Origin of the sequence: Wolbachia endosymbiont (group B) of Ennomos erosarius (assembly GCF_964026905.1) — a bacterium.
Taxonomy (GTDB): Bacteria; Pseudomonadota; Alphaproteobacteria; order Rickettsiales; family Anaplasmataceae; genus Wolbachia.
In genome coordinates this window covers 865,071-1,095,756 of sequence record NZ_OZ034708.1, presented here as the reverse complement: position 1 = coordinate 1,095,756, position 230,686 = coordinate 865,071, and the positions used below count along the sequence as shown (strand labels likewise).

The window sequence follows — 230,686 nt, the reverse complement described above, 5'->3', positions numbered from 1 at the left end:
CCACTTGTGTATAGTGTAAGCCAAATAATTGGCATGGTATTTAATGCTAAATTGTTGTTCTATTAGCTCAGAAATTTTATTCTTTAGAGACATAAAGTACCCTCCTCTTACATTCGTTATACCTTTTTGTTAAGATACAGCAATTACACCATTTACTACATGCTTTACTTTAATTAATTATTAAAATGAGAGCATAATTTTCAGAGCTATATCTTTTTACCTTAACAATTCTTTTTTGATTTCCTCTTCAATCATCTTAATTATACTCGTGTCAGCATCACCTGTCAAAAAATCCCTAACATTCCCGAGATCATATCGATTTCCTATCATTTTTTCAATAGCATCATCTATTATGTTTATGTCAAATCCCTTTATAATAGGCGTTATCTTCACATACCCTGCAGAGCCTTTACCATAAATTCCTTTGCTTTTATCAATGCAACCACCTGCACCAGGTTTACTGCTTCTAAAACCCATTCTACACTCTACTGTTTCATACTTGATTTCACCATTTTCTATATACGCTATCCTATTATCTTCAGTAACCCGCAATCCTGTTATTGTTTTTTTTGCTTTTGATTTTACACTATCATCAATTATTGTTTCCATATAATTCCTATACCGACCTTTATACTCATACTCTTTATAGATACCTCCACCTCCCATAGTGATTAAATCCTTGCACTCTTGTTTGCCTACACGACACTTTCTTATAAAAATAGGACCCCCATCCTTATCTGTGTATCTCTTTTCTCTGTTACCTCCTCCCTCTGAAGCTTCAATGTCAAAGATAGGATAATCAAGATCAATTTCCAATTCAGCTTTAATATAATCTCCTGGCATTCCTGCTCTAGTTTCAGTGGAACAGGCATTCTTCTTGGTGGCATCATCTACATAAGATCCGCAGTAAGTGGGTGTATCTTTTATGTGACCTGCTTCACCACATCCCCACACTTCTATTTCAACATGGCTAGATGACATTTGTGAGCCATCCACATCATGATTTCCACTTCCAAAATCATGGGACTTTTCGCTCTTTTTTTCCAGTTCTTTCTCGATTATCTCTTTTAATTTCTCTTGTAATTTTTTCTCTTTTAATTTCTTTTTGAGACCTTCTAAATCGAACCTACACAATTTATCAGCGTAAAAGACCTCTGTTCTGTTTGCTTTAATTGGTGCTTCTTGTTGCGTGACAACGCCATTTGCATCTTGTGAAATCTTTGTATAAAAAGATTGGGTGTTTTCTTTGTCTACATATCGTGTTGAACGGCTGCATGTTCCATTAAAGCAGATGCAACCATCATCACCTTGCTCACATCCTTCTTTATGCTCTGTATCTATCAACTTATATACTACTTTGACTTTACCGCTGTCAAAGTATTCATCTATCTTTTCACCTTTACTTTCATCTACACAATAACTGCATTCTCCCTTCTTCTGCTTATTTTCGTCGGGGAAGAAAACATACCCTTGCTTATTAAATATTATTTTATCCAACTGATCTTGAGGTCTTCTTAAGAGGTCTACTATTTCCTCGCTTGGGAGATAATAAAATTGATTTGATTCCTTGGAGTAAACAGCATTGTATTTAGTATATCTTGTTCCCTTTAATTTTAGTGGTATTATTTTATTTTCTCTTTTAAGAACAAACTCCTCTGGTTCTGGCTGCCATCCAGAAAGACAAAGCATTTTACTGTTAGAATTTCCTTTATACTTTACTTCTATTTCCGGCTGCCCAGAGTTATTAAATTCACATTGAATAGATTTGTCTTTCAACTTTTTCTCAAAATCATTCAAACTATAAAAACTTCCGCCTTTAGAACATTTAACTTGCACATCAGGAACATAGCCATATTCTTTCAGAACTTTAAATTGTTGCGGATTACTTTCTAATATACCTTCTATAATATTATCAATATTACTATCAGTTGTTTTTGCTACTATTGCTGGTTTTACTACTTCCAAAGATAGAGGGCCAATGTTTACAGCGGTATTAACATTAAAAGTACATAAACCATCACTGTAGGTTCCACGTGCTTCATAAGTACAAGCGCTCTTGCTCATCTTCATTCTTATCTTTAACGTGTCACTCTGCTTTCCAGACGTGTTACTTTGTACTATTTCTACTACTTCAGGCTCTGGAGCAGGTGGTGCCGGGAAACAGCGGGCGAATTGCGGATTTTTTTCATCTATACTTTTAGTTCCATGGTATTCAGCGCAGAGCTTATCTTTTTCTCTATAGGTCTTGAAGTCATACGTGGTGCCATATTTGTCTTTAATAGGGTGCTCCTTAGCTTTATCTTTTCCATACTCTTTAGGGAAATCTAATTTTTCTCCAATCTCTCCGTCTCTTCCTTTCAGATCACCAATTATTACCTTAACCTTAGGATCAAAGTAATCATTGTCTTTATCTGTTATAGGAACAATTCTAACTTGTGGAAGCGACATTGCAAGTTGTTCACAAAATCGAGGAGGACCAGGTGCAAGTGGAACAGGAGCACATTTTATTTCTGTTTGATAGCAAGTATCACAAACGTTTTCCATATCGCCTGGGCGGAAAATATTATATCCTGAAAATGCTTTAGCACCCCATGTAGAAGCACCACTCATACAAGCACCTTTTTGCATGCAAGCACATATCTTAGGAGAATTAGCAAATTTCTCTTTTTCTTCATCAGTTAGACCATCTGCCCATTTCCATTTAAGACCTTCTCCCATTTTTGCACAAATGGATGTCTTATTTCCTTCCCAATCAATGAAAGTCATTGCAGAAACACCAGCACCGGAAGCTTGAGTTGTGCCATTGCCATATATTATTTTACATGAAGTTCCACTATATAATTCATAGCAATACTCCGGATAATTCTCTCCACCCTTACTGCATACCTTAATTTTCGGATTGAAATAACCATCAATGCCTTGATCTTTTATAGCTATAACTTGGATCTCTTTACGCCATCCTGTCCATCCAAATGTTGAAGAAACTTCAGTATTACTTTTCGCATTCCATGGGCAATCAGCAGACCCTTGATATGAAAGACCAAGTATCAAAAAGAACATCAATAAGAAATTAAGCTTTACACTTCTCATAAAACACCGGTAACCACTCATTAACTTCTTCTCCTTTTTCCTTTATTGCCTCATACATATACTTTATAGTCTCTTTGTTAGCTGAAAGTACATGTATTTCTTGCATATTCTTTAAATCTAAATTTAAAGTTACTAACCCTTTATACTGCTTTATCAAAAATAAACCTTCCTGCGTTGGTGTTTGCAGAATTATATTCAGCTCCTCTTTAGATAAAGAAAATGCTTTCATGTATAATCTATTTGCATTGACGTTCGGCATCAAGATTCTTGTATCAACATGTTTATCTAAATATTGAGTAAATTTGCTAGCAAATGCGAGATTTAAATTTTCAGTACTTAGGATTACCACAACATTTAGTTCCATCATTCTTTGCATCCAGTTATCAAACTCTTTCTCTGTAGGAAAAATATTACTTATCTCCCATGCTTCATCCAAAACAAGTATTGCAGGCGAGCCATTACATTTTGCCTCAAAAGAATATAAAAAATAGTAAAGTATCACGGACATACATTCTTTTCGTTTTGTGAGGTTTGCAGTGTTGAGAGATATAATTTTTGTTTCCCAGTCAATATCTGATTCATCACCATCTTGAAATAAGTAAGCAAACTCACCACCGTCACACCATCTATTTATCTTACCCCCAAGGAGCAAGAGCACCTCAGAAATTTGTGAAATAGAACGTGATTCCTTGGGTATAGCAAATATAGAATCCACGATTTTTCTTATCTTTTCTTCTACGTCCACCAAGCTCGTATCGGCTACCATTTTTTTGATCAGCTCAACCAACATATTGCGATTGGAAGCACTATCTTCAATGTTTAGTGGATTAAATTTTAGGCTTTTGTCCTTATACTTCGGATCGATTATATAATATTTACCACTCACTGCTTTAGTAAAAATTATTGATTTTCCAGTGTTATCCAATATGACAATTCTTGGGTTAAACTTTCTTGATTCTGATAATAGGAAATTAATGAGTGAAGTTCTGCCTGAATTTGGAGCTCCAAGTATCGTAGTGTGACCATTGTTTTTTTTCCCATGAAAATTAAAGAAGTAAGGATTTCCTTCTTTTGAGAAAAAAACTGTTACCACTTCTTTCCACCTTCCTCCTTTTAATGTACCTGACGTAAAATCATGCAGCATAGCAAAACTGCAAGCATATTTTGCTAATATATTTTTCGGTTGTGTAATGAAAGTAAAATTGCCCGGAAGTTGTGCCCAAAAATGACTTTCCATATGTAAATCAGTTCTAAACATCATGAAGCCAATCAATGACATTATGGAAGATAAATCACTAATATTTTCGGCTAACTTATTCCTATCGTCTGCAAATATTGTAAAAATAATTTTCTGTTGGCAGAAGTCTATACTAGAGGTCTTTTCAAGCTCTATTATTTCTTCAATTCCTGAATTTTTAAGTAAGGTATTATCCTCGCTAATTTGCAGCATGTTAATTTGTTTGTTAAATTCTTTTATTGCTTTACTATTACTAGTAAATATCATTATTTCTGTAATGATAAATTCAGATTCAAGCTGCAAGCACCTATCTATATTGCCTAAGGGGATTTCTCGGTATTCCTTTATGCTGAAAATAGAGCCAAATTTCTGTTGATTCTCAAAGATTGTTTGAAACGTATTGAAACCAAAAGCTATTTTAAAATTTCTAATATATTGCGACAGGTCCCCTTCATGTATTGGATAATCTTTGTGTGTTAATGTAACAATATAGTGGAGAAATTCTATCATTTCAGAATATATTTTACCTTCACTAAACCTTAGACCCAGTTTTTTAGCTCCAAAAGGTCCTAAATCATTTTGAATTAAGTCAGTTATCTTTTGCAACTCTTGGTGGCTTTCTTGTAAAGACAGCTTATGCTTATTCTTTATTCTATTAAAAAAAAATGAATTATTAGTACGCTTGCCAAAATCGCTAAACAATATTACAATATATAATTCATTTATATACCGTAATTTACTATCAGTAAGTTTATCAAACCGCGCTGAATGTAGCTTATCAGAGAAGTCTTCAGTTTTATTCCATTTTAAGCTCAACTTATTGCGCTTTCTAACGGTATGAATCCAAACGGTAAAATATAGGCTATTAATATTTTTTGATATGCTTTTTCTAATTTCAGTTCTAAGGTCGCTGTAGTTATCAACAGAAGAATAATCTTCTAACTTGATTATTTTTAACAATTCTCCCTGTTTTGTTAGTATGGTTTCTTCATCGTAATGACAAGCATACGGAATGAAATCTAAATCAATGCTTTCTAGTAATGCTAAGTTGTTCTTTTTTTCAAACTTAGAGTTAATCGCTGGTACTTTTAGCTGCATATGCGTATTCAATAAAGATAATTAAAAAAGATAAAAATACTATCTTAATTTTTATCTTTTTTTTCGCTATCGGATTGTAATTTTATATCTTTTGCAAAGTTAAATTTTTCTTTTAAGTAGTCTGTTGCCTTTTCTGTACTACCGAACATCAGGACCAGTACACCAAACATTATCATAAAAAAGATTAGACCTCTGAACACTACTGCAAGTATCACCGCAGCTATACACAACCCTATGATTGTTGAAGGACTCATATTTTCTACAGTATCTTTAATTGAAAATGAAGAAATAAAATTTTTTACCGTTTCTTGTACATCCTTTAACTCATCACTCACCGAACTTGCTTCGCTAGAATATGATACAAAAATGAAACTTAATAAGGCTATAAAAACCAAAACTTTATTCAATTGAATGCGCATCAACTAAACACCTTTTAAACATTCCTCAAATATAACAACTTTTATATCAATAGGCAAGAACTGAATTCACTTATCCACTACAAACGCGAATTCTGGATTAAAGGAGAATAGAAAAGGCAAGAAAACAGGGTAAACTCAGCAGTTATAAAAAAACAGATGAGGTTAACCATGGAAGATATAACAAACTGTTTTGTTTGGTCGATGATTTTTGCAGAGATATAGAGAAAAATTTTGCAGGTAAACTACTGCCAAATGGTAAAAAACCCACAAGAACAACGGAAATTGAGCACTCCGAAATCATGACAATAATCCTGCTATATCAACAATCTCCGTGTAAAAATTTCAAAACTTTCTATCTACATTACCTAACGTTGCTCTACAAATCAGAGTTTCCAAAGTTGCCTTCATATACCAGGTTTGTTGCTCTAAAGCCTAGGGTTTTGTGGCATTTAGCAATGTTGTTGCATTGGCTTTGTGGACAGTCAGAAAACACTGGAATTTCATATATAGACACAACTCCCATTGCAGTTTGTCATGCAAAAAGAATATCCAAAAACAAAGTTTTTGCTGGAATTGCAAAATTAAGCAAGAGTACTTACGGCTGGTTTTTTGGTTTCAAATTACATATGGTAATCAATGAAAATGGTGAAATTCATTCACTTACGCTAACAAAAGGCAATGTTGATGATAGGATACCTGTGCCAAATCTGACGGAAAAATTAACCGGCCTTTTGTTTGGTGACAAAGGTTATATTGCAAAAGAGCTTTTTCAGAAGCTGTTTGACCGAGGTTTGAAACTTGTTACCAAGGTGAAAAAAGGTATGAAAAATGCATTGATTTCGCTAAATGAGAAGATTTTACTGAGAAAAAGGTCTATCATTGAGACTGTTTTTGGTTACCTAAAAAATAGACTAGAAATTGAACACACTCGCCATAGATCCCCTGTTAATTTTTTGGTTCATATCTTTTCTACTCTCATTTCCTATTCCATCAAATCCAAAAAGCCTTCTATTTCCTATACTTTCTTCCTTCCTTAATCCAGAATTCGCGTTACCCCTACCTGGAAAAGCATTTGCTACTGACTTCTTTTCGTTATATTTTTTATCCACTTACCTAATACGTTAGAGCTTATACCTAGATCTTTTGCTACTTTCGAAATTGTTTCTCCTCTTTCTTTAAAAAGTTTTACAGCTTCTTCTTTCAACTCTGCTGTATATTCTCTTCCATTTGACATATTGTACCTCTCTATAAAAACATTTTTTTATTATAAAAACGTACCAACTTTCTCTCCACTTTTTCTGGGTAAGGTCACTTTAGCTATAGCAGTTAACTTTTACAGCGTTTCAAGGTATAGTTTTTATAATAAAGTGTTCGAATATACATGAAAACCATTTTAGCTGTTGAAACAAGCTGCGACGAAACTGCAGTAGCGATTGTAAATAGTGACAAGCAAGTCCTTGCTCACGAAATTCTCTCCCAAGCAGAACACAAAAAACGCGGTGGCGTAATCCCTGAGATAGCGTCACGTGCTCATATGGAGCATTTAAGTGGTCTAATAAAAAGCGCTGTAGAAAAATCTAACCTCAATTTTCGCGATTTGGACGCGATTGCAGCAACATCAGGACCAGGACTCATAGGTGGACTAATAGTTGGTACAATGATGGCTAAAGCAATTGCGCATGTAGCACAAAAACCGTTCATTGCAGTGAATCACTTAGAAGCACATGCATTGGTTATTAGGTTACTGCATGAGGTAAAATTTCCATTTTTAGTCCTACTAATATCAGGTGGTCACTGTCAATTTTTAATTGCACAGGATGTAGGTAAATATATTAAACTCGGGAAGACACTCGATGACTCGTTAGGAGAAGCATTTGATAAAGTTGCTAAGATGCTGGGTTTAAGCTATCCCGGAGGACCATTAATTGAAAAGTTAGCTAAAAAAGGCAATGGTGCAAGATTTAAACTGCCAAGGGCAATGATAAAACGTTCTGGATGTAATTTTTCGTTTTCTGGAATCAAGACAGCAGTAAAAAACTTAGTGCAGAAACTCGAAATAAGCGAGCAAAATGTGTGTGATGTATGTGCTTCATTTCAAGAGTGTATTAGTGACATACTGCTGGACAGGGTTAGTAATGCGATTATTATGGCCGAATCTTTAAATATCAAAATCAATGACTTTGTGATTACCGGCGGAGTTGCAGCAAATAATTTCTTGAGAGAAAAATTGAAAAAACACACAAACTTAAATATATTTTTTCCCCCTAATAACCTATGTACAGATAATGCAGTGATGGTTGGATGGGCAGGAATTGAAATGTTAAGGAAAAACTATATCGATTCTCTCAATTTTGCACCAAGGCCAAAGTGGGAGTTGGAGAGTTATTAAAAACTCTCAATTTTGAATTAGGTAATGAAGGAAATATTAACTATACTTCTTTGTTTATATTTCCTATTCACATATATTAATATTTTACTCACTTAAAGTAAGCTAACTGCCGTTATTAATATTTTTGTAATAAAAATTGTATATGGTGCATGTAATCAAATTAAGAGGAAGATTGTGGAAATTACGCCATCAATAAAAAAAGAATTGAAGCAAAGTACTCTATATGTTTGCCTAGAAAAATGCAAAAGTGCATTTTGGTTTATCTTTTGGTTTAGTGCGGGAATCAATTTATTAATGTTATTCCTACCACTTTATACCTCTCAAGTGCTTGATCGGGTGATATCGAGCGAAAGTGTATCAACACTAACTATGCTGACAATTATCACTTTATCTGCATTTGCATGTTCTGCAATGCTTGAAACTTGTCGATATTTAGCCATGGCAAAAATAGGTGATTGGATCGATAAAACTGCAACACCAGATCTGATAGTAAGGTCAATCAGGCTAACGTCAGTGCAGAGCTCAACTTCAAGTGGTGAAGCAATACGAGATCTCGGAGTGATAAAAAATTTCATTACAGGAAATGGTATATTCTCACTGTTTGATACTCCATGGTCGTTAATTTACCTTGTTGTGATTTTCATGATACATACCTCCACGGGGTTTATAGCTATTACTGGAATTATTATATTAGTCTCTATGGCAATATGGAATGAACTTGCCACTAAACGAATATTACAAGAAACCAACGAAGAAACTATACGGAATATCAATGCTATAGATGTTGCAACAAGAAATGCAGAAGTGGTTGAAGCTATGGGCATGTCAGAATTCATAGTCTCTGATTGGTGTAAACGAAATGATCAGAATCGAGCAATGCAAATTAAAGCACAAAATCGCTCTAATGTAATTACTGGAATCACTAAGTTTTTGCGCTCAACTCTGCAAATATCAGTAATTGGAACAGGTGCATTACTTGCAATCACAGCTCATAAGACTGCTGGTAGCATCATCGCTGCTTCAATTTTAATGGGTAGAGTATTAGCACCATTTGACGCTGCGGTTCATACTTGGAAGTTTTTAAATCAGGCTAGAATGTCATATGGAAGGCTACAAAGACTTATATTAACATCGCCAAAAAGAGAGCAAACGATGGCTCTACCAGAACCTGAAGGAAAATTGGAATTTGATAGAGTATTTTTTACTCCTTATGGAAGCAATAAGCCGACAGTAAAAGGAATATCATTCATTATAGATCCTGGAGATGTAGTTGGTGTTATTGGTGCAAGTGCTTCTGGTAAATCCACTATCGCAAAATTAACTGTTGGTGTATGGAAGCCAATATCTGGTGTAGTCAGACTAGATGGCGCTGATGTATATACTTGGAATCGAGAAAATTTTGGTAATTATGTTGGTTACTTACCTCAGGATATTGAGTTATTTAACACTAGTGTTAAAGCTAATATTGCTCGCATGAGACCAGACCCAAATCCTGAAGAAATAATCAAAGCAGCAAAAATTGCAGGGATACATGAACTAATACTAAGCTTACCAAATGGATATGATACAACAATAGGAGGTCCTGGAGGAGTAACGCTCTCTGGCGGCCAAAAACAGCTTCTTGGACTTGCCAGAGCTTTTTATGGTCACACAAAACTTTTAGTACTTGATGAACCAAACGCTAACTTAGATAGCAATGGAGAGGCATGCTTAATTAATGCAATTGGCATTGCAAGAAAACAAAATACTACTACTGTTATCATCACTCACAAGCTACCGTTATTGTCCGTAGTTGATAAGGTGATCCTCATGTCAGATGGTGTCATTTACGCTATGGGACCAAAAGATGAGATTTTGAGCAAATTAGTTGCTCCATCATCAAATACCACAGAAGATGAGCGCTCTTCAGCAAATGGTTAGCTTACTTACACTAAATTCTGTATCTGAAATAACAACTGTTCCAGAGAAATATATATTTCTTTACCATTAGAAATAATATTACAAGAATAGTAAATAGATTAATAACTCCTATTAATTAAAGTTAATCGGCAGATATAGCTAAAGTGGCTTAGGTTTACCTACAAACGCGAATTCTGGATTAAGGAAGGAAGAAAGTATAGGAAATAGAAGGCTTTTTGGATTTGATGGAATAGGAAATGAGAGTAGAAAAGATATGAACCAAAAAATTAACAGGGGATCTATGGCGAGTGTGTTCAATTTCTAGTCTATTTTTTAGGTAACCAAAAACAGTCTCAATGATAGACCTTTTTCTCAGTAAAATCTTCTCATTTAGCGAAATCAATGCATTTTTCATACCTTTTTTCACCTTGGTAACAAGTTTCAAACCTCGGTCAAACAGCTTCTGAAAAAGCTCTTTTGCAATATAACCTTTGTCACCAAACAAAAGGCCGGTTAATTTTTCCGTCAGATTTGGCACAGGTATCCTATCATCAACATTGCCTTTTGTTAGCGTAAGTGAATGAATTTCACCATTTTCATTGATTACCATATGTAATTTGAAACCAAAAAACCAGCCGTAAGTACTCTTGCTTAATTTTGCAATTCCAGCAAAAACTTTGTTTTGGATATTCTTTTTGCATGACAAACTGCAATGGGAGTTGTGTCTATATATGAAATTCCAGTGTTTTCTGACTGTCCACAAAGCCAATGCAACAACATTGCTAAATGCCACAAAACCCTAGGCTTTAGAGCAACAAACCTGGTATATGAAGGCAACTTTGGAAACTCTGATTTGTAGAGCAACGTTAGGTAATGTAGATAGAAAGTTTTGAAATTTTTACACGGAGATTGTTGATATAGCAGGATTATTGTCATGATTTCGGAGTGCTCAATTTCCGTTGTTCTTGTGGGTTTTTTACCATTTGGCAGTAGTTTACCTGCAAAATTTTTCTCTATATCTCTGCAAAAATCATCGACCAAACAAAACAGTTTTGTTATATCTTCCATGGTTAACCTCATCTGTTTTTTTATAACTGCTGAGTTTACCCTGTTTTCTTGCCTTTTCTATTCTCCTTTAATCCAGAATTCGCGTTTATAGCTAAAATGATCGGCCTTTCTATTGATTACATTAAGGACATTCAAGAAGAAAAGTTTTAGCCATAATGTTTTTTTTATTAAGTCCTCTATTCTAGTAATTTTTATATTGCAATCCATTCTGATGTTTGTATAATGCCCTTTATTTACATAAGACTATAAACATTTAATAGGAGGGTGCAATGCCAAGAAAAACAGATCGTCATGCTGCAGTACTTAATAAGTTAAAGAGTGTTATTCAACATGCAGATTCTAAGGTTGCTGCTGAAAGGCGTTTAGCTATTGAAAGATGGGTGAAAACTTATATTAAGCAAGTAGAATATCTTAAAGATGATAAACTACAGTTCTTATACAACATATTTCGCGATGAAAGTTGTTGGTCAGGTACAAGATTGAACAATACAATCTTAGGACAGAGGTTTACTGAAGAAAAAATATGTGGAATAGAGAACCCACTTTCCAAATATGATATGGCATGTCGATACTGTGTGATAGATAAAATTCCTTTGCTCTTTCAGAGGCAGTTTGAGTCTTACAAAAGTAGCTTCTCTTCCGAAGAGGTGGATGATGATGGTAAGCCTGCAACTAGCAATAACAAATATGTGAAGAGTAAACTGTTGAGTTATATGAAAAGTCAAGATCCTGTATTTAGTTTCTGGATCGATAAAGAGTCCAGAGGATTAAAAGAACATGGCAACGCAGCAGATGGTTTTAAGAAAGCCATAAAATTTAAGTGGAGTGAGGGAGTAGAGTATTTTTATAACCTTCTAAGTAAAAAAGAAAGAGAGAAGGAAATTACTGATGCAGTTACTATATTATCCTCTGTTCAATGTAACCATAACGGTGCTGTTATTTTGGATTTTTGTCTTAGCAAAATAAACGATCGAGAAAAGTGTAACCTGTTAAAAAATTCTGAGCTGTCAAAAAAAGACAAAGGAGTATATTCGCTTCTTAGCGCGTTGATAGATCAAGGTTTTTTTGATACAGTTCAAGCTATAGTTCCAATGTTCAAAGATAAAGTTCTAGCAGATAAGATACTCTCAACTCAGGATTATACACTTCTTCTTTCTTCGCTTTCAGACACAATACTTGAAAATCCTGAATTAGGTATCCAAGCTAAGGCGGTTATGATGGATCTTTGGAGATGTGAACACTTTAATGAGCACAAAAAGGCTGCGGTCGATTTTTCTAATAGTGCAAATCTAATAACGGACGTGCTGGCAAATTTGGTTATAGACTGGAAGAATGACAATGATAAGAACAGAGCAATTGCAAAAAAAGGTGAGATATTGGAGATGCTGCAATTTGCTAAAAATGTTTGTTCATCTGGAGATTTTAGGGATTTTAAAGAGGATGTGATTGATGACCTAAAAACAGTTGGTAGGGATGGTATGAAAAAAAATGTAGACTATAGTAAATTGGCAAAAAAGTTATTTGCTGAATTAGACAAGGTATCCTTGCCTAGTGGAAGGGGTGATTTTGGTGGGGCTGGTGACCCACAGTCTACACTAAGAAGCGCTGAAGTTAGTAGTTTTTCTGGTCGTAATAAGTAGGAGCATTTTATGCATGGATTGGTTAGAAGTTTGATAAATGGAGATTGCGGTGAGTTCACAGAAAAGTTTGAATACTTTCTGGATTCATGTCCATCTTTTTTGCATTCGGTTGGTAAGGATCGTTTCTTTCCTGCATTCTTTTTTGGCATGTTTGCCACTGCGTTTGATTCCGGTGCTGCAGGCAATAACAAAAGGATTTTCTTCCGTTTTGATAATGACCCAAATGGCCCTGGAAGGGGAAATCTAAAGGTTGCTGTTCTAAATAATAAAAGAGATAGACAAGGGCGCAGAACTGTAAGATGCTTTACTGTTTCTGATAGAGAAAACAGTTATGGCTCAAGATTTAGTGAAACAGAGAGACAGCAGGTAGAAGGTATGCTACGTGGAGAGTTGTTAAACTGGCAGGAGTATAAAACATTCATGTGGGCAGATAATCTAGGGGAGGATGAAGAAGAGGAAGCGATAAGGTGCAGGCAGTTTCCTGCAGAAGAAGAGTTTAGGGGAGATCATGCATCCTATTTAACTAGTAGACATAGTTTTCGGGAGCTTATCAGAACACCTGGGCTGCGAGATAATTATTTACCGTATCTAATAAGTCAGCTAGAAAGTGATAATAGCAGAGCTGTGAAGAAAGCTAGCGCAAGAATTTTTCGATATATCATTAGTGTATATGATAGATATGAGCAGGCATTGGACTTCTACGGCAGAGAGTCTGACTATCATGGTCTTGTGTCTGGCATTTTGATGCATTTTAGATATCGCAATGCAGCCAATATTTACCTTGAGCTGTTTGTAGGGGGTGGGTATGCAGATATTACTTCTCTTGTGCGCGGTACACAAAGGTTGATGGATTCTGTTCCTTGTATAACTGAGCTTAAGGCAGGAAGAAGAGTAGATAGACATGCTGACCGTGCATTGGAACAGGCTGGAAACTATGTTGGTAGGTGTCCCGTTTCATCCATATCTATTCCAACATCATCACCGAGAGCTGTTTGTGTTGGATTAAATTTTGATCTTGATGGCCTAGAACGTTTACAGCTTGGTGTGAGAGCTTTTTTAGCAAGAGGGTCTTCTTTAGTAGAAAGACTGTTTGAACCTGTAGAAGATGAGGAAATTGGAGAAAATGTTAGGGATTATCTACTCCATCCAGCCTTCGGTATACCTGCTGTACCAGGTATTAGGAATAGGGGTGGTATTAATGCTAGAGATAGAAGAATATTTCTCTACACAAGTGGATTCGCTTTCGCAAGTATTGCATTTGCAAAAGGAACTGTGCCAATAGAAGAAGATCGTGCAATAGTAGGTAAGCACTTGTTTCACTATGGTGATAATGCAAGAATGTTAGATATGCAAGGGTATGATACACAAGTAAATGTTGGAGATCGTGCTTTGATCATGGTTTTGCATGTATTACGTGGGAGAGACCAGAGGGAGGAGGTGATTGTATTTCATGTTCGCCACATATTGGCTAATCAACGGTTTCCGAACAATGGATTAGATCTATCACGTTGGCCAAATGCTATAGTGCATGAAGTAGTATGTAATTTGACCATAAATAGAAGAATAAGAGAAGCTAACGATAATCTTGGCTTGACTGTTACTGTAGAAACATTTGACTCACCTGATGACTACCTACGGGATAGAGGTAATCAGCCTTTTCAAGGTGAGCTTTTACGGATAGGTGGCGTTGATAATGTGCATCGTGCTGCAAATGTAATGATGAATACTGGCTGGGCAAATGAAGATCCAGGCAGCCATGAACGGTTGTACCAAGCAATTTCTAATGTGCTACATCCATTAAGATGGGTAGTAAACAGAGATAATGCTAGGGAAGCTGGGTTTCATGCTATATTGCATGGGTTGTTTTACACTTGTGATAATCCTGCCAGAGTAATTAGTGAATTTCAGGTTGGAGGAGGAGGAAAGTTAGACCTAGTATTGTCACGAGCTTTAGGAAGGAGAGGAGGTACTCACCCAGTTGGAAAAGAGCTAAAGTTTGCTGCCACTGGGGCAGAGGTACGAGTTAAAGAGCAAGAAGCAGATAATCAGTTGGCTGGTTATGAGAATAGTAGAGGATTTGATCGCATTACTGATGGAAATAAAATGATTCTTTCGTACGCTGTACTTAATGATCAAGCACAAGCTCCAAATACTTTTATTACATCGGTTACCCACCATCCTCATACTCTGCATGTAAAACGTGACTTAGGCAATGATGACGTAAATGATTTTCCTTATCGATATTAAAGAATTATTGAGGGTTTAATTGTCTGTTGTAAATAGCAGGTTTATGGCAGTTCATTTTGCTAGGCAAGGTTTATGGTTAGGACTGGCTGAAAATGTTATATTGGCTACTTCACCTTGCAATCTGATCTGCAATACTAAAGTTAGAAAAATTATGCTTGCATTAGTTTCTTATGTGTTATACATAATATCTTTGGTTATAGATTGACCGTTTTTCTAGTTATGGTATAATAAGATAAATAGTTTTTGAGGTGTGAATCATGGAATATGAGCAGTGGTTAGGCATATTAACTTCAATAAATGCTGACAATAATTTAAATGAAAGCAATGTAATTGAAAAAATAAAAGAGAAGTTAGAAAAAGAAGATCCAGGCACATATAAAGAGTGGCAGGATAATCAATTTGGCGTAAATTATACATTATTAGATAGTCAACTTACGTTGTTGCATATAGCTACTGCAAATGGCCTTGCAAAGGTAACAGAGCTTCTAATAAAAAAAGGTGCTGAAGTTGATAAAGCAAATCAATACGGATGTACTCCATTACATTATGCTGCTGCAGAAGGCCATACAGAGGTAGTAAATGCCCTTATAGTAAAAGGGGCGGATGTTAATGCAGTGAATCAAAACGGGTCTACTCCATTACACTTTGCTGCTGTAAAAGACCATATAGAGATAGTAAATGCTCTCATAGAAAAAGGGGCAAATGTTAATGCAGTGGGAGAAAATAAGTGGACTCCATTATACCTTGCTGTTGAAAATGGCCATATAAAAACAGTAAAGGCCCTCGTGGAAAACGGGGCAGATGTTAATGCAATGAGAGAAGATAAGTGTACTCTGTTACGCTTTGCTGCTCAAATAGGTCATACAGAGATGGTAAAGGCCCTAATAGGAAAAGGGGCGGATGTTAATGCAGTGAATCAAAACGGGTCTGCTCCATTACACTTTGCTGCTGCAGAAGGCCATACAGAGATGGTAAATGCCCTCATAGGAAACGGGGCTGATGTTAATGCAGTGGGAGAAGATAACTGTACTCCATTACACCTTGCTGTTGAAAATGGCCATATAAAGACAATAAATGCCCTCATAGGAAACGGGGCAGATATTAATGCAGTGAATCAAAACGGTTGGACTCCATTACACTTTGCTGCTCAAATGGGTCATACAGAGATAGTAAATACTCTCATAGAAAACGGGGCAGATGTTAATGTAGTGGGAGAAGATAACTGTACTCCATTACACCTTGCTATTGAGAATGGCCATACAGAAATAGAAAAGGTCCTCATAGAAAACGGGGCAATTGTTGATGAACATACTCTGTTACGCTTCGCTGCTAAAAATGGCTATACAGAAATGGTAAATACCCTTATAGGAAAAGGGGTAAATGTTAATGCAGTGGATATTATGGGATATACTTCATTACACTTTGCTGCTAAAAATGGCCACATAGAGATAGTAAATGCCCTCATAGAAAACGGGGCAAATGTTGAAGCAGTGGTTATAGATGGACATAGATATACTCCATTACACTTTGCTGCTCAAATGGGTCATACAGAGATAGTAAATACTCTCATAAAAAATGGAGCAAATGTTAATGTGTTGAGTGAATCTGATAAGGTGACTCCATTATACCTTGCTGTTCAAAGTGGTCATGCAGAAGCAGTCAAGGCTTTAATGAAAAAAGGAGCAGATCCTTTATTGGAGAATAAAAGTTATAGAACTCTCAAGCGTTTAACTGAATTAATCAAAAATAATAGTTTAGGGCATCTTCCGAAAAAAGCAGAGGAAACAACAACAGGGGAGCAAGTGGATGATGAATATGAATTGCTTAAATATTCGTTGCTGTTTCGTAATGGTTGCCCTTTAATTGATACTGTTGGAAGAGATACATTTGATAATTTAATATGCACATGGTTTGCTGGTGTATCTGGCTTAACACCAAAGCAAAAGGAGTTGAATAAAAAATTGTTAAGTATTCTTAAAGACCTTCCATATCTCAGTGATGAAGATATTTTACTTAATTTTTTACTAGAGAATAATAGTGACGATCTAAAAGACATTCTTAACCTTACAAGAGGAGAATCTGGGTTGACAATATTGCATGTAATATCAAGTATGGATGGTAAGTTAGTAGAAAAATGTGTGGATTTACTCTTGGAGGCTGGAGCTGATCCTAATATAAAGGACGATAGAGGGAAAACACCATTACATTATGCTTCGTATAATAATATAGGGTCTCTCATAAAAGCAGGGACTGATCCTAATGTGAAGGATAATGAAGAGAGAACACCCTTGCATTACGCTGCTAGTATTGGTGATGAGAAAAGTATAAATGCTCTTCTAGAGCACGGAGCTGACTCCAGTAAAAAGGATAAACAGGAAAAAACTCCGCTACAAGTTGCAACTGATAATCATAACTACCATGTTGAAAGGTACTTTTTAACTGACAATCAAAAGAGATTGTGCCAAGAATTTGGTCGTATTGCTGACGCAAGTGACTTTTTCACAGACTTTACTGAACTAAAAGGGTTTTTGAGTAAATACAAGAATACTCAAGATCTTAAAAGGATTTTGAACCTTCGTGATCGTGAAGGAAAATCAGAAATTCTTCTAAATCTCAGAATCATTTTTTACTCAAGACATTTTCGTGATTGTGAAACTCCTTATGAAGAAGCAAAAAGACTGCTGTTAGAAGCGGGAGCGATTGACTATAAAAGATTAGATGGAAAAGAACATTCGCCTAAATCTGAAACTCTATGGGATAATTTAATATTAGACCAGCAGCAGAAGTTGAAAATGTTTTTAGACGTAGTAGGTAAAGCTCAAGACATGAATCAACTAGAACAAATTGTAAATAGAGCTATAGAGTCTGGAGTGAGGTTTAATTTTCTTATTTGTCCAGGTGAAATGATGTACCAAGATACATATAATTTTACAGATTATGTAATAAAAAGGATTAGTGAATTAAAAAAGAATCCTAAAGTTGCTAGTGATATAATATGTAAATTAGTATCAAAAGGAGCAGAGTTGCATAACTTGAGTAGTATAGATGTAATCGATACACTGGAGTCAGAATTTAAAGATCACAAAACTAATATGAAAAAAGCTCGTGAAGAATATGTCAATAATACTTTAGAATTCATGGAGATTGTTAAAAGTGCAGCTACTGGTAGAATAAAAAATGCAAAAATGGATAATTCTACTTTTTACTTAGAATACTCAGAGGACAGCACAATAAATGTTGCAAAAATTACAGATGGAGCAAGGGATTTAGGGTTAGTTCAAGGGGAAATAGAATACGGAAGAGATATAATAAGGATCGGTAAAAGTGAGGTAGAAATTATAACGAAAAATGGTATAAGGAATTACACAGACCTTGCGGATAATAGTGATATAGCATTGACTTTCCATACCAGTGAGGGAGAATTAGAGGTTAGATTATATCCTGATACGCGAAATAAAGACCTTATAAGGGTAGAAGTAAATAATCAGGGTTTGCTGAAGCAATTAAAAGATTGTAAAGAAGAAATAGGGAAGAATTGCTTACTTGGCGGGTTATCAGTTAATGAAGCAATAGAACAAGGGTTTTTTGACAGATCTGGAAAACTTCGTCAACCTTCTGAAACAATGAGCTCATCAGTACAGCAGAGTCATGGCTATGAACTCAAGGCTGCCCAGCCTATAAAGCAACAGTTATTGCAAGATTTATGTAATGTTGAATCTAATGTTATGAAAAAAGAGAAAGACTTTGACACAAAAACTCATCTGATAGACATCTTCAAAATTTTACATAAGTTACTTAGAGACAAAGAAGATGTTTCTAAAACAGACTTGGCTAATGTAGCAGAAAAAGAGAGTAAAAGATTAGGATTAGAAGGTAGATACAATTGGAATGGGATTTTTGGTTTAGAGAAGGCAGTCTCTCAAAATATAGAACAAGAGGGAAGTAGCTTACCGCTTAGTAACGATTTATATAGGCAAGATAAGCTTGCGTCTTCTGTTAGTAATAAGGTAGAAAAATGCACTACTAAAGGAGACGGTAATTGTTTTTTCCACGCTGTATTTGGTGGTAGTAGTTCTGGCGTATATAAAACTGATAGGGCTCAAGAAATGCGGCAAGAGTGGCATAAATTTCTAAGTCAGTTTGAGTCACTAGACGATCCAAAAATGCCTAAGGCACTAAGAGAAAGATTATCGTCAGTGTTTCACAATGTATTTCCAATGCAAGAATCAGATTTCTGTACCAGTAATTTATATAAAGAGTACTTGAGTAAGGTAAATGAACAAAGTTACTTTATTTATCTTGAGGAAGTTTCTATTTTAGCGTCTTTAGCTAGTACTGAGATTGAACTTTATTATACTCAGGGTTCTTCTTGCAAAATTAAACCAAATCCAGGTATGATAAACGCTGATTATAAAACAAACCAAGAGCTGTGGGGTAGCAAAGTGCAAGAAGCTATATACCTTGAAGGGAACCACTATTCTAGGGCCGAAGTTACAGTACAGCCACAAAAAGATTTTCCACCCTATTCAGAATCACCAAGATGTGGTATAACCGAACCTAGAGTAGAATCTTATCAACAAGGGTTGTTTGTAAAATGATAGCAGGTTTAAAAGTGTGTATTGTAAGCCATAAACTCAAGTTAATAGGAAATGGCAGAAGCATGAAGGAAGGTAATATTTGGTTAATAATTTAAGGTATTTTCTAAAGAAATCAGCTTACCTTCTTGACGCTTATTGTTTTTCAAGCATGCCACTAGCTTCAAGATTATGTAGGCCAGTCGCTTGACATATTACATTGGTAGGAATACCCACTTCAAGTAGGTTCTTTGCCACTTCTATTTCCCCTATTTTTTTACCCTTTTCTTTATCAATCTGTATTCTTTTAGATACTGACATAATTAATGAATAAAATTTATCACGTATTTCTTGATCATCAATTTTTTCATACTCTCTCACTAAATCTAGTACCCCATTTTCTCCCTCTCTATCCTCATTACTTCTTTCAATTTCAACATTGCCTTTTTCTATTAGTTCACTAATTTTCGGCAGTAGAGTTTTAGCGTGCGTTGATAATTTGTTTGCTGTGTTACATAGTTTTCCTATTGTCATGATATGGGTTCCTTGCTCATAACGCGAATTCTGGATTAAGGAAGGAAGAAAGTATAGGAAATAGAAGGCTTTTTGGATTTGATGGAATAGGAAATGAGAGTAGAAAAGATATGAACCAAAAAATTAACAGGGGATCTATGGCGAGTGTGTTCAATTTCTAGTCTATTTTTTAGGTAACCAAAAACAGTCTCAATGATAGACCTTTTTCTCAGTAAAATCTTCTCATTTAGCGAAATCAATGCATTTTTCATACCTTTTTTCACCTTGGTAACAAGTTTCAAACCTCGGTCAAACAGCTTCTGAAAAAGCTCTTTTGCAATATAACCTTTGTCACCAAACAAAAGGCCGGTTAATTTTTCCGTCAGATTTGGCACAGGTATCCTATCATCAACATTGCCTTTTGTTAGCGTAAGTGAATGAATTTCACCATTTTCATTGATTACCATATGTAATTTGAAACCAAAAAACCAGCCGTAAGTACTCTTGCTTAATTTTGCAATTCCAGCAAAAACTTTGTTTTGGATATTCTTTTTGCATGACAAACTGCAATGGGAGTTGTGTCTATATATGAAATTCCAGTGTTTTCTGACTGTCCACAAAGCCAATGCAACAACATTGCTAAATGCCACAAAACCCTAGGCTTTAGAGCAACAAACCTGGTATATGAAGGCAACTTTGGAAACTCTGATTTGTAGAGCAACGTTAGGTAATGTAGATAGAAAGTTTTGAAATTTTTACACGGAGATTGTTGATATAGCAGGATTATTGTCATGATTTCGGAGTGCTCAATTTCCGTTGTTCTTGTGGGTTTTTTACCATTTGGCAGTAGTTTACCTGCAAAATTTTTCTCTATATCTCTGCAAAAATCATCGACCAAACAAAACAGTTTGTTATATCTTCCATGGTTAACCTCATCTGTTTTTTTATAACTGCTGAGTTTACCCTGTTTTCTTGCCTTTTCTATTCTCCTTTAATCCAGAATTCGCGTTACAAAGGCAAGATTTTCATGCGACATATATACTTATCATATAGACAGTATGTTTGCCATTATAAGGCATATTAACTTGATACTTAAGAGCATTGAAGGTTTTAGTAGTGAGGTCATTTTAGAAAGTAATTGTGCTATGGATCAGCACGATGAAATTTTACATTCAACAATTAATTTTGATATTTTAATAAAAGGAGGTGATAATGAGCAAATTACAGCTAAAAATTAAAGATCATGACAACAATTTTATTGTGTTAAATAATATAAGAAACCTAAGGTTTACTTTGCGTAATAACAGAGAAGAGGTGAAAGATATTTCTTCTTTTGGCTGGAGGAAAGTGCTCGATTGTGCTGGAAGCAGACACATTACGATAAAAATTAATGGAATTTTAGACTCTGTATTAGCTGATGAATTATTACGTAATTCTGCTATGCTAAACTCTAATAATGATTATGAAATTAGTTTTAATGCTAAGGAAAAGATAAGGCTTAGGTGTTCAGTTGAATTGTATGAGAGGTATTATGATCCTGTTACTTTTGACAGCTTTACTGTAGTTTTAACTAGTGCTGAAGTTGTAAACGCTTTTCATTAATGTTAATTTAATTTTTTCATATACAATAATAACTGGTGAGAATTTTAACTAAATTAAAAAAAATCATGAACGACGAAAACCTTTTCGAGGAAGACGGTGATAATATTGAAGAAAATAACGATGATAAAAGAGAGAGAAGTTTAGAAAATGAAAATCAGTTAAATCAAGAAGAACAACACAAAGAGGAAGATAAACAATATATAATACAATATATTCAAGACTATTTAAAAGTTTTTGAGGATATTCTAAATCAGATCGACGAAGGAATCGATAATTCGGATAGTTACGAAAGGACTATGCAAATAAAGCGAAGCATAGACAGGCTCATAGAGACTTTATATAGTCAGGCTGCGTCTGAAGATATTGATGCAGAATTTGAAACTACCAAACACACTCGCGATAAATCAGAATCTATGAAAAGAGTTAGAGAGAAGAGAAGAAAGCAAGTGATAGAAGAAGTATTAAGTGGCATGTTTGCCCAGCAACAAAAGGAGCTAATGGATGCTAAACACTTAAGTCATGGACATGAAACAGCAAAAGATGGGGATGTCCACGAAGCAAAGGAAAAAGTGAAGTCTTCAATCAGGGGAGTGTTGTTTTCGGTGATTGCTCATAGGATGGATCCAAGAAGGAGGGCAGGGGAAACTGCTGACGATAACGAAAAACAAGCTCATATACATGGCAGGGAAGCAGTTGGTGGAGCTTTAGGTGCATTGTTAAAAACGTTTTTAACAGCAGTTACTGCCGTTGTGCGCGAAGTTGCTAAACCACTTCAGAAACAGGAAACATCTTTTGCAAAACAAGTTGAAGAAAGCAGAAACGCAGATTCACAAAAAGGTCGATCTGTATAGACTATCCATAAGATGGTCTAATGAAGTAAAGGGTAGGGCTATAATTACTATAATAGTTTCTTTTAAAAAAAAGTTTTAAATTTCATACCTAACAATAAACAACTTTAGGTTTAAATTTATGAAATCAGTTGTTATATACATCAGCAAATACGAATTTAACTGGTGTTATGGACTTAAATAAATTTACCGAAAAAGCAAAAAGTCTAATTCAAAGTGCTCAGATGAAAGCGTTGGGAGCTGGGCATCAGATTTTTATGCCTGAGCATTTACTAAAAGTAATGCTTGAGGATGAATTAGGTTTAGTTCAGGATTTGATAAACGCTTGTGGTGGAAATGTGCAAAGTATTTCCGATGCTGTGGATAGCGCAATAAAAAAGCTGCCAGTAGTTGAAGGTCCAGGAAGTGGTGGCCTTCAACTTTCAAGAGAAATAGCAAAAGTTTTTGAAGATTCAATTGGTATTGCTCGGAGGAATAAAGATTCGTTTGTTGCCGTTGAGCGTTTACTGCAGGGCCTCACTGCACAAAAAGATGATACTGTAGGCAAAATTCTGGCGGAGAATGGTGTTACTCCACAAAAACTGAACTCAGTTATTGCAGAAATGAGAAAAGGCAGCAGTGCGGACTCGCCAAACAGTGAGGAAAAATTAAACGCGGCAAAGAAATATACAAAAGATGTTACAGAGCTTGCTATGCAAGGAAAGCTTGATCCTGTAATTGGTCGTGATGAAGAGATCAGAAGAACTATGCAGGTGTCACTGAGGCGGACAAAAAATAATCCAGTGCTGATCGGTGAACCTGGCGTTGGAAAAACTGCAATAGTTGAGGGGCTTGCAAATAGAATCGTTGCAAATGACGTGCCACTTGGTTTGCGTGATGCAAAAGTTTTAGCCCTCGATCTTGGCGCATTAATTGCTGGAACAAAATTTAGAGGAGAATTTGAAGAAAGGTTAAAAGCAGTTATTAATGAGCTTTCGAAAGCGGAGGGAAAAGTTATCTTGTTTATAGATGAGCTTCATACTTTAGTTGGAGCAGGAGCAACAAGTGGTGCAATGGATGCTTCAAATTTGCTAAAGCCTGCTCTTGCGCGTGGAGAAATTCGCTGTATAGGAGCCACAACTTTAGATGAATATCGTCAGCATATAGAAAAAGATCCTGCACTTGCAAGGCGTTTCCAGCCTGTGTTTATCTCTCAACCAACTGAAACTGATACCATTTCAATACTCAGGGGTTTGAAGGAAAGATATGAGGTGCATCATGGTATAAGAATTACAGATGGAGCAATAATTGCTGCTGCAACGTTGTCCAATAGATATATAACAGATAGGTTTTTACCTGATAAAGCAATTGATTTGATTGATGAAGCAGCAAGCAGGGTGAGAATTGAAATGGATAGCAAGCCTGAAGTTATTGATGAACTTGAGAGAAAGGTTATACAGCTAAAGATTGAAGCAGAGGCTTTAAAAAAAGAAAGTGATGAAAATTCTAAACAGCGTTTAAAAAAGATAAATGAGGAGATTGAAAACCTAAACAGTAAATTTGCTGACTTGAACAGCAAATGGCAGATGGAAAAGAATAAAATAGCTAGAATACAAGAAACAGCTGAAAAATTAGATAACGCTAGAAAAGAGCTGGAATTAACTCAGCGTAGTGGAAATTTAGGAAGGGCAGGGGAATTGATGTATGGTGTGATTCCTCAGCTTGAGAATGAATTAAAAAATCAGGAAAAGGTTACTGATAGCTTCTTAAAGAAAGAAGTGACTGGAGATGACATTGCAAACATTGTTTCAAAGTGGACAGGAATTCCAGTTGATAACATGATGCACAGCGAAAAGGAAAAACTTCTTAACATGGAGAATGAAATAGGAAAAAGAGTAATAGGGCAGAAAGATGCAATAGAAGCGATAAGTAATGCAGTTAGGCGCTCCCGCTCTGGGGTGCAAGATACCAACAGGCCTTTTGGTTCATTTTTATTTTTAGGTCCAACTGGAGTTGGAAAAACGGAACTTGCGAAAGCCCTTGCTGAATTTCTGTTTGACGATCAATCAGCGCTTCTGCGTTTTGATATGTCAGAATATATGGAAAAACATTCTGTTTCAAAGCTAATTGGCGCGCCTCCAGGGTATGTTGGCTATGAACAAGGTGGCAGATTAACTGAAGCGGTAAGAAGAATGCCATATCAGGTTATTCTGTTTGATGAAATAGAGAAGGCAAATCCAGATATATTTAATCTATTGTTGCAAATCTTGGATGAGGGGAGACTTACTGATAGTCATGGCAAATTAATTGATTTTCGCAACACCATACTGATTTTAACTTCTAACCTTGGCGCTGAGATAATGCTAAAGGAGATTGCTGAGTCTGTAAAAGATGAGGTAATGCAAATAATTAAATCAACATTTCGTCCAGAATTTTTAAACAGACTGGATGAAATTATTATATTTCACAGTTTAACCAGAGATGACATCTATAAAATTATAGATGTTCAATTTTCTTATTTACAAAAAACACTTGCTAAGCGTAAACTAAGTATAAGTTTGTCACAGGAAGCTAAAGAACTAATAGCACAAACTGGCTATGACCCTGAATATGGAGCAAGGCCCCTAAAAAGGGTTATACAAGAGTGTATTCAAAATAATTTAGCTAAATTAGTTTTATCAGGGGAAGTAGTAGAAAATGATGAACTAATAGTGTACGCTCTTGATAATGAAATCTTAGTTAAAAAGGTTTAAGTTCACTGTGTGTTTTTGTTAAAAAAATGTGTATAGATCATAATGTTGACACTGAGTCTTTATTTAAGTTAGCTGATCAAGAAAATCAGCAAGATAAAGAAAAAATTAAAAAATTTATTAAGTATTTTTACAGTTTTGTTTATAAAAGCGACCTAAAAGCCAACGATAAGTTTTTGCTATATATTGTAAACGATGCTTACAATTTTGTTTCTCAAAAAGAGAAAGATGAAAGTAAGTTAGTAGTAAGCAATATAGATGATATACCAGGAATAGAAGGCGATTTTACCACGATTAAGATAACAAACGATGATATGCCATTTTTGGTTGACTCCGTTATTGCAACTATTAAGTCGCACGATTTAACCATATGCTATTACAGCAACAGCATAATTAACATTAAAAGAAAAGATGGCCTAATAGACGAGATTTACCCTTTGGAAGAAAGCAATGGAATCAAAGAGTCAGTTATATATGTAATTATCAAAGGTATAAGTGACAGTTTTGTTGATACATTAAAAGAATCTCTACAAAAAACGCTGAAAGCAGTTAATTGTGTTGTGAAAGATTGGCACTTAATGCTTAAGAAACTTGATGAAGCAAAAAGTCTTCTTTTTGCCATCGAGCAGCCAGCGCCTGATGCTGGAGTGACACCAGGAAAGGATTTCTTAGATTGGCTAAAAAATAATAATTTTGTATTTCTAGGTTATCAAGAATATATTGCTGGTAAAGATGAAAAACTCGTCTGTGATAGCAAAAAGGACCTTGGCCTGATGAGAGTAGGTCAAAGTACGTTGATTCCTTCTGCAAACCTTGATTCCCTATACATATTGAGATCAGATCTAATCTCAATAGTCCATCGGCGTACATACATGAATTGTATAGGAGTAAAAGAATTTGATGACCAGGGTAATGTGGTAAAGGAACGGCGTTTTTTTGGATTATTTACTTCTATAGCGGAGGTCCAAGATATTCGAACTATTCCAATAATAAGAGATAAAGTTAAAGTTATAGAAAAAAATGCAGGGTTTGTAACCGGGGGCCACAATAACAAAGCTCTAATTTATATTTTACAAGCATTCTCATGTGATGAATTGTTCCAGTCTAATGAGGAAGAATTATTTCAAATTTGTACTTCTATTATGTCCCTTGCAATAAGACCAAGAGTCAAGTTATGCTTAAGAAGTAAGGGAGTGTTTACTAGTTGTATAGTGCTGATACCGATGCGTTATGCTAGCTCCAGGCTAATGCTCAAGATAAGCAATATATTGAAGGATGAGATAAATGCAGAAAGTTCAGATATTTATAACCACCACATTATAAACGAATATGACTTAATGAAATTGCACGTGTTGCTAAAGGCTAAAAACGCTAGTGTTCCTGATGATGAAGTTTTGCGTATCGAAAACAAATTAAGGAACATTACGGAAAAATGGGAAGATCGTTTTATAGACAATTTATATAATACTTTTAGCACTGTTGAGGATATATTCATCCGTTATTGCAAGGCATTTCCAATAAGCTATCAAGAGAGTTTCGAACCTCATGACGCATATTACGATATGAAAAAATTGGAGATAGTGAGGAAAAAAGGAGTTAGCGAGGTCGATTTAAGACTTACTCGTGACAATCTTAATTATCAATTAAAGGTTTACACTTCGAGCAATGGAGGTCTTGAATTATCGAAGATATTAAGAATTACTAAGAATTTGGGAGCGAAGATCCTATCTCATAATGGTTATTACATAAAAATCAACGGCGGAATATGGATACACCATTTTGTGTTGTCAAGAGTCGATGAATTAATAGACAACATTACTCTAAAAGAGCAATTTGAAATAACACTTGCGAAAGTGTTTAGAAAGGAAATTAAAAATGATTATTTCAATAGTTTGGTCATTATTGCTGGGCTGGAGTGGAAAGAAGTGCTTCTGGTTAGAGCGTTAAGTGCTTACCTAAAGCAGACGTCATTTAACTACAATCCAGAATATATTCAAAAGGTAGTCTCAGAGTATCCAAAAATAGTAAAGTATTTGATACAACTATTTCATGCAAGATTTGATCCTAACATAGACATTGATAGAGCAGAAACCACAGACATTTTCATAGAAAAAATTGAGGAACTTCTAAAAGAGATCAGCAATGTTTCACATGATTACGTTTTGCGCTCGATATTTAACTTGATAATGGCTATTTTAAGGACCAGTTATTATCAAGACGATAAACCATATTTATCTACAAAATTTGACTCAAGTAAAATAAATGGTTTACCTGATCCTTGCCCGTATCGTGAATTATATATTTATTCAAACCTTTTTGAGGGAATACATCTAAGAGGAGGGAAATTAGCCCGTGGTGGCTTAAGGTGGTCGGATAGGACGGAAGATTTTCGCACTGAAGTTTTGGGGCTCATGAAAGCTCAGATGACAAAAAATGCGGTTATTGTACCTGTTGGCGCAAAGGGTGGGTTTGTAATTAAGCAAGTTTATAAAGACAAAGATATTTTAAGAGAGAAAGGTGTTGAATGCTATAAGAGTTTTATCAGGGGAATGCTTGACATTACTGATAATGTAGTTAATGGCAAAATAATTCCACCAGAGAATGTGATTAGGTATGATGAGGATGATCCATACTTGGTAGTTGCAGCAGATAAAGGCACTGCTTCTTTTTCTGACTATGCCAACCAAATAGCCTCTGAATACAATTTTTGGCTTGGTGATGCATTTGCATCTGGTGGATCAGTAGGTTATGACCACAAAAAGATGGGTATTACAGCCAGAGGTGCATGGATTGCAGCACAGAGGCATTTTTGGAAAATGAATAAGGATATTTACCAGGATGCAACTGTTATTGGAATTGGGGATATGGCTGGCGACTTATTTGGAAATGGTATGCTGCTTTCAAAAAATATACATTTAATCGGCGCATTTAACCATATGCATATCTTTGTTGACCCAAACCCTGATGCAGAAAAGAGTTTCACAGAGCGTAAACGCCTCTTTGAGTTACCATTTTCAACTTGGATGGATTATAACAAAGATTTGATTTCTAAGGGTGGAGGAGTATTTGAGCGTAGCAGCAAGCAAGTAAACATTTCTCAAGAAATAAAAAAATGCTTTGATATAACAGAAGATATGCTACCTCCAAGTGATTTGATTAGATATCTGTTGAAAGCAAAAGTGGACTTCATATGGAATGGAGGAATCGGCACGTTTGTTAAGGCAAAGAGTGAAAATCATAGCATGGTCGGTGACAAAGCAAACGATGAGTTAAGAATAAATGGTAAAGATATTAGAGCTTCTATGTTTATAGAAGGCGGAAATTTGGGATGCACACAGCTTGGAAGAATAGAATATGCTGAAAGAGGTGGATATATCAATGCAGATTTTGTTGATAATTCAGCCGGAGTGATATGTTCGGACCTTGAAGTCAACATCAAGATTGCATTTGTTTCAGCTATGAAAGTAGGGGGTATTTCTTTAGAAAAAAGGAATGAAATACTGGCAAGTATGGTGGATGAAGTTGCATCCAAAGTGCTTGAGAACCACAACAAAATTGAAACAAAAGCATTACTTCTTGAGTGTTTGCAAGCTAAAGAGAGATTGGAGCAGCACCACAGGTTACTGCTCAGTTTAGAAAAATCTGGGCTGTTAAACCGAAGCGTAGAATTTCTTCCAACTGAAGAAGAGATAGCAAGGATGTTAACTGGTGCAGAAGGTTTCAGTTCTCCTCAGCTCTCTGTTCTAATGTCTTATGCTAGAACGGCAATAAAAAATGAAATTATACATTCCGATCTGCCTGAAAAAGATCTTATATCTAATGACTACTTGCTAGGTTATTTTCCTAAAAAGATGGTAACAAAATTTAAGGATTTCATATTAAAACACCAACTTCGTAGAGAAATTATCTCTACTTGCATTGCAAATGATGTAGTGAATAGAATGGGCTGTATATTCATCAATAATTTGGCTGAGAACACTGGAATTAAGATACAAGAAGCGGTTAACGTATATATTGTTGTTAACCACCTATATGATTTAAATAGTATGTGGCAGAAAATTGATGAATTGGATGGAAAAATTGATGTTAACTCATACTTACAAATAGTGAGGAACGTGCAGAAATTTATTGGTAGGGTATCATTTTGGTTAGTGAAAAATCTTGGCAAGCTTAGCTTTGTAGAATTGGATGATGTTACAAAATTTAAAGATGAAATTGAAACTTTAGGCCAGAACTTAACTGATGTTTTAGATGAACACCTATTAAAGGTCTATAGCCATGGATCAACTTCTTTAGTAGAACTTAATATAAATAAAGATCTAGCAAAAAAAGTTGCTGATCTATGCGTTCTTGCTTATGCACTGGACATTATATCTGTTGCTGAACAGACATCTTTGTCCATTCTTGATGCTGGTAAAATATACTTTGAGTTAAAGTCGCTGTTAAGATTCGATCTGATTAGAACAATTGCCATCAAGATGAAAAGCCGCTCTTCTTATTGGGATCGCAGCTTAGTTAATGATTTATTGGATGATTTAAGCAATTACCATCACAAGCTAGCTGTTAAAGTCATAAAAGCTACTGATAACCCCGAAGATAAGGTTCAAACCTGGGCTTGTAATGATAAGGACTACATAGAACGTTATAATAGTTTTTTAGATGAGATGGTTGCTTCTAAACTTGATTTAAGCAAATTAATATTTATAATCAGAAGGATTAAAGTACTTGCTTCATAGGAAAATGTTCAATATAGGTCTTTCAGAAATTTTAGTTGTAGCTTTAGTGAGCATAATTGTTCTTGATAAAAATAAGGTACCTGTATTTATTGATTTTATTAAGACTATATATAGGTATTTTATAATTGCAAAGTCAAAAGCCAAAAGGTTATTGAAGGATGCCGGAATTGAAGACTTATATAAAGAGTGTAATACTGAGAAAGTAAATTACATAGTTGGTAAAAATGGTAAGCTTTATCCTACTTACGATATAGATAATACATCCAAAGATAATGACAGCGAAGATTCTGATAGTAGATGATGTACTATCTAATGTCAAGCTTTTAGAAGCTCGACTAAAAGCAGAGTACTATACGGTTATCGTAGCCTATGATGGTGAGGAAGCTATGGATTTAGTAGCAAAGCAGCAGCCTGATATTATATTGCTCGATATCATGATGCCAAAAATGAATGGCTTTGAAGTCTGTAAGAAGCTAAAGAGTGATCCCTTAACGACTCATATTCCAATAATTATGGTAACTGCGCTGCATGACGCTCATGATAGAGTACAGGGCATTAATGCTGGTGCAGATGATTTTCTGACTAAACCAATAGACGAAACTGCTTTATCTGCAAGGATCAAGTCTCTCACGCGCTTAAAAATGATTATAGATGAATTGCGTTTAAGAGGAGAAACCAACGTTGAGATTGGCGGAGTAGCAGGAAACAGTATTATGGATTATTCTAATCAGATTTTTGATGCTAACATACTTGTTGTAGATGAAGATGTCTTTCAAGCAGAGCAGATATATAATGTACTAAAGCACCGCTTTAGGTCAATTAAAATACTGAGTGATCCAGTAGAGGCATTAAAGGTTGGTATTAAGGATAATTACGACCTGATCATTTCTGATATGCAGTTTTCAAAAACTGACGGCTTGCGTTTGTGTTCTGGGTTTCGTAGTAAGGTGGAAACACGTTATACACCAATTCTAATTCTTTCTGAGGATTATGATAAAAACAATTTAGTAAAAGCACTTGATGTAGGTGCTAATGATTATTTAACAGTACCTTTGGATGAGGGTGAGTTAATAGCAAGGGTTAATTCGCAAGTGAAACGCAAAAGATATCAAGATGCCTTGAGAATGAATTTATTTAATAATGCGGAAATGTCTATAAAGGACCCATTAACTAACTGTTATAATAGAAGATATTTTGATGCACACTTAAGAAACATTGTTAAGGACTCTGTAGAAAAAGATAGAAGGTTGTCTCTTATGATACTTGATATAGACTATTTTAAGATGGTGAATGACAATTTTGGACATAGTGCTGGAGATGAACTTTTAAAGCAAATACAGAGAAGAATTTCTGAAAATATTAGAGTGACAGATTTGTTAGCTAGATTTGGTGGTGAGGAATTTGTTGTTGTAATGCCAGATACCGATACATCAGATGCGTATACTATTGCGGAAAGAATACGCAAAATTATTGCTAAAAAACCTTTTATACTTGCGGATAAAAATACAACCCACAATGTAACTGTGAGCATTGGAATTGCAGAAATGCAAGAATCTGACCTTGACAATATTAAAGAATTTATAGTACGTGCCGACAAATATTTATATAAGGCAAAAAACAGTGGTAGAAATAGAGTGATTACTGGCTGAATTCTAAAATTCTTTCAAAAAAATGATAACTAAGATTAAAGCGAAAGCATGAGATTTCTTAGCTCTGGAAATTCCATATTTAGTTGCAAAAATAGATACTTATTTAAGAAATATCCTGTGACTTTCAGTCCTAACTGAAATTCTTGGAATGAGTAGCTGTTTTGTAGGTTATTATTGTATACATCATGCAACATTTGTGGAAAAGGTAGGAGTTTATCTGCATAATAATCTCCTGCTTTTTTTGACACTGCTCTGCCAGTTTTTGGAGAAATAAATTGTAGATTTTCCTTAACACCTGTTACAGCGCATTTGGATAAGTCTAACTTGAATCCCAATTGCGTAAGAAGCAGAAGCTCTAAGTTGAGGTAATGGCCTTGCCAAAGTTCATTATTGTGCTTAATTATATCGATGAAATATCGAAAGTTATCATACAGTACAACACAAGGTTCACTCTCTGGAAGCACTTTTTCTAAAATAGAGGAGAAAGAAACAATAGTAATGCTTTTTAACCTATCTTGAAAGAAATGATGGAATGGAGATTCGATTAATTCGCACTTAAAAAAACCTAGATTTTCAGGTAATTTAGCACTCCATTCTGCATGTAATAGATTACTTATCTGAAACTTATAATTGCTATTGTTTGTTAGCTTAGTTAATCCCCTGCGCTTTCCATGATTTTTTGTAAACAGAGAAAGAATTAAGTTTTTATCGCCGTATTTTTTAGCAGCTATAATGATGCCTTCATCTTTCCATCTCATTTAGAGTATATTGACCGTATGATATTATAGGATAGTGCACCTAGAGCTTGTAATCCATAAAAATTACTTACTCCGTCACTGTCTGCTTCCAAAGTTTCAAGGCTATGAGAGAGTAAGTTATTGGCTGCCACTCTTCTTCCTGAGCCTCCATGCTGAGCTTTTGGTTTTTGGTCTGCTAAATAATTGTTTGAATGATTTTAGTAACATTACTTTTTCTTATCTGAAATTTTGGATAATTCAGCTTCTAATTCTTCTATTGTTGGCAGAGCTGTTTTTACCTCTTCTGGTAGATTTTCAGTTATTCGATATTCCGCTAATCCTATTGGTTTATTTATGTCTTTGAGTGTATATTTAGCAAGTACATCGTCTTTAGATTTACATAAGATTAACCCTATAGAAGGTTGATCTGTCGAGTGCTTCAGTAAATCGTCAACTGCGGAAAGATAAAAATTCATTTTACCTGCATACTCTGGTTGAAAATCTTTATCTTTTTACGCGAATTCTGGATTAAAGGAGAATAGAAAAGGCAAGAAAACAGGGTAAACTCAGCAGTTATAAAAAAACAGATGAGGTTAACCATGGAAGATATAACAAACTGTTTTGTTTGGTCGATGATTTTTGCAGAGATATAGAGAAAAATTTTGCAGGTAAACTACTGCCAAATGGTAAAAAACCCACAAGAACAACGGAAATTGAGCACTCCGAAATCATGACAATAATCCTGCTATATCAACAATCTCCGTGTAAAAATTTCAAAACTTTCTATCTACATTACCTAACGTTGCTCTACAAATCAGAGTTTCCAAAGTTGCCTTCATATACCAGGTTTGTTGCTCTAAAGCCTAGGGTTTTGTGGCATTTAGCAATGTTGTTGCATTGGCTTTGTGGACAGTCAGAAAACACTGGAATTTCATATATAGACACAACTCCCATTGCAGTTTGTCATGCAAAAAGAATATCCAAAAACAAAGTTTTTGCTGGAATTGCAAAATTAAGCAAGAGTACTTACGGCTGGTTTTTTGGTTTCAAATTACATATGGTAATCAATGAAAATGGTGAAATTCATTCACTTACGCTAACAAAAGGCAATGTTGATGATAGGATACCTGTGCCAAATCTGACGGAAAAATTAACCGGCCTTTTGTTTGGTGACAAAGGTTATATTGCAAAAGAGCTTTTTCAGAAGCTGTTTGACCGAGGTTTGAAACTTGTTACCAAGGTGAAAAAAGGTATGAAAAATGCATTGATTTCGCTAAATGAGAAGATTTTACTGAGAAAAAGGTCTATCATTGAGACTGTTTTTGGTTACCTAAAAAATAGACTAGAAATTGAACACACTCGCCATAGATCCCCTGTTAATTTTTTGGTTCATATCTTTTCTACTCTCATTTCCTATTCCATCAAATCCAAAAAGCCTTCTATTTCCTATACTTTCTTCCTTCCTTAATCCAGAATTCGCGTTATACCGGCTTGTTGCAATATGATCCTTCAACTGCTCTAAAAGTTCTGTATATTCTTTTGCTATAATTTTTGTCATACGGTTCCTTTTAATCCATTATACAATTCCTTTGTCTGTCGAGAAGGCAATCTTTCGCTTGCCTTCAGCTTTAAAGGGATTCCTTATTTACTTCAAACTCGTCCATCAACTAAAATATATTGACTTTACGTGCAATATTAGCTTTAAACCAGTAAAACTGGCTACTTAACATATGCGTTTTTTCTATTCTAATTATATTCTTTTTTTGTCTTTATGTTGTTTTTTGCTTTTTTCGTTATCTTCAACCAAAGCCCAAACGAATGATACGTCAGCTGTTCCTATACCACAAAGGAAAAAAGAAATAGTTGAGCACAATGTTGTAGCACAACCGAGGCAAATTATCGAAGTGCAAGAAGAAGTCATTATTAACGAGGGTAAAGAATTCATTCCAATTCCAAAAAGAAAAAAAAGTGTAGAGAAAAAACTAAGAAGGGATGTTAGAGAGGCAAAAAATGAAATAGGAAACGAAAAAAGCGTTGAGAGTCAAAAGGATGAATTAGTTGTAACAGAAATTATTAACTCTATAAGAGACAAGCTCACAAAATGCTGGAGCATTCCTGAAAGCATAGCTTACAAAGAAAATTTTAATATAAAAATTAACTTATTATTGTCCAGTCAAGGCGAGATAATTATGGCCGATGTAGCAGACAGTGATTCCTATCGAAATAATCCACTTTTCAGGTCGATAGCAGATAACGCAATGCGTGCAGTATATAAATGTAGCCCATTGACTGGCTTGCCTACTCAGCACCACCACATTTGGCGTGAAGTAACACTAGACTTTATTCTATAGCTAAACTAATTCTATAATTTAATAAGCCATCATTCCGCTACTTGTTAGCGGAATCTATGCTGAGATACCGCGAATGAACCGCGGTATGACGTAGGAAGATCTGAGCAAACTTTCAATCAGAAACAGCCAAAGATCTCTCTAAGATGTCAGTTTCTTTTGTATCTGCAACTTTACCATTCTGATCGAATGAAATTTGCAGAGACTTACTGCTATACTTCCTTTTTCCTAAGAAGTTAGCTTGTTTAATTTTATATGAGACATAGTACCAAACGTTACCATCGAACTTTGATACTAATGTTGGTGATCCTAAAGTGTGAACCACTTTTTCTTTATCGTCACCTACTTTTATCTTGCTCCACAATTCAACACTAATGCCAGGAGCTCCGTGATTGTGAATAGTGTGAGTACAGCTCACTGTAAATAATAAAATAAAAGATATTAATACTCGCATTTCTGTTGATAAATTACTTGAAGCTATAATACACTAATAAACTACCTGACGTCAAATTTCAAAAAGTTAAATTGACTAGTTCTCAATATCACTTAATATAATATTTACTTTAGAAAATAATAGGTGTCTTATGTCATTGTTAGAAGCAGATCCAATATACAAACCTTTTAATTACCCTTGGGCGTATGATGCGTGGCTGCAGCAACAAAGAATCCATTGGATACCTGAAGAAGTTCCGCTTGCTGATGACGTGAAAGATTGGAAAACTAAACTTTCAAACGTAGAGAAAAATCTACTAACTCAGATTTTTAGATTCTTTACTCAAGCGGACATTGAAGTAAATAACTGCTACATGAGGCATTATTCAAATATATTTAAGCCAACAGAAATATGCATGATGCTTGCAAGCTTTTCCAATATGGAAACTATACATATTGCAGCTTATTCTTATCTTTTAGACACAATTGGCATGCAAGAAAGCGAGTATCAAGCATTCTTAAAGTATGATGCTATGAGAAAGAAGTATGAGTACATGCTAGAATTTGAGGAAAGCAAAAAACACGATAAAAAACATGTAGCTAAAACTCTAGCAGTGTTTGGTGCATTTACCGAGGGGTTGCAGTTATTCGCATCGTTTGCAATTTTGCTCAATTTCCAACGCTTTGGAAAAATGAAAGGCATGGGGCAGATAATCGCCTGGTCAGCCCGTGATGAAACTTTGCACACCAATTCAATTATTATGTTATTTAATACATTTATTAAAGAGAATAATGAAATTTGGGACGAAGAATTTAAAGAGGAATTATACTCTGCATGCCGCACTATCGTTGAACTTGAAGATGAATTTATAAAGCTTGCTTTTGATTTCGGAGATGTTGAAGGACTATCCGCAGAAGAAGTGCGCAATTACATACGCTACGTAGCAAACAGACGGTTAATGCAATTAGGTCTTGAATCCATATATGATGTCAATGATAATCCTATTCCATGGCTTGATGAAATACTAAATGGCGTGGAACATACGAATTTCTTTGAAAATAGAGTAACAGAGTATAGCCGTGCAGCAACTCAAGGCACATGGGAGGAGGCTTTTACTGAAAACGACACGAATAATAAGTGAGTGCTAATTTCACTCTTCTTTGTCATTCCAGTGTCAAGCACTGGAATGACAAGAAGAGGGCACTGGGATCTGATAGACAATATTCGTACAGTACGCGCGGGAGCAACAAAAGCAGCTGGTTTTTCATAGTGTTCCACAGCAGTTTAGACAGTTGTGCTTTACTTAACAACTAACTTACCATATATATGTCCATAGGACATTGGTATATAAGAACGTGCTACAACTATTAATCTTACTCACGGTCATCACTTCAGTTGCATTCTTTGGTCATTTAGTTCCAATGGAAGTAAAAACCTTTTTGTACTCAACGAGCCTGAGTATAAAAGAGGTTTTGCTATTTATAATGCCTTTTATTGTTTTTGCGTTAATCTTTAGCAGTGTTAACAATCTTAAGCAGTCAGCTATAAAGTTTATATTGTTACTTATTATAATGATCTTCTTATCGAATCTGGCTTCAAGTTTAATAGCTTATTCTGTTGGGCATTTTATCATACAAAACACTTATTCAATACAAGATATAACGTATGAAGAAACAATTGTTCCTTTATGGTCATTTAGGCTGCCGCTACTCCTTTCTAATTTTTATGCCCTTGCTTGTGGATTTGTGTCCAGCATAGTAGTGTCTATACTGCTACCTAAGAAAAGCAAAGAGCTTTCGAACAAAATGTTAGATTTAACTCTCTTTATTTTGAAGACGTTTTTGACGCCGATTATTCCAATATTCGTACTTGGGCTTGCTTTAAAAATGCAGCATGATCAAGTTTTATCTATAATATTTAAGGATTACTCAATAATTTTCATTATTATAGCATCTGCAACCTACCTTTATGTTTTTCTCTTATATGGAGCAGCAAATTCATTCAAGATCACAAGCTGGATAGCTAGTATAGGCAATATGATACCGGCATTTATTACTGCAATGAGCACAATGTCTAGTAATGCAACTATGCCGCTTACTCTTGAAGGAAACAAAAAAAATGTAAAGCAACCTGACATAGCATCGTCTGTTGTACCAATAACTGCTAGCTTTCATTTAGTAGGTGATTGCTTTTTTATCATAATATTATCGATGATAATTGCCTCCGGTTATTCATTGTACACAACAGACTATGTGACTTTCCTTTTCTATTTTTTGTTATTTAAGTTTGCTATTGTTGCAGTGCCGGCAGGAGGAATTATGGTAATGCTACCTATTCTTGAGAAATATCTTAAATTCTCTCCAGAAATGCTTTCGTTAATCACAGCATTGTATATAGTGTTTGATCCAATAATCACTTCAGCAAATGTTATGGGTAATGGTGCCTTTGCTATAATATTTTCAAAACTCCATGATAAGCTTAAGTAATGTCTATTTTGGCGATTGATACTGTAGGTATTGGTAGTTCAATAGCAATAGTTGATTATGATGGTAACTGTTTTGTAGAGCGCAATTCCGCCAGCAATAGTCATGCAGAATCATTTTTTCAAATACTGAATACTTTGTTTGATAAGCACAACTATAATTATGATAAAATAGATCATTTGGCGGTAGTAGTTGGACCAGGAAGTTTCACTGGAATTAGAGTTGGTATATCAGCTGCACAAGGTATAAATCTTGCTACAGATAAGCCATTATACGGAGTTAATGCGCTGGAAGTTCAAGCTTACACAATATCTTTGCTTTGTACGAATAGCAAAAAAAATATCAGAGCTATAATCAAAAATGCTCAAGGGTTTTATACGCAGTTATTTGATTTCAATTTATTGCCGCTATCTGGTCCAACTGCAGCACGTGACCCTGGATCCCAGTGTCACGCTACAAGCAGTGACTGCATTACATATATGAACTACAATTTAAATGCTAGCCATGCAGGACTATTAGTTCATTATAGACTGAAGAACAAGCAAAAATTAAAAGAAGTTGAAGCTCTATATTTAAATGAGCCTCAGTATATGAAATTGCTATAGACTATTCTTTTGCGTAAAGCCTGTGCATCTGGTTTACTATCTCTTGAGCTACTTCTTTTATACTCATATCTGAATTTTCTATCTCTATGGCACTCGGTGGTATAAATAAATTGTTAATTCTACATTGCTCTATCATGCTATTTACATTAATCGCCTTCCTATTTTTTCTTTGCCTTTTTAATGCAATACGCTTTTGTAATGTCGGCAGATCACACCTAAGTACCACAGGAAGGATTTCTGTGTTCATTTTTTTACTAAGCCTTACTATTGAATCATACATCCTCATGTTCTGGTCATTATTTTCCATCAACTCATCAATAAATATGTAATTTTTTGAGTGAATTGGATAATTTTCTATTACCTGAAGCATAATTTGCATAATGCCATATATTCTATCTTGAACTTCTTTAGGTATTTGATCACGTTCAAAGACACCATTGTATATAGAGCAAACTTGAATATTGTTATAGAACTTACTATTTACAATTAATGCGTTTATCATATAGGATAATTCTATTGCTGTGGAAAGTTTACCACTTCCTGAAAGACCAGAGAGATATATGAAAAATCCTGCTGGCTGCTTTTTTGTGTTAATATTTACCATATTATTTTCAATCTTAAAACCTACATTTATAATAACATAAAAATGAAGCTTTAAAACATATGAAATATTATATAGAAAATTATTTTTATAGTTAAGATATTATGTAATTTAGAAACATAAATTCTGTATATAAACTCTATAATAATGATAACTATTTTTAAGCAAGCTACAACACAAAAGTGTTTGGTATTCAGAAAGCAAGACAGAGTGGCATAAACTTATTAGTTTACTACAAGTCTCTTTTCGCGTATAAACCTTCAGAAGATATTCTAACGGAGGATTGTGTTGTTAACAAAGAGCAGAGTAAAAAGGGATCTAGTCTATGCCTATCAGATTTTGTCCTACCTTAAGTTCGATGATCATACATATACTCACCTTTCAGTGCGTTCTGAAGATCAAAAGTCGTTTTATATTTATCCGTTTGGTATGCGTTTTGATGAAGTAAATGAACGTTCGTTAATGAAAGTATCACTTGATGGGGATGTAATTGAAGGCAAAGAATATCAATATAATAGAACTGGCTATATAATTCATGGTTTTGTTTATCAAGCAAGGAAAGATATTCAAGCAATTTTTCACTTGAATACACCTTCTATTGTAGCGGTTTCTTCTCTCAAAGATGGGCTGCTTCCTATAAGTCAATGGGCACTGCACCTTTACAATAAAATCTCTTACCATAATTATAATTCCCTAGCACTTAGCGATACAGAAGGAAAGAGGTTAATAGCTGATCTGAAAGAAAATTTTGTCATGTTAATGCGTAATCATGGCTCTATAACGTGTGGTCGGACTATACAAGAAGCAATGTTTTACATGTATCATTTAGAACGAGCGTGCAAAACTCAATGTTTAACGTTAGCAATGAATAAGGAGTTATCAATTCCAAGTGAAGAAATTTGCTCAAAAGCTGTAAAGGATCTCCTATCTTTTGAAAGCAATCTTGGTGAGAGAGATTGGCACGCATGGGTTAGACTAATTAAAAGTAAGCTATAAACGCGAATTCTGGATTAAGGAAGGAAGAAAGTATAGGAAATAGAAGGCTTTTTGGATTTGATGGAATAGGAAATGAGAGTAGAAAAGATATGAACCAAAAAATTAACAGGGGATCTATGGCGAGTGTGTTCAATTTCTAGTCTATTTTTTAGGTAACCAAAAACAGTCTCAATGATAGACCTTTTTCTCAGTAAAATCTTCTCATTTAGCGAAATCAATGCATTTTTCATACGCGAATTCTGGATTAAAGGAGAATAGAAAAGGCAAGAAAACAGGGTAAACTCAGCAGTTATAAAAAAACAGATGAGGTTAACCATGGAAGATATAACAAACTGTTTTGTTTGGTCGATGATTTTTGCAGAGATATAGAGAAAAATTTTGCAGGTAAGCTACTGCCAAATGGTAAAAAACCCACAAGAACAACGGAAATTGAGCACTCCGAAATCATGACAATAATCCTGCTATATCAACAATCTCCGTGTAAAAATTTCAAAACTTTCTATCTACATTACCTAACGTTGCTCTACAAATCAGAGTTTCCAAAGTTGCCTTCATATACCAGGTTTGTTGCTCTAAAGCCTAGGGTTTTGTGGCATTTAGCAATGTTGTTGCATTGGCTTTGTGGACAGTCAGAAAACACTGGAATTTCATATATAGACACAACTCCCATTGCAGTTTGTCATGCAAAAAGAATATCCAAAAACAAAGTTTTTGCTGGAATTGCAAAATTAAGCAAGAGTACTTACGGCTGGTTTTTTGGTTTCAAATTACATATGGTAATCAATGAAAATGGTGAAATTCATTCACTTACGCTAACAAAAGGCAATGTTGATGATAGGATACCTGTGCCAAATCTGACGGAAAAATTAACCGGCCTTTTGTTTGGTGACAAAGGTTATATTGCAAAAACGCGAATTCTGGATTAAGGAAGGAAGAAAGTATAGGAAATAGAAGGCTTTTTGGATTTGATGGAATAGGAAATGAGAGTAGAAAAGATATGAACCAAAAAATTAACAGGGGATCTATGGCGAGTGTGTTCAATTTCTAGTCTATTTTTTAGGTAACCAAAAACAGTCTCAATGATAGACCTTTTTCTCAGTAAAATCTTCTCATTTAGCGAAATCAATGCATTTTTCATACCTTTTTTCACCTTGGTAACAAGTTTCAAACCTCGGTCAAACAGCTTCTGAAAAAGCTCTTTTGCAATATAACCTTTGTCACCAAACAAAAGGCCGGTTAATTTTTCCGTCAGATTTGGCACAGGTATCCTATCATCAACATTGCCTTTTGTTAGCGTAAGTGAATGAATTTCACCATTTTCATTGATTACCATATGTAATTTGAAACCAAAAAACCAGCCGTAAGTACTCTTGCTTAATTTTGCAATTCCAGCAAAAACTTTGTTTTTGGATATTCTTTTTGCATGACAAACTGCAATGGGAGTTGTGTCTATATATGAAATTCCAGTGTTTTCTGACTGTCCACAAAGCCAATGCAACAACATTGCTAAATGCCACAAAACCCTAGGCTTTAGAGCAACAAACCTGGTATATGAAGGCAACTTTGGAAACTCTGATTTGTAGAGCAACGTTAGGTAATGTAGATAGAAAGTTTTGAAATTTTTACACGGAGATTGTTGATATAGCAGGATTATTGTCATGATTTCGGAGTGCTCAATTTCCGTTGTTCTTGTGGGTTTTTTACCATTTGGCAGTAGTTTACCTGCAAAATTTTTCTCTATATCTCTGCAAAAATCATCGACCAAACAAAACAGTTTGTTATATCTTCCATGGTTAACCTCATCTGTTTTTTTATAACTGCTGAGTTTACCCTGTTTTCTTGCCTTTTCTATTCTCCTTTAATCCAGAATTCGCGTTTCTTGGGTTAGCTATAGTGTATATTTCTAATTAATGAACTTTCTTAATCTATTGTTTAAATAACTTAATATTAGTAGTGGTTTTATAAAAAAATTATAATATAAATAATGTTGCTGCGAAAATTTATAACAATATTTCCCTCTAACGTTTAATGAATTTCAATAAATTGCCTTTTTAATTCTAGATAAGTATATGCTTTGTTAATATGTTTAGTTCAAAATCCAAAAGTAAGTTTATGCTTTCTATTGGAGAAGAAGGCATAATGTTACTATATTTTAAAAATAATACTTTAAATAAAAGGTATTTTGTTAAGGGCAAAAACGATAAAGCAGTTTCCGATTTAATTTCATGTCTTTCATCAGACAAAAAAGCACCTTTATACCTGGTGCTTAATCATGCAGATCAAAATTACTCGCTACAGTTTATTACAAGGGCAAACAAGATTAGTGCCTATCTATCAGCAAAAACAAAGATGGAGCATTTTTCTCGTAATAATGACATAAGTTCAGTTTTTTTGGTTGAGAAGCCAAACAAATTCAATCAAAACTGGTGCTATCTTCTTGTTTCATCAAAAGCAAAGCATTTAGTAGAATATTGGTTGAATGTGTTTATTGAGATAGGCTCCAACTTTAAGGGAATATTAATGTTTCCTATAGAAATAAGTAATATAACAAAAAAGATTCTACATAAAGATCCTAATAATTGGAAAATTATAGTTGCTGCAACTAAAACGGGAGGCTATAGACAAGTGGTTCTTAAAGAGAATAAAATGGTATTTACGCGTTTAACATCATTTACTAATGATAATTTACCAGGAATTATTGCTGGTGGAATATATCAGGAAGTGCAAGATACTATTCGATCCTTAACTAAGTTTGGGTTTGAAAAAAATAACCCTATCGACCTTTGCATCATAGTGTCAGAAGATATTAAAGCTAGTTTATCAGTCATAAATTTTTCAGAGAACAGTGTGAACATATTAACTCCATATGAGTTAGGCAAACTATTAGGAGCAGAACTAGCTATAAGTGAAAAAGATAACTTTTGCGATACTATAATTTTGTTTCATAGCTTTAAGAATAAGCCAACAGCTATTTTTAATACAAAGGAAACTAAAGAATTTTATCTATTCAATTACCTTTATTTAAACTCTCCTCAAATTTTTCTATACTTTGCTTTGGTTTTAGTTGTAATTAACATCCTTTGTTTGCTAAATTTGTATTCAAATTTCAATGTCGCGGATAATTTATCCGCAAAGCAGAGCACCTTAAATAACCAATTAACAAAACTTAGCCAAAGCTATAATGTAAAAAAAATAGATGAAATTTATGATTTTATTAATATCAATAATATTTTATCAAAAATAGAATACTCTCCTCTTACACAAGTTAAGTATGTAGAAAAGTTAAAAGTACCAGGTATAGAGCTTCGATCATTTGAATGGAATTATAATGAGACAAAAAGTTATATTACTACAACTTTAAGGTTTAATTTTCGATCCGGTGAAAATATTTCCTATCAATACGAGAAACTACGAAAAAATTTAAACGATAATTTTCGTACCTATGACATTAATATTTCTAACTTACCTGCTGCTAAAGGGCAAAATCTATCTATTGATGTTGAAATAGGAGAGGCAATGTAGATTAATGACTATCTCTCAATTAAAAAGAAAAGCTACAATTCAGTTTATATCGTATTTGTTATTATCTGTTGGATTAATAGGGTTATTAACATATGTTGTTATCTATAACGAAAAGGTTTATAATAAAAACCAAATTGCGATTGATAAAATACGTTCTATTAATTTACAGATTACTGGAATTCAAAAAAAGGAAGTTGTTCTAAATAAAAACCTAGATTTATGGAAAAAAATTTCTTCTTCAAATTTACACAGTAGCAGATACATTGCAAATTTAAATTTCGAGCTTAGCAAGTTATATAAAAAGTACTATATATTAGAACCTGAAATATCAATTTCTATACCTGAAGAAGTTGAGCTCCACAACAAAAGTGAACGCACAAAAGTAATAAAAAGTGAAGTGGTCCTAAATTTAAGTTCAATCAGCGATAAGCATATTTTTTTATTTCTACAGTCTATTCCAAATCTGCCCGGTTATGTTATGATCAAATCTCTTATTTTAAACAAGCAGAGAAATATTGATGCTGCAACTATGAATCAAATTTTGAATGGTAATACGATAGAGATAGTGAGAGTCAATATAGTCTTTGATTGGTATACTATATTAAGTAGATAAGGTGATGAATATAAAGCTGTTTTTTATTTTTACGCTACTCATTTCCAATGTTAATGCATATTGCAGTTGTGAAGATATCATAGAAAGCATAGAAATTTGTAAGGAGTATTCTTGCCGACAATATATTGGCAATGAAGATTTTATTGAGCATAAAATATTAGGATTAAATAGTGGAAATTTATGCGTATATATAGAAAAACAAGGTGATGATGAAATGGTTTGTCATCATTCTCAGTATGGAATGATGATAGAAAAAAGATATTTTGAAAGTGTTCTTAAAGTTGGCAATCAAGAAATCGATGATTTTATTGATATAGCAAATTTGCGTGCAAAAGAGTGTTTCTTTATTAACAATCAAAAACTAAGCTATACAGATCGGGACGATATAATAAGAGAAGCAGTGGAAAGTGACTTTGACGTTTTGTCACAATATAGTAACTTAAAAAGCATTTTTTTTGATGAAGAGCCAGTTAATAGAATGGTCAATGAAATGGAAAAGTTCAATTTACGGTCTTCAAGAGCTGCAAAAGAGGAGGTATCAGATAATTTCAACTGTAAGGTAGTGAGTTTAGACTCAATTTTATATCTTTCTCCCGATACATGGAAAATATGGGTAAATGGAAAGCTGTTTATAAATACTAAGGATTTAAAAGTGCACTCAGTCACTGAAAATTGTGTGACTTTTGTATGGGCCGTAGATCAAAAAGCAATAAAAAAGCATGCGAATGATTCTCAAAATGTATATCTTGGACATGAGAGTATTATGTTTACGCTTTATCCAAAACAAAAATTTGACTTGGATAGCTTATCTATTAAATAATTTAGTATATAGCCAAAGTGACTTAGGTTTACCGACAATTTGAAGAACCGTCATCCCGCTGCTTGTTAGCTGATGAGATACCGCGGGTCTATACATGCGCTTGTAGCTCAGTTGGATAGAGCGTTGCCCTCCGGAGGCAAAGGCCGTGGGTTCGAATCCCTCCAAGTGCACTTTTAATTAAATTTGACAATAGTACTTTCATATAAGATAATAAAGGGATTTATTTAGAGCATAATTATGTCTGGTGGTACCATAAACAAAGTCATACTAGTTGGTAATTTAGGAAAAGATCCTGAAATTAGGACTACACAAAATGGAAAAGAGATGGCAAGTTTTTCAATAGCCACATCCGAAAGTTGGACTGACAAACTTTCCGGTATGCGCTCTGAAAAGACAGAATGGCATAATATCGTAATTTTTAGTGAAGGATTAGTAAAAGTCGTCAAAGATTTTGCACGTAAAGGCAGTAAAGTTTATGTTGAAGGTTCTTTGAGAACTAGAAAATGGACTGACCAAAACGGTAGTGAAAGATACACAACAGAGGTGGTTCTATATAATTTTAATAGTGCTCTTACTCTCTTGGATTCGCGACCAAATTCCGATTACAAGCCGAGTGAATACAAGCAAAATGAAACAGAACAAAAAAATAAGCACGAAAGTTTTGACAACGATATAAAAGATGAACTAATCGACGATGAAATACCATTTTAACAATTTAAATTGAAATCTACATTTTTATGGACTGCTTGTGTTACTCAATTTAATTGCAATGGGGATAGCATAGATTATAGCAGTTTGCAGCGTTTACTGACAATGCAAGTTAAAGCTGAAAATGGTGTAGTGTTGCTGGGTAGCACAGGTGAAAGCCTATCGCTTTCTGATTCTGAAAAGCGTACATTAGTCGAATTTGTATGTGAGCTAAAATTAAATACGAAAATTATAATTGGTGTACCAGGAGTGAATCTATATCAGACTCTTGAATGGCTTGATTTTTGCAAGGGTATGCCTATTCACGGCTATCTAATGACAACTCCCATTTATGCAAAGCCCGGAATTATGGGGCAGACTTTATGGTTTGAAAAGCTGCTTGAGAAAGCACATGTGCCGGCTATGTTTTACAATATTCCATCGAGAGCAGGAGTGAGTCTTCACGCTGAAACTGTACGCAACTTATCCAGCCACGAAAAATTTTGGGCTATCAAAGATTCAAGTGGCACCGTTGATACTTTAGCTCAGTATAAGAAAGTTGCTCCAAATATTGAGGTCTTTTGCGGAGATGATAATATGATATCCGATATGGCCGCTTATGGTGCGGCTGGTCTGGTTTCCGTTGCTTCCAATGTTTGGCCACATGTAGCACATGAATATGTTAAGCAATGCCTACTGTCATTCCAGCACGTAACTAGAAAAAAAACAACTCCTCAAATGACAGGAAATGACATAAAAAGTTCAACAGATATCTGGCAACAAGCTTGCAAAGCTCTATTTATTGCCAGCAACCCAATACCCACTAAAGCACTTTTGCATGATATTGGTCTTATAGAACATCAAACTGTCCGCCTACCACTCAGCACAGAAGACTTGCCTTCTGTTGAGATATTAAGGCAAGCCAATAAAATGATTCTTGGATGGAAAGAACTGACTAATGACTAGGGCTAGGAACACTGACCTTACCCAGAAAAAGTAGAGAGAAAGTTAAGACGTTTTTGGAGTAAAATAAAACGTTTTTTCAAAGAGGTGTAATATGACAAATAGAAGAGAATATACAGCAGAATTTAAATTGGAAGCTGTTAAGCTGGTTAAAGAAACAGGTCAAACAAGTACAAAAATAGCAAAAGATCTAGGTATAGATGGCAGTATGTTAAGTAAATGGGTAAGAAAATATGATGGAAAAATGTCTGGAGCATACGCATTTCCAGGCAAAGGAAAACTAGCTCCTTATGACAAAGAAAGATTTGATCTAAAAAAAGAGTTAGCAAGAGTAAGAAGAGAAAGAGACATTTTAAAAAAAGCCCTGGGATATTTTGCCAAAGAAAAAGAGTAAAATATTCTTTTATAAAAGAGCATAGAAATTGCTATAAAATACAGGAACTATGCAGGGTTTTGTGCTGGTGGTTATTATAAATGGATTGCTAAAGAAAAAAGCAATAAAGAATTAGCAAGGGAAGGACTTCTAGCAGAGATTCAAAAAAAGCATCTAAATGCAGATATGGAGCCCCTAAAATCCATAAAAGCTTTAGGCAAAAATTATAACATCAAAACAGTGCAAAATGTTATGCAGGAAAATGACATTATAGCCAAACTTAGACGAAGATTTAAAACTAAAAAACAACCAAATAATATGGTTATTGCTCTTAATATATTAGATCAAAATTTTATCACTGAGCAACCAAATAAAGTATGGGATTACTTATATAAAAACCAAGGAAGGTTGTTGGCAGCAATAATTCTCACGCATGGTAGTTAATGAGTCATACAATGACAAAACAATTAATTGTGGATTCTTTGCTTATGGCTGTTAACAAACGCAAACCCCCTGAAAATCTACTGTTACATAGCGATCAAGGGTCACAGTATACCTCTACGCGAATTCTGGATTAAGGAAGGAAGAAAGTATAGGAAATAGAAGGCTTTTTGGATTTGATGGAATAGGAAATGAGAGTAGAAAAGATATGAACCAAAAAATTAACAGGGGATCTATGGCGAGTGTGTTCAATTTCTAGTCTATTTTTTAGGTAACCAAAAACAGTCTCAATGATAGACCTTTTTCTCAGTAAAATCTTCTCATTTAGCGAAATCAATGCATTTTTCATACCTTTTTTCACCTTGGTAACAAGTTTCAAACCTCGGTCAAACAGCTTCTGAAAAAGCTCTTTTGCAATATAACCTTTGTCACCAAACAAAAGGCCGGTTAATTTTTCCGTCAGATTTGGCACAGGTATCCTATCATCAACATTGCCTTTTGTTAGCGTAAGTGAATGAATTTCACCATTTTCATTGATTACCATATGTAATTTGAAACCAAAAAACCAGCCGTAAGTACTCTTGCTTAATTTTGCAATTCCAGCAAAAACTTTGTTTTGGATATTCTTTTTGCATGACAAACTGCAATGGGAGTTGTGTCTATATATGAAATTCCAGTGTTTTCTGACTGTCCACAAAGCCAATGCAACAACATTGCTAAATGCCACAAAACCCTAGGCTTTAGAGCAACAAACCTGGTATATGAAGGCAACTTTGGAAACTCTGATTTGTAGAGCAACGTTAGGTAATGTAGATAGAAAGTTTTGAAATTTTTACACGGAGATTGTTGATATAGCAGGATTATTGTCATGATTTCGGAGTGCTCAATTTCCGTTGTTCTTGTGGGTTTTTTACCATTTGGCAGTAGTTTACCTGCAAAATTTTTCTCTATATCTCTGCAAAAATCATCGACCAAACAAAACAGTTTTGTTATATCTTCCATGGTTAACCTCATCTGTTTTTTTATAACTGCTGAGTTTACCCTGTTTTCTTGCCTTTTCTATTCTCCTTTAATCCAGAATTCGCGTTAAAAAATAGACTAGAAATTGAACACACTCGCCATAGATCCCCTGTTAATTTTTTGGTTCATATCTTTTCTACTCTCATTTCCTATTCCATCAAATCCAAAAAGCCTTCTATTTCCTATACTTTCTTCCTTCCTTAATCCAGAATTCGCGTTTTTACTACTGCCATTCCAGATTCCACTGCTGAAATCACTCTTTCCCTTAGCTCATATTGATATGGTGATGCCATCTATTACCTCTCTTTTGGTTTTTTCTACTCTACCATATCTCTACACCTTTGTCTCTACCTTTATGCATTAAGCTATAAAAAAATGAAAGTATTTTACCAGCGTTTAGTTGACTCTGGCAAAGCCGCTAAAGTCGCTTTAGTTGCTGTAATGAGAAAAATCATCATTTGTTTAAATGCTATGATAAAAAACAATAATTTTTATCTTGATGTTTAAGACGGTAGATGCCAGTGTCACGCACTGGCATGACACCCATTTGTTCCTATAGTTGTCTTTTCTCGTCTACCTTATTTTGCCACTCTGCTGAACGGATACATATAAACCACTATTTTAGCATTAAGCACGATAAAGAAAATCATTTATAATCGCTATAGCAACTAGTGTAGACACTTGACGTTCCTTGTGATTTGATAAATAGAGGTTTTTATCTGATTTTACAACAAGGGCTTCTGGATGACTTTGAAAGTAAATATTACCGTGCTTATCTTCAATAGCCTCTATTACCCCATCGCTGGAAAATGCTGCAACTTTATATCCAAGTAACTCCAATTTTCTTCTATTTTCTGGTGTATTACTTACTGCCCCTGAATGAGCATCTGGAAAACATGTTGAAAACCAGCCATTTTCATTAGGTATTAAGAATTTAGCTACTAATTCCGCTAAACGGCTGTTTGGAACGATCTTTATCTGTTGGAGAGCTTTCTGTGCTGATTTTAAATGAGATCTTCGCTTCTCTTCATCACTCACTACTTCAATTCCCTTTGCATTCATGATACCTTGCAAACCGCCGCATATGCCAAGCAAATGAATTGAGGGATTATCATCCACTATTTTTGCAATTGCTTTAGTAACAAGCTGGCAGCAAGAAGTGGGTGAGAATGGTTCTGAGTGCAGATTATCTGGAATAAATATTCTATTTATTTTGTGCTCTTTAATAAACTTTACAACTTCAACTTTTATTCGGTCTAATGTCAGCTTCTTTGCCAATGTTTCATCTTGTTTTGCGAGATTAAGTGACTCTGCCTGAATTTTTTCAAGGCTAATTATCTTATTATAATCAATCAGTACAGTCTTAACTCCAAAGTTATTAAACATCTCGTAGATATTTTGAGATAGCCCAAGCTCATATGCTTCTTCCGTTTTCAACGAACCAACAACTATGTCAGTATTTACTGTATTTTCTGCCGTCAAGACAGTTGACGCTGGTTCTTCTTTTCTGGTTACATGTTGAGATGCCGGTTTTTCACTAACGCCAGCATAAGTAATATTGCTTAATAATAGAACTATAATTAATAAGATATTAAATATTTTACTATAATATCTATACATATAGTTTACCCTCTCAACACTTATATCAATATCATAACATATTATAGAACGTTTTACAACAAAAAGGTAAATTTGGTAAGAAAGAGAAGGTGGCCTGAGCAGGAATCGAACCAGCGACACAAGGATTTTCAGTCCTTTGCTCTACCAACTGAGCTATCAGGCCAACTGTATACTTTTATTTTTAGATAAAAAATGTTATTATGTCTATCAAAAGTTTTTAAAGTAGTTTATATAAAAATAAAGGATGAACATTAATGACAGAATAGGAATCTACCCTGGCACATTTGACCCTATAACTTTTGGGCATATTGACATAATCAAAAGAGCGTGTAAACTAGTCGATAAATTAATAATAGGAGTTGCAGAGAACGTTAATAAGCATATTGCCTTTGACACAAAGCTACGCACAAGCATGGCTGAAAATGAAATTAAAGGACTAGGAATTGATGCAGATGTTATATCTTTTAATGGGTTGCTAGTGAAGTTTGCCAAAGAGCAAAATGCTTCTGTTATTATTAGAGGATTAAGAGCAGTATCGGATTTTGATTACGAGTTTCAAATGAGTTGGGTAAATTATAAACTTCTTCCTGAAATCGAAACCATATTTCTTCCTGCTTCTGAAGATACTCAATTTATCTCATCAAGTTTTGTAAAGGAAATAGCAAGATTAGGAGAAGATGTTAGCAAATTTGTATCAAAAGGCGTTCAAAACGAATTGATTAACCTGAATAGGATAAAAAATGGAGAATAGCGTGTGTTGTTTTTTATTTATAAATGGGTATATTTAATATAGAAAATGTTATAAGCTAAAGGAGTAGCATGTCAAAAGTGAGGGTTAATAAAAGAAAAGTTTGTTGTCATGGTGATGAGAATGATGAGGGTTCTGGCCATCCATTAATATATTTAGATATGGGAGAAGAAGAGGAAATAGCCTGCCCTTATTGTGGAAAGACGTTTGTCCATGACTGTACTGTAGAAGCGGTTGGGGAGCTGACTAGGGATGAACTCTAATGGCACTTTATTTCTTCTGCAGACTTAGCCTATGTAAATAGCAATAAGAGGGGCAGTAAAAATGAAACTATCCATACGATCGAGCACTCCCCCATGGCCAGGTATCATACTTCCACTATCTTTAACACCGTAAGCTCTTTTAACAAGCGACTCAGTGAAATCGCCAAGTTGCGCTAGAATAGCAATTGCAAGGCCAATGATTGGAGAATAAAAAATTGAAAATAGACCAAAAAATATTGATCCAAAAATTGTGCACACTACTCCAGCTAAAATCGCACCAAAAAGTCCTGTCCAAGTTTTTCCAGGGCTAAGAATTGGGCAAATTTTAGCTCCACCAAAATTCTTACCAAATAGGTAGGCAGTAATGTCAATTCCCCAAATGGTTAAGACGAACCATACTAATGCGTATTTTCCCTGTGGTAGATTATATAAATATATTAATGAGGCGCTTGGTAGTGCAATCAATAATAATGCAAAAATGTATAAAATTTTGTTTCCTTGGGTTAGATTATACCATTCAAAAGAAGATAAAACTGCTATTGAAAAAATCAATAGGTAAAACGATAAATCACTGAAATATGTAGCAAAGGAAAATATGAATAATATTACTATTGAGGACAACATTCTAATTATAAAATTATTATCTACCATATTTTTTCTCTCTTTTTGTATAATCTTCTAATGCTTTACTCAAATCTTGACAAGAAAAATCAGGCCATAAAGTATCACAAAAATACAATTCAGCATAAGCTGCTTGCCATAATAAAAAGTTGCTTAACCTTTTTTCGCCGCCAGTGCGAATTAATAAATCCAATTTTGGCAGATCTTTAGTATACAGAAATTTTTCAAATTCCTCTTCTGATACATAAGCAATATTTTCTTTTATAATATTGCTTATAGCTTGTGTAATTTCTTGCTTTGCTCCGTAACTGACTGCCACAGTGAGTAATAAACCATCGTTCTTATGTGTCATTTCTTCTGCTTTTTTAATTTGATCCAATATTTTACTGGGTAACAGACTTAAATTGCCAATAAAATTCAACTTAATGTTACAGTTGCAAATGAAATTGACTTTATCTTCATTAGTTAAAACGGAGTAAAATAAATCAAATAGACAGTCAGTTTCGTTTTTGGGTCTAAGCCAATTCTCCATAGAGAATGCATACAAAGTTAAGTAGGGTATGGCTAGTTCCGTACAATACTTGGCAATATCGTATGCAACTTCACTGCCCTTTTTATAACCATCAATTTTTACTCTTCCTTGATTGTTTGCCCATCTACCATTACCATCCATAATAATTGCTAAATGTTTCGGTAAAGATTCTTGATTCAACATTTAAAGTTCACCCGATGTCATAAAAGTAACTGACACACAGCTATACGAACATTGTGCTACCAGGAGGGTGTCATTCCAGTGTCCCAACACTGGAATCCAGAAATTTGATTGCAAGTGAGCACACTGAGCTGATAAGCATAAAAATAGCTGTCTTATGCTAAAACAAACGTTTTTGACGAGATTGTATGAAAAGCTGGATCCCAGTGGGCTTTGTTGCATAGCAACCGAAAAAATCTGGTGGCTACTGACAAAATTCATTATAAATAACCATTTAACTGTTGAAGAAAAAATATGCCACAGAAAATGAAAGTCAGTAACCAAAACGAATATAACAAATTCCTTGAAAAAAGGGGAAATATTTTTCGTTACATCGATGAAGCTATCGAAAATTGGTATGAAAATAGTCCAAAAATGCAGGGCGGCAACTATATTTACAGTGATAAAGTCGTAATTTTGGTGCATATAATTGTCAATCTTTTTAGAATTGGTTTAAGACAAACGGTGGGGTTTATAAAAGGATATCTGCAACAAATAGGAAAAAATTTGGCAGTTATCAGCTATTCACAAGCATCAAGAAGGTTTAAAAAACTTAATATTAAGATAAATGATTGCAGGGTTGATAAAAGCAACATGGAAAATATTGAAATTATCATAGATAGCACAAGTATCAGCATTTACAGTAACACTCCTGGCCACAGTAAGGAAAACAGTGCAGATAGAAAGTACCGAAGCTACGAGCAAGTAAGAAAGTTACATGTTATGTTAAGTGTAAATAGTAAAAAAGCTATAGCTGCAAGATACAGTAATGGCTTCTACTCTGACCACTATGGAGCTTGCGATTTGCTTGAAGAAGTTAATTTTCAGCACAAAATAAAAGCATTATATGCAGATAGGGCATACGATAGGCACAAACTTTATAAATTGTGTAAGAAATACGATATAAAGACAAAAGTTCTACCAAAAAAGGATGCAGCAGAACATTCAAAAATAGATTATATGTCTGACAGAAATGCTGCTATTAGGTTAATAAAATTATATGGACAAGATGGTGTAAAAGAGTGGAAAAAGGAAGCAATTTATGGAAAGAGATCTTACATAGAAGGATTTTTCTCAAGGTTGAAGCAAGTATTTGGATTTAGCTTTAGGAATAAATCTGAAGTAAATCGTGAAAAAGAATTACTAATTAAGTGCTATTTGCTCAACAAATTCACTGATATTGGTATGGCTAAATTTGAAATCATTACATAAATTTGTCGTAAACCATCACTGCTTAAGGTGCTATGCAACAAAGCCATCCCAGTGTCACGCACTGGGATGACAGGGAAAAAAGGCACTGGGATGACAAAAAAGAGGGCACTGGAATGACATCATTTACTGTATAATACTGTGCAATATTGCAACGTTCATACAGCTGTGTGTCGACTACCTCCATGGCACCCTTGCATGTAATTTTTTCTTTTTCACTACTGAAGGCTTCTTTCATATTACCTTAGTGATGCAATATATCCTTTTCTTTGATGGACAATTCACCATCAATCTTTTTTATATTATCATTAGTAATTTTTTGTACTTCATCGTGAAGGTTATGGTAATCATCTTCCGAAATTTCTTTATTTTTTTCCATATTTTTTAATTCTTCTATTATATCCCTGCGTATATTCCGAATTGCAATTCGTGCATTTTCAGCAAATTGGTGTAATAGCTTCACTAATTTTTCACGGGTTTCTTGTGTTAAGTCCGGAAGAGCTATACGTATGGTATTGCCCTCAACAACAGGATTTAAATTCAAGTTGGCATTTAATATAGCATTTTTCACTTCACCTACAACATTAATATCCCAAACTTTAATTGATAGGGTTTTGTTATCTATAACCGAAACGCCTGCAACCTGATTTAACTTTTGATGTCCACCATAGATATTTACAACTATACCATCAAGCAACGATGCGCTAGCTCTACCAGTGCGTACGCCTTTAATATCATCATGAAAGGACTGAATAGTTTTTAGCATTCTTTCTTTTGTTTTAGCTTTTATTTCATTTAACATAAATTACCTAATGTTTACAATCTGAAACTATAGTATAAGTACCTTGACCCTTAATAATATTGACTATTTTTTCTCCCTTCAAAGAAAAAACTATAATTGGAATAGAATTCTCACGAGCAAGTGAAATTGCTGATGCATCCATAACTTTTAAATCACGAGTCAATAAATCCGTGTAAGAAAGCCTATCATACATTACAGCATCCTCATTTTTTTTCGGATCAGCGGAGTATACACCATTTACTTGCGTACCCTTTAGAATAACATCACAATTCATTTCAACAGCACGTAAAGCTGCAGCTGTATCTGTAGTAAAAAATGGATTGCCTGTGCCTGCTGCAAAAATTACCACTCTACCTTTTTCTAAATGACGAATAGCTTTCCTTCTGATGTAAGGTTCGCATACAGTGGCCATGGGTATTGCAGATAATACCCTAGAAGCTACTAAATTTTTTTCTAAAAAGTTTTGTAAAATTAAAGCATTGATTATAGTTGCAAGCATTCCAATATAATCACTGCTTGCTCTTTCACAACCACTTAAAGACGCAGATGTACCACGAAAGACATTACCACCACCAACAACAATACATACCTGAACTCCAAGATTACAAACTTCAACTATGCCTTTAGATAACTCACCTATAGTCTCCATATCGTGACCAAATTGCTTTGATCCCATCAAAGCCTCACCAGAGATTTTAAATAACACCCTGGAATATTTTATTTCGCTTTTTTCATTTGTTGAGGGAAACATTTTTTACCATTTAGTTTGCACCACCCAAAACAAGTAACTTGTAATTAGATAATTTAATAGCACTCACCTCGCTTGATTTTATAAAATCAGAAACCTTCATTTTATCATCCTTTATGAACTTTTGTTCTAGCAAAACAACTTCTTCATAGTACTTAGCCATTCGTCCATCTACTATTTTTTTTGCTACTTCTTCAGGTTTATTTAAGCTCCTTACTTGCTCTTCAATTATAGAACGTTCATTTTTCAACTTCATTTGATCTAAATCATCTATAGACAAAGCTTCAGGCTTCATAGCAACTACATGCATAGCTATTTGTTTCCCAATCTCTTGTAGCTTCGCCTCATCACCAGATGATTGCAATGCAATTAAAGCACCAATCTTACCTAAGCCACACACATCACCATGTACGTAGCCAGCAATAACTCCATCCTTAGCTTCTAAGTAACAAAGCTTGCTTAACTCTAGCTTCTCACCAAGAACTGATGTACCATTCATAATAGCTTCCTTCACTGTGCCAATGCTTTCATACTTGGCATTTTTTAACTCATCAACGCTAGTACAGCGTTCTTGATGAGCAATTGATGCTAAATTTGAAACTAACTCTATAAATTTCTCATTTCTTGCAACAAAATCTGTTTCGCAATTGAGTTCAACCAATGCACCATAATTTTCAGTCAAACACATAGCAACGAGCCCATCTGAAGCTACTCTATCAGATTTTTTGTCAGCTTTAGCAAGCCCTATTGTACGTAACTTATTAACGGCTTTCTTAATGTCACCATCACATTCTTCTAATGCTTTTTTACAGTCACTTAAGCCAAGCCCTGTTCTATCACGTAATTCTCTTATATCATCTGGATTCATCTTCATTTGTTACTACCTCCCTTTCTTCTTCTTTGTAAACTTTACTACGTCTCCTTTTAGTTTGCACAATACCATCTTCTTTTTCTTGAATAAACTCATCACCCCTTATATCATCAATCTTAACTCCAGATCTTGCTAGACTAGACTCTATTCCAGCTAATATAGAGTCGGTAGCTAATTTACAATAGAGCTCTATTGATTTTCTTGAGTCATCATTTCCAGGTATTAGATAAGTAATACCATCTGGATCAGAATTAGTATCAAGTATTGCAACTATTGGAATTCCTAACTTCTTAGCTTCCTTAACCGCTATATGCTCTTTATTAGTATCAATGATGAATAATATATCAGGAATTGCTCCCATTTCTCTAATACCGCCTAACACCTTATCAAGCTTTTGCTTTTTCTTTTCAATGTTCCCCAATTCTTTCTTTGTTAAAATGCTATCTTCATCATTTAATATTTTCTCATATTGCATCAAGGTTTTTATCGAAGAAGAAACAGTGCCCCAATTAGTAAGCATACCACCGAGCCATCGATGATTCACATAATATTGACCACAACGAATCGCTTCACTTGCAATAATATCAAAAGCTTGAAACTTTGTACCAACAAATAGAATGCGACCACCTTGAGATGCAACGTCATATAAAGCCTTCATGGCCACCTGTAGCAATGGTAATGTTTTTCGCAAGTCAATTATATGTATACGATTTTCTTGATGCACTCCATATATGTATGGAGCCATTTTTGCGTTCCAGCGACTAATTTTGTGACCAAAATGTACACCAGATTCGGCTAAATCACGTACAGTGACTTCAGGCAAATTTGTCATATATCATTCCTCCAAATAGTTTATCTTCCATGGCATAACCCTAATGGGACTACTTGTACAAGCCATGTGTGAAATTAAATTATTTACATAGTAATAGAAAAGACAGCAAAGTGCAAACAAAAAATATTGACAAAGGGCAACATGTTTATTAGCTTTAAAGTCGAAGCTCGAAAACGCTAAAAAGAAATTAGGGGGGTGTAGCTCAGTTGGTTAGAGCGCATGCCTGTCACGCATGAGGTCGTGAGTTCAAGTCTCATCACTCCCGCCATATTAGTTTTAGCATGACCTAAAATCCGCAACCGGTATTGAGAAACGCTTTCATCAAACTTGACATGGCATGGTATTGTAATTAATACTTAAATAGGTTTATTTTTATCATTAACAATTAGGATTAAATATGTTCATTTCTGAAGTTTTTGCAGCAGATGCAACTAACAATGCATCAAGTATCGGCGCATCTTTTACTAGTTTTATTCCATTGATTTTAATATCTGCAGTAATTTATTTTCTTATAATTCGCCCACAACAAAAAAAACTAAAAGAACATAGAAAAATTATAGATCAAATAAAGCGTGGTGATACAGTCGTTACTTCTGGCGGGATAATAGGTGAAGTTAACAAAGTTGATGGAGCAAATGCACAATTTATAATAGAAATAGCACCAAAAGTTGAGATAAAAGTCCTAAAGTCCGCTATATCTGAAGTTTTAAACAAAGAAGCTCAGAAAGTAGCAGCTAAACCAATTGAAAAAGGCAAAATCGAAAAGAGTGATAAAAAGAATAAAAATCAACCACCAGAGGAAAGTAAAAAGGGAAAAGATGATAAAGGCAAAAATGCTGCATAACTTTAAAAGAAAGTTCATTTGGTGATCCATTTGTGTGCGGAATATTTGGTGTAGTAAGTAGCGGTGATTCAGTAATACCAACTTTACTAACTGGGTTGCAAAAATTGGAATATAGGGGATATGATTCCTCAGGTATAGCAATCATAAATAACGAAGGTAAGATAGAAGTAAAAAAATCAGAAGGTAAAGTCGAAAGGTTATGTGAAGTTGTTGATGACAGCAAGATGTCTCACAGTACAGTTGGTATAGCACATACTCGCTGGGCTACACATGGAGTCCCAGGCCTTAAAAATGCTCATCCCATTCGTACAAATAATGTTGTTGTTGCTCATAATGGCATAATTGAGAATTACAATCTGCTAAAAAAGGGTCTAGAAGAAAGGGGAATGTCATTCCATACTGACACTGACACAGAGATCATACCAAATATGCTAACCTTATATCTTGATGAAGGATTGTCGCCAGTTGATTCTCTATTTAAGTGTTTAAACAACTTACATGGCTCATTTGCCTTGGTCTTATTATTTGCAGAATATCCAGACGCCTTATTTGTTGCGAAGAGAAATTTGCCTTTAGCAATAGGCTATAACTGTAACACAGTGTTTGCTGCATCTGACTCTAATGCTTTAAGTGCATTTGTGGAAAGAATATCGCATTTAGAAGATGATGACATTGCAGCGATAAAATCTAGTGGAGTTAGTATATACAACAATGGTACACAAGTTAAACGCAGTATAGAAAATAGTAGTCCAAGTGATTTTCTAATTAGCAAAAATGGTTACCCTAGCTTCATGTTAAAAGAGATTTTTGAGCAACCGCGTGCATTAAACAAAACAATAAATCAATTTTACAAGCAATATAAAGAGGTCAACAAAAAACTCTTCTCTGAACTGAATCACATTACTATAGTTGGATGCGGATCATCTTATTTTGCTGGGCTAATAGCGAAGTATTGGCTGGAAAGTATTGCTCAAGTTCGAGTATATCTAGAAATCTCATCAGAATTTAGGTATAGCAACGTCAAGCTGGAAGAAGGCAGTATTGGGTTATTCATCTCCCAATCTGGCGAAACTGCAGATACCATAGAAGCGCTGCGTTATGCGAAATCACAGAAGCAAACAATCATTAGTATAACTAACACATTTAGCAGCAGCATCGAAAAGATCTCAGATATTGTGTTACATACTCTTGCTGGGCCAGAAATTGGTGTTGCTTCAACAAAAACCTTTTCTGCGCAACTTGCAACTTTAGCATGCTTTGCCGTGGAGCTTGGAAAAATAAAAGGTGTACTGGGTGGAGAGAGAATAAAACAGCTAAGCAACGCTATTAACTCTATTCCCGAGTATGTTGAGCATGTTTTAAATGTGATGAAAATACAACATATATCAGGTAGTATATTAGAGCACAATAACGTTATTTTAATTGGCAGAGGAAGTTCATACGGAGTTGCAATGGAAGGTGCATTGAAGATAAAAGAGCTTTCATACATCAATACAATTGGTATTGCAGCGGGAGAAATGAAGCACGGTTCTATTGCTTTAATAGACTCTACTGTGCTTGTTATAGCAATTATCCCTTATGATAGTTTATTCTTTAAAACGCTATCTAATATACAAGAGATTATTGCAAGAAAAGGCAAAGTAATTGCCTTCAGTGATAAGCAAGGAGCGCCATTCCTAAGGGAAGTTTGCATAGATGTGGTGCAACTTCCAGACGCTGATAATTTTATCTCTCCAATCATCTACAGTGTTGCTATGCAATTCCTTGCTTACTTTACTGCAGCAAAAAAAGGGTTAGACGTGGATTGTCCGAGAAATTTAGCTAAGTCTGTCACGGTTGAGTAGTCCATTTAAAGTTAAACTTCTAATTAAGAACTTTAATTATTAACTATAAGTCACTGAATTTCACTAGTAAATTTACTGCCATCATCCATATTGTACAATTGTATATAAGATATAGTATAACAATAGTGTCCGTTCAGCTAATACCAATTCCCACTGCACAACAAACGGATAGACAAGAATGGAAAAAAACCATACCATTGCCTCTCTTTCTCACTCCATAATTAAAAAACTCTGCAATCCCTCTTATTTGATTCACTAATAATGAGAATTGGTATAACTTTGCTATTTTTCTCTCTATAACGCGAATTCTGGATTAAAACGCGAATTCTGGATTAAAGGAGAATAGAAAAGGCAAGAAAACAGGGTAAACTCAGCAGTTATAAAAAAACAGATGAGGTTAACCATGGAAGATATAACAAACTGTTTTGTTTGGTCGATGATTTTTGCAGAGATATAGAGAAAAATTTTGCAGGTAAACTACTGCCAAATGGTAAAAAACCCACAAGAACAACGGAAATTGAGCACTCCGAAATCATGACAATAATCCTGCTATATCAACAATCTCCGTGTAAAAATTTCAAAACTTTCTATCTACATTACCTAACGTTGCTCTACAAATCAGAGTTTCCAAAGTTGCCTTCATATACCAGGTTTGTTGCTCTAAAGCCTAGGGTTTTGTGGCATTTAGCAATGTTGTTGCATTGGCTTTGTGGACAGTCAGAAAACACTGGAATTTCATATATAGACACAACTCCCATTGCAGTTTGTCATGCAAAAAGAATATCCAAAAACAAAGTTTTTGCTGGAATTGCAAAATTAAGCAAGAGTACTTACGGCTGGTTTTTTGGTTTCAAATTACATATGGTAATCAATGAAAATGGTGAAATTCATTCACTTACGCTAACAAAAGGCAATGTTGATGATAGGATACCTGTGCCAAATCTGACGGAAAAATTAACCGGCCTTTTGTTTGGTGACAAAGGTTATATTGCAAAAGAGCTTTTTCAGAAGCTGTTTGACCGAGGTTTGAAACTTGTTACCAAGGTGAAAAAAGGTATGAAAAATGCATTGATTTCGCTAAATGAGAAGATTTTACTGAGAAAAAGGTCTATCATTGAGACTGTTTTTGGTTACCTAAAAAATAGACTAGAAATTGAACACACTCGCCATAGATCCCCTGTTAATTTTTTGGTTCATATCTTTTCTACTCTCATTTCCTATTCCATCAAATCCAAAAAGCCTTCTATTTCCTATACTTTCTTCCTTCCTTAATCCAGAATTCGCGTTTCTGGTAGAGGTTGCTCTCAAATCACAACGTGCATACAACTGCAGCGGCATGATGTTTTATTTATTATAGCTATAACACTAAAGTTTACAGTTGAAACAAACCACTTGGCCACGTGGAACTGACTTCAGTTTATCAGTTGAAACTTGATTTGAGCAGAATATGCATTTTATTGTGTTGCTTGGAGTAAGTGAGTTATCAACAGCAATTCTATCATCAAAAACAAAACACTCACCTTCCCAATTACCATTTTTATTATAAGTTTTTTCAAGGTAAGAAAGAATGCCGCCTTTCAGGTGGTACACATCGTTAAATCCAAGACTTTTCATATATGCTGTTGATTTTTCACATCTAATTCCACCAGTGCAGTACATAGCCACTTTCAGGTCTTTACTCTCAGAAAATGACTCTGCCCACTGAGGAAACTCACGGAAACATTGTGTATGTGGATTAATTGCATTTTTAAACTTGCCTAATTTCACTTCATACTCATTTCGTGTATCTATTACTAAAACGTCAGGTTGAGAAGTAAAATCATCCCAATGCTCTGGATCAACATATTTACCCTTAAGGGAAATATCAAGATTGCTTACACCAAGATTCACAATCTCTCTTTTTAATTTTACCTTCATCTTGCTAAATGGTTGATATTTTGCTGCACTCTCTTTCCATGTAAGATCTTTCAGCCTATAATCAGAATGTAGAAAATCAAATATTTCATCAATCGCGTTTCTTTTACCAGATATTGTTGCATTAACACCCTCTTCTGCAAGGAGTATAGTGCCCTTTAATTCAACGTTGTCGCATGCAGTTTTTATTTCGTCTTTCATGTCATAATAATTAGAAAGTTCTACAAAATGATAGAAAGTTGCAATGATGAAGCTCATGGTTACTAATCTATAAACTTAAAATATAATATATGAGATTATCAAGATATTCAATAGATCGGCTGTTAATTACTGGATATCTTCAGTTTTTACATATAACATTTTAATATTAAATATAGATTCAAATTAATGTTTTTAAGAGTATTTAAAAATATATTCTTATTTCTAGTAAGTATATTATTTGTCTGCCCAATATTATCATTAATATCAATTCTATTTACAGATACAGCGAATTCCGGATGGGTAATCAGCACACTTTTTCCTGAATATATACTGAGTACGTTAATTTTGATGATAGGAGTGGGGGGAATATCTTTTGTATTTGGAGTAATTCCAGCTTGGCTCACCACATTTTTTTCATTCCCTGGAAGTAAAATTTTTGAGATTGCTTTATTCTTTCCGATATCGATTCCTGGATATATAGTAGCGTTCGTCTATGTAAATACGCTAGAGTTTTCAGGTCCGGTGCAAAGCTCATTAAGAGACATTTTAGATTGGAGCAAAGGTGACTATTGGTTTCCTGAAATAAAATCTCTAGGTGGTGGAATATTAGTGATGGGATTTAGCCTATATCCATACGTTTATATGTTAGTCCGCTCAAGTCTAAAGAATGTTAGTAACTCAGTCACTATTGCATCAACACTTGGTTTTTCCTCATTAAGGAGCTTACTTTTTGTCATTATACCCTCCATACGCCCATCAATTATAGCTGGGTTATCCTTGGTACTAATGGAAGTAATTACGGATTTCGGCACACCACAGTTTCTTGCTATTGATACTTTCACGACAGGAATATATCGCACCTGGTTTTTACTGCATGACAAATATTCAACTACTGTTTTAGCAGTTGCAGAATTGATTTTCGTTGCAACACTAATAGCTATCGAAAAAAAACTACAAAAAAAAGGAATATCCTACTCTTCAATCAATACCAATTCAGATTATCACAATAAACGGAGTATAAGTGCCGCTATACCGTTGATCTTTGCTTATCTTATGTGTGTATTGCCGATATTAATAGGTTTTATTTTGCCAATGATTCCGCTCATATATTGGAGCATAGAGAAGGGGTTTTTCATATACGAAGCAAGATTTTATAACATAATAGCAAATAGCGTTAGTTTATCATTTATCACCGCATTAATCTCAATTAGCATTGCAATAATGATTGGATATACGGCGCGTAAAAATAAGGTAATCAACAATATAGCGCGTCTCATTTCCCTGGGCTATGGGATTCCAAATGCAATTATCGCAATTAGTATAATAATATTTTTAAGCAGAATATCCTCTTTCATTACTCAATATATTGTGGAAATTAGCTTAGTAGGAACTATTGGCGCATTAGTTTACTCATATTTATTTCGTTTTTTTGCTATATCTTTCAAGGCGGTAGAGTCAGGGCTCAAAAAAACACCAAATGAAATTGAGTGGACTGCATATACCATCGGTCATGGGCCTATTTCCACATGTTTGAATGTTCATATCCCTCTCATCAAGAAGAGTATATTATCGGGATTTTTGCTCGTATTTATGGATACTATCAAAGAGCTCACAGCAACACTCATTATAAGACCATTTAATTTTGAAACTATATCAACTAGAATATATGAACTTGTAAGCGATGAGCGCTATAGAGAAGCTGCCCCATTTTCGTTAATAATAGTTATAATAGGCTTAATCTCTACAATAACCTTATTTACACTTGATGATAAGGATAAAAAATAAACTATTTTGATAGTTAATGGGGTCTAGTGTTGACGTATGGACTATCCAAAGAAAAGGGTGGTATCATAACCTCAAAAATTTTTATGCTTTCTTCATTCAGAAATTCATACTTACCCTGCATTATTCCTGACGGTGCATTTAAGTATGCTCCACTTGTGTATTTGAATACCTCTCCAGATTTTATCACAGGTTGTTCTCCGATAACACCAACTCCGGCAATTTCATTTACTTTTCCCTTATAATCTATTATTTGCCAATGACGACTTAACAATTGAATAGTTGATTGGCTTTTGTTTTTTATCTTAACGTTATACATCCATACATAGCAATTTTCATAAGGAATGGATTGCTCTTCAATGTAAATTGGTAAAACTGTAACTTCAACAAAGTTGGTAGTTAGTGTGTATTCTAGAATCATTATAGAATATTCATGATAAAAAGATGGTATTTTAATTATATACTTTTTTCATAGATTTTTCAAGTATACTTTAATTAGGAAATATCAATTTATAGTATGAATGAACCAGATGCGCTGAGCAAAAAAGTAATAGGAATAATAGGTGGTGGACAATTGGGTAAAATGGCCGCTATCGCTGCAACAAAACTTGGACAAAAAACACATGTCTTTGCCAGTGCTAAAGACGATCCGGCTTGCTCTGTTACTGATGATTTCACAATAGCAGATTTCTCTGATAAGAAAGCGCTTGAATCTTTTGCACAGAGTGTGGATTTGGTCACTATTGAGTCTGAAAATATTCCATGTAGTGCAATTGATATCGATGTAAATTTTTATCCGGGTAAAAAAGCGTTACACATTGCGCAAAATAGGCTTAGAGAGAAAGATTTCATTAGAAGCTTGAGTATAAAAACTGCTGAATACAAAAGTATACAAAATTATAATGAGCTACTGAAAAGCAGTAGAGCTTTTGGCTATCCAACAAGGCTGAAAACAACAGAAATGGGTTATGATGGAAAAGGGCAATATGTGCTTGAGAATGATTCTGAAGTGAAGCAATTTGCTTCCTTTGATTGGAATACAGAGTACATTCTTGAAGCAAGTGTTGATTTACTGAAAGAGGTTTCAATAGTCGTTGCAAGAGATAAAAACGGTAAAGTAGCTTTTTTTCCTATAGCAGAAAATTACCACGTTGATGGAATACTTGATACTTCAACAGTGCCAGCTAAAATAGATAGTAAATTAACTCAAGAGGTACAACGAGCTGCAAAGAAAATAGCAAATGCGCTTGATGTAATAGGAATTCTGGCTATTGAATTTTTTATTACTAAGGATAACGAATTGTTAGTTAATGAACTAGCTCCAAGACCTCACAATTCTTGCCACTGGAGCTTGGATGCATGTAACGTTAGTCAATTTGAACAGCTGGTTAGGATAATATGCGGGCTACCTATGCAGGAAGTAGTATTACGCTTTCCTTGTATGACAAAAAATATAATAGGTAATGATATATATGATTCTCATAAGTATTTGAGCAACGAAAAAGCTAGTTTAACCATATATGGGAAAAAAGAGGTTAGAGATAAGCGTAAAATGGGACATGTCAATATAGATTTAAGTTAACAGTTTTTCTACGTCATACCGCCACAACTGTACGAACATTGTGATATGATGAGATGTTACATAGTAAACGATGTCATTCTAGCGCGTGACACACAACTTGTACGAACATTGTTATTTAAGCACACCAGGAAGGATGTCTCCCAGTACCTCTTTTCCCGTCATCCCGCTAACACGTAGCGGGATCTCATTTCACTTTATGATGGCAGTGTCTCCTTCTCCCGTCATCCCAGTGCCCAGACACTGGAATCTACCGTCTTAAGAGTCAAGATAAAAATTGTTATTTTTTATCATGGCATTTAAACAAACGATAATTTTTCTCATGACAGCAACTAATGCAACCTTAGCAGGTTTGCCAGAATTAACCAAACGCTGCTTTCATTTTTCTGTTGTGGCGCATAGCAACAAGAGCTGACATGTATAGTGCTTTCCTTGCATCTCCTTTGATTTGAGCTTTGCCAACTTTTCTTCCACTTTCGCTAGTTTTAGGTGCAACTCCAACCAAGCATGCAATTTCTCTATTCTCTAATCTACCAAACCTCTGTCAGTAGAACGCTCGCCGTCTTTGACCCAATACCTTTATAACGCGAATTCTGGATTAAAGGAGAATAGAAAAGGCAAGAAAACAGGGTAAACTCAGCAGTTATAAAAAAACAGATGAGGTTAACCATGGAAGATATAACAAACTGTTTTGTTTGGTCGATGATTTTTGCAGAGATATAGAGAAAAATTTTGCAGGTAAACTACTGCCAAATGGTAAAAAACCCACAAGAACAACGGAAATTGAGCACTCCGAAATCATGACAATAATCCTGCTATATCAACAATCTCCGTGTAAAAATTTCAAAACTTTCTATCTACATTACCTAACGTTGCTCTACAAATCAGAGTTTCCAAAGTTGCCTTCATATACCAGGTTTGTTGCTCTAAAGCCTAGGGTTTTGTGGCATTTAGCAATGTTGTTGCATTGGCTTTGTGGACAGTCAGAAAACACTGGAATTTCATATATAGACACAACTCCCATTGCAGTTTGTCATGCAAAAAGAATATCCAAAACAAAGTTTTTGCTGGAATTGCAAAATTAAGCAAGAGTACTTACGGCTGGTTTTTTGGTTTCAAATTACATATGGTAATCAATGAAAATGGTGAAATTCATTCACTTACGCTAACAAAAGGCAATGTTGATGATAGGATACCTGTGCCAAATCTGACGGAAAAATTAACCGGCCTTTTGTTTGGTGACAAAGGTTATATTGCAAAAGAGCTTTTTCAGAAGCTGTTTGACCGAGGTTTGAAACTTGTTACCAAGGTGAAAAAAGGTATGAAAAATGCATTGATTTCGCTAAATGAGAAGATTTTACTGAGAAAAAGGTCTATCATTGAGACTGTTTTTGGTTACCTAAAAAATAGACTAGAAATTGAACACACTCGCCATAGATCCCCTGTTAATTTTTTGGTTCATATCTTTTCTACTCTCATTTCCTATTCCATCAAATCCAAAAAGCCTTCTATTTCCTATACTTTCTTCCTTCCTTAATCCAGAATTCGCGTAAATAGTTGCCCTACCTACTTTGAAGATTTCTTTTACTTTTACTACTGCCATTCCAGATTCCACTGCTGAAATCACTCTTTCCCTTAGCTCATATTGATATGGTGATGCCATCTATTACCTCTCTTTTGGTTTTTTCTACTCTACCATATCTCTACACCTTTGTCTCTACCTTTATGCATTAAGCTATAACCTCCTATTTCTTGCTAAAATACTGGAGTTTACCCTCTTTTTCCCTCCTCTCTTACTATTTTTCTAATCCATAGTTAGCGTGCATGGTAGACGATGTTCGTATAGTTGTAGCAGTGTAGTTTGGATAAGACACAAAGCCTAATGGAAAAAACTGCGAACGCCAGTGAAAAACATAGCAATTTTATTTTCATTTGCAGCTTTTATCACATCTTGATCTTTTAGCGAGCCACCTGGCTGAATTATAGCTGTAATCCCATGTTTTGTACTTTCTACTATGCTATCTGGGAATGGGAAAAATGCATCTGAAGCAAGCACCGCACCTTTACATTTTTCACCTGCTTTTTTCACTGCGATGTTAACACTATCTATTCTGCTTGTTTGTCCTGCACCGATGCCAATAGCACAACCGTCTTTTGCTATAACTATTGCGTTGGATTTTACATGTTTACATATTTTCCAGGCAAAAATAAGATCTTTTTTTTCTTTGTCTGTTGCAGTGTACTCTGTTACTTGGCTCATTTCTTCTGCTTTTATTGTGTGGTTATTATTTTCTTGCACCAAAAACCCACCAACAACATTTTTAATTTGGTATTTCACATTTTGTTGGAAAGATTTATGAATAATCACTCTTAAATTTTTCTTTCTTTGTAAAATTTTTAGTGCCTCATTGCTGACTGACGGTGTTATCACTACTTCCAAAAATATCTCGTTTAATTTTTCTGCTAGCTTTAAATCTATCTCCCGATTTAAGGCGACTATTCCGCCAAAACTGCTTACTTCATCACACGATAGAGCTTTTTCATATGCCTCCAAAGCATTATCACCAACAGCAACGCCACATGGGTTATTGTGCTTGATTATCACTGCTGCAGGCTCTTTAAACTCAGAAATTATGTTAAGTGCGGATTCTATATCTACTATGTTATTATAACTCAGCTCTTTTCCATGTATTTTTTCCAACGGATATTTTGTAAATTGATTACTATAAAATGCAGCTTTTTGATGGGGATTTTCACCATACCTTAATACTTGTGCTTTATGCCCGTATAGAGCACAAAACTCTGGTAACTCATTATTTTTACTCTGGGATAAAAACCAACTGTGAATATTAGAATCGTAGTGTGCAGTGAGAGCAAATGCTTTGGTTGCTAAATGTTTTCTATATTCCAATGTTGTTTTATTGTTATTTTCTATCATCTCAGCTTTCAGTGCTTCATAGTCTTGAATGCTGGAAATGACTGAAGTAAAATGAAAATTTTTTGCTGCAGCTCTGATTAACGCCACTCCACCAATATCAATTTGTTCTATGATTTGCTCTTCATTTGAGCCGCTACTTACTGTCTCCCAAAATGGGTATAGGTTAGTTATAAGCAGGTCTATTGGCTCAACACCTAGATTTTGCATTTCCATTTTGTGCTTTTCTCGATCACAAAGTATTCCTCCATGAATTTTAGGGTGTAAAGTTTTCACTCTACCACCCAGTATCTCTGGAAATTGTGTGTAATCTGAGACCTCTTGTGTTTTTATTCCTGCACTAGATAGCACTTTATAAGTATTTCCCGTTGAAAGAATTTCTATTTGTTGCTGCGTTAAAAACGATGCAAGATCAATTATATTCGTTTTATCGTATACTGATATTAAAGCTCTTTGTATTTTCATTTTTGTACAGAAAGTTTTATAGGATTATATCTAAGAAAAGGAAATTTAGCTATTACATTTCTACACTAAGCTCTTCTTTGAAGTAGTCTATTCTATAAATTTTTTTACCATGCTTGATTTCAAGCCACGAATAAAATCTTCAATACTGCAAGGATTTCTCCCTTCCATTTGTACAACTTTAGGAATTAAAGTGCCACCTTTTAAACTTATGTGCATATTATCATTAACGATCTTACCTTGTTCTGGAGCGAGAGCTTCAAAGTCAGCATCAAGTATCCTGATACGTTTATTCTCTATCTTGATGAACGCTTTTGGGTAAAATGCTTTAACCTTTCTATAAGCAACTTCACAAGCATCACTTGCATAAATTTTATAGTCTTCCACTTTGTCAGTGTAACATGCATCATTATCGTTCTGTTTTAAGGGAACCTGTTTTTCAATTTCGTTTAGCACTTCCAGCAGTAAATCACTGCCTAATTCAGACAATTTATCGTGCAATGTCTTGTAATTATCGTTCTTTTCGATAAGAAATTTTTCCTGTTTTAAAATAGGGCCGGAATCTAATCCTTCATCCAATTGCATAATGCTAACCCCGGTTTCTTGATCTCCTGCTAAAATTGTGTGCTGTATCGGAGCTGCACCACGCCACCTTGGTAATAATGAAGGATGAATATTAATACAACCATATTTTGGAATATTCAAAATTTCTCTTGGAAGTATCAACCCATACGCGGCTACAACTGCAACGTCTGGTTTGAAATTTCTAAATTTTTCTTGCTCTGCCGAAAACTTTAGAGAGATAGGAGTACATACCTCTATGTTACTTTCTTCAGCGATAACATGTACTGGAGATTTCGTTGGCTTCTGTCCACGCCCTGAAGGTTTTGGAGCCTTGGTGTATACTGCTACTATTTTATTCTGTGATTTCAATAGTAAGTTTAGCGTACTAACAGCGAATTCTGGTGACCCCATGAAAATAATTCTCATGGTGTCTTTGCTTTAAGAATTCTCTGCTAATTTACCACTTACAGCTTCTACTAATTTGGCAAAATCATCCTTATAATTAACGGCCATCTCAGCAAGAATCTTTCTATTTAAATCAATGCCGGCAAGTGTAAGACCATGCATAAACCTACCATAAGTAAGCCCATGCTCTCTTACTGCTGCATTAATACGTATTATCCATAAACCACGAAAATCACGTTTACGATTTCTTCTGTCTCTATAAGCATATTGCAGTGCTTTTTCAACTCTTTGTAATGCAATTCTATAACAACTTTTTGCGCGCCCTCTATAACCCTTTGCCAGTTTCAATATTTTCTTATGACGAGCGTGAGTAGTGACTCCACGTTTTACCCGAGCCATTTTATTTTACCTCCATTTTGTTAAATACCATAAGGCATATAAAGCTTAACTATACGCGAGTCAGATTTACCAAGAATCGTTGTACCGCGCTGATTACGAATATTAGATTTACTTCTCTTTACCATGCCATGCCTTTTGCCTGACTGAGTAGAAATGACTTTACCCTTAGCTGTAAGGTGAAAGCGCTTTTTGGCAGAGGATTTGGTTTTTAATTTTATTTTCTTCATATTCCAAATAAATTTACAAATACTACTATTGAGTTCTTTAATAGTAATTAAGTAGTAGTATAAATAATTTTATTAAAGAATCAAATTAAAATTGTATATTAAAGGAGCTTAAATGTAATTACGCCCAATATATGTGTTATACCTTCTTTATTCCCAAGTGGCAACAATACTTGCCTCATTTTAACACTTTCACTTTCTTCCTCTTCATTGATTGGGCATTTACTCTCTATTACAGTATCAAGTTTATCAATGACTGCATCTATTTTATATAGTCGCAGAAATGGTGCATCAATTGCATACTTATTATCAATGCGCGTCTTTTTCTCAAAACCATAGAATTCAACAGCCTTTTCTCCTGCATTTTCACAAATATAACCTTGATCCTTGACTTCAATGATAAAACAATGCTGCCATGACTCCATTATTTCTGCAGTGTCTATTTCGTGCCTTTCTGGCCAATCTCTGTCTGATCCTTTTATGTCACTCCAGTGTTGAGTCACCACATTTGCTATTCTTTTTTCTTTGCCTACATAAATTTCCATTCCAATTTCCACATATAAAACACAGATATGAGGTAAATTTATCGTGAATGTATTGATTTTTTCTTACCACAAGGTGCATATCACTAGAAGTTCTCGTACCGATTCCTGTTTATAACGCGAATTCTGGATTAAGGAAGGAAGAAAGTATAGGAAATAGAAGGCTTTTTGGATTTGATGGAATAGGAAATGAGAGTAGAAAAGATATGAACCAAAAAATTAACAGGGGATCTATGGCGAGTGTGTTCAATTTCTAGTCTATTTTTTAGGTAACCAAAAACAGTCTCAATGATAGACCTTTTTCTCAGTAAAATCTTCTCATTTAGCGAAATCAATGCATTTTTCATACCTTTTTTCACCTTGGTAACAAGTTTCAAACCTCGGTCAAACAGCTTCTGAAAAAGCTCTTTTGCAATATAACCTTTGTCACCAAACAAAAGGCCGGTTAATTTTTCCGTCAGATTTGGCACAGGTATCCTATCATCAACATTGCCTTTTGTTAGCGTAAGTGAATGAATTTCACCATTTTCATTGATTACCATATGTAATTTGAAACCAAAAAACCAGCCGTAAGTACTCTTGCTTAATTTTGCAATTCCAGCAAAAACTTTGTTTTTGGATATTCTTTTTGCATGACAAACTGCAATGGGAGTTGTGTCTATATATGAAATTCCAGTGTTTTCTGACTGTCCACAAAGCCAATGCAACAACATTGCTAAATGCCACAAAACCCTAGGCTTTAGAGCAACAAACCTGGTATATGAAGGCAACTTTGGAAACTCTGATTTGTAGAGCAACGTTAGGTAATGTAGATAGAAAGTTTTGAAATTTTTACACGGAGATTGTTGATATAGCAGGATTATTGTCATGATTTCGGAGTGTTCAATTTCCGTTGTTCTTGTGGGTTTTTTACCATTTGGCAGTAGTTTACCTGCAAAATTTTTCTCTATATCTCTGCAAAAATCATCGACCAAACAAAACAGTTTGTTATATCTTCCATGGTTAACCTCATCTGTTTTTTTATAACTGCTGAGTTTACCCTGTTTTCTTGCCTTTTCTATTCTCCTTTAATCCAGAATTCGCGTTTTAAGCATTGCTTATTTGCCAATATTCCCTTAACTTGACGCTTATGCACAGTCCACGGTATCACTCCAGTGCGTGACACTTGTATCTAGTTCTTATTATACAACTACCTAGTGTACTCGTTTCTAATTGAGTTTTCTGGATCCAAGTAGTCACGCTACTTGGATGACACCAATGAGTGATAGAAAGTTTTGCAAGAAGTCACTAATTGCAAAAATTTAATGTAAGTGGTAAAGTAGAACCACTGAATAAAAAACATATGTTAATTAATACAACGTCGGAGCTGGAGGACATATGTGAGGGGTTGATAGCAAAAAAGCCGAAATTTATAGCAGTTGACACGGAGTTCATTAGAAATAATTTAATCTACTACCCAAAATTATCGTTAATTCAAATTTCTTGCGGAGAGAAGAGTTTTATTGTAGACGCATTAGTGCCAGAAATTGATTTATCATTCATTAAGAAAATAATGCTAAATCAGGGGATAACCAAAGTGTTTCATAGCTGCCGGCAGGATATAGAATCCTTACTCACTGTGTTTAAATGTATTCCCACTCCCATTTTTGATACCCAAGTTGCCGCTATGTTTTGTCATTATTATCATGACTTTATTGGTTACTCAAAAGTAGTGGAGCAATATCAAGGAATAGCACTGGATAAAATTAAAGCTAAAAATTCAGACTGGTTAAGAAGGCCGTTATCCGAGAATCAGTTAGATTATGCAGTAAACGACGTGATACACCTATATGGCCTATACCAAATATTGTGCGATAAACTTGAAGAAAATAATAGGATGGGTTGGTTTCAAGAAGAGATGGAATCAATAGTTGATATAAATAAGTATTTACATAATCCAAAAGATGCATGGAAGAGGATTAAATTTAATTATGAAGTAAATCCAAGATTGATACTAACTGTTAAAGCAGTTAGTGAGTGGCAAGAGACCTTAGCACAGCGCTATAATATGAATCGTAATAAAGTAATTAATAATGCTGTAATAGCTGGTTTTATTGAAAAAAATGTAGAGCATGTTGATGAGATTTTAGATGATCTCAAGAGGAATGCAAAAAATATAAGAGATGCAGATTTACTAGAGTTTGTGAATATTTTTAATGAAAATGAGAGAAATTGGATGCAGCAAAACAACACCTTCCCGAATAATTATGACAAATCTGTATTCGATATACTCTCAATTATTTTAGATAGTAAATGTAAAGAAAGTAACATATCAAGGAAATTAGTTTCTTCAAAAGATGAGTTAACTGGGTCAATATCTAGGCAGACAGATAAACTATTCAAGGGGTGGAGATATGATTTTTTTGGCAGGTCAGTTGAATCATTTTTGAACACAAGCTCAAAATTTGAGATTTTAGCAGTGAAATCCGCAAATAATACAACTAAAATTCGGAGTAATTTGGTGAAGCAAATTGTGAATTGAAATCAACTGCTGAGATTTAACGAGTCCACTATATCTTTTACTTGAGAAAAAACATACTCTTTACGCGAATTCTGGATTAAGGAAGGAAGAAAGTATAGGAAATAGAAGGCTTTTTGGATTTGATGGAATAGGAAATGAGAGTAGAAAAGATATGAACCAAAAAATTAACAGGGGATCTATGGCGAGTGTGTTCAATTTCTAGTCTATTTTTTAGGTAACCAAAAACAGTCTCAATGATAGACCTTTTTCTCAGTAAAATCTTCTCATTTAGCGAAATCAATGCATTTTTCATACCTTTTTTCACCTTGGTAACAAGTTTCAAACCTCGGTCAAACAGCTTCTGAAAAAGCTCTTTTGCAATATAACCTTTGTCACCAAACAAAAGGCCGGTTAATTTTTCCGTCAGATTTGGCACAGGTATCCTATCATCAACATTGCCTTTTGTTAGCGTAAGTGAATGAATTTCACCATTTTCATTGATTACCATATGTAATTTGAAACCAAAAAACCAGCCGTAAGTACTCTTGCTTAATTTTGCAATTCCAGCAAAAACTTTGTTTTGGATATTCTTTTTGCATGACAAACTGCAATGGGAGTTGTGTCTATATATGAAATTCCAGTGTTTTCTGACTGTCCACAAAGCCAATGCAACAACATTGCTAAATGCCACAAAACCCTAGGCTTTAGAGCAACAAACCTGGTATATGAAGGCAACTTTGGAAACTCTGATTTGTAGAGCAACGTTAGGTAATGTAGATAGAAAGTTTTGAAATTTTTACACGGAGATTGTTGATATAGCAGGATTATTGTCATGATTTCGGAGTGCTCAATTTCCGTTGTTCTTGTGGGTTTTTTACCATTTGGCAGTAGTTTACCTGCAAAATTTTTCTCTATATCTCTGCAAAAATCATCGACCAAACAAAACAGTTTGTTATATCTTCCATGGTTAACCTCATCTGTTTTTTTATAACTGCTGAGTTTACCCTGTTTTCTTGCCTTTTCTATTCTCCTTTAATCCAGAATTCGCGTTCTTTGCTTACACTGGTATCGATAATAAAGTCACTCATCTTCCTTTTCTCCTCAATAGATAACTGAACATTGGAGATTAAATTTAGCTTTTCTTTATCTATGTTGCGTTCGTTAAGTCTTTGAGCTTGCACAACGCTATCTGCATGGACGAAAACAATAAGGTTGCAATATAAATAAAATTTTGTTTCTAATAGAAGTGGCACATCTAAAACTAAAAGTTTTCTATCGATCTTTATTTCCTTAGCAATAAAAAGTTCTAGTTCATTTCGCACAACGGCATGAACCAAAGATTGAAATTGTTTCCAATTTTCATCGTAGGCTAAGAAATATTTAGACAGTACTGTTCTATCTATTTCACCATTTACTACCACTCCAGGAAAATTTTTTTCTGCATAGCTTATTATGCTTTTATCCACTTTATAAAGTTGGTGTACAACAGAATCAGCATCAAATACAGCAGCACCAAACTCTTGAAAGCAATTAGCTACAAAGCTCTTTCCTACACCAATTCCCCCTGTTAGACCTATGATCATATAGCAAAATACATCAGACTCTTTTCGAAACTATAGCTAAGGTTTCTCTATATATATTAACTAGATTTTCTAGATCCCAGTGGGCTTTGTTGCATAGCACCTTAAACGCGAATTCTGGATTAAGGAAGAAAGAAAGTATAGGAAATAGAAGGCTTTTTGGATTTGATGGAATAGGAAATGAGAGTAGAAAAGATATGAACCAAAAAATTAACAGGGGATCTATGGCGAGTGTGTTCAATTTCTAGTCTATTTTTTAGGTAACCAAAAACAGTCTCAATGATAGACCTTTTTCTCAGTAAAATCTTCTCATTTAGCGAAATCAATGCATTTTTCATACGCGAATTCTGGATTAAAGGAGAATAGAAAAGGCAAGAAAACAGGGTAAACTCAGCAGTTATAAAAAAACAGATGAGGTTAACCATGGAAGATATAACAAACTGTTTTGTTTGGTCGATGATTTTTGCAGAGATATAGAGAAAAATTTTGCAGGTAAACTACTGCCAAATGGTAAAAAACCCACAAGAACAACGGAAATTGAGCACTCCGAAATCATGACAATAATCCTGCTATATCAACAATCTCCGTGTAAAAATTTCAAAACTTTCTATCTACATTACCTAACGTTGCTCTACAAATCAGAGTTTCCAAAGTTGCCTTCATATACCAGGTTTGTTGCTCTAAAGCCTAGGGTTTTGTGGCATTTAGCAATGTTGTTGCATTGGCTTTGTGGACAGTCAGAAAACACTGGAATTTCATATATAGACACAACTCCCATTGCAGTTTGTCATGCAAAAAGAATATCCAAAAACAAAGTTTTTGCTGGAATTGCAAAATTAAGCAAGAGTACTTACGGCTGGTTTTTTGGTTTCAAATTACATATGGTAATCAATGAAAATGGTGAAATTCATTCACTTACGCTAACAAAAGGCAATGTTGATGATAGGATACCTGTGCCAAATCTGACGGAAAAATTAACCGGCCTTTTGTTTGGTGACAAAGGTTATATTGCAAAAGAGCTTTTTCAGAAGCTGTTTGACCGAGGTTTGAAACTTGTTACCAAGGTGAAAAAAGGTATGAAAAATGCATTGATTTCGCTAAATGAGAAGATTTTACTGAGAAAAAGGTCTATCATTGAGACTGTTTTTGGTTACCTAAAAAATAGACTAGAAATTGAACACACTCGCCATAGATCCCCTGTTAATTTTTTGGTTCATATCTTTTCTACTCTCATTTCCTATTCCATCAAATCCAAAAAGCCTTCTATTTCCTATACTTTCTTCCTTCCTTAATCCAGAATTCGCGTTATTAGGGTACTTCTGAAGTCAAATTTTACTGAAAATTATGATATTTAAGATATAATTGTCAGCATGAAATAAAAACATAAATAAAATGGATCTTGTAAAAAAAGTGAAGCTCAAGATAAAGATGAATAAGGGCAAAATCATAAATGTACTTATCATTTGTGGTGTAATTTTTTTCATATACCTTATTCATGAGCCAGTTGTAGATATGGTAGAAAAAATTGTAAGTAAAATAAAAAGTCTCTTTTAAAAATTGCAAAAGTAAAATAGACTTTTTACATTACTCTCTGCCATACCAATCTGGGATCTGGAAGATTTAGTTAATATGTATAGTTGCTTACGCTAGTTATCTATATTAAATTTCAATAGATCGAAATAAGTATTTATAAAATTTTGATAAATATTTATTTTGTTTTTTATAACTAAAGTATCTATAATCCTAAATTTTAGATGAGATTCATGTTGCAGAGGAATTTTTTAATCTGGTTGTTGGCGTCACTGTTTTATGCATACCAATATATATTACGTGTAATCCCAAACATAATTGCGCCTGAATTGATAACAAAATTTAACATAAGTATTGCAGATGTTGGCCAGTTTGGCGGGTTATACTATGTAGGCTATAAGCTAGCTCATATACCTATTGGTCTTTTCCTCGATAGATTTGGACCAAAGTTTGTTTTGCCTGCTTGTACCATTTTGACATTTACCGGAACATTACCGCTTATATGCTTTGATGAGTGGAGTTATTCAATAATTGGAAGAATAATTGTGGGAATTGGGTCATCCGCTTCAGCAATTGGAATCTTTAAAGTTGCAAGCATGTATTTCTCGCAAGAAAAATCAGCAAGAATGGCCAGCTTATCTATAATAATAGGGTTATTAGGAGCTACTTGTGGTGGATTACCCCTGGACTTCTTACTCGATAAATTTGGTTGGGACTATGTTATTTACACTTTCTCAGCATTTGGTTATTTACTTGCCTTACTGTTATTCTTTATAACGCCAAGCAGTAATGACCAGAAAAAAGTGAGTGTAAATGATAATATGTTTCAGGATTTAAAAACTGTACTTTTCAACAAACATGTCATTCTAATCGGCTTTTTTGGTGGCTTGATGGTTGGTCCATTGCAGGGTTTTGCTGATGCTTGGGCAAAAACGTTCTTGTATGAAGTATATCAAATGACCGCAGATCTAGCATCTTTACTTCCTTCTCTCATATTTGTAGGCATGGGAGCTGGATCGTTCTTTTTGGCTTACTTTCTAGAGAAATATCCAAATAAACATTATGAAACAATTATTGCATGTTCTTTTGCAATGATCGCCGGTTTTTTATTACTTTTTACTCAGATTGGTGGCTTGTATGTTGTATTACCTACGCTTTTTATTATTGGTTTCGCATCTGGATATCAAGTAGTTACAATTTATAAAGCACTAAGTTATGTGAATAATAACTTGGTAGGCTTGGCTACAGCTGTGTCAAATATGATAGTCATGGTTTTTGGCTATTTTTTTCACACTGGAATCGCAAAGATAATAGATTTATGTTGGGATAAGACAGTGATACAAGGAAATCCTGTGTATAGTGCTGAATTGCTGATAAAAGCAACATCTATTATTCCTGTATGTTTGCTAATAGCTGTTTTTGGGCTCTTATGGTTAAAAAAGCAGGACAAGCAGTCTTAAAATTGCTTGTGCATCTTAAAATTAAAGCGAGGTTTGATCTATGATGAGTATTTTAAAAAAAATCTGTTGCTCTAAAAATAGTTTAAAGTCTTTTGATAACGAGGTTTATCAATCTATAGAAAAAGAATTGCAACGCCAAAAATCACAATTGCAATTAATTGCATCAGAAAATTTTGCAAGCAAAGCGGTAATGGAGGCACAAGGCTCTTTTCTGACTAATAAATACGCAGAAGGTTATCCAGGCAAAAGGTATTACTGTGGTTGTGAGCATGTGGACAAAGTTGAAAGTCTGGCTATAGAAAGACTTTGTAAGTTGTTTGGTGTAAAATTTGCAAATGTTCAGCCTCACTCTGGTTCTCAGGCAAATCAAGCAGTTTTTGCATCATTACTTACTCCAGGTGATACAATACTTGGATTGTCACTGAATTGTGGTGGGCATCTAACTCACGGTGCGGCGCCAAGCCTTTCTGGTAAATGGTTTAAGTCGATTCAATATACAGTAAATAAAGACACTTATCTGCTCAATATGGATGAGATAGAAAAGCTGGCGCTGGAGCATAAACCAAAATTGATCATAGCTGGTGCTTCTGCTTATCCAAGAAAAATGGACTTCAAACGCTTTCGCGAAATTGCAGATAAAGTTGGTGCTTATTTGCTTGCAGACATTGCTCACTATGCGGGGCTTATTGCAGCAGGCGAATATCCGTCTCCTGCTGAATATGCACATGTTATGACTTCCACAACTCACAAAACTTTGTGTGGTCCTCGTGGTGGAATAGTGATGACCAATGATGAAGCATTGCACAAAAAAATTCAATCTGCAGTTTTTCCAGGATTGCAGGGCGGGCCACTTATGCATGTGATAGCTGCAAAAGCTGTTGCATTTAAAGAAGCATTAGCGCCAGAGTTTAAAACTTATAGCAAGAAAGTCGTGGAAAATGCGAAAGTACTAGCTCAAGAATTGCAAAAGCATGGACTCGACATTATAACCGGTGGCACTGACTCTCATATAGTGCTAGTTGACTTAAGATCGCAGAAATTAACTGGAAAAGACGTTGTAGATAGCCTTGAGAGGGCTGGCATTACCTGCAATAAAAACTCTGTACCGTTTGATACAGAGAAGCCGACCATCACTTCAGGGCTCCGTTTTGGCACTGCTGCTGAGACAACACGCGGACTTGAGGCAGAAAATTTTAAAGAGATAGCTGGTCTAATAAATGAAGTAATTCAAGGATTAATCAGCGGAAATAGCCCTGATATTGAAAGAATGGTGAAAACTAAAGTTGAAAAGATTTGTAGTAATTTCCCTATTTATTAATTTATGTGGCGTCATCCAAGTAGCTGACAACATAGAAACGAAAAACTTACTTGACACCCTTCGCCAGCCCCCTTATTATGACAATAAGGGTATTTATGACTCAAAACTTGTTTTTGACCTGCAGGCTCAATGACAAAATTCAGTAAAAAACTCAGGGTATTTATTGGCGGATTACATAAAATTATAGCGGCTGCATGTCTTTTTTATTTTTTCTACATTCAGCCAAATCGCGCTTATTTTAAGCGTTAGCACATTATTAACGCGAATTCTGGATTAAGGAAGGAAGAAAGTATAGGAAATAGAAGGCTTTTTGGATTTGATGGAATAGGAAATGAGAGTAGAAAAGATATGAACCAAAAAATTAACAGGGGATCTATGGCGAGTGTGTTCAATTTCTAGTCTATTTTTTAGGTAACCAAAAACAGTCTCAATGATAGACCTTTTTCTCAGTAAAATCTTCTCATTTAGCGAAATCAATGCATTTTTCATACCTTTTTTCACCTTGGTAACAAGTTTCAAACCTCGGTCAAACAGCTTCTGAAAAAGCTCTTTTGCAATATAACCTTTGTCACCAAACAAAAGGCCGGTTAATTTTTCCGTCAGATTTGGCACAGGTATCCTATCATCAACATTGCCTTTTGTTAGCGTAAGTGAATGAATTTCACCATTTTCATTGATTACCATATGTAATTTGAAACCAAAAAACCAGCCGTAAGTACTCTTGCTTAATTTTGCAATTCCAGCAAAAACTTTGTTTTTGGATATTCTTTTTGCATGACAAACTGCAATGGGAGTTGTGTCTATATATGAAATTCCAGTGTTTTCTGACTGTCCACAAAGCCAATGCAACAACATTGCTAAATGCCACAAAACCCTAGGCTTTAGAGCAACAAACCTGGTATATGAAGGCAACTTTGGAAACTCTGATTTGTAGAGCAACGTTAGGTAATGTAGATAGAAAGTTTTGAAATTTTTACACGGAGATTGTTGATATAGCAGGATTATTGTCATGATTTCGGAGTGCTCAATTTCCGTTGTTCTTGTGGGTTTTTTACCATTTGGCAGTAGTTTACCTGCAAAATTTTTCTCTATATCTCTGCAAAAATCATCGACCAAACAAAACAGTTTGTTATATCTTCCATGGTTAACCTCATCTGTTTTTTTATAACTGCTGAGTTTACCCTGTTTTCTTGCCTTTTCTATTCTCCTTTAATCCAGAATTCGCGTATGAAAAATGCATTGATTTCGCTAAATGAGAAGATTTTACTGAGAAAAAGGTCTATCATTGAGACTGTTTTTGGTTACCTAAAAAATAGACTAGAAATTGAACACACTCGCCATAGATCCCCTGTTAATTTTTTGGTTCATATCTTTTCTACTCTCATTTCCTATTCCATCAAATCCAAAAAGCCTTCTATTTCCTATACTTTCTTCCTTCCTTAATCCAGAATTCGCGTTTTGACGTGAAACCGGAAATGGCTTTACTTTTATGCTCCCAAATTCGTTTAATTAAATTTGATGTTATACCTATATACAGGGTTCCATTTCGTTCACTTGCAAGTATATAAACATAATAACTTTTCATATATAGTAACCTGGATCCCAGTGGGCTTTGTTGCATCGCTACTTATGAAAGGCTAACTATAGTTAGGATTATAAGCAACCTATTGAAAATCTTGTTTTTTTGCAATCAATCTGATCAAATTTAAGAATAGTAATTTATTATTTATATTAATAAACTTAATTCTATTGAAAATAGCTAAAGCATTGAAATTCTTGAATTTTAGCCGGATTAGTGAGTGGTAGTGAAATTTCTTTTACTCAAATTTAGGTATTCACTGACCGTTCTTGTTATAAATACCAGAATAATAAGCTACTGATATTCTCCATCTTTTTTATCTTTAATCCATCATAGCTAGCGATGCAACAAAGCCGGACTTACCTCACATTTACCCTATGATTATCTTTTTAGATCACCTTGTCTACCTATTTTGCCACTCTGCTGAACGGATACAATTTATCGCTATTTTTGTTTACAATAATAATATTGAGCTATAGAATTAGATCTAAAGGGGCAATTAGCTCAGCTGGTAGAGCATCTCGTTTACACCGAGGAGGTCGGCAGTTCAAGTCTGTCATTGCCCATTTGCTTAACTAAATGTTAGTATTATTAATTACTTCGATCAAAGTATAGAAAATGCAGGATAATATAGTACCAATCTCAATAGTAAAAGAGCTGGAAGATTCTTATCTCTCCTACGCAATGAGCGTTATCATAAGCAGGGCTATACCTGACGTGCGGGATGGATTTAAACCTGTTCATAGGCGTATATTATATGCAATGTCAAGAGCTGGATTCGATGCCGGTAAGCCATATAAAAAAGCGGCTCGTATAGTAGGGGATGTAATGGGGAAATATCACCCACATGGTGATGCAGCTATTTACGATTCCTTGGTCAGGATGGCTCAAGATTTTTCTCTTCTTTTACCACTTATTGATGGGCAAGGTAACTTTGGTTCGATAGATGGAGATCCACCAGCTTCAATGCGATACACAGAAGCAAGACTTCAAAAAGTGTCGCACTTTTTACTGAATGATATTGATGAAGATACAGTTGATTTTAGGCCAAACTACGATGGAAATGAAACAGAGCCTATTGTGCTGCCTGCAGAGTTTCCGAATCTATTGGTAAACGGTGCAAGTGGTGTTGCAGTTGGTATGGCAACCAATATTCCTTCTCATAATCTTGGAGAAATAATAGATGCTTGTATATTATATGTAGATAATCCTGAAGTTACTTTTGATGAGTTACTTGAAGTGATGCCAGGGCCGGATTTCCCAACTGGGGGAACGATTCTTGGAAGGTCTGGAATAAGATCAGCATTTGCAACGGGTCGTGGATCAATTGTTGTGCAAGGCAAGACTCACATGGAAGACCTGCCACAAGATAGGCAAGCAATAGTGATTGATGAAATACCTTACCAGGTAAATAAAGTAAAATTAATTGAGAAGATAGGTGAACTTGTAAAAGAAAAAAGAATTGATGGCATAACAGAAATTAGGGATGAGTCCGATAAGTCTGGTATTAGAGTAGTAATTGACCTCAGAAGAAATGCTGCAGCAGATTTTATACTTAATCAAATACTGGGACTCACTCCACTAAAAAGTAGTTTTAGTGTTAACACTTTAGTCCTTAACAACAACAAGCCTGCTTTGATGTCATTAAAAGAAATCATAGCTGCTTTTGTTGACTTTAGAAAAGAAGTATTAATCAGGAGAACAGAATTTCGTCTAAGAAAAACGAGGGAAAAAGCTCATATATATATAGGGCTCTACATTGCGGTCTTGAGCATAGATGAAGTGATAAAAATCATCCGTGGTGCAAAAGATCCTGCGGAAGCAAGTAGAGAACTTTTAAATAAAGAATGGAAAACTTCGAATGAAATCAACACTATTATTGAGTTGATTTCAGATAGCGCAAGCTTTTTGAAAGATGGAGTGTATAGATTAACTGAGCTACAAATTAAGGCTATCCTTGATATGAAACTGCAGCGTTTAACAGGCCTTGAAAAAGACAAATTAGAAGCTGAGCTAAGTTCAATGATCAACCTGATAAAAGAATATATCGCTTTTCTTGGCTCAGAAGAGAAGTTGATGAAGGAAATAAAAAACAATTTACAAGAAATAAAGAACAGATTTGCCGTACCACGAAAAACTGCAATGGAGGAATCAGATACGGACATTGAAGCTGAAGATCTAATTCCACAAGAGGATATGGTGATAACCGTAACTATGAATGGTTATATCAAGCGTGTGAAGCTTTCTCACTACAAAACTCAGCATCGTGGTGGAAAAGGAAAGCTAGGACAGGGGTTAAAAGAAGAGGATGTAATCACAAAATTATTTGTTGAAAATACCCACACTAGCCTTTTATTCTTTTCTAATATTGGCCGAGTTTATAGATTAAAGGTTTATAAGTTGCCTCTTGCAGAACCAACTGCACGTGGAAGAGCGCTTGTTAACATATTTCCGCTTAGCGATGGTGAAACTATAACTAATATAATGCCGTTGCCAAGTGAAAATGACGAAAATCAAAACATAGTTTTTGCTACTGCCTATGGAAACATAAGGCGTAACTCTTTAGCGGACTTTCACTATATTCCAAGCAATGGAAAAATAGCAATAAAGCTCGATGAAGGAGACAAATTAATATCGGTTAAAGTATGCAATGAAATTGATCATGTTTTACTTTCAACAACGCTTGGAAAAAGTATCAGATTTGTTGTAAGTGATGTGCGTCAATTTAAGAGTCGCAATTCAGATGGCGTAAGAGGTATCAAACTTGTAAAGAATGACAGCGTGATATCCATGACCATATTAAATGGGATAGGTGTAGCAACAGAAACAAAAGAACTTTACTTAAAAGTTCCACTTGCAAAAAGACTGGGGACTGCAATTAATAACTCCATTGATTCTAAATTGGAAAAGACTTTGAATGATTTAGGAATAGATAACGAATTATTCTTAAAACTTGCAGTGAATGAGGAGTTTATATTAACTATTACCGAAAATGGCTTTGGTAAAAGAACTTCTGCGTATGAGTATAGAATAACTAACAGGGGTGGTGTTGGTATCACCAATATTCTTACTACCAGCAGAAACGGCAATGTTGTTGCTAGTTTTCCAGTTGAGCAGGGTGATAATATCATGCTTATTACAGATAAAGGAAAGTTAATTCGTATTTCAGTAAATGATATCAGAATTGCAGGACGTAGCACTCAAGGAGTCACTCTGTTTAAAACAGAGAGTAGAGAAAAGGTGGTGTCAGTAGCAAAAGTCGAAGATCCTGATTCCACTGAAGATAGTATTTCTGAAGTTGGAGACTCTATCTCTTCTCAACCGTAGTACAGGTTAAACAAAAAGCGCAAGTTTTTGTTGATTAATACGCAGTATTTAAATTAAAATATATACTTATGGCTAAGTAAAGATCAATGGACAAAAAATTAACTAAAAATAAAAAACCACTGGTAGACAAAGAGGATAAAAAAACACCTCCTGTTAAAGATCTTACTAAAAATAAGGGTAGGAGAGATTTTATAACATTAACTACATGCGCTATGGCGGGTATAGGAGCTGCAAGTGGACTTTGGCCACTGGTTAAGTCTATGAATCCTTCTGCTGAAGTTCTAGCAACTTCCACAGTGGAGGTGAATTTGTCTGGAATTCAGGAAGGACACGGAGTAAAAGTAAAGTGGCAAGGTAAACCAGTATTCATTCGTAGACGCACAAAGCAAGAAATTGAGGTTGCAAGAGCTGTGAATGTAAAGAACTTGAGGGATCCTCAGTCAGACGAGCAAAGAGTATGCGAAGGAAAAGATGAATGGTTAATCATGATCGGAATATGTACACATCTTGGGTGTGTACCGGTTGACCATGCTACAAGAGATGGTAATGGTTGGTTCTGTCCTTGCCACGGTTCATATTATGACACATCAGGCCGAGTAATTGGGGGGCCCGCACCAAAAAATATGACTGTACCTGATTATTTTTTTCCCAGTGAGAATGTTGTGGTAATTGGCAAGAAGGCTTAACGGAACTCGTTAAAAAAAACTCACAGGATCAACATCTATTATCACTGCAATACTCGAATTCAAGTTACAATTTTTAATCCAATATTTCAGCTTTTTTTGTATGGATAGACTGTGCTTATTGTGTATTTTTAATAATACCCTATACCGATACTTATTATTTAAAAAATTTATCGCTGCTGGTGATGGGCCAAGAATTTCAAATTCCTTTTTGTCTGCACCTACATTTTCTTCCTGGATACAAGTAGTTGAGCTACTTGGATGACGGAGAAGAGATTTTACTATTTCATTCGCTGCTTTTTGTGTCGCAATCTGATTCTTACCACAAATTATAAGCGCTATTAATCTGCTAAATGGTGGCATTTTGGCTTCACGTCTTGACTTAAGTTCAATTTCATAAAATGAGTCCCTTTTTTGATGCAGCAATGCTTTTATTATTGAACTTTCAGGGTTATTGGTTTGCACTATTACCATTCCTTTTTCATTAAACCTTCCTGATCTGCCTGCAACTTGGTGCAACAATTGATACGTCTTTTCCGCTGCTCTTAAATCAGAATTTTCGAGACTCAAATCTGCATTTATTACTCCAACCAAAGTTAATTTGGGAAAATTGTGCCCTTTAGCAATTATTTGTGTGCCGATTATAATGTTCACGTCTTCTTTCAGTACCAAGTCAATTACGTTACTAACCGACTTCTGATCGCTGCTTATCATCGCAGTTTTTGCGTTTGGTATTAATTTCACCATTTCTTCAAGTAACCTTTCAATTCCTACGCCATAAAGGAACAATGACTGTTCACCTTGGCAATTAGAACATTTTTCTGGAAGTTTCAATTGATAAGAGCAATGATGGCACAAAAGAGCATTTTTTTTCTTGTGATATGTAAGCCAAACAGCACAATTTAAGCAGGAAATTTTATATCCACACTTTTTACAAACTGCCAGTTGTGCATACCCTCTGCGGTTTAGAAAAAGCATAACCTGATGTTTTTTCTCTATGGTTTGTTTGATGCTTTCAAAAAGCTCATCGGAGATCCATTGCTTGTTGCTTCTCATATCCACTACTTTAATGAGTGGCAATTCTGCACCACCGAATCGCTTAGTTAGCTTTACATGATTGTAATTCCCGCTTTTAACATGATGAATAGTCTCGAGTAATGGAGTAGCTGATGATAAAATAATCGGAATATTTTCAAATTTGGCTAAGATTATCGCCATATCTCGAGCATTATATATAATTCCCTGTTCTTGTTTAAAAGATGAGTCGTGCTCTTCATCAACGATAATCAATTTTAGGTTTTTATAAGGCAAAAAAAGTGCTGATCGTGCACCAATAATTATCTGCGCATTTCCACTTGCTATATTGAGCCAATTATTCCGGCGAGTTTTTGGAGTGAGTCCTGAGTGCCATTCAACTAAGTTTTTTGATATCTGACCGCGAACACGATTTACCAATTGTGAAGTTAAAACAATCTCAGGTAGGAGGATTAAAATTTGTGCATTACCTTCTCCTGATGTCATTTCAACACGTTCTGGTGTCATACTAGTACGTGGCAAAGACGGTATGCTAAATGTTACAGTGGGTTTTGCCTTGAGTACAAAGGTGTCATTCCAGTGCTTGACACTGGAATCCAGGAATTTTGATTGTAAATTAGGTATTGGTCTTAAGTTAAAATAAACATTTGTAATGAGGTTATATGAAAAACTGGATCCCAGTGTCTGGGCACTGGGATGACACCCTCTTGGTAGAACCAAATCACAATGTTCGTACAGTTGTGTTTCTGGGCACTGAGATGGTAAAGTCTGAGCAGCATTTGGAACGGCAGTGTAATTCTTAATCAATTGTGCAATCACAGACAAATAAACTTCTGTTTTTCCAGATCCTGTCTCACCGTCAAGCAAAGTCACTGAATATTCGTTCAAATTGCTTATTATTTCATCACTAGCTACCTGCTGTTCAGGGCTTAATTGGCAACTTATTTCACTTATTTCCTGCTTCTGCTTAGCACAAATCAATTTGTCTATTTGGTTTACTTTTAGCACTCCTCCCATTATCACTTTGGCAAGCATACCAATAGGTATTAAGTTATACTGCGCAACCCACTCTGCAAATGCGATCAATTTTGGTCTAATATTTGGTAAATCGATTTTTTGCTCAATAAATTTTAATTCTCGGTTACTTTTATCACTGTATTTCCAAACTATTCCGATTAAGCGTTTTTTGCCAAATGGCACCACTACGTAATCTTCAAGTAAAATCTCAGTATTTTCCTCAATTGCATATGAAAATAACTGATCAATTGGAAGTGGTAGTAATACGTCAACTGTTCTTGTCATAGCAGCCTAAGTTTAGCACTGTTTTGAAAATATTCGTTTGATTTTTGTGGGTTAAACTGGTATATATAAGTTTATTTGGCTAAGATGGTAAATATGCAAGAATCTCATATACAGAAACTAATAGAATTTTCTGAGCTTCATAAGAACTTTATGCAGAACAGAAGACCAAGCGAGTCGGGAAAACAATTGTTTGAGATAAGTGAGGAATTTAAAAGGGAACACCCTGAAGTTAGATTGAATGCACGCAGTAATGTGATTGATAAGAGAACTTTTGCTTCACACGGTACCAATGCTTGGGCACTTTTTTCAGCATTTACTTTTACAAATGGCCAATTACTACCAAAAAATGAAATGAAAGTAAGGGGAATACCTGTTGTTGCAGGTGAGTTAATATTTGAGAAAGTGAGAAACAAGGCTAACGGACATTACCTCTACCCAAATACGGTGAGTCAAAATAGTGTGTCAACAGTTGGGCTTAATAATGAAAGTTCGCATTTGCTTGCCGCACTTAATTATGCAGATAAGGCAATACAACACCATAGGGATGGTTATGATAACTTTAGGGAGAGATACCTAAAAAAATATCAGAAAAGTAGTGTAGATAAAAGCATTGTAGAAAAAGCAACAGCACTTTTAAATGACAAGAACATGCAAGAAGCATATGAAAGATTATCTACTATTCGAGTGGTTGTTTTAGGCAATAGAATTGGAGGATCGGTAATAGATTCTAGTATAGATAATGAATACGGATGTGAAAGATTTAACATTAGAGTTATTATAGTGGCTGAAGAAGATAAAGAGTATATCAGAAATTTGATTAATAAAATCAATCCAAAAATAGCTGAAGGTATAATGTACCTAGCTATCAAAGAGGTTATGGAGCTTGAAGGTGAGCGTATTAAAACAGCCCCTAATAAGTTCTGCATGCGAGAGATCTTTCTAGGTGGAGAGCATATTTTTCTTCCAATTGCTTTTAAAGATAGTTTTGCGAATGATTTTGAAAAAACATTTAAAGATAAACTTACTTTCAGTTTTTCTGATCAGTTTAATGTGTGCAAAATAGAAAAGAAAAAGCTAGTAAAAAGAACGATAAAAGGTAGACCCGAAATATCTAATGCCACTATAACTTACTATCAAAATCCAGATCTAACTTCAGAAACAATAATTGATGATGTAGATTACAGTGTAGTGTTTACCGAATCATTTCAATCAAAAGTGGGTAGCAATGTGGCTATTAACTGTGATAATGAGCAAATTTTAGAACAACCGACTGCAAGCAATGTCACTACACAACCATTTACCCCAACTTCTGCACAACAGAAGCAACCAGTAAATGGTGGCCTACAAACGGTTACAGGCAGTGCAGTTCCATTGCAGCAAACACCTGTCAGTAATGGAACTAATAATAATCTACAGCCAAAAAAGCAAGATAATCAGCCACCTATAGTAGGCAATCCAAAACGTAATTCTCCACAAAAACAGCCTTCAGGAATTTCTTCGAGAGGATGGACAAATAGGCTTAGCATTATTATTTGGTGCTGTAGGAGCTACATTAGTTGCAATAGGAATTATACCTGAGATTATTGCTATTGGAGTAATTGCAACTGCTGTATTATTAGGAATTACAGGTGCAGCATTAGGTGGTGCAGTAGGATACCTTACGGACATAGCAGTAAACAAATGTTGTATAGCTTAATCCACAAAGGTAGAGACATTTTTAAGGATAAAGTAAACGGCATTGAAAAAATCAGCAAACATGTGAGATATTTTTCGAATATTGTGCTTAATTTTAAACCAATAGTGCTCAAAACGCGAATTCTGGATTAAAGGAGAATAGAAAAGGCAAGAAAACAGGGTAAACTCAGCAGTTATAAAAAAACAGATGAGGTTAACCATGGAAGATATAACAAACTGTTTTGTTTGGTCGATGATTTTTGCAGAGATATAGAGAAAAATTTTGCAGGTAAACTACTGCCAAATGGTAAAAAACCCACAAGAACAACGGAAATTGAGCACTCCGAAATCATGACAATAATCCTGCTATATCAACAATCTCCGTGTAAAAATTTCAAAACTTTCTATCTACATTACCTAACGTTGCTCTACAAATCAGAGTTTCCAAAGTTGCCTTCATATACCAGGTTTGTTGCTCTAAAGCCTAGGGTTTTGTGGCATTTAGCAATGTTGTTGCATTGGCTTTGTGGACAGTCAGAAAACACTGGAATTTCATATATAGACACAACTCCCATTGCAGTTTGTCATGCAAAAAGAATATCCAAAAACAAAGTTTTTGCTGGAATTGCAAAATTAAGCAAGAGTACTTACGGCTGGTTTTTTGGTTTCAAATTACATATGGTAATCAATGAAAATGGTGAAATTCATTCACTTACGCTAACAAAAGGCAATGTTGATGATAGGATACCTGTGCCAAATCTGACGGAAAAATTAACCGGCCTTTTGTTTGGTGACAAAGGTTATATTGCAAAAGAGCTTTTTCAGAAGCTGTTTGACCGAGGTTTGAAACTTGTTACCAAGGTGAAAAAAGGTATGAAAAATGCATTGATTTCGCTAAATGAGAAGATTTTACTGAGAAAAAGGTCTATCATTGAGACTGTTTTTGGTTACCTAAAAAATAGACTAGAAATTGAACACACTCGCCATAGATCCCCTGTTAATTTTTTGGTTCATATCTTTTCTACTCTCATTTCCTATTCCATCAAATCCAAAAAGCCTTCTATTTCCTATACTTTCTTCCTTCCTTAATCCAGAATTCGCGTCATTACTGTATTTTGTAGCTATGACTTGTTTGCTCAACATTATGTGCAATTTTCTTACTTGTTTATAGCCGCGATACTCTCTATCTTTGCTATTTTCTTTGCTGTGTGTTGTTGTATATACTAATTCCTGTACTGTCTATAGCAATTTCGATATCTTCCATGTTATTTTTTGCAATCATTGATCTTAATATCAAGTTTCTTTTGATGCTTGTGAATAGCTGATAACCTGCAAATTTTTTCCTATTTGTTCAATGTATCCCTCTAAAAATCCCACTCAAACCTATTCTGAATAGATGGGTTATTATATGTATCAAAATCACCACTTTATTGCTGTAAATATTGTTGCCACCCTGCATTTTGGCCCAATTTCATACCAATTTTCGATAGCTTTATCGATGTGACGAAAAATATTTCCTCTTTTTTCTAGAAATTTGTTATATTCGCTATGGTTACTGACTCTCATTTTTTTGTGGCATATTTATCCTTAAATCGCTATTTTATAATGAATTTAGTCAGTAATCACTAGTTTTTCTGCTGCTATGCAACAAAGCCCACCAGACCTCACATTCATTCTACTACAACGCAGAAAATTCGTACAATTGTGCATGATGTAGGGTTTCTGGCTACATTTTTCTATTAAACTCACCTTTCCTCTATGTAACAGATTTCGTATTAAATTTTAAATTTAATGCGCCTAGATATACAAGCATTCCCAGCAAAACCATAGGTATAGAAAGCAACTGCCCCATAGTTAAATCAAGCCACAAATAGCCAATTTGATAGTCTGGTTCGCGAAAAAACTCAACGAAAAAACGTGCTATTCCATACCACATAACTGCAATACCAGTTAACGCACCGTGATACAGTCTTATTCTAGTCAAGAAAAACAGTGAATTTACAACTGCGAAAAGTAGCGGTCCTTCAAAAAATGCCTCATAAAGCTGGCTTGGATGACGCAGCAAATTATCACCACTCTCTGGAAATACCATACCCCATGGCATAGTTGTAACTCTGCCAAATAACTCTCCGTTTATAAAATTGCCTATGCGACCTAAAAATAAACCTATGGGAACTCCGCAAGAAATTAGGTCCAGTGCATAAAATGTAGGGATATTATGTCTTTTACACGAAATTATTACTGCAAGCAAAACTCCTATAGCACCACCATGAAATGACATCCCTCCTTCCCAGGTTTTCAATATCTCGATAGGGTTGCTTATATAAAGAATTGGATCATATATCAATACGTAGCCAAGTCTGCCTCCAAGGATAATACCTACAATAGTGGCTATTAATAACGAATCGTAAAAATTCTTAGTAAATATTTTTTGGTCATCTAGCCTATGTAAATACCAATATGCAAACACTATACCCAAAACGTAGGCTAAGGAATACCAATATATAGAAACAGGACCGATGCTGAAAATTACTGGATTTAAAGACATATTTTGCTATAAATTATTCTTAGACAATCTACTTTTTTCACGATCCCACTCTCTCTGTTTTATGGTTGCTCTCTTATCGTAGAGTTTTTTTCCTTTTACAATGGCAATTTTAGTTTTTGCAAATCCTTTATCGTTAAAATAGACCGAAAGCGGCACAACAGTTATCCCAGCAGTCTTGATTTGACCAATTAGTTTATTTATCTCCTTTTTATGCAAGAGTAATTTACGTTCCCTTTTTGGTTTATGATTTTTTCGGTTCGCAGCTTTATATTCTGCAATATGCATATTGTGCAGCCATACTTCGCTATTCTTTTCGACAACGTAGGCGTCGGAAATATTTACTTTTCTTTCTCTTAGCGATTTAACTTCACTGCTTAATAAGACCATACCCGCTTCAAATTCTTCTAAGATGAAATATTCAAACCTTGCTTTCCTATTTTCTGCAATAACTTCCATATCTAAAGATATCTTTAAGCTTCAATATATTACAGAGTTTTTGACTTAATTCATAATAAAACAGTTATCCCAATAAATATAAGGTGCCAGGCTAGTCTGATAGCAACAGGATAACAAAAATCAAGTAAGTGTTTTTTCTGTCTTTCTAGGCACAAGTTCCTGCTTTACTCCTTTCATTTCAGTTTTAGGCTTTGACATTATATATTGACCAGCACCAACTATGAGCGCAGATCCTGCAACTAGCCCAATTATTGCTAGCACAGATAGGGCGGTAGTAAGTGCAAGTGTAGCACCAACTATCACCGCAGTTACAAAACACACAATAACACCTTTTACAATTGCATTTTTTCCAACCTGTTTTTCTTCCTTTTTCTCTGGGAGCTGTATTGCATCTTTATTTTCAGTAAGATCCTTTGGCGTTTTTTTATTCTCATTTTTTAACGTTTGTTTTTTTTCCGCTTCCTCTACAAGCTGAATTATACCTTGATCTTTAGTAAGGTCTCTTGGCGTTTTTTCATCAACATCTTTTAATGAAGGGTCTGCTCCAGCTTCTAGCAGAGCTTCCGCCACTTTTATCTTGCCATTTTTAGCAGCAAGATGTAAAGGAGTACGTCTATCACTATTGTTTGCATTAACCTCTGCTCTTTTTGCGATTAGAATGTTTACTACATCTTCAATGTTTACTACATCTTCGTGGCCCTTTTCAGCAGCATGATGTAAAGGAGTACATCTATCATTATCTTCTGCATTAACCTTTGCTCCTTTTGCAATTAGAGTTTCTACTACATCTTCGTGGCCCTTTTCAGCAGCAACATGCAAAGAAGTATATCCATCATTACTTTTTACATTAACCTCTGCTCCTTCTGCGATTAGAATGCTTACTATATTTGTATGGCCATAGTAAGCAGCAAAATGCAAAGGAGTACGTTCATAATTATCTTCTGCATTAACCTTTGCTCCTTTTGCAATTAGAGTTTCTACTACATCTTTGCAGCCCTTTGCAGCAGCAATATGTAAAGGAGTCTTGTCCTCAATACCTTCTGCATTAACATCTGCTTTCTCAACTAGAATTTTTACTACCTTTATGTGGTTCTCTTCAGCAGCATAATGCAAAGAAGTACATCCATTATTACTTTTTGCCTTAACCTCTGCTCCTTTTGCGATTAGAATGCTTACTACATTCGCATAGCCATAGTAAGCAGCAATATGCAAAGGAGTACGTTCATAATTATCTTTTGCATTAACATTTGCTTTGTTTTCAATTAGAATTTTTACTACATCTTCGTGGCCCTTTTCAGCAGCAAAATGCAAAGGAGTACACACACCACTACCTTGTACATCAACCTTTGCTTCTTCTGCGATTAGAATTTTTACTACACCTTCGTAGCCATTTGTAGCAGCAATATGTAAAGGAGCCCATCCATCACTATTTTTTTCATCAACGTTGATTCCTTTTGCTTTTGATAGAGCTTGTACTATCTTTTCGTGGCCCTTTGCAGCAGCAATATGTAAAGGAGTCCATCCTTTATTATCTTCTGCATTAACCTTTGCTCCTTCTGCGATTAGAATGTCTACTATATCTTTGTGGCCATGGTGAACAGCAATATGTAAAGGAGTAATTTTATTATCATATTCTGCATTAACATCTGCCCCGTTTTCAATCAGAGCTTTTGCTACCTTTGCACAGTTCCCATAAGAAGCAAGATGTAACAATGTGACTTTCCCAGAATTTTGATCACGAGATATAGTGAATTCGTGATCTATGTTAGGTCCACTATCGTTGTCAGGTTTACTCTTTTCCCACTCTTGACATAAACCTGAATCTTTTTTTTGTAACTCAGCTTTTATTTTTTCAACTATATTGTCCTTGCTCAAATCTAAAAGGCTATCTATTTCTTTTAATATTCCCATAAATTTGTCATATTTCATAACTTCCTCACTTAAAATGCATAACTTAGTTGTTATATCTTTTAACATAGAAGTCAAGAACCTAAATATTCGTTATTATCTTTCCTTAAAGAGTCATTTAAGTTATATTACAGGCTATGAAAAACCTCAACTTTAGGAAGGAAATCAAATTTTTTCTCTGTCGTTTATAACTTTATTTGTTCTATGGATTATACTGTCTGGTTATTTTGAGCCGTTTTTTATTTTTTGTGGAGTGTTTTCCTCTATATTCACATTGTTTATCTTTAGACGGTTGATAAACGCTGAAAGCGCTCTTAGTCAGATTTTAAATGGTACGAGTAGACTGTCGTTTTATAAGCTCGTAAGTTATATACCATGGTTAATGTACCAAATCATTTTATCAAGTGTTTATGTAACAAAAAAGGTGCTACAACTCAAATCTAAGCTTGAACCGATCATTATCCTAAGAAAATGCAAAGGGCATAATGATGAGAGCATTGCATTATTTGCTAGTTCAGTTACAATCACTCCCGGAACTTTAACTATCAATGTTGAAAGCAAGCAAAAAACGTATTTGTCTACCATGTGTTTGATAGATAAAGATCTTGAAAGTGGCATTTCTGAAATAGAAAGTAGAATCTTAAAAATACTACGTTCAGTTAAGTAATTGCTTTAAATAAGTTAACAGCATCCTTATATTCCCTTACAAGACTTTCAAGCATTTCTTTTGGAAGGCTATTATTAACAATAGAACATAAATAATTATATAAATCTTCTAACCTTAATATGTTATTTCTCTTCTTGCTGTTAAATTTATACGGAAAAATACCTTCCATAACTTCAATAGTAGTAGCCTTGTTTAAAAATACATTTTCACTTGTCACTCTTATTCTTGCTAAAACAGTGTTAATTTCAGGTTCGTCACTCGTATAAAAATCTGATAGCTGAGTTATTCTAATAACGTACAAAGTTACTATTTTTGACAAGCAATTATCAGCATATTCACAATTTTTTATTACCTCCCACTGAGTAACCTGAGATTTACCTATTTTTGCATTGTTCGGTAATTTACTCATTGAACTTTCTCCATTTAATCCAGTGTAATAAATTATACTAATACTTTGTTAAATAAATAATAACGCGATTACAAAAATATATACTTATAGTGGTATATTATACAAAAATAGCACAATATCTAAGCATTAAAGCTAGTTTTAGCTGGGTACATGGGGCTATTCGTTATTTTTGTGTTGTCCAGTGAGGTCCAAAATTAGAGGTCCACTTATATAAAGAGTTTAGTCTGCCTTCTTTGCTATAAACGCGAATTCTGGATTAAGGAAGGAAGAAAGTATAGGAAATAGAAGGCTTTTTGGATTTGATGGAATAGGAAATGAGAGTAGAAAAGATATGAACCAAAAAATTAACAGGGGATCTATGGCGAGTGTGTTCAATTTCTAGTCTATTTTTTAGGTAACCAAAAACAGTCTCAATGATAGACCTTTTTCTCAGTAAAATCTTCTCATTTAGCGAAATCAATGCATTTTTCATACCTTTTTTCACCTTGGTAACAAGTTTCAAACCTCGGTCAAACAGCTTCTGAAAAAGCTCTTTTGCAATATAACCTTTGTCACCAAACAAAAGGCCGGTTAATTTTTCCGTCAGATTTGGCACAGGTATCCTATCATCAACATTGCCTTTTGTTAGCGTAAGTGAATGAATTTCACCATTTTCATTGATTACCATATGTAATTTGAAACCAAAAAACCAGCCGTAAGTACTCTTGCTTAATTTTGCAATTCCAGCAAAAACTTTGTTTTGGATATTCTTTTTGCATGACAAACTGCAATGGGAGTTGTGTCTATATATGAAATTCCAGTGTTTTCTGACTGTCCACAAAGCCAATGCAACAACATTGCTAAATGCCACAAAACCCTAGGCTTTAGAGCAACAAACCTGGTATATGAAGGCAACTTTGGAAACTCTGATTTGTAGAGCAACGTTAGGTAATGTAGATAGAAAGTTTTGAAATTTTTACACGGAGATTGTTGATATAGCAGGATTATTGTCATGATTTCGGAGTGCTCAATTTCCGTTGTTCTTGTGGGTTTTTTACCATTTGGCAGTAGCTTACCTGCAAAATTTTTCTCTATATCTCTGCAAAAATCATCGACCAAACAAAACAGTTTGTTATATCTTCCATGGTTAACCTCATCTGTTTTTTTATAACTGCTGAGTTTACCCTGTTTTCTTGCCTTTTCTATTCTCCTTTAATCCAGAATTCGCGTTATAAAATAAGTTTTCCTTTTGAGCTGTTTTGTTAGTATTAACTAAATTTTAAATTAACTGTGCTACAATGAAAAAGATAAAACTCGGAATACTAATTTCAGGCAGGGGATCAAATATGCAGGCCTTGATAGAAGCATGTCAAGATCAGAATTTTCCCGCAGAAGTTGCATGTGTTATCACAAATAATAGCGAAGCTGCTGGTCTGAAAACAGCAGAGCAAGCAGGAATCCCAGCGTTTGTTGTTAATAATAAACCACTTGATGCTGATAAAATTCACAAAATACTTGTTCAACATAAGGTTGATTTAATTTGCCTTGCAGGGTTTATGAGAATTCTCAAAGCTGATTTTCTGAGTAAATGGCATAACAAGGTTATAAATATTCATCCCTCTTTACTTCCGTCTTTTAAAGGTCTAAACGCTCAAGAGCAAGCTCTAAAAGCAGGTGTAAAAATTACAGGTTGTACTGTACATTATGTCACTCCTGAAGTTGATGCTGGAGCCATAATTGCTCAAGCTGCTGTGCCAGTGTTACCAGCTGATGATATTCAAAGCCTTTCAGAACGCATTCTAGCTGAGGAGCATAAGTGTTATGTAGAAGCAGTAAGATCAATAGCAGAAAGTATTCATTATTGACTTTGAGTGTTTTTTCCAACTTCAACAAAAAATAAATTTTCAGGATCCAGTAAAGAACTTGCTAACTCGTTTACTTTCTCTAATTTAACGTCATTAATGACATTCGCATAATTATTTATACGGTTAACATCAAGATCATTTATTTGCATATTATCGAGCAGCATTGCTGTATTTGTGTTATTGGACAGGAAAAGGACAAGATTATTTACCAAGCCAATTTTTGCATCCTTGAACAATTGTTCGTCAATTCCCTCCTTTCTTATTCTGCTAAATGTATCTTTTACTGCTGATATAGCTTTGTCAGCAGTAGAACTATCAGTATTAATACTTCCAGCTATAACGTTCCCATGTTTATTGGGAATAATCATTGCATAAACACCATAAGTAATACCCAAGTTTTGCCTCAGTTCTGTCATTAATATTGAATTCAGCCTCATGCCACCAAGTGCATCAATTAAGACACGAGCGTTATAATAATTAGGATCTTCATAAGCTATACCTTTTTGAGCAAAAAGTATCACACTCTGTGGTATATCCATAAAAATATTCTTACTTTCTGCAGAACCAAAATTATTTTTTACAGGTATTTTTCTAACTTTTGATCTTTTTGACGGCAATTTAGATAAATATTTATCTAATAGCGTAATAATTTCTTCTTTTTTTGCACAACCAGCAACACTGATAACTATGTTATCTTTAGCAAAATTACGCTTTATGTATGTTAAAACATCGTCTCTAGTAATGCTCACTCTAGTGTCAAGAGTACCGTACATACTTTTTGAGTAAGGGTGTTTTTTAAACAACAACGTATTCAATTCTTCTACAGCAACAAAGCCAGGATTTTTTTCAAGATTATTAAAATCAACTTTGGCTTTCTCGAAAACTCTATTCAACCCTTCAGGGTCAACTTTAGGACGCATTATAGTATCGCTCAGTAATGAAATTGCTTCCTCTAGATTGTCAGACAAAGTATTTAATGAAACCCTAAATGCTTCTAAATCAGCAATAAAATTTAAACTAATCCCTTTATCTTCAAGCTTTTTCGCAAAATCTTTGGCATCATTTTTTCCTGCCCCTTCTTGAATTACAGAAGAAGTAAACCAAGTAAGCCCTTGTTTTTCCGCATTCTCATACACGTAACCTGCATCTTTGAACGATATATTGAGTGAAACTTTTGGCAAATCATGATTTTCTACAAATAAAAACTTAAATCCTTTACGGGTGGTGACCTCCTCTATATTTAGGTTACCACTTGCTTGTAAATTAAAGCCTAGACAGAAAAAAAATAGAAATATAATTTTACTTATTCTCATTATTATCTCCTTTTGGTAATAAACGACCAATTAACTTATTAGCAGAAAAAATAGCACGGATTTTATTATTTACATCCTCTAGATTGACATCATTAATCTTGCTATATGAAATATCTATTTCATCAAGTGGAATGCCAAGTGCTAGGTGCGGCACATAAAACATTGCTATATGAGTTAAGTCAGATAGATTATCAAACTGTGCTGCTTTGTATCTATATTTTGAGCTTTGTAATTCCTCGCTCGTCACCCCTTTAGATACGAAGCCATTAATAGTATTATCTAACTCTCTTTCAACAATATCTAAATTAGCGCCACTTTTTGGAATTATCATAATATCAATGTAGCCATCACTAAAAGCTAGGCTATTATAATAAGCAAACACTGATACTGCCACATCTTTATCTAAAACCAAATCTTTATACAGTTTGCTGGATTTGCCGCCACCTAAAATGTCAACCGCTAAATGAGCAGCAGAGGCTTCATTTATGTGCTCAAATAAAGGAACACGATAACGAAAATATAAAACTGGTTCTTTTACTTCAGTGCTCTCTAAAATCACCGATAAACCTGCATTATGCACTGGATCCTGATTTGGGTAATGTCTCATTACAGGCTTAGCTTTAATTTCGCCATATTTTTCTTCTGCTAATTTCACTACTTCATCAAATTCCACATCACCCACAATCAGTAATATTGCATTGCCGGGGTGATAATAGTTATTATGAAACCTCGTTATGTCATCCTGATTGTAAGTTTTGATATCGCTCTCCCAGCCAATAACAGATCTACCATAGCCAGTACGGTAAAATGCACTATCCATTTCTTCCCATAACAAGTTATGAGGTTGGTTATCAAATCTCATCTTTCTTTCTTCTAATACGATGTTTTTTTCTCTATCTATTTTGTCTTGAGTAACATTAAAGCTGCCCATTCTATCTGCTTCAACTTCCATTGCAAGTGGTAAATCTTTTTTTGGGACCAACTCAAAATAACAAGTATATTCTTTAGTGGTAAACGCGTTAAATTTAGCCCCAATGCTACTCATAGTGGCTTCTATGTCTTTAAACTTTCCTGTAGTTTTAAACATTAAGTGTTCAAAGTAGTGAGCCAATCCTGCTTTGCCGATTGGATCATCCATTCCCCCAACTTTGTATATTACTGCATGTAAAACGGCTGGAATCCGATGATTAGGAACAACATAAACATCTAGTCCATTACTGAGTTTAGCATGTTTTATGTCGTGCTCTATGCTCAAAGCCTTCAAAGAAATTGAGCAAGTAAAAAAAAGTACAGGTAGTATAAGAAAACTAAAAAACTTATGAAGCATTATTTCGACCTAATATAAAAACAATTATTTTATTCCTCATTGTTGTTTGAAAATAAACATATCATATGTATACCACTTATATAGCGATGTCAACATTATGTAAACATAATTATTTTATTCCTCATTTTGTTTAGAAATAAGGATATCGTATATATACCACTTATATAGCAATGTAAACATTCCACAAACTATAGATAAATCTGCTAAATTAAAGGCTGGCCAATACCAATCATCAATATGAAAATATATGAAATCATATACAGCTCCCCAGTAGATCCTGTCAACTACGTTTCCGATTGCTCCACCAATCATCAGAGAAAAACCAAGGTAAGTTGACTGATCATCAGACTTGTATATCAAGTATGCAAGTATACCAATTATTAGTATTGAAACTGCTGAAAAAAAGAAACCGCCATGTGGTAAAGCGCTACACATTCCAAAACTAATACCTGAATTCCAAACTTCAACTAGCTTTATAAAGCTAGTGATCTCAATTGATTCTCCTTCATCAATCAATGAGTTTATGTACGATTTGCTCGTTTGGTCAATCAATACTATAATTAGTACAACAATTAAGCATAACTTTTTCATAAATTTGCCTTTAACCTACAAACTTTAAGTATATCATAATTTATCTGTTTTGTTAACTCCTCAATACTATGGAATTTTTTTTCTGACCTTATGAATTTTAAAAGTTGTATGTTGACTTTATGATTATATACGTCTTCATCAAAATCGAATATGTGCATTTCTATTATGGGCTTTTTCAGATCCTTAAATGTAGGTCTCATACCAATATTGACTACTCCATATAACCAATTTGGGTTATTATCAGAAAACATCACTTTAGCGTAATATGTACCAAATTTTGGTTTTATCATGCAATCTTCTATAGGAATATTTATGGTTGGAAATCCTATTTCTCTACCTCTACATGCACCTTTTGTCACAACACCAGAAACTTGATAAGGTCTGCCGAGCAATTTATTAGCAATTTCTGTTTCGCCCCTCTGTACATACTCCCTTATTGAAGAAGAAGAGCAAATTTTGCCGTCAATTATTAATGACTCTAATTTAGTCAAAGAGTATCCATATGTTTCAGAATATTTCTCTAGAGTTAATATATCACCCAATCGTTTATGACCAAAAGTGCAATTTTCTCCGACAATTATGTGTTTAGCGCCATATTTATCTATTAAAATCTTACTGATAAAGTCATCGCAGCTAACCTCAGAAAAACCTCTATTAAAATTAATAATATACAAGTAATCTATACCATAGCTGCTGATCAGTTCCTTTTTTTGTTCTTGGTCTATTAACCTAAAATTGTTTCTACCAAATAAAACAGTTGATGGGTGAGGCTCAAAAGTTAAAACTGCGGAGGGTAATCCTCTTTCTTGTGCTACCTTCTTTAGAGTGGAAATTGCAAATTCATGTCCTAAATGAATGCCATCGAAATTTCCGAAGGTCAGTGCTATATTATTTTCTATCCCTTGCTCACAATTATAAATAATTTTCATACAATTTGATGTTTTTACATGTTTCTTATATATAATAACTATATTTTAGTAAGCTACGGAGATAAATTGTGAAAAATACTAAAGGAAAAGTTATAATATATGTAAAGCAGCACTGCCCATTCTGCAAAAAAGCAAAAGAGTTGCTGGATAAAAAAGGTGTGAAATATGAAGAAATCGATGTGCTCAAAAACTCAGATCTATTTAACGACATAAAATCAAAGTATAACGTTAGAACAGTTCCACAGATTTTTATCAACGATAAGCACATTGGGGGGTGTGACAAATTGATGGATCTTGAAAAAGAAGGAAAGTTGGATGATATGCTAAATAATAATGACAATCACATTGATGTCACAACCTACACAAGTAGCAATGACGAATATGAAGAAGGCGTTGTACTACGCGATGATTTTATATAATTTTTATCTCGCTTTCATTGTCATGTAATGCACGAGTGAAAAGCTAGTATGCTCACTTTAAACAATTCTTAATGAATTAAAAATACAATTCATTTAGTGAGTTTTTTTAGTGGGAAAAAATGACAAAAAATATTTCAATTATTAGCAGAAACTTAATTAGTATCGAATTAGTTAACAAACAAGATTTAGAGAATTTCATCAAGATTTTCACAGTGCTTGATAAACATATAGCAGCTAAAACACTTTTTACAGAAGAAGTGAGAATAGAGTACAAGCAGCACAACGGCATAGAAGTTGTTGAATTGCTAAAAGATACAGACTTTACATATCATGAGGTTGAAAATGTATTGAACCACCTGAGTAAACATGGAATGAAGGTGCCCAGCAATGTTATAGCACATACCCTTTTTTCTGCATGCAATCACGCACTTGAATCTAAGGATGTAGCATTTTCCTTTTCTGAAGGATTTTCACAATTTAACATCAGAGTAAATAAGAATACCTTTATAATAACTCCTATGACGCGAATTCTGGATTAAAGGAGAATAGAAAAGGCAAGAAAACAGGGTAAACTCAGCAGTTATAAAAAAACAGATGAGGTTAACCATGGAAGATATAACAAACTGTTTTGTTTGGTCGATGATTTTTGCAGAGATATAGAGAAAAATTTTGCAGGTAAACTACTGCCAAATGGTAAAAAACCCACAAGAACAACGGAAATTGAGCACTCCGAAATCATGACAATAATCCTGCTATATCAACAATCTCCGTGTAAAAATTTCAAAACTTTCTATCTACATTACCTAACGTTGCTCTACAAATCAGAGTTTCCAAAGTTGCCTTCATATACCAGGTTTGTTGCTCTAAAGCCTAGGGTTTTGTGGCATTTAGCAATGTTGTTGCATTGGCTTTGTGGACAGTCAGAAAACACTGGAATTTCATATATAGACACAACTCCCATTGCAGTTTGTCATGCAAAAAGAATATCCAAAAACAAAGTTTTTGCTGGAATTGCAAAATTAAGCAAGAGTACTTACGGCTGGTTTTTTGGTTTCAAATTACATATGGTAATCAATGAAAATGGTGAAATTCATTCACTTACGCTAACAAAAGGCAATGTTGATGATAGGATACCTGTGCCAAATCTGACGGAAAAATTAACCGGCCTTTTGTTTGGTGACAAAGGTTATATTGCAAAAGAGCTTTTTCAGAAGCTGTTTGACCGAGGTTTGAAACTTGTTACCAAGGTGAAAAAAGGTATGAAAAATGCATTGATTTCGCTAAATGAGAAGATTTTACTGAGAAAAAGGTCTATCATTGAGACTGTTTTTGGTTACCTAAAAAATAGACTAGAAATTGAACACACTCGCCATAGATCCCCTGTTAATTTTTTGGTTCATATCTTTTCTACTCTCATTTCCTATTCCATCAAATCCAAAAAGCCTTCTATTTCCTATACTTTCTTCCTTCCTTAATCCAGAATTCGCGTTCTTAACATAAGGTGACACTGCGTCATAAAAAAAACAGCTATTGCCTGTTAGCTATTTCATCTGTTTCTTGAAGATTTCTGATAAAATTATTTAAGTCTTTTAAGCGAAACGTTTGAATATACTCCGGTTTTCCTTCTTGCAAGTAACAAACAGTAAAACTATTGGTATAATGCCTATGTGACGCATATTTTTCCTCCAATTGCACATTTCAATATATCAGAGTACTGGTTGGTCCAAACTCCTATGCGAGGTCATCACATTTTGTGAGCCTAACCGGTGGCAGAATCTGAGTAACGAGGTCTTCTTTCATATACTTTATACAAGAACACTCAGAAAAAGTGCCAACCTGCCACCTATCCACTCTGAGAAGTGATTATCTTCTCTTGCTTCCAACCAAGCAATACCTAATTCATACCTTCTGGGTAAGGTCAGTAGGTGGTAAAATATAAACATTTTATAAAGTGAAAAATGGACTTTTCAGGCCACTGCTGACTCAATACCCAGTCAATATCCTTTTTACCAGTTCTTTTACTGTCGGTACATAGCCATTCTCATAAAACGGATCTTGCTTGAATTTATATACATTATGTCCGGAAAACATGAGTTCATTTTCAATATCGCTGTCATGTATAATGTTTTGCAGTGTCTTTTGTATACAAAAACTCCGTGGATCTGGTTTTTTCCCTGTTGAATGGTCGCCATGATCTTTCCAATTGCTAAACAGGCAATGGCTCAAACATCCCATGCAATTGATTTGATCTTGTCTTATCTCTGCAAATTTGTCTGGCGTCACAAAAATAACAGTTGAATCTGGGGTTTTCATTGCTTCTGTGTACCCTTCTTTAGTCCATGTATTTGCCAGTTCTTTGTCTTTTGCAGTAAGGTAAATCTTCCTACCTCTGCTACCCATTGCAAATTCACTATTGAATTCCTTGCTGGCATTTTCTGAAAACTTTATTTGACGTGAATTCCGTTCCTGCAACTCACGTATGAAGTTATTTTCTACTGCAGATGAGTAAAATCCTGTTGGACTGAATTTATTTAAAAATACGTCACCTTCTTCTAAAGTGAGTAGCTTCTTTTTCCACTCTGCAGAAATTGGGCTTTCTTTCGTCAAAAGTGGACGAGTGCCAAACTGAAAAGCTATTGGTCCAATTTGCAGATTGTCAAACCAATGTTCCCAATCTTTCAAATGCCACACTCCTCCTGCCATAACAATTGGTGTTTCTGAAAGACCGATCTCGTTCATGAAAGATCTAAGCTCTGCAACTCTTTCAAATGGAGCCTGTGGTAGCTCTGGGTCTTCACTGTTACTCAGTCCATTGTGACCACCAGCAAGCCATGGATCCTCATAAACTACTCCACCTAGCCAATAAGAAGATATTTTTTGGTAAGCACGTTTCCATAATGCTTTAAAAGCGCGTACCGATGAGATAATAGGGTAATAATAAACCTGATATTTAGCTGCAATTTCTCCAAGCCTATAAGGCATACCAGCACCGCAGGTAATACCATGAACTAAGCCTTTTGCTCTTTCCAATATGCCATGAAGCACGCGTTCTGCTGCCCCCATCTCCCAAAGCACATTCATATGTACTCTTCCACGGCCTTTTGATATTTCATTTGCTATTCTTGCCTGACTAATCCCAGCTTCAATACTATACTCTATCAATTCACTGTGTTTTTCATTTCTTGTTTTGCCTTTGTAAATTAATGGCACTAACTCGCCATTATCATCAATAAGCTTAGCATTTGCACCAGAAAACGTACCCACAGCATCTGCTGCAGCAAATGCTCCGCTTGATCTTCCATCACTGATTGCAATGCCTTTGCCGCCCTCGATGATTGGCCACACTTCCTTTCCTGAAATTACTATTTTTTTTATCTTATTTTTCAAAACTTCCTCGCAATCTTTCACTCTATTTTACTTAATTACTAAAAAAATAATAGCTGTTTATTTTTTTCTTGTATCATTAAAGCTTCTATAGCTACTATCCTATCCACGCTGCACAAATATTGTAGTTTGAACGCGAATTCTGGATTAAGGAAGGAAGAAAGTATAGGAAATAGAAGGCTTTTTGGATTTGATGGAATAGGAAATGAGAGTAGAAAAGATATGAACCAAAAAATTAACAGGGGATCTATGGCGAGTGTGTTCAATTTCTAGTCTATTTTTTAGGTAACCAAAAACAGTCTCAATGATAGACCTTTTTCTCAGTAAAATCTTCTCATTTAGCGAAATCAATGCATTTTTCATACCTTTTTTCACCTTGGTAACAAGTTTCAAACCTCGGTCAAACAGCTTCTGAAAAAGCTCTTTTGCAATATAACCTTTGTCACCAAACAAAAGGCCGGTTAATTTTTCCGTCAGATTTGGCACAGGTATCCTATCATCAACATTGCCTTTTGTTAGCGTAAGTGAATGAATTTCACCATTTTCATTGATTACCATATGTAATTTGAAACCAAAAAACCAGCCGTAAGTACTCTTGCTTAATTTTGCAATTCCAGCAAAAACTTTGTTTTTGGATATTCTTTTTGCATGACAAACTGCAATGGGAGTTGTGTCTATATATGAAATTCCAGTGTTTTCTGACTGTCCACAAAGCCAATGCAACAACATTGCTAAATGCCACAAAACCCTAGGCTTTAGAGCAACAAACCTGGTATATGAAGGCAACTTTGGAAACTCTGATTTGTAGAGCAACGTTAGGTAATGTAGATAGAAAGTTTTGAAATTTTTACACGGAGATTGTTGATATAGCAGGATTATTGTCATGATTTCGGAGTGCTCAATTTCCGTTGTTCTTGTGGGTTTTTTACCATTTGGCAGTAGTTTACCTGCAAAATTTTTCTCTATATCTCTGCAAAAATCATCGACCAAACAAAACAGTTTGTTATATCTTCCATGGTTAACCTCATCTGTTTTTTTATAACTGCTGAGTTTACCCTGTTTTCTTGCCTTTTCTATTCTCCTTTAATCCAGAATTCGCGTTCATAGGTAGCGATGCAACAAAGCCCACTGGAATCGAGGAATTTTGATTATAAGTAAGCATACTGAGCTGATGACTAAAGGTAGCTGTTTTATGCTAAAACAAACGTTTTTGATACAGAAGCTGGATCCCAGTGGGCTTTGTTGCATAGCAACTGAAAAAATCTGGTGGCTACTGACAAAATTCATTATAAAATAGCCATTTAACCTTTGAAGAAAAAATATGCCACAGAAAATGAAAGTCAGTAACCAAAACGAATATAACAAATTCCTTGAAAAAAGGGGAAATATTTTTCGTTACATCGATGAAGCTATCGAAAATTGGTATGAAATTGGGCCAAAAATGCAGGGCGGCAACTATATTTATAGTGATAAAGTGGTGATTTTGATACATATAACAACCCATCTATTCAGAATAGGTTTGAGTGGGATTTTTAGAGGGATACATTGAACAAATAGGAAAAAATTTGCAGCTATTCACAAGCATCAAAAGAAACTTAATATTAAGATCAATGATTGCAGAGTTGATAAAAATAATATGGAAGATATCGAAATTGCCATAGATAGCACAAGCATCAGCATTTATAACCTGGACACAGCAAGGAAAATAGCGAAAATAGAAAGTATCGCAGCTATGAACAAGTAAAGAAACTACACGTAATGTTGAATATAAACAGCAAAAAAGCCATAGCTGCAAAATACAGTAACGGTCTGATCACTATGGAGCTTGCGATTTGCTTAAAGAAGTTCATGCCATAAAAGCACTATATGCAGACAGAGCATATGACAGACATAAACTCTATAAATTGTATGCTGAATGCGGCATAAAGACAAAAATTCCTCCAAAAAACGATGCAGCAGAGCATCCAAAGTATGGCAGAGAGAAATGCTGCAATTAGACTAATAAAGTCATACAGCGAAGATGGAATGAAGAGGTGGAAAAGGCAAACAAACTACGGAAAAAGATCTTATGTAGAAAGTTTTTTCTCGCGACTGAAACAAACATTCGGGTTTAATTTTCGGAACAAATCTGAAATTAATCGTGGGAAGGAACTGCTACTCAAGTGTTATTTGCTGAATAAATTTATCGAAATAGGCGTGCCTAAGTTTGAAATGGCTACATAAGTTTTTCCTGATCTATCCAATACAAGGTGCTATGCAACAAAGCCATCCCAGTGTCAGCTACTTGGATGACACCATTTGCTGCACATTCAGGTTAAAACGTTCGCACAATTGTGTGCTTGACACTGGTCCTTTTTTCCAGATTCCAGCATCATGTGCTGCCAAAAGGTAGGCTATTAGTCTTTGACTTAAATCACAGTTGTACAAGAGATCTATTACATACTTGCTGTAAGAAATTTTAATTGTTGACATACCTAGTTAATAACAAGGTCTATTCTTTTTTAACCTGAGTGCAATTGCGTCTTCCCAAACTTCACCATTATGCAATAACTTTTCTTTATTGTACATTAGCTCCTCTCTTGTTTCAGTAGCAAATTCAAAGTTAGGACCCTCCACAATTGCATCAACTGGACATGCCTCTTGGCAAAGTCCGCAGTATATGCATTTTGTCATATCAATATCATAGCGCGTGGTACGGCGACTACCGTCTTCTCTTTCCTCTGCTTCAATCACTATTGCTTGAGCAGGGCAGATAACTTCGCATAATTTACAAGCTATGCATCGTTCTTCACCGTTTGAATACCTACGCAACGCATGCTCACCACGAAACCTTGGACTTAGAGGACCCTTCTCCATAGGATATCTCAACGTAACCTTTGGTTTGAACATATATTTCAATGTAATAGCAAACCCTTTAATTAACTCTACAAAAGACCAATACCAAGCTAATTTCTTGAGCATAAAATATTTAAAACTTGTGTCAGTCATTATAAATCATATTATCAGTTTTCAAAATAAATATTTTCACCTGGGTGACTTTTACAGCTTTTCTATATAATACATTCACTAGTATGATAGTACTGCATAAATATAAACTAGCAAGATAGATAAAAATTTTGAATATTTTCAAATTAGGTATTTTGGTTTCTTAAGTGTAATATTGCTAAGTAGTTTATATAAATAATGACAAACACAAATGAAACTATTTTCGCTTTATCGACCGTATTTGGTAAGTCAGGAGTTGCAGTAATTAGAATTTCAGGCAACTACGCGCTTAAAGCTTTAAATCATTTTCATATTAAGAAAGAAATTAAACCAAGATTTGCTACTTTAGTTGATCTATATGATGATTCCAATCAATTGATAGATAATGGAATAATCATCTATTTCCCTGCTCCAAACAGTTTCACTGGCGAGGACGTTATAGAGTTACAAGTGCATGGAAGCAAGGCAGTCATAAAAATCATCTTGGAGGAATTATCGAAAATTTTTGTTATGGCCAGACCAGGAGAATTCTCACTTAGGGCTTTTCTAAATGGTAAATTTGACTTAACGCAAATAGAAGGGATTGCAGACTTAATTGATGCTGAGACGAAAATGCAAGCTAAACAAGCGATTAAGCAGATATCAGGAGAATTGGAGAGACTATACAGCAATTGGAGGCAAAGATTAATAACGATACAATCCAAAATCGAAGCATATATAGACTTTCCAGAGGACATTTGGGCAGAAAAAAGTGAATTGGAAAAAATTAATAATGAAGTGCAATCTCTCGTGCAGTTGATACAAGAGCATTTAAATGATAATAGACGGGGCGAAAGGTTGCGTGAGGGTTTACATATTGTAATAACTGGTGAACCAAATGTCGGTAAATCAACTCTGTTTAATTTCTTAGCCAAGCGTGATATTGCTATTGTTTCTGAATATGCAGGCACAACAAGAGATATACTTGAAGCTCATATTGACATTGGCGGATACCCAATCATTCTCTCTGATACTGCTGGAATTCGTGAGAGTTCAGATCCAATAGAATCAGAAGGTATAAGTCGAGCGAAAAAGAGGGCTTTTGAAGCTGATTTAAGAATAGAACTATTTCCTTTTGAACAACGACACGATGTCAATTATCAAGCCAAAGGCAATATACCATCTGTCGTTGACACACAACTATGCAAATATTGTAATCAACAAACGGTGTCATCCCAGTGCGTGACACTGGGATCCAGATATAAAAATACTTGCAAATTATGCAATAGACAATGGATTCTAGAAACATGTGCTGAAAACAATGTTCATGATGAGATAAGCTGGATTCCAGTGTTAGCTACTTGCATGACATCAGACCAAAATGACACCATTCATGTTCTGAGCAAAGCTGACGATGTTATCAATAATCACAATATAAAAATTAATGGCATAGATCTTTTACCCATTTCTATTCTAAAGGGAATAGGTACAAACAAGTTGATCTCTCTCATAAAAGAGAAGGCAGAGGAAAAATTTGGGCATGATAGAGACACTCCTGTGATTACTCGGCAAAGACATAGGAGTCACATGCAGAAAGCACTGGAACATTTACAACGTTTTAATATCGATAATCCAATTGAATTAATATCTGAAGATTTGAGGCTTGCTGCATTTGAACTTGGTGCGGTGATTGGAATTATTGATGTTGAGGAAATATTGGACAGTATATTTAGCAACTTTTGCGTGGGCAAGTAAAGCTTTTATAGATTGCTTAAAATCAAATGTTGTGATAGAAAAGAAATGGACGGATGGCCGAGCGGTTTAAGGCACCAGTCTTGAAAACTGACGTACGTGATGAGCGTACCATGGGTTCGAATCCCATTCCGTCCGCACTTAGCATCCCGCTATGTTAGCTAATTTTTAGAGCTTATTTGGACTATGTGGCTCGTAATGCTGGAAATCTTATCTAAGAGAGCCACATCTTTTAAAAATACATCCCTTTGTAAATTGACCTTGTTAGCGAAGAAAGCTAATATCTATAAATAGATCACCATCTGAATATGGAAACCGATATAGTAATAATAGGTGCAGGACCTGTTGGAATATTCACTGCTTTTCAAGCGGGAATGCTTGATATGAAATGTCATATAATAGATGTTTTGGATCAAGCAGGAGGACAATGCACAGCTCTTTACCCAGAAAAGCCAATATACGATATACCTGGTTATCCTGTAATTACTGCTCAAAAATTAATTGAGCGACTAATGGAGCAAGCTTCACCGTTTGAGCCTGTTTACCATTTAAGTCAAAAAGTGGAAAAGATTTCAAATAACGAAGGTGAAAACTTTACTATCATAACGAACATAGGTACAGAGATAAAATGCAAAGCCGTTATCATTGCTGCAGGTAACGGAATGTTTGAACCTAACCGTCCACCCTTAAGTGGTATATTAGAATATGAAAATAAATCTGTATTTTATAGTGTAAATAGAATTTCTGATTTTCAGGACAAAACTATAGTCATTGCAGGGGGGGGTGATTCTGCGGCTGATTGGACCGTAGAACTTTCTAAAGTTGCAAAGAAAATTTATGTGATACATAGGAGAAAGGAATTTCGCTGCACTCCTGAAACTAGAAATAAATTAGAATCACTTGAAAGTGATGGAAAGATAGAACTGGTAGTGCCATATCAATTACACGAACTAGCAGGAGGTAATGGGCAGTTGAGCGCAGTGATAGTAAAAAACATTGCCTCTAAGGAAGAAAAAGAAATATCCGCTGATTTTTTGCTGCCATTTTTTGGATTGTCAATGAATCTTGGTCCAATAAACAATTGGGGTATAGAGTTAGAACATAGCCGCATAGTTGTTGATCCGACTACCTTAAAAACCAGTAGAGATAGGATATATGCAATCGGAGATATAGCTACTTATTCAGGCAAACTAAAGTTAATATTAAGTGGTTTTGCTGAGAGTGCCATGGCTTGTTATGACATATACAAAGTAATCCACAACTCTCCAGTCAATTTTCAATACTCGACTTCAAAAGGAATTCACGGGAAAGAAAAACTTGCTTGACACCCTTCGCCAGCCCCCTTATCATGGTACTGAAGGTATTCATTTATCTTCAATCTGTGCAGATTAAACGACAACAGTATTACGTAATTGGCGTCTTATTTTTAATTTTTTGCACTATGCGCACCCTACGTCTTCACAACTATCTGGGTTTTTACCTATATAAGCTGAAACGCGCTTATAAAGCGTTTAAGACAGTATAGCACGCCAATTTGCAGGATTAGAGAGTGACAACTAGCTAATACGGGATATCTTTTGCCTTTTTTTCTGCTTAGTAAATTTCTTAAACATTCAAACTAAGGTGAGTTGCATTTAAAAGCAGCTAAATTGCAGTGTTTAAGACTTAAAAAACGCCAATGTTCTAAAATAGATATTAATCGGGGCTTCTTTTGCCTTTTTTTTATTTGGTAAATTTCTTAATGTTTGTGGCTAAACGACAACCGTCATCCCGCTACTTGTTAGCGGGATCTAGAGACGCGAATTCTGGATTAAAGGAGAATAGAAAAGGCAAGAAAACAGGGTAAACTCAGCAGTTATAAAAAAACAGATGAGGTTAACCATGGAAGATATAACAAACTGTTTTGTTTGGTCGATGATTTTTGCAGAGATATAGAGAAAAATTTTGCAGGTAAACTACTGCCAAATGGTAAAAAACCCACAAGAACAACGGAAATTGAGCACTCCGAAATCATGACAATAATCCTGCTATATCAACAATCTCCGTGTAAAAATTTCAAAACTTTCTATCTACATTACCTAACGTTGCTCTACAAATCAGAGTTTCCAAAGTTGCCTTCATATACCAGGTTTGTTGCTCTAAAGCCTAGGGTTTTGTGGCATTTAGCAATGTTGTTGCATTGGCTTTGTGGACAGTCAGAAAACACTGGAATTTCATATATAGACACAACTCCCATTGCAGTTTGTCATGCAAAAAGAATATCCAAAACAAAGTTTTTGCTGGAATTGCAAAATTAAGCAAGAGTACTTACGGCTGGTTTTTTGGTTTCAAATTACATATGGTAATCAATGAAAATGGTGAAATTCATTCACTTACGCTAACAAAAGGCAATGTTGATGATAGGATACCTGTGCCAAATCTGACGGAAAAATTAACCGGCCTTTTGTTTGGTGACAAAGGTTATATTGCAAAAGAGCTTTTTCAGAAGCTGTTTGACCGAGGTTTGAAACTTGTTACCAAGGTGAAAAAAGGTATGAAAAATGCATTGATTTCGCTAAATGAGAAGATTTTACTGAGAAAAAGGTCTATCATTGAGACTGTTTTTGGTTACCTAAAAAATAGACTAGAAATTGAACACACTCGCCATAGATCCCCTGTTAATTTTTTGGTTCATATCTTTTCTACTCTCATTTCCTATTCCATCAAATCCAAAAAGCCTTCTATTTCCTATACTTTCTTCCTTCCTTAATCCAGAATTCGCGTTAAGAGTGTTAGCTGCTTCTTGAAATTTTTTGTCATTTTTTAATTCTGCAACTTTTTCACTTGTGAAGATGCCCTTCCCTTTATATTGTTGGTCAAGCTCAGCAATTCTTTCAAAATCTTGACGTACTTTTTCATTTGCACGTCCTTTTTGACTTTCAAATTTCTGATTCAATTCTGCAACGTTTTTCATTTTGTTCTCAAGCTCCTTACTGTTCACAGCTTTTAGAGCCTCTGTTCCTTTTGCGATATAATTAACCTTCTCTTCTAATGAGGTACCTTCTGGAAAAGCACCTGGAGAACGTTCAAAAACATCTTTAAACTTTTTTTCAACACTTTCTTTAGATGTCTGAGCCATACCTATTACCTATTAAAATATATCATATAACCAGTATATTAGCTAATTATATAAAAAACAGTTAACATAACTTGTGGTAAAGAGTGTTTATCAAGAGCGTCCTCTTTATATTTTTTTTATTAAAATGCTATTTACTTATTAACTTAAAATATATAACAATATAGAAATGAAAAACAGCCCGTTAGCAGTAGTATTCGATTGGGATAATACCTTAGTTGACACTCAAGATAACATTTTTAATGCTATTAAACATACCATAAACTCAATGGGGTATAGTAATAAAGCTGCTGATAGAAATTCCCATGAGTCGAGAAAGAGCTATATGGTCAATTTATTTGGCGATCAGTGGAAAAAAGCAAATCAGATATATCAACAATATTTAGATGATGCACTATTGCAAAACATTGCTCTGAATCAAGGAGTAGAGGAAATGTTGCAGACACTGAAAAGCTACAATATTTATCTAGCAATAGTAAGTAATAAGAAAAATACTAATTTACGTGAAGAAGTTACCTATTTTAAACTAGATTCTTACTTTGAAAGAGTAGTTGGGTCATGCGATACTGCAGAAGATAAACCATCTGCAATTCCACTGCTATTTGCACTAGAAGAGAGTACGTTGTCTATAAATAGAGAAAATGTGTTTTTCGTTGGTGATAGCATCACAGATGTTCTGTGTGCACAAAATGCCAATTGTTTACCCATTATATACGGTCAATCAATAAGCGGTTACAAAGATTTGTTATGTTTTCAACATTTTGATAAGCTTACAGATTTTATAATAAAGTATTTAGAAGATAGGTAATGACAGAGATTGCCAGTATAAAAAGGCGCTTTTGCGCATATTTAATAGATGTAGCAATTTTATTAATTCCAACTTTATTAATTATACTGCTATTAGAGGATTCTTCGTTGATCTTACATCTATCATACATGTGTGTAAATTGTAGTTACTTCACATATTTTATATCTTCAAAGGCCCAAGCAACTCCAGGTCAACAGTTAATGAATATATGTACTATCAATTTAGATAATTCTAAAATAGACTTGAATTTAGCGTTTGACAGGAGCACTTCCCAGTTTTTTCTTCCTTTGTTAAACAGTGTAGTAGTTGTCCTTACTGAATTTTTGCAAGATCAGGAGGTATTAGTGAATGTCTTGAGTGCATTGAAAGTAATGATAGTGCTGCTCACTCTCTGCTGGTATCTAGTTGCTTGTTTTTCTAAAAAGAAACAGACATACCACGACATGCTATTTAATACGGTTGTTATCAAAGGAACTATTAAATGAGTTGCTATAATCATCATTATCATATAAATTATGCTGATAAATTGAACTAAGGGAAGATTATGAATGAAGAGATAGTAAAACATTTGAACAAATTATTGACCAATGAGCTGACTTCTGTACGTCAGTATCTTTTGCATTTTGCGGTTCTCAAAAACAATGGAATTAATAGACTTGCAGAAAAGGTAAAAAATGAGCTTAACGAAGAACTTGAACATGCAAACAAGTTGGCAGAAAGAATTTTGTTATTCAAAGGAGTTCCAAATTTTCAGGATACAAACGAAATATCAAAGCATGATGGAAAGTTTACAAAAGACACAATACGGAAAATCTTAGAAGCTAATTTGAAATTAGAGGGAAAAGGTATTAAGGATATCAAAGAAACGATTTCTATCGCTGAGAAAGAAAAAGATTTTGTTAGTGTAATGTTATTAGAAGAGATGTTAAAAAATGAAGAAGAGCACTTCCATTGGATTGAGAAACAGATTGACCTTATTGAACTAATGGGTGTTGAAAACTATTTAAGAACACAAATATAGAGTGTTAAAAAAAACAGTATTTATTTTAATTATACCTTGCTTGCTTCTTTTTTTATTAGGATTATGGCAAGTATTCAGATTGAACTGGAAGAATAATATTATTAAAAGTATGAGTCTTCCAGTTGTTCATCTATTGCCCAATAACGACCTTGAAAAATTTAACTATAGGCATGTCAAGATCGATGGGATTCTAAGTGACATAGAACTATATGTTTTTGCAGGGCAACACGGCTATCACGTGCTGTCTCCTATGTTGCTCACCACTGGACGTTACATGTTGGTGAATAAAGGAATAGTCAGAGAAAAAAAGGAGAAAAAAGTAAAAATTGAAAAAGTAGTTGCAGATGGAACTTTATATTGCGATAGCAATAAAAGCAAAAATTGGTTCATCAAAAACGATACTGCTTCGAATACATGGTTTACCCTGAGTACAGAGGAAATTTCCAATGAGTTAGGTATTAAGCTAGAGAAGTGTGTATTGTGGCCGAACAATTTTGGCAGCAAAGTAGCTATACAGCCAATGAAGCATTTGGAATATGCAATCACTTGGTTTGCACTTTCCTTAACTTGGTTGATTATGTGCGTAATTTACTATAGGCAAAACCTCAATAAAGCTTGAAGCTTTCTGTACATAAAATTAGAAAAGTAGTTATTCATCTTTATCACTACCAAGGTCTTTTAACATACTGTAATTGCCTTTTCTGAATCTACTTTTTAAAGACGTAACTCCACTTTCGCTAATACCACTGAGGCTCAGTGCAGCTCCACCTAGCTGCAATCCTATCTCAGATGTTTCAGGAATAATTTTACTAGCTCCTAGATCTCTATAAACCTCCACATTACTCAGATCTGGTAAGCGTATTACAATATTTACATGCGGAAAATTTGCAGCAACTAAAGAAACAACTTTTTTTATAGTAACTTCATTCTTTATTGAAACCACGAGAGCTTGAGCTCTTTCTATTCCTACCGATTTTAAAATTTCACATCTTGTAACATCTCCAAGATATATAGGAAAACTATCACTTTTTCCTTCTTTGACTATTTTCGATTGAATATCTACAACAACGTAACTTAAATGCTCTGCCGTAAGCATTTTTGTTACCATATATCCCACTCTACCAAATCCAGCAACTATCACATGGTTATAAAGATCTTGTGTATCTGTTTCAACAGCTTCATCATCTAATATTGTTTTCTCAGTGCTAAATGAGTTTGCTATCCAATCTCCAAGCCCCGATAAAAGAGGAGTGAAAGCCATGGTTACTGTAGTTACCATCATAAGTACTTGAGCGATTTCACTTGGTAGCACATTTAGTTCATTTGCTAAGCGAAATAAAATAAACGCAAATTCACCGCCTTGTGAAAGTAGTAACCCAGCTTGTATAGCAGGTGCACTCTTAAACCCAAAAAATCTACACAATATATATATGATAGATGTTTTTAAAACGATAAGGATAATCGATAATAAAGTAATTAGTGGTAACTTATTGAGTAAAAGTTCGGTATTGATGGACATACCAACAGTCATGAAAAATAAGCCAAGAAACAAATCTTTAAATGGTAATACTGCGTGCTCCACTGAGTGTCTATATTCTGTTTCTGCAACTAACAATCCAGCGACAAATGCACCTAATGCCAACGATAAATGAAATTGCTCAGTAATAAATGCTGATCCTAATACTATTAAAAGCGTTGTTGATATAAAGATCTCATTACTTTCCATTTTAGCAATAACCGAAAATAAAGGTCTAAGCAATAATCTACCAGTTATAAATATCAGCACTAATGCAATAGCTGCTTGCACTAATGAGCCTGCCAATGAGCTTATCAGGCTGTGCTCAGAATTGCCAGCAAGTAAAGGTACCAATACTATTAATGGTACCACTGCAAAATCTTGCATTAATAGCACTGCTATCGACAACCTACCAACCTGACTTGCTTGAGAACCTTTTTCTTGCAGAACCTGCAACACTATTGCTGTTGAGGATAGCGCAAGCCCACCACCAATAACTGTCGCTATATTCGTATTCACTCCGAAAGCAAGAGCGATGCACCATATTGCTACCATGGTAACTATAACTTGAAGAGAACCGAACCCAAATACATGAATACGCATAGCGATCAGGCGTTCAAATGTCAATTCAAGGCCTATAATGAATAATAGAAAAACTACACCAAATTCTGCAAGATTATCCATTGCTTCAGCTGAGTGTATCAGATTAAATCCATGAGAACCAATAATTGCACCTGCAACGAAGTAACCAAGCACTGGACTAATATTCATTTTCCAAAACGCTATGACTATAAACACAGCAGCAGAAAGTAAAATTATAATATCAAACAAATGCTGAGAGCCACTGTGCATGATATTTAACCTGTAGAATTAGACCATTTAATTGAGCAGCCAATACTTGATTTTTGGTCAATTGGAAAATTACCAGTTTCTGCAATAAATTTCATAGCTTGAGATAAGTCACTACTTCCTACTTCATAGCTTTGAACCTTTTCTTTTTTTGTGTCGTTAAAACGTCCACGATAGCAAAGGTTTAAATTGGAATTAAAGCCAAAAAAGTCAGGAGTGCAAACAGCCCCGTATTCTTTAGCTATTTTCTGTGTACTATCAATTAAATATGGAAATGTAAACTTATTTTCCTTGGCAAAATTAATCATATTTTCAAAGGAATCTTCTGGATATTCATTTACATCATTTGGCATTATTGCAATGGTGTTTACCTGATAATCTTTTTTCAATTGATCAACATCGCTTACCAAATTGCTAATAATTGACTGAACGTAAGGACAGTGATTGCATATAAACATTACAATAAGACCATTTTTTCCACAACAGTCACTTAATGTATAGTATTTATTGTCTACTCCCAAAAGATTAAAATCTTTTGCAGTAAAACTAAAATCGACTTTAGGAGTATTCAGAGCAACCATAGACTATTATTATACCATATGTAATTTACGGTCTTATTATTTAAATGTCAAACGGTTTCTATGTATACTGTTTGCATATTCTTTTTTAGTATTATAATTATAAAACTTATGTTCATAACTTTCGAAGGAATAGACGGCTCTGGTAAAACAACACAATCTAAGCTACTTGCAAATCATTTTAAGCAAATTCAAGGCGAAAATAACGTAGTATTGACTCGAGAACCAGGTGGCACTGATTTTGCAGAAAAGATAAGAGGAGTGTTGTTAACAAATAATATTGATCCTATTTCTGAACTCTTGCTACTTATCTCGATGAGGCGCGAACATATGAAAAAATTAATATTACCAGCTCTTGCAGAAGGAAAAATAGTGATTTGTGATCGGTTTATTGATTCAACTATTGCATACCAAGGATATGGGTTTGGAGTTGACTTAGGGCTAATAAGGGACTTACATAAGCTAGTGAAAATTAAATATCCAGATATTACATTCATTCTAGATATTGATGTTAAAGTTGGGTTAAATAGAGCAAAAGACAAGAATAAATATGAAGAAATGGATGTTAATTTTTACAATAAGGTCAGAAAAGGGTTTCAGGAAATAGCCATAGAAGAGCCCGTTAGGTGCAGTGTTATCACTGAAATTGAAGCTAAAGACAACAATCAAGTATATAGTGAAATTATTAGACTTCTTGCATAACCTAAATTAAAAGGCAATTATTTTTGGCGTTTTTTGTAACAGCTGATAATTGTGATTTAAGTCCGTCAGGAAAGGGTCTCCGTTCCTGTCGTCCCATTCTTCTGTCATCTAAGTAGCCCCTTCTCCTATCATCCCAGTAGCCTCTTTCTCTTGTCATTTCAGTGTCAGCTACTTGCATGACAGCAGTCCTACGTCATACCGCCGCGGTATCTCGGCCGCTAACACGTAGCAACTGTTCTCCCTTGTCATACCGTCACGGTATCTCTAGATCCCGCTAACACGTAGCGGGATACTTAACCATCATCTACACCGTCATACCGCGATTCATTCGCGGTATCTCAAAACGCGAATTCTGGATTAAAGGAGAATAGAAAAGGCAAGAAAACAGGGTAAACTCAGCAGTTATAAAAAAACAGATGAGGTTAACCATGGAAGATATAACAAACTGTTTTGTTTGGTCGATGATTTTTGCAGAGATATAGAGAAAAATTTTGCAGGTAAACTACTGCCAAATGGTAAAAAACCCACAAGAACAACGGAAATTGAGCACTCCGAAATCATGACAATAATCCTGCTATATCAACAATCTCCGTGTAAAAATTTCAAAACTTTCTATCTACATTACCTAACGTTGCTCTACAAATCAGAGTTTCCAAAGTTGCCTTCATATACCAGGTTTGTTGCTCTAAAGCCTAGGGTTTTGTGGCATTTAGCAATGTTGTTGCATTGGCTTTGTGGACAGTCAGAAAACACTGGAATTTCATATATAGACACAACTCCCATTGCAGTTTGTCATGCAAAAAGAATATCCAAAAACAAAGTTTTTGCTGGAATTGCAAAATTAAGCAAGAGTACTTACGGCTGGTTTTTTGGTTTCAAATTACATATGGTAATCAATGAAAATGGTGAAATTCATTCACTTACGCTAACAAAAGGCAATGTTGATGATAGGATACCTGTGCCAAATCTGACGGAAAAATTAACCGGCCTTTTGTTTGGTGACAAAGGTTATATTGCAAAAGAGCTTTTTCAGAAGCTGTTTGACCGAGGTTTGAAACTTGTTACCAAGGTGAAAAAAGGTATGAAAAATGCATTGATTTCGCTAAATGAGAAGATTTTACTGAGAAAAAGGTCTATCATTGAGACTGTTTTTGGTTACCTAAAAAATAGACTAGAAATTGAACACACTCGCCATAGATCCCCTGTTAATTTTTTGGTTCATATCTTTTCTACTCTCATTTCCTATTCCATCAAATCCAAAAAGCCTTCTATTTCCTATACTTTCTTCCTTCCTTAATCCAGAATTCGCGTTTTAAAGGATGTAGGAACAGAACGCTACTTAGAATTTATCTTTGCTTGTGGTACTTACTGTAAAAAGAATGGTACTGATAATTCCTATTACACCTCCAATAGTGATAGCGATTACCCCATAGATAATAATGATTATAACGTAAGCTCTGCACATTCTATGTTGGTGTATAAAGCAGAAAATAGTAAATATATATTTTTTGATCCTAATGAAGGGGCAGTTGGCTTTTGCCCCGATACAGGAGTTGCTAATTTAACCTCTGAAGAAATTTGTAAGACACTAGAGTTGGCTGTAAACCTTTATTCATACGATCAATATATTGAAGATTTTTTGATTGTTCCAGACAGTTTTTACACTTATGTTATGCTTGCAGATGCAACATTAATGTTAAAAAAAGCTGAACAATTTTACGAAACAGCAAAAGATCCAAGCTCAAAAATTGTAGATATATCTGTTAATAAAAATACTGGTAATTTATCATTTATACCTGTAATGCCATAAAAGTGTATAATTGCTACAAGACTTGATTTTTAACCTTTCATGTAATACAAGTGCAATATAGTCAATTAAAGCAAAGCTATGCATCCAATCATATATCTACTCAACACGTTACTTGATTTTTATAGCTTCATTCTAATATGTTGGATTATCCTAGATTTGCTGATTAGGCTTAATATAGTGAACGTGTATAATGATACTGTCAATCGCATAATGCGCACCTTGAATCAGTTGACTTATCCACCACTAAAAATTATCAGAAGATACATACCACCGTTCAACGGATTAGATTTATCTATAATGATATTGCTAATAGCAATTCGCTTTGTACAATATACAATGAATTACTACTTTTAAGTAGATGCTAAAAAGATATCTAAAAGCAGCAGTATATCTATCACTCTTAATATATATATATATATCAGTTTTTAGCTACAACTATAAAGATCCTTCCTTAAACACAGCTACAAATGAGGAAGTGACAAATTTAGGTGGAATAGTAAGTTCATATTTAGCTGATATATTGGTTCAATTTCTTGGATTAACTAGTGTTACAATAGCTACAACCATAGTTTACTTGTTGATCTTCAGGCCATCAAAAAGGCTGCTAAAAATTCTCTATTTAATATTAATCAATTTAGGGATATGTGCTATACTACCACAACTTTCGCTAGGCATCACTGCAAGGTACAGACACAGTGGAATAATAGGGAATGCACTAATTAATAACTGCCCGTTTTATGTATTTGTGATAGTAACATCAATAGGTCTTATAGGATCGGTTGGTTGGAAGAGAACAATTTACTCTCTATTCTTCTTATGTAAAAAAATAGCTTGCTTATTTGTAAATGTTCCATTCTTCAGATCACATAAAACTTCTGAATATTCAGTTGCACCATTAGTAGTAGAAGAAAAACATAGAATTACTAAACAACAACCAAGAAAAAGACAGACCGAAGAAATTTTTAAACCTTCCAGTGAGTTCGAGTTTCCAAGCATTCATTTACTTTCTAAAGCAGAGGAGTCTTTGCAGAGAAAGCAGCTGAATAAAATGGAGAGCAATAAAAATTTATCTCTGCTGGAACAAGTCCTGAGTGATTTTGGCGTGCAAGGAAAAATTATCAGTGTATGCTATGGGCCGGTTGTGACTTTATACAAACTTGAACCACAAGCTGGCACGAAATCTGCAAGAGTGATTGGCCTTGCAGATGATATTGCACGTTCAATGAGTGCACTCTCTGCACGTATTTCAATAATTCGTGGGCAAAATGCTATGGGAATAGAGTTGCCAAACAAGGAACGAGAAATTGTAATGCTGCGTGATTTGCTTGAATCCCCAGAATACCAGAATGCAAACTTAAATCTTCCAATTGCGCTTGGCAAGGAAATAAGCGGAAAACCAGTTATTGCAGATCTGACTAAAATGCCCCACTTGCTTGTTGCTGGAACCACAGGGTCGGGTAAATCAGTTGCGATTAACACTATGATTCTTTCACTCGTTTATCGATTAAGTCCTGATGAATGTAAGATGATAATGATCGACCCCAAAATGCTTGAGCTTTCGATATATGATGCAATACCGCATCTAATAACGCCAGTGGTAACAGAGCCAAAAAAGGCTGTAGTCGCTCTTAAGTGGATAGTGAAAGAAATGGAAAATCGTTATCGCATGATGTCGTATTTGAATGTACGCAACGTAATAAACTATAATCAGAAAATCACAGAAGCGATGAATATTGGAATAGAATTGGAGCGCGTTGTGCAGATTGGCTTTAATTCAACAACAGGCAAACCTTTGTTTGAAAAAATACCAATCAAGATGGAGACATTTCCATATATTGTAGTGATCGTGGATGAAATGGCAGATCTAATGCTTGTTGCCGGTAAAGAAATAGAGTGCTCTATTCAACGTTTAGCTCAGATGGCTCGTGCTGCAGGAATACACATCATAATGGCAACACAACGTCCATCCGTGGATGTGATAACAGGTGTGATAAAGGCAAACTTTCCAACAAGAATCAGTTTTGCTGTTACTTCTAAGATAGATAGCCGCACAATACTTGGCGAACAAGGGGCTGAACAATTGCTCGGCATGGGTGATATGCTCTATATGGCCTCTGGTGGTAAGATCATTCGAGTTCACGGCCCATTTGTAAGTGATAATGAGGTGCAAGATATAGTTGATCATCTGAAAATGCAAGGTGAGCCGAATTACATGGAGGAAATCACCAAAGAAGATGAAAATTCTTCTGTGGAATCAGAAGGTGAAACAGAGGATGAAGAAAACGACCTTTACAACCAAGCAGTGGCCATCATTCAAAGAGATCAAAAAGTTTCAACCAGTTACATTCAACGACAACTTAGAATAGGCTATAACAGAGCTGCAAACATCGTTGAAAGAATGGAAAAGGAAGGTATTATCAGCGCTCCAAATTACTCAGGGAAGAGAGAGATATTGGTTGAATAACAGGGCTTCTTTTTTTGCAACCTTGTAAATACCTTAATTTAAGTTTCCGCACTTTCAAAAAGCAAGTCAAACAAAATTATTAAAAGGTCAATACATAATGACAGTTAATTTAATAATAATTTAAACATTGGGAATGTAAAATTATAATATATTAATTAACTAGGGGGTAAAAATGAGTGTAACTAAATGGGTACTTGGCTTTGATAAGTCAGATATAACAGCATTGCAGGGAAGTCAACAGATTGATGCTGAGCAGTTTCAAAAGGTATTTAGTGCATTAAAAGAATGGCAAGAAGCTCAAAAGATTGATGCTAAACAGTTTGAAGAGGTATTTAGTGCATTAAAAGAAAAGATTGGTACTGAGCAGTTTCAAGGTATGCAAGAGCACTTAAACGGCCTGCAAGAAAAAGTGGAAACACTTACAGAAGCAGTAGGAGAACAAGAAAAAACACTACTAATTTGTACCATAGCCACTGCTGTTGCTGTAACAGCGATAACTTGTTTTGTTGCATTCTGCATCTATCAGGGAGTTAAGCTTGAGAGGGAGAAAGAAAAGAACTCGCTTGATCAAGATACACCAAAAGCAAAACTTAGTAATGTAGATACTACCGATGGTACTGAAAAACTACAGAATAACTTAAAAGTGGAAACTATATAGCTGCATAACACTCTTCTTAAGAAGGTGTTACATAGCTTGTAACACCTTACTCTTCTCTTAGCCTATGTAACGCGAATTCTGGATTAAGGAAGGAAGAAAGTATAGGAAATAGAAGGCTTTTTGGATTTGATGGAATAGGAAATGAGAGTAGAAAAGATATGAACCAAAAAATTAACAGGGGATCTATGGCGAGTGTGTTCAATTTCTAGTCTATTTTTTAGGTAACCAAAAACAGTCTCAATGATAGACCTTTTTCTCAGTAAAATCTTCTCATTTAGCGAAATCAATGCATTTTTCATACCTTTTTTCACCTTGGTAACAAGTTTCAAACCTCGGTCAAACAGCTTCTGAAAAAGCTCTTTTGCAATATAACCTTTGTCACCAAACAAAAGGCCGGTTAATTTTTCCGTCAGATTTGGCACAGGTATCCTATCATCAACATTGCCTTTTGTTAGCGTAAGTGAATGAATTTCACCATTTTCATTGATTACCATATGTAATTTGAAACCAAAAAACCAGCCGTAAGTACTCTTGCTTAATTTTGCAATTCCAGCAAAAACTTTGTTTTGGATATTCTTTTTGCATGACAAACTGCAATGGGAGTTGTGTCTATATATGAAATTCCAGTGTTTTCTGACTGTCCACAAAGCCAATGCAACAACATTGCTAAATGCCACAAAACCCTAGGCTTTAGAGCAACAAACCTGGTATATGAAGGCAACTTTGGAAACTCTGATTTGTAGAGCAACGTTAGGTAATGTAGATAGAAAGTTTTGAAATTTTTACACGGAGATTGTTGATATAGCAGGATTATTGTCATGATTTCGGAGTGCTCAATTTCCGTTGTTCTTGTGGGTTTTTTACCATTTGGCAGTAGTTTACCTGCAAAATTTTTCTCTATATCTCTGCAAAAATCATCGACCAAACAAAACAGTTTGTTATATCTTCCATGGTTAACCTCATCTGTTTTTTTATAACTGCTGAGTTTACCCTGTTTTCTTGCCTTTTCTATTCTCCTTTAATCCAGAATTCGCGTATGTAGGTTTTTTGATAGCAAACATATCACTTTTTAGAAAAATATTTGTGACATATTATTGTAAAGTTAGTAAAGATTCTGGTTTACTTAAAGTTTGTTAATTGCTATCTTTTAAAACACGATATTTACTATAGCACCATATGCTTAGGATTTTTTCTAAAGTTTTGTTTATATTAATGTTTTTGGTTTCTAGCTTTTTTACTGTGCATAGTGCTGAAGCTAAGTCTAAGGTAAAGCTCAGTAAGAAATACATACCTCCTGGTAATCCTGGTGGTGCAAACTTTCATACAGATGAGGATTTTGCTGAGTCATATAAACTGTATGAAAAGCGTAGGGAATTGCTCAAGAAAAAAAAGTCACAAGATCGAGCTATAAATAAAGAAGATCTAATCAAAAAATTAAAAGAGAAAAAAAATGCTAGTCTTGATAATGAGCCAAATGACATGGAAGCTTGCATAGTCGACGATGAAGAGAGCGCTATGATAAATCAGCATGGTATTAATATCGCGCGTTTAAGGGGTGCTGTATTTATAGATCAAGAGCCAGTTTCCCAGTATGAAAATAAGCAGTATGAAAGTGAGCAGCATGAACAAGAAGGAAAAAAAATTACTTCAACACGAGAAAAAAAAGTTTCTCCTATGAATATCACTATAAAAAAAACTCCATCAAAAAGAACATGTTCACATGATTCTATTGCTAATTTGGATAACGTAGATGCTTATAGTTTGAATGGTTCGAGTTCATTTGGCAGTGTAGCTGACACAGTAAAATAGTATCACAATTAATAATATGCTAGATAAAGACCTAATATTGAATGATGATGCATATGAATTATCGCCGATTTCCAGGCACAAAACTCATGTTGTAGAAGTTGGAAAAGTAAAGATAGGTGGAAATAATCCTGTAGTTGTACAATCTATGGCGCTTGGCGTGCATATAGATTCTGATAATATAAAAAGTAGCGCAAAACATTATGCAAAAGAGATAACAGAACTAGCACGTGCAGGTTCAGAGTTAGTACGGATTGCTTTGAATTCAGAGGAGGTAGCAAGAGCAATACCTTATATAGTAGAAGAGATAAATAAAGAAGGTTTTGACGGTAAAATATTGGTAGGCTGTGGTCAGTATGAGCTAGATAAATTAGTTCAAGATTATCCAGACAACATCAAAATGCTGAGTAAAATTAGAATCAATCCAGGCAATATAGGCTTTGGCCACAAACGTGATGAGAAGTTTGAAAGGGTTATAGAGTATGCAATAATGCACGATCTTCCTGTTAGAATTGGGGTAAATTGGGGTAGTCTTGATAAATACCTTTTACAAAAACTGATGGATGAAAACTCTTCGCTTAGTAATTCAAGGCCTTCTGATGTTATACTGCGCCAAGCACTTGTGATGTCTGCTCTTGATAGTGCAAAAAAAGCTGAAGAAATTGGTCTAAATTCAAACAAAATAATCATTTCATGTAAAGTTAGCAAAGTACAAGATTTAATTTTAGTTTATACGGCACTTGCAAAATCTTCCAATTATGTGCTGCATTTGGGTTTAACTGAAGCTGGTATGGGCAATAAAGGTGTGGTAAATACTACAGCAGGGCTTACTTATTTATTGCAAAATGGCATTGGAGATACCATACGGGCTTCTTTGACTCAACGTCCTGGTGAATCGCGTACTAATGAAGTGGTGGTGTGTCAGGAAATATTGCAGTCTATAGGCTTGCGACACTTTAACCCTCAGGTTAATTCATGTCCTGGTTGTGGGCGCACGAGTAGCGATCGTTTTCGTATATTAACTGAAGAGGTGAATGGCTATATAAAAACTCATATGCCGATGTGGAAGAAAAAAAATCCAGGTGTAGAGCATATGACCATTGCTGTTATGGGATGCATAGTAAATGGTCCTGGAGAAAGCAAACACGCAAATTTGGGAATCAGCTTGCCTGGATATGGAGAAAAACCTGTTTCAGCAGTCTACAAAAACGGCAAATATTTCAAAACTTTACAAGGTGATAATGTCTCTGAAGAATTTAAGGCAATTATTGATAATTATGTGAAGGAGCATTACACGTAACCTTTCACGGTTAATTAATAGATAAATCGCAAATAAAAAAGAAAATTAAACCTTGTTTTTCTTTTTTCGCTATTAATATATTTATAACACAATTGAGTTTAAATAATTGATATGAAAAGCTTTTTACTTATTTTACTACTAGTTTTGTCTCCATTTTTAGCATCATCTATAAACGCGAATTCTGGATTAAGGAAGGAAGAAAGTATAGGAAATAGAAGGCTTTTTGGATTTGATGGAATAGGAAATGAGAGTAGAAAAGATATGAACCAAAAAATTAACAGGGGATCTATGGCGAGTGTGTTCAATTTCTAGTCTATTTTTTAGGTAACCAAAAACAGTCTCAATGATAGACCTTTTTCTCAGTAAAATCTTCTCATTTAGCGAAATCAATGCATTTTTCATACCTTTTTTCACCTTGGTAACAAGTTTCAAACCTCGGTCAAACAGCTTCTGAAAAAGCTCTTTTGCAATATAACCTTTGTCACCAAACAAAAGGCCGGTTAATTTTTCCGTCAGATTTGGCACAGGTATCCTATCATCAACATTGCCTTTTGTTAGCGTAAGTGAATGAATTTCACCATTTTCATTGATTACCATATGTAATTTGAAACCAAAAAACCAGCCGTAAGTACTCTTGCTTAATTTTGCAATTCCAGCAAAAACTTTGTTTTTGGATATTCTTTTTGCATGACAAACTGCAATGGGAGTTGTGTCTATATATGAAATTCCAGTGTTTTCTGACTGTCCACAAAGCCAATGCAACAACATTGCTAAATGCCACAAAACCCTAGGCTTTAGAGCAACAAACCTGGTATATGAAGGCAACTTTGGAAACTCTGATTTGTAGAGCAACGTTAGGTAATGTAGATAGAAAGTTTTGAAATTTTTACACGGAGATTGTTGATATAGCAGGATTATTGTCATGATTTCGGAGTGCTCAATTTCCGTTGTTCTTGTGGGTTTTTTACCATTTGGCAGTAGTTTACCTGCAAAATTTTTCTCTATATCTCTGCAAAAATCATCGACCAAACAAAACAGTTTGTTATATCTTCCATGGTTAACCTCATCTGTTTTTTTATAACTGCTGAGTTTACCCTGTTTTCTTGCCTTTTCTATTCTCCTTTAATCCAGAATTCGCGTTTAGAGGATCGTGTTCAAGTACTATATTCCATCTAAACCATTCAGATGTGTCAGATGTGGATGAATCTGGAAGTTTACCAACGAGTTGTGCTTCCTGTGGAATTACAGTATCGCCTTTCCTGCCAGCAATTAATACGGGGCATTTTGTATTCTCTATAATCTCTCGTGAATTAAATTCCAATCCGCAACGATTAAACCAAAAATTCAAGAATTTTGCAGGAAGCCGTCTCATGAAAAAATTCCCTATCCCATGAGGAAAGTTATTAGTTGCATCCTTAAGTGAGCTATAAGAATTACTATGAATTAGCGTTAAATAAATCCCTTGCTTTTCAAACCTTTTTAAAACTTCTGCTGCAATTCCTCCTCCAAGAGAGTTAGTATCCAAAATTATATCGTTCGGATGCACACCTTTTACAAGCAACATGTTTACCATTGCCATTCCAGCTTGAACTAACTTTTCACCGTTTGTTAGAAATTCATATAGCGCTACAATTTTCTTTCTTTCCAAGAGAAACTCCACGATATCTTCTATATCTTTATTTTCTCCTAACTCTTGATCGTGAGCTTCTGCATCCACTTCCTTATCGTCACCTACAAGTTCTTTTTTGTAACGCTTTATCCACTCAGGGCTAACTTCATTTTCCAAAAAGCTTTTGATTCTATGTACAACGAACCTTTTCTTAACAAAGTCAAAAAGCATCCATAGGCAAAATACGATAAAACATATGGTAGCCAAAATTGATAGCACTACTGATGCAAAAGCTAACCTTGTAAGTACCTTTTTTGATTTTTGATTCTGGTATGCCAAGTATAACGATACAATAGAAGCAGTAGAAAATATAGCAGAACATAACCATAGTGATACTATTCTTCTATTGAATTTTCTTTCTTCATCATTCAATTCTTTTTTAAAGAATTCTGGATTAACAATTCTAGAAAAATAAGGATAGTCAAAATAATGCTTAACTAACTTACTTTCTTGCTCCTTAGGTGGATTTTTACTACGAGCATTAACCTTAATACATCCAAGTACTCCAAAAAAGTTTATCACGTGTTTTGTATTTTCTTCTGGCTTGATATTACCATTGGTATGATAAATAACTTTCATTTTATCGTTAATAAATATTAAGCTATTTTAACATAAAGATCAAAAAAAACAAGAGAATATAAATATGAATAACCAGTATGATGAAAAGCTTATAAGAAATTTCCTATGATTCCTTTTAAGCGAGTTTTGAATTTTTGAAATGTCATGACATTGTTGATACGTTTATCAAGAAACGATAAAGTATCCGCAAAATCTTCTGAATAATCATTGATAAAAAAAAGTATCGTACTTAAGTACACTCCAGCTAATATTGCTCTTTTTGTATAGTAGTTAAAATCTGTTGATTGGTCATGAATGCCATACCAAATCGCACTAATAGTTCTGTATAAAAGTTTACTAGAAAAATATGTATTTTTTGGTGATACGGAGAATGATAAAACATTTTTTAAAAGTTCTCTATAATTCGGTAGCTTAGCGTAGTTTGAAAGGCGTATTTGAATAGCTAACTTTACTCGCTCTCGCACTTTCATATCTTCTAAATTAGAATTTCTTAATTCAGCTTCCATTGAGCTATTTAAGTCCTCTGCTATGTACTCCAAAGCGCTATATATTCCATTCTGAAATTTGCAAAAGCTATTAGCTAGATTAAGGTCAGTGCACACCTTTAATAGGGTTTCATCGCTTATCCCTTCAAATGGAATAACCCTAATTAGCTTATCTATTATTAACTTTATTTCATCTTGTTCCACGCAACATTATACTAAACATCATGTGTGATTGTACCTGAGATTTTCAAACATTCTACAAAATGCTTCACCACGTTCCTCGAAATTTTTCCATTGATCAAAAGAAGCACACGCGGGAGAAAGTAATATTGTTACTTCTTCTGCACTATTTAAGGCCTCTTCAAAAGCTAGTTTAAGTGCGTTTTTCAAATTGCAACATTTCACGAAATCTACTTTATTCTCCATAGTGTTTGCAAAGGCTTCGGTTGATTCCCCAATAAGAAAAGCTTTTCCAATCCTTGTGAAATGCTTGCTTAATGATTCTATTCCACCTTTTTTGCTTCTTCCACCAACGATCCAATTTATGTTTTCATAAGATAAGATCGCCTTTTCGCTCGACTTTGCATTAGTTGCTTTGCTATCGTTCACGAAAAACACATTTCTTATTTTGCCAAGCAGTTCATTCCTATGCCTCAGTCCTGAAAAGGACTTGATTCCATTGATAATAGTGTTGCTATCTACTCCAAGTAGCTTACATACGGCATATGCGGCTGCTATGTTTTCTGCGTTGGATATTAGGTTTATTTTCACGTCGCTTACTGATAAGCTATGACTCTCTAGTTTTAACGAGATCTTCTGGATCCGAGTAGTCAAGCACTGGGATGACAAAGAGGGTGGCTGGAATGACACCGGGGAATATGTTACTGAGATTGGAATTTTGTTTCCAGTGAATTTGTTGAATATATCAGCGGTAATCTCATTGTCACATCCTATCACGGCAACCTCACTACCGTTTATCAGTTTTAATTTAGTTGCTATGTAATTCTCCATACTTCCATGCCTATCTATGTGGTCTGGTGTAATATTAAGCAGTACTGAAATGTCCACGTTAATTTCATTCATCAACTCCAATTGAAAAGAGGAAAATTCAATTACATAAATTTCTGCATCTCTTTCTAGATCCAAAACAGGAACGCCTAAATTTCCACCAATAGCTACTTTTTTCCCTGCAGATTTTAATATGTGCCCTATTAGTGATGTAGTGGTTGATTTACCATTTGTTCCTGTGACGCCTATTACCTTCTGGTTTGTAGTTTTAGCTTCAAGAAATAGCTCAATGTCTGATTTTATTTTGCAATCAAAACTTCTTGCAAGTTTTACTATCCAATGTGGCTCTATTGGCACTCCAGGGCTTAAAACCAATGCACTGATCTCATGCCAATTGTATTCCTTGGGATGAATAAAATTACATTTTTTATACATCATTTTTGCATTTGCTATTTGCTCTTCATGATCATCCCATGCATATATTCTTGCACCACTCTTTATTAGAGCGTTAATGACGGATAAACCAGTTTTACCAAGACCAAAAACCGCAACGTTTTGATTTTTGTATTTGTTTAGTTGCACTGCTAGATACCTTATGCAAACTATTTTATAAAGATATCGTACAAACTACAACAGACTTCTTGCATAGGTCACAACTGTCATTCAATAGAAACAAAAACTTGCTTGACACCCTCCGCCAGCCCCCTTATCATGAAACTGAAGCTATTGTATTTGCTTTCGCCAATCTGCAGATTAAAAGGTAAGGATTACTTAATGTATCGGCGTCTTATGTTCAATTTTTGCAGTATATAGATACTGTATGTCTTTACAAAACTTCATCTACATCTAGATTTTTATCTAAATAAGCTGAACGCGCTTATAAAGCGTTACAAGACATCAAAAAATGCCAATACTCGACAGAGATAGTAAAAGACTAGCTAACTCGGGGATTCTTTGTCTTTTTTTCTGCTTAGTAAATTTCTTAAACATTTGCAGCGTAAGTTAGTTGCAATTAAAAGCAGCTAAATTTCTCTTGTCAAGCGTTTAAAACGCGAATTCTGGATTAAAGGAGAATAGAAAAGGCAAGAAAACAGGGTAAACTCAGCAGTTATAAAAAAACAGATGAGGTTAACCATGGAAGATATAACAAACTGTTTTGTTTGGTCGATGATTTTTGCAGAGATATAGAGAAAAATTTTGCAGGTAAACTACTGCCAAATGGTAAAAAACCCACAAGAACAACGGAAATTGAGCACTCCGAAATCATGACAATAATCCTGCTATATCAACAATCTCCGTGTAAAAATTTCAAAACTTTCTATCTACATTACCTAACGTTGCTCTACAAATCAGAGTTTCCAAAGTTGCCTTCATATACCAGGTTTGTTGCTCTAAAGCCTAGGGTTTTGTGGCATTTAGCAATGTTGTTGCATTGGCTTTGTGGACAGTCAGAAAACACTGGAATTTCATATATAGACACAACTCCCATTGCAGTTTGTCATGCAAAAAGAATATCCAAAACAAAGTTTTTGCTGGAATTGCAAAATTAAGCAAGAGTACTTACGGCTGGTTTTTTGGTTTCAAATTACATATGGTAATCAATGAAAATGGTGAAATTCATTCACTTACGCTAACAAAAGGCAATGTTGATGATAGGATACCTGTGCCAAATCTGACGGAAAAATTAACCGGCCTTTTGTTTGGTGACAAAGGTTATATTGCAAAAGAGCTTTTTCAGAAGCTGTTTGACCGAGGTTTGAAACTTGTTACCAAGGTGAAAAAAGGTATGAAAAATGCATTGATTTCGCTAAATGAGAAGATTTTACTGAGAAAAAGGTCTATCATTGAGACTGTTTTTGGTTACCTAAAAAATAGACTAGAAATTGAACACACTCGCCATAGATCCCCTGTTAATTTTTTGGTTCATATCTTTTCTACTCTCATTTCCTATTCCATCAAATCCAAAAAGCCTTCTATTTCCTATACTTTCTTCCTTCCTTAATCCAGAATTCGCGTTTATACTACCTTGCCGCTATCCTGAACCTTACTATTACCCACAAATATAGATGTACTTATAAATAAAGTATTACAATATTAGAGTTTGCAAATATTGAGGGTATAAAAATGGCAAACGAGAGTAATGAATGGGCTAAAAATGAATTTGGAGATGCTTTACTTGGAGATAAAAGATTGACTGACAGATTAGTGAATATTGCTGATAGTGTGATAGGTTTACCTGAGAGCTCAATTAATGAGGCATGCGGAAGTTGGTCAGAAGCAAAAGCTGCATATCGTTTTTTTCAAAATGAGAACGTAAAAGAAGTTGATATTCTAGCTTCACACATTGATAAAACAGTTGAAAGAACAAAAGCTCATAAAAACGCGAATTCTGGATTAATAGATGAGGTTACCCTGTTTTCTTGCCTTTTCTATTCTCCTTTAATCCAGAATTCGCGTTGTTAGTACGGAAGGTTTGGTACTGGGAATATTGGATCAAAAGATTTACTCGAGGCCACCAATTTCTGAAGAAGAAAAAAGACTAAAGAGCCATCGTAGTAACGTTCATATTGAGGATAAAGAAAGTATGAAATGGCTAGAAAGCTTAAAGAAAACAAATAATATTATAGATCCGACCCAAACCGAGGTTATAACTGTATGTGACAGAGAAGCAGATATACATGATTTTTTTGAACTTGCACATAATCTTAACTCAGCAATTTTAGTAAGAGCTCGTCACAACAGAAATGTAAATAAAAAATTTATGCATACCAGGAATAAGCAAAAATTATGGTCATTTATCCAAGGCCTTTCTTGCACTGGAAAAGTAGAAGTTGAAATCCCTGCTAGAGATAATAAGCAAAAAAGGACAGCATTTCTAGAAATTAGATTCGGAAAATTTATGATGAGTCCACATGAAAGCCATATAAAATGTAAAGAAGGTCACATAAAATATAAACCGACAGCATTATTCAGTCTACAACTTCACGCAATTCATGTTGTTGAAAGAAATTCTCCTCCAGGAGCAAGTCCGCTAGAGTGGATGCTTTTAACAAATCTTTCGGTCAGTACTTTTGAAGAAGCTGTTGAAAAAGTTAGTTGGTATTGTTTGAGATGGAAAATAGAGATATTGCATAAGATTTTAAAATCTGGTCTCAAAGTTGAGGAATGTAGGCTTGGAACAGCAGAAAGATTAATGAGGTATTTAACAGTCATGAGCATTATTGCTTGGAGAATTTTCTTTATTACATCAATTGCAAGAATTAACCCAACATTACCATGTACTGGCTTATTAGCTGAGGAAGAATGGAAAGTTTTATATGTTAAAATACACAAAAAACCATGTCCAAGTATAGCCCCTACTATAAAAGAAGCCGTTTCGTGGATTGCTCAACTTGGAGGTTATTTAGCAAGAAAAAGCGACCAAAAACCAGGACCAATTACTCTTTGGAAAGGATGGAGACGTCTCTTTGATCTAGCAGAAGGATGGAGACTTGCTCATGAACCCCATATTTGTGGGTAATAGTAAGATTTGCAGTGGATGAGAAAAACTAACACCAGCGTTTTCAGGGTCAGGGATTTTACCTCCGACCCTGTTTGAGTGTCACGCTACTTGGCTTGTGTTCTAGGCAAAACCTGCTATAACATTTAACATACTGTTTTCGAAACAAATGTTCCGCACTGGGATCTGCTATGTAAGAGGTCTAATGATCAACGAAGAAATTGTAAGAGAGAACTTAAAAAAAGTCATAGAGCAAAAAAGCGGTAAAGATGTGATCGCTCTTGGCATAATATCCTCAATCATTATTAAAGGCGGGGACATTGGTTTTGTGCTTGAAGTTGCCGGTAACACGCAAGCAAACGAAGAATTAAGAAGAAATTGTGAGCAAGCTGTTAAAGCTATACCGGGGGTGACAAAAGTGATCGTGGTTGCTACTGGTCAAAAACAAACTGGGCAACAAAAAGCTAAATTACATATCGAAGGAGTGAAAAATATAATCGTTGTGGCCTCTGGTAAAGGCGGTGTGGGCAAGTCCACAGTTGCGCTAAATCTTGCTCTCTCATTAGCAAAGTTGAAACATAAAGTTGCGCTGGTTGATGCAGATATATATGGTCCTTCAATTCCTAAAATGCTTGGCACTGAAAAATTAAAGCCAGAAATACAGGGTGGAAAAGCAATACCTATAGAAAAGTATGGACTGCATACTATTTCAATCGGCTATTTTGTTGACAAGGATCGTGCAGCAATATGGCGCGGACCTATGATCACAAAAGCACTTTATAATCTGCTCATGGGAACAAAATGGTCCGATATAGAGTATTTGATAGTTGATACACCACCTGGAACTGGCGATGTGCATTTAAGTCTGATGGAAAATTTTAACTTAACCGGGGCGATAATAGTTTCAACTCCACAGGAGCTATCTTTAATCGATGCTCGCAAAATTTATGATATGCTTAAAAAGCTCAGCGTACCGGTTATTGGAATTGTGGAAAATATGAGTTATTTCATTCAAAATGACTCAGAAATATACATATTTGGAAAAGACGGCGCAAAAAAAATGTCTGAGGAGCTGGGCATCAAACTCCTAGGCAGAATTCCTCTAGATCCACAAATATGTCATGCTTCTGATTGCGGAAATCCTTTAATGTTAAGTGAAGATTTAGCAGAGATTTATGAAGACATTGCTCAAAGTATAGTTAAACAATAGAATAAGCGTGAGAAACATGCGAATCAAAGTCCTCTTTTGTTAGTTACAAAATAGACTGCTTGCATAACCATTACTTACATGAAAAATTAGCAGCTTTTGTCATTCCAGCGCGTGACGCTGGAATGGCTTTGTTGCATAGCAACCGAAAAAATCTGGTGGCTACTGACAAAATTCATTATAAATAACCATTTAACTGTTGAAGAAAAAATATGCCACAGAAAATGAAAGTCAGTAACCAAAACGAATATAACAAATTCCTTGAAAAAAGGGGAAATATTTTTCGTTACATCGATGAAGCTATCGAAAATTGGTATGAAAATAGTCCAAAAATGCAGGGCGGCAACTATATTTACAGTGATAAAGTCGTAATTTTGGTGCATATAATTGTCAATCTTTTTAGAATTGGTTTAAGACAAACGGTGGGGTTTATAAAAGGATATCTGCAACAAATAGGAAAAAATTTGGCAGTTATCAGCTATTCACAAGCATCAAGAAGGTTTAAAAAACTTAATATTAAGATAAATGATTGCAGGGTTGATAAAAGCAACATGGAAAATATTGAAATTATCATAGATAGCACAAGTATCAGCATTTACAACACGAATTCTGGATTAAAGGAGAATAGAAAAGGCAAGAAAACAGGGTAAACTCAGCAGTTATAAAAAAATAGATGAGGTTAACCATGGAAGATATAACAAAACTGTTTTGTTTGGTCGATGATTTTTGCAGAGATATAGAGAAAAATTTTGCAGGTAAACTACTGCCAAATGGTAAAAAACCCACAAGAACAACGGAAATTGAGCACTTCGAAATCATGACAATAATCCTGCTATATCAACAATCTCCGTGTAAAAATTTCAAAACTTTCTATCTACATTACCTAACGTTGCTCTACAAATCAGAGTTTCCAAAGTTGCCTTCATATACCAGGTTTGTTGCTCTAAAGCCTAGGGTTTTGTGGCATTTAACGCGAATTCTGGATTAAAGGAGAATAGAAAAGGCAAGAAAACAGGGTAAACTCAGCAGTTATAAAAAAACAGATGAGGTTAACCATGGAAGATATAACAAACTGTTTTGTTTGGTCGATGATTTTTGCAGAGATATAGAGAAAAATTTTGCAGGTAAACTACTGCCAAATGGTAAAAAACCCACAAGAACAACGGAAATTGAGCACTCCGAAATCATGACAATAATCCTGCTATATCAACAATCTCCGTGTAAAAATTTCAAAACTTTCTATCTACATTACCTAACGTTGCTCTACAAATCAGAGTTTCCAAAGTTGCCTTCATATACCAGGTTTGTTGCTCTAAAGCCTAGGGTTTTGTGGCATTTAGCAATGTTGTTGCATTGGCTTTGTGGACAGTCAGAAAACACTGGAATTTCATATATAGACACAACTCCCATTGCAGTTTGTCATGCAAAAAGAATATCCAAAACAAAGTTTTTGCTGGAATTGCAAAATTAAGCAAGAGTACTTACGGCTGGTTTTTTGGTTTCAAATTACATATGGTAATCAATGAAAATGGTGAAATTCATTCACTTACGCTAACAAAAGGCAATGTTGATGATAGGATACCTGTGCCAAATCTGACGGAAAAATTAACCGGCCTTTTGTTTGGTGACAAAGGTTATATTGCAAAAGAGCTTTTTCAGAAGCTGTTTGACCGAGGTTTGAAACTTGTTACCAAGGTGAAAAAAGGTATGAAAAATGCATTGATTTCGCTAAATGAGAAGATTTTACTGAGAAAAAGGTCTATCATTGAGACTGTTTTTGGTTACCTAAAAAATAGACTAGAAATTGAACACACTCGCCATAGATCCCCTGTTAATTTTTTGGTTCATATCTTTTCTACTCTCATTTCCTATTCCATCAAATCCAAAAAGCCTTCTATTTCCTATACTTTCTTCCTTCCTTAATCCAGAATTCGCGTTTATACTATCTCTGTCGAGTATTGGCATTTTTTGATGTCTTGTAACGCTTTATAAGCGCGTTCAGCTTATTTAGATAAAAATCTAGATGTAGATGAAGTTTTGTAAAGACATACAGTATCTATATACTGCAAAAAATTGAACATAAGACGCCGATACATTAAGTAATCCTTACCTTTTAATCTGCAGATTGGCGAAAGCAAATACAATAGCTTCAGTTTCATGATAAGGGGGCTGGCGGAGTTTGTCAAGGAAGTTTTTTCGTTTCTATTCCCAATGTTATATGGTTATGCAAGAAGTCTATTGTATGTTTACACTCTGCATTAAAGCTTTTAGTTAAGAGCATATCCATCCGCCGCCAATAACTTGCTCATCTTTATACGCTACACAGGCTTGACCTGGACTGACGCCAAAGTAATCGTCGTTTAAAATGACACAGGCTTTATTTTTTTCGTCAGTTGAATGTATTGTTGCTAAACTTCCAGCATGTGATGATCTCAGCTTCACAGTTACTTCCATACCTTCTTTTGGTTGTTCTAACCAATTTAACTCTTTGATCAATATTTTTTTTTGCATTAATGCGTTGATCGGACCTACTATAACCTCATTATTTTCTGTATTAATTTTTATCACGTAAAGAGGTTCACTGTACCCAACACCTAAGCCTTTTCTTTGCCCTACTGTAAAATTTACTATGCCACTATGCTCACCTAGCACTTTTCCATTCACATCCACAATTTTTCCTTTCTGTACAGATTGTGGAGCTAATTTAGCTATTGTTTTACTATAGCTTTCGGAAACAAAGCATATATCTTGACTGTCCGGCTTTTCAGAAATTTGTAAGCTGAAATACTTTGCTAATTTTCTTATATCATTTTTATAGAACGCACCTAGTGGAAATCGCAAAAGCTTTAACTGCTCCTCAGTAGTTGCAAACAAAAAATAACTTTGATCTTTACTTTTATCAATGCTTCTGCACAACTTTACCTCACCATTTTTTTCTAACCTTCTCACGTAATGTCCTGTTACGAGTACATCCGCACCAAGATTTTTTGTAACTTGCAATAGATCACGAAATTTTACCGTTTGGTTACATCTTACGCATGGTATGGGAGTTTCCCCACGCATATAGGTACTTGCAAAATCCTCTATTACTTCCTTTTTGAATATTTCCTCGTAGTTTAAAATATAGTGAGGAAAGCCAACACTTTCAGCCACGCGCTTAGCGTCATAAATATCCTGTCCAGCACAACATGCACCTTTTCTTGCGTTAGCATTACCGTCGGTGCCATAGAGTTGAAGAGTCACACCTATCACCTGGTACCCAAAGTTATATAGCAGTGCTGCAGCAACGGAGCTATCAACTCCACCGGACATTGCAACAACAGCCTTGGTCTGGTGCGGAGCTTTATCTTTTAGCAGAGGTTCTATTTCAAATTCTTTTAGCATGGTTATCCGAGTTTATTAAATATAGCTAGCACAGCCTACGTCATACCGCCGCGGCGCTAACAAGTAGCGGAATGACAAGTTTTACACTTATCAAATTGCAGGTAAATCTAATTACTCTAGCTATAGATATTGTACAGGACAATATGAAAATTGAAAGAGTTAGTGCAATTTATGCACAATTTCACAATAAGAAATATTTCTTGAGAACCTTAAAATTGAAAAATTTCAACAACCAAAATCGTGATTAATCTTGCTTAAATAAAACATGACTGAAGTAGTCCATGTTTTCAAGCACTTTTCCACTACCCAAGGCAACACAACAAAGTGGGTCATCTGCAACACGAACCGGTAATTTTGTTGTTTCACTGATAACTTTACCTAGATTACGTAATAATCCACCACCACCGGATAAAACTATTCCTCTATCGACTATATCAGAAGAAAGTTCGGGGGGAGTGCTCTCCAATGCTGTTTTAATAGCAGAAATTATCTGATGCACAGGCTCTATTAAACTTTCTGCAACTTGATATTCTGATAAAAGCATTTCTTTTGGCATGCCACTCACTAAATCCCTGCCTTTAATTATCATTCCCTCTTTGTTATTTTCACCTGGCAGACTGGCTGAACCTATGCTTTTCTTAATTTTTTCAGCAGTTGTTTCACCGATTAATAACTTATGATTTTCACGAATATACAATTTTATTGCTTCATCCATAATATCGCCACCTACTCTGGCAGAACGTGAATAAACAATTCCGCCTAAAGAAATAATTGCAACTTCAGTTGTACCGCCTCCTATATCAACAATCATAGAACCTTCAGGTTCAGTAACCGGGAGCCCAGCTCCGATCGCTGCAGCCATTGGTTCTTCAATTAAAAACACTTCATTTGCACCAGCACTTTCTGCTGCATCTTGTATAGCACGCCTTTCAACTGGCGTGGATCCAGATGGAACGCATATGATAATATTAGGTTTATTAACAGTGAATTTTGTGTTTGCACTGCGTATGAAATATTTTAGCATTTCTTCCGCACTTTTAAAATCAGCAATGACTCCATCTTTTAAGGGCCTTATCGCCTCTATCTCTCCAGGCGTTTTTCCAAGCATCATTTTAGCTTTTTTACCAAAAGCATAAGGAACGTAGCTTCCTTTTTCTTTTATTCTTGCTACAACTGAAGGCTCATCAAGCACTATTCCCTGATTTTTCTGATAAACTAAAGTGTTTGCAGTACCAAGGTCTATGGCAATATCGCTAGCAAACAAACCTTTGAAAGTAAAAAGGCTATAAAACTTTCCGGTCAATTTTCGAACAAAATTCATACATAACTCAAGAAAACCATTTTATTGAGATAAATTATACTTTTCAGATAAGTAGTAAGTAACACACTCAACGTCTAAACCCTTACCTGTTACTTTTTTTAGCAGTTCCAAAAGGCTATACTTTGCACTGTATACATTTTGAGATAACCAACTGATAAGTAAACTAAAATCTCCTTTTATTATAGCACTTAATGATTCGTAATGATTCTTTTTAACGCAAGAGAAAATCTGCACAGCAGCAATTAAAGCAATAATTTTTATAGGAAAGTAGCCCATAACACCGCTTGCCCAATATTCATCTTGAAAATAAGTGTCCAGCTCATTTTTAGCTTTTACTGGAATTTTATAATGCTTCATACCTTCAAGCCATGCATCATGCAGATCTTTGATTTCTAACGTACCATTTATTAGATCTTGTTCTAACTTGGTTCTTAGCATAATGTGAGCCAATAAACTAAATTCATCTGCGTTCTTTAAAGAAGAGGAAAGGTTTATTTCATTGAAAACCAAGTGCAAATTTTCAACACTGCTATTAGTTTTGCCTTTTATAGCAAATTTCTCTTTTATGTGTGGTTGAATGAACTCAATAAATTCTCTGGATGTTCCAATCATCCTTTCCATAAATAACCCTTGAGTTTCATACATAACATGTCTCGTAATTGGGCTACTTATAGAATTTTGCGCTAAACATTTTTGATAAATTGCATAACCACTATGCCGTAAAAGTGAAAATAAACCATAACAAAAATCAGATTCATCATAATCTATAGGGTAGTAATAAGAAGTACGAATCTCATTTAGTGCAATACCCATTTGCTGTAAACATAACGAGCCAAGTTCAATCTGCTTCTGAGTAGCAACTTTTTGTATATTAGTAACCTTATCCTTTTTCTGCTTTTCAATTATTTTATCCACATTTTCGCTAAAAAATTTGCCTACCTTGGGGAATACTTCCCTTATATTCTTTTCTGTGATATCAGAGTCATAGTCAGCAAGCAGTGAGTCGTATTTTGAGCATTTTAATTGCTGCGATTTTATAGAAGCTACTTCGCGAATGAGTGTGATTAAATCAGTAAAACGTTCTTTTAGTTTTTCTAAGTTACTGGTTTCAGAATGAGATAGCTTCCATAAATTTTGGCATTCAACCTTAGCTTTGGATAAAGACTTTGCTAAATCAATAGGAACAGCACTGTTGCTTTTATGTATTCTCTCTATTAACTTTAGCTGCTGAGTATTTGCACTTTTTTTGTTACCAAGAGCATCTGCTAATGATTCCTTTATTGCGTCATGAGAGATAATTTCATGTCTGATTTCTTCTAGAAGACTCATTTGTTCAACTTTGTCCTCTATATTTAATTGGCTTTGGTTTAGTACTTTTAGCGTATTTTCGATATTCTTTACCCTATATAATACTTCCTCTAAAAACTTATAAGATTTCATAATTTTTTCATTATTTTAGAAAACATCTATTTAATATCGTAATAGATTAATAATAAAGTTAAAAGTATATTTGCTTAAAGTACAATAAAAAATTGTACTTCTTATTCCTTTATTGGATTTTTCTACTCAGAGTCCAGCATATTATAAGAAAATTAATTGTAAGGTTGTAGAAAAAGTATTTAGTACTTTATTTCTCTTGACTATATTACAATATGGAGAGATTATTAGCTACTGAAATTAAAGTTACGCACTATTTAAAATTTATGGAGGTTTAGTAATGTGGAGTAGACTGGTTATAATGTGCTGTTTTTGTTTACTACTTACTGGTGTAAGTTCTTGCCCAAAAAAAGGAGCAAATACAACAAATAAAATGAATTCTGTTGTTAAGCAGATAGGTGATAAAAGAGTTTTCTTTGGTTATGATGAATCTAGTGTTACTGAAGTAAGTGCAGATGCATTACTTGACGTAATGGAGGTGTTACAAGATAACCCTGACGCGAAGGTTATTTTAACTGGTCATACTGACAACCGTGGTTCTCATGAATATAATCTTGCGCTAGGCGCTAAAAGGGCAGATGCAGCTAAAAAATTTATGGTTAGTTGTACACCATACATAGAAAACAGAATAAAAACTGCTTCTAAGGGTGAAACTGAGCCTTTGGTTAATGTAAAAGATGATTCTAGAAATTCTAAATATGAAAAAGAGCATGCTAAAAATCGTAGAGTGGAATTTTCATTTTCTGGAATAAAGAAATAGATTAAAACCTGGATCCCAGTGTCAAGCACTGGGATGACATAAAGAAAGGGCACTGGGGTGGACAAAAAAGGACAAACTTGTCATATTTTGTTGCTTGTTAGCGGGATCTATATATACCACAAATAAGTCGCTGTATGACGTAGAGACTATCTGGCCATCAAGAGACATAATGGAATTAGAGTTATTATTTCAAAATATAGCTAATAGCTTTGCTTTCCATAATCAAATTGCAGTTGCAGTATCAGGTGGTGTAGATAGTATAGTCTTACTGCACTTAATGAATAACTGGGCAAAAAAAAACAAGCTTTCACTTCCTATAGCATTAACAGTAAATCATGGGTTACGTTCAGAGTCTCAAAAAGAAGCTGATTTTGTTGTAAGTTATGCAAAAGAACTTGGAGCAAAGGAATCGTTCATATTAAATTGGGAGAAGCAAAATATTAAAGGCAATATTCAGTTACAGGCACGAAAAGCACGGTATAAATTACTAGTAGAGTGGTGTAAAAACAATAATGTTAAATGTTTGCTCGTCGCTCATCACAAAGATGATCAAGCAGAAACGTTCTTATTAAGATTAGAGCGAGGTAGCGGCGTAGATGGATTATCATCAATGGACTATAAGTCTTTCCTAAATGGTATTTATATATTTAGGCCATTGTTAAATTTTAGTCGTAGTGAAATAGAAAAGTACGCTAAGCTTCACCAGTTAAAATGGATCGAAGATAGAAGCAACTATAACCTAAAATACAGGCGAACTTTATACCGTAACTTACTTAAAGCAAGTAACAATCAAGAGATTTTAACAGAGCGAATATGCCTCACAGCCCTTCATATGAAAAGAGCTGCAAAAGCGTTGATGCACTACACATGCCTTGCATTTAATGACTGTGTTAATGTTCATGATCTTGGTTATATTGAAATTAAACTAAGTGAATTTTATCAATTACCAGAGGAAATAGCCTTGAGGCTTCTTCTTTACTCTATAATGGCAATTGCCAGTAAACATTATAAACCAAGGTACAACAGTCTTATCGTAATATTTAATAAAATATTGCAAAAGGATAGTAATGTTAACTGTACACTTTCTGGGTGCAAAATAAGAAAATATGGAGAAAATATCTTAATAATTAGAGAATCGTCAAGGATACAAGAAATTACCGTAAACCTACCTTTAAATGAACCCATTGAATGGGATAACAGATTTAGCTGCACAATACTCGGAAATCAAGAGTGTTCAGTTATTATCGCTCCATTAAAAAAAACACAAAAAGTTCCTGAATTTCTGAAGGATTACAACTGCTGCCCTGAAGTTTTCTATTCTTTGCCTGTAGTGCTAAAAGATGGAAAGGTGCTTGCTTATCCTGATGTAAATTATAACGGAAAAAATACCAATGACGATAAGGTTCAATGCATTATTGATAGCACGATAAAACAAAATTTGGTAAGCTTGATGGGTATTTAGTTAAAAATAGAAATGAAAAAATTTTTAGAAGGCTTATTGATCTGGTTAGTAATTATTGTTCTTATTTCAGTTGCTTATATTCAGTTCAGCGGAAATGTAGGTAAAAGTAAAACAATTATACCTTTTTCGGAATTTTTAACTAGACTAGAAGACAATGATGTAGAAAATATTGTCATAAAAAATCAGAGCATTGAAGGCAAGTTCAGGGATGGTTCAAGTTTCAACTCAAGCGGTGTTATATATAGCGACCTAATAAAAAATTTACATGATAGAAAAGTGAGATTCTCCTTTTCAACTGGAGATTCTGCCATGAACGTAATTGGTGGATTACTTATCTCATGGGTCCCAACATTTATCTTTATTGGCTTTTTGCTATTCTTTCTTAAACAAACACAAGCGGGAGGCAACAGAACTATAAGCTTTGGCAAGTCAAGGGCTAGACTCATGACTAGTGGAAAAAAAGTAACATTTGATGATGTTGCCGGAATTGATGAAGCAAAAGAAGAGCTGGTAGAGATCGTTGATTTCCTTAAACAAAGGCAAAAATTTCAAATATTAGGTGGAAAAATACCAAAAGGGTGCCTTTTAATTGGCTCTCCTGGAACTGGTAAAACTTTACTTGCTCGTGCAATTGCAGGTGAAGCTAATGTGCCATTCTTTAGCATTTCCGGATCTGATTTTGTTGAAATGTTTGTGGGTGTTGGTGCAAGTCGTGTTCGTGATATGTTTGATCAAGGCAAGAAAAATGCTCCTTGCATAATTTTCATAGATGAAATAGATGCGGTGGGTAGACATCGTGGCATTGGTCTTGGTGGCGGCAACGACGAAAGAGAGCAAACATTAAATCAGTTATTAGTTGAGATGGATGGCTTTGAGTCTAATGAAGGTGTGATAATAATCGCTGCAACTAACCGCCCAGACGTTTTAGATCCAGCACTGCTTAGACCTGGTCGTTTTGACCGACAGGTTACTATTTCTTTACCCGATATAAATGGGCGTGAAAAGATATTAAATACGCATATAAAGAAAATATCAATGGCTCCCGATGTAAATGTGAGAACAGTTGCAAGAGGAACACCAGGCTTTTCTGGAGCTGATTTAGCAAATTTAGTGAACGAATCTGCACTTATCGCTGCAAGAAGAAACAAGAAGATTGTTACCATGGATGATTTTGAATATGCACGTGATAAAGTGATGATGGGCGTAGAAAGGCGATCTCTCATTATGACAGAAGAGGAAAAGAGACTGACTGCATACCATGAAGCTGGTCATGCGATGATTGCTGTTAATATGTCTGCTTCTGATCCTATACACAAGGCAACAATTATTCCACGCGGTAGGGCACTCGGTTTAGTTATGAGACTACCAGAAACAGATAGAGTGTCCCTCACAAGAGAAAAGATGCTAGCAGATATAACTGTTGCAATGGGTGGACGTGTGGCAGAAGAGCTAATTTTTGGCTACGATAAAGTTACAAGCGGTGCATCTTCAGATATAAAATTAGCATCAGATTTATCACGTTCTATGGTAACAAAATGGGGAATGAGCGACAAAATAGGCCCGATCTATCACAATCGCGAACAAACCATACATGGTTCTGACATAATTTCTGAAGATACGTTAAAACTTATAGATGAAGAAGTGAAGGAAGTTGTGTCTTCTTGCTATGAAAAAGCAAAAGAGATTTTGACCAAGCATAAGAAAGGCTTAGATCTCATTGCTGAAAATCTACTGGAGTTTGAAACTTTAACAGGAGATGAAATAAAAGACATATTAAATGGAAAAAAAATTGTTAGAGAGGAAAATGAGAAGAATGAGAAAATAAAAAAATCCTCTCTCTATTAAATTTGGCCTTGTTTAACTGTTAAAATGAAAGTTTTTAGTTGCAGTAATTGACCAATGGTGTCATCAGGTAGCTATCTGACCCACAGAAACGGAGCTAAAATTACTTGACACCCTTCGCCAGCCCCCTTATCATGAAACTGAAGCTATTGTATTTGCTTTCGCCAATCTGCGGATTAAAAGGTAAGGATTACTTAATGTATCGGCGTCTTATGTTTAATTTTTTGCAGTATATAGATACTGTATGTCTTTACAAAACTTCATCTACATCTAGATTTTTATCTAAATAAGCTGAACGCGCTTATAAAGCGTTACAAGACATCAAAAAATGCCAATACTCGACAGAGATAGTAAAAGACTAGCTAACTCGGGGATTCTTTGTCTTTTTTTCTGCTTGGTAAATTTCTTAAACATTTGCAGCGTAAGTTAGTTGCAATTAAAAGCAGCTGAATTTCTCTTGTCAAGCGTTTAAAACGCGAATTCTGGATTAAAGGAGAATAGAAAAGGCAAGAAAACAGGGTAAACTCAGCAGTTATAAAAAAACAGATGAGGTTAACCATGGAAGATATAACAAACTGTTTTGTTTGGTCGATGATTTTTGCAGAGATATAGAGAAAAATTTTGCAGGTAAACTACTGCCAAATGGTAAAAAACCCACAAGAACAACGGAAATTGAGCACTCCGAAATCATGACAATAATCCTGCTATATCAACAATCTCCGTGTAAAAATTTCAAAACTTTCTATCTACATTACCTAACGTTGCTCTACAAATCAGAGTTTCCAAAGTTGCCTTCATATACCAGGTTTGTTGCTCTAAAGCCTAGGGTTTTGTGGCATTTAGCAATGTTGTTGCATTGGCTTTGTGGACAGTCAGAAAACACTGGAATTTCATATATAGACACAACTCCCATTGCAGTTTGTCATGCAAAAAGAATATCCAAAAACAAAGTTTTTGCTGGAATTGCAAAATTAAGCAAGAGTACTTACGGCTGGTTTTTTGGTTTCAAATTACATATGGTAATCAATGAAAATGGTGAAATTCATTCACTTACGCTAACAAAAGGCAATGTTGATGATAGGATACCTGTGCCAAATCTGACGGAAAAATTAACCGGCCTTTTGTTTGGTGACAAAGGTTATATTGCAAAAGAGCTTTTTCAGAAGCTGTTTGACCGAGGTTTGAAACTTGTTACCAAGGTGAAAAAAGGTATGAAAAATGCATTGATTTCGCTAAATGAGAAGATTTTACTGAGAAAAAGGTCTATCATTGAGACTGTTTTTGGTTACCTAAAAAATAGACTAGAAATTGAACACACTCGCCATAGATCCCCTGTTAATTTTTTGGTTCATATCTTTTCTACTCTCATTTCCTATTCCATCAAATCCAAAAAGCCTTCTATTTCCTATACTTTCTTCCTTCCTTAATCCAGAATTCGCGTTATCTGCATATAATGCTTTTATTTTGTGCTGAAAATTAACTTCTTCAAGCAAATCGCAAGCTCCATAGTGGTCAGAGTAGAAGCCATTACTGTATCTTGCAGCTATAGCTTTTTTACTATTTACACTTAACATAACATGTAACTTTCTTACTTGCTCGTAGCTTCGGTACTTTCTATCTGCACTGTTTTCCTTACTGTGGCCAGGAGTGTTACTGTAAATGCTGATACTTGTGCTATCTATGATAATTTCAATATTTTCCATGTTGCTTTTATCAACCCTGCAATCATTTATCTTAATATTAAGTTTTTTAAACCTTCTTGATGCTTGTGAATAGCTGATAACTGCCAAATTTTTCCTATTTGTTGCAGATACCCTTTTATAAACCCCACCGTTTGTCTTAAACCAATTCTAAAAAGATTGACAATTATATGCACCAAAATTACGACTTTATCACTGTAAATATAGTTGCCGCCCTGCATTTTTGGACTATTTTCATACCAATTTTCGATAGCTTCATCGATGTAACGAAAAATATTTCCCCTTTTTTCAAGGAATTTGTTATATTCGTTTTGGTTACTGACTTTCATTTTCTGTGGCATATTTTTTCTTCAACAGTTAAATGGTTATTTATAATGAATTTTGTCAGTAGCCACCAGATTTTTCGGTTGCTATGCAACAAAGCCATTCCAGTGTCGGAGCACTGGAATGACACCTTCATAAGGGAACCAGTGTCAGCTACTTGAATGACACCATATGGGTGCAATCTTTCTACACTCCCTCTTTTGTCATCCCAGTGCCTTGACTACTTGGATTCAGAACATACTAAATTATAAAAATTTATCATTTAGTATGAAGAATACTATATAGGAGTAAATGTGTTTCTTTTTGAATTTGTAATTTTTCAGAAAGCCCTATATTCTTTAGTTTTACATAGCGAACATGAAGTCAAAGCATTATCCTGATACAGTAAGTAGTCCTGATTTTTCGTCGTTAGAAAAAGAAATCATAAAATTTTGGCAGGAAAACAAAGTTTTTGAGCGGTCAGTTGAGGAACGTTCCAAGGATAATTGTTTTGTCTTTTACGATGGGCCTCCGTTTGCAAATGGACTTCCCCATTATGGGCATTTACTCACTGGTTTCATCAAAGACGCATTTGCAAGATATCAAACTATGCTGCAAAAAAGGGTCGAACGTAGATTTGGCTGGGATTGCCATGGATTGCCGGCTGAGATGGGTGCGGAAAAGGAACTTGGAATATCTGGTAGAACTGAAATAGAAAAATTCGGCATTGAAAAATTCAATAACCATTGTCGTACTTCTGTAATGAAATTTTCATCAGAATGGGAAAAGTATGTAAATAGGCAAGCAAGGTGGGTAGACTTTCACAATGACTATAAGACTATGGATAAATCATTTATGGAGTCGGTCATGTGGGCATTTAAACAGCTTTATGATAAGGGTCTGGTGTATGAATCAGTGCGCGTTGTTCCATATAGCTGGGCGTGCGAAACTCCATTATCCAATTTTGAAACAAGGCTTGATAACGCATATAGAGAAAAGACTAGCAAAGCTGTAACTGTTGCATTTGAGCTTTTAGAAAACCCACAGCAGTTTAAAACTGTATGTAAATTACTTGCTTGGACTACAACTCCTTGGACGTTGCCGAGCAACTTGGCTTTGGCGATAGGGAAAGATATTGAGTATTGTGCAGTATTAGTCAATGGTGAAATCCACATCTTCGCTGAAAGCTACCTAGAGAAATTTATCAGCCACTCTGAACAAAACAATATTCCATATGAAAACTGCAATATAAAACTTAAAGCGAATGATCTTGTAGGTCTTTCTTATAAACCACTATTTGATTACTTTAAAGATACGAAAAATGCATTCCGCGTTTTCATCGCTGATTATGTTACAGGAGAAGATGGTACTGGCGTTGTGCATACTGCTCCTGGATTTGGTGAGGAAGATTTTTACCTTTGCCAAAGCCATGATATTCCAGTTATTTGTCCAATTGATAACAGTGGAAAATTTACTGCTGAAGTTTCAGATTTGGCAGGGGTTCATGTTTTTGATGCCAGTGATACAGTAATAAAAAAATTGAAAGGGCAGGGGAGTTGGTTTAAGACTGAGCAATATATTCACAATTATCCACACTGCTGGAGAACTGACACTCCTTTGATCTATCGCACTATGCCTTCTTGGTACGTTGCCGTTACAAAATTCAAAAGCAGAATGGTAGAGCTAAATAAGAGAGTTAATTGGATACCAAACCACATTAGAGATGGTCAATTTGGAAAATGGCTTGAAGGGGCACACGATTGGTCAATTTCACGCAATCGATTCTGGGGTACGCCAATCCCTGTATGGAAATCAGATGATACAAGATATCCAAGGGTAGATGTATATGGTTCAATAGAAGAACTGGAGAGAGATTTTAATGTTAAAATAGACGACTTGCACAGACCATTTATCGATACTTTAACAAGACCAAATCCTGATGACCCAACAGGAAAATCGATTATGCGTCGTGTGCCTGACGTATTTGACTGTTGGTTTGAATCTGGCTCGATGCCATTTGCGCAAGTCCACTATCCGTTTGAAAATAAGGAATGGTTTGAGAATAACTTTCCTGCGGATTTTATTACCGAGTACATAGCACAAACCAGAGGTTGGTTCTATACACTTTTTGTATTGTCTACTGCTTTGTTTGACAGTGAACCGTTTAAGAATTGCATATGTCATGGTGTTGTTTTGGATGTAAAAGGGCAAAAATTGTCCAAACGTTTGAATAACTATGCAGATCCAATGGAGGTTTTTGATAGATACGGTTCTGATGCACTGCGTTTTCTTATGCTTTCTGGATCTATTGTTTGTGGTGGTAATTTGCTACTCGATAAAGAAGGAAACTCAATACGAGATGTTCTGAAAAACGTAATAAAACCTATTTGGAACAGTTATCACTTTTTTACTATGTATGCAAATGCAGATGGAATTAAAGCTGAAGTTTGTAAGGATTATCAAAGTACTATTGATCGCTACATGATTTCCAAATGTTTTGAAGCTGTAGAAAGTATCCAAGCTTCTATGAACAGCTATAACTCCCAAGAGGCTTGCAAAATTTTGATGAACTTTTTTGAAGTGCTGAATAATTGGTATATTCGTCGCAGTCGCGAGCGTTTTTGGAAAAGTGATTTGGATCAGGATAAAACTGATGCTTATAATGTTCTATATACGGTTTTTTATTACATACTAAGAGCTGCAGTTCCTTTATTGCCACTTATAACAGAGACTATATGGCAAGGGCTTAAGTATAAAGAAACATCTGTTCATTTGGCTGATTTTCCACAATTAGAGAAGTTTGATAATGAGCTCATTGCTAAAATGGATTTGGTAAGAGAAATATGCAACTCTGCGCTCTCTATTAGAAACATTTTTAACATACGTATCAGACAACCACTTGGCAGTATGACGATTTATCATCAATCTTCCTGTGGTTTTCTTGACGATACACAACCCTCTGTCATTCCAGAGCTCTCTCCCGTCATCCAAGTAGCTGACACTGGGATCCAGAAAGAAAAGAAATGGTTAAGTGCTGGAATGACACCAAGCATGAATGAATATCAAGAGATGATAAAAGACGAGGTAAATGTAAAAGAATTAGAAATAGTAGGTGAGTTGAAAGAAGTTGCATCACTAGAACTGAAACTAAATTTTCCTATGCTTGGAAAGAGAGTTCCAGGCAAAATTAAGAAACTAGTTCAATATGTCAAAGAGGGAAAATGGAAGCAAGTTGAAAATGAGCAAGTTTTTTTAGGTAATGAGTCAGAAAATTACATCATAGAAAAAGGCGAATATGAACTATTGTTAAAAGCAAATAGTGGATATTCTGCTGTGTTTGATAACAACAAAGGAGTTGTCATTCTAAATACTGAACTAAATGATGAATTAATTCTAGAAGGGTTAGCGAGAGATGTTGTGAGGCTCATTCAAGAAACCAGAAAACAAGCTGATTTTCATATATCAGATAGAATCAGAGTAATAATCAAAACAGAGGATGAGGAAATTAAGAAAGCAATAAATATATGGGGTGAATACATAAAAGAGCAGACTCTTTCCTTATCTTTAGAAATTAATACAGAAATTGGAACTAACTTTTATTCTAAGGAATATCAGGATTTAAGTGTTGATATTAAGTTAGATTGTCAGTAGTTGAAAATCGTCAGTGTTTGTGCTATACTTAAAGTACTTGGATAAGGTTATGGTATGAATGCTGCTGCAGATGATTATAAAAAAGTTGTTAACAATAGTGGTGATTTAGGTAAAGTAGAATCTACTTCCAATGTTACTTTGGAAGAGGAAGAGGAAGAAGAGTTTTTTGATGCTTTAGAGGAACAAGATTGGTCAATTAATATTAATATTCTGCGAGAATCTGCTCGCATTCCGAAAGAACAAGAAGAATTTTTTGATAGTGTAGCTGCTGGTTTTGACGTTCCACTCAGTATATTTCATTATAAAGATTATAACTCTGATTTTTTTACTTCTTGGTATAATATATCAAGTAGGATATTTAAAGAGATAAACCAAGCTTGTCCGGAAAAACAAGCGTTGAATTTAGCACTATCGGTTTTAATGTTTCCTTATATAGTTTTTACTGCGTTAGGATTAGCCGTATATAATAAATTAAAAACAAATGATAAGACACAAATCAGTTCAGGAGAGAATAAAACAAAAAAAAGTGAAGTAAGTGAAAGTACAACAAAAAGATTAGCATATGGTGTTCTTGCTGCAGTAGCGATTCTTGTTAGTATACCTATACTTCTACTCTTGCTTATTCCTGCAACACCTGCCTTAGCTACTTTTTATCTTTTAAATAGAAAATTATCTCATTCTTTGATTGATGTTCTTAAAGTGAGTAGTGGGTCATATCAGAAAAAACACCAAAATATTGAGGTATCTTTTCGTGAAATAGATGCTGGTAAGTCAGACATTCAGTGGGATATGGAAGTTAAGTTTCCACCGCAATTTGAACAATTACTTAGAGATTTATACGAAGATAAAGATGGTAGTTGGTTTAATGTTGCACGTGATTCAGAACATAATACCATACTGAAATTGTCAGCTAATATCCACTTAAAAAATGGTCTTAAGCCCTTGCGTAATGAAATCAAGAATGTGCTTGCAACTTCGATTCAAGAATTTGCAAAGACTATGGAAGAATTGATGAAGCTAGAAAAGAAAGACATTACATATGATAAGCTGAAGGAATTGTTGAACGAATTCAGAGTGGAAGTAGTAAATAGTATAGGTCCTAAATTGACAAGTCACTTAATATACAACGCCTATCAAGTTGCCTTTATACAAGCAATTAAATTTGCACAAGAAAGAAAAGGAGATTTTTCAGAAGATGTGCTAAGAGATATATTAGTGAAACAAGAGTTGGAGAGCCAAGGTAAGGAATTACCAAGCAAAGAAACAGCAGAAGCTTCACGTAAAGCTGAAGAGATGATAAAAGAGTTAGAAAGAATGGGAGAAGAAAGGTATGGGAAGATACGTGAAGAATTAAAAGAGATATACGAAAATAGAAAGAATAGTGGCCTGAAAGATGATGCCTTAAAAAGGAAGTTAGAAGACCTTTTTAAATTTGAATATAATGATCAGAAGGTTGAGCAAAAGCTAATAGAATCAAGAATAAGAAAAGCTAAAGTTGTGTTAAATCAATCAGATTTAACAATTGATATAAGACAAAGTTTACTTGATGAATTCTGTAATTTAAATGTGAATGTGTGTTCTCATCACGAAGTAAATCTCTTGCTAGAAAAAATGCATTCAGAAATAACAAAATGTGGAATTCAAGGGTTATTTAAAGAGCAAGAGAAGAGTATAAAGAATATAGAAGATAATGCTGGCATATTCAATGAAGAAGATGAAAAACGTCTAGTAAACAAGATTGTTTCCTATCGGAAGAAAATTGGAAAATATTTAACACAACCTGCAAGATTAAAGGAAATAATAGAGAAGCAGAATAAGGATTTGGATGTTGAGAAAAATAGTAATGAAAAGGAATCTTCAAGTATAGAGTTAATAGAGTTATGTTTGAAAAATAACCAAGAAATTCTAGAAGCATTAGAGTTAAAAAAAGAAGGATTATTGATAAATGAAAAAGCAACAAATGATTACAGAGAAGAACTAGAATCTCGTGAAAAAATAAAATTTGCAATAATAGAGGATGAGTTGTTGGGGGTGCTCAAGCAAGAAACTTTTAATGAAAAAGAAATCAAGAAATTATTCGAGAAAGCAGAACTGGAGTACTGTTTAGCAGAAAGATGCATCAAATATCCTGTAATTAAAACAAAAGATAATATCAAACATTTTAGTCAAAATTTATTGTCTCCTTTGATAGATAGGTTGGTGGAAAATATAGTAAATAATGTACCAAAAAGTGATAAGAGTTCATGGCTGCAACCTATAAAAGCTGTTCAGACAGGTTGGGGATATATTAAAACAGGCCTTGACGTTGCAATATATGGGGATGAGAGTACAGAAGGGAAAGCGTTAAATGTAGCACACAACTCTCATAAGGAAGTAGAGACATTTCTTCAACATTTCGAGTCAAATTATGAGAAAGCTGGGGCTTTTTTAGGTGATTTATTTTCTGATGAAGGAGAAACATTTAAAAATGATGTATGGCCTAAAATAGAAGAGCATTTGCATGGAATGTGGGATAGATTTTTTAAGGATGTTGAATTCAAGGTTGGGAGTAGATTAGATGAGGTAAGCTTGGCACAGCCAAAGCAGGAAACTACGATTGCGGCTTAATGATAAGCTCTCAAAGTTCCTCCGGTATTTTCACATACCAAATTAACTATAGCATTTGATTCTTTTTGGATCTCTTTTTCAGTTAAAGTGTGGATTGGAGAGCAGAAAGTAACTGACAATGCTATAGACATCTTATTCGGTTCTATATTATTTCCATGGTATACGTCAAATACTAAAACTTCTGTGATGAGCTCTGAGCTTTTTTTCACCATATTGACTATGTTACCTGCTTCTACATCCTTATTTACAATAAATGCAAAATCACGTTTTACACTTTGGTATTTATAGTCGATAAATTTCTTTCTACTTGCAGGTAAATTTTCAATATTTTCTAGTATTACCTCAAAACCTACAACTTTTTGCTTGATATCAAAAAAATCCAGTATACTCGGATGCAGTTCTCCAAAATAACCTGCTACTTTATTCTTAAAAGAGAGAGTGCCTGACTTTCTTGGGTGGTAATATTCTTTTTCTGCTCTTTCTATCGTTAAATTATCACAATTGACGTTAAAAAACTCCAAAGCTGCTATGCAATCAGCCTTTGCGTCAAAAACATCTACTTTCCTATCAGTATTATAATGGTTTCTCGGCAAATTATTCCCTGTTCTTATTCCACTTAAAACATGTTTAGACTGAGCTCCACCATCGTAAATCGGCCCAGTTTCGAAGATTGCAAGATCAGATATTCCGTGGGCAATATTATCAGCAGTGACTTGCAATAAATTTGGTATGATACTTGGTCTCATTATATTGAAGTTGTTATTAAATGGGTTATCGATGATAAATAACTTATTCGAGTAACCAAATTTTTCAGCTGTTGATTCACTCATAAACGACCAGGTTAGCACTTCATGAAACCCTCTGTTTGTCATCAAAATACGCAAATTGTCGTATGTACTATCTACTTCTTCAACATTATTTGGTAGCGGTTCTTCTTTTATTTTGTCATAGCCGTATATTCTTGTTACTTCTTCAATTAGGTAAGCCGGTATTGTCACGTCCGGTCTCCAGCTTGGTACTTGTACATTCCAATTACCTTCGGTTTTTTTATCAATACTAAACCCTAGTTTCGTTAAGATATCGAACACTTCATCAGGCGATACAGACACACTTCCAAACTTGTTCACATCCTGATAATCAAAGCTCACCTTGGTGTCAGTCCTATCTAAGCTGCCAGCAGACACTACGCTTGAGGTTTCTCCACCACATAAGTCCAAAATCATTTTAGCTGCAAGATTGAGTCCCTCAAGGGTAAATCCAGGATCAACTGAACGTGCAAATCTGTAACTAGCGTCTGTGGAGATATTCATCTGCCTTGCAGATTTAGCGATAGATATAGGGTCAAACCAAGCAGACTCTAAAAAGATATCAGTAGTTTCAAGAGTACATTCACTGCACTTACCACCCATAATTCCAGCAATTGCATGAATATTTTTATCACCTGCAATAACGCTTATGTCTTTGTTTAATAAGTATTCTTTACCGTTCAAACCAGCAAATTTTTCTCCGTCGTTTGCTTTGCGTACTGTGAGCTCTCCTTCTATTTTTTTTGCATCATACGCGTGCATTGGGCGGCTGAAAGATATCATAATATAGTTCGTGATATCAACTATTGCAGAAATGGAGCGCATTCCTATCGATTCCAGCCTATCTTTTAACCATTTTGGGCTTTCTTGATTTTTTACATTGGCGATGTATATTCCACTAATAAAACTTTCCCCGTCAGTAACTTCAACATCGATTGGTGAGTTTATGGAGCTGGTAAGTTGTGGAATGCTTAAAGTCTTTAATTTCCCAATTCCAGTTGCAGCAAGGTCGCGAGCTATTCCATAAATGCCTAAGCAATCTCCACGGTTTGGAGTAACATTTATATCAATTACAGGGTCACAATTGAAAAATTTATCCCCTATTTTATAATCATCAGAAAGCTCGATTATTCCTTCACTTTTCTCTTGAACCAGCGCAAGTTCAGAAGCAGAGCAGAGCATCCCTTCACTTAGCACTCCTCGTATTTTTGTGGGCTTGATTGTGAAATCACTTTCTGGCAATGTGCTACCAAGAGATGCAAGCACAGTTTTCATACCTTCTCTAACATTGTTTGCTCCGCAAACTATTTGTAGAATTTTACTCCCATCATTTACTTTACATAATTTTAATTTATCAGCATTTGGATGCTGTATCACCTCTAATACTTCTGCAACAACAAACCCAGCTAATTTGGCATTATCAATAATATCTTCTACTTCTAACCCTATATGAGTTAATTTATCGGTAATTTCTTCTAAACTAGCATTGGTTTCTAAATACTCCAGTAACCAAGATAACGTGAATTTCATCGATCTAACAAGAAACAAAAAAGTTATTGTAATATAAAATGCGGTGCTTTTAAAGTTTGTTGTAGTAAATGGCTCCCATATTGCAAGAAACAATAAAAAAGCCTACTTACGTAATTATATACCTTTCTTAAGAGAAAGTATCTTTTCCATATCACCTTCATACGCGAATTCTGGATTAAAGGAGAATAGAAAAGGCAAGAAAACAGGGTAAACTCAGCAGTTATAAAAAAACAGATGAGGTTAACCATGGAAGATATAACAAACTGTTTTGTTTGGTCGATGATTTTTGCAGAGATATAGAGAAAAATTTTGCAGGTAAACTACTGCCAAATGGTAAAAAACCCACAAGAACAACGGAAATTGAGCACTCCGAAATCATGACAATAATCCTGCTATATCAACAATCTCCGTGTAAAAATTTCAAAACTTTCTATCTACATTACCTAACGTTGCTCTACAAATCAGAGTTTCCAAAGTTGCCTTCATATACCAGGTTTGTTGCTCTAAAGCCTAGGGTTTTGTGGCATTTAGCAATGTTGTTGCATTGGCTTTGTGGACAGTCAGAAAACACTGGAATTTCATATATAGACACAACTCCCATTGCAGTTTGTCATGCAAAAAGAATATCCAAAAACAAAGTTTTTGCTGGAATTGCAAAATTAAGCAAGAGTACTTACGGCTGGTTTTTTGGTTTCAAATTACATATGGTAATCAATGAAAATGGTGAAATTCATTCACTTACGCTAACAAAAGGCAATGTTGATGATAGGATACCTGTGCCAAATCTGACGGAAAAATTAACCGGCCTTTTGTTTGGTGACAAAGGTTATATTGCAAAAGAGCTTTTTCAGAAGCTGTTTGACCGAGGTTTGAAACTTGTTACCAAGGTGAAAAAAGGTATGAAAAATGCATTGATTTCGCTAAATGAGAAGATTTTACTGAGAAAAAGGTCTATCATTGAGACTGTTTTTGGTTACCTAAAAAATAGACTAGAAATTGAACACACTCGCCATAGATCCCCTGTTAATTTTTTGGTTCATATCTTTTCTACTCTCATTTCCTATTCCATCAAATCCAAAAAGCCTTCTATTTCCTATACTTTCTTCCTTCCTTAATCCAGAATTCGCGTTTATAAGTTTACTTCCATGAAATACTGAAGATTAACCTTATGGTCATCATGGTGAAAATGACAAACATAGCCGCCAACGGTTAGTGGTCCTAACGTGTTATGATTTTCATCTAATACTTGACCTATCATTCCATAACCACCGGTATTCTCATCAAAATAACCGTCAGTGAATCTAATATATCCACTACCAAATTCTTGCTCTAAGTTTAAAGGATGATTAGTGTTAATAAAATCTATTTCGTTCATAATAATACCTCACTAAAAATTAAATTATAATTAAAATAAGATGTTAAGTCAAGATATTGAATAATTTAATAAGATTGGTAAATTTTGAAACACAGCGCTGGCTATAATTGGCATTCTAATTACATATTTTGTTAACATGCTAATGCTATAATGATACAGAGCCCCACATAATCTTAACCCTTGACTTTGTCCTATAAAATTCATACTTTATTTACTGTTGATAATTCAGATTAAAATGGCATTAAATCCGCTGGAGCAGTTTAAAGTATATACGGTAATAGAGTTACCTAGGTTATTTGGGTATGACGTAAGCTTTACCAATTCATCTTTTTTCACGATGATTTCGGTGATATTGGTGATACTCTTTTTGCTTTTTGGAATAAAGAAGGGGTCAGTAATACCAGGATATTTGCAAGCTGCAGTTGAATATGTATATGATTTTGTTGTTTCAATAATAGAAAATAACACTGGAAGCAAAGGCTTGCAGCACATTCCATTGATATTCACAGTATTTATTTTCATTTTATCATGTAATTTGGTTGGTATTCTTCCTTATAGTTTCACGGTCACAAGTCATGTGATAGTCACCTTCGCTTTATCGATGGTAGTTTTTACTTATATAACGATTGTTGGATTTAAAGAAAGGGGAGTAGAATTTTTACGCATATTGCTACCAAAAGGAACTCCTTTGTGGCTTGCACCCATGATGATTTTTATTGAGTTATTTGCTTACCTGGCAAGGCCTATAAGCTTATCAATAAGGCTTGCTGCAAACATGATTGCAGGTCATACAATTATCAAAGTAATAGCAGGCTTTATCGTAAACATGAACGTGGTTCTAACCCCTATACCATTTTTATTTATAATCGCATTAATAGGGTTTGAAGTGTTCGTTGCAATTCTACAAGCTTATATATTCACCTCTTTAACATGTGTATATTTATCAGATGCAGTAAAATAATTGACTTCCCTACAGGATATTTTATAATTAATACTGTAAAGAAATAGTTAAAGGTAATATATGGATTTAGAAGCTTTAAAATTTGTAGCGATTGGTTTTTCTATATTTGGAATGCTCGGAGCAGCTTTGGGTGTGGCAAATATATTTTCTACTATGTTAAATGGGCTTGCAAGAAACCCTGAATCAGAAGATAAAATGAAAAAATATGTCTATACAGGAGCAGCTTTAGTTGAAGCAATGGGATTATTTGCGTTTCTACTTGCGCTATTGTTAATATTTGTTGCTTGACATATGCCACAACTTGATGTTTCAACTTTCTTTTCTCAAGTTTTTTGGTTTTTAATTTTTTTCTCTTCACTTTTTTTCGTAGTAAGTTGTTTATTTTTGCCAAAGTTAGATGAAATAATAAGCACTAGAAGTAAAGAAGTATTGGATTCTTTTAGTAGTTCTGTTCATCTTTTAAGACTTACGGAAGATCAGATTGCCAAGTATAATGCCGCTTTAAACCAAGCTAGAATACAGGCAAAAAGGATCATAGATGATGCACTTGCTCAGGTAGAAGAAATGAGAGCTAATGTTAAGAGTATATTAGAAGAGGAAGACAAAAAAAAGAGCAAGCTTATTGAAGAAAAAGTGGCAGAATTTAAATCTGAATATACTGATCAGTTAAAACAAATGGCTACTAGTATTGCTTTAATTTATTATACTAAATTGACTAATTCTGAAATTGAAGAGAAATTTATTGCTGACTTGGTGTCCAAAGAGTTTTAGGAGTTTTTATGTCTGCATCACTGATTATCGGTCTTGCCTTCTTGGTAGGCCTTGTTCTTTCGTATAAATTGCTGAAGAAAGTGATAAAAAATGCGCTTAACAATAAGCGTAACAAAAGCAGATTTTCAAGTGAAGAAACTGAAAAATTCAGAAAAGATATGTTAGAGTATTACAAAAAATCTTCTGAAAAATACAAAAAATTAGATGCAGAAGTTAATAAAATGATGAATGAAGCACTTGATAAAGCTAATAGTATCATTAAGCACAATAGACAGCAGCTGGATCAGACGTTAGATGACAATGCCCATTCTAATTTGAAGAAAGTCACTGACCAAGTTGAAAAAGCTCTTGGAGATTTACAGGCTAACACAACAAATATAGCTGCTGATGCTGTAAAAAAAATAATGCATGAACGTAAAGATGATAAGCGTAGTAGCGAGGTCATATCTTCATTTTCACGTAACTTAAATAAAAAATTGCATTAGGTTTAATGCAACAATTGCCTATACTTCAAGCTGATAATGTAGAAAAAATTAAGTTTGATTCTAGTTTGTGCAAAGAGCCAGAGAAACTTTTTTACTATAAATTTAATATAATTCCTTGGCAAAAATTAAATGATACTACTTTTTTTATGGTTGAAGACACAAGCCGAGATGTCAACCGTTGGGTCGAAGCTCATTACGGTATTGACTATGTATTAATAAAAGTGGATAGCGAACAGATTTTAAATCTTCTTAACTCGCACTTTGGTATTTCAGAATTTGCAAGCAACTACTTATATTACAAGAATCCTAATTTTTCAGCTAAAAGCATTAAACTAAGCTCAATATTTTTTGCTTCTTTCTTTATTGTAACTTCAATTTTAACACTAACAGAGAAATATACATATTTTGCTTTGATGTTGATATTTATAATCGGCTGTTCTAGTTATTTATTCAAGTTTATAGCTACAATTTTTAACTTATGTGAAACCTCCAACCAAAAAGTGGATTATAGTAAGCTGAATGAAGAAGATTTTCCTATATATACTATTTTATTGCCTGCTTTTAAAGAAAGTGCAGTGATAGAGCAATTGATCGAAAGCATTGAAAGTTTGGATTATCCAAAATCAAAATTAGATGTGAAGCTTCAGGTAGAAAGTGATGACCAGGAAACGCTAGCAGCTATAGAAAAGTATACTTTACCGCAGTATTTTGAAGTAATAAAAGTGCCTCATTCTTTGCCTAGAACAAAAGCCAAGTCATGCAATTATGCTATGAGCTTTGCTAGAGGAAAGTATGCAGTAATATATGATGCGGATGATAAACCAGACCCATTGCAGTTTAAAAAAGCACTGATTGAATTTAATAAGGGCGACGATAAGTTAGCCTGTGTACAGGCGAAATTAAATTACTATAATTGTGATTATAATTTTCTCACAAAATCCTTTTCTCTGGAGTATATGAACTGGTTTCAATACTTATTGCCTGGATTCCAAAAAATGAACATGCCAATGCCTTTGGGTGGTAGCAGTAATCATTTTTCAGTAAAAATTCTAAAAAAAGTGTTTTTCTGGGATGCTTATAGTGTTACCGAAGATGCTGACCTCGGTTTGAGACTTGCGCAAATGGGCTATAAAACCAGGATGATTGACTCAGAAACATTGGAAGAGTCACCAATTGCTGTATTTGCTTGGATTAAGCAAAGAGCGCGCTGGATCAAAGGCTATATGCAAACTTATATTGTTCATTTAAAAAATATAAAGTCACTTTATAAACACACTGGATTTAAGGGAATTTTGCTATTGAATCTTTTTGTTGGCTCTGCAGCTTTTATATTTTTTACTACTCCATTTTTACTGCTTTCATTGATATTAACTAAAGTTTTAAATGAATTATTTTTGTACTACTTTTTAGTGGTATACGTTACTAACCTGATTCTTTTGGTAATAGCTGTCAAACAGCAAAAGATGCCTTTTTATTTTTATATAGTATCGATATTTTTTCCGGTCTATAGTCTGCTACATAGTGTTGCAGCTTTTCTTGCCTTGTGGGAATTTATTCTTTACCCTGAGCGATGGAACAAAACTCAGCATGGTTTATGGAATCAAAACCTGTAGCTATTTGGCTTTTTCTCTGCTGTATCATGGTAATCCTCATGGTGGGGATTGGTGGATTTACCAGACTTTCAAAAGCAGGATTGTCAATCACGGAGTGGAAACCCATTACTGGAACATTACCACCACTGAGTGAACAAGACTGGCTACAAGAAAAATTAAAATACGAAGCTACACCTGAATATAAAGCACTTAACTATGGTATGAGTATAGAGGAGTTTCGCGCTATATACTTAATAGAATATGTACACAGATTGGTTGCAAGACTAACAGGTTTAGTTTTTGTCCTGCCATTTATATATTTTACATTAAGAAGAAAAATATCTAAAAAGGTAGTAATAAGGCTATTGATAGTCTTATTATTTGGAGCGCTGCAAGCTTTTGCTGGTTGGTATATGGTAAAAAGCGGCTTGGTAGCCAAGCCTCATGTTAGCCACTATAGGCTCGCACTTCACTTATTATTAGCATTAGTTATTTTTGCACTATTATCGTATCAATTTTTTGATTATCAGCCAGCGTCACGTACGCAACTGCACGAACATTGCGATATAAGAGTAACTTTCACCAAGAAAGATGTCATCCCAGTGCGTGACACTGAGATGACAGGATTTCAATCTACTAACAGTAGTATATATTACACAATACTTATTCTGATTCTAATTGTAATACAAATAATTTTCGGTGCGTTTGTTGCGGGATTAAATGCTGGTTTAATTTACAATACCTTTCCACTAATGGACGGACAAATCGTTCCAGAAGATTTATTTTTCTTACACCCTATATGGCTGAATATCTTTGAGAACAGAGTGACAGTGCAATTTATACATCGAGCACTGGCATTGCTAATACTAGCTTTGGTAGTAATACTCACAGTAAAAAATGCTAGCGTAAAACCGGTATATATTATGCTGCTCTCCGTTATCATTCAGATCATTTTGGGTGTAATTACTCTATTATTGCACATACCAATAGCCATTGCCATAGCTCATCAAGTGTTTTCATTTATCTTGTTTGGGTCAAGTTTATACTTCTTGTGTTATTTAAGAAAGCAGAGCTAATACTACATCACCAATCTGCACATTTTTTCCTTCTTGAACGGGAATATTTTTTATCACCATTGCTGCTTCAGCACATATAATATTTTCCATTTTCATTGCCTCCACCACAAATAAAGGTTGTCCTATTTCCACCTGATCTCCTGTATTTACGTGCAACTTAACTAATAAGCCAGATATTGGGGATTTTACAGCATCTACTGAAATCCCTTCTGTTTCATTATTTAGCATTAACTTACTTAATTCAGCTACATGAGGTTTAAATATACAACACTCAGCTTTCATGCCTGCATGTCTTATGAAGTATTTGCTGCCTTGTTTTTCTACTTTAAGTGTTATATCGGTATCATCGTTAATCGTGATGTTTAGCAACCTATAACTTGATTTCCACTTGCCTACTACAGAGTATGTATTGTGGTTATATACTGTTGTTAATATATTATCTTGGTACTTTGCATTTACAGAGTACTTATTGTCATTTATTACAACTACAAGCGTTTCATTCACTGCTTTATGATGGTACTTTTCTTCGTTTTCTAAATAAACATATAACGAAACAAAAATAAATACTTTTATATATTCTTCTGTAACAAAATCGCCGTGAAACCCACTAGGGTAATGGTCTGGAATGAATCTCGTGTGGAGCTTTGCTGCAATAAAATTTGGGTGATGGGAGATGGATTCTAGAAATTCTATATTATTTGTTACTCCTTCTATATAACATTCAGACAATGCTTTTTGCATTCTGCTGATCGCTTCTACTCTATCTTTTCCATATGTTATCACTTTTGCAATCATTGAGTCATAGAATGTGCTAATTTCTGAACCTGCGGCAACTCCATCATCTATTCTTATATAATCATTTCCATTGGGTTGGTCGTAATATTTTATTCTTCCACTGGAGGGGAAAAATTTCTTCGATGGGTCTTCAGCACAAATTCTACTTTCTATTGCAGAACCAGTAAGTTTAATATCATCCTGATTGAATCTCAATTTTTCTCCACAGGAAGTTCTAATCATTTCTTCTACTATGTCTATTCCAGTTATAAATTCTGTTACTGGATGCTCAACTTGTAATCTCGTATTTACCTCAAGAAAATAGAAGTTTTGGTCTTTATCTACAACAAACTCAACAGTACCTGCTGAAAAATAGCCAACTTGCTTTGCTAAAGAAACACATTGGGCATACATTTTTTGTCTTACTTCTTCACTAATGAATGGACTTGGAGTTTCTTCTATTATTTTCTGATTATTCCTTTGTATCGAGCATTCTCTTTCTCCAAGACACACTATATTGCCATATTTATCTGCTATGATTTGTATTTCAATATGTCTTGGTAACTCTATATATTTCTCTATAAAGATACTGCCATCCTTAAAACTTTTCTCTGCTTCATTTGTTGCTGATGTGAACGCTAGTTCAATTTCTTTTTTGGAATTTACAATTCGCATTCCTTTGCCACCACCACCTGATGCAGCTTTGAGCATAACGGGAAAACCGACCTCTTCAGCAACTTGAGCTGCGTGGGCAGCATCGCTGATCTTACCCATATATCCTGGCACTACATTCACTCCAGCTTTTTTTGCCGCTTCTTTTGCTGTTATTTTGTTGGCTGTAACTTCTATTGTTTCTGCACTGGGGCCGATGAAGTCTATATTATGTTTTTGAAGAGCACGTGGAAAATCTGGATTTTCTGCTAAAAAACCATAGCCAGGATGAACTGCCTCAGCACCTGTTTCAACTGCTACCTCACATATTTTTTCAATGTTTAAATAACTGAGACAAGATGGCGAAGGGCCAATGTACCTTGACTCATCTGCTTGTCTTACATGCACAGAATTTACATCTGCATCCGAATATACGCATACACAAGATATACCCATCTTATGGGCAGTTCTGATAATCCTGCAGGCAATTTCCCCTCTGTTTGCTATTAAAATCTTACTGTACTTCTTTTCCGTCATCTTATGAGTATACTTTCTTAAGTTAAGAAAGTAAATTTCTATATCATTGCCTGCAAGTAATTTTAATCTTCATGCTGGAGCTAAACCACCTGAACTCTGCATAACATTAACTTCCGCTAAAGTGCTTTCGTTATGCAAGGCATGTATCTCGTTACATGCCTTAACTGACAGGTATGTGACTCCGCCAGAAGCTATTGCAACCATCGAGCTTAGTGCAAAAGTCTGAGAAGATAGATACAGAAAATATAAAGATAAGCACAAGGCAGCAATACACGCTATAGCCCCTACTATATATAAACACAGGTGAAACTTCTGATTACATATAAAGCTGTCTTTTATGTCTGCGATTTGCTTAATTTCTTTCTGTTGTGCAGCATCTAAGTAATAAAAAGGAGTTTCCCTTTTCTTATTAAAAGCACGGTCTTTACTGCAGAGCGCATCTTTAATATATTTTTTATTACATTTGAGTTCCTCTTTCAATCTGCTTACTTCTTTCCAATCTCCAGCTTCTTTTGCTTTTGTAATTTTGTTATAAGCTTCCGTCTCTAAGTAATTCACAATCTCTTTTACTGCAGGCAGCAAAATTCCACTTCTTGCTGCTTCATGAAATGGATTATCTCCATATTCATTATGCGCAGTTACAGAAGCAATGTTCTTCTTACAAATGTCTACAAATTTACCTTTGTTTTGTATTCTTGCAGCTAAATGCAGGAGATTATCTGCCTGTACTCTTTGTTTTGTTTTATCAAATGGGCCGGTGTAACGCCAACTGACATTAGCTTCATTATCTGAAAGCAATTTTGCTATATCTACAAGTCCATCCATAACTCACCTCGCTATATTCAACTAATACTAAATTATACAACACAATTTATTAAAAATAAATAAAATTTAATCTCTCAGGATAAATAAATTCTACATTGTTACAAACGTGGATTTTGGGTATCATAGCCTATACTTTACTGTAACAATAACATGCTAGACGTAGTCACGAGATTCGCTCCATCACCAACAGGGTTTTTGCACATTGGTGGGGCTCGTACTGCTTTATTTAATTGGCTCTATGCAAAGCACCATGGTGGCAGGTTTTTGCTAAGGATTGAGGACACCGACAGGAAGCGCTCAACACAGGAAGCAATTGATGCAATTATAGAAGGGCTAAAATGGCTCGGTGTGAGCTATGATGGAGAAATAGTATATCAGTCAAAAAGAATAGAGCGGCATAAAGAAGTAGCAAACCTTTTAGTTGAGAAGGGTAAAGCATACCATTGTTATTGCCCTGAGGATGAAGTTGCAGAAAAGAAAATAAAAGCAAGAGAAGAGGGCAAGATATATAAACATAAGTGTACTACAAAACCTCCTTCTTGTCATCCCAGTGCTCGACACTGGGATCCAGAAAAAAATATGTGGTCACGTGCTGGAATGACATCAGGTGTGAGGTCAGTTATCCGTTTCAAAGTGCCAGACTCGCAAGAGATCGTCATTGATGATAAAATATACGGCCAAATCAAAGTAAATAGCGACCAACTTGATGACATAGTAATCTTACGCTTTGATAACACTCCAACATATATTTTTGCCGTAGTAGTTGACGATCATGATGCTGGAATAACTGATATAATACGTGGCTCTGACCATCTCACTAATACCTTTAAACATCTGCTAATATACCAGGCTCTTGATTTTGATGTTCCACGTTTTGCACATGTGCCGCTTATTCATGGGGAAGATGGAAATAAGCTATCCAAAAGGCACGGTGCAACAAGTGTTTGCGACTACGAGAAAATGGGAATATTGCCAAAAGCGATGCGTAATTACCTACTGAGGCTTGGTTGGAGCCATGGTAATGATGAGATTATTAGCGATGAGCAAGCAATAGAGTGGTTTAATTTAGAAAGCATTGGTCGTTCACCTGCACGGCTCGATTTCAAAAAGCTGGAGCATTTGAATAACCACTATATTAGTAATATGAGCAATAAAGATATTCTGGCTCTAATACTTGGAGAAAGTACTCTAACTGACAGGAAAAAGGGCTATTTACTGCAAGGGCTGACGGAGCTGAAAAAAAGAGCAAATTACCTGACTGAACTGCTGGATTTAGCACAGTTTTATATTCAAGATCCGCCACTTGATTTAAGTGAAGAGGCTGAGCAAATTGTCAAATCTAACCTCGATATAATCAAGTTACTCGCGTCATTTCTGTCAAAGATCGGTGATGAAGGCTGGAACAAGGGTTTTTTATCTTCTCAGATCAAGGAATTTGCAAAATTGCACGATATGAAAATAAGCGATGTATACCACTCATTACGTGCTCCCATAACCGGGGTAATGGATGCACCTGGAATCATCGCTATCATGGTGATTCTTGGTAAAGACGAGTGTATAAGAAGGTTACAAGCAATTTAAATGAAATAAGAAAATTTCTTGACAAGCTTTGCCAGCCCCTTTATCATGACAGTGAAGCTATTGTATTTGCTTTCGCCAATCTGCAGATTAAAAGGTAAGGATTACTTAATGTATCGGCGTCTTATGTTTAATTTTTTGCAGTATATAGATACTGTATGTCTTTACAAAACTTCATCTACATCTAGATTTTTATCTAAATAAGCTGAACGCGCTTATAAAGCGTTACAAGACATCAAAAAATGCCAATACTCGACAGAGATAGTAAAAGACTAGCTAACTCGGGGATTCTTTGTCTTTTTTTCTGCTTGGTAAATTTCTTAAACATTTGCAGCGTAAGTTAGTTGCAATTAAAAGCAGCTAAATTTCGCTTGTCAAGCGTTTAAAACATAAAAAACGCCAATATTTTAAAGCGGATAATAACCACGGGGCTTCTTTTGCCTTTTTTTTCGTTTGGTAAATTTCTTAATGTTTATAGCTAAAAGAGCACAAGAGAGGTGTCATTCCAGTGCCCCTGTGATGTCATTCCAACGCGAATTCTGGATTAAGGAAGGAAGAAAGTATAGGAAATAGAAGGCTTTTTGGATTTGATGGAATAGGAAATGAGAGTAGAAAAGATATGAACCAAAAAATTAACAGGGGATCTATGGCGAGTGTGTTCAATTTCTAACGCGAATTCTGGATTAAGGAAGGAAGAAAGTATAGGAAATAGAAGGCTTTTTGGATTTGATGGAATAGGAAATGAGAGTAGAAAAGATATGAACCAAAAAATTAACAGGGGATCTATGGCGAGTGTGTTCAATTTCTAGTCTATTTTTTAGGTAACCAAAAACAGTCTCAATGATAGACCTTTTTCTCAGTAAAATCTTCTCATTTAGCGAAATCAATGCATTTTTCATACCTTTTTTCACCTTGGTAACAAGTTTCAAACCTCGGTCAAACAGCTTCTGAAAAAGCTCTTTTGCAATATAACCTTTGTCACCAAACAAAAGGCCGGTTAATTTTTCCGTCAGATTTGGCACAGGTATCCTATCATCAACATTGCCTTTTGTTAGCGTAAGTGAATGAATTTCACCATTTTCATTGATTACCATATGTAATTTGAAACCAAAAAACCAGCCGTAAGTACTCTTGCTTAATTTTGCAATTCCAGCAAAAACTTTGTTTTTGGATATTCTTTTTGCATGACAAACTGCAATGGGAGTTGTGTCTATATATGAAATTCCAGTGTTTTCTGACTGTCCACAAAGCCAATGCAACAACATTGCTAAATGCCACAAAACCCTAGGCTTTAGAGCAACAAACCTGGTATATGAAGGCAACTTTGGAAACTCTGATTTGTAGAGCAACGTTAGGTAATGTAGATAGAAAGTTTTGAAATTTTTACACGGAGATTGTTGATATAGCAGGATTATTGTCATGATTTCGGAGTGCTCAATTTCCGTTGTTCTTGTGGGTTTTTTACCATTTGGCAGTAGTTTACCTGCAAAATTTTTCTCTATATCTCTGCAAAAATCATCGACCAAACAAAACAGTTTGTTATATCTTCCATGGTTAACCTCATCTGTTTTTTTATAACTGCTGAGTTTACCCTGTTTTCTTGCCTTTTCTATTCTCCTTTAATCCAGAATTCGCGTTAATAATGTGCTGACGCTTAGTTTAAGCGCGGTTTGGCTGAATGTAGAAAAAATTTAAAAGACATGCAGCCGCTATAATTTTATGTAATCCGCCAATAAATACTCTGAGTTTTTTACTGAATTTTGTCATTGAGCCTGCAGGTCAAAAACAAGTTTTGAGTCATAAACACCCTTACTATCATGATAAGGGGGCTGGTGGAGTTTGTCAAGGAAGTTTTTTCGTTTAATCCGTTTCTATGAGCTACTTGGATGACGAGGAAGGAGCACTTACATATTTATGGCAACCTCATTACCTACGCTCAAACAGTTTTTCAATATCACTCAATTTCATTTCTATATAAGTTGGTCTTCCGTGGTTGCATTGCCCGGAATATGGGGTTTTTTCCATTTGCCTCAGCAACTCATTCATCTCCTCTAATCTCATTTTCCTGCCTGCTCTAATTGATCCATGACAAGCGATAGTAGCCAATATTTTGTTCACTTTATCTTCTACTGGCAATGTATCTTCTATTTCCGTTAATCTACCCACTATATTAATTAGCATCTCTTTCACATCTATTGCTCCCAAAATTGCAGGGATTTCTTTTACTATCACTTTATCCTCTGATTTGATTTCAATATCAAAACCCATTTCAAATAACTTATCTTTATAGATTTCAATCATCTCCATTCCAGCTTGATTTTTGATTTCAACCGTTTCAGGAAGAAGTAGTTTTTGTCTTTTTATACTTGATTTTTGTTTTAGGCATTCATATACTAGTCTTTCGTGGGCTGCATGCTGGTCGACTATAATCAATTTGTCTCTTACCTCGGCAATAATGTAAGTATTATAGACCTGACAGCGTGCAAACCCGAGTGGGTGGCTCTCTATCAAATCAACTTGCTCTAACACCTTTTTTTCTAGAACCATAGCCTCCGCTTGTGCTGGGAATTTCTGTATACCGTTATAATTAAACGATTTTGACTGTTCTGATAAGCCTTTTGCTTTTTCATTTGGAGAGGCAAATTCTTTTATTAGTTGATTTTCAAAAGGACTTGGCCTCCTTTCGTAAAATTCTTTTTGAACATTAGACTTATCAAAAGGATCTGATAATGAACCTTTCACAAAACCCTCTATCGTATTAGTAGTTTTCTGGTCACTAGCTGGAATGACATCAAAGGTGCCTATTCTTCTTGACAACGCTTTAATTAATCCTCTTGTCACTATCTCATATATGAGCTTCTTATTCTGAAACCTTACTTCTGATTTATTTGGATGCACATTTACATCTACTTGATCATAAGGTATCTCTAAATGTAACGCTGCAAAAGGATACCTATCGCTTGGAATAAAATCATGATATGCATACCTAACCGCACCAATAAGTAAATTATCTTTAATTGGCCTTCCATTAACAAACGTATAGATCTGAGTTGACTTACCACGATTGACGGTCGGCTTACAGATGTGTCCCGTAAGTTTAATGCCGTCTTCTTCTTCATTGACCTCCAAAGAATTGCCCTGAAATTCTTCTTCTACTTCACACAATCTATGAAATAACGAAGTCTGCTTAGCGTATTTTAAGAGCTTTTTATTACCTGAAGTGAGAGTAAACCCTATATGATAGTTAATCATTGCTAGGTTATTTACAATATCAACAATGCTTTGAGTTTCTGCTCTTTCGGTTTTTAGAAATTTTAGTCTATTTGGGGTAGCGAAAAACAAATCTCGTACTTCAATATGTGTCCCTTGTGATAAAGAGTAAGGAGTTAGCTCCCCTATTTTCTCTCCACCTTCATAACTTATAGACCATGCTTCACTTGCTTCTCTTGCCTTAGACGATAATTTTATCCTACTTACTGCTGCAATTGAAGGTAGAGCTTCTCCTCTAAAGCCAAGATGCTTGATTTCTATCAACTCACTATCGCTCAATTTTGAAGTAGCATGGCGCATAAACGCAAGTTCTAAATCGTTTTTTTCTACTCCGTTACCATCATCTGTCACAATAATAAGGTTACGCCCACCACTTTCTATTTTGATCTCTATTTCTAAACTTCCAGCATCTATTGCATTTTCCACTAATTCCTTTACTACACTTGCTGGCCTTTCTATCACCTCCCCCGCTGCTATACGGTTTATGGTTTTTGTGTCTAAAAGAATTATTGCCATAGATTTATTATGAAACTGGTTTTTCTTTTACTTCTTTGGTCTGTTTCTCTCTCCACTTTTTTAACCTACCTGCAATTTCACTGTTGGAAATTGACAATATAGATACGGCGGTAATGGCAGCATTATATGCTCCATTTTCTCCTATAGACATGGTTGCAACTGGAACACCCTTTGGCATTTGAACTATAGAGAGTAGGCTGTCCAGCCCATTTAATTGTTTACTATGCACAGGAACGCCGATAACTGGTAAACAAGTTAGTGACGCAACCATACCAGGTAAATGAGCTGCACCCCCTGCACCAGCTATAATAACCTTAAAACCTTCTTCTTGTGCAGATTTAGCAAAATTGAAGAGCCTTTCTGGTGTTCTATGTGCAGATATTATGAATATGTCATGTGAAACTTCTAATGCTTTTAACATACCGACGGTATGGATCATAGTGGTGTAATCTGACTCACTCCCCATAATAACAGCAACATCTTTTTTTATTTTTGTCATATTCAACACAATTTTACTTACTAACTAAATAATGTTCCAGCTAAAAAGCAACAAATATTTAAGTTATATTATAAATAGAATATATAGAATTCTCGTTAAAATGGAAATTTTAAAAATTTAAATAAATATCTATATTAAGATATAGAGTATAAACTTCTTATGTAAGATAAATTTATAAAATAATTATTTTTGTATTTCAAGCTTTGTAATTTTAGCTTGTTCTTTCTGTAAATGACTTTTTCAGATAGGCTGATAGTAAAATGATAATTTAAAGTTACTAGAAATTTGATTGAAATATTAATATACAATCAACTTAAAGTTTTAAATATTGATATCATATAATTATTGACAAGTTATATGATATTAATATCTTGGTATATTAAATATTATGTTATAATGTTTAATAAAGTTAATTGATATGTGAGTGTAAAAATTATGGAAATAATATCGTTAAATAACTTAGACAGTGCAGGAATAAAAACAAAGTTGCTTTATATAATAAATAAAATTATAGAAAAAAATGCTTGGACTCAGGCTTTTGCAGCTGAGAAACTTGGTATTGATCAGCCAAAGGTATCGCAAATTAAAAATGGTAAAATAGATGGTTTTTCTTTAGAGCGATTGTTAGGATTTCTAAAAAAACTTGATCATGAAATAACAATCACGATGACAGAAAGCCAAGAAATAAAATCTGAGGCAGAAAAAGTAAAACATGAAGTTGAATCGCAATAGATACAAAGTTGACAACTTGTTTTTTGTGATATAGTATAAAACCTATTAAGGTAGTATCTTATGGCTGAGTCTATTGTAGAAAAGTGTACAGAACAGGTAAGTAACCGTTTCAAATTGGTTCTATTGGCAAGTCAAAGAACACATGATTTAAATACAGGGGCAAGTAATCCAGTTCAAACAGCTCAGTTTAAAGACCATAAGAACACCATAGTTTCCTTACATGAAATAGCAGAAAAACAGGTGGATACTCATGACCTATTTAACCTTTTGGTAGGTAGATGCAAGGAGTACATGAAAGGAAATATGAATAATGTTTACAGCAGTAATACAAGTAAGCTAGCGAATTTATTAAATTTTTCTGATAACACAGATCTTGATGTAAGTCAAGAAAGCCAAGATTATGAAGTGGATGGTGAAATAAATGATCAAGATGGCGATGAAGAAGTATCTGTTTAGAAATCTACTGAAGTTACATAGTCTTTAAATGATTCACATTGCTATCTATACACTGTTGTTCTGTATGAGTGTAATGTTGTGTCGCATAGTCTCTAAGTCAAGTGATGTGTACAATAAGGTTTTAGCGTTCAATAATTTCTCAACGCAAGTAGTTGTACTCATAACAGCAATATCAATCATTCTGAATAATTTTTTTTTAATTGATATAGCATTGTTGTATGCTAGCGTTAGCTTTATATCAACTATAGCACTAATGAGATTAATGTTGTTTTAATAATTTATGATAGGATCCGTTCTTATATTTTTAGGCATTTGTTTAGTAATCATTTCAAGTGTGGGAGTAATTAGATTTCCTGATTTCTATACTAGGTTACATGCAGCAGGTATTACAGATTCTAGCGGTGCAACGTTATTGTTAATTGGTTTTGCTTTGCAGAATGGATTTTCAATCAATACTGTTAAAATAATATTATTAATTCTTATAATATGGGTAGCTAGCTCAACTAATGGCTATATTTTAGCGCGCACTTATTATAAAGTTAAGAAAAAAAACTGTTAAAGAAGGTTAAGGTGTTAGAAATATTAAATGTAGTGCTACTTTTGTTGTTACTAACAGTTACGGTTTTTATAGTCTTCTCGCGACATTTAGTCGTAAGTGCTGTTCTAATGTGTGTATTTAGTTCACTTATTGCGCTTATATACTTAATTATGAATGCACCTGATGTTGCAATTACTGAAGCTTCTGTTGGTGCGGGGCTCAGTACGGTTTTTACGTTTGCAGCACTCTCCTTGATAAAGAATCATAAAGTAAATCTATCTCATAACCCTATAACGCTTTTTTTTATGTTATTTCTGGCTGTATGTTTGTCATATTTTATGATTCAATTGCCAGATTTTGGCAGCCACAATGCTCCGATCCACTTGCATGTTGCTCCTTATTATGTGGAAAATACCGAAAAAGCTACCGGTATTCCTAATATAGTGACAGCTGTTTTGGCAAGCTTTCGTGGTTATGACACGTTTGGAGAAACTATAGTAGTTTTTACTGCTGCGCTTTGTATAACGTTGATATTAAAAGAAGAAAAAGAAAATGATTAAAGATCCGATATTAAATGCAGTAACATTTTTGATGATACCTTTTATCATTTTATTTGGTTTATACATACAATTTCACGGTGATTACACTCCGGGTGGAGGTTTTCAAGCAGGAATAATTATTGCCTCCGGGATAACATTATATTCAATGCTATTTGGTGTATCTACAACTCTAAAAGCAATACCTTATTCTGTGATTAGATTGACTAACGTGTTAGGTATTTTAATTTATGGAGGAACGGGCGTTGCAACAACTTTACTTGGCCAAAGTTTTTTATCTTACGATATCTTGTCAGCCAATAATAGAACCGGTCAAAAATTGGGTATTTTTTTTGTGGAATTAGGTGTAGCATTTACTGTCTGCTCCTCTATGTTAATTATATATATAAATTTTGCTCGTAGGAAAAAACAATGACTTTATATAATTATACAATTATTATTATATTAATGGTGCTAGGTTTATATATTATTATAAACGATAAAAATTTAATCAAGAAAATGATAGGAGTAAGTGTCTTCCAAGCATCTGTTTTGTTGTTTTACATATCTCTAGGGTATATAAAAAGTTCCTTGCCTCCTATATTGGTTTCAAATTTTTATTCATATAGCAATCCTATACCCCATGTTTTAATGCTTACTGCTATAGTGGTTGGAATTGCAACATTTTCAGTTGGATTGTCCATAGCAGTAAAAATAGAAGAAAAGTATGGAACAATTGATCAAGACAAGTGTACATAAATTAACAGTATCTTAAACTATATGAAGTAACAAATAGCCACAAGTTAAAAGTAAAATTATAGACTTGCTCGTTGTAAGTTTGTTTGTTAATAAGGAATGAAATTATAAGCTATAAAGGTAATGATGTCAACTATTAATGATGCAGAAGATAAGAAAAAAATTATCAGAGATCTTGTAACTAAAAGTATAAAAAAAGGTGGTTTTGTCACCTTTGATGATATAAATGATAAATTATCAGATGAAAATTTTTCGTCTGACTTTATAGATGATGCTATATCTTTATTGCAGGACTCCGGAATTAATGTGCTTGAAAGTAGCGAAGATGAAGAAGATGTTCCTTCCAACAGTGATGATAGTAAACTTGATGATGATGACACATCGCCAAATGTTACTGCAACTTTAGTACAAAATGATGATCCAGTAAGGATTTATTTACAAGACATGAGCTCTGTAAAGCTTTTGTCAAGGGCAGATGAAATCGAGATAGCAAAAAAAATTGAATCTGAAAAGCATAACATGTTACGTGCAATAATTGAAACATCAGTAACATTAAAGGTGATAAAAGTATGGCGTGATGATTTAAGTAGTGGAGCTCTCTTACTGAGAGAAATTATAGATCTAGATGCAATTTATAACTCTGATTTTAATGTGGTACCCAAAGAAGAGAGTGAAGAAAGTGCTGAAGATGTTGAGGATTCTGAGGATGTTTCTGAAGATGCTGAGTATTGTAGTGATGATGAGAAAGATAGTAAAAAAAGTGATGATGAGAAAGACGGTGATAATGAAGATATAAGTTCAGTCAATTTAAATGTTTCTATTCTTGAAATGGAAAGTGACTTATTGCCAAAGGTCATAGTTGCATTGGATGAGATAATTACTTTAACAAATGAAGCGTTGATATTAAGAAAAAATTCTAAAAATTTCTCTAATGAGCTAGAAATTTTGTATAATCAAATATGGTCTATGGCATTACAAATTAAGTTAAGTGATGCTGCTGTTGCCAGAATTACACAAGAACTTTATAAGATAAATAGATCCATCACGCTTGATGAGGCTAATCTTATTGCTGAGGCTAGAAAATACGATATCAATAGAGAAAGTTTCTATAAAGTTTATGATGACGTGCTTTTAAAGCACGAGTTGAAAGAGATAAGTCTTTTAAAGATCAATGAAAATCAGTCCTCTTTTACAGGTGAATCAAAAAACAAATTTTTAAGGTTTATAGACGATAACTCTGAACATATAGCTAGTACTTTGAACGGTATTAAGCAGCATATACAGGAAGATAACGTGCAAGAATTTAAGAAGCTAATCAGGAGAATACAAAAACACGAACGAGAAGTCTCTGAAGCAAAGCAAGAAATGATTAAGGCTAACTTAAGGCTAGTAGTTTCCATTGCTAAGAAGTATTCAAAAAGAGGTCTTGATCTGCTTGATTTGATACAAGAAGGCAATATTGGTCTTATGAAGGCCGTGGATAAGTTTGATTACAAACGTGGATATAAATTTTCAACTTATGGCACTTGGTGGGTAAGACAATCGATCACTAGGGCAATACCTGAGCAGTCTAAAGTAGTTAGAATACCAGTTCATATGGTGGAAATTATCAGTAAAATCAACAGAGCATTAAGAAAGATGACTCATGAGATGGGGAGAGAGCCGACGTTAGAGGAATTGAGTGTAGAACTGACAATGCCACTGGAAAGAATACGCAAAGTTATGAAAATAGCAAGGGATCCAGTAAGTCTTGAAGCTCCAACAGGAAAAGATGATAGTAGTACCTTCGGTGATTGTATAGAAGATAAGCGAGTCTCCAGACCAGAGGATGCTGCAATACTTGCTGACTTGCGTGGCATTACAACCAATGTTCTTGCAACTTTAACACCAAAGGAAGAAAGAATTCTAAGAATGCGTTTTGGCCTTGGTAAAGATGGGAAGGAGCATACCTTAGAAGAAGTAGGAAAAATTTTTAATGTAACACGTGAGAGAATTAGGCAAATAGAGGCAAAAGCACTGCGCAAGTTGAAACATCCAAGCCGCGCTAGAAAACTTAGAGGGTTCTTTTAAGTATACGTGTCAAGTTAAGAAGAAGCTGATTTTGCCCGGAAAAAGTGGAGAAAAAGTCAGAGCGTTTTTAAAATAAAACGTTTTTTCAAAAAGGTATGATATGAAGGAAATACACAATAAAGTTTAAAATGGGGGTTGTAAAAAAGTTGCACCGCTATTTTTCTTTTTTTATGAATCTAATGAAACAACATGCTAATCTACGGTAAATATTATGACAAATAAAAATGAAGATTTTAATTTAAAGTATAGAAATTTTTATGTTCTGGGTGATAGTTTATCCGATAATGGTGCAATCATTGGAATTTTAAATAATTTATCCTTTGCAAAAAGCGTAAAGTTTGGTGACCCTTTTTATCAAGGAGGATCTTTTAACGCGAATTCTGGATTAAGGAAGGAAGAAAGTATAGGAAATAGAAGGCTTTTTGGATTTGATGGAATAGGAAATGAGAGTAGAAAAGATATGAACCAAAAAATTAACAGGGGATCTATGGCGAGTGTGTTCAATTTCTAGTCTATTTTTTAGGTAACCAAAAACAGTCTCAATGATAGACCTTTTTCTCAGTAAAATCTTCTCATTTAGCGAAATCAATGCATTTTTCATACCTTTTTTCACCTTGGTAACAAGTTTCAAACCTCGGTCAAACAGCTTCTGAAAAAGCTCTTTTGCAATATAACCTTTGTCACCAAACAAAAGGCCGGTTAATTTTTCCGTCAGATTTGGCACAGGTATCCTATCATCAACATTGCCTTTTGTTAGCGTAAGTGAATGAATTTCACCATTTTCATTGATTACCATATGTAATTTGAAACCAAAAAACCAGCCGTAAGTACTCTTGCTTAATTTTGCAATTCCAGCAAAAACTTTGTTTTTGGATATTCTTTTTGCATGACAAACTGCAATGGGAGTTGTGTCTATATATGAAATTCCAGTGTTTTCTGACTGTCCACAAAGCCAATGCAACAACATTGCTAAATGCCACAAAACCCTAGGCTTTAGAGCAACAAACCTGGTATATGAAGGCAACTTTGGAAACTCTGATTTGTAGAGCAACGTTAGGTAATGTAGATAGAAAGTTTTGAAATTTTTACACGGAGATTGTTGATATAGCAGGATTATTGTCATGATTTCGGAGTGCTCAATTTCCGTTGTTCTTGTGGGTTTTTTACCATTTGGCAGTAGTTTACCTGCAAAATTTTTCTCTATATCTCTGCAAAAATCATCGACCAAACAAAACAGTTTGTTATATCTTCCATGGTTAACCTCATCTGTTTTTTTATAACTGCTGAGTTTACCCTGTTTTCTTGCCTTTTCTATTCTCCTTTAATCCAGAATTCGCGTAAAAAGAATATCCAAAAACAAAGTTTTTGCTGGAATTGCAAAATTAAGCAAGAGTACTTACGGCTGGTTTTTTGGTTTCAAATTACATATGGTAATCAATGAAAATGGTGAAATTCATTCACTTACGCTAACAAAAGGCAATGTTGATGATAGGATACCTGTGCCAAATCTGACGGAAAAATTAACCGGCCTTTTGTTTGGTGACAAAGGTTATATTGCAAAAGAGCTTTTTCAGAAGCTGTTTGACCGAGGTTTGAAACTTGTTACCAAGGTGAAAAAAGGTATGAAAAATGCATTGATTTCGCTAAATGAGAAGATTTTACTGAGAAAAAGGTCTATCATTGAGACTGTTTTTGGTTACCTAAAAAATAGACTAGAAATTGAACACACTCGCCATAGATCCCCTGTTAATTTTTTGGTTCATATCTTTTCTACTCTCATTTCCTATTCCATCAAATCCAAAAAGCCTTCTATTTCCTATACTTTCTTCCTTCCTTAATCCAGAATTCGCGTTATAATAATTTAAACTGGCGCTGTAATAATGTGCTAACGCTTAAAATAAGCGCGATTTGGCTGAATGTAGAAAAAATAAAAAAGACATGCAGCCGCTATAATTTTATGTAATCCGCCAATAAATACCCTGAGTTTTTTACTGAATTTTGTCATTGAGCCTGCAGGTCAAAAACAAGTTTTGAGTCATAAATACCCTTATTGTCATAATAAGGGGGCTGGCGGAGGGTGTCAAGCAAGTTTTTCGTTTCTACTGAATGACAATTGCGGCTTGGGAGGTGATGCAAGAAGTCTACTGATGGCTTTCAAAGCAGTTGAGCTTAATTATTAGAGTAGTAATTTTTATTTTTATATTGACTATTGAGGTTTATTATTTTATAACTAAAAACTTAGTTATTTTAATGAGCTTGAGTTTATAACATATGCCTACGATAAATCAATTAATACGTAAGGGTAGATTAGGATTGACCCATAAGAAAAAGGTACCAGCTTTGGGAGAAAGCAACCCTCAAAGGAGGGGTGTTTGCACTAAGGTGTATACTACAACTCCTAGGAAGCCTAACTCAGCACTCCGTAAAGTAGCCAGAGTAAAAATTAGTGGGTATGGTGAAGTGACAGCTTATATACCTGGTGAAGGTCATAATTTACAAGAGCACTCTGTTGTTTTGATACGTGGTGGGCGGGTTAAAGATTTGCCAGGTGTGCGTTATCACATAATAAGAGGTGCCCTTGATCTGCGTGGTGTGCAAAATCGAAAGAAAGCTCGTTCAAAATATGGTGTAAAGAAATCTGGTTAAAGTTTATGGCTCGTCGGAATAAAGCAAAAAAAAGAGAAATAAGTCCTGATTCGCGTTATGGCAGTGTTTTGCTGATGCGTTTCATTAATACAATCATGAAATGTGGTAAAAAATCTACTGCAGAAAAGATTATCTATGACGCTTTGTCTTTAGCTGAAAAGAAAATAGGTGAAGGTGGGTTATCAATTTTTGAAACAGCGGTAGGAAATGTTACTCCTTCTATAGAAGTGCGTTCTCGACGCATTGGTGGTGCAACTTATCAAGTGCCTGTTGAAGTTCGACAAGATAGAGCGGTTTCTTTAGCGTTAAGGTGGATTGCTAAAGCAACTTCTGCTGCTCGAAAAAAGAGTGGAAAAACCACTGTTGATTGTTTGCAATCTGAAATACTGGATGCTTATAATAAACGCGGTGGTGCGTTTAAGATGTGCGAAGAAAAATATAAAATGGCTGAGGCTAATAAGGCATTTTCTCATCTTCGTTTTTAATGTTAGCTAATTAATTGTGATATGGAAATTGGGATATCTAAATACAGAAATATAGGGATAATGGCTCACATAGATGCTGGTAAGACTACCACAACAGAGCGTATTTTATTTTATACTGGTAAGCAAAATAGAATTGGTGAAGTGCACGATGGTGCAGCTTCTATGGATTGGATGGAGCAGGAAAAAGAGCGTGGTATTACAATCACATCTGCTGCAACAACATGTTTTTGGAATGATCATAGGGTTAATATAATAGACACTCCTGGTCACGTTGATTTCACTATTGAAGTTGAGAGATCTTTAAGGGTTTTGGATGGTGCAGTTGCTGTATTTGATGGAGTTGCTGGAGTTGAACCTCAATCTGAGACAGTTTGGCGTCAAGCTGATAAATATAGCGTTCCTCGTATCTGCTTTGTTAATAAGATGGATAGAATAGGGGCAAATTTTTATCGATGTGTTGATATGATAAAGACGAAGCTTGGTGCAGCACCTTTAGTCATTCAGTTGCCAATAGGAAGTGAGAAAGATTTCAAAGGTATAATTGACCTTATTTCTATGAAAGCCATTATATGGCAAGAAGAAACGTTGGGCGCTAAATTTTCTTATGAAGATATTCCTTCTGATTTGCTTGACAAGGCTCAAGAATATCGAAATCTTTTATTAGATGCTGCAGTTGAGATGGATGATGAAGCGATGAACACTTACTTTGAGTCTAATGATCTGCCAGTGGATTTACTGAAAAAATGCGTGAGAAATGGGACCATTAAAGGAAAATTTGTTCCTGTATTATGTGGATCAGCTTTTAAAAATAAAGGCGTACAACCACTTTTAGATGGTGTGGTTGACTTTTTACCTTCTCCTATTGATGTTGATGTAATTGTTGGAACTGATCCTAAAGATTTAGAAAAGAAAATTGAGATCAAACCTTCAGAAAAAGAGAAATTCGTTGCTCTTGCGTTTAAAGTGATGACGGATAAGTTTGTAGGCAGCTTGACGTTTATTCGTATTTATTCCGGTAAGTTAAAATCTAAATCTGCTGTGTTAAATGCGGGAAAAAATGAGACTGAAGGAATTGGCAGAATGCTGCTTATGCATGCAAATAACAGAGAAGATATAAACGAAGCTAAAGTTGGCGATATAGTTGCCCTAGTTGGATTAAAGAGAACAATTACTGGCGACACTTTATGTTCACCTGATTTTCCTATATTATTAGAGCGTATGGAATTTCCTGAGCCTGTTATTGAAATTGCTGTGGAACCTAAAACTACTTCAGATCAGGAAAAATTAGGTATTGCTTTAAATAGATTGGTTGCAGAAGATCCTTCTTTAAGAATGTCAGTAAATGCGGAAAGCGGCCAGACTATATTGAAAGGCATGGGTGAGCTCCATCTTGAGATTATTGTTGATAGAATGAAGCGCGAGTTTAACGTTGAGGCTAACGTCGGTGCGCCTCAAGTTGCATATCGTGAAACTATCACTAAATCTGTTGAAATTGATTACACTCATAAAAAACAATCTGGTGGGGCTGGTCAGTTTGCTAAGGTTAAAATAAAATTTGAACCTCTTGAGCCTGGTTCTGGGTTTCAATTTGAAAGTAAAATTGTAGGTGGTGCTATTCCAAAAGAGTATATTCCTGGGGTAGAAAATGGCTTAGAGTTGATAAAAGAAGGTGGTATAATTTCGGGATTTCCGTTGATTGATTTTAAGGCTACCCTTCTTGATGGTGCTTTTCATGAGGTTGATTCTAGTCCTTTAGCTTTTGAACTTGCTGCTAAAGGTGCTTTTAAAGAGATGGCAAATAAAGCTGGTCCAAAAATGTTAGAACCTATAATGAAAGTTGAAATCATTACGCCTGAAGAGTATATGGGTGATATCATGGGCGATGTAAATAGCAGAAGGGGGCAAGTTTCAAGTATGGAAACGCATAATAGTAGCACTATAATTCTTGCTTTCGTACCTCTTGCGAATATGTTTGGTTATATAAATGTTTTGCGTTCTATATCTCAGGGAAGAGCTCAGTATAGTATGCATTTTTCTTATTATGAACAAGTACCACAATATGTGGTTGATGAGTTAAAGTTAAAGTATAATTAAGGGTAATAATTATGACAGCAGTAGTGGAAGCATTTGGAAAGCCACATGTAAATGTGGGAACAATAGGACATGTGGATCATGGGAAGACAACGTTAACAGCGGCGATAACAAAGCATTATGGAAATTTTGTAGCGTACGATCAGATAGATAAAGCGCCAGAAGAAAGGAAGAGGGGGATAACGATAGCAACAGCGCATGTTGAGTATCAGACGGAAAAAAGGCATTATGCACACGTTGATTGTCCTGGACACGCTGACTATGTAAAGAATATGATAGTAGGTGCAGCACAGATGGATGCAGCGATATTGGTAGTGTCGGGAGTTGATGGGCCAATGCCACAAACGAGAGAGCATATATTGCTGGCGAAGCAGGTGGGTGTTGGATATATCGTGGTGTATATAAATAAAGCTGATGTTGCTGATGCTGATATGATAGATTTAGTAGAAATGGAAGTGAGGGAATTGCTGAGTAAATACGGATTTCCAGGGGATGAAGTGCCTGTGGTAGTTGGGTCAGCACTCAAGGCGCTGGAGGATGACAGCGGCGAATATGGAAAGAAATCAATAGACAAATTGATGGAAAAGTTAGATGAATATGTGGCGGTTCCACCAAGGCCTGTGGATTTACCATTTTTATTGCCAATCGAAGATGTATTTTCGATATTGGGGCGAGGGACGGTGGTAACAGGAAGAATAGAGAAGGGAGAGATAAAGACGGGAGAAGAGATAGAGATAATAGGTCTGAAGGAGACGCAAAAGACGATATGCACAGGTGTAGAAATGTTTAAGAAGTTGCTGGATAAGGGAAGTGCAGGACTCAATGTAGGAATATTGTTAAGAGGAACAAAAAGAGAAGAAGTGGAGAGAGGGCAAGTATTAGCAAAACCGGGGACGATAACGCCGCATAGAAAGTTTAAGGCGGAGGTTTATATATTAAAGAAAGAGGAAGGAGGAAGGCATACACCATTTTTTGCGAATTACCAGCCACAGTTTTATTTAAGGACAACGGATGTAACTGGGAGCATAAAATTGCTAGATGGGAAGGAGATGGTAATGCCAGGAGATAATGTGAGTGTAGAAGTAGAATTGCAAGTACCGATAGCAATGGATAAGGGATTGCGTTTTGCGATAAGAGAAGGCGGTAGAACTGTTGGTTCTGGTGTTGTTTCTGAAATTTTGGAGTGAGTATAGTAACTAAGATGAAGCAAGATATATATATTAACATTAAGGCTTTCGATTGTTCTTTATTGGAGGAGTGTGTTCGAAAATTTGTTGATGAATTAAAGCGGTCCAGTGCAAAATTATCTGGTCCGATTGCGTTGCCAAGAAAAGATTCTAAATTTATTGTTAATAGATCTCCTCATGTTGATAAAAAATCTCGTGAACAGTTTGAAATAAGAACTTCTAGGCGTTTGATTGTTTTACATGATCTTACTCCTACTATGATGCAGATGCTTACAGGTTTATCTTTTTCTGCTGGCGTAGAAGTGGATTTAAAAGTCAAGGAAGTTAAGGTTTAGGAGAAGGAAATGAAGAGAATAAATTCGCTGAGGAGAATTGGTTTACTAATGATGAATATTGGTCATACTGCTATGTATTCTGACAATAGTCGCATGGCTGTAACTTTATTGCATCTCAGCGAAACTTATATTATTGATATAAAAGGACAAGATAAATGTGGCTATAATTCAGTCATTTTAGGCACAGGAGATTTTAAAAATATAGCAAAACCTCAGTTGGAATATTTAAAGAAAAAGGGTATAAATAATAAATGTAAGTTATACGAAAGTAGATTAAATGACCTGTCGGGAATAGAATGTGGTAAAAAAGTGGGAATCAATCATTTTGTGGTTGGTCAATATCTTGATATTACGGGTTATTCTATAGGTAAAGGATTTGCTGGTGTGATGAAGCGGCATAACTTCAGTGGGCTTAGGGCATCTCATGGTGTTTCTATTGCTCACAGATCACAAGGTTCTACTGGTCAATGTCAGGATCCTGGTAGAGTATTTAAAGGAAAGAAAATGGCTGGTCATTTAGGTAACAGCAGAATAACTGCACAAAATATGAAGATATTATCCATTGATCATGAAAATAGTATAATTGCTGTGAAGGGTAATAATGTTCCTGGGTTTAAAAATTCCTATGTTTTTGTAAGAGATGCAGTTAAAAAATCTTTACATAAAGATGTTCCTTTTCCGATAGGTCTACTGTTAGATGTAAATGATGATGCTAGTAATTTGGTAAGTTAGTTATGGAATGTAATTTAGTTAATCTATCTAATAATAATATAGGTACTGCTCAGCTCAATCCTTTGATATTTTCTGCTAAGCAAAAATTGAGTATTTTGCATGATATAGTGAGATGGCAATTAGCGAAGAGAAGGGCTGGTACTCATAAAACAAAAGGTATCAGTGATGTCTCTGGTACAACAGCTAAACCTTATGGTCAAAAACGTACCGGTAGGGCAAGACAAGGGAGCTTGCGATCTCCTCAATTTAGAGGTGGTGGGATTATTTTCGGCCCTGTTGTGAGGAGTCATAGTTATTCTCTTAATAAGAAGGTACGCAAATTTGGTTTAAAAATTGCTTTATCTCTAAAGTATTTAAATAATCAAGTGATTATTCTGGATAATTTAAATATTGATGTGAGGAAAACGTCTGAAATGTGTAAATGTATTAAAAATTTTAAATTTTCTTCCTTTTTGATAGTTGGTGATTATGGAGATGATTTGTTGCGTGCTGTTAGAAACTTGCATTATGTAGACTTAATCAAACCTATTGGGTTAAATGTATTTGATATATTGAATCACGAATGCGTGATGTTGACAAAGGATACTTTAAAGCATCTTGAAGGTAGATTGTTATGATCAAATATAATGATATAATAAAATCTCCTATAATTACAGAAAAGGCCTCTTTTTTGAGGGAGAAGTTTAATAAATATTCTTTGTATGTTTTTGTAAATGTAAATAAGCGTCAAATAAAGTTGGCAATAGAGTCTCTATTTGATGTTAGAATTTCTTCTATAAATGTTGTTAGAATTAAGCCTAAATATAGGCGTTTCAGGGGTGTGATTGGTTGTGAAAAACAGAAAAAGAAAGTTTATTTTTCTTTGATAGATGGTCAAAAATTAGATATAATGAGCGTTTAATATTGGTATGAAATTTTTTAATCCTGTTACTCCGTCTTCTCGTGGGACTGTGTTAGTAAGTAAAGTTGGTTTATCAAAAGATGAGCCAGAAAAGTCTCTTACATCCGGTAAAAATTCCAGTGGTGGAAGAAATAATTATGGTAGAATTACAACTCGTCATAGGGGTGGTGGTCACAAAAAGAAGTATAGAGTTATAGATTTTAAGCGTAATAGAAGTGGTCAGGGTATAGTTGAAAAAATAGAGTATGATCCAAATAGAAGTGGGTTTTTAGCGTTAATATCATATAAGGAAGATGATATTAAGTCTTATATATTAGCTCCTCAAGGTATGAAGCCTGGTGATGTTGTTACAGCTGGAAATGATGCTGATATTTTACCAGGGAATTGTTTGCTACTCAAGTATATACCTGTTGGTTCTTTCGTTCATAATGTTGAGCTGAAACCAGGTAATGGTGCTGCGATTGCTAGAGCTGCTGGTTGTTATGCGCAAATCGTTGGTCGTGATGGCCAATATGTTTTATTACGACTCAGGTCTGGTCAAATTAGGTTGATTTTATCTTCTTGCAAGGCTACTATTGGTGTAGTATCTAACCCTGACCATAAGAATAGAAAGCTGGGTAAAGCTGGAAGAAGTAGGTGGCTTGGAATTAGACCTACTGTGCGTGGGGTTGCGATGAATCCGGTTGACCATCCTCATGGAGGTGGGGAAGGAAAAACCTCTGGTGGTCGTCATCCTGTTACTCCTTGGGGTGTTGCAACAAAAGGAAAGAAAACTCGGAGGAAAAATAAATCTAGTGATAAGTATATAAAACAATTGAAAGGTTAGTTTATGAGTAGATCTGCGTGGAAGCCTCCTTTTTGTCATCCTTCTATATTAAAGTCGGTGAATAATGCTTTAAACAAGGGGTTTGTTAACATGGCTATAAAAGTTCATTCCAGGGCTTCTGTAATTCTTCCTAATTGTTTAGGTTTAAAGTTTGCTGTTTATAATGGTAAGGATTACATTCCTGTTAATGTTAATGATCAGAATATGATAGGTCATAAATTTGGTGAATTTTCGCCCACTCGTAAATTTACTGGGCATAGTGGTGATAAAAAGGCGACAAGAAGGTAATTGATATGAAAAACAGAGATGTAATAGTTAAAGCTGGTTCTAGGGTTTTAAAATCAACTCCTCGTAAATTGAATTTGGTTGCTGGTTTAGTACGTAATAAAAAAGTTTCTTTTGCCACTGTGCAATTAAGATTTTGTGAAAAGAAAGCTGCGGGTCTTATAAGGAAGGTATTAAATTCTGCGATTGCTAATGCTCAATATAATTATGGATTGGATATCGATAATTTATATATAAAAGAAATTTTAATAGGTAAGTCTCTTACTTTGCGTAGGGTATGTCCAAAAGCTATGGGTAGAGCTAATAGAGTTAGTAAACGTTATAGTAATATAACTGTAAAATTGGGGGAAATTATATGATTCATAAAAATAGAAAATTAATAAGGAAAGTGCAAAAGTATGGGAAACGTTAATCCTAAAGGATTTAGGTTAAAAATAATTAATACTTGGTCATCTATTTGGTATGCTGAGAAGGGTTATAAACAAGGGTTGCATCAAGATTTATCTATTCGCAGTTATATAAATGAATCTTTTAAGCATGCTGGTGTTTCTAAAGTAATTATAGAGCGTACGATCGATTTGGTGTCTGTAATAATACATTCTTCTAGACCTGGAGTGATAATAGGTAAGAAAGGCTCAGATATTGAGAAGATAAAGCAAAAAATAGCTGAAAAAGTAAAAAATAATGTAGAAGTGAATGTAGTAGGGGTTAAAAGGTCTGAAATAGATGCAGTTTTAATATCAAGCAGCATTGCACAACAGTTAGAAAAAAGGGTTTCATTTAGAAGAGCGATGAAAAAAGCTATTCAAAGTTGTTTGGGGATGGGTGCTAGAGGTATTAAAGTAAGTTGTTCTGGGCGCCTTGGCGGAGCTGAGATAGCTCGTACTGAATGGTATAAAGAAGGTCGTTTGCCTTTGCATACTTTACGTGCTAATATAGATTATGCTTTTTGTGAAGCAAAAACTATATATGGCATCATAGGAGTTAAGGTCTGGGTTTATATTGGTAACTAATTAGGTATATTGAAATGTTTGTTCCCAAAAAAAGTAAATATAAAAAAGTATTTAAAGGACGAATTAAGGGTAACACGAAAGGTGGTAGTACGCTATCTTTTGGAGATTATGGTCTAAAGGCTATGGAAGCTGGTAGGGTTCAGTCTAAGCATATTGAAACTGCAAGGCGTGTAATATCTAGAACATTAAAACGCTCTGGTAAAGTGTGGATAAGAATTTTTCCTGATACCCCTGTTAGTAAAAAGCCGGCAGATGTGCGTATGGGTAAAGGGAAAGGTAGTGTTGAATTTTGGGTATTTAAAGCTAAGCCCGGTAGAATGTTGTTTGAAATTAGCAGTGATGTTCCCATGCATTTAGCAAAATTGGCGCTTGAAAAGGCAACCGCTAAGCTTCCTATGAAGTGTAAATTTGTATCTAATCATAATTAAATGGAGTTGCAATGGATATAGCTGACATTAGGTCAAAATCCTCACAAGAATTGCATGAAATTCTTGTAAATTTGAGAAAAGAGTTTGTTAATTTGGTTTTTCAAAAAAAGTTAGGCCAGTGCAACAATATTTCGCGTTTTGGTTTGATAAAAAAGAGCATAGCTCGTATTCTAACTGCATTAAATGAAAGAAAAGGAGAGGAAAAGAATGCCTAAGAAGGTTTTTTGTGGTACTGTAATTAAGACTAAATGTGATAAAACTGTAAAGGTTTCGGTATTACAAGTGTATAAGGATGAGCTGTATAAAAAGGTTATAAAAAAATACAAGAAGTATACAGCACATGATGAGAATAATAGTTGTAAAGAAGGGGACAAGGTTTTAATACAAGAACACAAGCCTATTTCTATTACTAAAAAATGGGTTGTTGTTAATAGCTCACATTGAATAGGATATTTATATGATTCAAAAAAATACATTGTTGGAAGTAGCTGATAATTCTGGTGCGCGTGCAGTGCTTTGTATTGGTTTATTGGGTGGTAGAAAGTCTGCATCTATAGGTGACACAGTTATTGTATCTACTAAATCTATTACTCCAAGAGGGAAGGTTGAGAAGGGAAAAGTATATAGAGCAGTTGTGGTGAGGGTGAAAAGCCCTATTAGAAAATCTGATGGTTCTGTAATTCGTTTTTCTAGCAATGCTGTAGTTTTGATTAACGATCAAGGTGAACCACTTGGCACTCGGGTATTTGGTCCGGTAAAAAAGTTATCATCTGGTTCTTTTATGAAGATAATGTCATTAGCTGTTGAGGTTTTATAATGAGTGCTAAAATAAAAAGTGGTGACGACGTTATAGTTTTAACTGGTAGAGATAAGGGAAAAATTGGTAAAGTGATTAAAGTTGTGGCATGTGATGCTAAAAGAAAGGTAATTGTTTCTGGGGTAAATGTACATAAGAGACACACTAAACCAAAAGCTGGTAGTAGTGGTGGTATATTAAATAAAGAGTCAGCTATTGATATATCCAACGTTGCAACATTGGACCCTAAATATAAAACTCCAACTAGAGTGGGGTTTAAGGTTATAGACGGTAGAAAAGTGCGTTTTGCAAAAGTTTCTGGAGAAGTGATAGATTAGGTTGATATGTTTAAAGAATTATATAAAGATAGCATAGTAAAGTCCTTAAAGGATAAGTTTAATTATGGCAATATAATGCAAGTGCCTAAACTTGTCAAGGTGTGTATCAATATGGGCGTTGGGGATGCTGCTACAGATAGTAAAGCAATAAATGAACCACTTGATAGCCTATATTTGATTGCTGGGCAGAAGCCTTTATCAACTTTTGCAAAAAAATCTATTTCTGGCTTCAAGATCAGAAAAGGTGCTACAGTAGGTTGCAAAGTAACTTTGCGTAGAGATAAAATGTATGAGTTTTTAGAAAGATTGATATATATTGCTTTGCCAAGGGAAAAAGATTTTAGAGGATTTAGTGTGAAGCAATTTGACGGTAATGGTAATTTTTCCTTTGGTATAAAGGAACATATCTCGTTTTTAGAAATAGACTATGATAAAATAAGTAAAATTAGAGGTATGGATATTAATATTATAACAAGTGCAGTTAGTGATAAGGAAGCAAAGGAATTATTACTGGCTCTTAAATTTCCTTTTTTTGATTAATTGAGAGGAGAAATATATGGCAAAAAAATCTATGATAGAAAGAAATCTTCGCAGAATAAAGCTGTGCGATCAATATAAAGAAAAAAGAGAAAAATTGAAATCTATAATAAATGATAAGAATTTGTCTATTGTAGAAAGGTTTACAGCTCAAAATAAATTAATTAAAAAATTGCCTAGAAATTCTTCTAGAACCAAAATTAGAAATAGGTGTGCTTTAACTGGGAGACCAAGAGGAGTATATAGAAAATTTGGTTTATGTAGAATTGTTTTGCGTGATTTATGTTCTTTTGGGCAAGTTCCAGGAGTTACAAAGTCTAGTTGGTGAATATAATATAAGGAGTATATTGTGGCGTTATCTGATAGTATTGGTGATTTTTTAACAAGGATACGTAATGCTCAATTAGCAATGCATAGAACAACAAGAGTGTTGTTTTCTAAAGTGAATTCTTCTATACTGAAGATTTTAAAAGATGAAGGGTATATCCTTGATTATGAAAAGCAAGTTGTAGATAATTTACCTTCTTTCATTGTAAAATTGAAGTATTATGAGAAGTCACCTGTAATTAGTGACATAGTTAGGGTGTCAAAGCCTGGTTGTCGTCGTTATTCTAAGTATAAGGACATTTCTAAAGCATATAATGGTCTTGGTATTTTTATTATATCGACACCCAAAGGAGTGATGACTGATTATAATGCACATAAGTTAAAGGTTGGTGGAGAAGTTTTGTGTCGTGTGTTTTAAATAATAGGAGAAATTCATGTCTCGTATAGGTGCTGCTCCTATCAATATTCCTGCTGGTGTTTCAGTTGAATATAATAATGGTAGTGTGTTAATAAAGAGCGCTAAGGCTGAAAAAGAAGTTAGCTTAATCAGTGATGTTGTGTGCCGGATTGTTGATAATCAGCTATTGCTTTCTGTTGATCAAGATAAAGATGATTATGATGAAATAAAGCCTATGTGGGGCACTTATAGGAGTAATATTAATAATATCATTAACGGCATGATTGATGGTTTTTCTGTTAATCTTGAGATTAACGGTGTTGGATATAAGGCAGAGTGTGATGGTAAGTATTTGACTTTGTATCTTGGTTATAGCCATAATGTTAAATATAAAGTGCCTAAAGATGTTGAGATTAAGTGTATAAAGCCAACTCACTTAGTAGTTAGTGGTATGGATAAGCAGAAGGTCTATATGGTGGCATCTGATATATGCAAAATTAGAAAATATGATCCTTATAAAGGTAAGGGTGTTGTAATAAAGGGTAAATTTATGTTGCGTAAAGTTGTAAGTAAAAAGAAGTAATTAAGATGAGAAGGTTATATAATTTTTTAAGTAATGCTGAAAAAAGGAAGTTGCGTAATAGAGCGAAGCTTGACAAGAGCGCTGAACGTTTGCGTATATCCATATTTAAATCTAATAGGCATTTTTATGTCCAGTTAATTAATGATGTAAAAGGAGTAACTCTCACTTCAGCTTCTACTTTGGATGCTAAAATTAAGGATGTATGTAAAGGGAAAGTCAACGCTGAAACTATAAAACAGGTTTCTTCTTTAATGATTGAGCGCTTATCTGGTCTGAAATTAGAACAAGAGCTAGTGTTTGATCGTGGAGCGTATAAATATACAGGATTAGTTTCTCAATTTGCTGAGGCTTTAAGAAGTTCTGGATTTGAATTTTAGAAGGGTTTGAATATGGCTATAAAGAATTTACAAAATAATAATGATTTATCAGAGCTTTTAGTTTCGGTACGAAGAGTAACAACGGTTACCAAAGGTGGTAGAAGATTTTCATTTTCAATTTTGGTTGTTGTTGGCGATGAGAAGGGTAGGGTAGGATGTGGAATAGGTAAGCACGCAGAAGTTGCTGAAGCAAGAGTCAAAGCTGTAAATGCTGCAAAGAAATCGATGATTAGAGTGTACTTGCGTGAAGGTAGAACTTTGCATCATGATATTAAAGCTAAATTTTGTTCTGGTGAGATAGTTTTAAGAACCGCAAGAGCCGGAACAGGTATTATTGCTGGTGGAGCGGTTAGGTCAGTTTTTGAGGTGTTAGGTATAAAGGATGTGGTAGCTAAATCTACTAGATCAAATAATCCTCATAATGTTATATGTGCGGTGTTTAAGGCTTTTGATAGTATGTTGTCTCCTCGTCAGGTGGCAAGCAAAAGAGGCAAAAAGATTAGCGAGATAGTTGGAAACAGGTAAAGTATGAATAATGCTGTAAAATTAAACTCTATATTTACTAAGTTATCTAAGAAAAAGAAGCCTAAGTTGCTGGGTAGAGGTATCGGTTGTGGTAAAGGTAAAACATCCGGTAGAGGGCATAAAGGGCAAAAGGCTAGAAGTGGAGTTTCCATAAATGGTTTTGAGGGTGGACAACAGTCTATATATACTCGTTTGCCTAAAAGAGGTTTTAAGCCTATACGTAGGAACATATACTCTATAATTAATGTTGGCGATATACAGCGCTTAATGGAAGCTAAAAAAATAGTGAAAGACTCTGTTATAGATAAGGAGAGGCTGTATGAATTAGGTTTTATAAAGTCTATTAAGAATAAAATTAAACTTCTTAATAAAGGTAAGTTGAGCGAAAAATTTGTGTTTCATGTTGATTTTGCGTCAGAAGCTGCAAAAAAATCTGTAGCTTCAGTTGGTGGTAGTGTGGAAATACTATCGTAAATCATGGGCAATAAATCCGCATTTAATAGCTTGGATCCTACGTTGTTATATAAAGGCGATTTATTAAAACGTATATTTTTTACGCTAATAGCTTTAATTTGCTATCGCTTGGGTACTTATGTGCCTATCCCTGGAATTAATCTTGATGTAATTAATGATATATTTCCCAAAGAGGGCTCAGGCGTTTTTGGAGTATTTAATTTATTTTCTGGTGGTGCATTGGCTAGAATGACAATTCTAGCATTGAACGTTATGCCATATATAATGGCTTCTATCATTATTCAGTTGCTTTCTTCTGCGATTAAAGGAATGAAGGAAGTTAAGAATGATGGAGAGTCAGGCCGTAGAAAGATGAATTCTTATATACGCTACCTGACCATAGTAATTTGTGTATTTCAATCAATTCCAATTTTGGTTGGATTGGAAGGGATGAATAGGGAAGGGGTATTGGTTGTAATCGAACCTGGTGTTATGTTTCGTACAATAGGTGTTTTTAGCCTTTTAGGTGGAACTATGCTTTTAATATGGCTTGGTGAACGAATCAGCGCTAGCGGTATAGGCAATGGTATCTCATTAATCATTTTCACGGGCATAATATCAGAGTTACACAGCGCTTTGTCATCTTTGTTAACGTTAAATAAAAACGGTAGCGTATCGTTATTTATTATCCTTTTTGTTTTGATATTGTTTTTTTTACTGCTACTCTTAGTCATTTTTGTAGAGTCTTCTTATAGAAAGGTTATTGTTCAACATCCTAAAAAGCAATTTAAAAGATTACATAATGACGATTTTACTTATATTCCATTGAAGATTAATTTATCTGGTGTAGTACCAACCATTTTTGCTAATGCAATTTTATTGACACCTATTTCAATTGCAAATTTCTATAAGGGGCACGCTTTTTCCGATTTTATTTTGAATTACTTTATGGCAAATAAAGTAGTATATATTGTAGCCTATTTGGTGCTGATAGTATTTTTTAATTTTTTCTATACCAATTTTATATTTAATCCAGAGGAAAACGCAGATTTTCTTAAAAAGAATGGTGGTTTTATACCTGGTAGAAGGCCTGGGAAACATACTTCTGATTACCTTCAAGATATAGTTTTTAAGTTGACATTCATTGGCTCTGCGTATTTGGTAGTTATATGTACCGTACCTGAAGTTATGAGATATTATTATGATATACCATTTATTTTTGGTGGAACGAGCTTGCTGATTATAGTGAACGTTATTACTGATACTATTGTGCAAATACAATCTTATATTTTTTCGAATAGGTACGACAGCTGGATAAAGAAATATGAGTCTAAAACGAGGAAAGTAAGATGATCATTACGATTTTTGGTCCTCCAGGTTCTGGTAAAGGTACTCAGTCAAGCTTGTTAATAGCAAAATATAATTTGAAATTAATTTCAGTAGGGGATTTATTAAGGAATATTATATCTAGCAGTAGTGAGTTAGGTGAAAAAATAAAGGGTACCGTAGAATCTGGTAATTTAATTCAAGATGAAATTATATGTGGATTATTGCGTGACCAGCTTGCATCAATGGATGGTAATTGCTTGTTAGACGGGTTTCCGAGAAATTTAAACCAAGCTCATTTCTTGACTCAAATTTTGCAGGAGAAATATAGTACAGATGTTGATATTGTAATTGAGCTGCAGCTTGACGATAATATTGCAATCGATAGATTAAAAAATCGTCTTGCGTGTTTGGACTGTAAAAGTATATATAGTATATCTTCTTTTAAGAGTACTACTTGTGCTAAGTGTAAAAGTACGAAGTTAGAGAAAAGAATTGATGATGCTGATATGTCTGCAATTAATAAGAGAATAAGTGAATATCACCTTCAAATGAAAGGTTTACGCGAGTATTATAAAGGCAAATTATTAACAATTGACGCTAATTTGAGTGTTGATGAGGTAACGCAAGAGATTGAAAGTAAAATTTCTTGTAATTTGGTTTGACTCTGAGTTGTTTTATGGTATAAATTAAGAGTTATTATTAATAAAGTATCGAGGTACCAGTGGCACGTATTGCAGGCATAAATATTCCAGTGAGGAAATGTGTTCCTTTTGCATTAACTTATATATATGGTATAGGTATTGCTACTGCGAATGTAATTTGTCACGCTTGCGAAGTTGATAAGCGCAAACGTGTTTCAGAATTACGAGATGAAGATATAGAAAAGATCAGCAGTTTCATTAGACAAAATTATGTTATAGAAGGTGAGCTCAGAAAAGAAGTGGCTATGAACATAAAATCTTTAGTGGAAATGGGATGCTATAGAGGAGTGAGACATAGAAAAGGTTTACCTGTGAGAGGGCAAAGGACTCATACTAATGCTAAGACTCGTAAAGGTAGATCTCGGTTGCCTATTGCTGGGAAAAAATAAAATTTATTATTATTGTGAGTTTTAATGAAAAAAGTCAAAACGGTTGGTAATAGTACAAAAGAGTTTATTACTGGTGTTGTTCATATTCGTGCAACTTTTAATAATACTTTTGTAAATGTAACTGATGTTCATGGTAATACGCTATGTCAAACTTCTGTGGGTGCATGTGGTTTTTCAGGTTCGAGAAAATCCACACCTTATGCTGCAGGTAAGGCTGCGGAGGCTGCTGCGAAGAAGGCAATGGAGAGATTTGGTATGAAGGTTGTCTCTGTAATAATTCGTGGTCCTGGCTTTGGTACCGAAGCTGCGGTTAAAGCACTTCAGAGCTGTGGGTTGACTGTGACTTCAATTGCAGATAAAACCGCAATTCCTCATAATGGGTGCAGGTTAAGAAAAAAAAGAAGAGTATAGGATATTTGAAAAGGTTGTTTTATGTATTATAATAATGATGTTTCTCTCTGTAGCAATTTAGATAAATTGATTAAACCTAGTTCAGTTAAGGTAATATCAGATGATTCCAGTGAAAAAAGTGATATAGTGCTAGAACCGTTGGAAAGTGGTTTTGCTTTAACATTAGGTAATGCATTAAGACGTGTAATGTTATCTTCTCTTAAAGGTAGTGCTGTTTATGGAATAAAAATTGAAGGTGTAACTCATGAGTTTACTTCAGTTCAAGGGGTGAGAGAAGACGTAACTGATATAGTATTAAATATGGGCATGTTGAGGTGTAAATTAAATGGTGCTTCTAATAAATGCTTAAATTTAAACGCTAAAGGGCCTTGCCAGGTATTAGCTGGGATGATAGAAACTGATGATCAATGCTCTATTGTTAATAAAGATTTATTAATATGTACGCTGGGGCAAAATGTAGAGCTTAACATGACCATATATGTGGCTAGCGGAAAAGGTTATCTTCCTGTAATTAAGTATAAAGAAAATGAACTTTTGAAGCTTATGAGTGAACAGGATTTAATTGGGTTTATTCCAGTTAATGCTTTGTATAGCCCTGTCAACAGGGTTTCGTACAGGGTAGAGAACAGTCGTGTTGGCCAAGTGACTGATAAGGATAAGCTGATATTGTCAATTGAAACTGATGGTACAATCTCTCCGAGTCAAGCTGTTGACTCTGCTGCAAGAATATTGCAGGAGCAACTTCAGCCCTTTATTAGTTCTGATGTAAGTTATAAAAAATTGCAGGTTTCTTCGTCTAGTGGTGCTAAAGATTTGGGTTATGACCCTGTCTTATTGCGTAAGGTAGATGAAATGGAATTATCTGTCAGATCTCATAACTGTCTGAAAAACGAAAATATCACTTATATAGGTGATCTTGTGCAAAAGACAGAAGGTGAAATGTTAAGAACTGCTAATTTTGGCAGAAAGTCTTTGAATGAGATTAAGGCAGTTTTGGCTAATTTTGGCTTGTCTTTGGGTATGAATGTGTTAAACTGGCCGCCTAAAGATATAGATGAGTTGGCTAAACAACATACTGATGAAGATTAGGTGATATATGAAACATGGAATAAAAAAACGTAAACTATCTCTTTGTACTGAACATAGATTATCGATGTTAAAGAATCTATCTATCTCATTAATTAACCATGAGCAGATTGTAACTACTTTACCAAAAGCTAAGGAACTTCGTCCATATGTCGAAAAGTTTATTACAATTGCTAAGAATAAGAATACTTTACATGGTAAAAGACTTTTGCTTTCACGCCTTCATAATAGTAAGTTAGCAGTTGATAAGTTATTAAACGTCTTAGCCAGCCGTTATCAAGATCGTGAGGGTGGGTATTCTAGAATAATAAAATTTAGCACTCGAAAGGGTGATTGTGCTTCAATGGCAGTGATAGAACTGGTTGATAGGGATGTTGCAGCAAAAGAGGTAAGGTTTATAGTAAAAATAGAGAAGGAGGCAAAGTAGTTACACAAAGTTAATTATTATCATAATTGTTCTTCTTATGGTAAGTAGGTTACGCTACTTTATAGGTTACTTTGGCAAATTGTTAATTTTAGCGTATTTAAGGCTGAAATGGTATAATGTTATAAAACGCCGTTACCGTTGTAAGTTCGGTGAAATTGACTTAATTGTATCTAAAAAAAAGGAGCTGATTTTTATAGAAGTTAAAACAAGTTTACTTGGAAAAGAAATACCGATATCTCATCTTCAATGTCAGTCTATTATAAATTCTTCTAAGTATTTCTTAAGTAAAAACCTTAGTTTTTTAAATTATTCACTCAGATATGATTTATATTTTCTTTCCTTAAAGAGAAGACCTGTTTATATAAAAAATGCTTGGATTGAAGAATGAAAGATTTGTAGCTGAATTAATTTAGATTTACTGGATTTAATATGAAAAAGACCCAATACAATAATTTAGTTTCATCTTACGCTAGAGTGCTGTTTCCTGTCTCAGGAAGCAGGTTAGGTATTATAAGGAAAGAAGTAGAATTTTTGTTGGCTTTTTTTAAGGATCAACGTGACGTTTTTGTGTATCTATCCCATCCTATGATTTCTTTTGCACAGAAAAAAGAAGTGATGCTTTCTATAAATGAGCACTTGAGTGAGAATTTAGTAAAATTTATTATGGTTGTATTTGCAAATAAACGCTCTAGTTTATTGATCCTTATATTAGAAAAATTCTTAAGTCTTGCAAGAGAAAATGAAAATGAATTCGAAATTACTATAAAGTCAGCAGAAACTTTAAAGGGATCTGATATAAAAATAATTACTGAATCTTTGAGCTTTCTTGGTAAAATAATAAAAGTAAGCAATGTGGTTGACCCTTCTATACTAGGTGGCTTCGTAGTTAGGTATGGTTTTAATTTGATCGATGCTTCGCTAAAAAGTTACTTGGATAGGTTAGTTGACTTAAGTAAAATGGAAATATTAAAAGTAAGGAATTTTGTATGAAGAACAGTATGAATGTTTCTGAGATAGCAAGTATAATAAGAGAAAAGGTTGAGACGTTTGATAATCCTATAAAGCGGGAAAATATAGGTGAAGTAATTTCAGTAACAGATGGTATCGCATTGGTTTATGGGCTGGAAAAAGCAAAATTCGGTGAAAAGGTATTTTTTGCAAGTGGTGTAGAAGGAATAGTTCTTGATTTAGATCATGATACGGCTGGAATAGTTGTGCTTGGTAATGACCGTGATGTGAAAGAAGGAGACGTTGTAAAATGTAGTGGTGATGTTGTGCAGGTGCCTGTAGGGCATGAATTGTTAGGGAGAGTTGTAAATGCGTTGGGCCATCCTATAGACGAAGGTGGGGAAATTAGAGCCAAAAACAGAATGGATATAGAATCTAAAGCGCCAGGCATTATTGATCGTAAGTCTGTGCATGAGCCACTGCAAACAGGAATTAAAATTATAGATTTGCTAATTCCAATAGGTAGAGGGCAGCGTGAATTAATTATTGGTGATAGACAAATTGGTAAAACTACTATTGCGCTTGATACTATTATCAATCAGAAGAAGATTAACGATGAGGTAAACGAAAATCAAAAAATTTACTGTGTTTATGTTGCTATTGGACAAAAAATTTCAACAGTAGCAAAAGTAGTAAATAAGCTGAAAGAAAGCGGAGCATTAAAGTATACAACTGTAGTTGTGGCTAGTGCATCTGACTGCGCGCCTATGCAATTTTTAGCACCTTATGCTGGTTGCACTATTGGGGAATTTTTCCGTGACAATGGAATGCATTGTTTGATTGTATATGATGATTTATCTAAGCATGCTGTGGCATATAGGCAGATGTCTTTATTGCTCAGACGTCCTCCTGGTCGTGAAGCTTACCCTGGAGATATATTCTATGTACATTCTCGCTTGCTTGAAAGAGCTGCTAAAATGTCTGATAAAAAAGGGCAGGGGTCTTTAACTGCTTTGCCAATTGTCGAAACTCAAGCTGGTGATGTATCTGCATATGTGCCAACAAATGTTATTTCAATTACCGATGGACAGATCTTTCTTGAGTCTGAATTATTTTATAAAGGATTTCGACCTGCAGTAAATATAGGTTTGTCAGTTTCACGGGTTGGTTCTGCTGCACAACTAAAGTCTGTGAAGAAAGTTGCTGGTTCTATTAAGCTAAGCTTAGCTCAGTATAGAGAATTAGAAGATTTCGCAAAATTTGGTTCTGATCTTGATGCTAGTGTTCAATTATCCTTGAGTAAGGGTAAATATCTTGTCGAGTTATTAAAGCAAAAACAACATTTACCTATGTCAATAGAAGAGCAAGTAGTGCTGATATATATTTTTTCTAACCTGTATAATCAGTTAAGTAAAATACAAATAAGTTACATTAATAAATTTGAACATGATCTTATTAATTATTTTCATACTGTGCATCCTGGGGTTTTAAAAAAGTTGTCAAATGACATGAGTGATGATATAAAAGGTGATATTTTTAACATTGTGAGTAATTTCGTTACTCAATTTAATTGCGTTTAGGTGGTGATTATGGCTTCATCCATTATTAATAAATTTCCTATGACGAGGGAAGGTTTTGAGAATATGCAAGCCGAACTTGAAAAATTAAAGGAAGAAAAACCTTCTGTTATACAAGCTATTTCTGATGCTCGTGATCAAGGTGATTTGTCTGAAAACGCAGAGTATCATGCAGCACGGGAAAGGTTAGGTTTTATTGAAGGCCGTATAATGGAGATAGAGAGTAAGCTCTCACATGCGGAAATAATAGAAGTAAAAAATTTGTCTGGTGATTCAGTAATGTTTGGTGCAACTGTGACATTAAGCATGTTAAGTGATAATAACGGTGAAGTGGAGTATGTTTATAAAGTTGTAGGCGAATATGAAGCTGATGTTTCAAAGCAGTTAATATCTACTAGTTCACCACTCGGGAGTGCCTTAATCGGCAAAAAAGTCGGTGAGTATGTGGAAGTGACAGTGCCAAATGGAGAGAAATTGTATAAAATAGTTAAGATTGAATTTAAGTAAATTATTATGGTACAGGCCACTTATGCTTCAATGAGTCTACCCGGTATTTCTTCTGTGGAAGATGTGTTAGAGGATGCTCGTTCCGGTAAATTATTCATTTTAGTTGATGATGAAAATAGAGAGAATGAAGGTGATTTGGTTGTCTTAGCTGAAAAAGTAAAACCAGAACATATGGCTTTTATGGTTAGGTACGGTACTGGCATTGTGTTTTTAGCTATGACAAAGCTTCATATGAATAAACTAAATCTTGAGTTTATGAGAAGAAGTAATGTGGATGAAAAGCTTACTCCTCATACTGCATTTACTACGTCAATTGATGCGCGTTATGGCATTACAACAGGTGTTTCTGCTCATGATAGAACGCATACGATACTTACCGCTATTGATGAAAAGAGTACTAAAGATGATATTATTACTCCTGGGCATGTTTTTCCTATTATTGCAAATGATGGTGGGGTTTTAGCACGCAATGGTCATACTGAAGCAAGTGTTGAAATAGCAAAGTTAGTTGGCTTTAATCATGCAGCTGTAGGGTGTGAATTAGTGAATGATGATGGCTCTATGATGCGCTTACCTGAGCTGCTTGAATTTGCTGAACATCATAAAATTAAGTTAACCACCATCGACAAACTTATCAGTTACGTCAAAAAATCAAACTAGCGTTTATAAATTTGTATAATTTAAGTGTTAAAATATAAAATTCCTGTAAGTTGTACAAATACAGAATTTTCATGTTTAAAATTGCTAAGTTTTTGACTTTATTGTTCTTTTTTGCATATTATAATAATGCTTACTCTATTAACATTATTAGAGATAGTGAAGTGGAAGCAATAGTGAAAGAGCTAGCGCAACCTTTATTTTCTGCTGCGGATGTTGATAGTGACCGAATGAAGGTTTTTATAATTAATGATAATTCGATTAACGCTTTCGTAATTAGCAATAATAGTATTTTCATTCATTTAGGGCTTTTACAATATTCGGCTAAACCTTATGTTCTGCTTGGTATATTAGCACATGAAATTGCTCATATATCTGCTGGTCATATATTGCAAATGAGTGGTGCTATGGGTTATTTTCAATCAATAGCAATGATTAGTTATATGGTAGGATTAGTTTCTAGTATTATCATTAATCCTCAGATTGCTGGTGCAATTTTGCTTAGTGGTGTAGCGCTTAGTTCAAGGCTGTTTTTTAACTATTCTCAAGAGCAAGAAAGTGTAGCAGATAGCTATGCTTTAAGGTATCTTGATGAATCTGGCTATGATAATTCAGGTATGAAAGAGATTTTTGACTATTTTAAAAGTATTGAGCATGAGAACACCGAGGAATATTTCCGCACTCACCCACTTAGTGATAAACGCATATTTGCTGTGCAAAATTATAAGGTTAAAAACAATGTAAAACCAATTTTTGCGGATAAATTACTAAAGTTTGAGCGTGTGGTTGCAAAGCTAGACTCTTTCTTTACTCCTATTCATGTGTTATCTAATAAATATGAAGGTAATTCTGAGTATGTAAATGCTATAGTTTACTATAGGCAAGGAAAGATAGAAGAGGCTATAGCTAAAGTTAATTCATTGATTCAAGAATCACGCAATGACCCATACCTATATGAATTAAAAGCAGAAATGCTATACAAGGCTGGAAATTTAAGTGAAGCAATAAAAATCTATGAAGAATCGCTTAGGTATTTATCTGAGAAGAATAGTTATTTAGTAAAACTCGCATTATCTCATACTTTATTATTACACGGTGATGCAAAAAAGGCGATTTTTTACCTGGAGCAGATTTTGAATGTAGAACCAAATAACGCCTTTGTCTGGAAATATTTAAGCATTGCATATAAATGTGAAGCTGATACGGCAATGCATTATTTTGCCTTGACAAAAAAGGCTTGTATTGAAGGTGATTTAAAGCAATTTACAAAATATGCTAGGCTAGCTGTTAAAACTCTACCAAAAGATAGCCCTTATTTGTTGCAAGTTGAAGATATGAAACGATTTAATGGATAACAAAAAAGCATTTCTGCACTTTTATGGGTTATTTTTGTCCACACTTTTCCAACATAGCTTTTGCTTCATCGCTTACGTTGGGCATAATTTTCGTTATGATAGTTTTAGCGCCAAAAAATACACCACAGAACATGCCTAGAGCAAAGAGGGCTGGCCATGGCATCCTGCCAAATATTGCAAGCAAAGCTGCACCAATTATTACTACCGTCATAAGTGGACCGCCTATCCCCCAAACATAACCAATAATATTGCATATTACTTTAGTTGTGTCATCCATATCAGAGTCAGCTGCATAACCTGAGAAAGAGAAAAGCAATACTACACAAAAAACACTAAAAAATCTTTTTATTATAGAGCTCATTTTTTTGCCTTTAAATAATAAATTAACGCAAACTTAAACCTACACTACACATTTTTTATTTTAAAGTAAAACTTATAATTTGTCCATACATAAGTGTTGCTACATAAATAACCCACCATTAATGTTAAGCACATGCCCTGTTATATATTTTGCTTCATCACTTGCTAAAAATAAGACCCCTGCTGCTATTTCTTCCCCTGTTCCCATTCTTTTCATTGGAATATTATCTAATATTTTTCCCTTTTGTCCTTCATTTAAAACTTCAGTCATTTTAGTATCTATAAATCCAGGAGCAATACAATTTACTGTTATATTACGACTTGCAACTTCTTTTGCTATAGATTTGCTCATAGCTATTATTCCAGCTTTAGATGCTGCATAATTTGCTTGCCCGGCGTTTCCTGTCAGCCCTACTATTGAGGAAATATTTATAATTCTTCCCCAATTATTCTTAATTAGTTTCTTACATGCTTCTCTACTCAGCTTAAATGTAGAGCTCAAGTTAATATCAATTACTTTTTGCCATGCTTCATCTGTCATCCTCAATAATAAACTGTCTCGCGTAATGCCCGCATTGCATACAAGCCCGTCAAAGCCTTCCATCAACTCACTTGCTCTATTTATTAGTTGATTTACTTCCTCAGCATTTGATAAGTCACAAGGGAGTATGTGTATATTTTTTTCATATTGTTTAGCAACTTCTTCAAGCACTTCTTTTTTTGTGCCAGAAATACATAAAGTTGCTCCGGCTTTATGCATAATTTTTACAATTGCTTGCCCTATTCCGCCTGATGCGCCAGTGATCAGGAACTTTCTGCTTTCCAATCCAAACATAATAACTTTATATTGTCTTAACTCCTAACAGAATATTGACTGGTTGGCAATAGATTTCTTACATAATATAAGTAACTCAGATATTCACAAAATAAAGGAAAAGTTATAATAAAGTTAAACGTCAAAAAATTTTAAAAACATAGTTGATGCAGAAATTGTTACTAAATAGTTTATTCTGGTGCTCTACAGTCTAAATGGAATGCTTAAATTATAGTTCTTTGTTTTTCTGTGTTATCTTGAGTTAACACAAATTCACAGTAGTATTATGATAAGTAAGTTAAAAAAGCTTAGCGCTGGATTTTCTTTGACAGCCTTGATTGGCCATAGTGATAATATAAATATGCAAGGAGCAAAAAATAAAAAGAAGAAGTACCCAAAATTTTTGGATAAGACGTTTGCATTGATTGATGCAGTGATAAATTTTATTTTAAAACGCGAAAGTAATAACGTAAATGAAGTCCTGAAAGTAACATGGGGGCCACTATCTTTTGGTCTGATAGTGATACTCATCTTTTTTGGAATAGGCGGTATTTGGTCGGCTATAGCTCCAATTGACGGTGCGGTGCATGCAAGTGGAGAAGTTATTGTATCTTCAAATAGGAAAATAGTTCAACACTTGGGCGGAGGAATAATAAGCAAAATTTTAGTAAAAGAGAGCCAAGCAGTTAAAAAAGATGAGCCTCTAGTTTTGTTGAGTGATGTTAACGAGAAGGCGAATTTAAGTATTATCAAAGAGAAGCTCTTATCATTTTTAGCAACAGAAGCAAGGCTTCTTGCAATCAGAGTAGATTTGGACACGCTCGAGTTTCCTGATGAGGTTAAAAAATTATCTCACGATGAACTTGTAAATAAAGCGATAAAGAATCAAGTAAAGTTGTTCAACTCTCAGAGAAAGAGCATATTGGGAAAAACAGACATACTGCAACAACGTATAAAGCAGTTAAATGATGAATTAGCGGGGCTAAACTTTCAACTAAATGCAGCTCATAAGCAATATGACTTGATAACTGAGGAGTTGGAAACAAAAAGACAATTACTTGATAGTGGCCATATAAGCAAACCACACATTTTAGCTTTAGAAAAACAGTTTGCTGAAATTGAAGGCAGAGTTGGACATTACCGTTCTGCAATATCTCAAGTGCAGCAAAAAATTGGAGAGAACGAATTAGAAATTATAAACGTAAAAAATGATTCTCAAGAAAGAGCAAACGCTGAACTTAAGGAAGTTAGTACGTCTATTGCAGACTTGAAAGAGAGGCTGATGGTTGCTGAAGATTCACTGGCACGTACAATAATTAAATCCCCTCAAGATGGGATAGTTACAGATATAAGATACCATACTGAAGGTGGTGTTATACAATCTGGAGTTCCGATCATGAGCGTAGTGCCATCGGATGATGACTTAATAATAGATGCTAAAATTCAGACCAGAAACATAGAAGAGGTACTGTCAGCACAAAAGAAAGATAGCAACATAGTCTCTATTGATGGGCTAGAAGGACTAAAGGTTAAAGTCCGGTTAAGTGCTTACAGTGCACGTCGTTTAAGTTTAATTAGTGGTATAGTAAGCCATATTTCTCCTGACGCTCTTGATGATCCAAGACTAGGGCGTTATTATTCAGTGCGCGTGGTGATACCAAAGTCAGAGCTTGCTCAGTTTAAAAATGTATACCTATACCCTGGTATGCCAGCAGAAGTGTACATAGTTACTCAATCCCGTACTCTTTTATCATTCTTGTTTACGCCTATAATTGCAACAGTCGATAGGTCTTTTATAGAAAGGTAGCTCACTCGTTAAAGTAGTAACGCGAATTCTGGATTAATAGATGAGGTTAACCATGGAAGATATAACAAACTGTTTTGTTTGGTCGATGATTTTTGCAGAGATATAGAGAAAAATTTTGCAGGTAAACTACTGCCAAATGGTAAAAAACCCACAAGAACAACGGAAATTGAGCACTCCGAAATCATGACAATAATCCTGCTATATCAACAATCTCCGTGTAAAAATTTCAAAACTTTCTATCTACATTACCTAACGTTGCTCTACAAATCAGAGTTTCCAAAGTTGCCTTCATATACCAGGTTTGTTGCTCTAAAGCCTAGGGTTTTGTGGCATTTAGCAATGTTGTTGCATTGGCTTTGTGGACAGTCAGAAAACACTGGAATTTCATATATAGACACAACTCCCATTGCAGTTTGTCATGCAAAAAGAATATCCAAAAACAAAGTTTTTGCTGGAATTGCAAAATTAAGCAAGAGTACTTACGGCTGGTTTTTTGGTTTCAAATTACATATGGTAATCAATGAAAATGGTGAAATTCATTCACTTACGCTAACAAAAGGCAATGTTGATGATAGGATACCTGTGCCAAATCTGACGGAAAAATTAACCGGCCTTTTGTTTGGTGACAAAGGTTATATTGCAAAAGAGCTTTTTCAGAAGCTGTTTGACCGAGGTTTGAAACTTGTTACCAAGGTGAAAAAAGGTATGAAAAATGCATTGATTTCGCTAAATGAGAAGATTTTACTGAGAAAAAGGTCTATCATTGAGACTGTTTTTGGTTACCTAAAAAATAGACTAGAAACGCGAATTCTGGATTAAGGAAGGAAGAAAGTATAGGAAATAGAAGGCTTTTTGGATTTGATGGAATAGGAAATGAGAGTAGAAAAGATATGAACCAAAAAATTAACAGGGGATCTATGGCGAGTGTGTTCAATTTCTAGTCTATTTTTTAGGTAACCAAAAACAGTCTCAATGATAGACCTTTTTCTCAGTAAAATCTTCTCATTTAGCGAAATCAATGCATTTTTCATACCTTTTTTCACCTTGGTAACAAGTTTCAAACCTCGGTCAAACAGCTTCTGAAAAAGCTCTTTTGCAATATAACCTTTGTCACCAAACAAAAGGCCGGTTAATTTTTCCGTCAGATTTGGCACAGGTATCCTATCATCAACATTGCCTTTTGTTAGCGTAAGTGAATGAATTTCACCATTTTCATTGATTACCATATGTAATTTGAAACCAAAAAACCAGCCGTAAGTACTCTTGCTTAATTTTGCAATTCCAGCAAAAACTTTGTTTTTGGATATTCTTTTTGCATGACAAACTGCAATGGGAGTTGTGTCTATATATGAAATTCCAGTGTTTTCTGACTGTCCACAAAGCCAATGCAACAACATTGCTAAATGCCACAAAACCCTAGGCTTTAGAGCAACAAACCTGGTATATGAAGGCAACTTTGGAAACTCTGATTTGTAGAGCAACGTTAGGTAATGTAGATAGAAAGTTTTGAAATTTTTACACGGAGATTGTTGATATAGCAGGATTATTGTCATGATTTCGGAGTGCTCAATTTCCGTTGTTCTTGTGGGTTTTTTACCATTTGGCAGTAGTTTACCTGCAAAATTTTTCTCTATATCTCTGCAAAAATCATCGACCAAACAAAACAGTTTGTTATATCTTCCATGGTTAACCTCATCTGTTTTTTTATAACTGCTGAGTTTACCCTGTTTTCTTGCCTTTTCTATTCTCCTTTAATCCAGAATTCGCGTTAGAAATTGAACACACTCGCCATAGATCCCCTGTTAATTTTTTGGTTCATATCTTTTCTACTCTCATTTCCTATTCCATCAAATCCAAAAAGCCTTCTATTTCCTATACTTTCTTCCTTCCTTAATCCAGAATTCGCGTTAAGAGATGCCAAAGACCTTCATGAAACTTTGCCCATTTGGCTTCTCTAAAGATTTCGTTTACAAAATCTAGTAACTCAGCTATGCAGAATGAAAAAAGTTTGTATGGTATATAAATAGTGTGTTTTTTTTGTAATTATTTTCTATAATACGCAAACCTTTGGTTCAGTAAATGCTACCATAGGCATTAAAAGTTAATTAACAAACTGCAATGTATAATGAAATAAAGAAACTTGTAAGACTTTGATCTTACAGATTATAAACTTGTCATAAAGTTTAATAGTGTCTGTTACTGCTTTTAGGTGTGAGGCTAGAGGGTTATTAGCAGTAACAGACACTATTAAACTTATTATAGAATTTACTTAAAGTAAATACTTAATTTAAAATATTATAATATTTTTACTTACAATAGATTTATGTAAATGCTTTTTTCCTCAAATTAGTATTGTACTATTATACTTGTTGAATGCTAAAAAATTATTAACCATCACTAATCTCTATTTGCATAGTAAGTTTATATATACTATTATACAGTATATCACTTAGTTTTATAGCAAACAAACAAAAGATATGGTGAAGTTATTTGCACTATTGATAATATTTTACTCAAATATATCTGTTGCCTCTGCTCCTACTTCCTGGCAATTTGGATTTCCTGCTCCTGCAACTGAAGTAATGGAGGCTGTAGTTAGGTCACATTCATTTGTGATGCTTGTGATGGTTACAATAATGCTTTTTGTGTGGGCGCTGCTTGCTTATATAGCGTTTCGCTTTCGTAAAAGCAAAGTAACAAACATAAGTAAAACTACCCATAGTGTTCCTTTAGAAATTATTTGGTTTGTTATACCAACTATCATTGTTGGAATATTAGCCTTTGAAAACGCTAAATTACTGAAGCTACAGGAAGAAATACCGAAAGCTGACATAACACTAAAAGTTATTGGCCATCAATGGTATTGGAGCTACCAATATCCAGAATATCAAGGTGTGTCATTTGATAGTTATATCAAGGGAAAAGATGACTTTATTGAAGGGGATTTGAAGCTATTCTCTGTTGATAACAACATCATTTTACCCGTTAATACTAACGTTCGTTTACAAGTTACAGCAGGAGATGTGATACACAGTTGGGGAGTGCCGGCTTTTGGTGTAAAAATTGATGCGATACCAGGAAGGCTGAATGAGGCGTGGTTTAATATCAAAAAGCCTGGTGTTTATTACGGGCAGTGCTACGAATTGTGTGGTCAAGGCCATGGATTTATGCCAATTGTTGTTGAAGCAGTAAGCAAAGCAGATTTTAATAAGTGGATTGAAAATAGAAAATTAGTGAGTTAAATTTGGAGTATAGATATGAGTGACGCACCAAAGGGCATAAAGCGTTGGTTGTTTTCCACCAACAATAAAGACATAGGGACACTGTACATTATTTTTTCCATATTAGCTGGAATTATTGGTGGATTATTATCGGTGGTTATTCGCACTCAGCTAATGCACATTAATATACTTAACAATAACTATCAATTATATAACGTAATGGTTACAGGGCATGCGTTGATAATGGTGTTTTTTATGATAATGCCAGCCCTCATGGGAGGATTTGGTAACTGGTTTGTACCTCTCATGATTGGCGCACCAGATATGGCATTTCCTCGTATGAATAATTTAAGTTTTTGGTTATTAGTGTCATCTTTTATTTTGCTCATTCTCTCAGTGTTTATTGGTGAAGGTCCAGGTACAGGTTGGACTTTATATCCACCTTTATCACAGGTAATGTCCCATCCAAGTGCAGGAGTTGACATTGCTATACTTGCACTTCATGTTGCTGGTATGTCGTCAATTGTTGGGGCAATCAACTTTATAGTTACTATATTTAACATGCGCGCAAAAGGAATGTCATTAACTAAGATGCCACTATTTGTTTGGTCTGTCTTGCTAACAGCGTTTATGTTGATTGTTGCCTTACCAGTGCTTGCCGGTGCTATAACTATGCTTCTTACTGATCGCAATATTGGTACTTCCTTTTTTGATCCTGCAGGTGGTGGTGACCCTGTGTTATTTCAACATTTATTTTGGTTTTTTGGTCATCCCGAGGTTTACGTAATTATTTTTCCTGCATTTGGCATCATAAGTCAGGTTGTATCAACTTTTTCTCACAGACCTGTATTTGGTTACATAGGAATGGTTTATGCAATGATAGGTATAGCAGTATTTGGCTTTATGGTTTGGGCTCACCATATGTTCACTGTTGGGCTTAGTGCTGACGCTGCTGCATTTTTTAGCACTACCACAATTTTTATCGGTGTTATAACTGGTGTAAAAGTCTTTAGCTGGATTGCAACTATGTGGGGCGGAGCAATTGAGTTTAAAACCCCTATGCTATTTGCGTTGGGTTTTATTTTCATGTTTGTTGGCGGTGGCATAACGGGAATAATTCTTTCTCATGGTGGAATAGATAAGCTTCTGCATGATACCTATTATGTTGTTGCTCACTTCCATTATGTCATGTCACTTGCTGCATTATTTGGAGCTTTTGCTGGCTTTTATTATTGGATTGGTAAAATGTCGGGTAAACAATATAATGAGCGCTTAGGTCAAATCCACTTTTGGCTTACTTTTATTAGCACCAATATCACTTTTTTACCTCAACATTTCTTAGGATTAGCTGGTATGCCAAGGCGTATACCTGATTATCCTGATGCGTTTATCCCTTGGAATTATATATCCTCAATTGGCTCATATATGTCCTTTGTTTCAGTTATGTTTTTTGTGTTTATAGTTATACATCTCTTTAAATGGGGCAAGAAAGCTGGAGATAATCCTTGGGAAGGTGACACCTTGGAATGGACGGTATCTTCACCACCGCCTTTTCATACTTTCGAAAAACCACCAGTGGTAAAATAGAATGTACACAAGTGTTTTGCTAAATGTTGAATCAACAATACTGGATTTTTTGCGTTTGCTGAAGCCAAGGATAATGTATCTTGTGGTATTTACTGCAGTTGCTGGTATGGTTACTGCACCAGGTAGTATGCACCCTTTTCTAGCACTAATATCTCTTATATGTGTTGCTCTTGGCTCAGGATCTGCAGGTGCTATAAATATGTGGTATGACAGAGACATAGATCTGCTCATGGAAAGGACAAAAAACCGCCCTATACCCTCAGGTAGAATTTCTGCAGAAAGCGCGCTTGAATTTGGTATAACTCTTGGAATATTATCAGTATTTATAATGGCAATAGCAGTAAACTATATTTCTGCTGCTTTGCTTGCAGTTAGCATATTATTTTACGTTTTCATATATACAATTTGGCTAAAAAGGCGCACTCCGCAGAATATCGTTATCGGTGGTGCAGCAGGTGCTTTTCCTCCAATGATTGGCTGGGCAGCTGTGACTAATTCTGTCAGTTGGGAAAGTTTCATTTTATTTTTAGTAATTTTTATGTGGACTCCACCACACTTTTGGGCCCTATCTTTAAATAAGTCTGAAGACTATGCAAAGGCATCAATTCCAATGTTCAATATTGTTTATGGTCCGGAAAAAACAAGAAAATATATATTAATTTATAGTGTTTTGCTGGTGCTAACTAGCTTGCTTCCGGCTCTATTTTTGAAAAAGGCTTTACTTTATCTAAGCATGGCAACCTTTGAAGGTTGCGTTTTTATTTGGTACGCTGTATCTGTTATGAAGTTCAAGAATCACAGCTCACAGAAAAAAATGTTTTCTTATTCAATTTCTTATCTATTTTCCCTATTCGCCAGTATTATTTTTTGTTCTATTGATTTATTTTAGTTATGAAAGAACGGCAGAAGCATAAAAACTATTTTTTACTTTTCCTTTTGGTAATGCTCGTTGTCACACTTTTTTTTGTTTCTATAATAAAATTTAAAGGTGCAGCTTAAACTACCTTTAGAAATTGTGCTTTCATAAAAGCAACTATATACTTTATTAATTCATTACAGTTAAAGATGAGTAAAAAAGAAGTGATAATATACACGGATGGGGCGTGTTCTGGTAATCCTGGAGCGGGAGGATGGGCAGCTATCATATTATTTCAAGATTATAGAAAAGACATTTATGGTAGAGAAGAAAATACCACAAACAATAAAATGGAGTTAACAGCGGTGATCAATGGGCTGAAAGTATTGAAATTTTCTTGTAATATTAATTTATATACGGATAGTCTTTATGTTAAGAATGGCATAACAGAATGGATAAATAAGTGGAAAATGAATGGCTGGAAAACAAGTAATAAAAAATCAGTAAAAAATATGGAATTGTGGAAAGATCTAGACAACGTTGCTTCACAACACGAAATTGATTGGAAGTGGGTTAAAGCACACAGTGGCGATAAGTATAATGAGGAGGCTGATAGTTTAGCAAGAAAAGCAATAATCGATGCTTAAAAAAATTACTATATTATTTTCCGTAGCTTTATTATTCATATTGTGCTTCTTTATTTTTTTTAAGCCTTTAGAAATCAATATTAATTATATTGATTTTTATGTTAAACATAAAATATCAAAAATATTTGTTGGCTCAAGCGTTAATATGGAGAATACCTCAGTTGTTTGGCAGAAAGATGGCAAAGATCCGTATTTAGTCATTACGGATTTGGCAATAGCAAACCCTAATTTTACTATAAAAGTTCCTGAGCTTTTTGTACATTTTAAGTTAAGTTCCTTATTTAAAGCTAGCACAAATCTCTCTCAGGTTTCAGCTGATAATGTGCATGTATATATCAAGAGAGAAGAAACTAATGTTAATCCGCAAAACTCATTAGACCTTTTGGATAATCATTATTTAAGTAATAACCGCCTTCCTTCGGTGTCATTCCAGCGCGTGACGCTGGAATCTAGAAAAAAAGAAACAAGTGGTCAAGCTACTTGGATGACAACTGGGATGACAGGGAAGAATTTCAAGATGACAGAAAGTAGTGCAAAAAATCTATTAAAAACAATAAGGGAATTTTTTTTTGACTTAAATGCGGATTCAAAAATTGAATTTACTAACATTGCTATTGATAAAAGCACAGAAGATGAATTTTTTATTGATAAATTATATATAGGGAAGGGGGAAGATTTTAATGTTTTAGATATTCATGTGAATACAAAAGATGGAAAGGGATTTTTGGATGATTTATCAATTACGATAAAAAATCGCAACAATTTGCTAAATGTGTACGGGACATTTTATGATCTAAAATTGGGACTATTGAGCAAGTTTTCTACATTAGTTAAAAGCTACAATTTGGACAAAAATATAGGATTCAAAGGAAGCTTCTCAGTGAAAATTAATAAAAAGGATGAAATTGTAGATGGAAATATATACGTATTGAATACAGAAAATTATTTGGACAAAAATTTGGCCTTAACTAATGTAAATATAAATTTAACATATAGTGATGGAATTATTAGTGTAAAAAACTTCCATTTTAAGTTAAATGGTATGTATCTTTCTTTAATAGGCAAAATGAACTTTAGTACAAGCCATGCTTTGCTTAGAATTAATATTAGTAAGTTTGCTGCAAAGGATTTATGTACTTATGTACCAGATAGTGTAGTAAATAGTAAATTTAAAAGCTGGTATTGTGATAATATTGAAGGGAATGTTTTAAATACCATTGTAAGTTTCAATGGCAAAATTAACAATTTGGTTGATGACGATCTGTCAGACATTGTAATTGTTGCTGATATAGAAAACGGTAGCGTAAAATTTGATGAAGATTTTGAGCAAGTAAAGGAATTAAAGGGTGATTTGATTATCAAGAATAACGATCTTAAAATTACTGTAAATAGTGCTAAGTTTCAGAATTTCACTATTAATGGCGGTGATATTGAAATGAAATCTCTCAATAAGGAAAATTCAGTTCTAACCATTAATGGCCAAGCTGTAAGTGATGCTTATGGTTTATATGAGCCTATAAGATTTAAGCTGGATGATGTGGTGAAGGTTGAAAGGGATAAAGTAAGTGGAATGGCAAAATCTGTATTCAGTTTTCGCATTTTTAATCTAAATGCTGATGACAAAAAAGTAGACTTCTCAGCAAATTTTCATTCTGAAATTGACAATTTGGCCGTCTATAATGCAAGTCTTGGTAAATATGACATTAAGCTTAGTTTTGGCAGTGACTTTATAGATTTAAATGGTAGTGGTATGGTGAATAACACACAGCTATTATTTGACCTGAAAAGTAGCAATAGGAATGAAAGTTTTGCCTGGAATTTGACCGGAGATTTACCTGCTCAAATGCTTAATTCTGATGAAAGTATAGGTGGCTATGTTAATGCAAATATAGAATCGGTGATAAATCAAGATAAGACGGGGCATGTTAATGGTAATATGGATTTATCAGAGCTTGAATCACGTTCAAGTTATTTTGGGTGGAAAAATCGTTTTGAAGATCACAATAAAGTTTTGTTCTCTGTAAAGTTAAAAGGTGCCGATGAATTGTTAGTAGATAAATTAGACATTGTAGGAAGTGATTTAGATGTAAAATTCAGCGGAAGAGTAGGAAATGGAAATTTATATTTAAATTCTAGTAGCTTTAAATTGCCTGATAATGATTTTAGTATAGAAATTGAATCAGGTAAGGAAAAAAATGCCATAACTATTTATGGTGAGAAAATTAATTTGAGTGATATTTTAGGCTTGCTTGGCAAAAACAGTAATGGATTAAACAAAGATATAGAAATTAGTATGAATGTTGACAATGTAATTATGAAAGAAGGCATTGTTATAAAAGATGCTAAGCTGAATGTAACCTGCACTAAAGGAGATTGCGGTGGAAGTCAATTTACAGGACAGTTTCTAGAAGATAGCAGCAACATACTAGCGGAATACAGTGGAATAGGGCTCGAAATATATGCAGATAATGCAGGTATACTTTCGCGTTCCTTAGGCATTAGTAAATCAGTCAAAAATGGTAAATTTTCTCTTTATCTATCTCCTCAGAGAGAAAATGAAGAACATTATGGCATGTTATCTATTAGTAATTTTTATATCAAAGATGCTCCACTACTCACTACTTTATTATCGATGTCTTCGCTTCCTGGTATTGTGAATGCTATAAAGGATGAAGGTGTATACTTTTATAAATGTAATGTACCTTTCTCATACAAAGATGGCTCTGTCGAAATTGAAGAATCTTGGCTTGAAGGGGCGGAATTAGGCATTAGCACTAGCGGTAAGCTCGACATTAGAAATTATAAATTCCAAGTTGAAGGACAGGTAATACCAGCATATTCAATTAATAAATCTTTGTTAAAAATTCCTATAATTGGGAAACTTCTTACTGGCGGGAAAAGTAGGGGAATCATTTCAATAGACTATAAAGCAAGTGGTGATGACAAAAACAATAACGTATCTGTTGATCTTATCTCTTCGCTAACTCCAAACCTATTAAAGAGGTTATTGGGAGTGTTTGACCGCATTATGACAAAAAAACTGACGAAAGTGGCTTAAAAGGTGGTGTGAAAAAGAAATTTGGTTCGATATGACCAAAAGGGAAGTTGTTTAACAAAATTATATAGCTAAAGTGACTTAGATTTACCGACAATTTGAAAAACCGTCATTCCGCTACTAGTTAGCGCCGCGACGGTATGACGTGTTGCTTGGGTCAGCTATAGACAGAAAATGCAAGAATTTCAGAATGATCTGCCTAATTTTTCATCTAATTATTTAAGTGATGCCACTCCCTTTAGCCTCTCTATATTTGCTGAGGCTATACAGTTAGAAAACGCGAATTCTGGATTAAGGAAGGAAGAAAGTATAGGAAATAGAAGGCTTTTTGGATTTGATGGAATAGGAAATGAGAGTAGAAAAGATATGAACCAAAAAATTAACAGGGGATCTATGGCGAGTGTGTTCAATTTCTAGTCTATTTTTTAGGTAACCAAAAACAGTCTCAATGATAGACCTTTTTCTCAGTAAAATCTTCTCATTTAGCGAAATCAATGCATTTTTCATACCTTTTTTCACCTTGGTAACAAGTTTCAAACCTCGGTCAAACAGCTTCTGAAAAAGCTCTTTTGCAATATAACCTTTGTCACCAAACAAAAGGCCGGTTAATTTTTCCGTCAGATTTGGCACAGGTATCCTATCATCAACATTGCCTTTTGTTAGCGTAAGTGAATGAATTTCACCATTTTCATTGATTACCATATGTAATTTGAAACCAAAAAACCAGCCGTAAGTACTCTTGCTTAATTTTGCAATTCCAGCAAAAACTTTGTTTTGGATATTCTTTTTGCATGACAAACTGCAATGGGAGTTGTGTCTATATATGAAATTCCAGTGTTTTCTGACTGTCCACAAAGCCAATGCAACAACATTGCTAAATGCCACAAAACCCTAGGCTTTAGAGCAACAAACCTGGTATATGAAGGCAACTTTGGAAACTCTGATTTGTAGAGCAACGTTAGGTAATGTAGATAGAAAGTTTTGAAATTTTTACACGGAGATTGTTGATATAGCAGGATTATTGTCATGATTTCGGAGTGCTCAATTTCCGTTGTTCTTGTGGGTTTTTTACCATTTGGCAGTAGTTTACCTGCAAAATTTTTCTCTATATCTCTGCAAAAATCATCGACCAAACAAAACAGTTTGTTATATCTTCCATGGTTAACCTCATCTGTTTTTTTATAACTGCTGAGTTTACCCTGTTTTCTTGCCTTTTCTATTCTCCTTTAATCCAGAATTCGCGTTTTTAGCTATAAACATTAAGAAATTTACCAAACGAAAAAAAGGCAAAAGAAGCCCTAGTCATTGTCTATTTTCAGTATTGGCGTTTTTTAAAGTCTTAAACACTGCAATTTAGCTGCTTTTAAATGCAACTCACCTTTGTTTAAATGTTTAAGAAATTTACTAAGCAGAAAAAAAGGCAAAAGAAACCCCGTGTTAGCTAGTTGTCACTCTCTAATCCTGCAAATTGGCGTACTATACTGTCTTAAACGACTTATAAGCGCGTTTCAGCTTATATAGGTAAAAACCTAGAAATATTGTGAAGACATAAGGTGCACATAGTGCAAAAAATTAAAAATAAGACGCCAACTACGTTGTTTTCTTGCTGTTTAATCTGCACAGATGAAGATAACTGAATACCTTCAGTCTCATGATAAGGGGGCTGGCGGAGTTTGTCAAGTAATTCCGTTCCTTATGGGTAAAAAAAAGAGAAACTCTAAGTTGCAGCCGCACGATGTTTCTCTTTTCTGCTGTTGATGATTATTTCGCCTATTGTAACTGCTGCTAAAATAAAGCAGTAATATACCTGTGTTAATAAAGAAACAGGTGATACAAAGGCGATGCTACCTGCCAGCAATAGTTGAGAACCATAAGGTAAGATACCTTTTGTAGCACAAGCAAAAACATCTAATAAGTATGCACTGCGATGTGGCGCAATACTGTGTTTCTGTGCGAGTCTTTTTGCAATGCCACCACTTAGTAAAATAGCAATGGTATTATTGGCAACTAAGGTAGTAAACATAGACGCAATTCCTGCTATCACAAATTCAGCTTTAGTTTTTGTGATATTGCTTTCATCGATGAGTTTATGCAACGCTTTTTGGCCTTGTTTGTACATTATATGGCTCAACCCACCGATAAATAGAGCAAATATCATTATCTCGTTTACTTTTTTGAAACCGTCATACACGTCATGAGGAAATTGAATGATAGCATAGTCAAAAAAAGTTATTCCTAGCACACCAGCAATAATTATGTTTACAGTTATTGTTACTAAAGTGGTGACTTCAAGCAGCCCCATGATTATTAAAGAAATGTAAGGAATAATTTTTATTATAGAATAATAATCTAAATTTGATATAGAAATAATTTTTGTACTACTTGAAATTACTGCCAGATAGGTGAGTGTTATAATGCTGGCAATAATTGCAACTTTAGAGTTCATTTTAAGTTTATCTTTTGCTGAAGCTCCCTGTGAAGAAACAGATGCAATGGTGGTATCAGATATCATCGAAAGGTTATCGCCAAATACAGCACCACCTACTAACGCGAATTCTGGATTAAAGGAGAATAGAAAAGGCAAGAAAACAGGGTAAACTCAGCAGTTATAAAAAAACAGATGAGGTTAACCATGGAAGATATAACAAACTGTTTTGTTTGGTCGATGATTTTTGCAGAGATATAGAGAAAAATTTTGCAGGTAAACTACTGCCAAATGGTAAAAAACCCACAAGAACAACGGAAATTGAGCACTCCGAAATCATGACAATAATCCTGCTATATCAACAATCTCCGTGTAAAAATTTCAAAACTTTCTATCTACATTACCTAACGTTGCTCTACAAATCAGAGTTTCCAAAGTTGCCTTCATATACCAGGTTTGTTGCTCTAAAGCCTAGGGTTTTGTGGCATTTAGCAATGTTGTTGCATTGGCTTTGTGGACAGTCAGAAAACACTGGAATTTCATATATAGACACAACTCCCATTGCAGTTTGTCATGCAAAAAGAATATCCAAAACAAAGTTTTTGCTGGAATTGCAAAATTAAGCAAGAGTACTTACGGCTGGTTTTTTGGTTTCAAATTACATATGGTAATCAATGAAAATGGTGAAATTCATTCACTTACGCTAACAAAAGGCAATGTTGATGATAGGATACCTGTGCCAAATCTGACGGAAAAATTAACCGGCCTTTTGTTTGGTGACAAAGGTTATATTGCAAAAGAGCTTTTTCAGAAGCTGTTTGACCGAGGTTTGAAACTTGTTACCAAGGTGAAAAAAGGTATGAAAAATGCATTGATTTCGCTAAATGAGAAGATTTTACTGAGAAAAAGGTCTATCATTGAGACTGTTTTTGGTTACCTAAAAAATAGACTAGAAATTGAACACACTCGCCATAGATCCCCTGTTAATTTTTTGGTTCATATCTTTTCTACTCTCATTTCCTATTCCATCAAATCCAAAAAGCCTTCTATTTCCTATACTTTCTTCCTTCCTTAATCCAGAATTCGCGTTATAGGTACCATCAGCGCAACAACTCCCATAGATGTACCAATCGCAGTTGAAATAAAAGCAGAAGCCAAAAATACTCCAGGAAGTAGTAATCGTGCTGGAAGGAAATTAAGAATTAAATTAGCAACAGTGTCTGCGCTACCAATTGATTGAGTAACCGCAGAAAATGCTCCGGAAAATAGAAATCAAGCACATAGTAAGGGTATTTTGTCACCCATGCCCTTGATAACAGTATCTATGTTATGTTGAATTTTATTTGTACCACGTGAGACAGCAAAAAATAGTGCTGGTAACAAGCATATTACTGGTGAAACCTGATGAAGTGGATTATCAGTTCCGATAAAAGAAAAATAAGCACCACTTCCAAGGTATAAGATTAAAAAAATGATCAAAGGGACAAAAGCTGTCATTTCACTGTACCTCAAACTTACAACTATAACTAATTAAGTGGTCTTAAGCAAGTTTGGTTTTCACTAGTTCTACAGGAAGTTAATAGCAGAGTTTTAAACTTCATATTTAATCTACTAAATAAATAGTACATGTAGCCGAAGAGTTTATATCTTGTGCTATACTTTATTTTATGTCATGCAAATAGCTGATATTAGCATACATCCAAATAAAGCAATGGAGAATATAAAAACCATATCAGTAGAAGACGATAACGTTAGGCTGGATAGGTACATCAGAAGAATCTTTCCTGATCTAAAGCAATCTGTAATTGAAAAATCTTTAAGGAAAGGATTAATCAAAGTTGATGATTGCAAAGCAAAGTCTAGTGACAGAGTAAACTCTGGGCAAACTATAACGCTGAAGCACTTGAATTATATTGAAAACGCTAATTCTGATCGCAAATATAATGAAAAGTTAGTGAATCTGCTAAGAGAGAACATATTATATGAAGACGAATATATATTAGCTATAAACAAACCCGCAGGGGTCATCGTTCAAGGTGGCGTAAAAGTAAAGATTAGTATTAGTGATTTGCTTGACCAAATAAGAGAGGGAGAAACATTTAAAATTGTCCATAGGCTAGATAGAGATACGAGTGGAGTGATAATATTCGCACGCAATGCTAATGTTGCAAGATACCTTATGGAGGAATTTAAAGGACGAAGAGTAAAAAAAACTTATTTAGCATTGACTTCTGGCATACCGAGCAAGGATAGTGGAACAATAGACTATCCATTGGCGAAAAAATATATTTCTGGTCAAGAAAAGGTAGTTGTTGATGAAAATTCACCTCAAAATGCCATTACGCATTTTTCAATTATAGCAAAATCCAAACACAATGTTGCTTATTTAAAATTACAACCAATTACCGGCAGAACCCATCAGTTACGTGCACATTTAGCTCATATAAATTGCCCTATTCTTGGTGACGGTAAATACGGTGGTAAAAAAGCTTTTATTGATGGAGTAGCAAGTAAAATTCACCTTCATTCACATTCTTTATCTTTAAAATTACCAAATAATAAAGAAATCACTATTACCGCTCCTATTCCTAAGCACATTGAAAAGTCTATTGAAGCGCTATTTTTCGACTGAAACGATTTCACCAATCAACTTTTCTGTCTTTGGCTTTGATTTGAAGCACAGATATTAGGCTAATTAATGCGCAGGCAGTAAGATAAATGCCTGCTGCAAGTTTTGTTTCGGTTTTTTCTATAAGCCATATGCATACAGATGGAGAAAGGCCGCCAAAAATTCCTGCAGATATGTTATTTGCGAGGCTAAAGCCCGTGCACCTAACTTTCGTTGGAAATAACTCGCAGACAAGAGAATTATATATTCCAAAAGATGCACCTATCGGTACGCTTATCAATAGAAAAGTGAGCGTTACAATATAGTGGTTATCATATGATAATAGCGAAAGTGCCGGCAAACCGGCGCAAGCTAGAGCTACTAATGTAGGAATCATTACATTTTTTCTTCCAACTTTATCAGACAGTATTGCAAACAGCACTGCAGACGCTCCAAATGTAATTTCAACTATAATCCTTACTACATTTTTAATATTGATGCCTGAGAGAATAAGTTCTTTTACAGATATGTTGTAAAACATGATTGCTGAATAAACGATTGCATTTTGAGCAATACCAAGTCCAATTGCTATCACAAATGCTTTTTTATAGTCCCTGATTAACTCTAAAAATGGAGAATTAGATAAGCTTTTATTTTGATCGTGCACTTTATATGCTAAGCTCTCTTCCATTATATATCTTGTTAAAAAACCTATTATGCCCATAATGAAACAGAAATAGAAAGGCAATCTCCAGCCCCAAATTTCATAATTTTCACCTGTAAACTTTTTGCAAACAGCTATCATTACAAAGCATGTAAGAGAACCAAGAGCGCCGCTAAAAGGTTTCATGCTTCCCAGAAATCCTAGATTTTTTTTATCGCTTGAATGCTCTATTAAAAAGGCTGAGTTGATACTTGTTTCTCCACCCGCTGCCATTCCTTGCATGATTCTACACAATAGAAGTAGTATAGAAGAAAATATTCCTATTTCTTTATACCCAGGTATAACTCCAATTACAGTAGATGGTATTGAAACTAATATCACTGAAGTAAGTAAAACTTTCCTTCTACCGGATTTATCTCCAATGTAGCCAAAAATAAATGCACCAAGTGGCCTAAATCCAAAGCCAACTGCAAAGGTACCGAGAAATTTGATTGTGCTTAAATAATTACTTTCTGAAGGAAAAAAAACGTTGCTTATTATATGCGTTAAAACTCCAAACAGAGTTACTTCATACCATATAATCATATTGCAGATTATGCTTGATAGTATTGCCTTTTGGATATTATTCATGATTTTCAATTTGCCATAATGTAATATGCTATTTGCTTCGCTATAAAATTTTTCATTCAATGACCTGCAAAGACAGTTCACGTAAATGTTTATTGTCCACTTTGGAAGGGGCGCCCATTAGAACATCTTCACCTTGCTGGTTCATAGGAAAACAGATTACTTCACGAATATTTGGCTCATCAGCAAGCAGCATAACCATTCTGTCAACCCCTGGTGCTATTCCGCCGTGAGGTGGTACTCCAAATCTGAATGCACGCACAAGTGCACCGAATTTTGTATCAACTTCTCTCCGGCTATAACCTGCAATGGCAAAAGCCTTATACATGATGTCCAGTTTGTTATTGCGAATTGCTCCACTTGACAACTCTATTCCATTGCAAACAAGATCATATTGGTAAGCAAGGATATCGAGTGGATTCTTTTCCTCTAAATCTTTCAGACCACCGTGTGGCATGGAGAATGGGTTATGAAAGAAATCGATTTTTTTACTTTTATCGTCATATACAAAATAGGGAAAATCAATGATCCAACAAAACTTGAAGATATTATCATCTATAAGACCTGATTCTGACCCTAAAAGGGTGCGCACTTTTCCTGCAATTGTTGCTGCCTCATTCTCTTTGTCAGAAGCAAAAAACACACTATCTCCAGGCTTTACATTCGTTATTTCTCTTATGTGGTTTAGCCTATTGTCATCAAGAAATTTAGCAATTGGGCCTTTCGCAGTACCATCTTTATAAAACGTTATATATCCAAGACCCTTAGCACCGAATTCTTTTTGCGCATGTTCTATTTTTTTATCAAAGAAGCTGCGTGGTTCCTCTGCTGTTTTAGGTGCAGGGATGGCTCTCACTACCATACCACGCTCAATATTGCTTTTGAAAATATTGAACCGTGAATCACGGAAAATTTCTGTAACATCGCTGATTAATAGTGGATTGCGCAGATCTGGCTTATCAGAACCATATTTGAGCATTGCCTCTTTATATGTAATACGTGGAAAATCTTTATCAACAGACTTACGAGAAAATTTAGCGAACACTTTATATAAGGTAGACTCAATAATCTGAAAGATGTCTTCTTGAGTCACAAAAGACATTTCAAGATCTAGCTGATAAAACTCTCCCGGAGAACGGTCAGCCCTTGCGTCTTCGTCACGGAAACACGGTGCAATTTGAAAATATTTATCAAACCCTGAAACCATAAGCAATTGCTTAAAAATCTGTGGAGCTTGTGGCAATGCATAAAATTTACCAAGATTTAGTCTGCTTGGCACCAAATAATCACGTGCACCTTCAGGAGATGAAGCAGTAAGTATTGGAGTCTGAATTTCCAAAAACCCTTGCTCTATCATGAGCTTGCGGAGTTCTGCAATAATTTGTGAGCGCAGAATAATATTGTTGCGGGCTTTTTCACGCCTTAAATCAAGAAACCGATATTTAAATCTCATATTTTCTGGGTATTCTTGTTCGCCAGCAATGCTCGCTAATATACTTCTCTCTTCTTTCGCTATTTCTTCATCACGGTGGAACTCAACTTCCGATTCAACGTGCAAATTGCTAACTACAACCTCAATTTCTCCGGTTGCGATAGAGGTATTTACCGTATCTTCAGTTCTAGCTTCAACTATTCCTGTAACAGTGATCACACTTTCTGATTTTAAATTTGAAATCTCATCAAAAAAATCTTTATCATTATTAAATACTAGTTGAGTGATTCCATAGAAGTCTCTTAAATCAACAAAGATTAGGTTACCATGGTCGCGCTTACGGTATAACCATCCAGAGAGGGTAACTTCCTTTTCTACGTCGTTCTTCCTTAATTCTTTACACGTGTGAGTCTTGTAGCAGTTCATATTTGTTTCACTTCAAAATTCTTTAAAAAGTATAGAAATAAACCTTACTACATACAAGCCCATTCATTCGGGTATAGCTAAAGTAATTCAGGTTTACCTATAATTTGATAAGCGTAAAACTCGTCATTCCGCTACGTGTTAGCGGGATCTATGCTCAGAGATACCGCGGCGGTATGACGGTTCGCTGTGGAATGACGATAAGCTCGTCATCCCGCTACGTGTTAGCGGCTAAGAGATACCGTGACGGTATGACGGTTCACGGTGGCATGATGATAAGCTCGTCATCCCGCTACGTGTTAGCGGCTCAGAGATACCGTGACGGTATGACGGTTCGTGGCGGTATGACGTTAGCTATTGTGCTACACCTTTCCCCTTTCCCCTGAAACTAAAATCTATATACTTAACTTTAGAAACTTCAAAATACGATGCGATCTAATATTAGGCAGTTATTTTACTATATAAAGCCTAATCTATCTTATTTCATCATAGCTTTTATTGCAGTTTTATTTTCAGCCTTAACGATCCTCCTCTTTGGCAGAGGCTTAAGCAATATAATTGATTCTGGTACAGAGCACGATTTTACTACCAAACTATTAGTTGCAATACTTATAGTTTTAGCCATTTCTCTCACTGCATTTACTCGGTTATATTTCATTGGCATTGGCAGCGAGAAAGTTATCGCAAGAATCAGATATGACTTATATAGCAGTATCACTGACTTGCAACCAAGTTTCTTTGAGAACACAGGCGTACAAGATGTTATCTCAGCGTTGATTACTGATACCTCTATGCTGCAATCAATAATAAACAGCAGCTTACTAACCATATTACGAAATTTTGTGATTCTGATTGGTAGTGTTGCCATGTTATTATATACAAATATACAACTAACTGCGTATGCAGCCGCAATAATACCTATACTACTCATTATCATGACCTCACTTGGAAAAAAAGTGCGTAGCTATGCACGCTTTGCCCAGGATAAATTAAGTGAGCTTGCGTCATTTAGTGAGGAAAATTTTCGATCTATAGTGACTATCAAATCGTTTGTACTCGAAGAAAATGAAAAAACCCGTTTTAAGGAGTATTTAAACTCAGTATCAAAATCATACGTAAAATTAGTACTCTTGCGTGCTATTCTAGTAACTCTAGTTATCACGTGTGTGATAGGCTCACTAGTTGTTTTGCTCTTTTTTGGTATTAAAGAAGTCTTAAGCAATAATATAACTATTGGAAAACTCTCCTCATTTGTGTTTTATTCAGCGCTCGCAGCAGGAGCTATAAATAATTTGAGCGATAATATCAGTGATTTACAACGAGGTCTTGGAATAGTAGAGCGTTTATTTGAATTTAAAAATATGAAAAGCTCTATAGCAGATCCCGATGATCCTATAAAAATTTGTAGTGTTCAAAAAGGAATTTCGTTTAATGGCGTAACATTTTTTTATGCTGATAAGCCAGCATTAGATAACGTATCATTTTCTATAGAGGCAGGTCAAGCAGTATCAATTGTTGGACCATCTGGCAGTGGTAAAAGCACCATTTTAAAGCTTCTGCTCCGTTTTCATGATCCAAATAAAGGTAGCATTACTATCGATGGGCACAATATTAAGTCAATTGCGCTAAATGACCTCAGATCGTTGTTTGGCTTAGTGCCACAAGATCACATGATATTTTCTTGCTCAATAATGGAAAATATACTATATGGCAAACCGGGTGCTGAATATGAGGAAGTAAGGCAAGCAGCTATCGGTGCTTATGCGATGGAATTTATTGATAAGCTGCCTGATAAATTTGATACATTTGTAGGAAAAAGAGGGTTAAAACTTTCTGAAGGACAAAAACAACGTATTGTAATAGCAAGAGCCATACTCAAAAACCCTCAGGTTTTAATACTGGATGAAGCAACCTCCGCACTTGATTATGAAAGTGAAAACCTCGTGCAAAAAGCATTGAGCAAGTTAATGCAAAACAGAACAACAATCGTAATTACACACAGATTATCAACCGCACTTAAAACTGACAAGATTATAGTAATTAATCATGGAAAAGTAGAAGAAGTAGGAACTCATGACTCTCTAATGAGTAAAGACGGGCTATATGCAAAACTGGCGAAGATACAGTAGAATTGAAAGAAAATTTAAATCATACCGTTAGTTGATATGCTAGATTTATAATCACAATTATTAAATCTTTAATTATTGTGATTTATAATAACATCATAGTATTTTTTTAAGGATTATTATGTTTTCTCATTGCAGTAATTTACCAAAACTACCATTTACACGCGAATTCTGGATTAAGGAAGGAAGAAAGTATAGGAAATAGAAGGCTTTTTGGATTTGATGGAATAGGAAATGAGAGTAGAAAAGATATGAACCAAAAAATTAACAGGGGATCTATGGCGAGTGTGTTCAATTTCTAGTCTATTTTTTAGGTAACCAAAAACAGTCTCAATGATAGACCTTTTTCTCAGTAAAATCTTCTCATTTAGCGAAATCAATGCATTTTTCATACCTTTTTTCACCTTGGTAACAAGTTTCAAACCTCGGTCAAACAGCTTCTGAAAAAGCTCTTTTGCAATATAACCTTTGTCACCAAACAAAAGGCCGGTTAATTTTTCCGTCAGATTTGGCACAGGTATCCTATCATCAACATTGCCTTTTGTTAGCGTAAGTGAATGAATTTCACCATTTTCATTGATTACCATATGTAATTTGAAACCAAAAAACCAGCCGTAAGTACTCTTGCTTAATTTTGCAATTCCAGCAAAAACTTTGTTTTGGATATTCTTTTTGCATGACAAACTGCAATGGGAGTTGTGTCTATATATGAAATTCCAGTGTTTTCTGACTGTCCACAAAGCCAATGCAACAACATTGCTAAATGCCACAAAACCCTAGGCTTTAGAGCAACAAACCTGGTATATGAAGGCAACTTTGGAAACTCTGATTTGTAGAGCAACGTTAGGTAATGTAGATAGAAAGTTTTGAAATTTTTACACGGAGATTGTTGATATAGCAGGATTATTGTCATGATTTCGGAGTGCTCAATTTCCATTGTTCTTGTGGGTTTTTTACCATTTGGCAGTAGTTTACCTGCAAAATTTTTCTCTATATCTCTGCAAAAATCATCGACCAAACAAAACAGTTTGTTATATCTTCCATGGTTAACCTCATCTGTTTTTTATAACTGCTGAGTTTACCCTGTTTTCTTGCCTTTTCTATTCTCCTTTAATCCAGAATTCGCGTTTTTAGTTCTTCTTGCTTTTTTGAAACTATGTATTCTATTACCTCGTCATTTTTTGTGATAAATTCAGCATATTTTTCTAGTAATTTTGCATCTAATTTATCTGTTTTTGCAAAGTGGTTGCAGGCTTTTGCAAATGCATATACCCGATTTGGGTGAGCTCTGTGAACAGCTATGTTATGTTCCCGTAACAACTTTATGACAAGTTTTTCATAACCACCTGTTGATTCTACTACACATAACCTAACAAATACGTTAACTATTTTTGACTTTATAAACTCAGATATAGCTCTTTCTACATTTTCTATACGCTGATGTTTATTGTCGATTGAGATATCAAGTGTTTCTTTTGAAACATCAATACCAATGAAAACTGTTCTAGCCATTTTTGTACCTATAGATATAATCAAATAATAATGTAAATGCTGTACAGGATTGTGATTCGATCTTTTAGATCCCCCTACCGTTCGTACTCCATTTTTTAAAGCTAGGAGTGCACTGAGATGCCTACGATTTCTATCAATCAATCCAATTGACAGTATCACTCCTTGCTCATTATAGCCTTGCGGCTTTGATTTAATATACAATCCCAGTACCTTCATCCTGTCACCCTAGTGACCATGTAAGGAGGGCAGTGCCAGCTACTCGGATGACAGGAAAGTAGCACTGGAATGGCTTTGTTGCATAGCAACCGAAAAAATCTGGTGGCTACTGACAAAATTCATTATAAATAACCATTTAACTGTTGAAGAAAAAATATGCCACAGAAAATGAAAGTCAGTAACCAAAACGAATATAACAAATTCCTTAAAAAAAAGGGGAAATATTTTTCGTTACATCGATGAAGCTATCGAAAATTGGTATGAAAATAGTCCAAAAATGCAGGGCGGCAACTATATTTACAGTGATAAAGTCGTAATTTTGGTGCATATAATTGTCAATCTTTTTAGAATTGGTTTAAGACAAACGGTGGGGTTTATAAAAGGATATCTGCAACAAATAGGAAAAAATTTGGCAGTTATCAGCTATTCACAAGCATCAAGAAGGTTTAAAAAACTTAATATTAAGATAAATGATTGCAGGGTTGATAAAAGCAACATGGAAAATATTGAAATTATCATAGATAGCACAAGTATCAGCATTTACAGTAACACTCCTGGCCACAGTAAGGAAAACAGTGCAGATAGAAAGTACCGAAGCTACGAGCAAGTAAGAAAGTTACATGTTATGTTAAGTGTAAATAGTAAAAAAGCTATAGCTGCAAGATACAGTAATGGCTTCTACTCTGACCACTATGGAGCTTGCGATTTGCTTGAAGAAGTTAATTTTCAGCACAAAATAAAAGCATTATATGCAGATAGGGCATACGATAGGCACAAACTTTATAAATTGTGTAAGAAATACGATATAAAGACAAAAGTTCTACCAAAAAAGGATGCAGCAGAACATTCAAAAATAGATTATATGTCTGACAGAAATGCTGCTATTAGGTTAATAAAATTATATGGACAAGATGGTGTAAAAGAGTGGAAAAAGGAAGCAATTTATGGAAAGAGATCTTACATAGAAGGATTTTTCTCAAGGTTGAAGCAAGTATTTGGATTTAGCTTTAGGAATAAATCTGAAGTAAATCGTGAAAAAGAATTACTAATTAAGTGCTATTTGCTCAACAAATTCACTGATATTGGTATGGATAAATTTGAAATCATTACATAAATTTGTCGTAAACCATCACTGCTTAAGACGCGAATTCTGGATTAAAGGAGAATAGAAAAGGCAAGAAAACAGGGTAAACTCAGCAGTTATAAAAAAACAGATGAGGTTAACCATGGAAGATATAACAAACTGTTTTGTTTGGTCGATGATTTTTGCAGAGATATAGAGAAAAATTTTGCAGGTAAACTACTGCCAAATGGTAAAAAACCCACAAGAACAACGGAAATTGAGCACTCCGAAATCATGACAATAATCCTGCTATATCAACAATCTCCGTGTAAAAATTTCAAAACTTTCTATCTACATTACCTAACGTTGCTCTACAAATCAGAGTTTCCAAAGTTGCCTTCATATACCAGGTTTGTTGCTCTAAAGCCTAGGGTTTTGTGGCATTTAGCAATGTTGTTGCATTGGCTTTGTGGACAGTCAGAAAACACTGGAATTTCATATATAGACACAACTCCCATTGCAGTTTGTCATGCAAAAAGAATATCCAAAACAAAGTTTTTGCTGGAATTGCAAAATTAAGCAAGAGTACTTACGGCTGGTTTTTTGGTTTCAAATTACATATGGTAATCAATGAAAATGGTGAAATTCATTCACTTACGCTAACAAAAGGCAATGTTGATGATAGGATACCTGTGCCAAATCTGACGGAAAAATTAACCGGCCTTTTGTTTGGTGACAAAGGTTATATTGCAAAAGAGCTTTTTCAGAAGCTGTTTGACCGAGGTTTGAAACTTGTTACCAAGGTGAAAAAAGGTATGAAAAATGCATTGATTTCGCTAAATGAGAAGATTTTACTGAGAAAAAGGTCTATCATTGAGACTGTTTTTGGTTACCTAAAAAATAGACTAGAAATTGAACACACTCGCCATAGATCCCCTGTTAATTTTTTGGTTCATATCTTTTCTACTCTCATTTCCTATTCCATCAAATCCAAAAAGCCTTCTATTTCCTATACTTTCTTCCTTCCTTAATCCAGAATTCGCGTTATAATTACTAATCTAAAGCTGTAGCTAATTTTGCAAAAGCCCTATTGCAATTTAATTAATTGGCGTATAAGCTTTAAATAAAGCCTATGAAAAAAATGGAAGCTTGTTATTCGTTTGACGATATACTTCTTTTGCCAGCCTATTCTGATATATTACCTTACGATGCAGATACAAAAACTTATTTAACAAATAGTATAGAACTAAATATCCCTCTCATATCCTCTGCAATGGATACTGTTACTGAATCGGGCTTTGCAATAGTTATTGCCCAACATGGAGGGATAGGTTGCATACATAAGAATTTATCAATAGATGAACAAGTTTTAGAAGTGAGAAAGGTGAAAAAATATGAAAGTTGGATCGTATATAACCCAATTACGATTTCACCGGATAAAACAGTTGCGGAAGCAATTTCATTAATGAGAGAGCACAATTATTCTGGCATTCCTGTAGTCGATCAACGCAAGTTAGTTGGAATTTTAACTAACCGAGATGTGAGGTTTATTGAAGACCAGAACATGAATGTAAAAGTTTCCGAAGTGATGACAAAAGATAAGTTAGTGACAGTGCGGGAGCAGGGAGTAAATAGTGCCTCAGCAATGAAATTGTTGCATGAAAATAGAATAGAAAAGCTTTTGGTCGTAGATGAAAATTCTTGTTGTATAGGTTTAATTACGGTTAAAGACATTGAAAAATACAATAGATACCCAAATTCATGTAAAGACAGTAAAAGGCGGCTCAGAGTTGCCGCTGCAATTGGCACTGGTAAAAAAGATGGTATAGAAAGATGTGAAGCTTTGATCGGAGAAGAAGTTGATGTAGTAGTTGTGGATACTGCTCACGGTCATTCCGAAAACGTTATCAATACCATTAGGGAAATAAAAAAGATGTATCCTAATACGCAATTAATTGGCGGAAACATTGCAACAAAGGAGGCTGCTGAAGCGTTGATTGATGCGGGTGTTGATGCAGTGAAGGTTGGAATAGGACCAGGATCAATCTGTACAACCAGAATAGTTACAGGTGTTGGTGTGCCACAATTCTCTGCAATCAAGAATGTTGCAGAGGCGTGTAGAGCAAGAAACGTCAGACTAATTGCTGATGGTGGGGTAAAATACTCAGGAGATGTTGCAAAAGCTATTGCATTTGGTGCTGACTCTGTGATGATTGGTTCGATTTTTGCTGGCACTGACGAAAGCCCAGGTGAGATTATCATGTATAAGGGCAGAGCATATAAAGGCTATCGAGGAATGGGATCTATTAGTGCAATGAAACGAGGTTCAGCTAGCCGTTATTTTCAAGATAAAGATTCAAAACTCAAATTAGTTCCACAAGGAGTGGAAGGAAGAGTTCCATTCAAAGGTCCGGCTTCAGGAGTAATCCATCAGTTGATTGGCGGATTGCAAGCTGCAATGGGATATACCGGTAACAGGAATATAGAAGAAATGAAGAAAAACTGCAAATTTGTGACTATTACTGCATCAGGATTAAGAGAGAGTCATGCTCATGATGTAGTCATTACACAAGAAGCTCCAAATTACGCTTATCAAACGTCCAATTTGTCAACCGATTCAGAGTAGTGACCGTTTATTATTTTGCACCCCAGTCTTTTTCAAATATTGCTAGCCCTTGGTCAGTAAGTGGGTGATTAATTAATTGTCTAAGTACTTTTGCTGGCACAGTAATTGAATCAGCACCAAGCCTTGCAGCTTCTATTACATGTGCTGGGCTTCTCACTGATGCAACAAGAACTTTAGTATCAAAACCGTAATTAGAATATATAGTACATATATCTTCTATTAGCGATAAGCCATCATAGCTTATATCATCAAGGCGACCAACAAAGGGAGAAATAAAACAAGCACCGGCCTTAGCGGCAAGCAGTGCTTGTCCAGGAGAAAAACATAATGTGATGTTAACAGGTATTTTATGCTCTGTCCACAATTTTTTACAAGAAATTAATCCTTCATATGTAAGGGGCAATTTTACCACAACATTATCAGCTATTTTAGCTAAGTTAAGACCTTCTTTGATCATCTCTTCATGCTTGTCAGCGACAACTTCAACACTAACAGGCCCTTTTATAATAGAGCATATTTCACGCACTAAATCCTCGTATTTATCTTTACGCCCGGACTTTGCTATTAAAGAAGGATTAGTTGTTATGCCGTCAATGAACTCCTTTAGTTCTTTAATTTCATTTAAATCAACGCTATCAAGAAAAATTTCCATATTAATATCCTATTAAAAAACTATCTTTACAAAACATTGTCATCTTTGAAGGCAAAAGTACAAAAATGGTGGTATCCCAGTGTCCGCTACAGAACTCCACGAACGTTCAGTAAGGCAAGGTGTCATTCCAGTGCGTGACACTGGGATGGCTTTGTTGCATAGCAACCGAAAAAATCTGGTGGCTACTGACAAAATTCATTATAAATAACCATTTAACTGTTGAAGAAAAAATATGCCACAGAAAATGAAAGTCAGTAACCAAAACGAATATAACAAATTCCTTGAAAAAAGGGGAAATATTTTTCGTTACATCGATGAAGCTATCGAAAATTGGTATGAAAATAGTCCAAAAATGCAGGGCGGCAACTATATTTACAGTGATAAAGTCGTAATTTTGGTGCATATAATTGTCAATCTTTTTAGAATTGGTTTAAGACAAACGGTGGGGTTTATAAAAGGATATCTGCAACAAATAGGAAAAAATTTGGCAGTTATCAGCTATTCACAAGCATCAAGAAGGTTTAAAAAACTTAATATTAAGATAAATGATTGCAGGGTTGATAAAAGCAACATGGAAAATATTGAAATTATCATAGATAGCACAAGTATCAGCATTTACAGTAACACTCCTGGCCACAGTAAGGAAAACAGTGCAGATAGAAAGTACCGAAGCTACGAGCAAGTAAGAAAGTTACATGTTATGTTAAGTGTAAATAGTAAAAAAGCTATAGCTGCAAGATACAGTAATGGCTTCTACTCTGACCACTATGGAGCTTGCGATTTGCTTGAAGAAGTTAATTTTCAGCACAAAATAAAAGCATTATATGCAGATAGGGCATACGATAGGCACAAACTTTATAAATTGTGTAAGAAATACGATATAAAGACAAAAGTTCTACCAAAAAAGGATGCAGCAGAACATTCAAAAATAGATTATATGTCTGACAGAAATGCTGCTATTAACGCGAATTCTGGATTAATAGATGAGGTTAACCATGGAAGATATAACAAACTGTTTTGTTTGGTCGATGATTTTTGCAGAGATATAGAGAAAAATTTTGCAGGTAAACTACTGCCAAATGGTAAAAAACCCACAAGAACAACGGAAATTGAGCACTCCGAAATCATGACAATAATCCTGCTATATCAACAATCTCCGTGTAAAAATTTCAAAACTTTCTATCTACATTACCTAACGTTGCTCTACAAATCAGAGTTTCCAAAGTTGCCTTCATATACCAGGTTTGTTGCTCTAAAGCCTAGGGTTTTGTGGCATTTAGCAATGTTGTTGCATTGGCTTTGTGGACAGTCAGAAAACACTGGAATTTCATATATAGACACAACTCCCATTGCAGTTTGTCATGCAAAAAGAATATCCAAAAACAAAGTTTTTGCTGGAATTGCAAAATTAAGCAAGAGTACTTACGGCTGGTTTTTTGGTTTCAAATTACATATGGTAATCAATGAAAATGGTGAAATTCATTCACTTACGCTAACAAAAGGCAATGTTGATGATAGGATACCTGTGCCAAATCTGACGGAAAAATTAACCGGCCTTTTGTTTGGTGACAAAGGTTATATTGCAAAAGAGCTTTTTCAGAAGCTGTTTGACCGAGGTTTGAAACTTGTTACCAAGGTGAAAAAAGGTATGAAAAATGCATTGATTTCGCTAAATGAGAAGATTTTACTGAGAAAAAGGTCTATCATTGAGACTGTTTTTGGTTACCTAAAAAATAGACTAGAAATTGAACACACTCGCCATAGATCCCCTGTTAATTTTTTGGTTCATATCTTTTCTACTCTCATTTCCTATTCCATCAAATCCAAAAAGCCTTCTATTTCCTATACTTTCTTCCTTCCTTAATCCAGAATTCGCGTTAAAAGGTGTTTTTTATAGATTTAACGTTATAATTTAACTATGATAAGAGTAAGATTAAATTTAAGAAAAAGGTTAAAGCAAAAGTTTGTGATGTTCACTCTATTGATAAATGCTTTATTTGTCTCATATTTTCTCATAAGAAACACAGGGAACACTTCTAATCAAATTATAGCCAAAGAAATAAATATAGGAGCTGATAATGAAAAATAAACAGTCGCAAAATAAAAAAGAAAATCTTTACATAACATATTACATAGATGCTTTGGCTTCAGAGAGGTCCGCTACACAAAATACTCTGGAAAGTTATCGTTCGGATTTACACCAGTTTGAAGAATTTTTATTAGAAAGCAGCACTACCTTGGTTGGTGTAAACAAAACCAATATTAAAGATTATGTGAAATCTCTATGTACACAAAAAAAATATAAAAGTAGCTCTATATCAAGAAAAATATCCGCTATGAAAAATTTCTACAAGTGTCTATTTAATGACGGAATAATAGATTTTAATCCAGCGCCGGCTAAT

The 230,686-nt window shown here is 34.8% G+C and carries 210 protein-coding genes, 5 tRNA genes and 33 pseudogenes (2 of these 248 only partly in view); 157 read left to right on the top strand and 91 right to left on the bottom strand.

The features are described 5' to 3' along the window. From AAGD95_RS05760 to AAGD95_RS05745, 4 genes are all read right to left on the bottom strand, one after another. Window positions 1-93, bottom strand: partial view of a hypothetical protein gene (locus AAGD95_RS05760; RefSeq protein ID WP_341818443.1) — the 5' end (the start) only. Its footprint begins 393 nt before the window's first position; the window shows 93 of its 486 coding nt (coding positions 1-93); the start codon lies at window positions 91-93; its stop codon lies beyond the left edge, outside the window. A gap of 123 nt (window positions 94-216) precedes the next feature. Next, window positions 217-3,090, bottom strand: coding sequence for a hypothetical protein (locus AAGD95_RS05755; RefSeq protein WP_341818442.1), 2,874 nt, complete (start codon window positions 3,088-3,090; stop codon window positions 217-219). Beyond that, entirely contained in the window at window positions 3,071-5,425 is a 2,355-nt protein-coding gene (locus AAGD95_RS05750; protein WP_341818441.1) for a type VI secretion protein, read from the bottom strand. The genes AAGD95_RS05755 and AAGD95_RS05750 overlap by 20 nt, the downstream gene beginning before the upstream one ends. Before the next feature lie 44 nt (window positions 5,426-5,469). Next, window positions 5,470-5,844 carry a hypothetical protein gene (locus AAGD95_RS05745; RefSeq protein ID WP_341818853.1) on the bottom strand — a complete coding sequence of 125 codons (375 nt, stop codon included), beginning with the start codon at window positions 5,842-5,844 and terminating at the stop codon, window positions 5,470-5,472. Window positions 5,845-6,038: 194 nt separating this feature from the next. Here AAGD95_RS05745 and AAGD95_RS05740 point away from each other — a divergent pair, with 194 nt between their 5' ends. Continuing rightward, window positions 6,039-6,881, top strand: a complete 843-nt coding sequence (locus AAGD95_RS05740) for an IS982 family transposase (RefSeq protein ID WP_341818192.1) — start codon at window positions 6,039-6,041, stop codon at window positions 6,879-6,881. Between the two features lie 38 nt (window positions 6,882-6,919). On the opposite strand, the gene AAGD95_RS05735 is transcribed toward AAGD95_RS05740, so the two are convergent. After that, window positions 6,920-7,078, bottom strand: coding sequence for a transposase (locus AAGD95_RS05735; protein ID WP_341818440.1), 159 nt, complete (start codon window positions 7,076-7,078; stop codon window positions 6,920-6,922). A 147-nt stretch (window positions 7,079-7,225) separates the two neighbouring features. Between AAGD95_RS05735 and tsaD the strand changes: the two genes are divergently transcribed. Then, entirely contained in the window at window positions 7,226-8,233 is a 1,008-nt protein-coding gene (gene tsaD, locus AAGD95_RS05730; RefSeq protein WP_265026370.1) for a tRNA (adenosine(37)-N6)-threonylcarbamoyltransferase complex transferase subunit TsaD, read from the top strand. Between the two features lie 174 nt (window positions 8,234-8,407). Next, window positions 8,408-10,153: a type I secretion system permease/ATPase gene (locus tag AAGD95_RS05725; protein WP_265034435.1), complete on the top strand. Its 1,746-nt coding sequence runs from the start codon at window positions 8,408-8,410 to the stop codon at window positions 10,151-10,153. A 178-nt stretch (window positions 10,154-10,331) separates the two neighbouring features. On the opposite strand, the pseudogene AAGD95_RS05720 reads toward AAGD95_RS05725, so the two are convergent. Then, window positions 10,332-11,200, bottom strand: a pseudogene (locus AAGD95_RS05720) (IS982 family transposase). A gap of 269 nt (window positions 11,201-11,469) precedes the next feature. On the opposite strand from AAGD95_RS05720, the gene AAGD95_RS05715 reads away from it, so the two are divergent. From AAGD95_RS05715 to AAGD95_RS05705, 3 genes are all read left to right on the top strand, one after another. Then, complete coding sequence (locus AAGD95_RS05715; RefSeq protein ID WP_341818438.1) at window positions 11,470-12,840, top strand: hypothetical protein; 1,371 nt, start codon at window positions 11,470-11,472, stop codon at window positions 12,838-12,840. 9 nt (window positions 12,841-12,849) lie between these two features. Then, the gene (locus AAGD95_RS05710; RefSeq protein WP_341818437.1) at window positions 12,850-15,087 is read left to right on the top strand and encodes a hypothetical protein; all 2,238 of its coding nucleotides are present in this window, start codon (window positions 12,850-12,852) and stop codon (window positions 15,085-15,087) included. A gap of 257 nt (window positions 15,088-15,344) precedes the next feature. Further along, a complete protein-coding gene (locus AAGD95_RS05705; RefSeq protein ID WP_341818436.1) occupies window positions 15,345-19,685 on the top strand; it encodes an ankyrin repeat domain-containing protein in 4,341 nt (1,446 codons plus the stop codon). Between the two features lie 132 nt (window positions 19,686-19,817). Here the strand turns inward: AAGD95_RS05705 and AAGD95_RS05700 are convergent, their stop codons facing one another. Both AAGD95_RS05700 and AAGD95_RS05695 read right to left on the bottom strand, forming a co-directional pair. Continuing rightward, on the bottom strand, window positions 19,818-20,195 hold the full coding sequence (locus tag AAGD95_RS05700; RefSeq protein WP_341818435.1) for a hypothetical protein: 378 nt from the start codon (window positions 20,193-20,195) through the stop codon (window positions 19,818-19,820). Window positions 20,196-20,230: 35 nt separating this feature from the next. Next, window positions 20,231-21,081, bottom strand: a pseudogene (locus AAGD95_RS05695) (IS982 family transposase). Window positions 21,082-21,096: 15 nt separating this feature from the next. Here AAGD95_RS05695 and AAGD95_RS05690 point away from each other — a divergent pair. From AAGD95_RS05690 to AAGD95_RS05655, 8 genes and pseudogenes are all read left to right on the top strand, one after another. Beyond that, complete coding sequence (locus AAGD95_RS05690; RefSeq protein WP_341818433.1) at window positions 21,097-21,258, top strand: hypothetical protein; 162 nt, start codon at window positions 21,097-21,099, stop codon at window positions 21,256-21,258. Next, window positions 21,185-21,412, top strand: a pseudogene (locus tag AAGD95_RS05685) (DUF3168 domain-containing protein); the annotation flags it as partial. The gene AAGD95_RS05690 and the pseudogene AAGD95_RS05685, both read left to right, overlap by 74 nt. After that, window positions 21,387-21,776 carry a phage tail tube protein gene (locus AAGD95_RS05680; RefSeq protein WP_209473189.1) on the top strand — a complete coding sequence of 130 codons (390 nt, stop codon included), beginning with the start codon at window positions 21,387-21,389 and terminating at the stop codon, window positions 21,774-21,776. The pseudogene AAGD95_RS05685 and the gene AAGD95_RS05680, both read left to right, overlap by 26 nt. A gap of 65 nt (window positions 21,777-21,841) precedes the next feature. Beyond that, entirely contained in the window at window positions 21,842-22,627 is a 786-nt protein-coding gene (locus AAGD95_RS05675) for a hypothetical protein (protein ID WP_341818432.1), read from the top strand. Window positions 22,628-22,794: 167 nt separating this feature from the next. After that, the gene (clpB, locus tag AAGD95_RS05670) at window positions 22,795-25,356 is read left to right on the top strand and encodes an ATP-dependent chaperone ClpB (RefSeq protein ID WP_341818852.1); all 2,562 of its coding nucleotides are present in this window, start codon (window positions 22,795-22,797) and stop codon (window positions 25,354-25,356) included. A 26-nt stretch (window positions 25,357-25,382) separates the two neighbouring features. Next, window positions 25,383-30,089, top strand: a complete 4,707-nt coding sequence (locus AAGD95_RS05665) for an NAD-glutamate dehydrogenase (RefSeq protein WP_341818431.1) — start codon at window positions 25,383-25,385, stop codon at window positions 30,087-30,089. A 4-nt stretch (window positions 30,090-30,093) separates the two neighbouring features. Continuing rightward, window positions 30,094-30,390 (top strand): hypothetical protein, encoded by a 297-nt coding sequence (locus tag AAGD95_RS05660; RefSeq protein WP_341818851.1) that lies wholly within the window; start codon window positions 30,094-30,096, stop codon window positions 30,388-30,390. Then, window positions 30,362-31,738 (top strand): PleD family two-component system response regulator, encoded by a 1,377-nt coding sequence (locus AAGD95_RS05655; protein ID WP_341818429.1) that lies wholly within the window; start codon window positions 30,362-30,364, stop codon window positions 31,736-31,738. Before AAGD95_RS05660 ends, AAGD95_RS05655 begins: the two co-directional genes overlap by 29 nt. 35 nt (window positions 31,739-31,773) lie before the next feature. On the opposite strand, the gene recO is transcribed toward AAGD95_RS05655, so the two are convergent. The 3 genes and pseudogenes from recO to AAGD95_RS05640 form a co-directional block, all read right to left on the bottom strand. After that, a complete protein-coding gene (gene recO, locus AAGD95_RS05650) occupies window positions 31,774-32,496 on the bottom strand; it encodes a DNA repair protein RecO (RefSeq protein ID WP_341818428.1) in 723 nt (240 codons plus the stop codon). A 206-nt stretch (window positions 32,497-32,702) separates the two neighbouring features. Continuing rightward, window positions 32,703-32,987 (bottom strand): annotated as a pseudogene (locus tag AAGD95_RS05645) (PDDEXK nuclease domain-containing protein); the annotation flags it as partial. Next, window positions 32,948-33,076, bottom strand: a complete 129-nt coding sequence (locus tag AAGD95_RS05640) for a hypothetical protein (protein WP_341818427.1) — start codon at window positions 33,074-33,076, stop codon at window positions 32,948-32,950. The gene AAGD95_RS05640 and the pseudogene AAGD95_RS05645, both read right to left, overlap by 40 nt. A 15-nt stretch (window positions 33,077-33,091) precedes the next feature. Between AAGD95_RS05640 and AAGD95_RS05635 the strand changes: the two genes are divergently transcribed. Together AAGD95_RS05635 and AAGD95_RS05630 are read left to right on the top strand one after the other, a co-directional pair. Next, complete coding sequence (locus AAGD95_RS05635) at window positions 33,092-33,943, top strand: IS982 family transposase (protein ID WP_410542088.1); 852 nt, start codon at window positions 33,092-33,094, stop codon at window positions 33,941-33,943. A gap of 262 nt (window positions 33,944-34,205) precedes the next feature. Next, a complete protein-coding gene (locus AAGD95_RS05630) occupies window positions 34,206-34,826 on the top strand; it encodes a hypothetical protein (protein ID WP_341818426.1) in 621 nt (206 codons plus the stop codon). A 112-nt stretch (window positions 34,827-34,938) separates the two neighbouring features. Here the strand turns inward: AAGD95_RS05630 and AAGD95_RS05625 are convergent, their stop codons facing one another. After that, on the bottom strand, window positions 34,939-35,277 hold the full coding sequence (locus tag AAGD95_RS05625) for an outer membrane protein assembly factor BamE (RefSeq protein WP_341818424.1): 339 nt from the start codon (window positions 35,275-35,277) through the stop codon (window positions 34,939-34,941). Between the two features lie 130 nt (window positions 35,278-35,407). On the opposite strand from AAGD95_RS05625, the gene AAGD95_RS05620 reads away from it, so the two are divergent. From AAGD95_RS05620 to tsaB, 3 genes are all read left to right on the top strand, one after another. After that, window positions 35,408-36,397: a ribonucleotide-diphosphate reductase subunit beta gene (locus AAGD95_RS05620; protein WP_265025895.1), complete on the top strand. Its 990-nt coding sequence runs from the start codon at window positions 35,408-35,410 to the stop codon at window positions 36,395-36,397. Between the two features lie 214 nt (window positions 36,398-36,611). Beyond that, window positions 36,612-37,742, top strand: a complete 1,131-nt coding sequence (locus tag AAGD95_RS05615) for a cation:dicarboxylate symporter family transporter (protein WP_341818850.1) — start codon at window positions 36,612-36,614, stop codon at window positions 37,740-37,742. Then, entirely contained in the window at window positions 37,742-38,344 is a 603-nt protein-coding gene (tsaB, locus tag AAGD95_RS05610; protein WP_341818423.1) for a tRNA (adenosine(37)-N6)-threonylcarbamoyltransferase complex dimerization subunit type 1 TsaB, read from the top strand. The genes AAGD95_RS05615 and tsaB overlap by 1 nt, the downstream gene beginning before the upstream one ends. Window position 38,345: 1 nt before the next feature. Here the strand turns inward: tsaB and AAGD95_RS05605 are convergent, their stop codons facing one another. Then, entirely contained in the window at window positions 38,346-38,948 is a 603-nt protein-coding gene (locus AAGD95_RS05605; protein ID WP_265025892.1) for an AAA family ATPase, read from the bottom strand. A 282-nt stretch (window positions 38,949-39,230) separates the two neighbouring features. Here AAGD95_RS05605 and AAGD95_RS05600 point away from each other — a divergent pair, with 282 nt between their 5' ends. Continuing rightward, a complete protein-coding gene (locus AAGD95_RS05600; RefSeq protein ID WP_341818422.1) occupies window positions 39,231-39,941 on the top strand; it encodes a class II aldolase/adducin family protein in 711 nt (236 codons plus the stop codon). Between the two features lie 14 nt (window positions 39,942-39,955). On the opposite strand, the pseudogene AAGD95_RS05595 reads toward AAGD95_RS05600, so the two are convergent. Beyond that, window positions 39,956-40,171 (bottom strand): annotated as a pseudogene (locus tag AAGD95_RS05595) (transposase); the annotation flags it as partial. Window positions 40,172-40,273: 102 nt separating this feature from the next. On the opposite strand from AAGD95_RS05595, the pseudogene AAGD95_RS05590 reads away from it, so the two are divergent. Next, window positions 40,274-40,849: pseudogene (locus AAGD95_RS05590) on the top strand (IS982 family transposase); the annotation flags it as partial. A gap of 14 nt (window positions 40,850-40,863) precedes the next feature. Here AAGD95_RS05590 and AAGD95_RS05585 read toward each other — a convergent pair. Continuing rightward, entirely contained in the window at window positions 40,864-41,715 is an 852-nt protein-coding gene (locus tag AAGD95_RS05585) for an IS982 family transposase (RefSeq protein WP_410542088.1), read from the bottom strand. A gap of 308 nt (window positions 41,716-42,023) precedes the next feature. On the opposite strand from AAGD95_RS05585, the gene AAGD95_RS05580 reads away from it, so the two are divergent. The 8 genes from AAGD95_RS05580 to AAGD95_RS05545 all read left to right on the top strand — a co-directional run bounded on the left by AAGD95_RS05580 (window position 42,024) and on the right by AAGD95_RS05545 (window position 47,363). After that, a complete protein-coding gene (locus AAGD95_RS05580) occupies window positions 42,024-43,463 on the top strand; it encodes a hypothetical protein (RefSeq protein WP_341818421.1) in 1,440 nt (479 codons plus the stop codon). 4 nt (window positions 43,464-43,467) lie between these two features. Then, the gene (locus AAGD95_RS05575) at window positions 43,468-44,076 is read left to right on the top strand and encodes a hypothetical protein (RefSeq protein WP_341818420.1); all 609 of its coding nucleotides are present in this window, start codon (window positions 43,468-43,470) and stop codon (window positions 44,074-44,076) included. Window positions 44,077-44,080: 4 nt separating this feature from the next. After that, complete coding sequence (locus AAGD95_RS05570) at window positions 44,081-44,896, top strand: hypothetical protein (RefSeq protein WP_341818419.1); 816 nt, start codon at window positions 44,081-44,083, stop codon at window positions 44,894-44,896. Between the two features lie 96 nt (window positions 44,897-44,992). Next, window positions 44,993-45,066 (top strand) — tRNA-Arg (locus AAGD95_RS05565). Between the two features lie 67 nt (window positions 45,067-45,133). Further along, window positions 45,134-45,607 (top strand): single-stranded DNA-binding protein, encoded by a 474-nt coding sequence (gene ssb, locus AAGD95_RS05560; protein WP_265034432.1) that lies wholly within the window; start codon window positions 45,134-45,136, stop codon window positions 45,605-45,607. A gap of 9 nt (window positions 45,608-45,616) precedes the next feature. Beyond that, entirely contained in the window at window positions 45,617-46,549 is a 933-nt protein-coding gene (dapA, locus tag AAGD95_RS05555; protein WP_341818417.1) for a 4-hydroxy-tetrahydrodipicolinate synthase, read from the top strand. A 91-nt stretch (window positions 46,550-46,640) separates the two neighbouring features. After that, entirely contained in the window at window positions 46,641-46,940 is a 300-nt protein-coding gene (locus AAGD95_RS05550; protein ID WP_265026139.1) for a transposase, read from the top strand. A gap of 165 nt (window positions 46,941-47,105) precedes the next feature. Then, the gene (locus AAGD95_RS05545; protein WP_341818415.1) at window positions 47,106-47,363 is read left to right on the top strand and encodes a transposase; all 258 of its coding nucleotides are present in this window, start codon (window positions 47,106-47,108) and stop codon (window positions 47,361-47,363) included. Between the two features lie 130 nt (window positions 47,364-47,493). On the opposite strand, the pseudogene AAGD95_RS05540 reads toward AAGD95_RS05545, so the two are convergent. Continuing rightward, window positions 47,494-48,362: pseudogene (locus tag AAGD95_RS05540) on the bottom strand (IS982 family transposase). 81 nt (window positions 48,363-48,443) lie between these two features. On the opposite strand from AAGD95_RS05540, the pseudogene AAGD95_RS05535 reads away from it, so the two are divergent. Continuing rightward, window positions 48,444-48,584, top strand: a pseudogene (locus AAGD95_RS05535) (IS982 family transposase); the annotation flags it as partial. 423 nt (window positions 48,585-49,007) lie between these two features. Here the strand turns inward: AAGD95_RS05535 and AAGD95_RS05530 are convergent. Further along, window positions 49,008-50,000: a glutamine amidotransferase-related protein gene (locus tag AAGD95_RS05530; RefSeq protein ID WP_341818849.1), complete on the bottom strand. Its 993-nt coding sequence runs from the start codon at window positions 49,998-50,000 to the stop codon at window positions 49,008-49,010. A 90-nt stretch (window positions 50,001-50,090) separates the two neighbouring features. Continuing rightward, window positions 50,091-50,163: transfer RNA gene (locus tag AAGD95_RS05525), tRNA-Phe, on the bottom strand. Between the two features lie 81 nt (window positions 50,164-50,244). On the opposite strand from AAGD95_RS05525, the gene coaD reads away from it, so the two are divergent. Together coaD and AAGD95_RS05515 are read left to right on the top strand one after the other, a co-directional pair. Then, entirely contained in the window at window positions 50,245-50,751 is a 507-nt protein-coding gene (coaD, locus tag AAGD95_RS05520; RefSeq protein WP_265025626.1) for a pantetheine-phosphate adenylyltransferase, read from the top strand. Between the two features lie 68 nt (window positions 50,752-50,819). After that, window positions 50,820-51,011, top strand: coding sequence for a zinc-finger domain-containing protein (locus AAGD95_RS05515; RefSeq protein WP_341818412.1), 192 nt, complete (start codon window positions 50,820-50,822; stop codon window positions 51,009-51,011). 24 nt (window positions 51,012-51,035) lie between these two features. Here the strand turns inward: AAGD95_RS05515 and AAGD95_RS05510 are convergent, their stop codons facing one another. Further along, a complete protein-coding gene (locus AAGD95_RS05510; protein WP_341818411.1) occupies window positions 51,036-51,662 on the bottom strand; it encodes a phosphatidate cytidylyltransferase in 627 nt (208 codons plus the stop codon). Continuing rightward, on the bottom strand, window positions 51,652-52,347 hold the full coding sequence (gene uppS, locus AAGD95_RS05505) for a polyprenyl diphosphate synthase (protein ID WP_341818410.1): 696 nt from the start codon (window positions 52,345-52,347) through the stop codon (window positions 51,652-51,654). The genes AAGD95_RS05510 and uppS overlap by 11 nt, the downstream gene beginning before the upstream one ends. A 291-nt stretch (window positions 52,348-52,638) precedes the next feature. Here uppS and AAGD95_RS05500 point away from each other — a divergent pair, with 291 nt between their 5' ends. Further along, the gene (locus AAGD95_RS05500; protein ID WP_341818409.1) at window positions 52,639-53,595 is read left to right on the top strand and encodes an IS5 family transposase; all 957 of its coding nucleotides are present in this window, start codon (window positions 52,639-52,641) and stop codon (window positions 53,593-53,595) included. 241 nt (window positions 53,596-53,836) lie between these two features. Here the strand turns inward: AAGD95_RS05500 and frr are convergent, their stop codons facing one another. Genes frr through rpsB form a run of 4 tightly spaced genes read right to left on the bottom strand, consistent with a single transcriptional unit; the run spans window position 53,837 to window position 56,845 of the window. After that, complete coding sequence (frr, locus tag AAGD95_RS05495; protein WP_265025631.1) at window positions 53,837-54,394, bottom strand: ribosome recycling factor; 558 nt, start codon at window positions 54,392-54,394, stop codon at window positions 53,837-53,839. A 7-nt stretch (window positions 54,395-54,401) separates the two neighbouring features. Then, entirely contained in the window at window positions 54,402-55,145 is a 744-nt protein-coding gene (gene pyrH, locus AAGD95_RS05490; RefSeq protein ID WP_341818408.1) for a UMP kinase, read from the bottom strand. A 10-nt stretch (window positions 55,146-55,155) separates the two neighbouring features. After that, on the bottom strand, window positions 55,156-56,016 hold the full coding sequence (tsf, locus tag AAGD95_RS05485; protein WP_341818407.1) for a translation elongation factor Ts: 861 nt from the start codon (window positions 56,014-56,016) through the stop codon (window positions 55,156-55,158). Beyond that, on the bottom strand, window positions 55,997-56,845 hold the full coding sequence (rpsB, locus tag AAGD95_RS05480; protein WP_265035489.1) for a 30S ribosomal protein S2: 849 nt from the start codon (window positions 56,843-56,845) through the stop codon (window positions 55,997-55,999). The genes tsf and rpsB overlap by 20 nt, the downstream gene beginning before the upstream one ends. 191 nt (window positions 56,846-57,036) lie before the next feature. Between rpsB and AAGD95_RS05475 the strand changes: the two genes are divergently transcribed. The 4 genes from AAGD95_RS05475 to AAGD95_RS05460 all read left to right on the top strand — a co-directional run bounded on the left by AAGD95_RS05475 (window position 57,037) and on the right by AAGD95_RS05460 (window position 60,805). After that, window positions 57,037-57,113: transfer RNA gene (locus tag AAGD95_RS05475), tRNA-Asp, on the top strand. A gap of 129 nt (window positions 57,114-57,242) precedes the next feature. Next, window positions 57,243-57,689: a preprotein translocase subunit YajC gene (yajC, locus tag AAGD95_RS05470; protein WP_265025635.1), complete on the top strand. Its 447-nt coding sequence runs from the start codon at window positions 57,243-57,245 to the stop codon at window positions 57,687-57,689. Between the two features lie 32 nt (window positions 57,690-57,721). Further along, window positions 57,722-59,533 (top strand): glutamine--fructose-6-phosphate transaminase (isomerizing), encoded by a 1,812-nt coding sequence (gene glmS, locus AAGD95_RS05465; RefSeq protein ID WP_341818406.1) that lies wholly within the window; start codon window positions 57,722-57,724, stop codon window positions 59,531-59,533. Between the two features lie 420 nt (window positions 59,534-59,953). After that, window positions 59,954-60,805: an IS982 family transposase gene (locus AAGD95_RS05460; protein ID WP_410542088.1), complete on the top strand. Its 852-nt coding sequence runs from the start codon at window positions 59,954-59,956 to the stop codon at window positions 60,803-60,805. Between the two features lie 93 nt (window positions 60,806-60,898). Here AAGD95_RS05460 and AAGD95_RS05455 read toward each other — a convergent pair whose 3' ends face one another. Continuing rightward, complete coding sequence (locus AAGD95_RS05455; RefSeq protein WP_341818405.1) at window positions 60,899-61,705, bottom strand: rhodanese-related sulfurtransferase; 807 nt, start codon at window positions 61,703-61,705, stop codon at window positions 60,899-60,901. 129 nt (window positions 61,706-61,834) lie between these two features. On the opposite strand from AAGD95_RS05455, the gene AAGD95_RS05450 reads away from it, so the two are divergent. Then, the gene (locus AAGD95_RS05450; RefSeq protein WP_341818404.1) at window positions 61,835-63,433 is read left to right on the top strand and encodes an iron ABC transporter permease; all 1,599 of its coding nucleotides are present in this window, start codon (window positions 61,835-61,837) and stop codon (window positions 63,431-63,433) included. A gap of 13 nt (window positions 63,434-63,446) precedes the next feature. On the opposite strand, the gene apaG is transcribed toward AAGD95_RS05450, so the two are convergent. Further along, the gene (gene apaG, locus AAGD95_RS05445) at window positions 63,447-63,848 is read right to left on the bottom strand and encodes a Co2+/Mg2+ efflux protein ApaG (RefSeq protein WP_265026666.1); all 402 of its coding nucleotides are present in this window, start codon (window positions 63,846-63,848) and stop codon (window positions 63,447-63,449) included. A 99-nt stretch (window positions 63,849-63,947) separates the two neighbouring features. On the opposite strand from apaG, the gene AAGD95_RS05440 reads away from it, so the two are divergent. Then, window positions 63,948-65,012, top strand: a complete 1,065-nt coding sequence (locus AAGD95_RS05440; protein WP_341818403.1) for a 5-(carboxyamino)imidazole ribonucleotide synthase — start codon at window positions 63,948-63,950, stop codon at window positions 65,010-65,012. Window positions 65,013-65,370: 358 nt separating this feature from the next. Here the strand turns inward: AAGD95_RS05440 and AAGD95_RS06485 are convergent, their stop codons facing one another. Continuing rightward, window positions 65,371-65,514, bottom strand: a complete 144-nt coding sequence (locus tag AAGD95_RS06485) for an IS110 family transposase (protein WP_265025857.1) — start codon at window positions 65,512-65,514, stop codon at window positions 65,371-65,373. A gap of 25 nt (window positions 65,515-65,539) precedes the next feature. Further along, complete coding sequence (locus AAGD95_RS05435; RefSeq protein ID WP_341818402.1) at window positions 65,540-65,680, bottom strand: hypothetical protein; 141 nt, start codon at window positions 65,678-65,680, stop codon at window positions 65,540-65,542. Window positions 65,681-65,695: 15 nt separating this feature from the next. On the opposite strand from AAGD95_RS05435, the pseudogene AAGD95_RS05430 reads away from it, so the two are divergent. Beyond that, a pseudogene (locus AAGD95_RS05430) lies at window positions 65,696-66,540 on the top strand (IS982 family transposase); the annotation flags it as partial. Here the strand turns inward: AAGD95_RS05430 and AAGD95_RS05425 are convergent. The 7 genes from AAGD95_RS05425 to AAGD95_RS05395 form a co-directional block, all read right to left on the bottom strand. Continuing rightward, window positions 66,421-66,672 (bottom strand): IS630 transposase-related protein, encoded by a 252-nt coding sequence (locus AAGD95_RS05425; protein ID WP_341818401.1) that lies wholly within the window; start codon window positions 66,670-66,672, stop codon window positions 66,421-66,423. The pseudogene AAGD95_RS05430 and the gene AAGD95_RS05425 overlap by 120 nt on opposite strands. Before the next feature lie 216 nt (window positions 66,673-66,888). Next, window positions 66,889-68,409 carry a bifunctional phosphoribosylaminoimidazolecarboxamide formyltransferase/IMP cyclohydrolase gene (purH, locus tag AAGD95_RS05420; RefSeq protein WP_341818400.1) on the bottom strand — a complete coding sequence of 507 codons (1,521 nt, stop codon included), beginning with the start codon at window positions 68,407-68,409 and terminating at the stop codon, window positions 66,889-66,891. 87 nt (window positions 68,410-68,496) lie between these two features. Next, window positions 68,497-69,396 carry a methionyl-tRNA formyltransferase gene (fmt, locus tag AAGD95_RS05415; protein ID WP_341818399.1) on the bottom strand — a complete coding sequence of 300 codons (900 nt, stop codon included), beginning with the start codon at window positions 69,394-69,396 and terminating at the stop codon, window positions 68,497-68,499. A 12-nt stretch (window positions 69,397-69,408) separates the two neighbouring features. After that, the gene (rplT, locus tag AAGD95_RS05410) at window positions 69,409-69,774 is read right to left on the bottom strand and encodes a 50S ribosomal protein L20 (RefSeq protein WP_015589254.1); all 366 of its coding nucleotides are present in this window, start codon (window positions 69,772-69,774) and stop codon (window positions 69,409-69,411) included. Between the two features lie 20 nt (window positions 69,775-69,794). Continuing rightward, window positions 69,795-70,001: a 50S ribosomal protein L35 gene (rpmI, locus tag AAGD95_RS05405; RefSeq protein ID WP_341818398.1), complete on the bottom strand. Its 207-nt coding sequence runs from the start codon at window positions 69,999-70,001 to the stop codon at window positions 69,795-69,797. 98 nt (window positions 70,002-70,099) lie between these two features. Beyond that, window positions 70,100-70,543, bottom strand: coding sequence for a PAS domain-containing protein (locus AAGD95_RS05400; protein ID WP_341818848.1), 444 nt, complete (start codon window positions 70,541-70,543; stop codon window positions 70,100-70,102). Between the two features lie 128 nt (window positions 70,544-70,671). Further along, entirely contained in the window at window positions 70,672-71,523 is an 852-nt protein-coding gene (locus tag AAGD95_RS05395) for an IS982 family transposase (protein WP_410542088.1), read from the bottom strand. A 15-nt stretch (window positions 71,524-71,538) separates the two neighbouring features. On the opposite strand from AAGD95_RS05395, the gene AAGD95_RS05390 reads away from it, so the two are divergent. Beyond that, a complete protein-coding gene (locus AAGD95_RS05390) occupies window positions 71,539-71,664 on the top strand; it encodes a hypothetical protein (RefSeq protein ID WP_341818397.1) in 126 nt (41 codons plus the stop codon). Window positions 71,665-71,882: 218 nt separating this feature from the next. Then, complete coding sequence (locus tag AAGD95_RS05385; RefSeq protein ID WP_341818847.1) at window positions 71,883-73,061, top strand: ribonuclease D; 1,179 nt, start codon at window positions 71,883-71,885, stop codon at window positions 73,059-73,061. Between the two features lie 76 nt (window positions 73,062-73,137). Here AAGD95_RS05385 and AAGD95_RS05380 read toward each other — a convergent pair. The 3 genes and pseudogenes from AAGD95_RS05380 to AAGD95_RS05370 all read right to left on the bottom strand — a co-directional run. Next, window positions 73,138-73,988: pseudogene (locus AAGD95_RS05380) on the bottom strand (IS982 family transposase). Window positions 73,989-74,062: 74 nt separating this feature from the next. Beyond that, window positions 74,063-74,623 carry a dephospho-CoA kinase gene (gene coaE, locus AAGD95_RS05375; RefSeq protein WP_341818396.1) on the bottom strand — a complete coding sequence of 187 codons (561 nt, stop codon included), beginning with the start codon at window positions 74,621-74,623 and terminating at the stop codon, window positions 74,063-74,065. A gap of 119 nt (window positions 74,624-74,742) precedes the next feature. Beyond that, window positions 74,743-74,958, bottom strand: a pseudogene (locus tag AAGD95_RS05370) (transposase); the annotation flags it as partial. 102 nt (window positions 74,959-75,060) lie between these two features. Here AAGD95_RS05370 and AAGD95_RS05365 point away from each other — a divergent pair. The 3 genes from AAGD95_RS05365 (at window position 75,061) to glyA (ending at window position 78,928) form a co-directional block, all read left to right on the top strand. Further along, window positions 75,061-75,912 (top strand): IS982 family transposase, encoded by an 852-nt coding sequence (locus AAGD95_RS05365; RefSeq protein WP_410542088.1) that lies wholly within the window; start codon window positions 75,061-75,063, stop codon window positions 75,910-75,912. Between the two features lie 471 nt (window positions 75,913-76,383). Next, window positions 76,384-77,610 (top strand): MFS transporter, encoded by a 1,227-nt coding sequence (locus AAGD95_RS05360; RefSeq protein WP_341818846.1) that lies wholly within the window; start codon window positions 76,384-76,386, stop codon window positions 77,608-77,610. A 40-nt stretch (window positions 77,611-77,650) separates the two neighbouring features. Continuing rightward, window positions 77,651-78,928, top strand: a complete 1,278-nt coding sequence (gene glyA / locus AAGD95_RS05355; protein ID WP_341818395.1) for a serine hydroxymethyltransferase — start codon at window positions 77,651-77,653, stop codon at window positions 78,926-78,928. A 273-nt stretch (window positions 78,929-79,201) separates the two neighbouring features. On the opposite strand, the gene AAGD95_RS05350 is transcribed toward glyA, so the two are convergent. Further along, window positions 79,202-80,053: an IS982 family transposase gene (locus AAGD95_RS05350; RefSeq protein ID WP_410542088.1), complete on the bottom strand. Its 852-nt coding sequence runs from the start codon at window positions 80,051-80,053 to the stop codon at window positions 79,202-79,204. Window positions 80,054-80,155: 102 nt separating this feature from the next. On the opposite strand from AAGD95_RS05350, the pseudogene AAGD95_RS05345 reads away from it, so the two are divergent. After that, a pseudogene (locus AAGD95_RS05345) lies at window positions 80,156-80,371 on the top strand (transposase); the annotation flags it as partial. On the opposite strand, the gene AAGD95_RS05340 reads toward AAGD95_RS05345, so the two are convergent. Continuing rightward, entirely contained in the window at window positions 80,343-80,513 is a 171-nt protein-coding gene (locus AAGD95_RS05340; protein WP_410542097.1) for a GIY-YIG nuclease family protein, read from the bottom strand. The pseudogene AAGD95_RS05345 and the gene AAGD95_RS05340 overlap by 29 nt on opposite strands. A 487-nt stretch (window positions 80,514-81,000) precedes the next feature. On the opposite strand from AAGD95_RS05340, the gene AAGD95_RS05335 reads away from it, so the two are divergent. The 3 genes from AAGD95_RS05335 to petA all read left to right on the top strand — a co-directional run bounded on the left by AAGD95_RS05335 (window position 81,001) and on the right by petA (window position 84,520). Continuing rightward, window positions 81,001-81,073, top strand: a tRNA-Val gene (locus AAGD95_RS05335). Between the two features lie 52 nt (window positions 81,074-81,125). After that, the gene (gene gyrA, locus AAGD95_RS05330) at window positions 81,126-83,834 is read left to right on the top strand and encodes a DNA gyrase subunit A (RefSeq protein ID WP_341818394.1); all 2,709 of its coding nucleotides are present in this window, start codon (window positions 81,126-81,128) and stop codon (window positions 83,832-83,834) included. 86 nt (window positions 83,835-83,920) lie between these two features. Next, window positions 83,921-84,520 carry a ubiquinol-cytochrome c reductase iron-sulfur subunit gene (petA, locus tag AAGD95_RS05325; protein ID WP_341818393.1) on the top strand — a complete coding sequence of 200 codons (600 nt, stop codon included), beginning with the start codon at window positions 83,921-83,923 and terminating at the stop codon, window positions 84,518-84,520. 9 nt (window positions 84,521-84,529) lie between these two features. Here the strand turns inward: petA and priA are convergent, their stop codons facing one another. Further along, on the bottom strand, window positions 84,530-86,854 hold the full coding sequence (gene priA, locus AAGD95_RS05320; RefSeq protein WP_341818392.1) for a primosomal protein N': 2,325 nt from the start codon (window positions 86,852-86,854) through the stop codon (window positions 84,530-84,532). A gap of 75 nt (window positions 86,855-86,929) precedes the next feature. Here priA and AAGD95_RS05315 point away from each other — a divergent pair, with 75 nt between their 5' ends. Continuing rightward, on the top strand, window positions 86,930-88,432 hold the full coding sequence (locus tag AAGD95_RS05315; RefSeq protein ID WP_341818391.1) for a hypothetical protein: 1,503 nt from the start codon (window positions 86,930-86,932) through the stop codon (window positions 88,430-88,432). Between the two features lie 114 nt (window positions 88,433-88,546). Here AAGD95_RS05315 and AAGD95_RS05310 read toward each other — a convergent pair whose 3' ends face one another. Continuing rightward, window positions 88,547-88,750: a hypothetical protein gene (locus AAGD95_RS05310; protein WP_341818390.1), complete on the bottom strand. Its 204-nt coding sequence runs from the start codon at window positions 88,748-88,750 to the stop codon at window positions 88,547-88,549. Between the two features lie 15 nt (window positions 88,751-88,765). Here AAGD95_RS05310 and AAGD95_RS05305 point away from each other — a divergent pair, with 15 nt between their 5' ends. Beyond that, complete coding sequence (locus tag AAGD95_RS05305) at window positions 88,766-89,617, top strand: IS982 family transposase (protein ID WP_410542088.1); 852 nt, start codon at window positions 88,766-88,768, stop codon at window positions 89,615-89,617. A gap of 667 nt (window positions 89,618-90,284) precedes the next feature. Here the strand turns inward: AAGD95_RS05305 and lgt are convergent. From lgt to AAGD95_RS05290, 3 genes are all read right to left on the bottom strand, one after another. Continuing rightward, window positions 90,285-91,076 carry a prolipoprotein diacylglyceryl transferase gene (gene lgt, locus AAGD95_RS05300; RefSeq protein ID WP_341818389.1) on the bottom strand — a complete coding sequence of 264 codons (792 nt, stop codon included), beginning with the start codon at window positions 91,074-91,076 and terminating at the stop codon, window positions 90,285-90,287. Between the two features lie 6 nt (window positions 91,077-91,082). Further along, entirely contained in the window at window positions 91,083-91,532 is a 450-nt protein-coding gene (gene smpB, locus AAGD95_RS05295; protein WP_007548863.1) for an SsrA-binding protein SmpB, read from the bottom strand. A 120-nt stretch (window positions 91,533-91,652) separates the two neighbouring features. After that, entirely contained in the window at window positions 91,653-93,509 is a 1,857-nt protein-coding gene (locus tag AAGD95_RS05290; RefSeq protein WP_341818388.1) for an ankyrin repeat domain-containing protein, read from the bottom strand. A gap of 100 nt (window positions 93,510-93,609) precedes the next feature. On the opposite strand from AAGD95_RS05290, the gene AAGD95_RS05285 reads away from it, so the two are divergent. Beyond that, on the top strand, window positions 93,610-94,107 hold the full coding sequence (locus AAGD95_RS05285) for a Na+/H+ antiporter subunit E (protein WP_341818845.1): 498 nt from the start codon (window positions 93,610-93,612) through the stop codon (window positions 94,105-94,107). Here AAGD95_RS05285 and AAGD95_RS05280 read toward each other — a convergent pair. Both AAGD95_RS05280 and AAGD95_RS05275 read right to left on the bottom strand, forming a co-directional pair. Further along, complete coding sequence (locus tag AAGD95_RS05280) at window positions 94,100-94,516, bottom strand: hypothetical protein (protein WP_341818387.1); 417 nt, start codon at window positions 94,514-94,516, stop codon at window positions 94,100-94,102. The genes AAGD95_RS05285 and AAGD95_RS05280 overlap by 8 nt on opposite strands. Before the next feature lie 256 nt (window positions 94,517-94,772). After that, window positions 94,773-95,623 (bottom strand): annotated as a pseudogene (locus AAGD95_RS05275) (IS982 family transposase). 15 nt (window positions 95,624-95,638) lie between these two features. On the opposite strand from AAGD95_RS05275, the gene AAGD95_RS05270 reads away from it, so the two are divergent. Both AAGD95_RS05270 and purN read left to right on the top strand, forming a co-directional pair. After that, entirely contained in the window at window positions 95,639-95,761 is a 123-nt protein-coding gene (locus AAGD95_RS05270; protein ID WP_341818386.1) for a hypothetical protein, read from the top strand. Between the two features lie 32 nt (window positions 95,762-95,793). Then, window positions 95,794-96,360, top strand: a complete 567-nt coding sequence (gene purN / locus AAGD95_RS05265) for a phosphoribosylglycinamide formyltransferase (RefSeq protein ID WP_265026218.1) — start codon at window positions 95,794-95,796, stop codon at window positions 96,358-96,360. Here the strand turns inward: purN and AAGD95_RS05260 are convergent. From AAGD95_RS05260 to ribF, 4 genes are all read right to left on the bottom strand, one after another. After that, window positions 96,354-97,673, bottom strand: coding sequence for a pitrilysin family protein (locus AAGD95_RS05260; RefSeq protein WP_341818385.1), 1,320 nt, complete (start codon window positions 97,671-97,673; stop codon window positions 96,354-96,356). The two genes, purN and AAGD95_RS05260, sit on opposite strands and share 7 nt — an antisense overlap. Beyond that, a complete protein-coding gene (locus tag AAGD95_RS05255; protein ID WP_341818384.1) occupies window positions 97,660-99,000 on the bottom strand; it encodes a pitrilysin family protein in 1,341 nt (446 codons plus the stop codon). The genes AAGD95_RS05260 and AAGD95_RS05255 overlap by 14 nt, the downstream gene beginning before the upstream one ends. A 114-nt stretch (window positions 99,001-99,114) precedes the next feature. After that, window positions 99,115-99,591 (bottom strand): signal peptidase II, encoded by a 477-nt coding sequence (lspA, locus tag AAGD95_RS05250; protein WP_341818383.1) that lies wholly within the window; start codon window positions 99,589-99,591, stop codon window positions 99,115-99,117. After that, window positions 99,588-100,520, bottom strand: coding sequence for a riboflavin biosynthesis protein RibF (ribF, locus tag AAGD95_RS05245; RefSeq protein WP_341818382.1), 933 nt, complete (start codon window positions 100,518-100,520; stop codon window positions 99,588-99,590). Before ribF ends, lspA begins: the two co-directional genes overlap by 4 nt. 68 nt (window positions 100,521-100,588) lie before the next feature. On the opposite strand from ribF, the gene grxC reads away from it, so the two are divergent. Both grxC and AAGD95_RS05235 read left to right on the top strand, forming a co-directional pair. Continuing rightward, window positions 100,589-100,939: a glutaredoxin 3 gene (gene grxC / locus AAGD95_RS05240; protein WP_265026213.1), complete on the top strand. Its 351-nt coding sequence runs from the start codon at window positions 100,589-100,591 to the stop codon at window positions 100,937-100,939. A 119-nt stretch (window positions 100,940-101,058) separates the two neighbouring features. Beyond that, window positions 101,059-101,463 (top strand): annotated as a pseudogene (locus AAGD95_RS05235) (hypothetical protein); the annotation flags it as partial. Here AAGD95_RS05235 and AAGD95_RS05230 read toward each other — a convergent pair. Further along, a complete protein-coding gene (locus tag AAGD95_RS05230; RefSeq protein WP_341818381.1) occupies window positions 101,410-101,547 on the bottom strand; it encodes a hypothetical protein in 138 nt (45 codons plus the stop codon). The pseudogene AAGD95_RS05235 and the gene AAGD95_RS05230 overlap by 54 nt on opposite strands. Before the next feature lie 15 nt (window positions 101,548-101,562). Here AAGD95_RS05230 and AAGD95_RS05225 point away from each other — a divergent pair, with 15 nt between their 5' ends. After that, on the top strand, window positions 101,563-102,414 hold the full coding sequence (locus AAGD95_RS05225; protein WP_410542088.1) for an IS982 family transposase: 852 nt from the start codon (window positions 101,563-101,565) through the stop codon (window positions 102,412-102,414). A gap of 15 nt (window positions 102,415-102,429) precedes the next feature. Here AAGD95_RS05225 and AAGD95_RS05220 read toward each other — a convergent pair. From AAGD95_RS05220 to AAGD95_RS05210, 3 genes and pseudogenes are all read right to left on the bottom strand, one after another. Beyond that, window positions 102,430-102,628: pseudogene (locus AAGD95_RS05220) on the bottom strand (hypothetical protein); the annotation flags it as partial. Window positions 102,629-102,922: 294 nt separating this feature from the next. Beyond that, window positions 102,923-104,326: an NAD(P)H-dependent flavin oxidoreductase gene (locus AAGD95_RS05215; protein WP_341818380.1), complete on the bottom strand. Its 1,404-nt coding sequence runs from the start codon at window positions 104,324-104,326 to the stop codon at window positions 102,923-102,925. 144 nt (window positions 104,327-104,470) lie between these two features. Then, a complete protein-coding gene (locus AAGD95_RS05210; protein ID WP_410542088.1) occupies window positions 104,471-105,322 on the bottom strand; it encodes an IS982 family transposase in 852 nt (283 codons plus the stop codon). Between the two features lie 322 nt (window positions 105,323-105,644). On the opposite strand from AAGD95_RS05210, the gene AAGD95_RS05205 reads away from it, so the two are divergent. Together AAGD95_RS05205 and AAGD95_RS05200 are read left to right on the top strand one after the other, a co-directional pair. After that, complete coding sequence (locus AAGD95_RS05205) at window positions 105,645-105,872, top strand: transposase (protein WP_265026095.1); 228 nt, start codon at window positions 105,645-105,647, stop codon at window positions 105,870-105,872. 401 nt (window positions 105,873-106,273) lie between these two features. Next, window positions 106,274-106,546 carry a hypothetical protein gene (locus tag AAGD95_RS05200; RefSeq protein WP_341818378.1) on the top strand — a complete coding sequence of 91 codons (273 nt, stop codon included), beginning with the start codon at window positions 106,274-106,276 and terminating at the stop codon, window positions 106,544-106,546. Window positions 106,547-106,801: 255 nt separating this feature from the next. Here AAGD95_RS05200 and nuoI read toward each other — a convergent pair whose 3' ends face one another. Next, a complete protein-coding gene (nuoI, locus tag AAGD95_RS05195) occupies window positions 106,802-107,284 on the bottom strand; it encodes an NADH-quinone oxidoreductase subunit NuoI (protein ID WP_265035700.1) in 483 nt (160 codons plus the stop codon). A gap of 222 nt (window positions 107,285-107,506) precedes the next feature. On the opposite strand from nuoI, the gene mnmE reads away from it, so the two are divergent. The 8 genes and pseudogenes from mnmE to AAGD95_RS05155 all read left to right on the top strand — a co-directional run bounded on the left by mnmE (window position 107,507) and on the right by AAGD95_RS05155 (window position 114,602). Then, window positions 107,507-109,042, top strand: a complete 1,536-nt coding sequence (mnmE, locus tag AAGD95_RS05190; protein ID WP_341818377.1) for a tRNA uridine-5-carboxymethylaminomethyl(34) synthesis GTPase MnmE — start codon at window positions 107,507-107,509, stop codon at window positions 109,040-109,042. A 47-nt stretch (window positions 109,043-109,089) separates the two neighbouring features. After that, window positions 109,090-109,177, top strand: a tRNA-Ser gene (locus AAGD95_RS05185). A 170-nt stretch (window positions 109,178-109,347) separates the two neighbouring features. Continuing rightward, window positions 109,348-110,364 (top strand): NAD(P)/FAD-dependent oxidoreductase, encoded by a 1,017-nt coding sequence (locus tag AAGD95_RS05180; RefSeq protein ID WP_341818376.1) that lies wholly within the window; start codon window positions 109,348-109,350, stop codon window positions 110,362-110,364. 573 nt (window positions 110,365-110,937) lie between these two features. Then, a pseudogene (locus tag AAGD95_RS05175) lies at window positions 110,938-111,788 on the top strand (IS982 family transposase). A 535-nt stretch (window positions 111,789-112,323) separates the two neighbouring features. Beyond that, window positions 112,324-112,962: an HAD-IA family hydrolase gene (locus tag AAGD95_RS05170; RefSeq protein WP_341818375.1), complete on the top strand. Its 639-nt coding sequence runs from the start codon at window positions 112,324-112,326 to the stop codon at window positions 112,960-112,962. Then, window positions 112,962-113,447 (top strand): RDD family protein, encoded by a 486-nt coding sequence (locus tag AAGD95_RS05165; RefSeq protein ID WP_341818374.1) that lies wholly within the window; start codon window positions 112,962-112,964, stop codon window positions 113,445-113,447. Before AAGD95_RS05170 ends, AAGD95_RS05165 begins: the two co-directional genes overlap by 1 nt. 59 nt (window positions 113,448-113,506) lie before the next feature. After that, a complete protein-coding gene (gene bfr, locus AAGD95_RS05160) occupies window positions 113,507-113,983 on the top strand; it encodes a bacterioferritin (RefSeq protein ID WP_155969303.1) in 477 nt (158 codons plus the stop codon). Window position 113,984: 1 nt separating this feature from the next. Next, entirely contained in the window at window positions 113,985-114,602 is a 618-nt protein-coding gene (locus AAGD95_RS05155) for an SURF1 family protein (RefSeq protein WP_253309892.1), read from the top strand. A gap of 30 nt (window positions 114,603-114,632) precedes the next feature. Here AAGD95_RS05155 and AAGD95_RS05150 read toward each other — a convergent pair whose 3' ends face one another. Beyond that, complete coding sequence (locus AAGD95_RS05150; RefSeq protein ID WP_341818373.1) at window positions 114,633-116,351, bottom strand: monovalent cation:proton antiporter-2 (CPA2) family protein; 1,719 nt, start codon at window positions 116,349-116,351, stop codon at window positions 114,633-114,635. Between the two features lie 5 nt (window positions 116,352-116,356). After that, entirely contained in the window at window positions 116,357-116,929 is a 573-nt protein-coding gene (locus AAGD95_RS05145; RefSeq protein ID WP_341818372.1) for a thioredoxin family protein, read from the bottom strand. Between the two features lie 108 nt (window positions 116,930-117,037). On the opposite strand from AAGD95_RS05145, the gene tmk reads away from it, so the two are divergent. Beyond that, on the top strand, window positions 117,038-117,628 hold the full coding sequence (gene tmk, locus AAGD95_RS05140; RefSeq protein ID WP_265034877.1) for a dTMP kinase: 591 nt from the start codon (window positions 117,038-117,040) through the stop codon (window positions 117,626-117,628). A 304-nt stretch (window positions 117,629-117,932) separates the two neighbouring features. Here tmk and AAGD95_RS05135 read toward each other — a convergent pair whose 3' ends face one another. Next, window positions 117,933-118,058, bottom strand: a complete 126-nt coding sequence (locus tag AAGD95_RS05135) for a hypothetical protein (protein ID WP_341818371.1) — start codon at window positions 118,056-118,058, stop codon at window positions 117,933-117,935. Between the two features lie 15 nt (window positions 118,059-118,073). Between AAGD95_RS05135 and AAGD95_RS05130 the strand changes: the two genes are divergently transcribed. The 5 genes from AAGD95_RS05130 to AAGD95_RS05110 all read left to right on the top strand — a co-directional run bounded on the left by AAGD95_RS05130 (window position 118,074) and on the right by AAGD95_RS05110 (window position 122,560). Then, window positions 118,074-118,925 carry an IS982 family transposase gene (locus AAGD95_RS05130; protein ID WP_410542088.1) on the top strand — a complete coding sequence of 284 codons (852 nt, stop codon included), beginning with the start codon at window positions 118,074-118,076 and terminating at the stop codon, window positions 118,923-118,925. A 177-nt stretch (window positions 118,926-119,102) separates the two neighbouring features. Then, on the top strand, window positions 119,103-119,438 hold the full coding sequence (locus tag AAGD95_RS05125) for a hypothetical protein (protein WP_341818370.1): 336 nt from the start codon (window positions 119,103-119,105) through the stop codon (window positions 119,436-119,438). 78 nt (window positions 119,439-119,516) lie between these two features. Continuing rightward, window positions 119,517-119,792: a YggT family protein gene (locus AAGD95_RS05120; protein WP_341818369.1), complete on the top strand. Its 276-nt coding sequence runs from the start codon at window positions 119,517-119,519 to the stop codon at window positions 119,790-119,792. Window positions 119,793-119,796: 4 nt separating this feature from the next. After that, complete coding sequence (locus AAGD95_RS05115) at window positions 119,797-121,902, top strand: FtsK/SpoIIIE family DNA translocase (protein ID WP_341818368.1); 2,106 nt, start codon at window positions 119,797-119,799, stop codon at window positions 121,900-121,902. Between the two features lie 172 nt (window positions 121,903-122,074). After that, complete coding sequence (locus AAGD95_RS05110) at window positions 122,075-122,560, top strand: hypothetical protein (protein WP_341818367.1); 486 nt, start codon at window positions 122,075-122,077, stop codon at window positions 122,558-122,560. A gap of 83 nt (window positions 122,561-122,643) precedes the next feature. Here AAGD95_RS05110 and AAGD95_RS05105 read toward each other — a convergent pair. Then, window positions 122,644-123,494: pseudogene (locus tag AAGD95_RS05105) on the bottom strand (IS982 family transposase). A gap of 242 nt (window positions 123,495-123,736) precedes the next feature. Between AAGD95_RS05105 and AAGD95_RS05100 the strand changes: the two are divergent. Together AAGD95_RS05100 and ispG are read left to right on the top strand one after the other, a co-directional pair. Continuing rightward, window positions 123,737-124,369 carry a TRP75-related protein gene (locus AAGD95_RS05100; RefSeq protein WP_341818366.1) on the top strand — a complete coding sequence of 211 codons (633 nt, stop codon included), beginning with the start codon at window positions 123,737-123,739 and terminating at the stop codon, window positions 124,367-124,369. Window positions 124,370-124,385: 16 nt separating this feature from the next. Then, window positions 124,386-125,666 carry a flavodoxin-dependent (E)-4-hydroxy-3-methylbut-2-enyl-diphosphate synthase gene (gene ispG, locus AAGD95_RS05095; RefSeq protein ID WP_341818365.1) on the top strand — a complete coding sequence of 427 codons (1,281 nt, stop codon included), beginning with the start codon at window positions 124,386-124,388 and terminating at the stop codon, window positions 125,664-125,666. 186 nt (window positions 125,667-125,852) lie between these two features. Here ispG and AAGD95_RS05090 read toward each other — a convergent pair whose 3' ends face one another. From AAGD95_RS05090 to murD, 4 genes are all read right to left on the bottom strand, one after another. Further along, complete coding sequence (locus tag AAGD95_RS05090; RefSeq protein WP_410542088.1) at window positions 125,853-126,704, bottom strand: IS982 family transposase; 852 nt, start codon at window positions 126,702-126,704, stop codon at window positions 125,853-125,855. A gap of 52 nt (window positions 126,705-126,756) precedes the next feature. After that, window positions 126,757-127,857 carry a hypothetical protein gene (locus tag AAGD95_RS05085; protein WP_341818364.1) on the bottom strand — a complete coding sequence of 367 codons (1,101 nt, stop codon included), beginning with the start codon at window positions 127,855-127,857 and terminating at the stop codon, window positions 126,757-126,759. A gap of 146 nt (window positions 127,858-128,003) precedes the next feature. Further along, a complete protein-coding gene (locus AAGD95_RS05080) occupies window positions 128,004-128,603 on the bottom strand; it encodes a COQ9 family protein (RefSeq protein WP_341818363.1) in 600 nt (199 codons plus the stop codon). Between the two features lie 18 nt (window positions 128,604-128,621). Continuing rightward, a complete protein-coding gene (murD, locus tag AAGD95_RS05075) occupies window positions 128,622-130,013 on the bottom strand; it encodes a UDP-N-acetylmuramoyl-L-alanine--D-glutamate ligase (protein ID WP_341818844.1) in 1,392 nt (463 codons plus the stop codon). A 545-nt stretch (window positions 130,014-130,558) separates the two neighbouring features. Between murD and AAGD95_RS05070 the strand changes: the two are divergent. The 6 genes and pseudogenes from AAGD95_RS05070 to AAGD95_RS05045 all read left to right on the top strand — a co-directional run bounded on the left by AAGD95_RS05070 (window position 130,559) and on the right by AAGD95_RS05045 (window position 136,036). Next, window positions 130,559-131,409: pseudogene (locus AAGD95_RS05070) on the top strand (IS982 family transposase). Between the two features lie 122 nt (window positions 131,410-131,531). Next, window positions 131,532-132,927, top strand: a pseudogene (locus AAGD95_RS05065) (IS4 family transposase); the annotation flags it as partial. 184 nt (window positions 132,928-133,111) lie between these two features. Next, window positions 133,112-134,116 (top strand): Mrp/NBP35 family ATP-binding protein, encoded by a 1,005-nt coding sequence (locus AAGD95_RS05060; protein WP_341818362.1) that lies wholly within the window; start codon window positions 133,112-133,114, stop codon window positions 134,114-134,116. A gap of 209 nt (window positions 134,117-134,325) precedes the next feature. Continuing rightward, the gene (locus tag AAGD95_RS05055; protein ID WP_341818361.1) at window positions 134,326-134,763 is read left to right on the top strand and encodes a transposase; all 438 of its coding nucleotides are present in this window, start codon (window positions 134,326-134,328) and stop codon (window positions 134,761-134,763) included. Window positions 134,764-134,798: 35 nt separating this feature from the next. Next, window positions 134,799-135,095, top strand: a pseudogene (locus AAGD95_RS05050) (IS982 family transposase); the annotation flags it as partial. 90 nt (window positions 135,096-135,185) lie between these two features. Continuing rightward, a pseudogene (locus tag AAGD95_RS05045) lies at window positions 135,186-136,036 on the top strand (IS982 family transposase). Window positions 136,037-136,384: 348 nt separating this feature from the next. Here AAGD95_RS05045 and mnmA read toward each other — a convergent pair. The 3 genes from mnmA to AAGD95_RS05030 all read right to left on the bottom strand — a co-directional run bounded on the left by mnmA (window position 136,385) and on the right by AAGD95_RS05030 (window position 140,258). Beyond that, window positions 136,385-137,497 (bottom strand): tRNA 2-thiouridine(34) synthase MnmA, encoded by a 1,113-nt coding sequence (gene mnmA, locus AAGD95_RS05040; RefSeq protein WP_341818360.1) that lies wholly within the window; start codon window positions 137,495-137,497, stop codon window positions 136,385-136,387. Window positions 137,498-137,741: 244 nt separating this feature from the next. Beyond that, window positions 137,742-138,818, bottom strand: coding sequence for a rod shape-determining protein (locus tag AAGD95_RS05035; RefSeq protein ID WP_341818359.1), 1,077 nt, complete (start codon window positions 138,816-138,818; stop codon window positions 137,742-137,744). A gap of 21 nt (window positions 138,819-138,839) precedes the next feature. Next, the gene (locus AAGD95_RS05030) at window positions 138,840-140,258 is read right to left on the bottom strand and encodes a carboxypeptidase (RefSeq protein ID WP_341818358.1); all 1,419 of its coding nucleotides are present in this window, start codon (window positions 140,256-140,258) and stop codon (window positions 138,840-138,842) included. Between the two features lie 277 nt (window positions 140,259-140,535). Between AAGD95_RS05030 and AAGD95_RS05025 the strand changes: the two genes are divergently transcribed. The 3 genes from AAGD95_RS05025 to ftsH all read left to right on the top strand — a co-directional run bounded on the left by AAGD95_RS05025 (window position 140,536) and on the right by ftsH (window position 144,322). After that, entirely contained in the window at window positions 140,536-141,015 is a 480-nt protein-coding gene (locus AAGD95_RS05025) for an OmpA family protein (RefSeq protein WP_265026544.1), read from the top strand. A 169-nt stretch (window positions 141,016-141,184) separates the two neighbouring features. Beyond that, window positions 141,185-142,477 (top strand): tRNA lysidine(34) synthetase TilS, encoded by a 1,293-nt coding sequence (gene tilS / locus AAGD95_RS05020; protein WP_341818357.1) that lies wholly within the window; start codon window positions 141,185-141,187, stop codon window positions 142,475-142,477. Window positions 142,478-142,489: 12 nt separating this feature from the next. Then, window positions 142,490-144,322 carry an ATP-dependent zinc metalloprotease FtsH gene (ftsH, locus tag AAGD95_RS05015; RefSeq protein ID WP_265034881.1) on the top strand — a complete coding sequence of 611 codons (1,833 nt, stop codon included), beginning with the start codon at window positions 142,490-142,492 and terminating at the stop codon, window positions 144,320-144,322. A gap of 359 nt (window positions 144,323-144,681) precedes the next feature. Here the strand turns inward: ftsH and AAGD95_RS05010 are convergent, their stop codons facing one another. Further along, a complete protein-coding gene (locus tag AAGD95_RS05010) occupies window positions 144,682-144,879 on the bottom strand; it encodes a hypothetical protein (protein WP_341818356.1) in 198 nt (65 codons plus the stop codon). 15 nt (window positions 144,880-144,894) lie between these two features. On the opposite strand from AAGD95_RS05010, the gene AAGD95_RS05005 reads away from it, so the two are divergent. Then, window positions 144,895-145,746 (top strand): IS982 family transposase, encoded by an 852-nt coding sequence (locus AAGD95_RS05005; protein ID WP_410542088.1) that lies wholly within the window; start codon window positions 144,895-144,897, stop codon window positions 145,744-145,746. Window positions 145,747-145,818: 72 nt separating this feature from the next. On the opposite strand, the pseudogene AAGD95_RS05000 reads toward AAGD95_RS05005, so the two are convergent. Both AAGD95_RS05000 and AAGD95_RS04995 read right to left on the bottom strand, forming a co-directional pair. Continuing rightward, window positions 145,819-146,022: pseudogene (locus AAGD95_RS05000) on the bottom strand (hypothetical protein); the annotation flags it as partial. A 26-nt stretch (window positions 146,023-146,048) separates the two neighbouring features. Further along, a complete protein-coding gene (locus tag AAGD95_RS04995) occupies window positions 146,049-146,360 on the bottom strand; it encodes a transposase (protein WP_341818355.1) in 312 nt (103 codons plus the stop codon). Window positions 146,361-146,700: 340 nt separating this feature from the next. Here AAGD95_RS04995 and ileS point away from each other — a divergent pair, with 340 nt between their 5' ends. Further along, entirely contained in the window at window positions 146,701-149,973 is a 3,273-nt protein-coding gene (gene ileS / locus AAGD95_RS04990; protein WP_341818354.1) for an isoleucine--tRNA ligase, read from the top strand. Window positions 149,974-150,027: 54 nt separating this feature from the next. After that, on the top strand, window positions 150,028-152,580 hold the full coding sequence (locus AAGD95_RS04985; protein ID WP_341818353.1) for a hypothetical protein: 2,553 nt from the start codon (window positions 150,028-150,030) through the stop codon (window positions 152,578-152,580). Here AAGD95_RS04985 and pheT read toward each other — a convergent pair. Next, the gene (gene pheT, locus AAGD95_RS04980) at window positions 152,577-154,916 is read right to left on the bottom strand and encodes a phenylalanine--tRNA ligase subunit beta (protein ID WP_341818352.1); all 2,340 of its coding nucleotides are present in this window, start codon (window positions 154,914-154,916) and stop codon (window positions 152,577-152,579) included. The two genes, AAGD95_RS04985 and pheT, sit on opposite strands and share 4 nt — an antisense overlap. A 23-nt stretch (window positions 154,917-154,939) precedes the next feature. Next, complete coding sequence (locus AAGD95_RS04975; RefSeq protein WP_341818351.1) at window positions 154,940-155,164, bottom strand: hypothetical protein; 225 nt, start codon at window positions 155,162-155,164, stop codon at window positions 154,940-154,942. Between the two features lie 15 nt (window positions 155,165-155,179). Between AAGD95_RS04975 and AAGD95_RS04970 the strand changes: the two genes are divergently transcribed. Then, complete coding sequence (locus AAGD95_RS04970) at window positions 155,180-156,031, top strand: IS982 family transposase (RefSeq protein ID WP_410542088.1); 852 nt, start codon at window positions 155,180-155,182, stop codon at window positions 156,029-156,031. 14 nt (window positions 156,032-156,045) lie between these two features. Here AAGD95_RS04970 and AAGD95_RS04965 read toward each other — a convergent pair whose 3' ends face one another. Beyond that, window positions 156,046-156,291 carry a hypothetical protein gene (locus AAGD95_RS04965; RefSeq protein WP_341818350.1) on the bottom strand — a complete coding sequence of 82 codons (246 nt, stop codon included), beginning with the start codon at window positions 156,289-156,291 and terminating at the stop codon, window positions 156,046-156,048. 235 nt (window positions 156,292-156,526) lie between these two features. Here AAGD95_RS04965 and AAGD95_RS04960 point away from each other — a divergent pair, with 235 nt between their 5' ends. Genes AAGD95_RS04960 through AAGD95_RS04935 form a run of 6 tightly spaced genes read left to right on the top strand, consistent with a single transcriptional unit; the run spans window position 156,527 to window position 161,176 of the window. Next, the gene (locus tag AAGD95_RS04960; RefSeq protein WP_265026587.1) at window positions 156,527-157,252 is read left to right on the top strand and encodes a F0F1 ATP synthase subunit A; all 726 of its coding nucleotides are present in this window, start codon (window positions 156,527-156,529) and stop codon (window positions 157,250-157,252) included. A 60-nt stretch (window positions 157,253-157,312) separates the two neighbouring features. Then, window positions 157,313-157,540, top strand: a complete 228-nt coding sequence (locus AAGD95_RS04955) for a F0F1 ATP synthase subunit C (RefSeq protein WP_265026588.1) — start codon at window positions 157,313-157,315, stop codon at window positions 157,538-157,540. 3 nt (window positions 157,541-157,543) lie between these two features. Beyond that, on the top strand, window positions 157,544-158,023 hold the full coding sequence (locus tag AAGD95_RS04950; RefSeq protein ID WP_265034362.1) for a hypothetical protein: 480 nt from the start codon (window positions 157,544-157,546) through the stop codon (window positions 158,021-158,023). 8 nt (window positions 158,024-158,031) lie between these two features. Further along, the gene (locus AAGD95_RS04945) at window positions 158,032-158,508 is read left to right on the top strand and encodes a hypothetical protein (RefSeq protein WP_265034361.1); all 477 of its coding nucleotides are present in this window, start codon (window positions 158,032-158,034) and stop codon (window positions 158,506-158,508) included. 14 nt (window positions 158,509-158,522) lie between these two features. After that, window positions 158,523-160,121, top strand: a complete 1,599-nt coding sequence (locus AAGD95_RS04940) for a glycosyltransferase family 2 protein (RefSeq protein WP_341818843.1) — start codon at window positions 158,523-158,525, stop codon at window positions 160,119-160,121. Further along, window positions 160,103-161,176, top strand: a complete 1,074-nt coding sequence (locus AAGD95_RS04935; RefSeq protein ID WP_265034359.1) for a COX15/CtaA family protein — start codon at window positions 160,103-160,105, stop codon at window positions 161,174-161,176. The genes AAGD95_RS04940 and AAGD95_RS04935 overlap by 19 nt, the downstream gene beginning before the upstream one ends. On the opposite strand, the gene AAGD95_RS04930 is transcribed toward AAGD95_RS04935, so the two are convergent. Together AAGD95_RS04930 and AAGD95_RS04925 are read right to left on the bottom strand one after the other, a co-directional pair. After that, window positions 161,159-163,138 (bottom strand): acetyl-CoA carboxylase biotin carboxylase subunit, encoded by a 1,980-nt coding sequence (locus tag AAGD95_RS04930; protein WP_265034358.1) that lies wholly within the window; start codon window positions 163,136-163,138, stop codon window positions 161,159-161,161. The two genes, AAGD95_RS04935 and AAGD95_RS04930, sit on opposite strands and share 18 nt — an antisense overlap. Before the next feature lie 69 nt (window positions 163,139-163,207). Next, the gene (locus AAGD95_RS04925) at window positions 163,208-163,963 is read right to left on the bottom strand and encodes an ankyrin repeat domain-containing protein (RefSeq protein ID WP_341818349.1); all 756 of its coding nucleotides are present in this window, start codon (window positions 163,961-163,963) and stop codon (window positions 163,208-163,210) included. Between the two features lie 150 nt (window positions 163,964-164,113). Between AAGD95_RS04925 and gltX the strand changes: the two genes are divergently transcribed. Continuing rightward, complete coding sequence (gltX, locus tag AAGD95_RS04920; RefSeq protein WP_341818348.1) at window positions 164,114-165,544, top strand: glutamate--tRNA ligase; 1,431 nt, start codon at window positions 164,114-164,116, stop codon at window positions 165,542-165,544. A 541-nt stretch (window positions 165,545-166,085) separates the two neighbouring features. Here the strand turns inward: gltX and AAGD95_RS06480 are convergent. The 4 genes and pseudogenes from AAGD95_RS06480 to purE all read right to left on the bottom strand — a co-directional run. Continuing rightward, a pseudogene (locus tag AAGD95_RS06480) lies at window positions 166,086-166,208 on the bottom strand (IS982 family transposase); the annotation flags it as partial. A 16-nt stretch (window positions 166,209-166,224) separates the two neighbouring features. Beyond that, window positions 166,225-167,076 carry an IS982 family transposase gene (locus AAGD95_RS04910; protein ID WP_410542088.1) on the bottom strand — a complete coding sequence of 284 codons (852 nt, stop codon included), beginning with the start codon at window positions 167,074-167,076 and terminating at the stop codon, window positions 166,225-166,227. A gap of 391 nt (window positions 167,077-167,467) precedes the next feature. Beyond that, window positions 167,468-169,327 (bottom strand): DNA mismatch repair endonuclease MutL, encoded by a 1,860-nt coding sequence (gene mutL, locus AAGD95_RS04905; RefSeq protein WP_341818346.1) that lies wholly within the window; start codon window positions 169,325-169,327, stop codon window positions 167,468-167,470. Between the two features lie 7 nt (window positions 169,328-169,334). Next, the gene (purE, locus tag AAGD95_RS04900) at window positions 169,335-169,826 is read right to left on the bottom strand and encodes a 5-(carboxyamino)imidazole ribonucleotide mutase (protein ID WP_265034659.1); all 492 of its coding nucleotides are present in this window, start codon (window positions 169,824-169,826) and stop codon (window positions 169,335-169,337) included. A gap of 435 nt (window positions 169,827-170,261) precedes the next feature. On the opposite strand from purE, the gene AAGD95_RS04895 reads away from it, so the two are divergent. The 8 genes from AAGD95_RS04895 (at window position 170,262) to rpoD (ending at window position 174,914) form a co-directional block, all read left to right on the top strand. Then, a complete protein-coding gene (locus AAGD95_RS04895) occupies window positions 170,262-170,558 on the top strand; it encodes a helix-turn-helix domain-containing protein (protein ID WP_010081926.1) in 297 nt (98 codons plus the stop codon). 60 nt (window positions 170,559-170,618) lie between these two features. Next, on the top strand, window positions 170,619-171,014 hold the full coding sequence (rpoZ, locus tag AAGD95_RS04890) for a DNA-directed RNA polymerase subunit omega (protein WP_265034658.1): 396 nt from the start codon (window positions 170,619-170,621) through the stop codon (window positions 171,012-171,014). 28 nt (window positions 171,015-171,042) lie between these two features. After that, entirely contained in the window at window positions 171,043-171,288 is a 246-nt protein-coding gene (locus AAGD95_RS04885; RefSeq protein ID WP_320109922.1) for a monovalent cation/H+ antiporter complex subunit F, read from the top strand. Window positions 171,289-171,294: 6 nt separating this feature from the next. Beyond that, window positions 171,295-171,573, top strand: a complete 279-nt coding sequence (mnhG, locus tag AAGD95_RS04880) for a monovalent cation/H(+) antiporter subunit G (protein ID WP_341818345.1) — start codon at window positions 171,295-171,297, stop codon at window positions 171,571-171,573. 11 nt (window positions 171,574-171,584) lie between these two features. After that, window positions 171,585-172,112 (top strand): DUF4040 domain-containing protein, encoded by a 528-nt coding sequence (locus AAGD95_RS04875; protein ID WP_250294918.1) that lies wholly within the window; start codon window positions 171,585-171,587, stop codon window positions 172,110-172,112. Then, a complete protein-coding gene (locus tag AAGD95_RS04870; RefSeq protein WP_341818344.1) occupies window positions 172,105-172,524 on the top strand; it encodes a Na(+)/H(+) antiporter subunit B in 420 nt (139 codons plus the stop codon). Before AAGD95_RS04875 ends, AAGD95_RS04870 begins: the two co-directional genes overlap by 8 nt. After that, window positions 172,521-172,847 (top strand): cation:proton antiporter subunit C, encoded by a 327-nt coding sequence (locus AAGD95_RS04865; RefSeq protein ID WP_265026103.1) that lies wholly within the window; start codon window positions 172,521-172,523, stop codon window positions 172,845-172,847. Before AAGD95_RS04870 ends, AAGD95_RS04865 begins: the two co-directional genes overlap by 4 nt. Window positions 172,848-172,970: 123 nt before the next feature. After that, window positions 172,971-174,914, top strand: a complete 1,944-nt coding sequence (rpoD, locus tag AAGD95_RS04860; protein WP_341818842.1) for an RNA polymerase sigma factor RpoD — start codon at window positions 172,971-172,973, stop codon at window positions 174,912-174,914. Between the two features lie 385 nt (window positions 174,915-175,299). Here the strand turns inward: rpoD and AAGD95_RS04855 are convergent, their stop codons facing one another. Beyond that, window positions 175,300-176,151 (bottom strand): IS982 family transposase, encoded by an 852-nt coding sequence (locus tag AAGD95_RS04855; protein ID WP_410542088.1) that lies wholly within the window; start codon window positions 176,149-176,151, stop codon window positions 175,300-175,302. Between the two features lie 103 nt (window positions 176,152-176,254). Here AAGD95_RS04855 and AAGD95_RS04850 point away from each other — a divergent pair. The 37 genes and pseudogenes from AAGD95_RS04850 to AAGD95_RS04670 all read left to right on the top strand — a co-directional run. Then, a pseudogene (locus AAGD95_RS04850) lies at window positions 176,255-176,752 on the top strand (IS982 family transposase); the annotation flags it as partial. A 433-nt stretch (window positions 176,753-177,185) separates the two neighbouring features. Further along, the gene (gene rpsL, locus AAGD95_RS04845; protein ID WP_006279787.1) at window positions 177,186-177,560 is read left to right on the top strand and encodes a 30S ribosomal protein S12; all 375 of its coding nucleotides are present in this window, start codon (window positions 177,186-177,188) and stop codon (window positions 177,558-177,560) included. Between the two features lie 5 nt (window positions 177,561-177,565). Continuing rightward, entirely contained in the window at window positions 177,566-178,045 is a 480-nt protein-coding gene (gene rpsG, locus AAGD95_RS04840; protein WP_007549313.1) for a 30S ribosomal protein S7, read from the top strand. 21 nt (window positions 178,046-178,066) lie between these two features. Further along, window positions 178,067-180,139: an elongation factor G gene (gene fusA / locus AAGD95_RS04835; RefSeq protein ID WP_341818343.1), complete on the top strand. Its 2,073-nt coding sequence runs from the start codon at window positions 178,067-178,069 to the stop codon at window positions 180,137-180,139. Between the two features lie 11 nt (window positions 180,140-180,150). After that, window positions 180,151-181,323, top strand: a complete 1,173-nt coding sequence (gene tuf / locus AAGD95_RS04830) for an elongation factor Tu (protein ID WP_341818208.1) — start codon at window positions 180,151-180,153, stop codon at window positions 181,321-181,323. A gap of 14 nt (window positions 181,324-181,337) precedes the next feature. Continuing rightward, entirely contained in the window at window positions 181,338-181,658 is a 321-nt protein-coding gene (rpsJ, locus tag AAGD95_RS04825) for a 30S ribosomal protein S10 (RefSeq protein WP_065094535.1), read from the top strand. Window positions 181,659-181,667: 9 nt separating this feature from the next. Beyond that, window positions 181,668-182,390: a 50S ribosomal protein L3 gene (gene rplC, locus AAGD95_RS04820; protein WP_265035454.1), complete on the top strand. Its 723-nt coding sequence runs from the start codon at window positions 181,668-181,670 to the stop codon at window positions 182,388-182,390. A 2-nt stretch (window positions 182,391-182,392) separates the two neighbouring features. After that, window positions 182,393-183,007 (top strand): 50S ribosomal protein L4, encoded by a 615-nt coding sequence (gene rplD / locus AAGD95_RS04815; protein ID WP_341818342.1) that lies wholly within the window; start codon window positions 182,393-182,395, stop codon window positions 183,005-183,007. Continuing rightward, entirely contained in the window at window positions 183,004-183,291 is a 288-nt protein-coding gene (locus tag AAGD95_RS04810) for a 50S ribosomal protein L23 (RefSeq protein ID WP_341818341.1), read from the top strand. The genes rplD and AAGD95_RS04810 overlap by 4 nt, the downstream gene beginning before the upstream one ends. 1 nt (window position 183,292) lies before the next feature. After that, on the top strand, window positions 183,293-184,117 hold the full coding sequence (gene rplB / locus AAGD95_RS04805; RefSeq protein WP_341818841.1) for a 50S ribosomal protein L2: 825 nt from the start codon (window positions 183,293-183,295) through the stop codon (window positions 184,115-184,117). A gap of 3 nt (window positions 184,118-184,120) precedes the next feature. Continuing rightward, window positions 184,121-184,405 carry a 30S ribosomal protein S19 gene (gene rpsS / locus AAGD95_RS04800; RefSeq protein WP_006279181.1) on the top strand — a complete coding sequence of 95 codons (285 nt, stop codon included), beginning with the start codon at window positions 184,121-184,123 and terminating at the stop codon, window positions 184,403-184,405. 5 nt (window positions 184,406-184,410) lie between these two features. Beyond that, window positions 184,411-184,761 carry a 50S ribosomal protein L22 gene (gene rplV / locus AAGD95_RS04795; RefSeq protein ID WP_164224758.1) on the top strand — a complete coding sequence of 117 codons (351 nt, stop codon included), beginning with the start codon at window positions 184,411-184,413 and terminating at the stop codon, window positions 184,759-184,761. A gap of 39 nt (window positions 184,762-184,800) precedes the next feature. Further along, window positions 184,801-185,415 (top strand): 30S ribosomal protein S3, encoded by a 615-nt coding sequence (rpsC, locus tag AAGD95_RS04790; RefSeq protein ID WP_341818340.1) that lies wholly within the window; start codon window positions 184,801-184,803, stop codon window positions 185,413-185,415. A gap of 14 nt (window positions 185,416-185,429) precedes the next feature. After that, a complete protein-coding gene (gene rplP / locus AAGD95_RS04785) occupies window positions 185,430-185,843 on the top strand; it encodes a 50S ribosomal protein L16 (protein ID WP_265035460.1) in 414 nt (137 codons plus the stop codon). Between the two features lie 11 nt (window positions 185,844-185,854). After that, entirely contained in the window at window positions 185,855-186,058 is a 204-nt protein-coding gene (rpmC, locus tag AAGD95_RS04780) for a 50S ribosomal protein L29 (protein ID WP_264329102.1), read from the top strand. Next, complete coding sequence (gene rpsQ / locus AAGD95_RS04775; RefSeq protein ID WP_265035462.1) at window positions 186,051-186,287, top strand: 30S ribosomal protein S17; 237 nt, start codon at window positions 186,051-186,053, stop codon at window positions 186,285-186,287. Before rpmC ends, rpsQ begins: the two co-directional genes overlap by 8 nt. Before the next feature lie 13 nt (window positions 186,288-186,300). Continuing rightward, the gene (gene rplN, locus AAGD95_RS04770; RefSeq protein WP_006279348.1) at window positions 186,301-186,660 is read left to right on the top strand and encodes a 50S ribosomal protein L14; all 360 of its coding nucleotides are present in this window, start codon (window positions 186,301-186,303) and stop codon (window positions 186,658-186,660) included. Continuing rightward, the gene (gene rplX / locus AAGD95_RS04765) at window positions 186,660-186,977 is read left to right on the top strand and encodes a 50S ribosomal protein L24 (RefSeq protein ID WP_410541784.1); all 318 of its coding nucleotides are present in this window, start codon (window positions 186,660-186,662) and stop codon (window positions 186,975-186,977) included. The genes rplN and rplX overlap by 1 nt, the downstream gene beginning before the upstream one ends. Window positions 186,978-186,983: 6 nt before the next feature. Then, window positions 186,984-187,517 (top strand): 50S ribosomal protein L5, encoded by a 534-nt coding sequence (gene rplE / locus AAGD95_RS04760; RefSeq protein ID WP_010962750.1) that lies wholly within the window; start codon window positions 186,984-186,986, stop codon window positions 187,515-187,517. A gap of 16 nt (window positions 187,518-187,533) precedes the next feature. Then, window positions 187,534-187,842 (top strand): 30S ribosomal protein S14, encoded by a 309-nt coding sequence (rpsN, locus tag AAGD95_RS04755; protein WP_341818339.1) that lies wholly within the window; start codon window positions 187,534-187,536, stop codon window positions 187,840-187,842. 21 nt (window positions 187,843-187,863) lie between these two features. Continuing rightward, window positions 187,864-188,259 (top strand): 30S ribosomal protein S8, encoded by a 396-nt coding sequence (gene rpsH, locus AAGD95_RS04750; RefSeq protein ID WP_265025665.1) that lies wholly within the window; start codon window positions 187,864-187,866, stop codon window positions 188,257-188,259. A gap of 16 nt (window positions 188,260-188,275) precedes the next feature. After that, the gene (gene rplF, locus AAGD95_RS04745) at window positions 188,276-188,821 is read left to right on the top strand and encodes a 50S ribosomal protein L6 (protein WP_265025664.1); all 546 of its coding nucleotides are present in this window, start codon (window positions 188,276-188,278) and stop codon (window positions 188,819-188,821) included. Between the two features lie 5 nt (window positions 188,822-188,826). Then, window positions 188,827-189,198 (top strand): 50S ribosomal protein L18, encoded by a 372-nt coding sequence (rplR, locus tag AAGD95_RS04740; RefSeq protein WP_265035463.1) that lies wholly within the window; start codon window positions 188,827-188,829, stop codon window positions 189,196-189,198. Between the two features lie 12 nt (window positions 189,199-189,210). Further along, window positions 189,211-189,723, top strand: a complete 513-nt coding sequence (gene rpsE / locus AAGD95_RS04735) for a 30S ribosomal protein S5 (RefSeq protein ID WP_265035464.1) — start codon at window positions 189,211-189,213, stop codon at window positions 189,721-189,723. Window positions 189,724-189,726: 3 nt separating this feature from the next. Beyond that, on the top strand, window positions 189,727-190,197 hold the full coding sequence (gene rplO / locus AAGD95_RS04730; protein ID WP_341818338.1) for a 50S ribosomal protein L15: 471 nt from the start codon (window positions 189,727-189,729) through the stop codon (window positions 190,195-190,197). A gap of 3 nt (window positions 190,198-190,200) precedes the next feature. Further along, a complete protein-coding gene (gene secY, locus AAGD95_RS04725; protein WP_265035465.1) occupies window positions 190,201-191,529 on the top strand; it encodes a preprotein translocase subunit SecY in 1,329 nt (442 codons plus the stop codon). Then, window positions 191,526-192,167, top strand: a complete 642-nt coding sequence (locus tag AAGD95_RS04720) for an adenylate kinase family protein (protein WP_265025659.1) — start codon at window positions 191,526-191,528, stop codon at window positions 192,165-192,167. Before secY ends, AAGD95_RS04720 begins: the two co-directional genes overlap by 4 nt. A 59-nt stretch (window positions 192,168-192,226) precedes the next feature. Next, entirely contained in the window at window positions 192,227-192,595 is a 369-nt protein-coding gene (rpsM, locus tag AAGD95_RS04715; protein ID WP_007550179.1) for a 30S ribosomal protein S13, read from the top strand. Window positions 192,596-192,619: 24 nt separating this feature from the next. After that, window positions 192,620-193,006 (top strand): 30S ribosomal protein S11, encoded by a 387-nt coding sequence (gene rpsK / locus AAGD95_RS04710; RefSeq protein WP_341818337.1) that lies wholly within the window; start codon window positions 192,620-192,622, stop codon window positions 193,004-193,006. A 21-nt stretch (window positions 193,007-193,027) separates the two neighbouring features. Then, complete coding sequence (locus AAGD95_RS04705; protein WP_265025657.1) at window positions 193,028-194,095, top strand: DNA-directed RNA polymerase subunit alpha; 1,068 nt, start codon at window positions 193,028-193,030, stop codon at window positions 194,093-194,095. Window positions 194,096-194,102: 7 nt separating this feature from the next. Next, a pseudogene (rplQ, locus tag AAGD95_RS04700) lies at window positions 194,103-194,533 on the top strand (50S ribosomal protein L17). Between the two features lie 23 nt (window positions 194,534-194,556). Beyond that, a complete protein-coding gene (locus tag AAGD95_RS04695) occupies window positions 194,557-194,907 on the top strand; it encodes a YraN family protein (RefSeq protein WP_341818336.1) in 351 nt (116 codons plus the stop codon). A gap of 41 nt (window positions 194,908-194,948) precedes the next feature. Further along, window positions 194,949-195,509, top strand: coding sequence for an ATP synthase F1 subunit delta (gene atpH, locus AAGD95_RS04690; protein WP_341818335.1), 561 nt, complete (start codon window positions 194,949-194,951; stop codon window positions 195,507-195,509). After that, a complete protein-coding gene (atpA, locus tag AAGD95_RS04685; protein ID WP_341818334.1) occupies window positions 195,506-197,047 on the top strand; it encodes a F0F1 ATP synthase subunit alpha in 1,542 nt (513 codons plus the stop codon). Before atpH ends, atpA begins: the two co-directional genes overlap by 4 nt. Window positions 197,048-197,056: 9 nt before the next feature. After that, entirely contained in the window at window positions 197,057-197,551 is a 495-nt protein-coding gene (greA, locus tag AAGD95_RS04680; RefSeq protein WP_341818333.1) for a transcription elongation factor GreA, read from the top strand. 6 nt (window positions 197,552-197,557) lie between these two features. Continuing rightward, window positions 197,558-198,211 (top strand): 3,4-dihydroxy-2-butanone-4-phosphate synthase, encoded by a 654-nt coding sequence (gene ribB / locus AAGD95_RS04675; RefSeq protein ID WP_265035471.1) that lies wholly within the window; start codon window positions 197,558-197,560, stop codon window positions 198,209-198,211. 71 nt (window positions 198,212-198,282) lie between these two features. Continuing rightward, entirely contained in the window at window positions 198,283-199,563 is a 1,281-nt protein-coding gene (locus tag AAGD95_RS04670) for a M48 family metalloprotease (protein WP_341818332.1), read from the top strand. 28 nt (window positions 199,564-199,591) lie between these two features. Here the strand turns inward: AAGD95_RS04670 and AAGD95_RS04665 are convergent, their stop codons facing one another. Beyond that, window positions 199,592-199,924 (bottom strand): TrbC/VirB2 family protein, encoded by a 333-nt coding sequence (locus tag AAGD95_RS04665; protein ID WP_341818331.1) that lies wholly within the window; start codon window positions 199,922-199,924, stop codon window positions 199,592-199,594. 99 nt (window positions 199,925-200,023) lie between these two features. After that, window positions 200,024-200,758 carry a 3-oxoacyl-[acyl-carrier-protein] reductase gene (gene fabG, locus AAGD95_RS04660; protein ID WP_341818330.1) on the bottom strand — a complete coding sequence of 245 codons (735 nt, stop codon included), beginning with the start codon at window positions 200,756-200,758 and terminating at the stop codon, window positions 200,024-200,026. A gap of 265 nt (window positions 200,759-201,023) precedes the next feature. Between fabG and AAGD95_RS04655 the strand changes: the two genes are divergently transcribed. Together AAGD95_RS04655 and AAGD95_RS04650 are read left to right on the top strand one after the other, a co-directional pair. Next, the gene (locus AAGD95_RS04655) at window positions 201,024-202,544 is read left to right on the top strand and encodes an HlyD family type I secretion periplasmic adaptor subunit (protein WP_341818329.1); all 1,521 of its coding nucleotides are present in this window, start codon (window positions 201,024-201,026) and stop codon (window positions 202,542-202,544) included. 36 nt (window positions 202,545-202,580) lie between these two features. Further along, window positions 202,581-203,363 carry an IS982 family transposase gene (locus AAGD95_RS04650; RefSeq protein WP_341818839.1) on the top strand — a complete coding sequence of 261 codons (783 nt, stop codon included), beginning with the start codon at window positions 202,581-202,583 and terminating at the stop codon, window positions 203,361-203,363. On the opposite strand, the gene AAGD95_RS04645 is transcribed toward AAGD95_RS04650, so the two are convergent. Continuing rightward, window positions 203,360-204,211 (bottom strand): IS982 family transposase, encoded by an 852-nt coding sequence (locus AAGD95_RS04645; protein ID WP_410542088.1) that lies wholly within the window; start codon window positions 204,209-204,211, stop codon window positions 203,360-203,362. The genes AAGD95_RS04650 and AAGD95_RS04645 overlap by 4 nt on opposite strands. Window positions 204,212-204,315: 104 nt before the next feature. Between AAGD95_RS04645 and AAGD95_RS04640 the strand changes: the two are divergent. From AAGD95_RS04640 to AAGD95_RS04615, 6 genes and pseudogenes are all read left to right on the top strand, one after another. Continuing rightward, window positions 204,316-204,438: pseudogene (locus AAGD95_RS04640) on the top strand (IS982 family transposase); the annotation flags it as partial. A gap of 583 nt (window positions 204,439-205,021) precedes the next feature. Beyond that, complete coding sequence (gene coxB, locus AAGD95_RS04635; RefSeq protein WP_341818327.1) at window positions 205,022-205,786, top strand: cytochrome c oxidase subunit II; 765 nt, start codon at window positions 205,022-205,024, stop codon at window positions 205,784-205,786. A gap of 15 nt (window positions 205,787-205,801) precedes the next feature. Further along, the gene (gene ctaD, locus AAGD95_RS04630; RefSeq protein ID WP_341818326.1) at window positions 205,802-207,352 is read left to right on the top strand and encodes a cytochrome c oxidase subunit I; all 1,551 of its coding nucleotides are present in this window, start codon (window positions 205,802-205,804) and stop codon (window positions 207,350-207,352) included. A gap of 1 nt (window position 207,353) precedes the next feature. Continuing rightward, complete coding sequence (locus tag AAGD95_RS04625) at window positions 207,354-208,241, top strand: heme o synthase (protein WP_341818325.1); 888 nt, start codon at window positions 207,354-207,356, stop codon at window positions 208,239-208,241. 176 nt (window positions 208,242-208,417) lie between these two features. Continuing rightward, window positions 208,418-208,855 (top strand): ribonuclease HI, encoded by a 438-nt coding sequence (gene rnhA, locus AAGD95_RS04620; protein WP_341818324.1) that lies wholly within the window; start codon window positions 208,418-208,420, stop codon window positions 208,853-208,855. After that, window positions 208,848-211,913: an AsmA-like C-terminal domain-containing protein gene (locus AAGD95_RS04615; protein ID WP_410542075.1), complete on the top strand. Its 3,066-nt coding sequence runs from the start codon at window positions 208,848-208,850 to the stop codon at window positions 211,911-211,913. The genes rnhA and AAGD95_RS04615 overlap by 8 nt, the downstream gene beginning before the upstream one ends. Window positions 211,914-212,201: 288 nt before the next feature. Here AAGD95_RS04615 and AAGD95_RS04610 read toward each other — a convergent pair. Both AAGD95_RS04610 and AAGD95_RS04605 read right to left on the bottom strand, forming a co-directional pair. Next, window positions 212,202-213,052: pseudogene (locus AAGD95_RS04610) on the bottom strand (IS982 family transposase). A gap of 575 nt (window positions 213,053-213,627) precedes the next feature. Continuing rightward, window positions 213,628-214,458, bottom strand: a pseudogene (locus AAGD95_RS04605) (sodium:proton antiporter); the annotation flags it as partial. Between the two features lie 101 nt (window positions 214,459-214,559). Between AAGD95_RS04605 and AAGD95_RS04600 the strand changes: the two are divergent. Further along, a pseudogene (locus tag AAGD95_RS04600) lies at window positions 214,560-215,410 on the top strand (IS982 family transposase). Between the two features lie 14 nt (window positions 215,411-215,424). On the opposite strand, the pseudogene AAGD95_RS04595 reads toward AAGD95_RS04600, so the two are convergent. Continuing rightward, a pseudogene (locus tag AAGD95_RS04595) lies at window positions 215,425-215,832 on the bottom strand (sodium:proton antiporter); the annotation flags it as partial. 214 nt (window positions 215,833-216,046) lie between these two features. On the opposite strand from AAGD95_RS04595, the gene AAGD95_RS04590 reads away from it, so the two are divergent. Beyond that, a complete protein-coding gene (locus AAGD95_RS04590) occupies window positions 216,047-216,967 on the top strand; it encodes an RluA family pseudouridine synthase (RefSeq protein ID WP_341818838.1) in 921 nt (306 codons plus the stop codon). A gap of 7 nt (window positions 216,968-216,974) precedes the next feature. Here AAGD95_RS04590 and AAGD95_RS04585 read toward each other — a convergent pair whose 3' ends face one another. Then, on the bottom strand, window positions 216,975-218,237 hold the full coding sequence (locus tag AAGD95_RS04585) for an MFS transporter (protein WP_265035654.1): 1,263 nt from the start codon (window positions 218,235-218,237) through the stop codon (window positions 216,975-216,977). Between the two features lie 52 nt (window positions 218,238-218,289). Further along, the gene (gene aspS, locus AAGD95_RS04580; protein ID WP_341818323.1) at window positions 218,290-220,092 is read right to left on the bottom strand and encodes an aspartate--tRNA ligase; all 1,803 of its coding nucleotides are present in this window, start codon (window positions 220,090-220,092) and stop codon (window positions 218,290-218,292) included. Window positions 220,093-220,517: 425 nt separating this feature from the next. Here aspS and AAGD95_RS04575 point away from each other — a divergent pair, with 425 nt between their 5' ends. Beyond that, window positions 220,518-222,218, top strand: a complete 1,701-nt coding sequence (locus tag AAGD95_RS04575) for an ABC transporter ATP-binding protein (protein ID WP_341818322.1) — start codon at window positions 220,518-220,520, stop codon at window positions 222,216-222,218. A gap of 173 nt (window positions 222,219-222,391) precedes the next feature. Here the strand turns inward: AAGD95_RS04575 and AAGD95_RS04570 are convergent. Continuing rightward, window positions 222,392-223,242: pseudogene (locus AAGD95_RS04570) on the bottom strand (IS982 family transposase). Between the two features lie 83 nt (window positions 223,243-223,325). Next, window positions 223,326-223,943: an IS110 family transposase gene (locus AAGD95_RS04565; RefSeq protein WP_341818185.1), complete on the bottom strand. Its 618-nt coding sequence runs from the start codon at window positions 223,941-223,943 to the stop codon at window positions 223,326-223,328. Window positions 223,944-224,136: 193 nt separating this feature from the next. Here AAGD95_RS04565 and AAGD95_RS04560 point away from each other — a divergent pair, with 193 nt between their 5' ends. From AAGD95_RS04560 to guaB, 3 genes and pseudogenes are all read left to right on the top strand, one after another. Then, on the top strand, window positions 224,137-225,057 hold the full coding sequence (locus AAGD95_RS04560) for an IS5 family transposase (protein WP_341818837.1): 921 nt from the start codon (window positions 224,137-224,139) through the stop codon (window positions 225,055-225,057). Window positions 225,058-225,186: 129 nt separating this feature from the next. After that, window positions 225,187-226,037 (top strand): annotated as a pseudogene (locus AAGD95_RS04555) (IS982 family transposase). A gap of 101 nt (window positions 226,038-226,138) precedes the next feature. After that, entirely contained in the window at window positions 226,139-227,632 is a 1,494-nt protein-coding gene (guaB, locus tag AAGD95_RS04550) for an IMP dehydrogenase (protein WP_341818321.1), read from the top strand. 10 nt (window positions 227,633-227,642) lie between these two features. Here guaB and fsa read toward each other — a convergent pair whose 3' ends face one another. Next, complete coding sequence (fsa, locus tag AAGD95_RS04545) at window positions 227,643-228,284, bottom strand: fructose-6-phosphate aldolase (RefSeq protein WP_265025728.1); 642 nt, start codon at window positions 228,282-228,284, stop codon at window positions 227,643-227,645. Between the two features lie 232 nt (window positions 228,285-228,516). Between fsa and AAGD95_RS04540 the strand changes: the two are divergent. The 3 genes and pseudogenes from AAGD95_RS04540 to AAGD95_RS04530 all read left to right on the top strand — a co-directional run. After that, window positions 228,517-229,254: pseudogene (locus AAGD95_RS04540) on the top strand (transposase); the annotation flags it as partial. 9 nt (window positions 229,255-229,263) lie between these two features. After that, a complete protein-coding gene (locus tag AAGD95_RS04535; protein WP_410542086.1) occupies window positions 229,264-230,148 on the top strand; it encodes an IS982 family transposase in 885 nt (294 codons plus the stop codon). Between the two features lie 214 nt (window positions 230,149-230,362). Then, a protein-coding gene (locus AAGD95_RS04530) for a tyrosine recombinase (protein ID WP_265026006.1) crosses the window boundary here: on the top strand, window positions 230,363-230,686 show its beginning. 663 nt of this gene lie beyond the right edge of the window; the window shows 324 of its 987 coding nt (coding positions 1-324); it begins with the start codon at window positions 230,363-230,365; its stop codon lies beyond the right edge, outside the window.

Coding starts and splice junctions, on each gene's coding strand:
- AAGD95_RS05055 (WP_341818361.1), top strand. CDS start 134,326: ATGCCACAGAAAATGAAAGTCAGTAACCAAAACGAATATAACAAATTC.
- ctaD (WP_341818326.1), top strand. CDS start 205,802: ATGAGTGACGCACCAAAGGGCATAAAGCGTTGGTTGTTTTCCACCAAC.
- AAGD95_RS05290 (WP_341818388.1), bottom strand. CDS start 93,509: ATGTTAAAAGATATAACAACTAAGTTATGCATTTTAAGTGAGGAAGTT.
- gltX (WP_341818348.1), top strand. CDS start 164,114: ATGCTAGACGTAGTCACGAGATTCGCTCCATCACCAACAGGGTTTTTG.
- rpsB (WP_265035489.1), bottom strand. CDS start 56,845: ATGACAAATTTGCCTGAAGTCACTGTACGTGATTTAGCCGAATCTGGT.
- AAGD95_RS04590 (WP_341818838.1), top strand. CDS start 216,047: ATGGAGAATATAAAAACCATATCAGTAGAAGACGATAACGTTAGGCTG.
- AAGD95_RS04615 (WP_410542075.1), top strand. CDS start 208,848: ATGCTTAAAAAAATTACTATATTATTTTCCGTAGCTTTATTATTCATA.
- AAGD95_RS05620 (WP_265025895.1), top strand. CDS start 35,408: ATGTCATTGTTAGAAGCAGATCCAATATACAAACCTTTTAATTACCCT.
- ssb (WP_265034432.1), top strand. CDS start 45,134: ATGTCTGGTGGTACCATAAACAAAGTCATACTAGTTGGTAATTTAGGA.
- AAGD95_RS04985 (WP_341818353.1), top strand. CDS start 150,028: ATGAATGCTGCTGCAGATGATTATAAAAAAGTTGTTAACAATAGTGGT.
- aspS (WP_341818323.1), bottom strand. CDS start 220,092: ATGAACTGCTACAAGACTCACACGTGTAAAGAATTAAGGAAGAACGAC.
- AAGD95_RS04955 (WP_265026588.1), top strand. CDS start 157,313: ATGGATTTAGAAGCTTTAAAATTTGTAGCGATTGGTTTTTCTATATTT.
- AAGD95_RS05180 (WP_341818376.1), top strand. CDS start 109,348: ATGGAAACCGATATAGTAATAATAGGTGCAGGACCTGTTGGAATATTC.
- AAGD95_RS04925 (WP_341818349.1), bottom strand. CDS start 163,963: ATGGATGGACTTGTAGATATAGCAAAATTGCTTTCAGATAATGAAGCT.
- coxB (WP_341818327.1), top strand. CDS start 205,022: ATGGTGAAGTTATTTGCACTATTGATAATATTTTACTCAAATATATCT.
- petA (WP_341818393.1), top strand. CDS start 83,921: ATGGACAAAAAATTAACTAAAAATAAAAAACCACTGGTAGACAAAGAG.
- rpoD (WP_341818842.1), top strand. CDS start 172,971: ATGTCAACTATTAATGATGCAGAAGATAAGAAAAAAATTATCAGAGAT.
- AAGD95_RS05665 (WP_341818431.1), top strand. CDS start 25,383: ATGTGTATAGATCATAATGTTGACACTGAGTCTTTATTTAAGTTAGCT.
- AAGD95_RS05630 (WP_341818426.1), top strand. CDS start 34,206: ATGCGTTTTTTCTATTCTAATTATATTCTTTTTTTGTCTTTATGTTGT.
- frr (WP_265025631.1), bottom strand. CDS start 54,394: ATGTTAAATGAAATAAAAGCTAAAACAAAAGAAAGAATGCTAAAAACT.
- AAGD95_RS05750 (WP_341818441.1), bottom strand. CDS start 5,425: ATGCAGCTAAAAGTACCAGCGATTAACTCTAAGTTTGAAAAAAAGAAC.
- rplF (WP_265025664.1), top strand. CDS start 188,276: ATGTCTCGTATAGGTGCTGCTCCTATCAATATTCCTGCTGGTGTTTCA.
- AAGD95_RS04960 (WP_265026587.1), top strand. CDS start 156,527: ATGGCATTAAATCCGCTGGAGCAGTTTAAAGTATATACGGTAATAGAG.
- AAGD95_RS05150 (WP_341818373.1), bottom strand. CDS start 116,351: ATGCACAGTGGCTCTCAGCATTTGTTTGATATTATAATTTTACTTTCT.
- AAGD95_RS05385 (WP_341818847.1), top strand. CDS start 71,883: ATGTTAATTAATACAACGTCGGAGCTGGAGGACATATGTGAGGGGTTG.
- AAGD95_RS04995 (WP_341818355.1), bottom strand. CDS start 146,360: ATGCCACAGAAAATGAAAGTCAGTAACCAAAACGAATATAACAAATTC.
- AAGD95_RS05655 (WP_341818429.1), top strand. CDS start 30,362: ATGACAGCGAAGATTCTGATAGTAGATGATGTACTATCTAATGTCAAG.
- AAGD95_RS05500 (WP_341818409.1), top strand. CDS start 52,639: ATGCCACAGAAAATGAAAGTCAGTAACCAAAACGAATATAACAAATTC.
- AAGD95_RS05545 (WP_341818415.1), top strand. CDS start 47,106: ATGGAGCCCCTAAAATCCATAAAAGCTTTAGGCAAAAATTATAACATC.
- AAGD95_RS05030 (WP_341818358.1), bottom strand. CDS start 140,258: ATGAAATCTTATAAGTTTTTAGAGGAAGTATTATATAGGGTAAAGAAT.
- tilS (WP_341818357.1), top strand. CDS start 141,185: ATGGAATTAGAGTTATTATTTCAAAATATAGCTAATAGCTTTGCTTTC.
- AAGD95_RS04810 (WP_341818341.1), top strand. CDS start 183,004: ATGATCAAATATAATGATATAATAAAATCTCCTATAATTACAGAAAAG.
- AAGD95_RS04670 (WP_341818332.1), top strand. CDS start 198,283: ATGTTTAAAATTGCTAAGTTTTTGACTTTATTGTTCTTTTTTGCATAT.
- AAGD95_RS05025 (WP_265026544.1), top strand. CDS start 140,536: ATGTGGAGTAGACTGGTTATAATGTGCTGTTTTTGTTTACTACTTACT.
- AAGD95_RS04965 (WP_341818350.1), bottom strand. CDS start 156,291: ATGAACGAAATAGATTTTATTAACACTAATCATCCTTTAAACTTAGAG.
- AAGD95_RS05135 (WP_341818371.1), bottom strand. CDS start 118,058: ATGGTTAACCTCATCTGTTTTTTTATAACTGCTGAGTTTACCCTGTTT.
- fabG (WP_341818330.1), bottom strand. CDS start 200,758: ATGTTTGGATTGGAAAGCAGAAAGTTCCTGATCACTGGCGCATCAGGC.
- AAGD95_RS05570 (WP_341818419.1), top strand. CDS start 44,081: ATGAATATAAAGCTGTTTTTTATTTTTACGCTACTCATTTCCAATGTT.
- AAGD95_RS04975 (WP_341818351.1), bottom strand. CDS start 155,164: ATGGTTAACCTCATCTGTTTTTTTATAACTGCTGAGTTTACCCTGTTT.
- rplX (WP_410541784.1), top strand. CDS start 186,660: ATGAGTGCTAAAATAAAAAGTGGTGACGACGTTATAGTTTTAACTGGT.
- atpA (WP_341818334.1), top strand. CDS start 195,506: ATGAAGAACAGTATGAATGTTTCTGAGATAGCAAGTATAATAAGAGAA.
- AAGD95_RS05640 (WP_341818427.1), bottom strand. CDS start 33,076: ATGGTTAACCTCATCTGTTTTTTTATAACTGCTGAGTTTACCCTGTTT.
- mnhG (WP_341818345.1), top strand. CDS start 171,295: ATGATAGGATCCGTTCTTATATTTTTAGGCATTTGTTTAGTAATCATT.
- AAGD95_RS04720 (WP_265025659.1), top strand. CDS start 191,526: ATGATCATTACGATTTTTGGTCCTCCAGGTTCTGGTAAAGGTACTCAG.
- secY (WP_265035465.1), top strand. CDS start 190,201: ATGGGCAATAAATCCGCATTTAATAGCTTGGATCCTACGTTGTTATAT.
- nuoI (WP_265035700.1), bottom strand. CDS start 107,284: ATGCTCAAGAAATTAGCTTGGTATTGGTCTTTTGTAGAGTTAATTAAA.
- AAGD95_RS05680 (WP_209473189.1), top strand. CDS start 21,387: ATGAGCAAATTACAGCTAAAAATTAAAGATCATGACAACAATTTTATT.
- AAGD95_RS04575 (WP_341818322.1), top strand. CDS start 220,518: ATGCGATCTAATATTAGGCAGTTATTTTACTATATAAAGCCTAATCTA.
- AAGD95_RS05255 (WP_341818384.1), bottom strand. CDS start 99,000: ATGCTTCATAAGTTTTTTAGTTTTCTTATACTACCTGTACTTTTTTTT.
- rpsC (WP_341818340.1), top strand. CDS start 184,801: ATGGGAAACGTTAATCCTAAAGGATTTAGGTTAAAAATAATTAATACT.
- rpsG (WP_007549313.1), top strand. CDS start 177,566: ATGGCTCGTCGGAATAAAGCAAAAAAAAGAGAAATAAGTCCTGATTCG.
- ispG (WP_341818365.1), top strand. CDS start 124,386: ATGCTAGATAAAGACCTAATATTGAATGATGATGCATATGAATTATCG.
- AAGD95_RS05675 (WP_341818432.1), top strand. CDS start 21,842: ATGAACGACGAAAACCTTTTCGAGGAAGACGGTGATAATATTGAAGAA.
- ribB (WP_265035471.1), top strand. CDS start 197,558: ATGGTACAGGCCACTTATGCTTCAATGAGTCTACCCGGTATTTCTTCT.
- tsaB (WP_341818423.1), top strand. CDS start 37,742: ATGTCTATTTTGGCGATTGATACTGTAGGTATTGGTAGTTCAATAGCA.
- AAGD95_RS04895 (WP_010081926.1), top strand. CDS start 170,262: ATGGAAATAATATCGTTAAATAACTTAGACAGTGCAGGAATAAAAACA.
- pheT (WP_341818352.1), bottom strand. CDS start 154,916: ATGAAATTCACGTTATCTTGGTTACTGGAGTATTTAGAAACCAATGCT.
- AAGD95_RS05200 (WP_341818378.1), top strand. CDS start 106,274: ATGCAGCAGAGCATCCAAAGTATGGCAGAGAGAAATGCTGCAATTAGA.
- AAGD95_RS05230 (WP_341818381.1), bottom strand. CDS start 101,547: ATGGTTAACCTCATCTGTTTTTTTATAACTGCTGAGTTTACCCTGTTT.
- AAGD95_RS05110 (WP_341818367.1), top strand. CDS start 122,075: ATGAGTGTAACTAAATGGGTACTTGGCTTTGATAAGTCAGATATAACA.
- AAGD95_RS05360 (WP_341818846.1), top strand. CDS start 76,384: ATGTTGCAGAGGAATTTTTTAATCTGGTTGTTGGCGTCACTGTTTTAT.
- coaD (WP_265025626.1), top strand. CDS start 50,245: ATGAACATTAATGACAGAATAGGAATCTACCCTGGCACATTTGACCCT.
- purE (WP_265034659.1), bottom strand. CDS start 169,826: ATGACAAAAATAAAAAAAGATGTTGCTGTTATTATGGGGAGTGAGTCA.
- guaB (WP_341818321.1), top strand. CDS start 226,139: ATGAAAAAAATGGAAGCTTGTTATTCGTTTGACGATATACTTCTTTTG.
- tuf (WP_341818208.1), top strand. CDS start 180,151: ATGACAGCAGTAGTGGAAGCATTTGGAAAGCCACATGTAAATGTGGGA.
- rpsN (WP_341818339.1), top strand. CDS start 187,534: ATGGCAAAAAAATCTATGATAGAAAGAAATCTTCGCAGAATAAAGCTG.
- AAGD95_RS05270 (WP_341818386.1), top strand. CDS start 95,639: ATGGTTAACCTCATCTGTTTTTTTATAACTGCTGAGTTTACCCTGTTT.
- AAGD95_RS05455 (WP_341818405.1), bottom strand. CDS start 61,705: ATGAGCTTCATCATTGCAACTTTCTATCATTTTGTAGAACTTTCTAAT.
- AAGD95_RS04655 (WP_341818329.1), top strand. CDS start 201,024: ATGATAAGTAAGTTAAAAAAGCTTAGCGCTGGATTTTCTTTGACAGCC.
- AAGD95_RS04935 (WP_265034359.1), top strand. CDS start 160,103: ATGGAATCAAAACCTGTAGCTATTTGGCTTTTTCTCTGCTGTATCATG.
- rpmI (WP_341818398.1), bottom strand. CDS start 70,001: ATGAAGAAAATAAAATTAAAAACCAAATCCTCTGCCAAAAAGCGCTTT.
- AAGD95_RS04885 (WP_320109922.1), top strand. CDS start 171,043: ATGATTCACATTGCTATCTATACACTGTTGTTCTGTATGAGTGTAATG.
- AAGD95_RS05340 (WP_410542097.1), bottom strand. CDS start 80,513: ATGAAAAGTTATTATGTTTATATACTTGCAAGTGAACGAAATGGAACC.
- priA (WP_341818392.1), bottom strand. CDS start 86,854: ATGACAAGAACAGTTGACGTATTACTACCACTTCCAATTGATCAGTTA.
- AAGD95_RS05170 (WP_341818375.1), top strand. CDS start 112,324: ATGAAAAACAGCCCGTTAGCAGTAGTATTCGATTGGGATAATACCTTA.
- AAGD95_RS05450 (WP_341818404.1), top strand. CDS start 61,835: ATGTTTTTAAGAGTATTTAAAAATATATTCTTATTTCTAGTAAGTATA.
- AAGD95_RS05530 (WP_341818849.1), bottom strand. CDS start 50,000: ATGTATAGATATTATAGTAAAATATTTAATATCTTATTAATTATAGTT.
- AAGD95_RS04705 (WP_265025657.1), top strand. CDS start 193,028: ATGTATTATAATAATGATGTTTCTCTCTGTAGCAATTTAGATAAATTG.
- greA (WP_341818333.1), top strand. CDS start 197,057: ATGGCTTCATCCATTATTAATAAATTTCCTATGACGAGGGAAGGTTTT.
- AAGD95_RS05165 (WP_341818374.1), top strand. CDS start 112,962: ATGACAGAGATTGCCAGTATAAAAAGGCGCTTTTGCGCATATTTAATA.
- fmt (WP_341818399.1), bottom strand. CDS start 69,396: ATGAGAATTATTTTCATGGGGTCACCAGAATTCGCTGTTAGTACGCTA.
- bfr (WP_155969303.1), top strand. CDS start 113,507: ATGAATGAAGAGATAGTAAAACATTTGAACAAATTATTGACCAATGAG.
- AAGD95_RS05115 (WP_341818368.1), top strand. CDS start 119,797: ATGCTAAAAAGATATCTAAAAGCAGCAGTATATCTATCACTCTTAATA.
- lspA (WP_341818383.1), bottom strand. CDS start 99,591: ATGAAAAAGTTATGCTTAATTGTTGTACTAATTATAGTATTGATTGAC.
- glyA (WP_341818395.1), top strand. CDS start 77,651: ATGATGAGTATTTTAAAAAAAATCTGTTGCTCTAAAAATAGTTTAAAG.
- rplD (WP_341818342.1), top strand. CDS start 182,393: ATGGAATGTAATTTAGTTAATCTATCTAATAATAATATAGGTACTGCT.
- rpsK (WP_341818337.1), top strand. CDS start 192,620: ATGAAAAAAGTCAAAACGGTTGGTAATAGTACAAAAGAGTTTATTACT.
- AAGD95_RS04665 (WP_341818331.1), bottom strand. CDS start 199,924: ATGAGCTCTATAATAAAAAGATTTTTTAGTGTTTTTTGTGTAGTATTG.
- AAGD95_RS05260 (WP_341818385.1), bottom strand. CDS start 97,673: ATGAGAATAAGTAAAATTATATTTCTATTTTTTTTCTGTCTAGGCTTT.
- AAGD95_RS05700 (WP_341818435.1), bottom strand. CDS start 20,195: ATGACAATAGGAAAACTATGTAACACAGCAAACAAATTATCAACGCAC.
- AAGD95_RS05120 (WP_341818369.1), top strand. CDS start 119,517: ATGCATCCAATCATATATCTACTCAACACGTTACTTGATTTTTATAGC.
- pyrH (WP_341818408.1), bottom strand. CDS start 55,145: ATGTTTCCCTCAACAAATGAAAAAAGCGAAATAAAATATTCCAGGGTG.
- tsaD (WP_265026370.1), top strand. CDS start 7,226: ATGAAAACCATTTTAGCTGTTGAAACAAGCTGCGACGAAACTGCAGTA.
- AAGD95_RS05440 (WP_341818403.1), top strand. CDS start 63,948: ATGAATGAACCAGATGCGCTGAGCAAAAAAGTAATAGGAATAATAGGT.
- yajC (WP_265025635.1), top strand. CDS start 57,243: ATGTTCATTTCTGAAGTTTTTGCAGCAGATGCAACTAACAATGCATCA.
- recO (WP_341818428.1), bottom strand. CDS start 32,496: ATGAGATGGAAAGATGAAGGCATCATTATAGCTGCTAAAAAATACGGC.
- AAGD95_RS05425 (WP_341818401.1), bottom strand. CDS start 66,672: ATGGCATCACCATATCAATATGAGCTAAGGGAAAGAGTGATTTCAGCA.
- AAGD95_RS04625 (WP_341818325.1), top strand. CDS start 207,354: ATGTACACAAGTGTTTTGCTAAATGTTGAATCAACAATACTGGATTTT.
- mnmE (WP_341818377.1), top strand. CDS start 107,507: ATGACAAACACAAATGAAACTATTTTCGCTTTATCGACCGTATTTGGT.
- purH (WP_341818400.1), bottom strand. CDS start 68,409: ATGAAAATACAAAGAGCTTTAATATCAGTATACGATAAAACGAATATA.
- smpB (WP_007548863.1), bottom strand. CDS start 91,532: ATGGAAGTTATTGCAGAAAATAGGAAAGCAAGGTTTGAATATTTCATC.
- AAGD95_RS05100 (WP_341818366.1), top strand. CDS start 123,737: ATGCTTAGGATTTTTTCTAAAGTTTTGTTTATATTAATGTTTTTGGTT.
- rplO (WP_341818338.1), top strand. CDS start 189,727: ATGAATAATGCTGTAAAATTAAACTCTATATTTACTAAGTTATCTAAG.
- AAGD95_RS04695 (WP_341818336.1), top strand. CDS start 194,557: ATGGTAAGTAGGTTACGCTACTTTATAGGTTACTTTGGCAAATTGTTA.
- tsf (WP_341818407.1), bottom strand. CDS start 56,016: ATGAAGATGAATCCAGATGATATAAGAGAATTACGTGATAGAACAGGG.
- AAGD95_RS05690 (WP_341818433.1), top strand. CDS start 21,097: ATGGTTAACCTCATCTGTTTTTTTATAACTGCTGAGTTTACCCTGTTT.
- mnmA (WP_341818360.1), bottom strand. CDS start 137,497: ATGCTAAAAGAATTTGAAATAGAACCTCTGCTAAAAGATAAAGCTCCG.
- rplP (WP_265035460.1), top strand. CDS start 185,430: ATGTTTGTTCCCAAAAAAAGTAAATATAAAAAAGTATTTAAAGGACGA.
- rplR (WP_265035463.1), top strand. CDS start 188,827: ATGAGAAGGTTATATAATTTTTTAAGTAATGCTGAAAAAAGGAAGTTG.
- gyrA (WP_341818394.1), top strand. CDS start 81,126: ATGCAGGATAATATAGTACCAATCTCAATAGTAAAAGAGCTGGAAGAT.
- AAGD95_RS05435 (WP_341818402.1), bottom strand. CDS start 65,680: ATGGTTAACCTCATCTGTTTTTTTATAACTGCTGAGTTTACCCTGTTT.
- tmk (WP_265034877.1), top strand. CDS start 117,038: ATGTTCATAACTTTCGAAGGAATAGACGGCTCTGGTAAAACAACACAA.
- AAGD95_RS05035 (WP_341818359.1), bottom strand. CDS start 138,818: ATGAATTTTGTTCGAAAATTGACCGGAAAGTTTTATAGCCTTTTTACT.
- AAGD95_RS05605 (WP_265025892.1), bottom strand. CDS start 38,948: ATGGTAAATATTAACACAAAAAAGCAGCCAGCAGGATTTTTCATATAT.
- coaE (WP_341818396.1), bottom strand. CDS start 74,623: ATGATCATAGGTCTAACAGGGGGAATTGGTGTAGGAAAGAGCTTTGTA.
- AAGD95_RS05310 (WP_341818390.1), bottom strand. CDS start 88,750: ATGGTTAACCTCATCTGTTTTTTTATAACTGCTGAGTTTACCCTGTTT.
- rnhA (WP_341818324.1), top strand. CDS start 208,418: ATGAGTAAAAAAGAAGTGATAATATACACGGATGGGGCGTGTTCTGGT.
- rpoZ (WP_265034658.1), top strand. CDS start 170,619: ATGGCTGAGTCTATTGTAGAAAAGTGTACAGAACAGGTAAGTAACCGT.
- AAGD95_RS05625 (WP_341818424.1), bottom strand. CDS start 35,277: ATGCGAGTATTAATATCTTTTATTTTATTATTTACAGTGAGCTGTACT.
- AAGD95_RS04565 (WP_341818185.1), bottom strand. CDS start 223,943: ATGAAGGTACTGGGATTGTATATTAAATCAAAGCCGCAAGGCTATAAT.
- uppS (WP_341818410.1), bottom strand. CDS start 52,347: ATGTTGAATCAAGAATCTTTACCGAAACATTTAGCAATTATTATGGAT.
- AAGD95_RS05145 (WP_341818372.1), bottom strand. CDS start 116,929: ATGGTTGCTCTGAATACTCCTAAAGTCGATTTTAGTTTTACTGCAAAA.
- AAGD95_RS05660 (WP_341818851.1), top strand. CDS start 30,094: ATGTTCAATATAGGTCTTTCAGAAATTTTAGTTGTAGCTTTAGTGAGC.
- rpsL (WP_006279787.1), top strand. CDS start 177,186: ATGCCTACGATAAATCAATTAATACGTAAGGGTAGATTAGGATTGACC.
- rpmC (WP_264329102.1), top strand. CDS start 185,855: ATGGATATAGCTGACATTAGGTCAAAATCCTCACAAGAATTGCATGAA.
- AAGD95_RS05400 (WP_341818848.1), bottom strand. CDS start 70,543: ATGGAAATTTATGTAGGCAAAGAAAAAAGAATAGCAAATGTGGTGACT.
- ribF (WP_341818382.1), bottom strand. CDS start 100,520: ATGAAAATTATTTATAATTGTGAGCAAGGGATAGAAAATAATATAGCA.
- clpB (WP_341818852.1), top strand. CDS start 22,795: ATGGACTTAAATAAATTTACCGAAAAAGCAAAAAGTCTAATTCAAAGT.
- ftsH (WP_265034881.1), top strand. CDS start 142,490: ATGAAAAAATTTTTAGAAGGCTTATTGATCTGGTTAGTAATTATTGTT.
- rpsE (WP_265035464.1), top strand. CDS start 189,211: ATGGCTATAAAGAATTTACAAAATAATAATGATTTATCAGAGCTTTTA.
- AAGD95_RS05575 (WP_341818420.1), top strand. CDS start 43,468: ATGACTATCTCTCAATTAAAAAGAAAAGCTACAATTCAGTTTATATCG.
- AAGD95_RS05010 (WP_341818356.1), bottom strand. CDS start 144,879: ATGGTTAACCTCATCTGTTTTTTTATAACTGCTGAGTTTACCCTGTTT.
- AAGD95_RS04930 (WP_265034358.1), bottom strand. CDS start 163,138: ATGACGGAAAAGAAGTACAGTAAGATTTTAATAGCAAACAGAGGGGAA.
- AAGD95_RS05710 (WP_341818437.1), top strand. CDS start 12,850: ATGCATGGATTGGTTAGAAGTTTGATAAATGGAGATTGCGGTGAGTTC.
- mutL (WP_341818346.1), bottom strand. CDS start 169,327: ATGGCAATAATTCTTTTAGACACAAAAACCATAAACCGTATAGCAGCG.
- AAGD95_RS05280 (WP_341818387.1), bottom strand. CDS start 94,516: ATGAGTAAATTACCGAACAATGCAAAAATAGGTAAATCTCAGGTTACT.
- AAGD95_RS05735 (WP_341818440.1), bottom strand. CDS start 7,078: ATGTCAAATGGAAGAGAATATACAGCAGAGTTGAAAGAAGAAGCTGTA.
- AAGD95_RS05745 (WP_341818853.1), bottom strand. CDS start 5,844: ATGCGCATTCAATTGAATAAAGTTTTGGTTTTTATAGCCTTATTAAGT.
- rpsS (WP_006279181.1), top strand. CDS start 184,121: ATGAGTAGATCTGCGTGGAAGCCTCCTTTTTGTCATCCTTCTATATTA.
- rpsQ (WP_265035462.1), top strand. CDS start 186,051: ATGCCTAAGAAGGTTTTTTGTGGTACTGTAATTAAGACTAAATGTGAT.
- AAGD95_RS04950 (WP_265034362.1), top strand. CDS start 157,544: ATGCCACAACTTGATGTTTCAACTTTCTTTTCTCAAGTTTTTTGGTTT.
- AAGD95_RS05705 (WP_341818436.1), top strand. CDS start 15,345: ATGGAATATGAGCAGTGGTTAGGCATATTAACTTCAATAAATGCTGAC.
- rplV (WP_164224758.1), top strand. CDS start 184,411: ATGAAAAACAGAGATGTAATAGTTAAAGCTGGTTCTAGGGTTTTAAAA.
- AAGD95_RS04945 (WP_265034361.1), top strand. CDS start 158,032: ATGTCTGCATCACTGATTATCGGTCTTGCCTTCTTGGTAGGCCTTGTT.
- rplT (WP_015589254.1), bottom strand. CDS start 69,774: ATGGCTCGGGTAAAACGTGGAGTCACTACTCACGCTCGTCATAAGAAA.
- AAGD95_RS04585 (WP_265035654.1), bottom strand. CDS start 218,237: ATGAATAATATCCAAAAGGCAATACTATCAAGCATAATCTGCAATATG.
- purN (WP_265026218.1), top strand. CDS start 95,794: ATGAAAAAGATAAAACTCGGAATACTAATTTCAGGCAGGGGATCAAAT.
- AAGD95_RS05205 (WP_265026095.1), top strand. CDS start 105,645: ATGCCACAGAAAATGAAAGTCAGTAACCAAAACGAATATAACAAATTC.
- AAGD95_RS05510 (WP_341818411.1), bottom strand. CDS start 51,662: ATGGTAGATAATAATTTTATAATTAGAATGTTGTCCTCAATAGTAATA.
- AAGD95_RS04870 (WP_341818344.1), top strand. CDS start 172,105: ATGATTAAAGATCCGATATTAAATGCAGTAACATTTTTGATGATACCT.
- AAGD95_RS04865 (WP_265026103.1), top strand. CDS start 172,521: ATGACTTTATATAATTATACAATTATTATTATATTAATGGTGCTAGGT.
- atpH (WP_341818335.1), top strand. CDS start 194,949: ATGAAAAAGACCCAATACAATAATTTAGTTTCATCTTACGCTAGAGTG.
- rpsJ (WP_065094535.1), top strand. CDS start 181,338: ATGAAGCAAGATATATATATTAACATTAAGGCTTTCGATTGTTCTTTA.
- AAGD95_RS05580 (WP_341818421.1), top strand. CDS start 42,024: ATGTTTAGTTCAAAATCCAAAAGTAAGTTTATGCTTTCTATTGGAGAA.
- rplN (WP_006279348.1), top strand. CDS start 186,301: ATGATTCAAAAAAATACATTGTTGGAAGTAGCTGATAATTCTGGTGCG.
- AAGD95_RS05390 (WP_341818397.1), top strand. CDS start 71,539: ATGGTTAACCTCATCTGTTTTTTTATAACTGCTGAGTTTACCCTGTTT.
- fusA (WP_341818343.1), top strand. CDS start 178,067: ATGGAAATTGGGATATCTAAATACAGAAATATAGGGATAATGGCTCAC.
- AAGD95_RS05515 (WP_341818412.1), top strand. CDS start 50,820: ATGTCAAAAGTGAGGGTTAATAAAAGAAAAGTTTGTTGTCATGGTGAT.
- AAGD95_RS05550 (WP_265026139.1), top strand. CDS start 46,641: ATGACAAATAGAAGAGAATATACAGCAGAATTTAAATTGGAAGCTGTT.
- AAGD95_RS05715 (WP_341818438.1), top strand. CDS start 11,470: ATGCCAAGAAAAACAGATCGTCATGCTGCAGTACTTAATAAGTTAAAG.
- AAGD95_RS05060 (WP_341818362.1), top strand. CDS start 133,112: ATGATCAACGAAGAAATTGTAAGAGAGAACTTAAAAAAAGTCATAGAG.
- rplE (WP_010962750.1), top strand. CDS start 186,984: ATGTTTAAAGAATTATATAAAGATAGCATAGTAAAGTCCTTAAAGGAT.
- rplC (WP_265035454.1), top strand. CDS start 181,668: ATGAAGAGAATAAATTCGCTGAGGAGAATTGGTTTACTAATGATGAAT.
- AAGD95_RS05755 (WP_341818442.1), bottom strand. CDS start 3,090: ATGAGAAGTGTAAAGCTTAATTTCTTATTGATGTTCTTTTTGATACTT.
- fsa (WP_265025728.1), bottom strand. CDS start 228,284: ATGGAAATTTTTCTTGATAGCGTTGATTTAAATGAAATTAAAGAACTA.
- ileS (WP_341818354.1), top strand. CDS start 146,701: ATGAAGTCAAAGCATTATCCTGATACAGTAAGTAGTCCTGATTTTTCG.
- lgt (WP_341818389.1), bottom strand. CDS start 91,076: ATGTCTTTAAATCCAGTAATTTTCAGCATCGGTCCTGTTTCTATATAT.